This window comes from Wolbachia endosymbiont (group A) of Melieria omissa (genome assembly GCF_964031125.1).
Lineage (GTDB): Bacteria > Pseudomonadota > Alphaproteobacteria > Rickettsiales > Anaplasmataceae > Wolbachia > Wolbachia pipientis.
In genome coordinates, this window is sequence record NZ_OZ035007.1 from 807,398 (window position 1) to 1,038,083 (window position 230,686).

Genomic DNA, 230,686 nt, shown 5'->3' on the forward strand with positions numbered 1-230,686 from the left:
TACTATCCGAAGAGCGATGCAACAAAGCCCACTGGAATCCCAAAAAAGGATGATGTCATCCTAGTGCTCCTTTTTTTGTCATCCGAGTAGCTGACACTTGGATGACATCGTCATAAAGGAACCAGTGTTAGCTACTCGAATGACAGGAGAAGGGGCTACTTGCATGACGGTGTCGGTAAACTTAGAGCTATAATAACTATTTGCCTTTTTTCTGCTTAGGTTATGCAAGAAGTCTACTGTCTGAGAAAAGGTAGATAAAAGATGAAAACAGATAGAAGTATTTTAGTAGCTCAAAAAGAACGTTAAGTCATGCTTTTTATTTATATTGACAGCGTATATGACATCGTTTACGATTAAAGTTAATAACAATAATTTATATTTATCATGTTTGCAGTAATTGAGACTGGTGGAAAGCAATATTTAGTAAAAGAAGGTAGTATAATAAAGGTAGAGAAGTTAGAAGCTGAAGAAAAAAAAGAGGTGGAAATCAATAAGGTGATTTGTATTTCAAATAATGGCTTATCTTATTCATCTAATGCTACTGTTAAAGCTGAAGTGTTGGAGCAGTGCAGGGGGGAAAAAATTATAATCTTTAAGAAGAAAAGAAGAAAAAATTACCGTAGGAAAACTGGTCATAGGCAGTATATAACTGTTCTTCGTATAAATGAAATTAGTCTTCAAAAGTAAGAGGTAAGATATGGCAACTAAAAAATCAGGTGGTAGTTCCTGTAATGGTAGAGATTCAGCAGGTCGTAGGTTAGGAATAAAGAAGAATGGGAAGGTTATTCCTGGTAACATAATTGTGCGCCAAAGAGGCACAAAATTCCATCCTGGGAAGAATGTTGGTATAGGTAAAGATCATACGATTTTTGCTAAAATAGAAGGCTGGGTCAGCTTTAGAAGGTCAGCAAACAAAAAGACTTTTATTGATATCGTGCCTACAGATAATATGAAAGCTTCAGCTTGAATAAATCATGGGTCTGTAGCTCAGGTGGTTAGAGCGCACGCCTGATAAGCGTGAGGTCGGAGGTTCAACTCTTCCCAGACCCACCATTTAGTAGTTACTAACTGTGTTTTCTATAGCGGTTTTGATATTGTATAAGCAAAAACATGAGTTTATATAAAAATTTAGTAACCAGTGAATCAGTGGCGGCTGGTCATCCAGATAAAGTAGCAGATCAAATTTCAGATGCAATACTTGATGAGTACCTTTTTACTGATCCTTTTGCGCGAGCTGCAATAGAGACTTTAGTCACCAAAGATAACGTTATTATAGCTGGGGAAGTGTTTGGGCCTAACATCAAAAATAGCAGGATTGAAAGTATTGTACGGAATACAATAAAAGATATTGGTTACAAGCACGATGGGTTCCACTGGAGAAAAGTGAAAGTAAATATATTGCTGCATGAGCAATCAAATGACATTGCAATAGGGTTGGATCAAGGTGCTGGAGATCAGGGCATAATGTATGGCTATGCAACAACAGAGACAGAAAACCTTATGCCGGCACCCATTTTTTATGCACACTCGATTCTGAAAAATATCATGAGCGCAGTTAAAGAAGCAAAACTTGGTCCAGATGCAAAGTCACAAATCACTTTGGCATATGAGAATAACCTCCCGGTACGTGCTGAAAGTATTATTGTCTCAATACAGCACCCTGAGGATTTGGATCAATCAAAAGTAAAAGAAATAATTTACCCTTACATAGTTTCATCTTTACCTGAAGGATGGATGTGTCCTGAGGAAAATCTCTTAGTCAATCCAACTGGTAGATTTGTTATTGGTGGACCGGTTAGTGATTGTGGATTAACCGGACGAAAAATTATGGTTGATACTTATGGAGGTTATATTCCACACGGTGGAGGAGCGTTTTCCGGAAAAGATGCAACCAAAGTTGATAGATCTGCGGCTTATATGGCAAGATATCTTGCTAAAAATATTGTCTTTGCAGGTTTGGCTGAACGTTGTCTTGTGCAGCTTTCTTATGCAATTGGTGTATCAAAACCTACTTCATTCTATATTGATACATTTGGTGCGAATAAGGTAGAGGAAAGAGTAATTAAAAAGTTTATCGAGAATAATATAGATTTATCAACAAAAGGCATAATCAAGCATTTATCGCTTAATCATCCTATATATAAACGTACAGCCTGTTATGGACATTTTGGTAAACAGTCGGAAAGGGACGGTGGATTTTCTTGGGAAAACATGGACTTATCTGCTGATCTTTGTAGAGAATTCAATATAGAAGGTAATAGTAAAATTTCTTTAGATTGCTAAAATTTTTGATTTACAGCCCCATATTTATATACTAGCTTATTGTTAAAGCATAGCACGCTTTTTCATAATAATTATACCACATTAGTAATAATTTTTATATTCAATTTTTATTGTGAGGCTTATAAAGTGTATAACGAAATAGAAGGAGAACTGTACAACGTAATTGTAAAAGAGTTTTCTGATCTTATTGATAAAATAAAAGAACACCCTTTTAATGTTGAATTGATAAATAATACATTAGATTATGAAAAATTCAAATTCTACCTTCAGCAGGATTTTCTGTATTGTATAGATTGCGCTCGTGCTTTTTTAATTGTTGCAGCTAGAGTTGATGATATTGAAATGATGAGTAGTTTAATCAATTTGGCACAAGGAGCATTTTATGTTCGAGAACAGTATAAAAAATATTTTGAAGATTGTGATCTATCTGATGATCACAAAAAGTCAAGAGCTTGTTCTGCCTTTACTGACTTTTTCATGAGTGCCGCATATCACAATTCTGTTAATGAAGCTTTAGTAGCATCTTATTCTTGCTTTAACATATACCAAATCGTTATACGCCATATGGTAAATGAGATAACAACTAAAGGGGTTAAAAATAACAAATACAAAGAGTGGATCAACATTTATAGTAGCGAAACAGTAAATGCTGTAATTGATGAGGTTACTGATATTACAAATAAGCTATATAAAAAAGCTAGTGACTGTGAAAAAAAGAGGATGTATGAGTTTTTTAAGAAAGGGCTGGAATTAGAAATAATGTTTTGGGATGAGGCATATTACTCTAATATATCTAGCAAAGAATATTAGCAGCGGATTATTTACGTTAACTTGATCTTTTATCGGTAACTACAGTGTTCAGTGGCATAATTAGGAGCTGTTACGGGTCAAATCTTTTAAAGGATATAATTGAGCATCCTTTTAATGTTGAGTTAGCGAATAACACCCTAAATATAGAGAACTTCAAATTCTATGCTCAACAAAAGACGTTGTTCTTAGGTGATTATATTCGTACCACCTTAATTACTGCATCCAAAATGGAAGATTATAGTAGTATTATCTCGCTTGCTGAAGTAGCCCAAAGAGTAGTGACTGTTAATAGAATGCTATATGACTACTACTTTACTATGTACGGTATAAGTCGCGAAAAGAAATCTCTTGAGTGTTTTAATTTCACTAATTTTCTTTTATCCATCTCGCATAGTAATACCTATGAGGCTATGACGGTTTTGTATTCTTGCATGTTTATATACGAGACTGTCGTTGATAGCATGAAAAATAGATTCAAGAAAAATAATAGATATAGGGATTGGTTTAATTTTTGTTACAGTGATTCAGTAAAGTCTGGATGCATTATTTTGGAAAATATTGTTGATGGATATTGCAGCAGAGCAAGAGAAAACGAAAAGAGCAGAATGCTTGAGTTGTTTAGAATAACTGCACAATTTGTGTTAGATTTTTTGAACGGTGCATATAATTTTTCAAGATTCAATCCAATTTCCTAAGGAACATTGACAATTTTAAGCTAATTTGTATCCTTAATAAGTATTTTTTAAAATGCTATGAAAAGTAAAGAACATGATTTTCATTTAGTGGATCCAAGCCCTTGGCCAATTGCTGTATCAGCAGCAATTCTTATTCTTGCACTTGGATTAGTTGGCGCGCTTCATAAACAAATTGTCGGAATGTTTTGTTTAGTTTTGGGAATCTCCGCAGTATCAGGGGTGCTGTTTTATTGGTGGAGAGATGTAATAAGGGAGGCCATTTATGACAAATGTCACACTGCCATTGTAAAACATGGACTCAAATTTGCAATGTACTTGTTTATTCTCTCGGAGGTCGTATTTTTTATAGTGTTCTTTTGTTCATTCTTTAAAGCCTGGCTTGATCCAGTTTTTTTATTTGAGGCGTTTTCTCCTGCAAAAAAAGTTGAATGGCCCCCTGAGGGAATTTTGCCACCTGATCCGTGGTCACTACCATTCATGAATACATTAATATTATTGCTTTCTGGTACAACAATTACTTGGGCAAATCACTCTTTACTTAAAAATGATAAAAAGAGCATGATTAAAATGCTGTCCATAACTATATTGCTTGGAGTTTTTTTTATAATAGTGCAAGCAATAGAGTATCATGAAGCGAGTTTTTCTCTACAAGAAACAGGAGAAAAGCTTATTTATACATCCAATTTTTATATGATTACCGGTTTTCACTGCGCACACGTTATAATAGGAATAATATTTTTATCAGTGTGTTTATTTAGAGCACGGAAAGGCCAATTTACACTTCAGGACCATTTGTGCTTTGAGTTTGCCTCCTGGTATTGGCACTTTGTAGATGTAGTCTGGATATTTTTATTTTTGTTTGTCTATTGGTTAAGCGTTTATTAAGTGGTTAAAATAATAGGTCTAGATCCAGGAATAAGCAAGACTGGGTGGGCCATTATCAGCCTGAACGAAAAAAATAATATTGAATTTTTGGGCGGCGGTACCATATCAACTGATGGTAAATTGGGTACAGGTGAACGCCTACATATAATTTTTGAACAATTAAAGAAAGTAATTTCCCTATACTCTCCGAATGAAGCTGCGGTGGAGAAAATTTTTGTTAATAAAAATCCTAAATCTTCACTAACTTTAGGATATGCAAGAGGGGTTGTAATTTTAGCGTTAAAAATAACAAAGCTAACTATGAATGAATATGATGCAAACTATGTAAAAAAAAGCATTACCGGAAATGGCCATGCTGATAAGGATCAGATTATATTTATGGTGAAGCAAATAGTTAAAAATTTGAGTATAAAATGCCACCATGCTGCTGACGCTCTTGCTGTAGCAATTTGTCATGCTTATACGAAAGGTTCTTGTTTTGTTGAGTAACTTTTATATGGGATTCAGTTTGAAGATTTCCAGATCTGGAAAAACTATTTGATTGTATTTATCTTGTCTAACGTTCGTTGCAAAATAATACATGCGGAGATTTTATCATCTATTTTTTTCGATTTTGTGATTGATATTCCAGTAATTTTTAGTGTATGAGTTGCGATAGATGTTGAGAAGCTTTCGTCTTGTAAGTATATATTTACTTTATATTTTTTTATTATTTTATTTGCGAATTGGATTATAGTTTTACACCATTTAGTTTCTTGCTCGTCCATTTTTAATGGTAGTCCTATTACCATTGATCCAGATTCATTTTCTTTGAATATTCTATGCAGATAACCTAAATCTTTGCTCATATTTCTTCTGTGATATATGCTATGAGCTGTGGCTATGAGCTGTGTTTTATCGCTAAATGCTATGCCTATTTGCTTTTCTCCCATGTCAAGGGACATTATGCGCTTATCTTTTGGAATAGACTTTAGAAACTCATCTGGATTTCTATGTAGCATCTATTAGACTTCCTTTAAAGTGACCTTACCAAAAAAGTGGAGAGAAAGTTAAGAAAATTTTTTACAAAAAGAATAATGAATCAAATTGCTCAGGAATGCAATAGACTTCTTGCATAACCCAAACTAAGTAGAAAAAAGGTATCATCTAAGTAGCTGACACTGGTTTCCATCCAAAAGGGCAGTGCCCCTATGATGTCATTCCAGTGCTTGACACTGGAATCCAGACTTCAATTGTTATACTCGTAAATAAGTCTGGAACGTTCATCTCAAAATGTAGTATTTTTGTTGAAATAGCTCAACTGGATTCCAGCGTCACGCGCTGGAATGACACCTTTGTGTTTGCATAGCTGTACGAACATTGTGATTTGAGAGCAATCTCCACAAGGGAGGATGTCATTCCAGTGCCCAGACACTGGAATCCAGGAAAAAGAATGGTGTCATCCAAGTAGCTGACACTGGGATCCAGAAGACTTAATTTCAACCAAATAATAAAGGCTGGATCCCAGTGCTTGGCACTGGAATGACAGCAATCCTACGTCATACCGCGATTCATTCGCGGTATCTCGGCCGCTAACAAGTAGCGGGATGACGGTTATCGTTTAGCTACAAACATTAAGAAATTTACCAAACGAAAAAAAAGGCAAAAGAAGCCCCGTGGTTGGCTAATTACTTACATTATACTTTCAAGTATGGCGTTTTTTTATTCTAAACACTTAATAACCGCGATTCAGTTGCTTTTAAACCGCAACTAATCTAAATCATAAACGTTAAGAAATTTACTAAACAGAAAAAAAGGCAAAAGAAACCCTAGGGTAGCTAGTTATTCACTATCCATTTTTTAAGTTGGCGTTTTTTTATGTTTTAAACGCTTTATAAGCGCGTTTCAGCTTATGTAGGTAGAAGTTTTATAAAGACATAAGGTGCACATAGTGCAAAAAATTAAACATGAGACGCCAGATACGTGAGTTTTTTTGTCATTTAATCTGTACAGAGAAGATAAATAAATAGCTTCAATTTTATGATAAGAGGGCTGGCGAAGCTTGTCAAGTAATCTTTTGCATTTAACCCGTTTCTATGGGTAAAACAATCTGCATACCACTTAGCTAACATGAGTTTTGTTTTGACTTTTTGTGCTAATTTTGCAGAATATTAAGATTATCATTTAAATAAAATACATGACGAAAGAGGATTGGGAAGCAGTAATTGGGCTTGAGGTGCACGCTCAAGTTTCTTCTAATACGAAGCTATTTTCTAGCTCATCAACGGAGTTTGGTGCTGAGCATAACACTCAAGTTTCTCTAGTTGATGCGGCAATGCCAGGTACGCTGCCAATACTAAATTATTACTGCATAGAGCAAGCAATACGCACCGGTCTTGCACTTTCTGCAGAAATTAATAAGTATTCTTACTTTGATCGGAAAAATTATTTTTATCCTGATTTACCGCAAGGGTACCAGATAACCCAGTTTTTTGAGCCAATAGTTAAAAATGGTAGAATATTTATCAACGATAATGAAAAAGAAATAAGAATCGCGAGAATTCATTTAGAGCAAGATGCAGGAAAGAGCGTTCATGAGGAAAGCAAAACTTATGTGGATTTAAATCGTGCAGGGGTTGCTTTAATGGAAATTGTTTCAGAACCAGATCTCCGTTCATCTGCGGAAGCTGCAGAATGCATGAAAAAATTGAGGCAGATTTTGCGTTATATTGGTTCGTGTGATGGTGATATGGAAAAGGGATCACTTCGTTGTGATGCAAATGTTTCTGTCCGCCTAAAAGGCAGTAGCACATTTGGCACTCGTTGTGAGATAAAAAATCTGAACTCGATACGTTATATTGTGCAAGCTATAGACTATGAAATACAAAGACAAATTGAAATTTTAGAAAGTGGAGAAGAAATAAGTCAAGATACCTTATTGTTTGACGTTGCTTCGGGAAAAACAAAAGTGATGCGAAACAAAGAGGATGCAAGCGACTATAGATACTTCCCTGAGCCTGATTTATTACCTGTTGAGGTAAGCCAGGAGAAAATTGATTTAATTCAATCATCTTTGCCCGAGTTGCCAGATCAAAAAAAGCTGCGATACATTGAGGAATTGGGTATCAACGAATACGATGCAAACGTCATTACCTCCGATAAAGCAATTGCTGATTATTTTGAGGAATTGATAAAAAAACATGATTCAAAGCTCGCGGTCACCTGGTTAACTGTAGAGCTTTTCGGTCGTTTAAATAAAGCAAATATTGATATTGTGAGCTCTCCAATCAAAGCCAATGCCCTGTCCGAGCTCTTAGATTTTATCGTTGATGGAACGATCTCTGCTAAACTTGGTAAACAAGTTTTTGATATTATGTTTGAAACTGGCAAACCTGCATCTTTAATTATAGAAGAGCAAGACCTAAAACAAATAACCGATAGAGGTCAAATATCAGGAGTTATCGACACAATCGTCAATAACAACCAAGATAAAGTTCAAGAATACAAAAGCGGTAAAACAAAGTTATACGGATTCTTTGTCGGCGAAGTTATGAAACTTACCAAAGGAAAAGCCAGCCCTGATGTGGTGAATTCAATTTTGAGTGAGAGATTAGAGTGAGGTGCCTGTAAGATTATCCTGCTCGGCGGTTAAGCGCACCTTTCATGGTATTATGTATCAAGCGAGATGGCTAATGCTGTTTCCTAAACATGCAGTAGATAGAGAGTATTCTTTCCGCCTATTCACAGAGAAAAAATCAGCTAAGGATTTTGATGATATTGTTCTTCGGTATGAACAAGATGGGAAAATAGTACATAGATTCATACAAGTCAAGCACAGGCAGGGTAGACACAAAAAGATCAGTATAGGTGACTTATTAACACCGGGAAAGAATGGTGCGTTTGGCTTAATAAAATATCTCATTGCTTATTTAAAGATCAAAAGTAGTGGAGAGTTTGAGGGTGAAATAGAGGATTTTGTCATTATTACAAATGATGATTTTGATTCCGCGGATTCGACATCGCATCCAGTAAGAAAGCTGAGAATGATGCCGAGTGGGAAGAATAAAGGAAAGGAAATTTCAGTCATAAGAATAGACACACAAGATGAGTTTCTGGATGTAGGTGATGGTGTAAGATATAAATTTGATGATAGCATTATCTCATATTTGCAGGAGAATAAGAATTTTATAAAGCGTGAGGTAGGTAGAGAAGTCAGCGATAAAGAAATAGAAGACTTTTTAAATAAATTAGTATTTGCAGTCAATTTGCCAAGCGGAACTGAACTTAGTGAAATTATTAAGAGTGAATTGGGCAAGGAATTCAGCAATACTGATGCAAAGCACTTTTACAGCCGTTACCAGGAAGAAGTGCTGATTTTGCTGGAGAAAGAAGAAGAGGAGTTTCTATCATATGAGAAAGCAAAAGCTCTTCTTGAAGAAATAAGAGAGGAAATTTTAGGGGCGGTTTGGTTTGGCATAATAGAGCCAGTGGCATCTTTTACTGGTAGAGGCAGAGTGTTAACAGCTCTGCATAATATGCTACAAAGAAGTGCAAAAAAACAAGCGGTGATATCGCAGGTTGCCTCTATTAGCGGTCTTGGAGGAGTAGGTAAAAGTGAGTTGGCTAGGAAATATACTTACAAATATGGAAAGGATTATTATGTTAATGCTATCTGGATAGATGCTGAAAGCACTGAAACTATGAAAAATTCTTTCCTGGATTTAGCTAATAATAGATTAGGCATTCCTACCAAAGATAGGCACGAAAGGGACAAGACGATAGAAAACATTGTTAGAGAAGTATATGCTTTTTTTGCAAGAAGGGGAAGGAGAAGCCTGTTCATTTTTGATAATGCTGAGGGATATGAAGACATTAAAAGGTTTTTACCTTCATCTTTACACCCTAGACATAAAAAACCTTACATTTTAATTACTTCTCGTAATAAAGATTGGAGAATAGCAGAAGACGAGGAAAAAATAAAAACAATACAGCTAGGTGTATTCAAAAAAACGGAGGCTATAAGGTTTGTCAAGAGGGCTTTAAATATAAAAGATAATTTACAAGATGAAGAAATAAAAAAACTAACAGAGGAGTTACAATATTTCCCACTAGCTTTGGGGCAAGCAATTGCATATATAAATGAAAGCAACATTGTATTAAGTCGCAGAGGTGAAGAAAGAGTTGGGGTTAGTGACTACCTAAAAAGGTATGAAAAAGAAGCAGAGAAACTGCTAGACTTTGAGTCTAAATATAAAAGTGACCGTTATACTAAAACAACATTCATAGCTTGGAAAATTACGATTGATGCTATAGCAAAAAGAGAATGTGGGCCAGAAGCATTGAAGATTCTAGAAGTAATGGCTTATCTTGCTCCTGACAAGATTCATATAGAAGAAGTCTTTTCAAAGTTAATAGCAGAGGATAAGGAAAAGTTATGGAAGGCTGTTGAGCTACTCGATAGATATTCAATAATTGACTTAAAAAAAGGAGTGGCAAACATTCACAGACTAGTGCAGAAAGTAACTGAGTTGAATTTACAAAAGGCAGTCCGGGAAGAAGAAGTTCTTAGAAAAGCTCTGGAATTGATAAATAGTGGTGATATAGCAATCAGTCACATTGTGTCTATTTGGGAATATGCAAGTAAATATGGTAAGTTGATTGATGATTTTTACTTTAACTCATCTTGTATACATAGGAAACCATTTTTTATAAAGAAAAGTACTCCTTTGCACTTGCTTGCTGCAAGTGGTGATTTTAAAGCAATTAAGGCTATACTCACACGTATATCAACACATTTCCCAGGTAAATTGATAATGGCTGTTAATGTTGAAAATAATTCTGGTCACGCTCCATTACACTTTGCTGTTTATAATGGAAGATTAGATGTAGTAAAGTACCTTGTTAGTAAAGGTGCTGACATTAGTGCTAAGAGCAAAGACGGCAGTACTCTGTTGCACTATGCTGCTCAGGGTGGAAGCTTGAATGTAGTAGAATACTTGATAGATGAAAAGGGTACAGACATTAACATAAAAGATAATGACGGTACAACTCCTCTACACTCGGTTGCTTATCTAGGCTACTTAGCTGTAGTGAAAAAGTTTATAGAGAAAGGAGCTGATATTAATTCTAGGGATATTTATTATAAAACACCTCTGCATTTAGCTGCTAGTAATAGTGATTTAGATGTAGTAGAACATCTTGTAAACAAAGGCGCTAATGTCAATGCTATGGATAAAGATGGCTTGACTCCATTACACTGTGCTGTTTTTCGTGAAAATTTGGAAATAGTAGAATACCTTGCCGAAAAAGGTGTTAATACCAAGAACAAAGATGACGATACGCCACTACACTTTGCTGCCGTAATGGGAAAAGTTGCTGTGGCAAAAATACTGCTAAAACACAACGCCGATGTTAACGCTAAAAATAATGAAGGAAAAACAGCATTGTATTATGCAGCTAATAATAATCACCAAGAGCTTGTGGAATTGCTTTTAGCTCATGGTGCATCCTATGACTACTGAATTTTGCATTTAATTTATAGCTCCGCTTCTATCAAGGCATAGAATGACGGAAGTGGGCTTTAATAGCTGTAATACTATAGCTGTTATACTCCAAAAGTAAGTATTAGATATAATAAATAGAAGAAATTAGATAGAATGATTAAAGGGGCAAGGATATAAAGGTTTAACTTGAAATAACCTGATAAAATTTGAATCACACTTCCAAGTGCTGGCACCCACGAAAGTAATAAAGTTGCAAAAATTAGCAAATTTTTTGTAACTTTTGGCGTTGTATATTCGTTTTCTAATTTGTGGTATGATTTTCGTATAGAGATTGTTATTCTACCTAAGTACCAGTTAACTATTCCACCAAGGCTTGATCCTAGTACTCCAAAAAATAACATAAGTAGTGGAGTGTGATACGACCTGAAATAAAGCATGGTATTGAACACAAAACCTTGATGTATGGGTAAGACTAATGATGATACTAGACTATCTGTGAATAACAGGAAGTAGTTTTCCATATCAATTTACCAGGTTGTTGTACCATCTTCATTGTCAGAAATTGTAATCCCCATTTGTTTCAACTGATTTCTTATTTTGTCTGCAGTATCGTAATTTTTATTTTTTTTTGCAATTTTTCTTAAGTCTATCAACCTTTCTATTTCTTGATGATTTACATCCACAGCAAACCACTTTTCATAACTTGACTCAAGAAGACCAATAAATCTGGCACTCTTAACAAAACTCTCAGTTAATTTAAGCTTTTCACTTTCATTACTCATTTTGTTGATTTTTGCAGCCATTTCATGTAATATAGCTAGAGCTTCAGGAATGTTTAAGTCGTTTTTTAAAGCGTCTATAAAATCTTTAGAAATCTCTGCGTTACTTTCATCAATATTTGTTGTATCTAAACCACGTGATAATCGATTAAATTTATTTAAGGTTTCCTGTGCATCAGAAATAACGTTTTCTGTCCAATCAAGTGGTTTTCTGTAGTGAGTTTTGAGCAGTGCATAGCGTATTACTTCACCCTTTATTCCACTATCTAGCAAATCCCTTACTTTGACTATATTAAATAAGGACTTGCTCATTTTCTCTTCATTTACTGTAAGAAAACCGTTATGTATCCAGTATTTTGCAAACATTGATCCAGCAAATGCAGACTTACTCTGTGCAATTTCATTTTCATGGTGAGGAAATTGTAAATCTATGCCGCCACCATGAATATCAAAATCTTTGCCAAGGTAAGCATATGACATTGCTGAGCATTCTATATGCCATCCAGGTCTGCCCTCTCCCCATGGGCTATTCCAATAACTTGAAAGTTTGTAGTCAATATCATTTGCAGGCTTCCACAGCACAAAATCTCCCGGGTGCTTTTTATTTTCATTAACTTCAACTCTGCTACCTGGAACCAATTCATCAGTTTTTTTTCCTGATAAAGCACCATATTCATGGTAAGATTCTATATTAAAATACACATGTTTGTCAGATTCATAAGCGTGGCCTGATTGCAGCAAATGTTCAATTAATTTTATAATATAATCTACGTTTTTCGTTGCTTTTGGCTCGTGTGTTGGCTCTGCACAATTTATGCTTCTCATATCTTCATGAAAAGCCTTGGTGTAATATGTGCTGATACTTTCTATGTTGCTATTTTTTTCACTTGCTGCATTAATTATCTTATCATCAATGTCGGTTATGTTACGCACATAGGTAACTTTGCCATAACAAAACTTAAGTAGCTGAAATAACACATCATACACAACAACAGACCGTGCATTGCCTATATGTGCTGTGTCATATACTGTTGGTCCGCAAACATACATTTTCACATGATCTTTATCGATTGGTGTAAAAAGTTCCTTTTTTTTTGTTAAGGTGTTGTAAAGCCTAACCATATACGAAGCTTTTGAGAAAAGAAAATGCCCCAATTATAAGTTGTGGCCCTTTGACTACTACAACAAGAGTAAGCAATAGCCCACACAATGATATTAGAACTCCCAATATGGATAGAAACCCATCTTTACTCATGATACCAAGCGAAATAAGAGTCGTACCAATTGCAGGAATGAAGTTAGTAAGAGGTAGTGGAAGAGCTATTGATAACGCACAAAGCAGCATTATAAAAGCTAAAATTTTTTCACCGGGCCCATAGAAAATAAAAGACATTCTTGGTCTCATGAACTTTTCTATTTTTTTTAATGCTGGAGAAGTTTTTTCCACCACAAGAGCTAGTGTTGAACGCTGAAAAGATTTTCTTTCTAGCCAACTGGGCATCCAAGGAGAATCAAATCCAAATAAAAGCTGCAGTGAGAATAAGATTAAAGGTATAGAAAGAATAGTTGTATAACCAGGTGGAACCGGTATAGGCACCGATAGCGGCAAGGAGAAGATGATTATTAAAATACCAAAACCACGCTCATGCAAAGCTGTTTTAATGTCAAACAAAGTTACTTTATCGCTATCATTGTTATTGGTATCTGCAACTTCTTTTAGAATATCAGAAGCTAATTTATCACTTTTAGTCAACTTATCATTTTTTGACACGAAAAACCTTTGATAAAAATAATTCTTAACACAATTATTGTTTTATTTCAATATGCATTATTCATTTTGCGCTAGTAATTCGTTCTTTTGTTAAAGTGTTGTAAAGCTTTTAAGAAGAGAAAGTGCTCCGGTTATAAGTTGTGGTCCTTTGACTATTACAACAAGAGTAAGCAACAACGCGCACAATGATACTAAAACTCCCAATATGGATAGAAACCCGTCTTTACTCATAATGCTAAGTGAAATAAGAGTTGTGCCAATTGCAGGAAGGAAGTGAGTAAAAGGTAATGGAAGAGCTATTATTATTGCACAAAGCAACATCATAAAAGCCAGAATCTTCTCACCAGGCCCATAGAAAATGAAAGACAGTCTTGGCTTCATGAATTTTTCTATTTTTTCTAATACAGGGGAAGTTTTCTCTACCACAAGAGCTAGTGTTGAACGCTGAAAAGATCTTCTTTCTAGCCAACTGGGCATCCAAGGAGAATCAAATCCAAATAGAAGCTGCAGTGAGAATAAGATTAAAGGTATAGAAAGAATAGTTGTATAACCAGGTGGAACCGGTATAGGCACCGATAGCGGCAAGGAGAAGATGATTATTAAAATACCAAAACCGCGCTCATGCAAAGCTGTTTTAATGTCAAACAAAGTTACTTTATTGCTATCATTGTTATTGGTATCTGCAACCTCTTTTAGAATATCAGAAGCTAGTTTTTTATCTTTAGTTAGTTTCTCACTTTTTTGCACAATTATCCTTTAATAAAATATTCCTCTTAAGCTAACATAGTTGTTGCTGTATTTCAATATTTGTTATTTATTTCATACCAACACTTCATCTCTTTCATTCTTTAACCTGACTAAGTTTTTAAACAGATGACATGCACTAAGGTGCATGTCACGAAGTATGAGGACGCTAACGATCTGGTTCATTAGACGATAATTTTTCTGAGTCCTTAAGCTCCTGTTTAAGGTTTTTGATGCCTTTTCCTAAATCACCCATAACTTGCGGTAATCTGCCTGCACCAAACAGAACTAAAATTATTATTAAGACTAGAAACAATTGCCATGGTCCTAAACTCATTTTCACCTCCATTTAAAATATTGACCTTTAAATATTAAAACTTGACTGAAGTCAAGTAACACATAGATTATATCACCTTTATTTAATTATAAATCAAGGTTTTTTAATTATTTTATAACAATCCCAAACTAGATTATTTTCTTGCAGCGAATAAGTGGAAACTTTTCGCTTAACTGTAGAGTAGAAGAGAGCTCACTAAAAAACTTTGCTAGCGTATCATCTTTAGGCTTATGGTATATATCGCTAGAAACTCCTGATTGAATAATTTTACCATTTTTCATTACGTAGATAAAATCTGCAACTTTCAATGCTTCTTGCGGGTCATGAGTTACCATTAGCACAGGGATATTTTTACTTCTGAAAAGGGACAATATATGTTGTCTTATTCGGCACTTGAGCAGTATATCTAAATTAGAAAATGGTTCATCTAACAACACAACATCAGGGTTTTGTGCCATCACTCTTGCTATTGCAACTAATTGTTGCTGTCCTCCAGATAAGGCGTTAGGGTACATATTTTCATATTTTTCTATATTGAGTAACTTCAAGATTTCCAATGCAATTAGGTGCTTTTCTCTCTTGGAAGAGCTGCGGATAGCAAAGGTTATATTTTCTACTACTGTTTTATGAGGAAATAATGCAGAATGCTGAAAAATCAATCCGATATTTCTATGCTCTATAGCGACTGATGCCTTATTACTTGCAACTAACCTATCATTTATAAAAATAGTTCCAGATTTTGGATTTTCTATCCCCGCAATTAATTTCAAAATTGTTGACTTGCCACAGCCAGAATGCCCCAATAAACATGCAACATTTCCTTTCTTTACTTTAATGTTTATATTGCTTAAAGCAAAGTCGTTTTGATTGTTATAGAAATAACCAATATTGTTAACTAGCATTAATCTTACTTAAACCATGTTATTAAATATAATAGCATTATACTCAAGAAGTACAGAAATGTTTTTTGTCGTCATAAATTGGTTATGCAAGAAATCTAGAAAAGAAAGGATTTTTTGCTATAACTTTACATGAATGGTAGGAAACACGGGACTATAGCTCAGCAGGATAGAGCGTTGGACTCCTAATCCGAAGGTCGTGCGTTCGAATCGCACTAGTCCCACCACATTGCTTCACAAATTTTATGGAGATTTTTTTTCACAAATACGCACACCTTTTTTTGCGGTTTTAAGATATAAATTCCCTAATAATAAAACGGGTTTTGTGTCATTCCAGTACTCCTCTCTTATAATTTACGTGTTTAAGAATAACTTCTGCTAAACCTTTACTAATTCCAGGTATGTTTTGAATTTCAGCCAGAGAAGCTTTGCTTATATTTTTCACTGAACCAAAATAAGACATCAACGCTTTTTTTCTTTTGTTGCCAATGCCGGGTATTTTGCTTAATTGTGAAACTATAAACTGTTTATCGCGTTTTTTTCTATGTGAAGTTATCGCAAAACGGTGGGCTTCATTACGCAGCGATTGTAAGTAAAGCATGACTTTGCTGTCATTTGCCAGACTGAATTCTTCCCTGCCCAGCATATAAAATCTTTCATTTCCTGCGTTACGATCAGGACCTTTTGCCATACAAGCAAAAGGAACGTTTATATTCAATACTTCCAGTACATTCTGTACTATGGAAACATGTCCTGGTCCACCATCAATCAGTAAAAAATCAGGTATTATGCCTTTTATATTGCCGGAGAAACGTCTGGTTAGCACTTCCCTCATCATTTTATAGTCATCGCCTGAAAATTTTTCCTTTATAGTAAATTTTCTGTACTCACTTTTTAAAAAACCCTCCTGCCCTGCAACAACCATTACACCAATTTGTTGGTTTCCAAATATATGGCTATTGTCATAAACCTCAATACGCTTTGGAATATTTGGTAACAAGAAGATTTTGCTAAGCTCTTCAAGCTTTTCTAGGTTATTTCTATAATCGATAAGCTTCTGCTCTAAGCTATGCTGAGAGTTATCATAAACAAATTTCAATAAATCACGCTCTTTTTTATTCTTTGCATGCAGAACTTTTACTGGCTTTTGAGCAACCTTATATAGTGCTTGTTCTATAATTTCCTTATCCACAATAGAATCTGGAACGTAAATTTGTATTGGAGGTATGTTAGCTGAATTATAAAAATTGACCAAAAAGGTGGATAAAATTTCATCATTTGAGTGATCACCACAGTTCTCGGCAAAGTAAGGAGTGCTGCCGTAGTTGTCTTTATTTCTAAACGATAACACACTAATACATGCTAGATCCTCTTCACGTACAATACTGAAGAAATCTGCATCTTTTTCAAAAGAAAAATCCGTGTGCTGTATTTGAATTTGCTCAAGAAACTTTACCCGATCTCTATATATAGCAGCAAGCTCATAGTTTTCTTCACTGCTGCACTTTCTCATTGTGAAAAGTAACTGTTCTTTCACTTCCTTATTTCTTCCAAGCAATGTATTTCGTGCCTGTTTTACTGATTGGCAGTAGTCGTCTTTTGTGATTTTGTTTATGCATGGTGCTGAGCAGCGCTTAATTTGATATTCAATACATGGTCTTTTTGTTGAGGAAAAGTATTGATCTGAACATACTCTTAGGAGAAAAGCTTTTTGCAATGACAATATAGTTTGCTTAACAGCAGCGGCAGATGTAAAGGGACCATAATAATAAAACTCATTCTTCTTAAATTTGCCTCTATATTTTGCTATTCTTGGATAATCGTGCTTGGAAATTGTTATATAAGGATAAGATTTTCCATCCTTAAGCACAATATTATAAAGTGGTTTCAATGATTTTATTAGCTGTGCTTCAAGAAGCAGTGCTTCGATTTCATTCTCAGTGATGAATATTTCAACCTTAATAACCTGTGAGAGCATAACTCTAATTCGTTCAGAAAGGTTTTCGAATTGAAGGTAGTCGGATAACCTTGACTTTAAGTTTTTTGCTTTTCCAACATATAAAACTTTATTCTTATCTCCGACCATCTTATACACGCCACAGGACTGTGGAGATGATTTGATTTGTTCTTTATATTGCCTGAGCATTTATCCATTGCTTAACCTGTATGAGGTTAAAATCTGCTACTAAATGAAAGATGGAAACTACATTTTCAAGCAAAGATAATCTGTTTCTTCTCAGCTTATCAGAATCACAGTTAATCTTTATACTGTCCATAAACTGATTGATAAACGGAGCAAAACCAGCAAGTTCATCAAGTGCTACATTAAAGTGGTTATTTTTTATCGCTTGTTTTATGTTTTTACAAGCAGTTATAGCACAATTTGATAGCGCAATTTCTTCACTTTCAATCAAAAACCTCTTACCGTAAGATGCACTATAAGTAGTGCCATCACTTTTCCTTGCTTTGCTCATCATGTTACTGACTCTTTTGTAAGTGCTTAGAATTTGTTCACCTTCTGGAGTACTAAGATAACGATCCAATATAACAGTTTGCTTTTCTGCTGTCAGCAGATCATTAATATCGATTTTATATAGTATTGAATCTACAACATCTTGCCTTATATCTCTATTTTTTAAAATAACCTTGAATCTTTCTAAGCAAAATCTAAATACTAGTTCTGAAATTTGTTTTCTATTCGGCTTATCAACTGACGCTGTATTTTTATTAAATAGAAGCCTTGAATATAAAGATACTGACTTGTCTATCATTAGCCTAATTGGAACATGCAAATTATTTTCAAGTATTGTCCTAATTATACCAATTGTCATTCTCCGCAAACCAAATTGATCATACGAACCAGAGATTTTCTCACCTGCTGCAATTAAACCAACTAAGCTATCCACTTTGTCTGCAATTGACACAGCAATTGCAGAAGGAGATTTAGGACACTCCTGCTCTGGCCCGATTGGCTTATAATGCTCAGTTATAGCTTCCACTATTTCTCTATCTTCTTGAAAATAAGAAGCATAATATCCACCCATTACTCCTTGTAATTCTGGAAACTCTCTTACTATCGATGTTGCCAAATCAGTTTTTGCCAAATATGCAGCACGTTCAACTTTTATCAGCGAAGCATGTGGAATAAATATAGCTATATACTTTGACAGAGCCGTAATACGCTTCACCTTTTCCCCCACGCTGCCAAGTGAAGCATGAAATAATATCGAACCTAATTTTTTGACATAATGATCCAGATCCTCCTTTTTGTCCTGAGATATCAAAAATTGTGCATCAGCAAGACGTGCTTCTAATATTCTTTCGTGCCCTTTAACAACTTCACCATTGTTGACGTTGACAACAGTGACAAAGTGTGAAATTCTCTTTCCATTACTTAAAGCAAGGTATTTTTGTTGTGTATTAACTATACTAAGTATTACTTCCTTCGGTAATCCAAATGACTTTTCTTGATTCACTTCACCAAACAGTACGATTGGCCACTCTATAAGCCCTGTCAATTCATTTAGTAAATAATCATTTTTCTCAAGTTGTAAATTCTGCTCTTTTGTGAATTTATTAATCTGATCTAGTATAAATTGCTTTCTTTTGTCCATTTGGAGAATTACACTGTTTTTTTCTAGCAATTCAAAATAGTCTTTAGGTGCTTTAACAGTTAACGCTGTACCACTTGAGAGAAATCGATGGCCATATGTTGTGTTAGATGCTGTGATCCCTGCAAAAGACACAGGTATTATTTCGTCATTTAAAATGCATAAAATGTTTTTGATTGGCCTAACCCACCTTTCTTTTCCTTTGCCCCATCTCATGCTCTTCAACCAAGAAAAGTTTTTGAGCATTTCCTCCAGTTGATTTTTGAGGAATTCTCTGATGTTAAATGAGCAGCTTTCTCTTTTAATGAAGTAAAAATCCTCATTATTTACTTTTCGAACGAGCAAATCTTCTTCATTTTTCTGATATTTTCTTAAAAAACCTTCGATAGCACTTTTTGGTGCGTTAATGTTTGGTCCCTTAACTTCGTTATTGGAATCCTTTAGCTCCAAAGCATTTATGTTGTCAACAAATAGAGTAATGCGACGTGCCGTTATAAAAACCTCCATTGATGTAAATTTTACATTATTTTTGTTAAAAACATTGGCAATACAGCTTTTAACTTGAGTTGCAACTACATTCTGCATTCTCGGTGGTATTTCTTCTGAAAGGCACTCAAATAATAACTGCAACGACATACGCTATTTACTCATGTACAATTCACAACATTTTTTTGTTAGCTCTCTAACTTTACCAATATAAGCTGTACGTTCATTCACACCAAGCACACCTCTTGCATCAAGCAGATTAAGTAGGTGACTAGTTTTAATACATTGGTCATAGGCTGCCATTGGTAGCTCCTTTTCAATAAGGAACTTACACAATTTTTCCGTATCTTCGAATTGCTGCTGTACCACTTTAGTATCATAATAATCTAACGCTAGATAAGAAAATTCATATTCTCTTTGTTTAAAAATATCTCCGTAAGTTACACCGTTATCGTTCCAAATTATATCGTAAACATTATCTACACCTTGTATGCACATTGCTAAACGTTCCAACCCATATGCCACCTCACCAGGAATCATCTTGCAGTCAATCCCTCCAACTTGCTGTATATAAGTAAGCTGTGTTACTTCCATTCCATTGCATGTAACTTCCCATCCAAGTCCTGATGCACCAACACTTGGATTTTCCCAATCATCTTCAACAAACTTAATATCATATTTTTCTGTAGATATGCCAAGAACTTTTAAGCTATCTAAATAGACGTCTTGTAAATTATTACCAGATGGCTTTATTATAACTTGATATTGGTGATGTTGATACAAGCGATTAGGATTATCACTATAGCGTCCATCTGCTGGCCTAATTACTGGTTGTAGATATGCAATTTTTGTCGGTTTTGTATCAATTGCAGACATAATTGTTGCAGGATGTAATGTGCCAGCACCAACTTCAGATGTGTATGGGTGAAGTATAACACATCCTTCACTAGCCCAAAAATCTTGTAACTCTTTTATTATACTTTGTAAGTTCACACAAATTGCACACTTTTTATACTAAATATATAAATAAATAAGTACTATTCAATACCTATTTTTTTAACAGTATCATGTAAATAATCACCTAAGACTGCTGAACTTTCTCTCACATACTGAATTATGCTTTTATTTAGGACAATTGCATCATGCATAGTTAAATCGCAGAATATAAATGCTGTTAAATACAGTAAAATCACCGCATAAAATGTGTGAAAAATCCCCTCAAATGTAATTGACATTGCATTATTATAGCTGAGCTGTATTGAACTTATTGGCCATGGTTTTATCACTTCTACGACATTAAAAAATACGTAAGGTATCATAAGAAAAAAGAAAAAGTGCATAAAATCATTAAACCAAAATGGGCATTGAAACATCTGCTTACATATATTCCCATAGAGTTTACTTACAGCATAATAAATTGACATTATTGCTGGCATTGAAAGTGCTACAGTCAGTACTTGCCCTGACGCTATTTGTATTACTATTTCTTCACCACTGTTTGCTGAAGGGTCTTGAGCATGAAAAATAAATATTCCAATTAATTGCATTACTAACATAACTATTGCCAATTTTGTAAAAACAGCAGCTACGACTATTCCTGAGTCTGGCATTTTATATAGTAAGTATTCGCCTCCATATGTAAGAATTAATATAACATCGACAATAAATAATATTAAAAAAGAAGACCAATAGTTCTGCCAACTTGGTAAATATCCTATTCCTAAAAGAGAGCTTACTGTTTTAGCAGGAAAAACCTTGCCTAGCATCTTCCCCAAAAATTTAAAAAAAATCCCCATGTTCTAAGTAACACTTGGTTTATATTATTTATAATACTGTATTGTAACGGACTTATCAATAACTTAAAACATGTATTGGAAGATTTTAGGTAATATGCAGCAACAGTAGAAGAACGTGCGCCAAAAATTTAATAATTTTATAGGGCTTATGCACTTAAATTTTTTGCAATATCAAGTGCAGCGTAAGTGAATATTGCACTTGCACCCGCACGTTTGAAACCAATCAAAGACTCATAAATCACCTTGTCATAATCTAGCCAGCCATTATTTGCAGCAGCTTTTATCATTGCGTACTCACCGCTTACTTGGTAAGCAAAAATCGGAAAATTAAACTTATCACTTGCTGTTTTGATAATATCTAAATATGGCATACCTGGTTTAATCATAATAAAGTCTGCACCTTCATTTATATCCATTTCAATTTCGCACATTGCTTCGCGCGCATTTTTATAATCCATTTGATAACCACTTTTGTCTATAGAATGTGATAGCCCACATGAACCAACGACTTGCCTGAATGGAGCATAGAAGCTAGAGCAGTATTTCACTGCATAAGATAATATTAATACGTCTTGAAAGTTGTTATCATCTAATGATTTTCTGATTCTTCCTATTCTACCATCCATCATATCAGAAGGAGCAACTATATCACATCCTGCTTTCGCTAAAGCAAACGCTTGCTTACACAGCACTGATATAGTTTCATCGTTTTCTACATCCATCTGATTATCTTTTAAAATGCCGTCATGGCCATGAATAGTGTATGGATCCAGTGCAACGTCTGCAATAATACCAATTTCAGGTACCTTTAATTTTACAGCACGGATTGCTTTGCAGATTAAGTTGTCAGAATTATATGCTCCCTCAGCGTTTTCAGATTTTAGTTTACTATCAACTACAGGAAAAATTGCAACAGCATTAATTCCTAAATCTTTAGCTTCCTTAACTATAGACACTAATCCATCTATTGAATAACACTTTACGCCTGGTAAGCCAGAAATTGGTTCAGTTGTTTCTTCTCTGTCATGAACAAACAGAGGAAGAACCAGATCATTTACTGATAAACTATTTTCACTTGTTAAATTGCGAACCCATTTGCTCGAGCGCCTGCGTCTTAATCTTGTATTTGGGAAATTAAACATTGGATCCAGGCAAATTCCCAGTAAAGAGCAACACCCCTGAAATGAGTATCACCCAAAACACTGATATTGGTAAAAATACTTTCCAACCAAGGCGCATTAGCTGATCATATCGATAACGAGGTATTGTTGCTCTAATCCAAATAAATACGAATAAAAGTATAATTATCTTCAAAACGAACCAAATTAAACCTGGAATTTTATAAAGCAAACCAAGTTCTAACGGAGGATACCACCCTCCTAGAAAGAATATCGTCATCATAGCACTTGCTAAAATCATATTTGCATATTCTCCAAGAAAAAAGAGGGCAAAAGGCATGGATGAATATTCAACGTTATATCCAGAGACAAGCTCTGCTTCAGCTTCTGGTAAATCAAATGGGTGACGATTAGTTTCTGCAAGCAAAGAAATAAAAAATATTATTCCTATAGGCATTAGTAGCAAATCAACCCAAAATGGCATATTGTGTTTCGCTACCACCATCTCTCCAAGATTTAATGTTCCAGTGGTAATAACGACTGCAGCAACTATTAAGCCTATTGAAACTTCATATGAAATCATCTGAGCAGCCGACCGTATAGCGCCAAGGAATGCATAATTGGAGTTGCTTGACCAGCCTGCAATAATCACGCCGTATACTCCCAGCGACGATATAGCTAGCACGTAAAGCACTCCAACATTAATATTTGCTATAACCTTAGGAATAACTACTTGCTGGCCATTTTCTACAATTACTTCAGCACCAAACGGTATAACTGCCCAGGCAATTAATGCCAAGATAAAGGTAAGCATTGGAGCCATAATGAACAGTATGGTGCTCGCTCTAAGTGGTATTATCGGCTCTTTAATCAGTAGTTTAATAGCATCTGCAAATGGCTGCAATAGCCCAAAAGGTCCAACTACACTTGGGCCGTGCCTCAGTTGAATTGCAGCAAGGACCTTACGCTCAAAGTATGTCAAATATGCAACTGAAAGTAGTAGCGGTACTAAAATAAATAAAATATTAACTAGCGTGTTCATAAAAAGCTTTAGTACAATCTGCCATTATTTTTGAAGCGCGACTTATTGAATCCGTCATATAAAAATTACACTCCTTTAAAGTAAAAGGTGTATTACTTAAATTTATTTTACCATTGCTAATTGGCACCCATGTGTTTTTTATCACTTGATCAGCATTTCTAAACTGTGGACCGATAGTATCTAATTTTTTTCTCACGTCAAATAAACTATCATATGGTAAGGAGAGATCCAAATATTGCGAGAGATTTTTAATAATTAACCAGTCCTCCTTTGCTTCACCTGGAGGAAATACAGCTAAATTTGTTCTTTGCACTCGACCTTCAGTGTTTACATAAGTTGCATATTTTTCTGTATATGCAGCACCAGGCAAGATAACATCTGCCACATGTGCACCCTTATCACCGTGATGACCTTGATAAATTACAAATGTGTTTTCTAACTTTGATGTGTCAAATTCATCTGCACCAAGAAGATAAACAACTTCTATTTCACCACTTTCTGCATGTTCCAATATTTGATTAATATCCCTTTCGCCTTTTTTAGGAACAAACCCAATATCTAGCCCACCAACTCTTGCTGCAGCTTTATGCAGCACATTAAAGCCATTCCAGTCATCTCTGATCATGTTAAATTTTTCTGCAATTTTGCCAGCCAGAACTAGAACTAATTCAGAATCATCTCTTACTAATGCATCTTGACCGATAATCAGCATAGGGTTTTGAGCAGCTACCAGCAGCTCACAGAATTTATGACTTCCATTTGCTATTTCACTCAAAATATCAGGATTATCGCCCAATTTCTCAACATGATACAAATATTCAATGTTAGGACCAACACTTGCAACAGGAAAGTTGCCCTGTAAATATCTCTTTCTCAATCTTACGTTAATGATCGGTGCTTCTATCCTTGGGTTTGTATTTATAAGCAGACACAAATCCGCATTCTCTATACCTTCAATAGTGGTATTGAACACATACGATCCACGATTATTTGGTATAAGTTTTGCACCATCTTGCCTACAGTCTATATTCCCCGAGCCGAGCTTCTGCATCATTTCTTTAAGTAGAAGCATAGACTCACAATCTGCTAAATCACCTGCAATTGCAGCTATTTTATTTGATTTTGTATTCTTTAATTTCTTTGCAGCAACAGTTAATGCCTCATTCCAATCAACTGGGGCTAATTTACCATCTTTTTTTACATAAGGTCGATCAAGACGCTGAACTTTTAGTCCATCATAGGCAAAGCGGGTTTTATCTGATATCCATTCTTCATTTACCTCTTCGCTCAGCCTTGGCAATATCCTCATAACTTCCGGGCCACGATAATCAACTCTAATACTACTTCCCACAGCATCTAGTACATCTATAGTTTCGCAATGTGATAGCTCCCATGGACGCGCTGTAAAGGAGTAAGGCTTTGAAGTTAAAGCCCCTACCGGGCAGAGATCTATGATATTTCCGGATAATTCAGAACTAATATGCCTTTTTATGTAAGTGCTAATCTCTACATTTTCTCCCCTTCCGATTCCTCCAAGTTCATTTGTACCTGCAACATCAGACAAAAATCTAACACACCGAGTGCAATGAATGCATCGATTCATCGCAGTCTCAATCAATGGTCCAAAGTGTTTTTTTGGCACAGCCCTCTTATGCTCATCAAGTCTGCTGGTTCCTTTCCCATAAGCCATCGTGATATCTTGCAAATCGCATTCACCACCCTGATCGCAAATTGGGCAATCAAGCGGGTGGTTAATTAGCAAAAACTCAAGCACACCTTCACGTGCTTTTTTAACCTTAGGGGTATCAGTGTGAATAACCATCCCTTCTGCAACTGGCATTGCACAAGAGGCTACTGGTTTTGGAGGTCCACCCTCCACTTCAACCAAACACATTCTGCAATTACCAGCAATTGCTAAACGCTCATGATAACAAAAACGTGGAATTTCAACGCCCACGACTTCACAAGCTTGAATTATAGTGAGCCCATGCTCTACTTCACATTCCTTAGAATTAATAGTAACTTTAACCACAACTATTATACAGCTTCCCACTTTATAGGATTGCCGCTTACCTCATCTTCAACCAGATTGCCGTTGTCATATTGAGCAGACATATAATTCATGCGCGAGTCACGATCTATATATCTAACAGGTTTTACCGGTTTATCTTTATACATTTTTTGCTCGGCCTTCTTACGCTGAGTAGGGTTATTTTTACTAGCTGTCTTTGCTTTCCCACCTGCTGCCATATAAACTCCTAAAAACTTTTCATTCTATTTTAACACTTAAGTATACAGCGTCAATATTTAATAACTTTAAAATTTCAATAGATCTCTTATTATAATCATTTTACAATCATTGTTTAAATAAAAAGTTACCCCTTGATGCCATTCCAGCGCATGACGCACAGCTGTACGAACCATACGCGTCAAGTTAAGGAAAAGTGGTATAAGGAAGAAAGGAAACGAAAAAACTATTTTATATATTAAGTAATAAAGTTATTAATTTATAGATTCTTCTGAAAAAATTATCTTCTTCTAGATAAGAACTCCCTAAAAAAATAAATGTAACAAATAAAATGCCCATCTCAAATGTTGCTATATTTCACGATATTTCCTTAACTTGACGCGTATGGCTGTACGAACATTGCAATTTGCAGGCAATTTGCGTGGCAGATTCAAGTAGCTGACACTGGTTTCCATCCAAAACAGCAGTAGCCCTTTTGGTGTCATTTCAGTGCTTGACACTGAAATCCAGGATTTTGATTGGATACTGAGTTGGTAAGCATAAAAGTATAGCTAACGCGAGCTCTACGTCATACCGCGATTTATTCGCGGTATCTCAAAGCATAGATCCCGCTGCGGGATGACGATTGTCGTTTAGCTATAAACATTAAGAAATTTACCAAATAAAAAAAAAGGCAAAAGAAGCCCTGGGGTTATTATCTGCTTTAAAATATTGGCGTTTTTTATGTTTTATAGCTCTTTTTACAATAATCCGAACAGATCATAATATGCTACTGCTCTACCATAGCCATAAGCACATATCTTATCCTATTCGGACTATTGCGAGAAGTGCTATAAACGCTTGACAAGCGAAATTTAGCTGCTTTTAATTGCAACTAACCTACGCTGCAAATGTTTAAGAAATTTACTAAGCAGAAAAAAAGACAAAGAATCCCCGAGTTAGCTAGTCTTTTACTATCTCTGTCGAGTATTGGCATTTTTTGATGTCTTGTAACGCTTTATAAGCGCGTTCAGCTTATTTAGATAAAAATCTAGATGTAGATGAAGTTTTGTAAAGACATACAGTATCTATATACTGCAAAAAATTGAACATAAGACGCCGATACATTAAGTAATCCTTACCTTTTAATCTGCAGATTGGCGAAAGCAAATACAATAGCTTCAGTTTCATGATAAGGGGGCTGGCGGAGTTTGTCAAGGAAGTTTTTTCGTTTCTGCAGGCTACTTTCCGACACCAGTGGTGTTAAGTATTCGTACAGTTATTGGTGTTATCAAGATACTCCCTAATCTTCTTCAAATCCTCCCAGGCTAAACGTTTTTGTGCCGGTTGGCGAAGTAGGTAAGCTGGATGAAATATAGCGGCTGTGGTGATTGAATTGGACAAATATTGGTTAGTGTACGTATGAAATCTGCCACGCAAATTCGATATAGTTTTTGTGCTGTCAAGAAGGCTATAACATGCGATTCCCCCGACCAAAATTAAAATTTGTGGTGAAACTAGTGCAACGTGTTTTTCGACAAATGGTCTGCACATATCAAGCTCTAGGTCGGTTGGCTTTCTATTGCCAGGTGGACGCCAAAATACAGCATTGCTTATGTATACCTTAGTGCGATCAAGATTGATTGCATTTAACATTTTATCGAGCAACATTCCACTTGCACCACAAAATGGTATGCCTTGAAGGTCTTCATTTGCTCCTGGAGCTTCACCAACGAGCATAATTTTTGCATTTGGATTACCATCGGAAAAGACAGTATTAGTTGCAGTTTTTTTTATCTCACAACCTTCAAATGATTCAACTGCACTTCTTAATTCATCCACACTACCACATTTACCTGCAAGTTTCCTTGCTTCAATTATCCAATCACTTGGAAACATGTCTTTTCCATCTTTAGTGTCATTCCAGCGCATATCTGCATCTTTCTTCTTGGTCCCAGTTTGGATAACAGAGGGTTGTACACTCTCTTTGCTCTCCAATTTTTTTTCCTCTTCACCCTCCATTAGTGTGTAATCAACGCCCACTTCATGGTAAAATTTTAATAATTCTAGGTCTTTATTGCTCATAATGCTTTTTAACCTTTTGTGCTTTTTTCATGGCCATATCATACTTTAATTTAGATAAATGTCTAATATATAATATGCCGTTTAAGTGATCTAATTCATGCTGAATACACCTTGCAAGCCAACCACTAGCTTTTAGCGTCTGTTCTTCGTTATTTAAGTCTCTGTATTTCACAGTTAAATACTTTGGACGCTTAATTTCATAGCTTTGCTCTGGAATTGAAAGGCACCCTTCCTTGAGAGTCACTTGTTCATCGGATAATTCTGTAATCTCAGGATTAATCATGTAAAATTTGCCAGTTGAGCCATATCCTGCTGGCTCATTTTCAATCGTTTCTAGCTGAATATCCATAACAAAAATTCTCTTTAACACTCCAACTTGCACTGCAGCAAGGCCAAGACCTTCTGCATCATACATAGTTTCGAACATGTCGTTTACTAATTCTTTAATTTTATCGTTTATATCTGTTACTTCACTGGCACGTGTGATTAGTCTTTCATCAGGGGCAATTACAATTGGTAATATGGACATAAAAATTATAATTCTATGTTTTGCTTTTCCTTTTGTCCAGAATTTAGTGTATATTAAAATGTTGCTATATCTATAATAGAAATATAAATTATTAAAGAAAGCTACAATTTAAATGAAATTGCGTAATAAGGTTAACTAATGTACTCTGCAGTAATAGCAAAACCAAAGAGAAATGTTTTTGCTGTTTTAGACATAGGTACAACAAAGATTATTTGTCTAATCGTTAAAATAAATGGCAACTTCAGCTATAAAGTAACAGGAACGGGCTATAAGATTGCAGAAGGTGTAAACGGTGGTTCGATAACTAATGTAAAACACGCAAATTACTCCATCTCATCAACTATAGGTTTAGCTGAGCAAGTGTCAGAGGAAACTATAGACCAGATATATGTGAGCATTGCTGGATGTGGCATCTCATCTTTCAATGTACATAATGAAATTATTGCAGCTAATCATGAAATTTCTGACCGGGATATAAAACGTGTAGTTTTTCAGACGTTTGAGAAATATATTGAAGAAAATGTTATCATTCACAATATACCACTGAAATATCACTTAGATGACATGACTGACATAAAAGAAGTTGGTGGATTGTACGGAAAAAGACTATCTGCTGATGTTAATGTTGTCACTGCTTCGCGTCCAGCGCTTACCAATATTGAAAACTGTATTACCAATAATGGTGGATTAAATATGGCAGGTTGTATTGCTTCTGCATATTCTGCAGGTCTTGCGTGTCTCAGTGAAGATGAAAAAGAGCTCGGGACTGCTATTGTTGATATAGGCGGTGGGTGCACTGCAATTGGAATTTTCAAAAGAGGGAAACTTGTGTATGCAAGCAGCGTTCCAATTGGTGGCGTTCATATCACTCGAGATATTGCTTACGGGCTATGCACAAGCATAGAACGTGCAGAGTATATAAAAATACTGTATGGTAGCACTATCGTAACTTCAATAGATGAGAATGAGTACATTACAATGCAAAACAACGAAAATGATGAACCTACCCAAGTATTCAAATCTGAGCTTATTAACATCATAAGACCAAGAGTTGAAGAAATACTTGAAATGGTAAGAGAGCAATTTCAAGAGCAGAAAGATCCAATTAATAAAGTAGTGATTACAGGCGGAACTAGTCAACTCACAAGCATGAAGGAAATTGCAGGCTATATATTCAATAAGCAAGTTCGAATTGGGTGCCCTGAGTCTTGTAGCGGTCTTGATGGCGAATATGATAAAAATCCTGTATTTTCTGCTGCTATAGGCTCTATAAAGCTAATAGTTGACACTTTTTATAAAAATAATTCTGGTATTTTAGGTCAGGATGGTAAAATGAGTAAATTGTATAATTGGGTTAAATCAAAAGTTACAGTCTAGATTTCTGTTTTACCACCTTTCATACAAATGACTTGACACTAGGATCCATAGGACTTATTTTTATAATATGTAAAATTATTATGTTTATGTACTTGCGAGTAAGCGTACCAATTACAATAAGACATGGAAAATATGAACATAACTATACACTCACAAGAAGATTTTGAATTTATGCGCAAGGCTGGCAGGCTTGCTGCTGAAACTCTTGATTTCATTGCACCGTACGTAAAGGTAGGGGTGACAACTAATGAGTTAAATGATCTATGTCATGATTTTATAATTAATGCAGGTGCAATTCCAGCACCACTAAACTATAGGGGGTATCCAAAATCGATTTGCACTTCAAAAAATGCAGTTGTGTGCCATGGTGTTCCCGATAATAAACCACTTAAAGATGGAGATATTTTAAATGTTGATGTCACGGTGATTTTAAATGGCTGGCATGGTGATACAAGTCGCATGTTTTGGGTTGGCAAGCCATCAATAAAAGCAAAACGCTTGTGTGACGCTACTTATCATGCATTGATGGAAGCAATCAAACAAGTTAAGCCCGGCAATAAGTTAAATGAAATAGGGCTTGCTATAGAGAAATATATTAGAGATTTTGGATATTCTATCGTACGCAGCTACTGCGGACATGGTATAGGAAAAGTCTTTCATGCTCCACCAAATGTAGTGCATTTCTATGATCAAGATGAAAATCTCGTCTTGAAGGAAGGTATGTTTTTTACAATAGAGCCAATGATTAATGCTGGAAAACATGAGACTCTGCTCAGTAAACTCGATGACTGGACAGTAACAACACGCGATCTTTCACTTTCTGCTCAATTTGAGCATACGATTGGAGTAACAAAAGATGGTGCTGAAATATTCACATTATCACCTAAGAATTGGCATTTCCCACCTTATAATTAGATTTTTTTAAATTCTGCTATACTGCAACTATACTTGGTTTACTTTGGGTAATTTTGAAGAAAGCTCACCCTTAATTTGCGATATAGCAACTAGCCCAATTAATGCACAGAAAATCATGTAAAAACTAGCTGAAGTCTCTTGTCCTGTAACCTTGATAATTGTTGTGCATATAAATGGTGCAAGGCCGCCAAAAAATCCAGCAGCTATATTTCTTGATAAACCAAATCCACTGTACCGAACCTTTGTTGGAAATAATTCGCACATAAGTGCACTGAGAGGACCAAGCGATGCAGCTATTGGAATTATAAAAAGAATGTGTGCCAGCAAGTAATTGCCACTACATAACATTGAAAAAACTGGATAACTCACTATTACAAAAGCTATAAATGCAAACTTCATAACTTTTTCTCTTCCTACCTTATCAGAAAGTATTGCAAACAATATTGTCAATCCTCCAAGTGCAATTTGACTCAGTATTTCCACTATATGATTAAAATGAGTATTTACTGTTAATATTTTATTCGTAAGCACATTGAAAAAGACCAAATATATATAGAGAGACGCATTTTCAACCAAGTCAATACCTATTGATATTAGAACAGGCTTTTTGTAATTGTTTAATAACTCTTTTAATGGCAATTTAGACGGATTTTTTTGTCTTTTATACTCTGGGCTTTCATCAAGTATATATCTCATATATATGCTGATTAATCCCATTGCTAAACTGAAAATGAAAGGTAATCTCCACCCCCAAGATTCAAAATCAGATACTTTTTTGCATATGAGTACCGCCATCAGGCTTAATATTGAACCAAGAATTGCACTTAATACTTCAATGCTGCCAAAAAATCCTTTTTTGTTTTTAGGAGCATGTTCTATTAAAAATGGTGCATTTCCTGCTTCTCCTCCAAGGGATATACCCTGCAATAGCCTTAAACAAACTACCAGCATTGACGCTAGTATTCCAATGCTTTGATAACCTGGAACAAAAGCAATTAATATGGTTGATAAAGTCATTAATATAATCGAGAGCAATAAGGCAACTCTTCTGCCATGCTTATCACCAATGTGACCAAATATAGCAGCACCGACTGGTCTCATTAAGAAACCCACTGCAAACACTCCAAAAGCCTTCAATACGCTGGTTAGTTGATCATCCGATGGAAAAAACACACCACCTATTATGTTTATTAAGTGGCCAAAAAGCATGTGGTCATACCACAATAAAGTGTTACAAATCAAACTTGAAAATATTACTTTTGTTATTTGCTGCATAATTTCCCTATAGCCTGTTTGATCTTATATATAAAAAAAAATGTGAACGTTATGTGAATATTATATTAACAATATTAAACCTTAATTTTAATATTATTGCTCATATATTCCGATAAGATACCATATTTTGGCAAGAAAATCTATGTACATAAATAAAATTGATGTGAAGAGTAGAGTAGAGTAGGATATCTACACCAACTGTACTTAAATTTTTTGATATGACACACACTCCAGTTTTGTTAAAAGAGATGCTATCACTACTATCACCGCAGGATGGTGGCATATACGTGGACACCACATTTGGAGCTGGAGGGTATAGCAAAGCAATATTGGAGTCAGCTGATTGCAAAGTATATGCAATTGATAGAGATGAAACGGTAACTAAGTTTTATGATGATTTAAGCGTTAGATATCCAGATAGAATAAAACTATTCATTGAGAAGTTTAGTAATATTAAAAGTATACTAAGCAGCGTTGAGCCATCTCCTGTCATCCCAGTACTTGATACTGGAAAAAATAACTGGTCACGCGCTGGAATGACATCAAACGGAGTGGATGGAGTGGTCTTTGACATCGGAGTTTCATCTATGCAGCTTGATAACGGAGATAGAGGGTTCTCATTTTTACATGATGGTCCACTCGATATGAGCATGGATAACTCTTCTTATATAAACGCTTCAACGTTTGTTAACGCTTTACGCGAAGAAGAAATCGCAAATACTATATATAACTACGGAGGCGAACGTCATTCTCGCAAAATCGCAAGAGCAATAGTAAATGCACGGAAGAAGAAAACTATCAAAACTACATTTGAGCTTGCGGATATTGTACGTTCCGTGGTATTTCGTGGAAAAAGCAAAATTGATCCTGCAACCAGAACATTTCAGGCAATCAGAATATGGGTAAACGATGAGCTGGGAGAACTTGAAAAGGGCATTAAAGCTGCATCTGAGATTTTAAGTGAGAATGGCAAATTAATTGTCGTCACCTTTCATTCCTTAGAAGATCGTATAGTCAAAACTTTTTTTAAAGATTTATGTGCTACTGATTGCAAGACATTCTCTCTTCTAAATAAAAAAGTGATCGAAGCAAGTATAGAAGAAGTAAGTGCAAATCCGCGTTCACGCTCAGCAAAACTAAGAGCTATACAGAGGTTGTCATGAGAACTTTCTGCATCATCTCAATAGTTATGTTTTTTCTTAGCATTGTAGGACTATTTAAGGTAAAATTACATGTTCAGTCATTAAATAGAGAGCTAATAAAAATAAAAAGTGAAATTAATTTAGTGCAAAGTGATATAAAAGTTTTACAAGCAGAATGGAGCTATTTGAATAATCCAAAAAGGCTTGCAAGCCTTGTAAAGAAATACCTGAAAAATAACTCTTTAATACTGGCTAGCCAGGTTAAAAATCTTGACTCTCTAAATGGCCGCAGTGTACTAGCACAACTTAAAATCCATGATTAACAGTGAGATTAAGTCTTATTTTTTACAGATGAGCACATCACAATAAAACTTACTTTGTATTCGTTCAGGATAGCGGCAAGGTAGTATAACCATAGAGTAAAAGTGAGTTTACAACAAATGGTGTCATCCCAGTGCTTGACACTGGGATCCAGCCTTTCCATAATCATCAAAACATTGTATTTTAACGTAAAACAGCTATTTTTATGCTTACCAACTTAATAAAATTCCTGGATCCCAGTGTCTGGGCACTGGGATGACAAAGGAGAGCAGTGTCAGCTACTTGCATAACACCATTTGTTGTGCAACTTACTTTAGTATGAAATTGCTTGCGTAAGATTTTGGCAGCCTCTTAACATTTTTTGGCATTGCAATTATGTATTTAACGTTGCGTTTTTTTGCGTAGAATACTGCTTTTTCAAGAGAATCAAACTTTAATACAATCTGTTTTTTTGGATCTTTTGAGCCAACCCACCCCATCAAAGGTTCAATGTAGTAAGAGCCAGATTCAATTTTTAGGTGCCAGAAATTTGTATTACCTAAACCAGATTGTGTTGCAGTTCTTGTTGGTTTATAAATCCTAAAAACTACTTTATCGTCAATGCCCATAGTTCTTGTTAAATAAGTTTAAATATATATCTAAATAAATCCTTTCACAAACAATTAGTATGAAAGAATGAAGTTTGAAATAAATATTTTTATGTTATATTATTATTAAATTATATTAAAAGGATTAGCTGAATAGGAGTAATCGATGACGCAACAGGAGATAGTAACAATTAATGCAGAGTTACGTGATATAACAAAAACAAAAGCGATGCATTCTCTAAGGAAGAAAGGAAACATCCCTGGAATAATATATGGAAAGGGCCATGATAATGTAAATTTGACATTGTCTGCAAAGGAATTCACGAAGCAATATAAATCAGGTTCTCTTTCTGCACATTTGATAGAGCTGAATATTTCGGGCAAAAAGGAATATGCTCTTGTTCGCGATATCCAATTGCATGTAGTAAAGGATACTGTGCAACATGTTGATTTTCAGTTTGTTGATAAAGGCAGTGAAATTAAAATAGACATACCTCTATCATTTGTGAATGAAAGTAAAGCTCCAGGAATCAAATTAGGTGGAGTGCTTAATGTTTTGTGTCGTTCTATTGCTGTTAAATGCTCTCCTGATAAAATACCTCAGGTTATTGAAGTTGATTTATCCGGTAAAATGATTGGCCAATCTATACATATCAATGATGTAAAATTACCAGAAGGTGTTAAGTTTGTAGCTCATGAAGAAGAAAATTTTACCATTGTTACAATTTCTGCTGCCGATAGTGACGTTGAAGAACCTCAAGCAGAAACAGAGGAATAGTGCACCTGATAGTTGGGCTTGGTAACCCTGGTGGTCAATATGAGTTAACTTATCATAATATCGGCTTCATCGTAGTTGATACAATTTGCAAATATTGGAATTTCCAGTCGTTCTCTAAAAAAGCCGATTATCTAATAACCTCTGGCATAATTAATGATAATAAAATCATGTTAATAAAGCCTTATTCATTTATGAATAATTCAGGCATCCCTGTTGCAAAAATAAGAAATTTTTACAAATTATCGCTAGATAATATTGTTGTCATACACGATGACGCTGATTTGGAACTTGGAAGAATAAAAATAAAGAAAGGTGGTAGCTCTGCTGGACATAATGGACTTAAATCCATAGATAGTTTTATTGGCAACGATTATTGGCGCTTGAGATTTGGAGTGGGTAGACCTGAAGATCAAAGAAGCTTAGCAGATTATGTGTTATCAAAATTTTCAAATTTTGATAATGTTACTCCCTTAGTGGAAAAAATAGCAAAAAATATACACTTAATGCTGCAAGGAGATAATACAGCTTTTATCAATTTGATTGTATAATATTACGAAACACAGGGAGTGTATGGTCCCAGAGTGTGATGGTGTGGATTTAGTATGAACAATTCAGGAGATTTTGTCCACTGTAAAGATATAAACTCAAAAGGTGTAAGACCCTTAAGAGTTTTGAGTCTTTTAGCATAATTGTAGGCCATAACAAAGTCATAAAGATGCTCTTTGAGTTGCTGGTGAGACTGATAGTAATACTTCTTAACAGTGGCATTCTTTAAAGTTTTGTTCATACGCTCAACTTGCCCATTTGTCCAAGGATGGCTAACTTTTGTTAGACGGTGTTCAATGTCATTTTCTTCACAAGCTCTATCAAATATATGTTGAAAAGCGTATTTATGGCGTTTTTGGTTGGTAAATTGTACACTGTTATCTGTCAAAATAGTGTGGATTTTATATGGTAAAATTTTAATCAAATTACGTAGAAACTCAGCAGCTATAGGTTTTGTAGCACTTTTATGCAACTCAACATACGTAAATTTGGATGTTCTATCTATTGCAACAAACAAATATAACTTTCCTTCTTCTGTTCTGACTTCTGCAATATCAATATGGAAATAGCCTATAGGATATTGTTTGAATTTCTTTTTTGGTTTAACTTCGCCATCAACATCTGGTAGTCTGCTAATGCTGTGCCTCTGTAAGCAACCATACGCGTCAAGTTAAGAGATTGTGAGCAAATTTAGAGAGGTTAAAGTGGATACTCTAGCCCTTCTACGTTTGTCTTTTAATGAAAATCGCGACCAAGTTATAGTGAGTTTTTTAAGAAATGCTTTTAAACTATTAATTTTGGTTAATACTAAAAATAACTCTCTAACCCGCCTTTTTAGCTCAATAAATGCCTTTGTTAAGCTAAGTTCTGTATTCTTTTTCACTTCTGTGCAACCAACTATGCCGTGAAATATAAGAATTGCGCACAATTTAGCATATAGTTCACATAATACTCTGCATGGCTTTCCTTTTAGCTTATCAAGCCTGATATGGCTTTTATACAATTTAAATAATAACTCAATTTGCCACCTTACTCTGTAAATCGTTAATACTTGCTCAGCACTAATTTTATTTTCTGGAACATTAGTTATAAATATTGACCAGTTCAACAATTTTTGATTTCTTTTAGAGGATGTATATCCCTGCGATCTTGCTAATCTATTAGCTTTCCTTCTTCTGGCCATAGACTGTTCTTCAGTTAGTTTCTGACATATAATTCTTACTCTAATTTTTGCTTCTTTTCCTAACAATACCTCGTTTTCTAAAAATAACTTATCCTCTAAACATTCTAATAACTCCATTTTTTGATTTGTTTCTACATCATATATGTTGGTATCGGATTTATAACGACTTATGAAATAAGCTCCTATTTCATTGATTTGTTTAAAAGAACTTGGCACAAAATAACCGAGATCAGATATTAGCAAATCATTGCTTAATATATTACTTAAATGTTTCCTATATCCCTGGTCTGATCTTACCCCCTCCGTTAAATTAAGTTGGTCTATTATCTGATTCATGTAGTCGAAAACTAATTGTAACTTTATTCCAGACTTAGTATTGCTTTCATAGCCACTGTAGCTAGTACCATAACCTTTATACATCTCTTCCATACTGTTAGGTAGAGTAATATAGCTACTGTCCAATAATTTAACACTATTAAATTGCTGTAAGATTTTGCAATCAACTTGCAAGATATTTTTAAAGAGAATCACAGATTCATTATACATCCTTTTCATAAATTCCACTGCTTCTTCAGTAAATCTAAAATCCAAACCTTGTTTTGTTATATCTATCGAGTCCTCGTTTAGTAATTGACACATTGTTTCTACGCTACAATTATCAACTCCTATATTACCCAAGACCATGGCTTTTACGAATGATGAACCTTTTAGCTTTCTCTTTCTTTTTATAAACCTTGTTGTAATTGAGATTTTCTCTGCTTTTTCATTAAAAAATTCTTTGAGCTTTTTTGATAAGCAAGTTATTTTATTCATTGGTTCTCTCACTAAAAGTATATCTGGGAGAACTTATACCTTATTATTCTATCTCTTTCATACCTTTATTTCCTTAACTTGACGCGTATGGTCTAGCCAACAGCCTAGAACAGACCATTATGCTGCGTGAGGTAACGAGCGTAGTAAAGCTAATGGAATGGACAATATAGGGTGCAATGAAAATTGACCTTACCCAGAAAAAGTGGAGAGAAAGTTTGGAATGTTTTTTACAAAAAGAATGATGCATCAAATTGTTCTGGAATGCAATAGTTAATAGTGACGTTGTTTGTTATAAAAAATTTCTATGTATTCAAATATTGCAGTTCTAGTTTGTTGAGCAGAGTGTTGTGAAGTATCAATAAGTATTTCTCTTTTCAATGAGCTAAAGAAGCTTTCTGCAACAGAATTGTCGTAACAACAGCCTTTATTACTCATCTATATTCTTTACAGCTAAGAGATATTGATACCCTTGCGCAGTATATTGTGAACCTTGGTCACTGTGCAGCAGTAGATTTTTAACAGGTTTACGCCTATTAATGGCCATTAATAAAGAGTTCATAACCAATTGTTTATTTATTGCACTACTCATTAACTACCATACGTGAGAATTATTGCTGCCAAATATAGCCATCCCTCCTTGGTTTTGATGTAAGTAATCCCATACTTTATTTGGTTGATCAACAATAAAGTTTTGATCTAATATATTGGGAGCTACAGCTCTATTATCTGTTTGTTGTTTTTTAATTTTAAACTTTCTTCTCAGTATAGCCCTGATGTCATTTTTCTGCATAATACTTTGCACCGTTTTCAAATTGCAACTTTTACCCAAAGCCTTCAATTCAGCATGAATTTTAGGAGCTCCATATCTACATTTAGAAACTTGATATATTTTTTGAATAGCTTCGAGTAGCTCTTTATTTGCTGATTCTCTACTGCTTATTTTTCTTGTGGTCCACTTATAGTAGCCACTAGCAGAAAATCCTACATAATTCCTGTACTTTATAGCAGTTACTATATAAAAAAATATTTTACTCTTTTTGACTGGCCAGGGCTTTTTTTTAAATGTCTCTTTCCCTTGTTACTCTTGCTTTGTAAATCAAACCTCTCTTTGTCGTAAGGAGCCATGTTACCTCTACCTGGAAATGCATCTGCTGCCGACTTTTTTTCGTTGTGTTTCTTTATCCATTTTCCTAATAAACCACCCTTTATTCCTAAATCCTTTGCTATTTTTGTAATTGTTTGACCTGCCTTTCTTTGTTCATTTGCCAGCTTAACAGCTTCCAATTTGAATTCTGCCGTATATTCTCTTGCCATTTCTAATCCTCCAAAATTTTATTTTACCCGAAAAAACTCCTTTCTTTCTCTCCACTTTTTCTGGGTAAGGTCAGTCTTTAGGCACCCAAACAAAGGGAAATGCTGGATAAAAAGAAAATACTTTAAAAAGTATAATAACGATAACTGGAGTTTTATGACAAGTAACAAGATACATCTTATTATACACAGCGATCATGTTATTAAACAAAGTGCAAAAAACCAGATCTCCATATGATGGTGATTGGGTTTATTGGGGTAAACGTCTGAGAAAAATACCAGATAAGCCATTAAGAGTAATAAAACTATTGAAGTTACAACAAAGTAAATGTGATAATTGTAGACTATGGTTTAAAAGTGATGATATAATAGAAATACATCATAAAGACCGGAATAGACGAAACAATATGATCAAAAACTTATCTTTGTTACATGGACATTGTCACGATGAATTACACAGGAGGTGTGCATGAAAAGCACCAAATTGGAGAGAAGCCGTATGAGGCGCAAAGTCTCACGTACGGTTTTGAAGTCGAGTGAGGAGGGGCGACCTTCTTCACTTAGACAACAGCATGCAAGTGAAACTAGTGAAGAGGATCTAAAAAAAGTGGTAGGAAGTGATGTAATTATTGGCAAGGCTTATAATGAGTTGAATCAATATAATTGGAGTGAAGAAGAGCGTTTTACTTATGATCAAGATAAGAAACGTGAGGATGATAATTTATCCTGCATCATGCAAAGTAGAATTGAAGGAAAAATTGAAGGAAAAATTGAAGTTGCAAAAAACTTACTTAAAGCTGGCATCTCTATTGATATTATCTCTCAGACAACCAGCCTTCCTCAAGCTAAAATTGAACAACTTCAGGAAGAAATTGCCTAAAAGGCTTGTTGGTTTTTGAATTTATTTCGTGTAACATTGTCGCAATGATACCCTTCCTGGCGCATCAAACAACAGAGGTCTAATGATCAACGAAGAAATTGTAAGAGAGAACTTAAAAAAAGTCATAGAGCAAAAAAGCGGTAAAGATGTGATCGCTCTTGGCATAATATCCTCAATCATTATTAAAGGCTGGGACATTGGTTTTGCGCTTGAAGTTGCCGGTGACACGCAAGCAAACGAAGAATTAAGAAGAAATTGTGAGCAAGCTGTTAAAGCTATACCGGGGGTGACAAAAGTGATCGTGGTTGCTACTTGTCAAAAACAAACTGGGCAACAAAAAGCTAAATTACATATCGAAGGAGTGAAAAATATAATTATTGTGGCCTCTGGTAAAGGAGGCGTAGGTAAATCCACAGTTGCGCTAAATCTTGCTCTCTCATTAGCAAAGTTAAAACACAAAGTTGCGCTGGTTGATGCAGATATATATGGTCCTTCAATTCCTAAAATGCTTAGCACTGAAAAATTAAAGCCAGAAATACAGGGTGGAAAAGCAATACCTATAGAAAGGTATGGACTGCATACTATTTCAATCGGCTATTTTGTTGACAAGGATCGTGCAGCAATATGGCGCGGACCTATGATCACAAAAGCACTTTATAATCTGCTCATGGGAACAAAATGGTCCGATATAGAGTATTTGATAGTTGATACACCACCTGGAACTGGCGATGTGCATTTAAGTCTTATGGAAAATTTTAACTTAACCGGGGCGATAATAGTTTCAACTCCACAGGAGCTCTCTTTAATCGATGCTCGCAAAATTTATGATATGCTTAAAAAGCTCAGTATACCGATTATTGGCATTGTGGAAAATATGAGTTATTTCATTCAAAATGACTCAGAAATATACATATTTGGAAAAGACGGCGCAAAAAGAATGTCTGAGGAGCTGAGCATCAAACTCCTAGGCAGGATTCCTCTGGATCCACAAATATGTCATGCTTCTGATTGTGGAAATCCTTTAATGCTAAGTGAAGATTTGGCAGAGATTTATGAAGACATTGCTAAAGATGTTATAGCTAAAGTGGCTTAGGTTTACCTACAATTTGAAAAACCGTCATTCCGCTACTAGTTAGCGGAATTTATACCGCGAATGAATCCACAACTGTACGAACATTGTCTACCAGAAGGGTGTCATCCCAGTCTGGGATCCAGGAATTTTATTAAGTATAAAAATAGCTGTTTTATGTTAAAATACAACGTTTTGATGATTATGGAAAGGCTGGATTCCAGACTGGAATGACATCATCCTTTTTTCTGAATTCCAGTGTCAGCTACTTCCATGACATCATTATAAAGTAAAATGAGATCCCAGTGTCACGCACTGGGATGACAAGAAGAGGGCTACTGGGATGACAGGGGAGTTGCCTTTTTTCTACTTAGTTTGGGTTATGCAAGAAATCTAATATGATTACTTCTATGCTTAGCCATTTTCAAGACAGGTTCTAAGAGACTTAATTTGTATATAGGAAAACCTTAAAGTCTTTTACTCATAGTATACAAAGTTTGTTTAAACTATTTTCAAAATAGATAAAATATAATTTTACAATTAGCGTAAATAAAATGAATTATGATGTAATCATTTCAGGTGGTGGGTTGCTTGGTCTTATTACTGCAATTGGCCTCAGTTGTAACTCTGTGTCTGTAGCTGTAATTGAAAAAAATAGTTTGCCACGTGTAGTAGATGACAACCGAGCATTTGCTATTTCTCAAGGCTCGAAAAAAATATTGGAAAAATTAGGGATTTGGCAGTTTATAGAAAGCGAAGCTGAGCCAATACTTGATATATGCATATTAGATGCGGTTACTGTGCATTACAATCATAAAATGGTTGGTGAAGAGCCAATGGGTTATGTTATTAACAATGCTACTATATGGAATGCAATCAACAATAATTTTCTGAATAAACTAAATATATACTCTCCACATTCCTATAAAACAATTGCTTGTGATTCAGGATATGTGGAAGTTATTCTTGATAATAACCAGGAATTAATATCATCGCTACTTATCTGCGCTGAAGGCAAAAACTCTAAACTACCAGAGTTATTTTCTATACCGACAGTGAAATTTGATTATAAACAAAGTAGCATAGTATTTAATGTAAAGCATGAACTGCATCACCAAAACTTAGCTGTAGAGCGTTTTTTTCCTGGCGGTCCATTTGCAATTCTACCGATGAAGGGTGGCCATACTTCTTCAATAGTCTGGACAGAAAAATCTGAAATTTCAAAAATGCTAATGGATCTGTCTGAAGAAGAATTTATTATAGAGCTTAAAAAAAGATTTGGTTCTTATTTAGGAGAGATAAAACTAGAGGGTGAAAGAAAACTTTATCCTTTAAGTTTTGTTTTCGCAAAAAAGTTATATAAGGGTAGAGTTTTGCTTATCGGCGATGCAGCACATTCAATTCATCCAGTTGCAGGTCAAGGGCTTAATCTTGGAATTAGAGATGTAGAAAGTATTATAAAGCACGTAGTTGCCGCAAAAGCATCTGGTATTGATGTTGGCAGTAGTTATTTATTAAAGAAAATTTCACGTAACAGATACTTTGATAATTTTACAATGGCGCTTGCAACTGATGGATTAAATAGGATGTTCTCCAACAGAATATTCTGCGCTAAAGCACTAAGAAATCTTGGCTTGATTGCAGTTGAAAATTCAAATTTTCTCAAAAAAAGCTTCATTCGGCATGCTATGGGGTTTATATAAACCACTATTTTATAGTTAATGCAAGTCAGGTTTCCCACGTCATACCGCCGCGGTATCTTGGCCGCTAACACGTAGCGGGATGACGAATGTATCTGTTTAGCAGTTGTGTTAAAAGTCAATAGAAAAATTGATGTAGCTGTGGATAAGTATAGCATTTCTCATAATAGTCCGAACAGGTCATAGGAAGGCAGAATCAACAGCACGACGAAAGGATTCGAATAGAGGAATGTTTTTCCTGGCTCTGTTTTTTATAGCAAACCAATGATGCTCAATTTTGTTGAAATCTGGAGAATAAGGCGGCAGATACAAAATTTCTGCACCAACCCCTTTAGCAAGCTCGATAATCTTATCAGACTTATGAAAAGTAGCATTGTCAAGAATGACAGTCTGTCCAGGTTCCAAGATCGGTGTCAAAAATTGCTCAAACCATCCATTAAAAACATCCATATTACAGTGGCCTTCAAAGGTTAACGGAACAACTATCTTTCTTCCACTTAAGGCTGCAACCATACTGATTCGTTGAGTTTTCTTTCCAGATTTTAAGGCATAAAACCGCTGTCCTTTCTGGCAATATCCGTAGGGGTAGTCTTCGGTGTTATCAATGCCAGACTCATCTATATACACTAAGTTTTTAGGTTCTTTTGTCGCTATAATTTTCAAAAATTCAGCACGTTTTTCTTCGTTTCTTTCCTTGTATCCATATGTCTTTTTTTGCGCGTAAATCCAATTTTTTTAAGGGCTCGATAGATCGTTTGGATACTAACGTTGTTCCAAAGTTTAGCCATTTCCGATAGAGTCTTTCCTCCGTGTTCTCTGGCAAATTTGGCAAAGGTATCCCAGTCGGTAATTTTGTGATTGTAACCCCCATTTCCAAGTTTTTTTGATTGAAAGTCTCCTGTTTCTTTTCTTCTTTGCTGCCACTCCCATAAAGTAGTTCTTCCAATCTTAAATCTTGCTGCCACTGTTTCTCTGCTTTCTCCTTCGTCTAGCGCTTCCATTGCTTTTTTTCTTAAATCATAACTATATGCTGCTGGCATTCAACCTCCTTATCATCATCTACCCTTATCCTATCACATCCGGACTTTTATGGAAAGAGCTATACTTTTATCTGTATAAACGTGCTTATCCACAGCTATACTGGCTCTTAGATAGAAACAGACAGAGAGTTATATTCCTCAGTAAAAACCCTGTCATCTCTGACTAAAGAGTTAGCAAGAATAAGCAATTTCCTCATGGCAGCAGTGGAAGCAATTTTATATGGCTTTTTATATTGACTATATAATCTAGTAAAGAAAGGTTTGATATAGGAATTAGGGGGGGAGGGGGGGATGTATGGTCCCAGAGTGTGATGGTATGATAAAATATGAGAAAACAATACCATCAAAGGAGGAATTATGGGACAAATATTACATGGGTGCGCCAAAACAACAGAGACAATTCGTAGAGCAATACAAAATAGTAAAGAGAGCATAGCAAAACTCTCCAGGTACTATAACCTTAATCCAAAAACTATCATTAAATGGAGAAAACGGTCTTTTGCCAAAGACGCTGATATGGGTCCGAAGCATGCAAGATCAACTGTTTTAACTTTAGAAGAGGAGGCTGTAATTGTTGCATTTCGTAAGCATACTCTATTGCCATTAGATGATTGTCTCTACGCTTTCCAAACCTCAATCCCACACTTGACTCGCTCTAGTCTACATCGTTGCTTACAGCATACGCGTCAAGTTAAGGAAATAAAGGTATGAAAGAGATAGAATAATAAGGTATAAGTTCTCCCAGATATACTTTTAGTGAGAGAACCAATGAATAAAATAACTTGCTTATCAAAAAAGCTCAAAGAATTTTTTAATGAAAAAGCAGAGAAAATCTCAATTACAACAAGGTTTATAAAAAGAAAGAGAAAGCTAAAAGGTTCATCATTCGTAAAAGCCATGGTCTTGGGTAATATAGGAGTTGATAATTGTAGCGTAGAAACAATGTGTCAATTACTAAACGAGGACTCGATAGATATAACAAAACAAGGTTTGGATTTTAGATTTACTGAAGAAGCAGTGGAATTTATGAAAAGGATGTATAATGAATCTGTGATTCTCTTTAAAAATATCTTGCAAGTTGATTGCAAAATCTTACAGCAATTTAATAGTGTTAAATTATTGGACAGTAGCTATATTACTCTACCTAACAGTATGGAAGAGATGTATAAAGGTTATGGTACTAGCTACAGTGGCTATGAAAGCAATACTAAGTCTGGAATAAAGTTACAATTAGTTTTCGACTACATGAATCAGATAATAGACCAACTTAATTTAACGGAGGGGGTAAGATCAGACCAGGGATATAGGAAACATTTAAGTAATATATTAAGCAATGATTTGCTAATATCTGATCTCGGTTATTTTGTGCCAAGTTCTTTTAAACAAATCAATGAAATAGGAGCTTATTTCATAAGTCGTTATAAATCCGATACCAACATATATGATGTAGAAACAAATCAAAAAATGGAGTTATTAGAATGTTTAGAGGATAAGTTATTTTTAGAAAACGAGGTATTGTTAGGAAAAGAAGCAAAAATTAGAGTAAGAATTATATGTCAGAAACTAACTGAAGAACAGTCTATGGCCAGAAGAAGGAAAGCTAATAGATTAGCAAGATCGCAGGGATATACATCCTCTAAAAGAAATCAAAAATTGTTGAACTGGTCAATATTTATAACTAATGTTCCAGAAAATAAAATTAGTGCTGAGCAAGTATTAACGATTTACAGAGTAAGGTGGCAAATTGAGTTATTATTTAAATTGTATAAAAGCCATATCAGGCTTGATAAGCTAAAAGGAAAGCCATGCAGAGTATTATGTGAACTATATGCTAAATTGTGCGCAATTCTTATATTTCACGGCATAGTTGGTTGCACAGAAGTGAAAAAGAATACAGAACTTAGCTTAACAAAGGCATTTATTGAGCTAAAAAGGCGGGTTAGAGAGTTATTTTTAGTATTAACCAAAATTAATAGTTTAAAAGCATTTCTTAAAAAACTCACTATAACTTGGTCGCGATTTTCATTAAAAGACAAACGTAGAAGGGCTAGAGTATCCACTTTAACCTCTCTAAATTTGCTCACAATCTCTTAACTTGACGCGTATGGTCAAGAATGACAGTCTGTCCAGGTTCCAAGATCGGTGTCAAAAATTGCTCAAACCATCCATTAAAAACATCCATATTACAGTGGCCTTCAAAGGTTAACGGAACAACTATCTTTCTTCCACTTAAGGCTGCAACCATACTGATTCGTTGAGTTTTCTTTCCAGATTTTAAGGCATAAAACCGCTGTCCTTTCTGGCAATATCCGTAGGGGTAGTCTTCGGTGTTATCAATGCCAGACTCATCTATATACACTAAGTTTTTAGGTTCTTTTGTCGCTATAATTTTCAAAAATTCAGCACGTTTTTCTTCGTTTCTTTCCTTGTATCCATATGTCTTTTTTTGCGCGTAAATCCAATTTTTTTAAGGGCTCGATAGATCGTTTGGATACTAACGTTGTTCCAAAGTTTAGCCATTTCCGATAGAGTCTTTCCTCCGTGTTCTCTGGCAAATTTGGCAAAGGTATCCCAGTCGGTAATTTTGTGATTGTAACCCCCATTTCCAAGTTTTTTTGATTGAAAGTCTCCTGTTTCTTTTCTTCTTTGCTGCCACTCCCATAAAGTAGTTCTTCCAATCTTAAATCTTGCTGCCACTGTTTCTCTGCTTTCTCCTTCGTCTAGCGCTTCCATTGCTTTTTTTCTTAAATCATAACTATATGCTGCTGGCATTCAACCTCCTTATCATCATCTACCCTTATCCTATCACATCCGGACTTTTATGGAAAGAGCTATAACAGACAGTAGAATCGAAAGATTATTACAAGGAGAAATCTACACAGATCGACCCTTTTGTGAATCTGCGTTTCTGCTTTCTTCAACTTGTTTTGCAAAAGATGTTTCCTGTTTCTGAAGTGGTTTAGCAATTTCGCGCACAATGGCAGTAACTGCTGTTAAAAATGTTTTTAACAATGCACCTAAAACTCCACCAACTGCTTCCCTGCCATGTATATGAGCTTGCTTTTCGTTACCGTCAGCAGTTTCCCCTGCCCTCCTTCTTGGATCCATCCTATGAGCAATCACCGAAAACAACACTCCCCTGATTGAAGACTTCACTCGTTTCTTTGCTTCATCATCATGTGTTGTTTCATGTCCATGACTTAAGTGTTTAGCGTTCATTAACTCCTTCTGTTGCTGGGCAAACATGCTACTTAACACTTCTTCTATTGCTTGCTTCCTTCTTTTCTCTCTAACTCTTTTCATAGATTCTGATTTATCGCGAGTATGCTTTGTGGTTTCAAATTCTGCATCAATATCTTCGGACGCAGCCTGACTATATAAAGTCTCTATGAGCCTATCTATACTTCGCTTTATTTGCATAGTCCTTTCGTAACTATCTAAATTGTCAATCCCTTCGTCGATCTGATTTAGAATATCCTCAAAAGCTTTTAAATATTCTTGAATATACTGTATTATGTATTGCTTATCTTCCTCTTTGTGTTGTTCTTCTTGATTTTGCTGATTTTCATTTTCTAAACTTCTCTCTCTTTTATCATCGTTATTTTCTTCAATATTATCACCGTCTTCCTCGAAAAGGTCTTTGTCGTTCATGATTTTTTTTAATTTAGTTAAAATTCTCACCAGTTACTATTGTATATGAAAAAATTAAATTAACATTAATGAAAAGCTTTTACAACTTCAGCACTAGTTAAAACGACAGTAAAACTGTCAAAAGTAACAGGATCATAATACCTCTCATACAATTCAACTGAACACCTAAGCCTGATTTTTTCCTTAGTGTTAAAACTAATTTCATAATCATTATTAGAGTTTAATATAGCAGAATTACGTAATAATTCATCAGCTAATACAGAGTCTAAAATTCCATTAATTTTTATCGTAATATGTCTGCTTCCAGCAGAATCCAATACTTTTCTCCAGCCAAAAGAAGAAATATCTTTTACCTCTTCTCTGTTATTACGCAAAGTAAACCTTAGGTTTCGTATATTATTTCACACAATAAAATTATTGTCATGATCTTTAATTTTTAGCTGTAATTTGCTCATTATCACCTCCTTTTATTAAAATATCAAAATTAATTGTTGAATGTAAAATTTCATCGTGCTGATCCATAGCACAATTACTTTCTAAAATGACCTCATTATTAAAATCTTCAATGCTCTTAAGTATCAAGTTAATATGCCTTATAATGGCAAACATACTGTTTATATGATAAGTATATATGTCGCATGAAAATCTTGCCTTTGTAGCAAAATTGGACAGCATATGCAGGTTGCTATAATTCACTGCGCGCAATCTCAAGTAAGGAATGGTGACCTGTTTAGGTAAGTAGTCATAAATGTTAGTAACATATTTTCTTAAATCAGAATTTGCTTTTAGTGCTTCATAAACGCTATTGTACAACTCGTTTATAGCTTGAATTTTTTCCATGATTGACCCTCAAAAGATATATAGAAACTCGTCATCCCGCTGCTTGTTAGCGGGATCTATGTTAAGAGATACCGCGAATGAATCGCGGTATGACGATAAGGTTTATACCTCGTCATCCCGCTACTTGTTAGCGGGATCTATCCGTGACGGTATGACGTAGGACTGCTGTCATTCCGCTACGTGTTAGCGGCTGAGATACCGCGGCGGTATGACGATAAGGTTTATACCTCGTCATCCCGCTGCTTGTTAGCGGGATCTATCCGTAACGGTATGACGTAGTAGCCCAGTTTGGATGACAAGAAAGAGCTACAACACAACCTTTGGTTCGCGAAACGGAGAACAAACCTTCTTCACTTCAGATAAATGGCTACTTACCTCCGATTCACGATTTTTGTAAAGAGCAGAAACATGCCGCATAATACCTAGTTTTATCTGCTCAGGAACATTGTCATAACCAGCTTCGTATACAACATCAACTCTTATTGCATTCAAACAATTGAAAAACTCAACGTAGCCCCCTACATCACTAAAATAATACTTAAGTGTTCTCTTCTCTTGATTTTTAGACATCATTGCAGTAGCCAATACTATCTTACTCACCATACGCGTCAAGTTAAGGAAATAAAGGTATGAAAGAGATAGAATAATAAGGTATAAGTTCTCCCAGATATACTTTTAGTGAGAGAACCAATGAATAAAATAACTTGCTTATCAAAAAAGCTCAAAGAATTTTTTAATGAAAAAGCAGAGAAAATCTCAATTACAACAAGGTTTATAAAAAGAAAGAGAAAGCTAAAAGGTTCATCATTCGTAAAAGCCATGGTCTTGGGTAATATAGGAGTTGATAATTGTAGCGTAGAAACAATGTGTCAATTACTAAACGAGGACTCGATAGATATAACAAAACAAGGTTTGGATTTTAGATTTACTGAAGAAGCAGTGGAATTTATGAAAAGGATGTATAATGAATCTGTGATTCTCTTTAAAAATATCTTGCAAGTTGATTGCAAAATCTTACAGCAATTTAATAGTGTTAAATTATTGGACAGTAGCTATATTACTCTACCTAACAGTATGGAAGAGATGTATAAAGGTTATGGTACTAGCTACAGTGGCTATGAAAGCAATACTAAGTCTGGAATAAAGTTACAATTAGTTTTCGACTACATGAATCAGATATAGCTCTTTCCATAAAAGTCCGGATGTGATAGGATAAGGGTAGATGATGATAAGGAGGTTGAATGCCAGCAGCATATAGTTATGATTTAAGAAAAAAAGCAATGGAAGCGCTAGACGAAGGAGAAAGCAGAGAAACAGTGGCAGCAAGATTTAAGATTGGAAGAACTACTTTATGGGAGTGGCAGCAAAGAAGAAAAGAAACAGGAGACTTTCAATCAAAAAAACTTGGAAATGGGGGTTACAATCACAAAATTACCGACTGGGATACCTTTGCCAAATTTGCCAGAGAACACGGAGGAAAGACTCTATCGGAAATGGCTAAACTTTGGAACAACGTTAGTATCCAAACGATCTATCGAGCCCTTAAAAAAATTGGATTTACGCGCAAAAAAAGACATATGGATACAAGGAAAGAAACGAAGAAAAACGTGCTGAATTTTTGAAAATTATAGCGACAAAAGAACCTAAAAACTTAGTGTATATAGATGAGTCTGGCATTGATAACACCGAAGACTACCCCTACGGATATTGCCAGAAAGGACAGCGGTTTTATGCCTTAAAATCTGGAAAGAAAACTCAACGAATCAGTATGGTTGCAGCCTTAAGTGGAAGAAAGATAGTTGTTCCGTTAACCTTTGAAGGCCACTGTAATATGGATGTTTTTAATGGATGGTTTGAGCAATTTTTGACACCGATCTTGGAACCTGGACAGACTGTCATTCTTGACAATGCTACTTTTCATAAGTCTGATAAGATTATCGAGCTTGCTAAAGGGGTTGGTGCAGAAATTTTGTATCTGCCGCCTTATTCTCCAGATTTCAACAAAATTGAGCATCATTGGTTTGCTATAAAAAACAGAGCCAGGAAAAACATTCCTCTATTCGAATCCTTTCGTCGTGCTGTTGATTCTGCCTTCCTATGACCTGTTCGGACTATTATGAGAAATGCTATATTTATTCCACTGTCGCTACTATTACTTTCATCAATAGTCGAATCTAAAAAGGTCTGTTCACCATTATATGTAGCACCGTATTGTTCCGAATGTTGATTATGACCGGTTTGTTCTATGCGCTTCTGATTATTGGCAAGTCTTTGTTCTACCTCTTGCAACTTTTGCTCCACAGCATTTCTTTCTCTTAGAGCCTGTTCTCTTTCTAATGTATCATCTACTTTGTCTGTATTGTTTTCATTAATGATTGAGTTTGAAGAAGTCTGTTCATCCTCATCTTGTACATAGATTTTTCTGTTGTTTGGTGTAGTTCCGTTGTTCTCTTCCTGATCTCTTGCATTACATGCTTGCACTGCAGCAGTTGCGTTATTTCCGTTCACAGCTAAATTTCCTGGAGTTTTATTATTAGGCTGCGGTAAAGTGCCTTGTCTATTTTGTCTTCTCGTAGCTCCTGCCTCAGCATAACGTTGTTCTCCTTCCTCTAACATTTCTATTATAGCCTTTTTACCTTTTACATCACCGACAATATCCCTTGGAGTTCGGCCTTGACTATCTTTTAGTAAAAGATTTGCGTCATTATTCAATAAAAGCTGAACTATCTCTTGATGACCATGCAAAGCAGCAATGTGCAAAGCAGTTAATTGAGACTTAGCTCCATCAAGTTCATATATTGGTTCATTAACTTTTACTCCCTTTGCTAGTAGGAGTTTTACTATTGGTACACTGTTACATTCCACAGCAAGATGTAACAATGTATAAGTTACAATTTTGTATGAATCTGATACACGGAACATCTTATCTATCTTCAAATTGTTATAAGTGCTATATACTATTGAGTCTGCATCTTTTAGCTCACTTCCTATTCTTTCAAGTAAATTATTCTCATTTAAACCTTCACTCTTGCTTACCTCATTTATTATTTCAAAAAACTTTTCCTTTTTTATTGCCATAACCTTTCCTCTCAATTTATTTATTATTGCTGAACAGTCTCACAAAAAAGTTAAGTTTGTCGAAATTCCATGTTTGATCTAAAAATTAGTCATAAACATTTTCTATGCAAGTAGCTGACACTGGTTCATTCTATAATGGTGTCACAGCAGTCCTACATCATGCCACCGCGAACCGTCATACCGCGATTCATTCGCGGTATCTCATCCGCTAACAAGTAGCAGAATGACAGCAGTCCTACGTCATACCGCCGCGGCGCTAACAAGAGATCCCGCTAACAAGCAGCGGGATGACGAGCTTATCTTCATGCCGCCACGAACCGTCATACCGCCGCGGTATCTCCAGATCCCGCTGGGATGACGATTGTCGTTTAGCTATAAATATTTAAGAAATTTACCAAATAAAAAAAAAGGCAAAAGAAGCCCTGGGGTTATTATCTGCTTTAAAATATTGGCGTTTTTTATGTTTTAAACGCTTGACAAGCAAGATTTAGCTGCAAATGTTTAAGAAATTTACTAAGCAGAAAAAAAGACAAAGAATCCCCGAGTTAGCTAGTCTTTTACTATCTCTGTCGAGTATTGGCATTTTTTGATGTCTTGTAACGCTTTATAAGCGCGTTCAGCTTATTTAGATAAAAATCTAGATGTAGATGAAGTTTTGTAAAGACATACAGTATCTATATACTGCAAAAAATTGAACATAAGACGCCGATACATTAAGTAATCCTTACCTTTTAATCTGCAGATTGGCGAAAGCAAATACAATAGCTTCAGTTTCATGATAAGGGGGCTGGCGGAGTTTGTCAAGGAAGTTTTTTCGTTTCTGTGGGCTACCTGGATTAATATTATATAGAAAGTCTGCTGCCAATAAAGCCTAAACTTACCAAATACATTTCTGTAGATTCAGATCTACTTGACTTTGGTTTAAAGTATTTTACTGTTTTAAACATTTTTTTTAGCTCGTTACAAAAATCTTTATCAGATTCTCCTTGGAAAATTTTTACTACAAACGTGCCACCATGGCTCAAGAAATGCTTTGCAAAATTGAGCGCTGCCTCACATAAAAGCATAATTCTGATATGATCCAACGATTTTAAACCACAAGATTCGGGCGCCATGTCAGATAAAATTACATCAAATTTTTGATCCTTGAATTTTTCTCTTAAAATTTCAAACTCATTGATAATATCACATTGTATAAACTCTACTCCATTAATTGCGTTCATTGGTTTTATGTCAAGAGCAACCACATTTGCACCTTTCTGAGATGCAACTTGTGACCATCCACCAGGAGAAGCACCAAGATCAATAATTTTTTGCCCTTCTTGGAATAATTTAAATTTGTTATCCATTTCTACCAGCTTATATGCTGAGCGTGACCTATAACCATCCTTGCTAGTTTTTTGCACATACTGATCATTCAAATGACGATGTAGCCACCTTGTTGAAGATAGTTTTCTGCCTCTAGCCGTCTTTACTCTAGTTTTTATTGCTAATACCCTACTTATTATTGATTATATCTTTAAGCTCTTTTTCAACTACTTCTTTTACCAGTGCATGTAGATATTTATTCAGCCATTCTGAGAGCTGAGGTTTTAAAAGAGATGTAACTAATTCTTCAACAGTAAGGTTCGCTTTTTTTTGTTGTTTATGCTGTAATTCGTTTTGCATTTTTCCAAGCAACGCTTTGATCTCTTCCATATTCTCTTTTAAAATTAGATGATCGTTATTTTGCGCTTGTAAGCCGCTATTACTCGCTTTGTTATTACTCATTTGGATATTATCGTACAAATAAATATCTTTTTTTTCTTCTGAATTGTAGCTATGGCCATTAAATTGGTTATTGTTGCAAGCCATTTCCTCACTTTGGTCATCATTATCGATGTCCTCTTTTTCATTATTTTCTTTTTTGCCATCTTCTTCTATTTCTTCTGGATACTCTTCCTCAAGGTATAGCACATCATCATTTTCATCCTTTATTTCTGCTTTATCGTTACTCGCGTTTTTACCCGATATAGCTTTTTTTATATCTTCTAGGATATCTTTTACAGATTGATTGCCTTGTTCATCATGCATAGTGCTAATACCATTAAATTTAGAGGTCTATACTATTTATCATAAAAAGCAAGTTGTAAACACTAATCACATAATTGCTTTTTGCTTCAACTAAGTCTGAACGTGCTTTAAATAATGCATCTTCAGTGTCCAAAAGGTCAGATGTACTCTTTAAATTTAAGTTTACTTCTTGCTCAACTCCTTCCAATGCTAGAGCTGCTGCTTTTTCCGCTTCTTGACTTGCTTTGATAATGGCCTTTGCTGTCAACACATTATTCCAAGCATTTACAACTGCTTGTTCTATATTTTTTACCGTTTCATAATAATCGTAGGTAGATTTTTTTGCATCCATTTTAGCTTTACTGACACCAAAAGCATTAACTCCTCTCTTAAAGATTGGAACATCAAGAGTAAAAACTACATGAACATTTTCTAATAGTTTGTCTACCTTCATACCATCCTCCCCAAAATTTTTGCTTGCACTTAGATTTAAAGAAGGAAGCCACTTGGAGCTTTCAGCAATCACTTCCATTCCGGCTGCTCTTTTTTGATAAACTGCTGCTTTTAGAGATAAATTATTGGTTTTTGCTAACTGTAAACATTCATTTAGCTCTGGAACAGAAGGTAGTTTATCATTAGCTTCAGAAAGGTCATCAGCATCTTCGCCAATCAAATGATAATAAGCAATATTTACCAACTTTAATTTACCTTCAGCATCAACTCTTTCGGATATAGAAGACGAAAATTTTGCTTTTGCTAACAAAACTTCAGCATTGGTTACCTCTCCAAGGGAAAAGCGTTTTTTCATAGCTGACAAATGTTCCAAAGAAACGCGTTCTTTATGTTCTCTGAGCTTTAATATTTCTGTCTTTTGTAAAACATTAACATATGCTTTCACAGCATTAAGTGCAAGCTCTTGTTTTAATTGCTGAAATCGCATCTTTTCTGCTTTGAGAAGATGGCTTGATCGACTGAATGTGGCAAAGGTACCACCGCCATCTATTATCCTTTGGCTTAATATCAGGCGTTTTCCAGAGCCTTGTGAATTGTTAATAATATTAAAATTACTATCAAAATTGTATTGCAAACTAATGTCAGGTAAAAATCCAGCTAACCCAGAAGATTTATAGTGTTTTTCTGCGCTTTTATATTGGTAAAATTGAGACTTTATTTTTGAGCTATTTTTGATGGCTTTGCTTATCACTTCTCCCACATCGGTTGCATAGCAACTTATAGTACCAAAAATGATCGCAAGTGTGATAATCAATCGAAACATTCTACTTCCTGTGCATATTGGTTGCGCAGCTCAATTACTAACATAAATTACTTTAATAATCAATAACTAATATTGTTGACACTATTGAGAAATTAAGTATATAGTAGCTTACTATTGTTTAGTTAAATTACAATGAAAACTTTTTTCTTAAAAGAGAAACAAATCGACAAAAAATGGTTTGTCATAGATGCAGAAGGATTAGTGGTAGGAAGGCTCGCAGCATTTGTAGCGACACTATTACGTGGAAAGCATAAACCTGAGTATACACCTCATATGGATTGTGGCGATAATGTAATTATTATCAACGCAGAAAAGGTGCATTTCACCGGAAAGAAGCTTAAAGATAAAATTTACTATAAGCATACAGGTTATTCTGGTGGTTTGAAGAAAACTACTCCAGATAATATTTTAAATGGCAAATTTCCTGAGCGTGTAATAGAAATGGCAGTGAAAAGGATGCTTGATGATGGGCCTATGGCACGTAGACGCTTTGAAAATTTGTATGTTTATTCTGGTTCAGAACATAAGCATCAAGGACAGCAACCTGAAAAGATAGATTTTGCCTCTTTGAATCGTAAAAATAAAAAGTAATGGAGTAAAAATGAAGAGTTCTACAATAAATAACAATGATTGGTCAGAAAAGACAATTAAATCAGCAGTTGATTCGCTTGGTCGTTTATATGCTACAGGCCGAAGAAAAGAATCTGTAGCAAGAGTATGGATAAAGCCGGGGAGTGGAAAATTTAGTGTTAACAAAAAAGGCGATCTAATTTCTTATTTTAAAAGAGAGTCAGTGTGCCAAATAGTAAAAATGCCATTTGTTGCAACTTCCACATTGGATAAATACGATGTATTTGCAACTGTAAAAGGTGGAGGGCTATCTGGTCAAGCAGGTGCTCTAGCTCATGGAATAAGCAGAGCTTTAAGTAGTGTAAGCCAAGATTTGCATTCTATACTACGTAATGGTGAGTTCTTAACTAGAGATTCACGTGTTGTTGAACGTAAGAAATATGGTCAACATAAAGCTCGGAAAAAGTGTCAATTTTCTAAGAGATAGTTATTTTATAGGGGTGTTTTTTTGTAAGTATTATACAAATATTTGCAAAAATGTATGATATCCTCTATTTTTGTGATGAATTTAGTTGACTATCGGTGTCAACATAATATGCTATTTATGTGATTTTTTCAATATTAAGGTAATTTATGAGTAAAGAAGATATAATAAAACAATTAAAGGAAGATTGTTCTAGTCAGAATATAGATATAACAAAATCTGATTTGAGCAAGATTCATGATGCGTTTATTAAAATAATAAAGAATGAGCTGCATGGGAAAGGTGAAATACGTTTGCATGGAATAGGAACATTTTCTACTGCTATCAGTCAGGAAAAACAATGTCGTAACCCCCAAAGTGGTGAGATCATGACTGTTCCTAAAAAGACAAGGGTAAAATTTAAAGCAAGCCAAACTCTTTTAAGTATTTTAAATGAGAAGGAAAAAGCAGCAGTTAGTTAGACATTGTCATTTTCATTGTTTTTACTACGCTGTGTAAGCCGTAAAATACAGCTTCGCTAATTAAATAGTGGCCTATGTTAAGAGCTGAGATGTGAGGTATTCTTGTCATCTTCTTAGCATGTTTATAAGTTATGCCATGTCCTGCGTGGCATTCTATTCCTAATTTATTGACGTACTCTGCAGCATTAGTAATTAACTGTAACTTTTTTTCTGATGGATTATCACAGTAATCCCCTGTGTGAATTTCTATTATGTCAGGTTTTGTCCCTAGCTTTTCAAGATATTTTAGTTGATCAATATTTGGATCGATAAACAGTGAGACTTTTATGCTAGAGCTATGCATTTCCTCTATTATACTAGAAAGTTTACTGTGCATATTCACGATATCCAGGCCACCTTCGGTTGTTAATTCTTCTCTTTTTTCTGGTACTATACTAATCGAATAGGGTTTTACCTTTTTTGCTATTTCAAGCATTTCTTCCGTGGCTGCAATTTCAAGATTTAACTCAGTGCTAATGCTTTTTTTTAGGTTAAATACGTCTTCATCTCTAATATGCCTTCTATCTTCTCGTAAGTGTACAGTAATAAAGTCTGCTCCAGCGTCAATGGCTATTTCTGCTGCTTTCAATGGATCTGGATAAGAAGTTCCGCGTGCGTTGCGGAGGGTTGCAACGTGATCGATATTAACACCTAGTTTCACAATCTACCTCAGAAATTATTTATAGATTATACATGTTATTAGGTTTTTTGCATAGTCATTGTTTGACCTTACCCAGAAAAAGTGGAGAGAAAGAAAAGAGTTTTTTTGGGTAAAATAAAATTTTGGAGGATTAGAAATGGTAAGAGAATATACAGCAGAATTCAAATTGGAAGCTGTTAAACTGGCAAATGAACAAAGAAAGGTAGGTCAACCAGTTGCAAAAGTAGCAAGAGATCTAGGAATAAGGGATAGTGTATTAGGAAAATGGATGAAGAAATATAACGAAAAAAAGTCAGCGGCAAATGCATTTCCAGATGTAGCACCTTATGACAAAGAGAGGTTTGATTTACAAAGCAAGAGTAACAAGGGAAAGAGACATTTAAAAAAAAGCCCTGGCCAGTCAAAAAGAGTAAAATATTTTTTTATATAGTAACTGCTATAAAGTACAGGAATTATGTAGGATTTTCTGCTAGTGGCTACTATAAGTGGACCACAAGAAAAATAAGCAGTAGAGAATCAGCAAATAAAGAGCTACTCGAAGCTATTCAAAAAATATATCAAGTTTCTAAATGTAGATATGGAGCTCCTAAAATTCATGCTGAATTGAAGGCTTTGGGTAAAAGTTGCAATTTGAAAACGGTGCAAAGTATTATGCAGAAAAATGACATCAGGGCTATACTGAGAAGAAAGTTTAAAATTAAAAAACAACAAACAGATAATAGAGCTGTAGCTCCCAATATATTAGATCAAAACTTTATTGTTGATCAACCAAATAAAGTATGGGATTACTTACATCAAAACCAAGGAGGGATGGCTATATTTGGCAGCAATAATTCTCACGTATGGTAGTTATAGCATTTCTCATAATAGTCCGAACAGGTCATAGGAAGGCAGAATCAACAGCACGACGAAAGGATTCGAATAGAGGAATGTTTTTCCTGGCTCTGTTTTTTATAGCAAACCAATGATGCTCAATTTTGTTGAAATCTGGAGAATAAGGCGGCAGATACAAAATTTCTGCACCAACCCCTTTAGCAAGCTCGATAATCTTATCAGACTTATGAAAAGTAGCATTGTCAAGAATGACAGTCTGTCCAGGTTCCAAGATCGGTGTCAAAAATTGCTCAAACCATCCATTAAAAACATCCATATTACAGTGGCCTTCAAAGGTTAACGGAACAACTATCTTTCTTCCACTTAAGGCTGCAACCATACTGATTCGTTGAGTTTTCTTTCCAGATTTTAAGGCATAAAACCGCTGTCCTTTCTGGCAATATCCGTAGGGGTAGTCTTCGGTGTTATCAATGCCAGACTCATCTATATACACTAAGTTTTTAGGTTCTTTTGTCGCTATAATTTTCAAAAATTCAGCACGTTTTTCTTCGTTTCTTTCCTTGTATCCATATGTCTTTTTTTGCGCGTAAATCCAATTTTTTTAAGGGCTCGATAGATCGTTTGGATACTAACGTTGTTCCAAAGTTTAGCCATTTCCGATAGAGTCTTTCCTCCGTGTTCTCTGGCAAATTTGGCAAAGGTATCCCAGTCGGTAATTTTGTGATTGTAACCCCCATTTCCAAGTTTTTTTGATTGAAAGTCTCCTGTTTCTTTTCTTCTTTGCTGCCACTCCCATAAAGTAGTTCTTCCAATCTTAAATCTTGCTGCCACTGTTTCTCTGCTTTCTCCTTCGTCTAGCGCTTCCATTGCTTTTTTTCTTAAATCATAACTATATGCTGCTGGCATTCAACCTCCTTATCATCATCTACCCTTATCCTATCACATCCGGACTTTTATGGAAAGAGCTATAATGAGTAGTGCAATAAATAAACAATTGGTTATGAACTCTTTATTAATGGCCATTAATAGGCGTAAACCTGTTAAAAATCTACTGCTGCACAGTGACCAAGGTTCACAATATACTGCGCAAGGGTATCAATATCTCTTAGCTGTAAAGAATATAGATGAGTAATAAAGGCTGTTGTTACGACAATTCTGTTGTGGAAAGCTTCTTCAGTTCTCTAAAAAGGGAGTTACCAATAGACACCTCTCGGCACTCTAAACAGCATATCAAAACTGCTATATTTGAATATATAGAAATTTTTTATAACAAACAACGTCACTATTAACTATTGCATTCCTGAGCATTTTGATTCATCATTCTCTTTGTGAAAAACATTCCAAACTTTCTCTCCACTTTTTCTGGGTAAGGTCATTTTCGCCTTGACCAAGAAAAAATTCAGCTATTGCCTTACTTTCTCTTGCAACAACTTCTTCCTTAACAATTTTTCCTTTCTCATCAACGATACTTATAAAAGTTTCTTTTAGTGAGATCGCTATAATATTCCATGAGACTGCTCCTACTAATAAAAGTTTAAATTATTTTTGAAGAACTTATTCTACTGAATTCGTTACTTCGTGCTAAAATAATGGACTCCATCATTCAACAGCAATTACAGTATGTTTACCCTTTTTCTTGTTATTTTTCTAATCTATAGCTAGCGTTCAAAACCATATTCGAAAATACGTTTTCGGATTTTTTTTAATGCTGTTTATTTCATCCTCAACATCGTCTCTACCTTTATGAACTAAGTAGCAGCATTAAAAATTATAACGTACCCCTATCTCTAGAGTTGCATCTGGTATTTGTTTTGCTTTTATACCACTTAGTTGCCCACCCATGGTCATACCAACTGCACCAATTATCTGCGGAGTAATTTCATAATCAACACCTAACTTTAGTTTATAGGAAATAGAACTCAGTATTTTATCTACTACAGATGAACCAGCAGCTTCACCACCTGATTCTGGAGCACCTTGTGTTTCTTCTTCCTTTTCTTTTTCTTCTTGTGAACTATCGCCATCACCATCAACTGTATCACTAACACCAAAGCCAAAAGGTGTTATTTGGAGATATCCTCCTAAACCTCCGCTGACATATAGTTTAACGGGATCAATATCAAGGTCAGGATAGAAGCGGTAGTTTGCCAATAAGCTAGCTCCTATGCTCTTTAATGACTTAATATTACTGAGAACCTCAAGTTCAAATTTAGAGTTTTGGTCATAATGGTAACCAAGAACAACACCAGGTTTCATTTTAAAGCCACCACCCCAACCAGCACCAAAGTTTAAACCTGCATAGTACTTATCTTCTGACTTACTTGCACTATTACTAGCTGCACCTGCTAGAGATGAAGTAAGCAACACAGCCAAAACGCACAATCTCTTTATTTTCATATAACTCCTCATACAAAAAAATATATAATGCATAAGTATATATCCTTTATATTAAAAAAGATATAACTACATGTCAAAAAAAGTATAGCCATAAAATCAGATTATATAAAACGTACTACTCAGGTCTTTTATATAACTATATTTACTATCTTATTTGGTACAGCATATACAGTGCGAACTTTGCTTTGATCGATCTTACTGGACACAGAGTCTATCGCTATTTTCTTCAATTCTTCTTGAGGTAAGTTAATTGCCACCTTGATTGTTGTACGTAATTTTCCATTGATTTGCACTGCTATAGTTACCGTATCGTCAACTAATAATGATTCATCAGCTTTTGGCCAAGGTTGACCTCCTATTTCTTGCCATAGGCTTTCAGCTAGATGTGGTATGAATGGTTCGATTACTCTGATTAATATACATATACCTTCATCAATAAGAGATTTTCCAGTTTTTACGTCTATTTCAGCTATTAAATTCGTCATCTCACGAAATTTTGCCACTACACAGTTTAATCTGCAGTTTTCCAAGTCATCTGTAAGTCCGTGTAAGAGTTTATGAATTTTTTTTCTGTACTCTAGAAGTCCACCCGTAACATTTTCATTATCATAGTGTATATTTACAGGTCTTAGCTGCATGACCATACGCCACAATTTATTTACATAACGAGAACAACCTTCCACACCATCATCGGACCATTCCATATCTTTCTCCGGAGGAGTGTCGGACAACACAAACAAGCGAGCAGTATCAGCACCATACTTTTCTATGATAAAGTTTGGGTCAACTGTATTCTTTTTCGATTTGCTCATTTTTTCAACTTTGCCCACTTGAACTTTTGCACCTCGCGCTATTAATTCTTTTGCTTCTGCGGGAAATAGCCACTTACCATTTTCGTCTTTATAAGTTGCATGGCAGACCATTCCTTGAGTGATTAAAGTAGAGAAAGGCTCTTTAATATCAAAATAGCCACATTTGGTTAAAGCACGGCAGAAAAATCTTGAATAAAGCAAATGCAGAATTGCATGTTCTATCCCACCTATATAATAATCAACAGGCATAAAACGATTACATGCATCTTTGTCTATTGATTTATCTTCACTACAGAATGCAGCAAAATACCAGGAAGATTCAAAAAAGGTGTCGAATGTATCAGTTTCACGCTCTGCTTGCTTTCCGCACTTTGGACAATCAACAAATTTCCAAGTTGGGTGCTTATCCAGCGGATTGCCACCACTTGTAAATTCTACATCTATTGGTAGAACTACAGGAAGGTCTTTTTCTGGCACTGGAACAGTTCCGCAATCTTTGCAATATATGATAGGTATAGGGCATCCCCAATAACGCTGCCTTGAAACTCCCCAATCGTGCAAACGATAGTTTATTGTTTTTTTGCCTATTTTTTTTTCTTCAAATTTTTTAACTATGGCTTCCTTTGCTTCACTAACCATTAATCCGTTTAAGAATTCGGAGTTAAACATTGTCCCGTCTCCAGTATACGCCTCCTTTGTCATCTGAGTAGCTTGACACTGGGATCCATTGTAAGAATTCTGGTCACGCGCTGGAATGACACCTAAGTGGGCTGAAGAAATAACGGGAATTATCGGCAAATTATATTTCTGTGCAAATTCAAAGTCACGCTGATCATGTGCAGGGCAACCAAAAATCGCGCCTTCCCCATATTCCATCAACACAAAATTCGCTATGTAAAGCGGCAATTCCTTATCAAGAAATGGATGTTTGACGTTTAATCCGGTGTAAACTACTATTTTTTCATCGTTCTCTCTTTTCGATTTTATTTCCTGGATCCCAGTGTCAAGCACTGGGATGACAACAGAAGAACCATTCTTTAATTCCTGCACAATAGGATGCTCTGCTGCCACTGCACAAAAAGAAGCCCCAAACAAAGTATGAGGATAAGTTGTAAAAACTTTTAATTTCTTATTCAGGCCAACTACTTCAAACTCTATAGTTGCTCCTTCAGATTTTCCTATCCAACGCTCCTGCATTGTTTTGACTTTTTCTGGCCAATTTTTCAAACTTTGCAGGCACTTGAGTAAATCTTCAGCGAAATCAGTAATCTTTAAAAACCATTGGGACAACTTACGTTTTTCAACAACTGCACCTGATCGCCATCCTTTTCCATCAACCACCTGTTCATTTGCAAGCACTGTTTGGTCCACTGGATCCCAGTTAACCCATGATTCTTTTCGATAGGCAAGCCCATGCTTTAAAAAATCCAGGAAAAATTTTTGTTCGTGTTTGTAATAATCAGGCTCACATGTGGAGAGTTCACGCTCCCAATTATAAGAAAGACCTATAGATTTCAACTGTGTACGCATATTATCTATATTCTCTTTTGTCCATGTTTCGGGGCTAATATTGTTATCCCTTGCTGCATTCTCAGCTGGTAATCCAAACGCATCCCAGCCAATTGGATGCAAAACCTCAAATCCATTAGCTCTCTTGTAACGCGCTATCACATCCCCTATTGCATAGTTACGTAAGTGTCCCATATGAATTTTACCAGATGGATATGGAAACATTTCCAACACGTAACACTTTTCTTGTTTACCACTCTTGCTTACAGAAAAATCCCATTTATCTTGATAAAATTTTTCAACACTTTTAAAATCATATTTCATATAAATCCAAATTCAATTACAGTTCATATGCATCAAAGGATCAACCGCTTGGCCATTATGTCGTATTGTGAAACACATCTGTGGATCTTTATCTTGTGTGCTTGATTTACCTGCAGATCCAATTACTTGACCTTGCTTTACTTTATCGCCAATTTCAACATGTATGTTTTTTAAATAGGAGTACACAGTCATGTAATTATCTTTGTGTTCCACTATAATTAAATTCCCATACCATCTCAGCCCTTTGCCTACATATATCACTTTGCCTGGTGCAGAGGAAACTACGTTCGTTCCATTTTGAGCAGCAATTTTTATGCCATCCTTACACATTTCATCAGAAGAGGTAGCTGAACCTTTAACTGGCATTACAAATTTACAATTTACCCCCACATTTTGTGTATTATTGTTATCTTTGTATATCCTATTTATGATGGCTTTTCTACTTTCTTTTTGCACTGAAGGCTCCCTAATTAAATGGTACTCTCTTGTATATTCCAGATCTCTTTTTCCGTAAAATTCTTCGCCTTTAAGCAGCACAGGTGCAGGTTTTTGCAGGCCACAGCCTATTAATATTGCTAATAACATAAGAAATGAGGCTATATGCCACATTTTAAACTCTCACAAAACTCCAAAATTTTAGCGAGACGTAGTGTTTCACGCCTGCTTGTTACTTTCCTCGTTATTTATTTTACTAGTTAAATAGTCCCTCAAATCGGTGAGTTCTTGCAACAAATTCTTTGTGACTTTTATATCATTACCAAATTCTTTTTGCACTCCTTTTATTGTATATCCTTTATCATATAGCATGTATTTTACTTTCTTTATGGCCTCTATACACTTGCGATCATATAGCCTTCTTCCTTTACGCTTTGTAGGCTTAATTTGATGAAATTGACCTTCCCAAAATCTCAAAACATGCTGTTCCAAATGTAGCTCTTCAGCTACTTCCCCAATCGTATAAAATAATTTTTCCTTGTTCATTAATTATTGATTGATTTTTTTATAATTTTTGAAGGCCTAAAAGAAACTGAATTTCTTGCCTGAATCATCACTTTCTCCGATGTATTTGGTATATTTCCTGGTCTTTCCTTCTTTTTCTTAACCAAGAATGTTCCAAATGACGATATTTTTACTATTCCATCCTTTACCAAGCTTGTCTTTATTTCGTCCAATATATCATCTATTATCGAAACAGAGTCTTCCTTTGATAATCCTATTTCTTGGTTTATATCTCCAGCTATCGTTGCCTTAGTTACTGTTGTGTCTTTTGTTGTAACGTGATCCATTATTGATAAATATTACAATACGTAAATATAATATAGCAATCGACTCGAGATTCAGCTACTTTATTTTTTAGAGTATGTCTCTTTTGTTGCATAATTTAAAATACCGGCAACTATCAATATCGCAAATATTGCAAAAAGTGCCATTTTATGATCTGTAAAAAGTGCTAACATTGACACTATAACTCCACTGCCAATAAACATAAATCCATTGATAATGGATGATGATGTGCTGATGTATTTTCGTTTCACAATCTCGCTGCCGACAGTAAAATTAAGCATATGTCCTCCCGCAAAAAACCCGAACATTAACATACAAAAGTACACAACGTGGACTGTTAAATGGCTGTATAGTAAAATAATAATTGAGACGCCTTGCAATAAAGCAAAAGCAGAAATTACATGTTTCCTATTTTTAAATAAGTTTGAGATTCGATCTGCAATTGGAGCACCAACTGCAAGACCAAGCCATAGTATTGCAGTTGCTATACCTGACTCCATTGCATTGAGTTCTGAGTTGCCCAGTAACCTTGGAGCCCACAAGGTATTAAGTGCTAAAAATGTTCCAAAAGTAATAGCACCCACCACTGAAGTTATCCAGATATCTCTTAATTTTAGCACTGTTAATATAGAGCACATTACTGTCTTCATAGAGCTTTTTATTGTGCGCTTTTCTGAGCTGCTTTCTGGAAGTGTGTTTGGACAAAAAAGCGTAAGTACAAATATCAACACACCAAATAGTATTATGCATACAATCAGATTTTTCCAATATGCATCTTCGGCAAGCAAGTTAGAGAACAGTATTTGAATTACCAAAGCAGAAAGGCTTGAAATTGTCTGCACTAGTGAAAACATTAGTCCAAATTGGGCAGCGGAAAAACATATGCTACTTGTGTGAGCAGCACCAATAAAACCAAATGATGCTCCAGTTGCAATCAACACTTGAGACAAAATCAAATGGGAGAAATTGTCACTATTAATAAGGACAAAAAACCCCAAGATCATAGTTGATAACGAGAAAAAATAAATTTTTTTACTGGAAAAAACATTAAACGTTGCTCCACTAAAAAATTGTAAGATGGCGAAAGTCCAAGTATATGCTGAATTAGCCAGTGCAACTTGCGCGATTGTAAGTCCAAGTTCCTTTTCGAGATTTACACTTATAAAGGTATAAATTATCTGCATGTTGCTGAATATAACAACCAAGTTACTAATCAGCCAAATGAACCAAGCCTTAGCTCTGCTTTCCATAAGATTTGTTTTTATAAGTAATCTATTAGAAATTTAACACTAAGTCTCTTTTTAAGCTATTGTTTCCTGACTACTGTTATAGCTAACCCAAAAAACGGTTTCCCTACGTCATGCCGCCGCGGTATCTCTTAGCCGCTAACAAGCAGCGGGATGACGATTGTCAGGGTGTCATCCCAGCGCCCCTATGATGTCATCCGAGTAGCCAACACTGGTTTCCATCCAAGACGGTGTCATTCCAGTGCTTGACACTGGAATGGCTTTGTTGCATCGCCCTTCGGATAGTAGGTAACGCACAATAAATTTATGAAGCTATCTCAAATTTAGCCATACCAATATCAGTGAACTTATTGAGCAAATAGCATTTAACAAGTAGTTCCTTCTCTCTATTTGTCTCAGATTTATTCCTAAAACTAAACCCGAATGTTTGTTTCAGTCGCGAGAAAAAACTTTCTATATAAGATCTTTTTCCGTAGTTTGTTTGCCTTTTCCACCTCTTCATTCCATCTTCGCTGCATGATTTTATTAGTCTAATTGCAGCATTTCTCTCAGCCATATAGTCTAACTTTGGATGCTCTGCTGCGTTGTTTTTCGGAGGAATTTTCGTTTTTATACCATATTGATTACACAGCTTATAGAGCTTTTCTCTGTCATATGCCCTATCTGCATATAGTACTTTTATGACATACTGAAAATCGACTTCTTTTAGCAAATCACAAGCTCCATAGTGATCAGCCGTTACTGTATTTTACAGCTATGGCTTTTTTGCTGTTTGTATTCAACATTACATGCAATTTTCTTGTCTGTTCATAGCTGCGATACTTTCTATCTTCGCTATTTTCTTTGCTATGACCAGGAGTGTTGTTGTATATACTAATTCCTGTACTGTCTATAGCAATTTCGATATCTTCCATATTATTTTCTGCAATCATTGATCTTAATATTGAGTTTCTTAAACCTTCTTGATGATTGTGAATAGCTGATAACTTGCAAATTTTTCCCAATTTGCTCAAGGTATCCTGCTATAAACCCAACTGTTTGCCTCAGGCCTATTCTAAATAAACAAGTTATTATGTGCACCAAAATTACAACTTTATCGCTATAAATATTGTTGCCACCTGGTATTTTTGGACCATTCTCGTACCACTTTTCTATGGCTTCGTTGATATAATGAAAAATATTTCCTCTTTTTTCTAGAAATTTGTTATATTCGCTATGGTTACTGACCCTCATTTTTTGTGGCATATTTTTTCTTTCAAGGTTAAATGGCTATTTTATAATGAATTTTGTCAGTAGCCACCAGATTTTTTCAGTTGCTATGCAACAAAGCCCACTGGAATCCAGACTTTAATTGTTATACTTGTAAATAATCTGGTGAAAATAAACGTTCATCTCAAAATGCAGTATTTTTGTTGAAATAGCTCAACTGGATCCCAGTGTCTGGGCACTGGGATGACACCATAGGAGGCTACTTGGATAACAAAAAAAGGAGCACTGGGATGACAGCAGTCCTACGTCATACCGCCGCGGTATCTCTAGATCCCGCTAACAAGCAGCGGGATGACGAGCTTATCGTCACGCCGCCACGAACCGTCATACCGCGATTCATTCGCGGTATCTCAGCCGCTAACAAGTAGCGGGATGACGGTTGTCAGGGTGTCATGAAAGTAGCTGACACTGGAATCCAGAAAAAAAGAAATATGTATCAGCTACTTTCATTTGCTGCGCCTCAAAAATAAACGTTCATGTAGCTGTAAGTCAAGCCATAAATCCAGATAAAGATCTTTAATCATTGGCTTCGTAGTACTTTTCAACCAACTTATTAAGTAACCTTACACCAAAACCTACTGCTCCTCTTGGACAAATGTCAGTACCTTTTTCGTGCCAAGCAGTGCCTGCAATATCTAAATGTGCCCAGCAAGTTTCATCCACAAAACGCTGTAAAAACTGTGCAGCCATTATGCTATCTCCGCCAGAGCCCGCAGGAGCGATATTTTGCACATCAGCAATCGGTGAATCAATAATTTTATCGTAAGTTTCATTCATAGGAAAACGCCATAACTTCTCATTTACTTCATTTCCTGCATCAATCAGACGGTTTGCTAATTCATCATTATTTGAAAAAAGACCAGCATATTCGTTATTTCCAAGCGCAACCACTATAGCACCAGTTAAAGTTGCAAGATCAATCATAAATTGTGGTGAAAATCTCTCTTGCGTATACCACAAAGCATCTGCAAGTATGAGCCTTCCTTCTGCATCGGTGTTCAACACTTCTATTGTCTGTCCAGACATTGAAGTTACTACATCACTTGGTCTTTGAGCATTACCACCCACTGCATTTTCTGCAAGTGCGACCACACCGATCGCATTTACTTTTGCTTTTCGTCCTGCTAAAGCATGCATCACCCCAACCACAGCAGCAGAGCCTGCCATGTCATATTTCATCGACTCCATACCACGTGAAGGTTTGAGCGATACTCCACCAGTGTCAAACGTTATGCCTTTACCAACAAAAGCTATTGGCTTTTGTTCTTTAGCAGCTCCATTCCATTTTATCACTACTAATTTTGGTTCTTTACTACTTCCTTGTGCAACTCCAAGCAAGGCTCCCATTTTTTTCTCTTCCATCTGCTTTTTATCAAGCACCTCGATTTCAAGGCCAAGCTTAGTAAGTTCTTTTTTTATATGATCAGCATAGGATTCTGGATATAGAATGTTAGGAGGCTCTGTTATAAAAGAGCGCGCAAGGAATATACTCTCACCTTCTTGCCTTGAGTGCTCAAATGATCTTTCAGCATTACTTAATTGCTCATCTTTTACTAATACGGTAATCTCCTCTACCTCTGTAATTTTCTCATCCTTTTTAGTTTTATACTTATCAAACTTAAAACTACGCAGAAACGCACCATATGCAACATTTGCTGCACTACCTTCGATTAAAACCGCTGCTTTTTTAATTTTTAATCTGCTTAGCTCACAATATATTTTACCACCAATATTTAATTCTTTATTTTCATTCCATTCATCCTTCTTACCAAGTCCAACAACTATGACATTTTTTTCTTCTGGCAAAGTAGTAGAGAAAAATTCACCAAAACTTCCATTGAAATTGCTAAATTGCTTTATATTATCCATGATCTGTTTTCCTTGCAAAACTCCGCCATCATTTACGGTTTCGTTGTCCTCAAATAAACCCGTTACTATTGTTTTAAAATCGGGCGAAATTTTAGAAATTGTTATTTTCATTGCTGGCATCTCCGTTGCAAATAATTGTAAACTGTACATAAAACACAGCAAAAACATCAGTAAGATATTTTTCATATACATCCTAAGTACAATAACACTCAAGTTTACTATGGACTCCCTTACATGCAAGGGTTTTTTATCTTTTATTAGAGAACTTATTATATCCGCCCAAGGTAATGTTAAACGTATAGGTTTTTATGACCTGATCACTGTAAGTAAATGGTGTTATGAGAAGGCTTGCAAGCCCATTACTAACAAAATCTCCAAGAACAGGATCAGCACAATTATCGCAATTATGGTCAACAAAAAACATTTGCGTTGTGAATTCCGGAAAATCCGGATGTTGAACTAGAAAGTTGATATGTGGAGCTCTATCACCAATTTTACCAGGTGCTATCGTAATAAAATTATAATAGCCAAGATTATTCACTACAAACCTTCCTGATCCAGCAAAATTCGGATCATCCTCTATATTCTTATCGTAATGGTTCACGCCGCGTGAATTCGCGTGCCATATAGAAACTACAGCATTTTGTATTGGTAAGCAGTTTATATCAGTAATTCTACCCACTATGTGTATTAATTCCCCTATTGCACTATTTGGAGAACCAGGTTTCCTTCTTAAATTGTTTGAAGAGCTAAAATTTTTTGGCCTTGCATCAAGGTCATATATTTCCGGAGTTTTAATGCAGTTGAGCAAAACAGGATCAGCTGCAAATAGCGGCAAACTGAATATCATTTGTACTAAAAGTGCTAACAAGATATTTTTCACATTCATTTCATTTATAATAGACTTCTTGCATAACCATATAACAAACTTTTATTGGAAATAGAAACGAAAAAACTTGCTTGACACCCTTCGCCAGCCCCCTTATCATGAAACTGAAGGTATTCAGTTATCTTCATCTGTGCAGATTAAACAGCAAGAAAACAACGTAGTTGGCGTCTTATTTTTAATTTTTTGCACTATGTGCACCTTATGTCTTCACAATATTTCTAGGTTTTTACCTACACAAGCTGAAACGCGCTATTTAAAACATTAAAAAACGCCAACTTAAAAAATGGATAGTGAATAACTAGCTACCCTAGGGTTTCTTTTGCCTTTTTTTCTGTTTAGTAAATTGTATCCGTTCAGCGGAGTGGTAGAATAAGGTAGACAAAGCAAGATAATAAAGATAATCATAGAGCAAAAGTGAGGTAATGTGGTAAACCTTTGAGAACTCTGCAAAAATTTACAGCAAAAAATAGAAAAGTTGGAAGGGAGGATAGAAGAGTTAGAGGCAGAAAATAAGGCCTTGAGGATTGAGAACGCTGAGTTGAAAGAGAGGCTTGGTTTAAATTCAAAAAACTCATCCCTGCCCAGCTCAAAAGAGCTATACAAAATAAAAAAGGACAAGCCAAAAAGCGAAAGGAATGTTGGCGATCAGGTTGGGCATAAAGGAAATTTTCATGCCACAATGGAAGCGGATAAAGTAGTAAAAATAGAGTTGCCTAATATTTGCGAATGCGGAGGAGAGCTTGTAATATGCGAAAAACCTTATGTTCACCAAAAAGTTGATCTTCCGGAAATTAGGCCTTATGTAGTAATTGGAACATGGTCGTTGTTGGAGATGCAGAAAAAGAAAAAGTAGCAAGTTACCAGAAGGTGTTACGCCAGATACATTTGGTCCAAGGGTTAAGTCTATAATTGCAGCACTCAGCGGATTTTACAAAAACTCAAAGCGTGAAGTGGCTAGTATCATAAATGACATTTTTAATTTGAACATAAGTGTTGGCAGCATATCAAATCTTACTATTACCCACAAATATAAATGTACTTATAAATAAAGTATTACAATATTAAAGTTTGCAAATATTGAGGGTATAAAAATGGCAAACGAGAGTAATGAATGGGCTAAAAATGAATTTGGAGATGCTGTACTTGGAGATAAAAGATTAACTGACCGATTAGTAAAGATTGCTGATAGTTTGATAAGTTTACCTGAAAGCTCAATTAATGAGGCATGCGGAAGTTGGTCAGAAGCAAAAGCAGCATACCGTTTTTTTCAAAATGAGAATGTAAAAGAAAGTGATATTTTAGCTACACATATTAATAAGACGGTTGAGAGAACAAAAGCTCACAAGAGGGTTCTTGTCATTCAAGATACCAGTTACATTGTATATAATAACCATAAAAAAACAAGCGGATTAGCAAATTTGTCCAGTTATGATACTGCAAAAGGTATTATAATGCATACAGCTCTTGCCGTTAGTATAGAAGGTTTGGTACTAGGGATACTAGATCAAAAAGTTTATTCAAGACCTGAAGAAACTGAGAACCTTAAAAAAAAGAGCGATCGCATTGAAGATAAAGAAAGCGTAAAGTGGTTGGAAACTTTAAGAAAAACAAATAATATTATTGATCCAACTCAAACTGAGACTATAACTGTATGCGATAGAGAAGCAGATATATATGACTTTTTTGAGCTTGCACATAATCTTAATTCGGCAGTGCTAGTTAGAGCATGCAGAGATAGAGCAGTAAATAGAAAATCTCGATATCCTGAAAAAGGTGAGCAGAAGTTATGGGCATTTATTAAATCCTCTCATTGTACAGGTACGGTAGAAGTTGAAGTTCCTGTAAAAGATAATAAGCCAAAAAGAACAGCACGTTTGGAAGTTAGATTTGGAAAGTTTATGATGAATCCATCTAAGAATAATATTAGGCATAAGACGGAAGAACTACCTAAATTACCACTTTATGCAGTTTATGTTGTTGAGAAAACTCCCCTTCCCTTAAAAAAAAACCGCTAGAATGGATGCTATTAATGAATCTTTCAGTTAATACTTTCGATGAAGCTGTTGAAAAAATTAGTTGGTATTGCCTTAGATGGAAAATAGAGATATTACATAAAATTTTAAATTCGGTCTCAAAGTTGAAGAATGTAGGCTTGGAATAGCAGAAAGACTAATGAGATATCTAACAGTTATGAGTATTATTGCTTGGAGGATCTTCTTTATTACATCAATTGCAAGAGCTAACCCAACATTACCATGTACTACCTTATTAGCTGAAGAAGAATGGAAAGTTTTATACGTTAAAATACACAGAAAACCATGTCCAAGTGTAGTTCCCAACATAAAAGAAGCTGTTTCATGAACTTGGAGGCCATTTAGCAAGAAAAAATGACCCAAAACCAGGACCAATTACTCTTTGGAAAGGATATAAACGTCTCTTTGATTTAGCAGAAGGATGGCGACTTGCTCACGAACCTCATATTTGTGGGTAATAGTAAGGTTTCTAAGGGAGGGAGTAGTAGTAATACTGCTTCCTTACCTGACCAGTTTGCTCGTGATAAAGGTTTTGAGAAACGCGCTCAATACTATGCTGCTAAAGCTTATTCAAGTCAAGCTCACAAAGGTGATCAAGATCTTAAAGGAGTTATTTTTATTGCTATCGCCGATTTTATCTTATTTCCTAACAAGCTGGCTTACAAATCTGATCACGTTACTTTTGATAAAATTACCTATGAACATGACTTAAAAGATTTTCAATTTGTATTTATTGAACTACCTAAATTTCCTAAGAATAAGGAAGAACAGCTAGAAAGCATAGTGGATCGTTGGTTATTTTTCTTCAGTGCGACCCGGAAAGCCGTGGTTTTGTGATGGTTAAATTCCATCTTCCCTAGACATCGGGGATAATGTATGTCTCACATTTCAAAGGATGGCAACCTTTGGGATGCAAGCATGAGATAAAAGCAGGTAACACTAAACCTCATCCTGCAAACAGAGTTAGATATGATTACGAGAGGAACCTATGTTTGAATTGTCGTCAAAGCATAGTATGCGAAAAGAGGTTGAACTACGCATAGACCAAAATGGTACGAAGCAAAAGGGGAACTAAAGATTGAAGACTTTAGTTATTGATGTTCCCAGCTTCCGGCAAATAGTAGGAATCTAAGTTTAACGTGAAACGAAGCTATGGAACGGAGTAACCACATAAAAGCTCTTATATTCATTAAATATAAGTAGGTAGCCAACCACAAGCTGCTATGTGGAAGAAGAAGCTAATGCCCAAAGTAATATCTGGGATATGCAGACGTAAACACTTTAATTTGGAAGGTATAGCTCTTTCCATAAAAGTCCGGATGTGATAGGATAAGGGTAGATGATGATAAGGAGGTTGAATGCCAGCAGCATATAGTTATGATTTAAGAAAAAAAGCAATGGAAGCGCTAGACGAAGGAGAAAGCAGAGAAACAGTGGCAGCAAGATTTAAGATTGGAAGAACTACTTTATGGGAGTGGCAGCAAAGAAGAAAAGAAACAGGAGACTTTCAATCAAAAAAACTTGGAAATGGGGGTTACAATCACAAAATTACCGACTGGGATACCTTTGCCAAATTTGCCAGAGAACACGGAGGAAAGACTCTATCGGAAATGGCTAAACTTTGGAACAACGTTAGTATCCAAACGATCTATCGAGCCCTTAAAAAAATTGGATTTACGCGCAAAAAAAGACATATGGATACAAGGAAAGAAACGAAGAAAAACGTGCTGAATTTTTGAAAATTATAGCGACAAAAGAACCTAAAAACTTAGTGTATATAGATGAGTCTGGCATTGATAACACCGAAGACTACCCCTACGGATATTGCCAGAAAGGACAGCGGTTTTATGCCTTAAAATCTGGAAAGAAAACTCAACGAATCAGTATGGTTGCAGCCTTAAGTGGAAGAAAGATAGTTGTTCCGTTAACCTTTGAAGGCCACTGTAATATGGATGTTTTTGATGGATGGTTTGAGCAATTTTTGACACCGATCTTGGAACCTGGACAGACTGTCATTCTTGACAATGCTACTTTTCATAAGTCTGATAAGATTATCGAGCTTGCTAAAGGGGTTGGTGCAGAAATTTTGTATCTGCCGCCTTATTCTCCAGATTTCAACAAAATTGAGCATCATTGGTTTGCTATAAAAAACAGAGCCAGGAAAAACATTCCTCTATTCGAATCCTTTCGTCGTGCTGTTGATTCTGCCTTCCTATGACCTGTTCGGACTATTATGAGAAATGCTATAAAGTGGTGAATAGTAGTGAATATGTTATGGACCAGCAAAAAGCTAGGTATGAATGGAATGGAATTCCTTGGCGAAAGCTGAAGAAATCTTCATTTAAGCTACAAAAACGAATTTACCAAGCTTCTAAATGTAATGACATCAAAAAGATGCATAATCTTCAAAAATTATTGCTCAAATCAACAAGTGCAAAAACACTCGCTGTTAGGAAAGTAACACAGGACAATAGGGGGAAGAAGACTGCAGGTATTGATGGAAAGGCTAATCTTAATCAAAAAGAAAGATTACAACTATCATATTCTTTAGATATAAAAGAAAAAGCAAAGCCATCAAGACGCGTCTGAATCCCAAAACCTGGTAAGCCATCGGAGCATCGCCCGCTTGGTATACCTACTATATCACAAACACTTGTAAAAATGGCTTTAGAACCAGAATGGGAGGCAAAACTTGAGCCAAACACTTATGGTTTTAGACCTGGTAGATCATGTCATGATGCAATTGAAGCCATATTTGATGTGCTAAAACAGAAAACAGCATATGTATTAGATGCTGATATTTCTGGATGTTTTGACAATATTAACCATAATAAACTGCTTGAAAACCACACCAACGTTAAAGAAAATCATAAGAAGATGGTTAAGGGCAGGCGTTATGGAAGATGGAAAGTTTCAATCCACAAAACGTGGTACAATTCAAGGAGGCACCGTTGCTAGCTTGTGTTGCATTACACGGATTAGAGCAACATATCAAAAAAGCATTAACAAACGAACTCTTTCAATGCATGAAAAGAAAATATGGTAGGATATCGCATAAAAACGCGCAAAAGTCTATTAGTGTAATTTTCTACTGTGATGATTTTGTCATCATACATGAAAACGAAGAGATTATTCTTAAAGCAAAAATTTTAGTTGAAGAATGGTTAGAAACCATTGGACTAAAATTAAAGCCCTCTAAAACAAGAATTTCTCATACATTAAGAACCATTGACGAAACAAAACCAGGATTTGATTTTCTTGGATTTTCAATAAGACAATATCCAACAAAAGAAAGTAAAAAAGGTTACACATTATTAATAAAACCAAGTCGTAATTCTATAAAGCAGCATACATTTGCTATTAAACATAAACTTAGAGAAATGCGTGGGGCGCCACAGGAAGTAATAATAAGGAATCTCAATCCAATAAACAGAGGATGGAGTCAATATTACTCTTCGGTAGTTTCATGTAAAATCTTTAGCTCATTGGATAATACTATACATAGAAAGCTCTGGAATTGGGCAGTCTTTAGGCACCCAAACAAAGGGAAATGCTGGATAAAAAGAAAATACTTTAAAAAGTATAATAACGATAACTGGCGTTTTATGACAAGTAACAAGATACATCTTATTATACACAGCGATCATGATATTAAACGACATATCAAAGTGCAAAAAACCAGATCTCCATATGATGGTGATTGGGTTTATTGGGGTAAACGTCTGAGAAAAATACCAGATAAGCCATTAAGAGTAATAAAACTATTGAAGTTACAACAAAGTAAATGTGATAATTGTAGACTATGGTTTAAAAGTGATGATACAATAGAAATACATCACAAAGACCGGAATAGACGAAACAATATGATCAAAAACTTATCTTTGTTACATGGACATTGTCACGATGAATTATACAGGAGGTGTGCATGAAAAGCACCAAATTGGAGAGAAGCCGTATGAGGCGCAAAGTCTCACGTACGGTTTTGAAGTCGAGTGAGGAGGGGCGACCTTCTTCACTTAGACAACAATATGCAGATGAAACTACGGAAGAAGACTTAAGGAAAATAGCAGAAAAAGCACCAATAATAAAGTTAGCCTACGATGAATTAGACAGGTTTAGCTGGAATGAAAAAGATTTAGTAGCATATGAAGAAAGAATAATGGATCTGCGGAAAGAAGAAGCCATTCTTGAATACAAACTTGAGGAAGGTATAGAGAAAGGAAAAATCGAAGTTGCAAAAAATTTACTTAAAGCTGGTGTATCTGTTAATTTAATAGCTGAATCCACTGGCCTTTCTCAAGCTGAAATTGTACAGCTTAAGCAAGAAGTGGCCTAAGTATCACGTTTTTCAGGGCTTTTTTAGCTCGGCAGTGGTCTGAAAAGTCCATTTTTCACTTTATAAAATGTTTATATTTTACCACCTACTTTATTTGAATAAGTTCTTCTGCCACACTCTGAACGGATACTTGAATCAGGCTCAAGTTGACAAGTAGATGTTATCTTGTTATAATAAATATCTATTAATTTAATCTTAACTTAAGAGGGTATTTATGGTAGCAAGTGATAGTGTTTTAAAAAGGTATGCGTTAGCCTATATAAAGAAATTAGGTAATAATAATAATATTGAAGGGTTTCTACAGTATTGTAATAATACACCGAATTTAACTTGGAGCAAGGAGAATTTTAAAAATGTGTATGAAGAATTTACATATCCAAATTCAAGCAATAGGCACGATACAGGAAGCAGAAATGATCAATATAACGCAGGGAATAACACACAACCTACAGGCCCTCAGACTACACATATACATGTATACAATGATAGAGGTTTAGATTTTTGGGATTATTTACTACTTCGCAGCCTGTTTGGTGGTCCATACGCGTCAAGTTAAGAGATTGTGAGCAAATTTAGAGAGGTTAAAGTGGATACTCTAGCCCTTCTACGTTTGTCTTTTAATGAAAATCGCGACCAAGTTATAGTGAGTTTTTTAAGAAATGCTTTTAAACTATTAATTTTGGTTAATACTAAAAATAACTCTCTAACCCGCCTTTTTAGCTCAATAAATGCCTTTGTTAAGCTAAGTTCTGTATTCTTTTTCACTTCTGTGCAACCAACTATGCCGTGAAATATAAGAATTGCGCACAATTTAGCATATAGTTCACATAATACTCTGCATGGCTTTCCTTTTAGCTTATCAAGCCTGATATGGCTTTTATACAATTTAAATAATAACTCAATTTGCCACCTTACTCTGTAAATCGTTAATACTTGCTCAGCACTAATTTTATTTTCTGGAACATTAGTTATAAATATTGACCAGTTCAACAATTTTTGATTTCTTTTAGAGGATGTATATCCCTGCGATCTTGCTAATCTATTAGCTTTCCTTCTTCTGGCCATAGACTGTTCTTCAGTTAGTTTCTGACATATAATTCTTACTCTAATTTTTGCTTCTTTTCCTAACAATACCTCGTTTTCTAAAAATAACTTATCCTCTAAACATTCTAATAACTCCATTTTTTGATTTGTTTCTACATCATATATGTTGGTATCGGATTTATAACGACTTATGAAATAAGCTCCTATTTCATTGATTTGTTTAAAAGAACTTGGCACAAAATAACCGAGATCAGATATTAGCAAATCATTGCTTAATATATTACTTAAATGTTTCCTATATCCCTGGTCTGATCTTACCCCCTCCGTTAAATTAAGTTGGTCTATTATCTGATTCATGTAGTCGAAAACTAATTGTAACTTTATTCCAGACTTAGTATTGCTTTCATAGCCACTGTAGCTAGTACCATAACCTTTATACATCTCTTCCATACTGTTAGGTAGAGTAATATAGCTACTGTCCAATAATTTAACACTATTAAATTGCTGTAAGATTTTGCAATCAACTTGCAAGATATTTTTAAAGAGAATCACAGATTCATTATACATCCTTTTCATAAATTCCACTGCTTCTTCAGTAAATCTAAAATCCAAACCTTGTTTTGTTATATCTATCGAGTCCTCGTTTAGTAATTGACACATTGTTTCTACGCTACAATTATCAACTCCTATATTACCCAAGACCATGGCTTTTACGAATGATGAACCTTTTAGCTTTCTCTTTCTTTTTATAAACCTTGTTGTAATTGAGATTTTCTCTGCTTTTTCATTAAAAAATTCTTTGAGCTTTTTTGATAAGCAAGTTATTTTATTCATTGGTTCTCTCACTAAAAGTATATCTGGGAGAACTTATACCTTATTATTCTATCTCTTTCATACCTTTATTTCCTTAACTTGACGCGTATGATCTCAGTTACAGTCTTAAGCTGACAAAACAGTTTCACCATTGGCACTACATATAGATTCAGTAATAGATTTGGTATATCTTTTTTTAGAGTGATGAGAACTGTAGGGTGGACTCTAAGTTTATCTATAGTTAAAAATATCGCATCAGTACAAAAATCAAGGATTATTAGATTTACAATACGACCTTGATTACAAATATAATAAACTCCTTTTTCCACTTTTTCCCACATAAGTTTTGAATCATTCAACTTTGTTTCAAACCAGTCTATGACCTTTTCTGTATTTAAGTATATGGATAAGAGATGAAATCTCTGTTTTTGATAAGTATTAGGCAGAATATGACGAGAACAGTTTTCACAAATAGCGTCATCACATGCTTCATCAAAGTCTGAATCGATAAAAATCTCATTGCTACAACTTGAATCAATTACATTTGGCCAATCAAGATGATCTTCTTCACGAGAGCAAACAATATAATACCTTTCTTGCATTTTTATCAATCCAAGATCGAATAAGTATCTTGCTGCTTTAATATGATTTTGGCTTGGATTAATCCAGGAACCATTTGAACTTAAAAGATCAGCAATTTGCTCGTGAAAGAATTTTAAGACCATAAGATTGTTCCATATGTTTCTTCAGGTCCTCTCTTTCTTTTTTATTGAGTGGATGCTCTGAATAATAAACTTCCCCACTTATTTTGAAAGAAAATGTTACCTTTTTGTTTTGGAACATTACTTTAGCTGATTGAATAGATTGTAGTATGTTGCCAATAGCTGGCTTTAAAATATGTAACTCTGGTGCAATAGGATCATACGGTTTTACACTTAAAGTAAGATATGTATTACTATTTTTAAAATAATCTGACTTAAAATTTAACTCAAATATACAAATGTCAGGGTCAGAACCATCTATACATGCTTGAAGAAACTTATGCACTTGTAGTGGAAAGTTCTTATCTTTTATATTTACGAAAGTACATTCGCAGTTAAAATACCCACTTACAATGCTATTTGCTATTTCCACAGCTTTATTAGTATTTTTAGCACAGAGATTAACCTGTGTACCATCAAGCGAAAAATCTAAAATCATCCACTCAGGTTTATGACCATGAACAACTTTATTTGAATTAAGCAGTAAATCCATGTCACTTCCTCGACGTACAAACATATATATTCGATCTTGGTGATGGAAAAAACCCTGCAACTGGTCATCATCCTTAAGTATCTGCTCTACAGCTTCTTGTGACATAAATTCCTTAAATGAAGTATGTATTTGTCTTGGTGATTTCTGTAAAGCAAATGATACGAAACCTTTCTTTTGTACTTTATCAAAGTGATAGACAGATTTTAGAAGTTCACAATTTATGTGAAATAGTAAAAACAATAAGGATCTTTTATCATACTTGGTATTGTTTTTTACCAGGTACGATCTCATTAACTTCTCAGTCAGAGCAAATCTTGCTACTTCACTAACTGTAGCCTCAAGTTTTGTACGATCAAAGTAGCTAATGAGATAATAGTCAAAAAGAGAGTCAGAGTAACTGGTAAGTATCTTACGTTTTTGTTGAGTGGATCTATCGTCATAATCTCCGTCCTGAAAAAGTTGCCCATTTAAATGCTTTTTAAAGCAATGCTGAAAAATGATGCTCAGTTGTTTACCAGAAAGCGAATCTAACCAAAATTGACGTACATTAGAATCCTGAAAACGTTCTAGTAAAAGGTTAACAGGAACTTCTAAATCACTCTCCCAGAATTCATTACTTGGATAAACATTCATGATACTTTAAATAAGCTATATCATACATAATATGATAATTTAAGCAAAGATTTTTTGGACATAATTTTTTCAAATCTTGTATATTTAATTAGGGAGAATTTGTGTAAACTAGATAGCTTTCTTACAATAAGGTGTGCATTGGTTTAGTTTAATAGAAGTCTCCTAACCTATAAAAAAATTCACAGGAAGAAAAACATGCAAAAAGGGGAATTAACTATTAATTGCCGTTATGAACCTCACAGGTTGGCGGGTACATATTTGGCAAATGCTTATGAACAATTATTGAAATGTAAAACAAAGGAGGTAGAAGAAAATGACAACGGTAAGCTTGTATGCAAGAGTTTCATCAAGACAACAGGCACAGGAGAATACAATAGAGAGTCAGATTGTAGAATTGGAGCGTCGCATTAGTAGTGATGGACATGAATTGTTAGATGAGCATAGGTTCATCGATAATGGTTACAGTGGATCAAATTTAGAACGTCCTGGCTTAGAGAGTTTACGTGATAGAGTAGCAGAAGGTAAGATTGATAAGATATACATTCATTCACCTGATCGGCTATCACGTAAATTTTCATATCAAATGATCTTACTCGAAGAGTTTAAAAAGGCTGGATCTGAAATAGTATTTTTGAATCATAAGTTTGATGATAATCCGGATTCCCATTTATTTCTACAGATTCAGGGAGCAATAGCAGAGTATGAACGTGCAAAGATTATGGAACGAAACCGTAGAGGTAAACTTCATGCGGCCAAAGCTGGGTGTATAAGTGTGATGGGTAGGGCGCCTTACGGTTATCGCTACATAGCAAAACATGTAGGTGAAGGAAGTGCTCAATTTGAGGTTGATGAAGAAGAGGCAAATATAGTGCGTAAAATATTTAGTCGGGTTGGCCAAGAAAGAGCAAGTATAGGAGAAGTTGTACATGAACTGAATAAGATACCGGTAATAACACGAACAGGAAAAAGGTATTGGAAAAGGAGCACTATTTGGAACATGTTAAGAAATCCTGCTTATATAGGAAAAGCAGCTTATGGTAAAACTAGGACATGCTCAAAACCACAAGTAAAAAAGTCAAAAAAAGGAACTTGTGGTAAACTTAAAAGTGGTCGCTTTAACAGTGATAAAGAGAACTGGACTTATATTCCAGTACCAAAAATAATCAATGAGCCTTTATTTGATTCAGTACAGGCACAACTAACTGAAAATAGGCAAAGAGCAAGAGTACGACAAAGAAGAGAAACATATTTATTGCAAGGTTTAATGGTATGTCAACGTTGTCAATATACTTATTGCGGTACAAACCACGTTCATAAAAAGTCGACATATTATTACTATCGTTGCTCTGGTACAAACTCTAGCAAATTCAATGGCAATAAAATCTGCGATAATAAATCAATACGCACTGATGTATTAGATGGAGTTATATGGGAAGAAGTCAAGAGTATCCTGAAAGAGCCAGATAGGATTGCAAATGAATATCAACGTAGATTGTCAGAGAACAAAAAGCCTTTACATAATCAAACACGTGAAAAGCAAGAAAGTAAGCTAAGATTAAGTATCAAAAAATTTATTGATAGCTATGCCAAAGGGTTTATAAGCCAAGAAGAATTTGAACCAAGAATCACAACAATGAAACAACATTTGAAAGAAATTGAAGAAGAGAAAGAAAGAACACTCGATCAAAAGAAGTTACAACAAGAATTGAGCCTTGTTACAGATAGCTTGAAAAACTTTTCCTCAAGTGTTGAATCAAAACTTGATCTGGTAGATTGGCAGACTAAACAAAATATTATTAGAATGTTAATTCATCAAATTGAAATCAACCACAACCACTTATACATAGTATTTCGCATAAAAAGTCTTGCAAATTTTGATCAAAATAGGCATAATAGAATTATGCAATGTTGTACTAGCAGTCAATATTGTTGGCTTGCCGGATAAAACTGTTGCAGAATCCAGAGAGCGCATCAGAGCAGCGTTAAATTCAATCAATCTACTACTACCTCCAAAAAGAATTACAGTTAATCTCTCCCCTGCGGATTTGCTGAAAGAAGGCAGTCATTATGACTTGGCTATTGCTATTGGACTACTTGTTGTAATGAATGTGATACCAGTTGAAAAAGTTCAGTCTTATATCATTATGGGTGAGCTTGCCCTTGATGGCAGAGTTATTCCAGTTTCAGGTGTGCTGCCAACAGCAATTAATGCAAAAAAGGACAATAAAGGAGTAATTTGCCCGAGAGGAAATGGTGTAGAAGCTGTATGGGTGAAGAATGTTTCAATTCTGGCTATAGAGAAATTAACTGATATTATTAGACACTTTAAGGGTGAGCAATTAATTCAGCCAGTAATTTTTAATTATAGTGATGCACCCAAAGAAAAAAGATTGGTTCCCGATATGAAGGATATCAAAGGCCAAGTTGTTGCAAAAAGAGCAGCTGAAATTGCAGCAGCAGGTGGGCATAATATGCTTCTTGTTGGCCCTCCTGGTACTGGAAAATCAATGCTTGCTAAGCGCTTTATAGGATTGCTGCCTGATTTAACCGAACAGGAGATGATTGATGTTAATATTATTTCCAGCATAACAAAAACTGGTAATGAAATATTCAAAGTAACTCGTCCCTTTCGTGAACCTCATCATTCATGCTCTATGCCAGCGATGATAGGGGGAGGAAAGAATGCAAAACCTGGAGAAATTACCATGGCTCACAATGGCGTGTTATTTCTTGATGAGTTGCCAGAATTTCCAAGACTTGTGCTTGATTCTCTGCGCCAACCACTTGAAGATAGAAAAGTTACCGTTGCAAGGGCAAATGCTCACATAACCTACCCTGCAAATTTTCAACTGATTGCTGCAATGAACCCTTGCAGGTGCGGTTATTTAGGTGATGCAAGCAGATCGTGCAACAAAGCTCCAAAGTGTGGCACAGATTACAAAAACAAAATATCAGGCCCATTGCTTGATAGAATAGACATATGCATTGAAATGCCAAACGTTAGCATACTCTCTCCTGAAATCTCTGTGGAGGGAGAAAGTACTAAAATCATAAGAGAAAGAGTGATAGCAGCAAGAAAAGTTCAAACTGAGCGCTATAGTGAATTAAATATTCGTTGCAATTCAGAAGTAAGCGGTGAAGCATTTAATAAATTTACTGAACCAGATCAGGCAGGGTTAGAATTGCTAAAATACGTACTGAAAGAAAATTACATTTCCAATCGAGGCTACACACGCGTATTAAAAGTTGCAAGAACTATTGCAGATCTTGCAAAAAGTGAAGAAGTAAAAAGAGCACACATTGCTGAAGCGCTCAATTACAGAATAAAGGTATATTAAAAAATTAGTTTACTTGACAGGCAATTTTTTTTACTATATGCTTCCTTAATGAAATTTTAACATTCTATTTAAGGAGTAGAGTTATGGCATTAACAAATTATGAGTATAGAAAAGGGGATGGCATTTTTCATGCTATTTCAGAAGGATATATACGAGCTGAAAAATACTGGGGAATTCCTGGTGCTGCTGGTGGAGCTGGTCAGTACGCTATGCATAATAAAGGGAGAACAGCATTATTTCCGCTTGCAGTTGCAAGTGTTGTCTTTACAGCAATGCATATGAAAGCAGGCTTTGTTAGTGCAGCAGAAGCTTCTGGGTTTCTTGCTAAGACTGCCAGTTGCTTTGTTGGAACAAATCAAGCAATAGCTGCTTCATTACCTGGATTTATCGGAACAGGTGTTGCTGGTCAGATAGTTGCGGGTGCCATAATGGCAATTGCTGCAGCTGCTGTTCTTTATGGAACATATCAAATTGCCTCAAAATTAAAAGATGTTGCGGTTGAAGCATTGAAAGGGGAAGAGAAAGATAAGGAAGCTAATAATCTTTAACAAAATAAAAAGGGATAGGTTTCTGTCCCTTTTTATAAACGTTTTCTATTTTTTGCATCGGTTAAGTGATGTCATCTAAGAATCTAGTTATTATAATTAACGGCACTTATTAGTATAAATGTTAAGAATAAGTAAATCCCGTTTACTGTTTACGCCTATAGAAGTGAAAAGTATTTGCATATTATTAAAAAAGCGGTAACTTATTATCAAGTGAATTCGCTAAATTTGAGTAATTTAAATGTCTATTGATCTTAGTCTGCCGGAGTTACCTATATTGCACCCAAGGATTACCGTTGTGGGAGTGGGTGGTGCTGGTGGAAATGCTGTGAATAACATGATCCAATCTAATTTGCAAGGAGTGAATTTTGTTGTCGCAAATACCGATGCTCAAGCACTAGAAAAGTCGTTATGTGATAAAAAAATTCAGCTTGGCATTAATTTAACTAAGGGGCTTGGTGCTGGTGCTTTGCCTGATGTTGGCAAAGGTGCAGCAGAAGAGTCAATTGATGAGATTATGGAGCATATAAAAGATAGTCATATGCTTTTCATCACAGCAGGAATGGGCGGTGGTACTGGAACCGGTGCAGCACCGGTAATTGCAAAAGCAGCCAGAGAAGCAAGAGCCGCAGTTAAGGATAGAGCACCAAAAGAAAAAAAGATATTGACTGTTGGAGTTGTAACTAAACCGTTCGGTTTTGAAGGTGTGCGCCGTATGCGCATTGCAGAGCTTGGACTTGAAGAACTGCAAAAATACGTGGATACACTTATTGTCATTCCAAATCAGAATTTATTTAGAATTGCAAATGAAAAAACTACATTTTCTGATGCATTTAAACTTGCTGATAATGTTCTGCACATTGGCATCAGAGGAGTAACTGACTTGATGGTCATGCCAGGGCTTATCAATCTTGACTTCGCTGATATAGAAACAGTAATGAGCGAGATGGGCAAAGCGATGATCGGCACCGGAGAGGCAGAAGGAGAAGATAGAGCAATTAGTGCTGCAGAGGCTGCAATATCTAATCCATTGCTTGATAATGTATCAATGAAAGGTGCGCAAGGAATATTAATTAACATTACTGGTGGCGGAGATATGACTCTGTTTGAAGTTGATGCTGCAGCCAATAGAGTGCGTGAAGAAGTAGATGAAAATGCAAATATAATATTTGGTGCTACTTTTGATCAAGCGATGGAGGGAAGAGTTAGAGTTTCTGTTCTTGCAACTGGCATTGATGGTCGCAATAATAAATCAGAAACTTCACCTATAAGTCAGAGCGAAGACTCAGAGAAAGAGAAATTTAAGTGGCCATATAGTCAAAGTGAAAGTACACAAGACAAAACACTGGAAACAAAACCAGCTGAACAGGTAAGCGAAGGAGCTAAGTGGGGCAGCAATATCTATGATATACCAGCTTACTTAAGAAGAAAAAAATAATGCAATTTTGGCTACTTAAGTCAGAGCCAAGTGAATACTCATGGCAAAAAATGGAAAAGGAGCAGGTAGTTGAGTGGGATGGTGTGCGCAATTATCAAGCTCAAAATTACATGAAAATTATGAAAGCAAGAGATCTTGCGTTTTTTTATCATACAGGTAAAGAGAAAGCAATACTTGGAATCGTTGAAGTATTTAAAGAGTATTATCATGTTAATGATCCCAAGTTCGGATTAGTGAATGTAAAGTTTTTGAAACCTTTAAATAACCAAGTAACGTTAAATAATATAAAACAAAACCCACTTTTGAAAAATATGACTATATTAAAACAACCACGTTTATCAATTGCCCCAGTTTCGGAAATTGAATGGAATGAAATAATAAGGATGAGTGATGTGTAATACCTGTCATTTCAGTTCCTAAATGATGTCATCTCAGCACACAACGCACAGCTGTATGAATATTTGTCTCGAAGGCAGTGCATTAAACGTTATAGCCGATTTTGCATCAAACATAAAGGTGTCATTCCAGTGCTTGACACTGGAATCCAGCCTTAATGCAACCACATTAAAGCCGTTGTGTTTTAATATAAGATTAGCTACTTTTATATTCACTAACTTGATGTCTAATCAAAATTCCTGGATCCCAGTGCCTAGACACTGGGATGACATCCTTCTAGTGTACAATATTCGTACAGTTGTGTACATGACACAAGGGTCTATAACTCTTCTTTTTTGGATTCCAGTGTCAGCTATTTGCATGACACCCTTACTGATGTGTCACTCATGTTAGAAGTAAATATTCTTGACAAGAAATGGTGCAGCATTATAGAAAATCCTAAAAATTTTGTATTAGGTGTCATCAATGCTTCTCTAAAAGAATTAAAAATAGACCACTATAAACCAAATATATCAATAGCTCTGGCTGATGATGACTTGCTACATCAACTTAATTTAAAATTTAGAGAAATGGATAAGCCAACTAACGTACTATCATTTCCGTATGAACAATTGTCTAATGAGTGCGATTTAGGAGACATAGCAATTTCAATAGACACAATAAAAAGAGAATCGCATGAGTATTATATACCCATTCTTGCTCACATTGCACACATGTTAGTGCATGGATTACTGCATTTACTTGGTTATGATCACCAAAAAAAAGATGAAGAAATTATAATGAAAAATCTAGAAAGAGAGATTTTAGCTTCGCTTGGCTACAATATGTGTGCGATTTAAAAGGAATTTAATAAAAATATAGTAGATGATAATAAAATATGTTATCTACAAAGGGTTTTAGCTATAAACAATAAAAGGTAAGTGATATGGTTCAGTTTTCTTTGCCAAAGAATTCTAAAATTAATCAAAAGGGCAAAATTTATCCTATTCCTGCTAGAGCAAAAAACATCAGAAGATTTCAAATTTACCGTTGGTCTGCTGATGACGAGAAAAACCCTAGAATAGACACATTTTTTATTGATATGGATAGTTGTGGCCCTATGGTACTTGATGCATTAATAAAAATAAAGGATGAAATAGATTCGACTTTAACTTTCAGACGTTCTTGTAGAGAAGGCATATGTGGATCTTGTGCCATGAATATTGACGGAACCAATACTCTTGCATGTACTAGATCTATACATGATATAAAAGGTGACGTAAAAATATATCCATTACCTCACATGTATGTAATAAAGGACCTAGTCTCGGATTTGAGCCAATTTTATGAGCAATACAAATCAATTAAACCTTGGTTACAAGCAGATAAGCCTGCCCTACCAAATAAAGAATACTCTCAATCTTCTGAAGATAGAAAAAAATTAGATGGCTTGTCCGACTGTATATTATGTGCTTGCTGTTCGACTGGTTGCCCAAGCTACTGGTGGAATAGTGATAAATTTTTAGGACCAGCAATACTATTACAAGCTTACAGATGGATTGCTGACAGCCGTGATAATAAGACAGGTGAAAGACTTGATGTTTTAAACGACCCATTCAAGTTGTATCGTTGTCATACAATAATGAATTGCACAAAAACTTGTCCTAAAGGACTTAATCCAGCAAGAGCAATAGCGAAAGTAAAACAGCTCATGGTAGAGAGAGAAGGAGTTTAAGTCTTATCTTTTGCATTCTTCGTAAGAGAACAGCAAACCTTCCGAAGCGTAGGGTATTGTTAATACCCTGAACGCTTTTCCGTTTGTGAAGTGCATCGTATCATCGTACGATTCAAATAATTTTTTGAACAACTCATGTCTTTGGTTACTAATAGTTTGAAAATCCTCTTTTTCTAAAAGCTTTTTAGATTCGAAGAGGTAAAGCATAACTTCGTGATAAGTTGGGTAAGATGCCAAAAATTTTGGGTCAAATTGAAAGGTTTTTATAAAAGCATTATTATAAAATTTTAGCTTTTGATTCTTACTATATATTACTATAGCAACCGGTAACCTCTCAAGCAAATTTTTCTGTGTAGCTAAATAACTGTTTAATTCAGTATATAATTTCTCTGCATCACTAACATCTTTCCCATACATTACTATGCTACCAGAACCTTGTATTGGAATTTTAACAAAATCGAAAACCTTAGGTTCGTTCTTATAAGTTATGACATGTCTTCCTGGTTTTGTGCTATGAGCGCTACCGGTAATAGCAAATTTCTTAGAACCATCTACATATTTATCATAAAACAAGTTATAAAATTCCACCTTTCTACTCTTGTTATATCTTAGTATTGGAAATGGTAAAGAGTTGAAAACGTTTTTATAGCTCTCCACTTCCTGTGTAAGCTTACTATTTTCTAACTCAAGTCCGTTAGCCTTTATCTTACAGTCTGAGACATTCCTTATCCATAACAGCACACCTATCACATTGTTAGAATCATCTATTATGCTTCTACCGTAACATATGCAATAAACCTCACTGTCTTTTGACTTTAAATCTAGAGTAAAAGATTTATTTATTTCCTTTGCCTCAACAAAATCTTTGATTAAGCTTTCTGATTGCTCAAAAAAATTCACAAACTCATTAAATGAGTAAAAAACAGTATTAAGCAAAATTAGTAAATTGGGAGAGAACTTTTCTATACGTTTTTTTGCATCCCAAATATAAAACCCATCATTCACAGTATCAATTAAATTATTTATGATAACATTTTGATGCTGTAAGTTCTTAATCTTATTACTAATTTTTAATTTAGAATAAGAGAGAAAGAATAATATTAGAATCAATATTAAAACCACTTCATACAAAAAAAACATAGCACTTTTAAAACAAATGTAAAAATTTGTAACCGCTCAGAATTATGCTGAAGAGGTATATAAGTAAAGATTGCCTAACATTTGAAAGCCCAATCTCTTATAAAGGTTCACAGAAGATTTCATACAATGTGCTACTATATATTTGCATTCAAGCTGTTTAGCTATCTTTATTCTTTCTAAAACCATTTGGGTACCTATTCCACGATTCCTGTAAATTGGTAAAACTCCATCACTATAAAAACCAGCTACGCTATCTTGAACATAAAGACCGCATGTCCCAATAATTTCATTATTTAGTGTTACAAGAAAAAATCTTAATCTTGAGTTCTTATCATCATAATTTGATAATCCGCGAAAAAATGTGCTGACAATTCCAACGCCATGATAAAAAATTTTAGAAGTGTGTAGATCTAACTGTTCTAAGAGGTTGCTACCATTCACAGCATTTAACCTCAAGTTTGGAATAACATCAGCAGGTAAAAAGTAATTTTTCATATTAAGTAAAGCTTTTTTTGGTGTGCTAACGTGTTTTATTTCACACTTTTCTAAAATATCTCTTATTTTCATATGTGAATTTATTACCCATGTTGCTTCTATATCTCTTGTTCTGAGATAATCTAGAGTTTTTTGTATAGAAAGCTCAGTACATTGATCTCCACAGAACACAAAATTAAATAATGACTCCCTGGTACCATTTATTGTAAATATGATGTTATCAAATTCATCGTGTACTTCCCACTCAGATAAATTCGCTGTGTACAGTATATAATCCTTTAGATTTTGAACAATTAAGCTTGAATAATAAATTTTTTTATCCTGCATACACCAACAATAAACAATAAAAGGCTCCTATAAGAACACAGGCTAAAATTGCAGCTATAACGTCATCTAGCATAATACCTAAAGGACCTTTGGTATTTTTATCGATTAAATTTATAGGCCACGTTTTTATTATATCAAAAAACCTAAAAGAAAAAAAGCACAACAACAATGAAGAACAATTCATCTCTTGGCTTAACAATATCGAAACTAAAAGTATCGTCAGCAATTGACCAACCACTTCGTCAATTACTACCTCTTTTGGATCACATGAAGTCTTGTAATGTTTTATATAATTACCTGTAGACCATAATCCAATTAAGAATAAAAAAGAAATAATTGCTGCACCTAAAATTTTGTTGCTCAGGATTACAGGAACAAGCGGAAAAGAAGCCAAACTACCCACAGTACCTGGCATTTTTTTTACTGTTCCAGACAGCCACCACGTTGATATTAATTTATATAAAAATTTCACAATATATCCAAATACAAAATTAACTTATAAGAACAGAAAGAGTATCCTCTATAGAGGCGCTTTCATACAATAATCTATAGACCGCTTCACATATAGGCATTTTTATCTTTAGCTTTCCTGCTAAATTAAATATGGACTCAGCAGTGCTAAAACCTTCAATCACTGACTTGCCTTCTGACAAAATCTGCTGAACATTAAAGCCATTGTCACTATTACCTATTTTAAACCCAAAAGATAAGTTTCTTGAATTCAAGGATGTGCATGTCATAATTAGGTCACCCAGACATGCTGGCCCAAGTAGTGTATTTATATCCACACTACCGTCACCAATTTTTGCTGAGTATAAAGCCTTAATTTCGCTCATACTTTTCGTAATCAATGCTGCATGAGCATTAAACCCAAGTTTACTACCTAGAACAATCCCACACGCTATAGCAAAAACGTTCTTTAACGCTGCACAAATCTGTACTCCTATAATGTCGTTACTAAACTCCAATTTAACATTTTCTTGTTGCAGCTCTGATACTAGCTTTGAACCTAATGTGTTATTTTGGCATGCAAGAACCATTGAATAGGGTAATTTTCTTGCAACTTCTACAGCAAAGCTAGGACCTGAAAAAATAGCAATAGGATTGTTAGGTAAAATTTCATTTACTATTTCACTAGGTAATTTTAATGTAGACTTTTCTATTCCCTTACAAGCTAAAATTATTGCTACATCTTTTTTCAGATTATAATTATGCAATTGCTGACATACCTTCCTCAGAGACTGAGTGGGAACAGCGAGGATTGTTACTGAAGCATTAATTGTGTCTTCAATAGCCAATTTTACTGACACATTATCAGAAATTCGACAACCGGGTAGCTTGTCACTTTCTCTTTTCCCGTTGATTGATTCAAATGTAGTTTCATTGTGAGTCCACAAAATCACATCTTTCTTACTACCTAATGAAATTGCGATTGCTGTACCCCATGCACCAGCACCTAAAATTGATATTGCCACACAATATTCCTGAAAATATTACTTATACTTTAAAATAGTAGGATAAGTAAATTAAAAATATAACACAGACATATAGAATAGTTAAATATTTATTAACCGAAGTATTCTTTTAATAATAGTAACTTTAATTCAATATTTACTAAAAATATTATTACTATCATGGTATGTCTATTATATTTTAGATCTATTTATATAACTTTGGAACAATATATTTACTATTAATTAATAAGTGTAATTTTGATCATTTGTTAATAAAAATTTGATTTATTACTTTCCTTAGTTATATATATTACTAAAATTATAAATTATTTATGGGGTGTAAAATATGCGTATATTATTAATTGAAGATGATCAAGTAAGTGCAAAGACTGTGGTTAAAGCCTTAACTTCTGATGGACACTTCTGTGACGTTGTTACTTCTGCACAAGATTATAACAATAATATGGTTTCCTCAAACGGAGATTACTATGACCTAGTTATTTTAGATATACACTTACCTGGTGATATTGACGGATATGATATATTGTTAAGACTAAGAAGTGCAAAAATCAAAGTTCCTGTCTTAATACTTTCATGCATATCCGCTGTCAATCACAAAGCTAAAGGACTCGGGTATGGTGCCGATGATTACTTAACCAAGCCATTTCATAAAAGCGAGTTATTAGCTCGAATTAAGGCCATAGTGCGTCGTACTAAAGGCCATCCTGAATCGGTGATAAAGATTGGTAATATAAATATCAATTTTGATCACAGGGTTGTTGAGGTGAAAGGTAAAACGGTTCACCTTACTAATAAAGAGTATTCTATGATAGAATTGCTAGCACTGCGTAAAGGAACAGTACTAACAAAAGAAATGTTCTTAAATCATCTTTACAATGGCTTGGATGAACCTTCAGATAACAAGATAGTTGATGTTTTTATGTGCAAATTACGTAAGAAACTTGAAAGTGCAAATGATGGAAAAAGCCACATAGAAACCGTTTGGGGCAGAGGGTATGTTCTGAAAGAGTATATTGATGATGATGAATATTCTAATGTTAATGTAGGCGAAAGTAGTGATGGCTATCAAGCAGAACAAGTGAAGGACAACGCATGAAATGCCTACACATTTAAATATAGCATGGCTTATATCGCACGTATCATGTGAACGCCTAGGTGAAATATAAGCCGAGTTCTGTTTATGTAGCTATTTATCTGGAGTAAATGTTACCATTTACCGCATGCGATTTACCCGAGTAGATATGAGGAAAACATAAAATCTACTTCTATTTAATCTTGCTCCTAGTGTTGGTTACTCGACTACCGATGTTGCCATTGCCATGGTGTGCTCTTACCACACCTTTTCACCCTTACCTAAAAATATTTTAGGCGGTAATTTTCTGTAGCCCTATAACTGGAGTTACCTCCGGCGGGCATTACCCGTCACTATTTTTCCTTGGAGCCCGGACTTTCCTCTGCTATGTTTATCACACAACAGCAGCTACTTATTTCACCTAGGAATTATACTTTAACATGAAAATCACAAAAGCAAAAGACAATTTCCTAACAGTCTACATATTAAAAACATTTAGACAAATAGCTAAAGGTGATATTCCGGCACATCATCACTATCCCAAGATAAGCTTTTTTCACTTTTAGACTCCGCTTCAGTTAGTCAAGAGCCTGGTCCACCGCTTGAAGACGATGAGCTACTTCTTGATCGACTACTACTTTCTACTGATATACTATTTAGCACTGTTTCAGATTGATATATAGTTCGCATTCTGTTACCAGTGGTAAAAATTTCTTCATCGCTACTTGAAGATGATCGCCTTCTATAACCCAAATCAGTTAGTTCTAATACAGGAGCAGCATTACGACCCTTAACATATCTATATGCTATGAATCCTATAATTCCAACAATACCTATTGCTCCAACCAAAGATCCCCCTATCATTCCTGCCTTATTAGACCCTATAGCAAGTTGAGTAGGTTGTGGTGAAGAAGTAGACTGAGGAAGTAAAGTCGTGGTGAATATAGGAGTTGTTGACTCTTTTGTTCTAGTACTTGGTATACTAAATACTGTTTGTGTAGTTTTCTCTGAGCTTGTTGTTGGCGCAGTTGGTTCGACTGTTACTGTGCTTGTTTGAGTCGTTGACTCTGTTGAAGGTTTATTCGTTGTAGAAGTAGGTGCAACGGCTTCTGTTGTTGGCTTCACTGTTACTGTACTTGTTTGAGTCGTTGACTCTGTTGAAGGTTTACTCATCGTAGAAGTCGACGCACCAGTCGCTGCTGTAGGTTTTACAGTACTTGTCTCAGTCCCTGAAGTTACTATCGGCACACTAGTTGACGTTGTAGCAACCGTGGTCGCTTGTGAAGTAGTAGTTGTTTTTGCTACTGTCGTTGACTCCGTTGAAGGTTTACTTATTGTAGAAGTAGGTGCAACGGCTTCCGTTGTCAATTTAGTAGTCTTCACAGCGTCGGTTTCTGCTGTGCTAGTAATTGCAGCAGTCGGCGTTTTCTTAGAAGTCACAACCGTTTCTGCAACAGTTATAGGAGCCACGGTACTACTAGAAATAATATCTGGCGTTAATCGACCGTTAATGATATTAACAAAATCACTGAGAGTTTTGATGCTATTTGCCGGTATTATTGTTGCTTCAGAAGATTTTCCAGAGCCGTTTTGATTAAAAGTTACAATATTTTCTCCACTTACCGCAGTTACGATAAAACCACCCTGACCGTTGCCTTTAATATATAATTGCTCTATAGGATCTGTAAATTGATAGATAGGAAAATCTGACACTGATCCATTTTTAAGTAGAGTTGCTATATGTAACCTCTGCTCATTAGCTGATTGGTCATTTTCAAGAAAAGCAACTAGATCATTTCCTTCCGTTTGTTCAACATACTGCAAAAAGCTTATTTCATGTTCTCTAGAAAGAGATAGTGCTTTATTATCTATTTGACCTTTTCGATTACCAAGTAAAAAGCCATTAACTCCATCCTTCAGACCCTGAATCACTTTAGCCATATCAAATTTAAAAATACGTGTTTTTCTCACCTCTTGATTTTCCTTAGTAATCCTTTTGCTCACTTGCGAATAAAGCATCGTGTTTCCATTTAATGCCAATTGCCCCTGATTATCAAAATTGAACAATTTTCTTTCTGTAACACCTTTTTCTCCAGTCAATACCTTAAATTTTCCGCTCTCGCTTGACTTTAAGTACCAAGAAACTAAAGTTTGATCCTTTAAGTTATGGGCGATTACAATTACGTCACCATTACCAACTTTCACTGCTCTTGGTTGAAAGTAACTATTGCCCACATTTGCAAGACTATTATTATCAATATTCTTTTGTAATTTTCTTTTATCTAAATGTTCAACTGAAGGAGTATTAACTGATTGTTTAATTCCGTAAGTGTTAAAAGATAAGCCTTTAACGCATTTTTCTCCTTCTTCGCTAATTCCTTCTTCAGGAAAGATAACTCCAACTTTATCTATTTCAGCTGAATCTTCTATTAATGTGAGAGATAATTGATCTTTGAATTCATTTGCTACGCTGATATTTGTACCACATTCGTATGTTTTTGATTGATATAATGGACTAATAAGTAATTTTACTTTACTGCTCCCATTACCATTATCTTGATAGCTGAGTCCGTAAGCAACTCCATTCCCCTCAATTAATTCTACGTTTGTTGGATTAAAACCTATCGCTTCTTTAATTTCCGGTGTATTTGAGTTGATCCCGAGCAATCTTCTTAATGTAGACATAATTTTATTTAAAATATTAATAAAATGCTATTATGATTACTCCTGTGTGTTAATGTCAATGAAAATTTTAACTAAAATTAAAAAATTAATATAATATTTTATACTAAAAGGTAAATATAAGCTTGAAGAGGGCTAAGAAGCTTTATGCTATTTCTCAAAAAACCAACAATTGCAATCATTGGTTCTACAGGTATAATCTGTTAAAGTTTACACGAGTCTCATGAATGATAGAAAAAGAAGAGCAGTTTAGTTTTACATCAGAAAACCTCAAGAAAGCGGGAAAGTTTATAGAGATGTATCCCAAAGGTAGAGAAGGTAGTGCTGTTATGCCTTTACTATATCTGGTTCAAGAGCAATGCGGATGGGTTTCTGAATCTGCTATGCGTTATGTTGCTGATATGCTGCATATTCCACATATTCGTGTATATGAAGTGGCAAATTTTTACACCATGTATAATTTAAAACCAGTAGGCAAATATCTAATACAAATTTGTAGAACAACTCCTTGCTGGTTGTGCAATAGTGAAGAAGTTTTAAATACCTTTAAAAAAAAACTTGGAATCAATATCGGTGAGACTACTAAAGATAATTTGTTCACTTTAAAAGAAGTTGAATGCCTAGGTGCATGCGTTAATGCTCCCGTTGTGCAGATCAATAATGACTTCTATGAAAATCTTACTCCTGAGAAAGTAGAAAACATCATAACAGAACTTTCAGGCAAATAGATGAAAGAAGAATTTTCATTCAAGAGAATCAAGCAATCAGGTTCTGCAAGAGTTGGAACAATTAAAACTCCAAATGGAAGCGTAGAAACCCCCGCTTTTATATTCTGCGCAACAAAAGCTGCAATTAAAGCTGCAGATATTGAAAGAATAAGTGAAGCTGGTACCCAAATCATACTTTCCAACACCTATCACCTAATGCTTCAACCAGGAGAGAATACTGTTGCAAAACTTGGTGGTTTGCGCAAGATGATAGGATGGAATGGGCCAATGCTAACTGACTCAGGTGGATATCAGATATTTAGCTTAGGCCACGGATCAGTTTCGGAAGAGATAAAAGGAATAAGAAAAAAACAAAAAACTTTGATCAAAATTAATGAGGATGGGGCAATTTTTCGTTCTTACATTAATGGTAAAATTTATTGCTTAACTCCTGAAAAATCTGTACAAATTCAACAGAAATTAGGTGCAGATTTAATCCTAGTTTTAGATGAATGCACTCCATTTCACGTAAGCAAAGAATACACAGCAAAATCAATGCTCATGAGCCACAGATGGGCTGAACGTTCTTTAAATGAATTTGAAAAAAACAATAATGGCAAGCAGGCACTGTATGGAATTAGTCAAGGCGGAGTGTATCAAGATTTACGTAGAGAAAGTTGTGATTTTATCAACGATTTGCCATTTTTTGGTCAAGCAATAGGTGGATCACTTGGTCAAAGTAAAGAGCAGATGCATGATGTAGTTTCTTTCACTATGGACCACCTGAAAAAAGACAGGCCTACTCATTTGCTTGGTATTGGTGGAATTGTGGACATCTTTCGCGGAGTAGAGCTTGGAATTGACACGTTTGATTGCGTGCATCCAACCCGCTTAGCAAGGCATGGTGGCGCACTTGTTAAAGTAAAAAACAGAAATTCTATTTCTTCAAAGTGCAAAGAGCATATTAATTTGCGGAATCAACGATTTGAGCTGGACAACAACCCAATTGAAAGTGACTGTTTATGCTTTACCTGCAGAAAACATTCAAGAGCTTATATACACCATTTACTGAAAGCTAAAGAGCTCCTGGCTTACACGCTCGTTACCATTCATAATATTTTCTTTATGAATAAGTTAATGGCATCAATAAGGCAGGCTATATTAGATGATAGGCTAGATCGGGAGAAAAATAATTGGATTAGTGAGATACCACTACCATACGCGTCAAGTTAAGAGATTGTGAGCAAATTTAGAGAGGTTAAAGTGGATACTCTAGCCCTTCTACGTTTGTCTTTTAATGAAAATCGCGACCAAGTTATAGTGAGTTTTTTAAGAAATGCTTTTAAACTATTAATTTTGGTTAATACTAAAAATAACTCTCTAACCCGCCTTTTTAGCTCAATAAATGCCTTTGTTAAGCTAAGTTCTGTATTCTTTTTCACTTCTGTGCAACCAACTATGCCGTGAAATATAAGAATTGCGCACAATTTAGCATATAGTTCACATAATACTCTGCATGGCTTTCCTTTTAGCTTATCAAGCCTGATATGGCTTTTATACAATTTAAATAATAACTCAATTTGCCACCTTACTCTGTAAATCGTTAATACTTGCTCAGCACTAATTTTATTTTCTGGAACATTAGTTATAAATATTGACCAGTTCAACAATTTTTGATTTCTTTTAGAGGATGTATATCCCTGCGATCTTGCTAATCTATTAGCTTTCCTTCTTCTGGCCATAGACTGTTCTTCAGTTAGTTTCTGACATATAATTCTTACTCTAATTTTTGCTTCTTTTCCTAACAATACCTCGTTTTCTAAAAATAACTTATCCTCTAAACATTCTAATAACTCCATTTTTTGATTTGTTTCTACATCATATATGTTGGTATCGGATTTATAACGACTTATGAAATAAGCTCCTATTTCATTGATTTGTTTAAAAGAACTTGGCACAAAATAACCGAGATCAGATATTAGCAAATCATTGCTTAATATATTACTTAAATGTTTCCTATATCCCTGGTCTGATCTTACCCCCTCCGTTAAATTAAGTTGGTCTATTATCTGATTCATGTAGTCGAAAACTAATTGTAACTTTATTCCAGACTTAGTATTGCTTTCATAGCCACTGTAGCTAGTACCATAACCTTTATACATCTCTTCCATACTGTTAGGTAGAGTAATATAGCTACTGTCCAATAATTTAACACTATTAAATTGCTGTAAGATTTTGCAATCAACTTGCAAGATATTTTTAAAGAGAATCACAGATTCATTATACATCCTTTTCATAAATTCCACTGCTTCTTCAGTAAATCTAAAATCCAAACCTTGTTTTGTTATATCTATCGAGTCCTCGTTTAGTAATTGACACATTGTTTCTACGCTACAATTATCAACTCCTATATTACCCAAGACCATGGCTTTTACGAATGATGAACCTTTTAGCTTTCTCTTTCTTTTTATAAACCTTGTTGTAATTGAGATTTTCTCTGCTTTTTCATTAAAAAATTCTTTGAGCTTTTTTGATAAGCAAGTTATTTTATTCATTGGTTCTCTCACTAAAAGTATATCTGGGAGAACTTATACCTTATTATTCTATCTCTTTCATACCTTTATTTCCTTAACTTGACGCGTATGGATACCACTACACTGTGAATTATACACCTAGTTCATATTTTTCTACGCTTATTTTATATTCCCTAAAACAGAAAAAGCCTTCCTCTTCCTACTCTTTCTTCCTTGGCTAATCCATAGTTAGCGTCTTTTGCACATGTGCGTTGCATTTTTTAATCTTCTTTAAAAACTTGACAATACATGACAACACTGGTATGTTAAAAATATAGTTTTTGTGAGGTATTTATGGTTAACAATAAAGAAAAACATCAAATAGCGTTTTGCGTTTCAGCCGTTACATTCTTAGCTGGGTTATCATTAATCGCAACTGCAATTGCAGTGGGTACCGTACCTGCTATAGCTGCTTGTCTAGTGATAGGAGGAATTTTGACTGTCTTGTCTGGTGTGCAAGCAGTAGAAAGCTATTTATTTTTACGAAACAGCGAGAAAACTTTGAATAAACTGATAAGTAATATACGCGATGAACCAGAAAGTAAACTTTTTATAGAAAGGATTTTGCAACCGTTCATTGAACTTTTTAGTGAGCTTAAGCAACATAATTAAAGTACACTAAGCTTTAAGCATAGAAACCACTTTATCGTAACTTGGCAATGATTCAATTTCTCCAATTGCAGCTAGAGTGGTTTTTTCATGCTGAGATAACAATTCTTCTGCTGCTTTTTTTACGTTAGCAGTGGTAACTGCACTAATTTTTTCTATTAATTCATTTTTACTGATGTACCTATTATAGTTACCGTAGTAGTGTCCCAATGTTTCAGCACGTGAGCTAACACTTTCGCGTGACATTAAAATTTGGGATTTTACTCGCTCTTTCACTCTATTTACTTCTTCTTCCTTCAGATCATCTGTAGACAACTTCTTCAACTCTGTCGTTATAGATTTTAAAAGCTTATCTAAGTTACTACTGTCTGTACCAGCAAAAATGGAAAACATTCCTGTATTAGTATAGCTGGAATTAAATGAATAAACAGAGTAAGCTAATCCCTGCTTTTCCCTTACTTCCTGGAATAAACGTGATGACATTCCGCTCCCTAATATAGAATCAAGCACTTGAAACGTGTGATATTTATCGTCATGGCGAGAAACACTAGGTAGACCAATTAGCAAGTGTACCTGATCTAATTTACGATGTTCTAAATACTCACCACCAGTACAGCTCGCATTTTGGCTTTTTTTCAGCTTTTTAGAATGAATCTTTGAGAGAAAATCTTTGGTTAATGCAACAACTTCTTCATGTTCAACATTTCCTGCAACAGCAAATAGCATATTCTCACCAAAGTAATGCTCATTTATGTAATTATCTAGATCTCCTCGAGTAAAAGATTTTACAGTATTTTGCGTGCCTAAGATTGACCTACCAAATGGTTGGTCTTTATAAGCTGCCTCAAAATATTTGTCGAAAATAATGTCACTTGGTGAATCATTAGTTTGAAAAATCTCTTGTATTACAACACCCTTCTCACGTTCCAATTCATCTTCTGGAAACGTGGAATTCATCAATATATCTATTAATATATCAATACCAGTTTTTATGTCTTTCTTGAGGACTTTTGCATAATAGGTGGTGCTTTCCCTACCGGTGCTAGCGTTGAAAACTCCACCTATGTCATCAAAAGCTTTTGCAATTTCAAAGGCAGTTCTTGTCTTCGTCCCTTTGAAAGCCATGTGTTCTAAAAAATGGGATATTCCATTTTGCTTTGCACTTTCTGCTCTACTGCCAACACCAACTCGTATGCTTAAAGCTACGGAATCAATATCACGCACCTGCTCAGTTATTATGCGCAGACCATTATCTAATTTTGTTACCCGGGGTATATTCATCTCATATATTCTTCTAAGTTCTCTTCTGCAAAATCCCAATTAATCAAATGATCAAGGAAAACTTTTATGTAGTCAATTCTACGGTTTTGACAATCTAAATAATAGGCGTGCTCCCACACATCCATAGTGAGTAGTGGCACTTGGCCATAAATTATTGGCAAATCTGCATTTGGAGTCTTGGTGATTTTGAGCTTTCCTAACCTACCTTTTTCGAGCACTAACCATACCCATCCACTGCCAAACTGGCTTACTCCATGACTCGAAAATTCTTCATAAAATTTATCAAAGCCACCGATATCGTCTTGAATTTTTTTTGCTAGAAGACTACCATCTTTAGGCTTACCACCACCATTTTTTTTCATTGAATTCCAATAAAAAGTATGGTTCCAAACTTGTGCTGCATTATTAAATATAGGCAAGTTGCCGCTATTACCATGCACTTTTGTTATTAATTCCTCAATTTTTACATGTTGATAATCTGTATTTTCAACTAGCTCGTTGAGTTTATTTAAATATCCTTTATGGTGCTTATCATAATGAAAATCTAAGGTTTTTGCAGATATATAAGGCTCCAAAGCTGTTTTATCGTATGGTAATTCAGGTAAAGTAAAACTCATAAAAACCTCTTTATTTCTAACCTACTTGGATGGTAGGGCAATATATGCTTTTGTGCAACATATAATTAATAGCTAAAACATTTAGGTATCTATTGCATTATTCTAAATTATACTACAATAACGATTATTATATAAGCCATAGAAATGGATTAAATGCAAAAGTTACTTGACACCCTTCGCCAACCCCCTTATCATGAAACTGAAGCTATTTATTTATCTTCTCTGTACAGATTAAATGACAAAAAAACTCACGTATCTGGCGTCTCGTGCTTAATTTTTTGCACTATGTGCACCTTATGTCTTATAAAATTTCTACCTACATAAGCTGAAACGCGCTTATAAAGCGTTTAAAACATAAAAAAACGCCAACTTAAAAAATGGATAGTGAATAACTAGCTACCCTAGGGTTTCTTTTGCCTTTTTTTCTGTTTAGTAAATTTCTTAACGTTTATAATTTAGATTAGTTGCGGTTTAAAAGTAGCTGAATCGCGGTTATTAAACGTTTAGAATAAAAAAACGCCATACTTGAAAGTATAATGTAAGTAATTAGCCAACCACGGGGCTTCTTTTGCCTTTTTCTCCGCTTGGTAAATTTCTTAATGTTTATACGGAAGGTGTCATTCCAGCGCGTGACGCTGGAATCCCAAAAAAAGGATGATGTCATCCGAGTAGCTGACACTGGGATGACAAAAAAAGGAGCACTGGGATGACATCATAGGGGCGCTGGCCTGACAATCGTCATTCCGCTACGTGTTAGCGGGATCTAGAGATACCGTGACGGTATGACAAGGGAGAACAGTTGTATTCCTGCACAATTTATTCTCATGACAAAAACGTCTTAACTTTCTCTCTACTTTTTCTGGGTAAGGTCAATTTTGTGAAAAAATGGATTGAATTATAGGCAGATTTGGCTATTATTTGTAATACATGGGTATTAGGTAAAATGTTTAAATTTGATCCTTTATTATTAGCTCGAATTCAGTTTGCCTTCACAATAGGCTTTCACATTATATTTCCTGCTTTCACGATCGGGCTTGCAAGTTTTCTAGCCTTTTTGGAATGGTGTTGGCTTAAGACTGGTGATACACGTTTCCGTGATGTTTATAAATTCTGGATCAAGATTTTTGCCGTTGCTTTTGGCATGGGAGTGGTATCTGGAGTTGTAATGTCATATCAACTTGGTACCAATTGGTCGATTTTTTCTGACCGCATAGCCAATGTTCTCGGCCCTCTATTTTCCTTTGAGGTTTTAACAGCCTTTTTTCTGGAGGCATCTTTTTTGAGTATTATGCTATTTGGATGGAATAGAGTAAGTTCTCGTATGCACTTTGCTTCTACTTGTATTGTTGCAGTGGGAGCGCTTATTTCAGCTTTTTGGATTATTGCGGCCAACAGTTGGATCCAAACACCCGCTGGATTCACGATTGGTGAGAATGGTCTCCTATATCCAACCAATTGGTTAGAGATTATTTTTAATCCTTCTTTCCCTTATCGCTTTATTCATATGGTAACAGCAGCCTATCTTACAACAGCTTTTGTGGTTGGTGGTGTAGGAGCATTTTATCTTTGGAGAAAACGACATGCTCCTCAAGCAAGAATTATGCTTGGTATGGCAACCATTATGGTAGCTTTAGCTGCACCATTTCAGCTGTTCATGGGAGATAGGCATGGATTAAATACACTAAAGCATCAACCTGCTAAGATTGCTGCAATGGAAGGTATATGGGAAACCGAAAAAGGGGCTGGCTTACTTTTATTTGCTTATCCGGATCAGCAAAATGAAATTAATCACTACGAGATAAAAATTCCTAATCTTGCCAGCTTGATCTTAACACATGATTTTTTAGGAGAAGTAAAAGGATTAAAGGAATGGAAAAAAGAAGATAGACCACCTGTAGTATGGGTATTCTGGTCCTTCCGTATAATGGTTGGAGTTGGAATTTTAATGATCATAATTGGGTCAGTAAGTGTTATACAGTATCTTCGTGGCAAATTATTCCAAAGTTGTTTCTTACATGGATGGTGGATATCAATGATGCCGTCTGGGTTCATAGCGTTACTTGCAGGTTGGTTTACTACTGAAATTGGCCGTCAACCTTACACTGTATATGGAATTATGCGCACAATTGAATCATTTTCATCTGCGATTACCGGTCCTCAGGTTGCATGGTCTTTGATTGCATTTATCGTTATGTATACCCTTATATTTGGAGCAGGTAGTTACTATATTCTGAAACTTATATACAAAGGAATTCCTGTCATTAAAGAAGAAGAGCAATTTTATAAACACGGTATTGGAGCTTCAGTGATTGATGCTGGTACATCTGGAAAGGACAACAATCATGTTTGATTTTTCTTCCTTAATTAATTTACCCCTAATCTGGGGATTACTAATTGCCATAGCTGTTTTACTGTATATTTTAATGGATGGGTTTGATTTAGGTATTGGTATTTTACTTCCTTTTGCACCGTCAGATAAATGCCGTGATCACATGATAAGCTCAATTGCACCATTTTGGGATGGAAACGAAACATGGTTGGTATTGGGTGGTGGAGGGTTGTTTGCTGCTTTTCCTCTTGCATATTCAATATTAATGCCTGCTTTTTATATTCCAATCATTATTATGCTGCTTGGCCTTATAGTGCGCGGAGTATCCTTTGAGTTTCGTTTTAAGGCAGAAGGAAAATACAGGCGATTATGGGATTATGCCTTTCATTTTGGGTCACTTGGTGCTGCATTTTGCCAAGGCATGATTTTAGGTGCATTTATACATGGTGTAGAAGTAAACGGACGCAACTTTTCTGGTGGCCAATTTGATTGGGCAAGTGCTTTTAGTGTAATGACAGGCATTGCTGTGATATTTGGATATGCACTTTTAGGTTCTACATGGCTCATAATGAAGACAGAAAATATAACACAAGAATGGGCACGCAAGGTTGCTTCTTATACGCTTGGTTTTGTAGGTATTTTCATGGGACTAGTGAGTGTAGTGACACCATTTTTAAATGAACGTATTAAAAACTTTTGGTTTAGCATGCCAAATTTTTATTATTTATTTTCTATTCCATTACTCACATCTTGGCTATTTTTCATGCTGTGGTTTGATCTTCAGAATACTAAACAGGAGTACCGTCCATTCTTTCTCAGTATTGCTATTTTTTTTATGGGATATTTAGGTTTAGGAATTAGTATCTACCCATGGATTATACCTTTTCAATATACCATTCTGGATGCAGCCGCTTCTGGGCCAAGTTTATCTTTAATGCTCATTGTTATAATACCGCTTTTACCAATCATTTTAACTTACACTGGTTATTGCTATTATGTCTTTCGTGGAAAATCAAATTATGAACACACATATTAAGGAGTTAGTGACCTTATGGTTAAAACGTTACCCTTAAATCAAGCAGTCGTTCAGGCAATGGCGTCAACTCAAGAACCTTCATTAGCAAACCCTCCTATGGATTTTCTGAAAAGTTTTTGAGTATATTGTATTTTTAATTTGTAGAATAAGTTTTTTCCCTTTTTGCATGCTAACCAAAAAGGGTTCTGTCATCCTTCTTGTCATATAAGTAGCTTGACGCGGGCATTCAGTTTTCTTTATAATTTTCTTTGTGAAAGAACAAAAATGCTTATTTGTAACCATAGCTGGCTTACCAAATGCTGGGAAGTCTACATTAATTAACAGCATCATAGGCAAGAAAATTGCAATTGTCACCCCTAAAGTGCAAACAACAAGGACGCAAATAAGGGGTGTTGCAACATGCAACAACACACAAATTGTCTTTACTGACTCCCCAGGAATTTTCTCAGCAGAAACAAAACTTGAAAAAGCTTTAGTCAAATCTGCATGGTCGGCAGTTAAGGATAGTGACATCACTTTGTTGCTTGTTGATGTAAGCAATTATTTGAAAAATATAGAAAGAATTAAGACTATATTTATGCGGCTGCAGCGCACAAAAGGCAGATGCATTTTGGTTATCAATAAAACTGATTTGGTAAAAAGGCCTGAATTAAAGATGGCGCATGAGCATCTGAATTTGCTTTATAAATTTGAAAAGGTTTTTATGATATCAGCATTAAAGAATGATGGACTTTCTGATTTGATGAATTACTTGTCTGAAGTTGCATCGGTGAGCCCCTGGTTTTATGAAGAAGATCAAATAACCGATTCCTCGACAAATTTTTTATCAGCAGAAATTACGAGAGAAAAATTATTCTTGAACTTGCGTGAAGAATTGCCATACTCTACAGCTGTTATAACTGAACAATTTGAGGAAAAAAAAGATAAGAGTTTAGTCATCAAACAGATCATATTTGTGTTGAAAGATAGTCATAAAAAAATAGTACTAGGAAAAGATGGCAGTAATATTAAAAAAATTAATATCGAAGCGCGTGCTGAACTAGAAAAATTATTTGAGTGCAAGGTACACCTCTTTTTATTTGTGAAAGTGCGACCTTGGATCGACCGTCCGGAGGAGTATATAGGCAATGCTTAATTCTTTATTGGTATTTGATATTGAAACTATACCAGATGTAAATTCCTGCAAAAATTTACTCAATATTAGTGATGATAGTAGTGTAGAAGAGAAGAGGGATGCATTAACAAAATATCATCTTGAAATAACAAACGGGCAAAACTCTTTTCTGCGTCAGCCTTTTCACCTTGTTGTAGTTATTAGTTTTTTACTTTGCAATATAAGCTACCAGAGTGGTTATGAGGTGTTCACACTGCAAGAAATAAGATCTGGAGGCACACTAAATTCCAGTGAAAAGGAGCTAGTGAAAGGATTTTTTAACTACATATCAGAGAAAAAGCCAAGATTAGTTTCGTTCAACGGACGCACTTTTGATATACCAGTGCTGAAGTATCGTGCTATGGTCCATGGCATTCAAGCAGAATATTTTCATAAAGCTGGCGATAAGTGGAATAGTTACAATCAGAGATATAGCAGTGATTGGCATTGTGATTTGCTTGAATCCCTCTCTGATTTTGGAGCTTCTGCGAGAGTAAAAATGAACGAAGTTTGTGCAGCATTTAATCTTCCTGGTAAGATTGGAGTTGATGGGTCACAAGTTATGGACTTATACGATAGCGGCAAGATACAAGAGATTCGAGATTATTGTGAAACAGATGTAATTAACACTTATTTGATTTACTTAAGGTTCATGCATCATCAGGGAAGGATTACTACTGAAAGCTACAACAAAAGTGTGGAAGAGCTGCTTTTAGAGTGCGAAAAAAAAGAATACCTAAAGAAATTTAAAGAAGAATGGCAAATAACTTGTGGTGGAAAATTTTACTTCCATAGAATAAATAGTCGAGTTATAATGCACTAACAAGCGAACCTCTGTACTAAATTTTGGTTAATATACACGTTGAGCATATTAAGAAAGTTGCTTTTAAGGTATTGCATTTTACTTTTATTTTCGTTATAAGGTTGCTTTAAGTTGAATTTTCAACATTTTTATACTATTTACATTTAAGATATGATTTCGAAATTTTTTGGGGGCACTTCATGAAAAAGTCTATGTATACTAGAACTGCTCTAGTTTCTTTATTAACTTTATGTTCTTTCAGCAGTTTTGCAGCTGACTTTCCTGATGAGAGTATGAAGGAAATAAAAAAGCAAGAGAGCACAAAAACTTCTGGAAAAGTGGAAGTTATGAAAACATCAAATAAAAAACTGAAAGAAAAGATGGACAGAATATGTAATGCTGATCCAAGAAAAAAAGCTGAAGAGCTTAAGAAAAAAGAGGAGCTAAGATTAGCAGCCGAGCAGAAGAAAAAAGAGGAGATCAGGCTAGCAAATGAGAAAAAAGCAAAGCTTATAGAGGATTCAAAAGCGAAAGCTCTAAACGCTAAGAATTCTAATATAGAAAAAGGTAAAGTTTCAAAAACTAAGCGTTCTAAAACTAAGAATGCTAAAGTTGAAGCTAAAGATGTAAAGAAGGATATAAAAGTTGTTAACAAAAATACAGAGGAAAAAGGTAAGGCAAGTCCTGTTGTTTCAGTTGGTGGAGTTGATATTATCGATACCAATCAAGGGCAAAGTAATTTAAGAATAACTTTTGGTGGTGTTGTTGATGCTCAAGGTTATGGCAAAGCTGGACCAAGTGGCGCAGATTATAAACGTTATAACGTTATGCCAAACAGATCTACAGAGTATTATAATGCCACTCCAGATATAACAAGAGGAGCAAATCCAATATTCTATGAAGGAATAGGAAATATTGGTGATTACAGCAACGATATGGGTATGATTGCTGACGCGATATTGCACCTCAGAGCAGAAAATAAGAATGAAGATTTAGGTCTTCTTTATGGTGCTGACGTGCAGTTTCATGTTCCAGTGACCGAAGGTAAGGGAGCTTCACAGGGTGTTTATGCTGCAAAAGGCAGAAGTGCGCATGTGTTTGTTAACTCAAAATATGGTGACGTGAAGCTTGGTTACCAATTTGGTCCTGAGGCTCTGATGAGGCTTGATGCAACAAGAATTGCGACTGTTGACGGAGCTGCAGATAGTGACTGGTTCAGAAAAGTGAACTTAGAAGGAAGCGCTGCTAGCTTTCCATTTTATGTAACACCACGTCTTTACACTGAAAGTTTTTCGAGTGAAAGTGAAAAATTCTCTTTCCGCATGGCAGGGAAATATAACAAAGGCGTTATGACTACACTGCCATTTAGAGTTGCCTACTACTCACCAAATTATATGGGCGCAAGGTTTGGCATCAGTTATGCACCTCGTTATGATAGTAGCTTGTTTATTGTGAAAGAAAAAGAAGAGAAAAACGGTAAGGTAAAAGATAAGATAAGGCATGTCGGTCCAGACTATGAGCACATAGTAAGTGCTGGTGCATCATATGAATATGACTTTGATAAATATAATGTAAAAGTTAAAACTTCTGCAGTTGGTGAGTATGGCTTTCCAAAGCAACCAAGTAAAGATAAGCATCTTTATAAGGAATTTGTGGAGTATAATGACCTGATGGGTGTTAATTTTGGTGTAAGCGCTGATTATAAGATTAATGAAGATCAAGGCGTAAAGTTTGCTGCCTCTTTTGCATACTTGGGCAAATCTGGTCAACCGAAGGGTATTAAAAAATTAATTGGTGATACCTATACGGAAATTGATAGTAAAGATGCTACTGATGGCAAAAGAGTGGAAGGGCTGAAAGCTCAATTTGGTAAAGATAGTATAGATACCATGTATTGGACTGTAGGAGCTGGGTATCAACATGAGAATATCTACACAAGTTTGACGTATTTTGGCAGCAGAATGAATGACAAAGATATGCTTCATGATGGTGCACTTGGCGTTCAATATGATCTGTCTCCTGCATGCAGTAAGAACAAATTTGTTCCTTACGCAGCTCTCCATTATTTTATGACTAACGAAACAGGTAAGCTGAAAGATGAGTCTGATGCTGATGTACCTTCTAACCAAGGAATTCTCCTTCTTACTGGTGTGAAGTTTTCTTTCTAACCAGCCAGTACACACCACAGTTAACTGTGGTGTATTCTTGTCTGTTAGTGTTTATTTGTCGATCAAATAAACATATGGTGTCCTCTCTCCTGTCATCCCAGTGCGTGACACACAACTGTACGAACATTGTGATTTGAGGACACTCCACCAAGAAGGATGTCATCCCAGTGCCCAGACACTGGGATCCAGCTTTCCATGCAACTTCATCAAAAGCGTTTATTCAGCATAAGATCAGCCACTTTTTATGCTCACCAAATCAGTTTGCTTACTTACAAGCAAAATTTCCTGGATTCCAGTGTCAAGCACTGGAATGACACCCTATGGTCACCGGAATGACGCTTTATGGCTACTTAGATGATGAGAAAAGAACACACTGCCCTTATTCTACTGGCCGTATAGCTACTTTCAAATTTAATCAATTAAGCAGGAGGCCCCTATGCAAACCACACTAAAAAATCATTTAGCTGGAGAATTACTTACCACCGCTACGTGCTGGAAATTAAAGCTCGCAGGTGGAGAAGTAATGGGATTCACTGACTATGATGAAGATTTAAATATTGATAATATACTCTATAAATCTTCAAGTGGATTTACAGCCAGTAGTATAATATTAAACAGCGATTTAAAAACTGATAATCTAGAAATTGAAGGGATATTAAATAGTGCTGATATTAAAGAAGAAGATGTTTTATCAGGAAAGTACGACTTTGCAAATATTGAAATATTTCTTGTGAATTATAAAGACTTGACTCAGGGAACAATGAATCTACATTCAGGAATTTTTGGTAAAGTGACATTAAGTAGTGGAAGATTTATTGTTGAAATTAGAGGGCTTTCAGCAAAGCTTGAGAGAAGCATAGCAGAATTATACTCTCCTGCATGCAGAGCACAATTTTGCGATGATAAATGTAAAGCCGATACTAAAAAATTTAGTAAAATAAGTACAATCACTAAAGTAATAGACGAAAGAAGATTTGAAGACACGAATTTAACTGAGAGTGATGAATATTATAAGCACGGAGTAGTAAAATTCTTTGGCTCAATAGCGTTTGAAGGTGTAGTAAAAGAATATAAAAATAAAGTAGTTACGTTGTTTACTTCGCCTCCATACCAAATTTTTGCTGGAGATAAATATTCAATACTCGCAGGTTGCGATAAAACATTTCCAACTTGCAGAAGCAAGTTTAACAATACTGTGAATTTTCGTGGTGAACCCTATATACCAGGTTTTTATATTGTTTAGCAGTACAATTTTCAATATTATGAATAAGCATGGAAAGGTGGCTGAGTGGTCTAAAGCACACGCTTGGAAAGCGTGCACATATGAAAATATGTCGGGGGTTCGAATCCCCCCTTTTCCGTATGTTACTTCTAGAATAGTATAAAACCCCCGGTCGCGCACACAACTGTACGAACATTGTAATATGGTACAATGTTACAACTATGCGGTGGTAATTTACGATAAATTCATGTAGCCATTTCAAATTTAGCCATACCAATGTCAGTAAATTGATTAAGCAAATAACACTTGAGTAGCAGTTCCTTCCCACGATTAATTTCAGATTTGTTCCGAAAATTAAACCCGAATGTTTGTTTCAGTCGCGAGAAAAAACTTTCTACATAAGATCTTTTTCCGTAGTTTGTTTGCCTTTTCCACCTCTTCATTCCATCTTCGCTGTATGACTTTATTAGTCTAATTGCAGCATTTCTCTCTGCCATACTTTGGATGCTCTGCTGCATTGTTTTTTTGGAGGAATTTTTGTCTTTATGCCGCATTCATCACACAATTTATAGAGTTTATGTCTGTCATATGCTCCATACGCGTCAAGTTAAGAGATTGTGAGCAAATTTAGAGAGGTTAAAGTGGATACTCTAGCCCTTCTACGTTTGTCTTTTAATGAAAATCGCGACCAAGTTATAGTGAGTTTTTTAAGAAATGCTTTTAAACTATTAATTTTGGTTAATACTAAAAATAACTCTCTAACCCGCCTTTTTAGCTCAATAAATGCCTTTGTTAAGCTAAGTTCTGTATTCTTTTTCACTTCTGTGCAACCAACTATGCCGTGAAATATAAGAATTGCGCACAATTTAGCATATAGTTCACATAATACTCTGCATGGCTTTCCTTTTAGCTTATCAAGCCTGATATGGCTTTTATACAATTTAAATAATAACTCAATTTGCCACCTTACTCTGTAAATCGTTAATACTTGCTCAGCACTAATTTTATTTTCTGGAACATTAGTTATAAATATTGACCAGTTCAACAATTTTTGATTTCTTTTAGAGGATGTATATCCCTGCGATCTTGCTAATCTATTAGCTTTCCTTCTTCTGGCCATAGACTGTTCTTCAGTTAGTTTCTGACATATAATTCTTACTCTAATTTTTGCTTCTTTTCCTAACAATACCTCGTTTTCTAAAAATAACTTATCCTCTAAACATTCTAATAACTCCATTTTTTGATTTGTTTCTACATCATATATGTTGGTATCGGATTTATAACGACTTATGAAATAAGCTCCTATTTCATTGATTTGTTTAAAAGAACTTGGCACAAAATAACCGAGATCAGATATTAGCAAATCATTGCTTAATATATTACTTAAATGTTTCCTATATCCCTGGTCTGATCTTACCCCCTCCGTTAAATTAAGTTGGTCTATTATCTGATTCATGTAGTCGAAAACTAATTGTAACTTTATTCCAGACTTAGTATTGCTTTCATAGCCACTGTAGCTAGTACCATAACCTTTATACATCTCTTCCATACTGTTAGGTAGAGTAATATAGCTACTGTCCAATAATTTAACACTATTAAATTGCTGTAAGATTTTGCAATCAACTTGCAAGATATTTTTAAAGAGAATCACAGATTCATTATACATCCTTTTCATAAATTCCACTGCTTCTTCAGTAAATCTAAAATCCAAACCTTGTTTTGTTATATCTATCGAGTCCTCGTTTAGTAATTGACACATTGTTTCTACGCTACAATTATCAACTCCTATATTACCCAAGACCATGGCTTTTACGAATGATGAACCTTTTAGCTTTCTCTTTCTTTTTATAAACCTTGTTGTAATTGAGATTTTCTCTGCTTTTTCATTAAAAAATTCTTTGAGCTTTTTTGATAAGCAAGTTATTTTATTCATTGGTTCTCTCACTAAAAGTATATCTGGGAGAACTTATACCTTATTATTCTATCTCTTTCATACCTTTATTTCCTTAACTTGACGCGTATGGTCATATGCTCTGTCTGCATATAGTGCTTTTATGGCATGCTGAAAATTAACTCCTTTAAGTAAATCGCAAGCTCCATAGTGATCAGACCGTTACTGTATTTTGCAGCTATGGCTTTTTTGCTGTTTATATTCAACATTACATGCAATTTTCTTGTCTGTTCATAGCCACGATATTTTCTATCAGCGCTATTTTCCTTGCTGTGTGTTGTTATAAATGCTGATGCTTGTGCTATCTATGGCAATTTCGATATCTTCCATATTATTTTTATCAATTCTGCAATCATTGATCTTAATATTAAGTTTTTTTTGAAGCTTGCGAATAGCTGATAACTGCCAAATCTCTTCCTATTTGTTGCAAATATCCTTTTATAAACCCGACTGTTTGTCTTAAGCCAATTCTAAAAAGATTAACGATTATATGCACTAAAATCACAACTTTATCACTATAAATATAGTTGCCGCCCTGCATTTTTGGACTATTTTCATACCAATTTTCGATAGCTTTATCGATGTAACGAAAAATATTTCCTCTTTTTTCTAGAAATTTGTTATATTCATGGCAGTTACTAACTCTCATTTTTTGTGGCATATTTTTTCTTCAACAGTTAAATAGCTATTTATAATGAATTTTGTCAGTAGCCACCAGATTTTTTCAGTTGCTATGCAACAAAGCTATCCCAGTGTCAAGCACTGGGATGACAGGAAAAGAGGCTATTTGGATGACATCTTTCTTCTTGGTATAAATTATTTTATATCTCAATGTTCATACAGCTATGCACGTTGCTGCATAGTGGATGAGGTGTACTACCCCTAAGAATATACATTATCTCACATAATAATATAATATTTCGTTCATAAATCAACGTTTTTAACATGCAGCAAGAACATTTCCGTTGTAATTAAGGTTCTTAAGATGTATATTAATGAATCTTGTTTTCAATAAATAATGAAAGTAATAATTGTCATGATAATGTTATTGTGTAGCAGTTACACAATGGCAAGCGAGAGAATAAGTCTAGTGGATAAAAAACTATCTCAAGGATATGTAGCTCCAGTGCTTATAGAAAATAGCGTTATTTTATCAGACAAGCACGGCGCTTTATATTCCTTTGATATTGATAACTCAAAGGCTATGAATTGGAAATTACACCTCTCACATAGGAAAAAAATTGGTAACATGAGCCTATCACATTATGAAAAAAATGTTTTCTTTATAGTGGATAACACTTTACACGCAATAGGCGCAAAAACTGGCAAGATTGAGTGGGAAAAAGAATTGAGAGCTCCAGTAAGAGGAAAAGCAGCAGTAATAAATAATAAATTGGTAGTATTGACTATTGATAATTATCTGTACGTGTTTGATATAAAAGATGGCAGCTCCGCTTGGGCTTATCAAAACGGTATCAATGAGGTTCGAGGTTTGTATTCCATATCGCCAACAACTTCTAACGATAAAATAATAGCACCATTTTCAAATAGTGAGTTAATAGCTTTTAATGAAGATGGTAAAAAATTGTGGAGCCAAAAATTGGCTACAAACCTTTTGGATACACAGCTCACAGATGTAACTACTACACCGAGAGTGCTTGGCGATACTTTAATAGCTACAAATAATTCTTATATTTATGGTATTGACGTAAAATCAGGAAATATTTTATGGTCAAAGTCACTGCAAGTAAAAAGTGTATCAGACATTGAGTCATATTATAGTCCTCTTATTCCTGCAGAGAAACAAAAAGAAGGCGGAAGAATTTTTATAGTTACTAAAGATGATAAAATAATTGGCCTGGATATAAAAAATGGAGAAATAGTCTGGGCATCTGATTTAATAGAAAATACGCAACTATTTGCTCCAATTATGCATGCCCATACACTGTGGGTGACAAGCAATAAAAGTTCAATGTTTGCTTTTCCGGGATCTGAAAGTGCAGGAAAGGTAGTAAAAGTACCTGGTAATGTGTTTCACACTCCAGTGTTTACTCGCAATAAGATATATGTAACAACTGAGGGAAAAGGTGTTTATTCTTTAGAAAATAGGTTTGTTTTTTATGACTGATTATGATTTAATTGTTATAGGTGGTGGCCCAGGAGGCTATAAGTGCGCTATCGCTGCTGCAAAACTTGGATTGAAAGTTGCCTGTATAGATAAAAATAGCATTTTTGGTGGCACATGCCTCAGAGTTGGGTGCATACCCTCCAAAGCATTGCTCCATTCTTCCTATCAGTATGCTCACACGAAAAATGATCTGTCGAAGCTTGGCATAAAAATTAAGGACGCAAGTTTCGATTTAAAAGAAATGCTAGGTTATAAGGACGCCAGAGTTCAGGAACTTGGAAAAGGTATAGAATATCTGTTTAACCTTCACAAAATCACTAAAATCAATGGGCTTGCTTCTTTTGACCAAGGTAATCTTGAAGTTTCAGTTGAAGGTAAGGTGCTGAAGACAAAAAATATAGTAATTGCAACCGGTTCTGACGTTATTTCTTTGCCAGGAATTAATATCGATGAGAAAGACATTATTTCTTCCACCGGTGCACTATCTTTAACTGAAGTACCAAAAAAACTTGTCGTAATCGGAGCTGGGGCAATAGGGCTTGAAATGTCTTCTGTATGGAGGAGGCTAGGGTCTGAAGTCACTGTAGTAGAATTTTTTGACAGAATCGCTGCAGCAATGGATGGAGAATTAAGTAAGTCTCTACTTTCTAGTCTACAAAAACAAGGAATAAAATTTTTACTTAGCACTAAAGTTGAGGAGATAAAACAAAGTAGTAATTCTTTGAGTGTGAAAGTTTGCTCTGTAAAAGATAATCAAACAAACACTATAGAGGCGGATAAGGTATTGGTGGCAGCAGGACGCAAACCATGCACTGAGAATCTTGGTATTGATGAAAAAATAGAAAAAGATAATCGCGGTTTCGTTCAAGTTAACAACAGATATGAAACTAATGTGAAAGGAATATTTGCTATTGGTGATGTGATCGGTGGAGCAATGCTTGCTCATAAAGCAGAGGAAGAAGGAGTGGCAGTTGCAGAGATAATAGCAGGACAGTCACCTCACGTTGATTATGGAATCATACCATCTGTCATTTACACTCACCCTGCGGTTTCTTCAATCGGTAAAACTGAAGAGGAGTTGAAAAGTGTTGGCCGTAAGTACAAAGTTGGTAAATGTCAATTTGCTGCAAACGGCAGAGCAAAAATAACTGATGATGCTGAAGGATTCGTGAAAGTGCTGACTTGTAGCAGGGCAGATACAATACTAGGTGTGCATATCATAGGAGCATACGCTGACACGCTAATCAACGAAGCAGCGGTTGCAATGGCATATGGCGCAGCAGCAGAGGATATATACAGAATTTGTCACTCTCATCCTGATATAAATGAAGCCTTTCGAGATGCGTGCATCGATGCTTTCTTTAAAAAATAATTGTGGACCTCGGTTCAATCATTGAAAAATGGTATGAGTGGCTGAGGTGCAACAGATCTTATTCACCAAACACTTTGGAATCATACATGAGGGACTTGAAGGATCTTATAAGTTTCCTAAATACTCACATTGGTGGAGAAGTAAATGTTGGTACTCTGAAAAATTTAAGCATACCTGAGTTAAGAAGTTGGCTTACCTCTCGTTACGCAAGAGGTGTAAACGCAAGATCCAACACTCGAGCACTCTCAGTAATCAGAAATTTCTTCAAGTACATAAAAAATAACCACAATATAGACAATGAAGCTGTATTTTCCTTATCAAGGCCAATTCAGAGAAGAACTCTGCCCAAAGCATTATCAATACCTAATATAAAAACTTTATTGAAAGAAATGAAACTATCCGACCTGGGTGAACCTTGGGTGGTAAAAAGAGAAATTGCGATTATCGTCCTGCTATATGGTACAGGCTTAAGAATCAGTGAAGCGTTGAACCTTAGGGTTAGTGATATTAACAATGAAAGTTTAATAGTAACAGGTAAGGGAGATAAACAAAGGCAGGTATTCATTCTTCCGGTAGTAAAAAAATGTATACAGGAATATGTAAAAGCCTGTCCTTATCTTGGCATTAATGATGAAGCACAATATCTTTTTTTGGGAGTAAGAGGAAAAAAATTGGGAAGAACTTATGTGGCCAATCGTTTGCAAAAAATAAGGAGAATGTTAAATTTACCAGAAATTTTATCTCCACATGCATTTCGCCATAGTTTTGCTACTCATTTGCTTCAGGAAGATATTGACATAAGATCAATACAACAACTGCTTGGTCACTCAAGCCTGGAAACTACTCAAATTTACACTCACCTCAATTATCAAGATGTTTTTAACATGTACAAAAATTTTCAGCAGGGCCTGGAGAAGAAATCAAAACTTTAACTTCGTTCTAAACCACCAAGCTGAGTGCTTTCAACATCACTAAGTATTGTGTTTGCTTTATATAAATTACAACATCCTAATAAAAAAAAAGCCAGTGCAACTGCTGTAAAGAAAGCACTTATTATCCCTGGATAATCTTCTATTACTAAACATGCAACAACAGTATATACTCCAAGCAATATAAAACATGCAGAAGCGTAGTTGCTTAGTTTTCTACCAGAAGAAATTGCTTGCGAGGATTTTTCGTTTTTATTACTACGGAGTAGTCTATTTTCTGATGAAAGCCTATCTCTTTCTTCCCTTACTTGTTTCAAATCTCTTTTTAATTGTAAAATTTCGACAGTGTCGCTTGCTCTTCCATACACAATTCTATTAAGTCGAGTTACTTCACTATTTAGATCATTGATTTTTGTTTTTTGAGCCGATTTTTCCTGTCTTACTTGCCCTAAATCTCTTTCTAATAGTGAAATTTTGCTAGTTTTATTCGTTAGCTCTTGCTCTTTCTCTACAAGTTGAGCTTTTGTTCTTTCAAGCCCTTGTAAAAACTTCTCAAAATCTTCTGGTATATTATTCGTATTTGCAGGAAATTTTTCATTTAAATAATCTTTAATAGAGTTAACTGGATTATCAACACCCCCCAATGCAGCAGTAACAACTGCACGATTTATAAAAACAATTATCTTCTACTAATTTTTTCACATCATCTAAATCTTTTCTATTAATAGTATCAGTTAATCGGCTCTGAATAGCTTGTTCAATTGTTTGCTTTAATTGTGCATACTGCTCGTAACTAAAATCTAGGTCTTTATGTTTTAAAAGTTTTGTCAATACTTCTTTTTCATCTTCTGTTATCGTTCGTAAACATAATCGAATAATTAAGCTAAGTGGTGTTTTTATTCTTCCATCTTGGGTTCTTCTCCAGCAATTAGGATGAAGCTCTTGATTCAATAGTGTTTTCGCTTGGCAAATATTTCCGCTAGAAAGAGCAGCTAATAATTCTTTTCCTTTCTGTGCTTTTTGTATTTCTATTATCAAATGCCCAGCACGATTTTGTCTAGCACATTCCTCAGGATTTTGATGGTTTTTATTGGTTAGATAAGTGTTTATGTTTGGATGACTTAGTAAGAGTTGTAAAGTTTTCTTTTGTTGAAAGCACATTGCTAGATGCAAAACTGTATTGTTATTATTTTGTTCAGAAATATTAACATCTATGCTCCGGTGCAGTAGGAGCAACCTAATCATATTCTGATATTCTTTTTCTGTTTCAGAGCCTGCAGACAAATTAGTAACTATGGACATCAAAGGTGTCATGCCTTCTTTATCAAACGCATTAACATCCGCACCCTCTGCCAGAGCTTCTTTAAAATCTTCTAGGTTTCCATCATCAATAGCCTTAAATAGCTGTTTTGTTGATTCACTTAGCTGTCTTGAAGTTGTCGGATTTCGAGCTTGCGATGCCGTGTTATCACCACCTCCATAAGCTCTATAATATGCTACACCGTTTCTATAAGGCATACTAAACCCTCTTTATTAATGATTTACTAATATAATTATGTAAAAGAAAAGGAAAATTGCAAGCAATTTATCTAAAATCCTAGAATTAACTACGACTCCAAAAACTTTTCTGCATCAAGCGCAGCCATGCATCCTGTTCCTGCTGCAACTACTGCTTGACGATATACCTTATCTTGAACATCACCTGCAGCAAACACTCCTGCCCTACTAGTTAAAGTTGTTCCAGGTTTTGTAATGATGTAACCCTGCTCATCCATTTCAACAAAGCCTTTAAAAATACCCGCATTTGGTGCATGCCCGATTGCAATGAACACTCCATCCACTTTTAATTCTTGGGTTTTATCGATCTCTGCTGATTTAATCGCAATACCAGCAACCCTTTTTGGATTTTCTTCTCCAAGAATCTGCTCTACGGTATGGTTCCACATTACTTTTATTTTATCATTTTTAAAGAGCCTATCTTGCATTACTTTTTCCGCTCTTAATTTATCACGCCTGTGTATTAATATCACTTCTTTGGCAAATCGAGTTAAAAATATTGCTTCTTCAACAGCAGTGTTTCCACCACCAATCACAGCTACAACTTTATTCCTAAAAAATGCACCATCGCAAGTCGCACAAGCTGAAACCCCATAACCCTGAAATTTCTTTTCACTTTCTAAACCAAGCCACTTCGCTTGCGCACCAGATGCAATGATAATTGCATCTGAATAGTAGTCATTGATATTACCAGAAGATCTAAATCTATACTCATTAAAGTCCTCAAGTTGTTCAACGCTTTTTATCTCATCATCTATTATTTTTGCTCCAACCTTTTCTGCATGAAACCTCATTTGCTCCATTAGTTCTGGACCCTGTATTGAAACAAAACCAGGATAGTTTTCAACATCTGTAGTAATTGTAAGCTGACCACCAGGCTGCATTCCCGTTACTACAATTGGCTCTAAGTTTGCACGTGCTGCATATATAGCGGCAGCATAGCCCGCTGCCCCAGATCCAATAATAAGAACTTTTGTACTAAATTTATAATTCTTCACTGTATGAGTTTAGATAATCAGCTACTCCTTCATCGCTTGCCTGCATTGCTGGCTTACCTTTCTTCCACCCTGCTGGACATACTTCACCATGCTCCTCATTATGTTTAATTGCATCAACGATTCTAACGAATTCATCGATATTACGCCCTAAAGGCAAATCATTTATCGATTGATGACGTACAATAAATTTATCATCAATAACGAAAGTTGCTCTCAGCGCAATTGAGTCATCATATAAGACCCCATAGTCTCTTGATATAGACTTTTTGATATCAGACACTAAAGTGTAGCTAATCTCTCCAATACCACCATCATTAACTGGAGTGTTTCGCCATTTATAATGTGAAAATTTTGAATCTACACTTATTCCTATCACTTCAACACCACGCTTTGCAAACTCATTTATTCTATTATTGAGCGATATCAATTCAGTTGGGCAAACAAAAGTAAAATCAAGTGGATAGAAAAAAAGGACAGCATACTTATTTTTTATGCGCTTACTCAGACAGAAATCATCAACAATTTCTCCGTCAGAGAGAACAGATGAAGCAGTAAAATCGATAGCAGATTTTGTTACAAGATTCATAATTAACCTATTCTTTTAAAATAACTTTAATTTTACATCTTGATAAACTTATATGCAAGTTTTCTTTGGTTTTAGTCCTATAAAAACTTCCTAAAATAGCTCTTCTTTTTTACCGATAAGATACAATCCAGGTTGGAATACTGAGTTGGTGAGTATAAAATTCTACGTCATGCCACCGCGAACCGTCATACCGCCACGGTATCTCAGCCGCTCACAAGTAGCGGGATGACGGTTGTCGTTTAGCTATAAATGTTAAAAAATTTGCCAAACGAAAAAAAAGGCAAAAGAAGCCCCGTGGTTGGCTAATTACTTACATTATACTTTCAAGTATGGCGTTTTTTTATTCTAAACGTTTAATAACCGCGATTCAGTTGCTTTTAAGCCGCAACTAATCTAAATTATAAACATTAAGAAATTTACTAAACAGAAAAAAAGGCAAAAGAAACCCTAGGGTAGCTAGTTATTCACTATCCATTTTTTAAGTTGGCGTTTTTTTATGTTTTAAATGCTTTATAAGCGCATTTTAGCTTATATTAGGTAAAAACCTAGAAGTTTTATAAAGACATAAGGTGCACATAGTGCAAAAAATTAAGCATGAGACGCCAGATACGTGAGTTTTTTTGTCATTTAATCTGTACAGAGAAGATAAATAAATAGCTTCAGTTTCATGATAAGGGAGTTGGCGGAGTTTGTCAAGTAAGTTTTTCGCTTCTGCGGGCTACTTGAATAACGGCTACAATGTTCATACAGCTATGTACATAGCTGGAACCCAAAAAAAGAACCAAGTAGCCAAGGCTACTTGGATGACAAAAGGTAATACAAGAAATCTATTGGCTCTCGTATATCTTAGTGAAACTTAACAAGTTTATCTATAGTTTTAGTGATGATTCTTGGAGTATCCGGAGAAACTGCTGAGCTCAGCCTATTTAACCGCTCTATAGCGAACTCGCTATTCTCATTTGCTATGAAATCACATAAAATATTTTCTATATCCTTAGTAACACTTTCATGCTTTCTCAGAGGATGATTATGTGGATACCTACTGATGGTTTTGATACTGGAATACTCAACAAAAGCTTGATCCTTAAAAGCAAGTTGTCTCAATTTCTCTTTGAATTTTCCTTCTTCCTCTTTTGCTAAAAGGCGAGACTTTATCAGTGATTTTATAATCAAATTTATAGCTTGATGTATTTCAGAATGCACTATAACTTTAATGGTATTTTCTTCTACTATACAATCATAAATATTTTTTTCGCTCTGTAACGACTCTATTAATTTCTTGCTACTTTGTGAATTCAATTCCAAATTCTCCTCACTCATAGGAGTTATTATGAAGGTGTTCTTACTCACTCTGATGTTAAATTGTGGAGAGCCTTCAGAAAAGGAAAATGCTACATCCTTAAATTCAAGTGCATGATTGTATGCAGCAAAAAGGGTGTGTGCTATAACACTGCTGGGCACCTTCATTCCATGTTTACTCAGGTGGTTCAATACATTTTCAACCTCATGATATGTAAAGTCTGTATCTTTTAGCAATTCAACAACTTCTATGCCGTTGTGTTGTTTATACTCTATTCTCACTTCTTCTGTAAAAAGTGTTTTAGCTGCTATATGTTTATCAAGCACTGTGAAAATCTTGATGAAATTCTCTAAATCTTGTTTGTTAACTAATTCGATACTAATTAAGTTTCTGCTAATAATTGAAATATTTTTTGTCATTTTTTCCCACTAAAAAAACTCACTGAATGAATTGTATTTTTAATTCATTAAGAATTGTTTAAAGTGAGCATACTAGTTTTCATTTACGTATTACACGACAAAACAAGATAAAAAGTTACATAAAATCATCATGTGGTATAACACACTCTCCACATTCATCATTGCTGTTTGTGTAGGTTGTGACATCAGTGTGATTGTCATTATTATTTAGCATATCATCCAACTTTCCTTCTTTTTCAAGATCCATCAATTTGTCACACCCCCCAATGTGCTTATCGTTGATAAAAATCTGTGGAACTGTTCTAACGTTATACTTTGATTTTATGTCGTTAAATAGATCTGAGTTTTTGAGCACATCAATTTCTTCATACTTCACACCTTTTTTATCTAGTAAATCCTTTGCCCTTATGCAGTATGGACAGCCCTTCTTTACATATATCACAACATTTTTCACAATTTATCTCCGTAGCTTACTAAAATATAGTTATTATATATAAGAAACATGTAAAAACATCAAATTGTATGAAAATTATTTATAATTGTGAGCAAGGAATAGAAAATAATATAGCACTAACCTTCGGAAATTTCGATGGCATTCATTTAGGACACGAGTTTGCAATTTCTACTCTAAAGAAGGTAGCACAAGAAAGAGGATTACCCTCTGCAGTTTTAACTTTTGAGCCTCACCCATCAACTGTTTTATTTGGTAGAAACAATTTTAGGTTAATAGACCAAGAACAAAAAAAGGAACTGATCAGCAGCTATGGTATAGATTACTTGTATATTATTAATTTTAATAGAGGTTTTTCTGAGGTTGGCTGCGATGACTTTATCAGTAAGATTTTAATAGATAAATATGGCGCTAAACACATAATTGTCGGAGAAAATTGCACTTTTGGTCATAAACGATTGGGTAATATATTAACTCTAGAGAAATATTCTGAAACGTATGGATACTCTTTGACTAAATTAGAGCCATTAATAATTGACGGCAAAATTTGCTCTTCTTCTTCAATAAGGGAGTATGTACAAAGGGGCGAAATAGAAATTGCTAATAAATTGCTCGGCAGGCCTTATCAAGTTTCTGGTGTTGTGACACAAGGTGCATGTAGAGGTAGAGAAATAGGATTTCCAACCATAAATATTCCTATAGAAGATTGCATGATAAAACCTAAATTTGGCACATATTACGCTAGAGTGACTTTTCCTGATAGTAATCCAAATTGGTTATATGGAGTAGTCAATATTGGTATGAGACCTACTTTTAAGGATCTGAAAAAGCCTATAATAGAAATGCACATATTCGATTTTGATGAAGACGTATATAGTCATAAAGTCAATATACAACTTTTAAAATTCATAAGGTCAGAAAAAAAATTCCATAGTATTGAGGAGTTAACAAAACAGATAAATTATGATATACTTAAAGTTTATAGGTTAAAGGCAAATTTATGAAAAAGTTATGCTTAGTTGTTATATTAATTATAGTATTGATTGACCAAACGAGCAAATTGTACATAAACTCATTGATTGATGCAGGAGAATCAATTGAGATCGCTAGTTTTATAAAACTAGTTGAAGTTTGGAATTCAGGTATTAGTTTTGGAATGTGTAGCGCTTTACCACATGGCGGTTTCTTTTTTTCAGCATTTTCAATACTAATAATTGGTATACTTGCATATTTGATATACAAGTCTGACGATCAGTCAACTTACCTTGGTTTTTCTCTGATGATTGGTGGAGCAATCGGAAACGTAGTTGATAGGATCTATTGGGGAGCTGTATATGATTTCATATATTTTCATATTGATGATTGGTATTGGCCAGCCTTTAATTTAGCAGATTTATCTATAGTTTGTGGAATGTTTACATTGTTATATAAGTGGTATATATACGATATGCTTATTTCTAAACAAAATGAGGAATAAAATAATTGTTTTTATATTAGGTCGAAATAATGCTTCATAAGTTTTTTAGTTTTCTTATACTACCTGTACTTTTTTTTACTTACCCAATTTCTTCGAATGCTTTAAACATAGAGCACAACATAAAATATACTAAACTCAGTAACGGACTAGATGTTTATGTTGTTTCTAATCATCGGATTCCAGCCGTTTTACATGCAGTAATATACAAAGTTGGGGGAATGGATGATCCAATCGGCAAAGCAGGATTGGCTCACTACTTTGAACATTTAATGTTTGAAACTACAGGAAAGTTCACAGATATAGAAGCCACTATGAGTAGCATTGGGGCTCAATTTAACGCGTTTACCACTAAAGAATATACCTGTTATTATGAGTTGGTCCCCAAAAAAGATTTACCACTGGCAATGGAAGTTGAAGCAGATAGAATGGGAAACTTTCATGTTACTCAAGACAAAATAGATAGAGAAAAAAACATTGTACTGGAAGAAAGAAAAATGAGATTTGATAACCAACCTCATAACTTGTTGTGGGAAGAAATGGATAGTGCATTTTACCGTAATGGCTATGGTAGATCTGTTATTGGCTGGGAGAGCGATATCAAAACTTACAATCAGGATGACATAGTGAGGTTTCACGATAGTTATTATCACCCTGGTAATGCAATATTGCTGATTGTGGGTGATGTGGAGTTTGATGAAGTAGTGAAATTAGCAGAAGAAAAATATGGCGAAATTAAAGCTAAGCCTGTAATGAGACATTACCCAAATCAGGATCCAGTGCATAATGCAGGTCTATCGGTGACCTTAGAGAGCACTGAAGTAAAAGAATCAGTTTTATATTTTCGTTATCGTGTTCCCTTATTTGATCACATAAATGAAGCCTCTGCTGCTCATTTAGCGGTTGACATTTTAGGTGGCGGCAAATCCAGCAAACTGTATAAAGATTTGGTTTTAGATAAAGATGTGGCAGTATCAGTGTTTGCTTATTATAATAGCCTAGCTTTTAGTGATGGCTACATTGATATTATGATAATTCCAAAAAGTGGCGCTAATTTAGATATTGTTGAAAGAGAGTTAGATAATGCTATTAATGGCTTCGTATCTAAAGGGGTGACGAGCGAGGAATTACAAAGCTCAAAATATAGGTATAAGGCAGCACAGTTTGATAATCTATCTAACTTAACTCATATAGCGATGTTCTATGTGCCACACCTTGCACTTGGTACTCCACTTGATGAAATAGATATTTCATATAGCAAGATTAATGATGTCAATCTAGAGGATGTAAATAATAAAATCCGTGCTATTTTTTCTGCTAATAAGTTAATTGGTCGTTTATTACCAAAAGGAGATAATAATGAGAATAAGTAAAATTATATTTCTATTTTTTTTCTGTCTAGGCTTTAATTTACAAGCAAGTGGTAACCTAAATATAGAGGAGGTCACTACCCGTAAAGGATTTAAGTTTTTATTTGTAGAAAATCATGATTTGCCAAAAGTTTCACTAAATATATCGTTCAAGGATGCAGGTTATGTGTATGAGAATAAGGAAAAACAGGGGCTTGCTTGGTTTACTTCTCTTGTAATCCAAGAAGGGGCAGGAAAAAATGATGCCAAAGATTTTGCGAAAAAGCTTGAAGATAAAGGGATTAGTTTAAATTTTATTGCTGATTTAGAAGCATTTAGGGTTTCATTAAATACTTTGTCTGACAATCTAGAGGAAGCAATTTCATTACTGAGCGATACTATAATGCGTCCTAAAGTTGACCCTGAAGGGTTGAATAGAGTTTTCGAGAAAGCCAAAGTTGATTTTAATAATCTTGAAAAAAATCCTTATTTTGTTGCTGGAAAAGAATTAGATACGTTATTGTTTAAAAAACATCCTTACTCAAAAAGTGTGTACGGTACTCTTGATACTATAATGAGCATTACTAGAGACGATGTTTTAACATACATAAAGCGTAATTTTGCTAAAGATAACATAGTTATCAGTGTTGCTGGTTGTACAAAAAAAGAAGAAATTATTACGCTATTAGATAAATATTTATCTAAATTGCCGTCAAAAAGATCAAAAGTTAGAAAAATACCTGTAAAAAATAATTTTGGTTCTGCAGAAAGTAAGAATATTTTTATGGATATACCACAGAGTGTGATACTTTTTGCTCAAAAAGGTATAGCTTATGAAGATCCTAATTATTATAACGCTGGTGTCTTAATTGATGCACTTGGTGGCATGAGGCTGAATTCAATATTAATGACAGAACTGAGGCAAAACTTGGGTATTACTTATGGTGTTTATGCAAGTATTATTTCCAATAAACATGGAAATATTATATCTGGATTTATAAGTACTGATAGTTCTACTGCTGGCAAAGCTATATCAGCAGTAAAAGATACATTTAGCAGAATAAAAAAGCAAGGAATTGACGAACAATTGTTCAAGGATGCAAAAATTGGCTTGGTAAATAATCTTGTCCTTTTCCTGTCCAATAACACAAATACAGCAACGCTGCTAGATAATATGCAGATAAATGATCGTGATGTTAACCGTATAAATAATTATGCGAATATCATTAATGATGTTAAATTAGAGGAAGTAAACGAACTGGCAAGTTCTTTACTGGAACCTGAAAATTTATTTTTTGTTGAAGTTGGAAAAAACGCTCAAGGTCAATAATTATTACAGTCATATATCTTCTGCTATTGACCTTACTGCTTCTACATAACACTTATGCTCCTCAGCTAGAATGCGTTCTGAGAGGCTTTGAATATCATCAGCTGGTAACACTGGTACAACAACTTGAGCAATTATGGCTCCAGCATCAACTTCAGGAGTGACATAATGTACAGTACAACCTGTAATTTTTACACCTGCTTTTAGAGCTTGCTCTTGAGCGTTTAGGCCTTTAAAAGACGGAAGTAAAGAGGGATGAATATTTATCACCTTGTTATGCCATTTACTCAGAAAATCAGCTTTGAGAATTCTCATAAACCCTGCAAGGCAAATTAAATCAACCTTATGTTGAACAAGTATTTCGTGAATTTTACCAGCATCAAGCGGTTTATCTTTAACAATAAACGCTGAGATTCCTGCTTGCTCTGCTATTTTCAGACCAGCAGCTTCGCTATTATTTGTGATAACACATGCAACTTCTGCGGAAAAATTCTGATCTTGACATGCTTCTATTAAGGCCTGCATATTCGACCCCCTACCTGAAATTAGTATTCCGAGTTTTATCTTTTTCATTATAGCACAGTTAGTTTAGAATTTAGTTAATACTAACAAAACAGCTCAAAAGGAAAACTTATTTTATAGCAAAGAAGGCAGACTAAACTCTTTATATAAGTGGACCTCTAATTTTGGACCTCACTGGACAACACAAAATAACGAATAGCCCCATGTACCCAGCTAAAACTAGCTTTAATGCTTAGATATTGTGCTATTTTTGTATAATATACTACTATAAGTATATATTTTTGTAATCGCGTTATTATTTATTTAACAAAGTATTAGTATAATTTATTACACTGGATTAAATGGAGAAAGTTCAATGAGTAAATTACCGAACAATGCAAAAATAGGTAAATCTCAGGTTACTCAGTGGGAGGTAATAAAAAATTGTGAATATGCTGATAATTGCTTGTCAAAAATAGTAACTTTGTACGTTATTAGAATAACTCAGCTATCAGATTTTTATACGAGTGACGAACCTGAAATTAACACTGTTTTAGCAAGAATAAGCGTGACAAGTGAAAATGTATTTTTAAACAAGGCTACTACTATTGAAGTTATGGAAGGTATTTTTCCGTATAAATTCAACAGCAAGAAGAGAAATAACGTATTAAGGTTAGAAGATTTGTATAATTATTTATGTTCTATTGTTAACAATAGCCTTCCAAAAGAAATGCTTGAAAGTCTTGTAAGGGAATATAAGGATGCTGTTAACTTATTTAAAGCAATTACTTAACTGAACGTAGTATTTTTAAGATTTTATTTTCTATTTCAGAAATGCCGCTTTCAAGATCTTTATCTATCAAATACATGGTAGAGAAATATGTTTTCTGCTTACTTTCAACATTGATAGTTAAAGTTCCGGGAGTGATTGTGACTGAATTGGCAAATAACGCAATGCTTTCATCATTATGCCCTTTGCATTTTCTTAGGATAATGATTGGCTCAAGCTTAGATTTGAGTTGTAGCACCTTTTTTGTTACATAAACACTTGATAAAATGATTTGGTACATTAACCATGGTATATAACTTACTAACTTATAAAACGACAGTCTACTCGTACTATTTAAAATCTGGCTAAGAGCTCTTTCAGCGTTTATCAACCTTCTAAAGATAAACGATGTGAATATACAGGAAAACACTCCACAAAAAATAAAAAACGGCTCAAAATAACCAGACAATACAGTCCATAGAACAAATAAAATTATAAATGACAGAGAAAAAAACTTGATTTCCTTCCTAAAGTTGAGGTTTTTCATAGTCTGTAATATAACTAAAATGACTCTTTAAGGAAAGATAATAACGAATATTTAGGTTCTTGACTTCTATGTTAAAAGATATAACAACTAAGTTATGTATTTTAAGTGAGGAAGTTATGGAATATGATAAATTTATGGAAATATTAAAAAAAATAAATGACCTTTCAGATTTGAGCAAGGACAATATAGTTGAAAAAATAAAAGCTAAGTTACAAGAAGAAGATCCAGATTTATGTCAAGAGTGGGAAAAGAGTAAACCTGACAATGATAATGGATCTGGCATAAATTACATATTTACTATATCTCGTGGTCAAAATTCTAAGGAAGTCAAATTGTTACATCTTGCTTCTTATTGGAACTGTGCAAATGTAGCAAAAGCTCTGATTGAAAACGGAGCAGATATTAATGCAGAACATGATAATAAAATTACTCCTTTACATATTGCTGCTCACTATGGCCACGAAGATGTAGTAACCATTCTAACTGGAAAAGGAGCAATTGTTGATGCAAAAAATGGTAATGGATGGACTTCTTTACATTTTGCTGTTGAAAAGAACCACAAAAATGTAGTAAACACTCTAATTGGAAAAGGAGCAAATGTTAATGCAGAAAATGATAAAGGATGGGCTCCTTTACATCTTGCTATTACAAATGGCCACAAAGAGATAGTACAAGTTCTATCAAAAGCAGAAGGAATCAACGTTGATGCAAAAAATAGTGATGGGTGGACTTCTTTACATCTTGCTGCTGCAAATGGCCGCAAAGATATAGTAGAAACTCTAATTGAAAAAGGAGCAGATGTTAATGCGAAAGACCATTATAAATGGACTCCTTTAACATTTGCTTCTCAAAAAGGCCATAAAGCGGTAAAAGAAGCTCTATTAAAGGCACAAGAGAACATCAAAGCTTTGCATTCAGCTGTTAAACATAATAATGAGGAGGAGGTGAAAAACCTATTAAATAAAGGAGTAAACGTTAATGCAAAAGATGATGATGGATGTACTCCTTTACATCTTGCAGCCAGAGAGGGCCATAAAGATGTAGTAGACATTCTAATCAAAAAAGGAGCAAAGGTTAATGCAGAAAATGATAATAGATGTACTGCTTTACATCTTGCTGCTGAAAATAACCACATAGAGGTAGTAAAAATTCTAGTTGAGAAAGCAGATGTTAACATAAAGGATGCTGATAGATGGACTCCTTTGCATGTTGCTGGTGAAAATGGCCACGAAGATATAGTAAAAACTCTAATCGCAAAAGGAGCAAAGGTTAATGCAAACAATGGTGATAGACGTACTCCTTTACATCTTGCTGCTAAAAATGGCCACGAAGATGTAGTAAAAACTCTAATCGCAAAAGGAGCAGAGGTTAATGCAAACAATGGTGATAGACGTACTCCTTTACATCTTGCTGCTGAAAATGGCAAAATAAAAGTGGTGGAAGTTCTGCGACACACTGAAGCAGACCCTTCATTAAAAGATGTTGATGGAAAAACGCCAAGAGACCTTACTAAATATCAAGGTATAATTCAGCTTTTAGAGGAAGCGGAAAAAAAGCAAACGTTAAAAAATGAGAATAAAAAAACGCCAAAGGATCTTACTGAAAATAAAGATGTAATGCAGCTTCCAGAGAAAAAGGAAGAAAAACAAATTGGAAAAAATGCAATTGTGAAAGAAAAAGAACAATCTGCAAAAAATGCAATTGTAAAAGGTGTTATTGTGTGTTTTGTAACTGCAGTGATAGTTGGTGTTGCACTTGCATTTGCTACTGCCCTATCTGTACCAGCAATAATTGGACTAGCTGCAGGATCTGCGCTCATAGTTGGTGCTGGTCAATATATAATGTCAAAGCCTAAAACTGAAATGAAAGAAGTAAAGGAACTTGTGCCTAGAGAGACAGAAAAAGCACTTACTTGATTTTTGTTATCCTGTTGCTATCAGACTAGCCTGGCACCTTATATTTATTGGGATAACTGTTTTATTATGAATTAAGTCAAAAACTCTGTAATATATTGAAGCTTAAAGATATCTTTAGATATGGAAGTTATTGCAGAAAATAGGAAAGCAAGGTTTGAATATTTCATCTTAGAAGAATTTGAAGCGGGTGTGGTCTTATTAAGCAGTGAAGTTAAATCGCTAAGAGAAAGAAAAGTAAATATTTCCGACGCCTACGTTGTTGAAAAGAATAGCGAAGTATGGCTGCACAATATGCATATTGCAGAATATAAAGCTGCGAACCGAAAAAATCATAAACCAAAAAGGGAACGTAAATTACTCTTGCATAAAAAGGAGATAAATAAACTAATTGGTCAAATCAAGACTGCTGGGATAACTGTTGTGCCGCTTTCGGTCTATTTTAACGATAAAGGATTTGCAAAAACTAAAATTGCCATTGTAAAAGGAAAAAAACTCTACGATAAGAGAGCAACCATAAAACAGAGAGAGTGGGATCGTGAAAAAAGTAGATTGTCTAAAAATAATTTATAGCAAAATATGTCTTTAAATCCAGTAATTTTCAGCATCGGTCCTGTTTCTATATATTGGTATTCCTTAGCCTACGTTTTGGGTATAGTGTTTGCATATTGGTATTTACATAGGCTAGATGACCAAAAAATATTTACTAAGAATTTTTACGATTCGTTATTAACAGCCACTATTGTAGGTATTATCCTTGGAGGTAGACTTGGCTACGTATTGATATATGATCCAGTTCTTTATATAAGCAACCCTATCGAGATATTGAAGACCTGGGAAGGAGGGATGTCATTTCATGGCGGTGCTATAGGAGTTTTGCTTGCAGTAATAATCTCCTGCAGAAGACATAACATTCCTATATTTTATGCACTGGACCTAGTTTCTTGCGGAGTTCCCATAGGTTTATTTTTAGGTCGCATAGGCAATTTTATAAACGGAGAGTTATTTGGCAGAGTTACAACTATGCCATGGGGTATGGTATTTCCAGAGAGTGGTGATAATTTGCTGCATCATCCAAGCCAGCTTTATGAGGCACTTTTTGAAGGACTGCTACTTTTTGCAGTTGCAAATTCACTGTTTTTCTTAACTAGAATAAGACTGTATCACGGTGCGTTAACTGGTATTGCAGTTATGTGGTATGGAATAGCACGTTTTTTCGTTGAGTTTTTTCGCGAACCAGACTATCAAATTGGCTATTTGTGGCTTGATTTAACTATGGGGCAGTTGCTTTCTATACCTATGGTTTTGCTAGGAATGCTTGTATATCTAGGCGCATTAAATTTAAAATTTAATACGAAATCTGTCACATAGAGAAAAGGTGAGTTCAATAGAAAAATGTAGCCAGAAGCCCCACATTATGCACAATTGTACGAATTTTCTGCGTTGCAGTAGAATGAATCGGTGGGCTTTGTTGCATCGCTAGCTATGATGGATTAAAGATAAAAAAGGTGGAGAATATCAGTAGCTTATTATTCTGGTATTTATAACAAGAACGGTCAGTGAATACCTAAATTTGAGTAAAAGAAATTTCACTACCACTCACTAATCTGGCTAAAATTCAAGAATTTCAATGCTTTAGCTATTTTCAATAGAATTAAATTTATTAATATAAATAACAAATTACTATTCTTAAATTTGATCAGATTGATTGCAAAAAAACAAGATTTTCAATAAGTTGCTTATAATCCTAATTATAGTTAGCCTTTCATAAGTAGCGATGCAACAAAGCCATCCCAGTGTCAGCTACTTTCATGACACCATTTGCTGTGCAGTTTACCTTCAAAAATGAATGTTCGTACAGCTATGGAATGAATCGCGGTATGACGTAGCTTCGCTATAGGCAATGAAGGAAATATTAACTATACTTCTTTTTACCATTGTTTATATTTCCTATTCACATATATTAATATTTTACTCACTTAAAGTAAGCTAACTACCGTTATTAATATTTTTGTAATAAAAATTGTATATGGTGCATGTAATCAAATTAAGAGGAAGATTGTGGAAATTACGCCATCAATAAAAAAAGAATTGAAGCAAAGTACTCTATATATTTGCCTAGAAAAATGCAAAAGTGCATTTTGGTTTATCTTTTGGTTTAGTGCGGGAATCAATTTATTAATGTTATTCCTACCACTTTATACCTCTCAAGTGCTTGATCGGGTGATATCGAGCGAAAGTGTATCAACACTAACTATGCTGACAATTATCACTTTATCTGCATTTGCATGTTCTGCAATGCTTGAAACTTGTCGATATTTAGCCATGGCAAAAATAGGTGATTGGATCGATAAAACTGCAACACCAGATCTGATAGTAAGGTCAATCAGGCTAACGTCAGTGCAGAGCTCAACTTCAAGTGGTGAAGCAATACGAGATCTCGGAGTGATAAAAAATTTCATTACAGGAAATGGTATATTCTCACTGTTTGATACTCCATGGTCGTTAATTTACCTTGTTGTGATTTTCATGATACATACCTCCACGGGGTTTATAGCTATTACTGGAATTATTATATTAGTCTCTATGGCAATATGGAATGAACTTGCCACTAAACGAATATTACAAGAAACCAACGAAGAAACTATACGGAATATCAATGCTATAGATGTTGCAACAAGAAATGCAGAAGTGGTTGAAGCTATGGGCATGTCAGAATTCATAGTCTCTGATTGGTGTAAACGAAATGATCAGAACCGAGCAATGCAAATTAAAGCACAAAATCGCTCTAATGTAATTACTGGAATCACTAAATTTTTGCGCTCAACTCTGCAAATATCAGTGATTGGAACAGGTGCATTACTTGCAATCACAGCTCATAAGACTGCCGGTAGCATCATCGCTGCTTCAATTTTAATGGGTAGAGTATTAGCACCATTTGATGCTGCGGTTCATACTTGGAAGTTTTTAAATCAGGCTAGAATGTCATATGGAAGGCTACAAAGACTTATATTAACATCGCCAAAAAGAGAGCAAACGATGGCTCTACCAGAACCTGAAGGAAAATTGGAATTTGATAGAGTATTTTTTACTCCTTATGGAAGCAATAAGCCGACAGTAAAAGGAATATCATTCATTATAGATCCTGGAGATGTAGTTGGTGTTATTGGTGCAAGTGCTTCTGGTAAATCCACTATCGCAAAATTAACTGTTGGTGTATGGAAGCCAATATCTGGTGTAGTCAGACTAGATGGCGCTGATGTATATACTTGGAATCGAGAAAATTTTGGTAATTATGTTGGCTACTTACCTCAGGATATTGAGTTATTTAACACTAGTGTCAAAGCTAATATTGCTCGCATGAGGCCAGATCCAAATCCTGAAGAAATAATCAAAGCAGCAAAAATTGCAGGAATACATGAACTAATACTAAGCTTACCAAATGGATATGATACAACAATAGGAGGTCCTGGAGGAGTAACGCTCTCTGGCGGCCAAAAACAGCTTCTTGGACTTGCCAGAGCTTTTTATGGTCACACAAAACTTTTAGTACTTGATGAACCAAACGCTAACTTAGATAGCAATGGAGAGGCATGCTTAATTAATGCAATTGGCATTGCAAGAAAACAAAATACTACTACTGTTATCATCACTCACAAGCTACCGTTATTGTCCGTAGTTGATAAGGTGATCCTCATGTCAGATGGTGTCATTTACGCTATGGGACCAAAAGATGAGATTTTGAGCAAATTAGTTGCTCCATCATCAAGTACCACAGAAGATGAGCGCTCTTCAGCAAATGGTTAGTTTACTTACAATAAATTCTGTATCTGAAATAACAACTGTTCCAGAAAAATATATATTTCTTTACCATTAGAAATAATATTACAAGAATAGTAAATAGATTAATAACTCTTATTAATTAAAGTCAATCGGCAGATATAGCTAAAGTGGCTTAGGTTTACCTACAATTTGAAAAACAACAAATTCGTCTTAATGAATTTTCTTAATTTGTTATCTAAATAACTTAATATTAGTGGTAATTTTATAAAAAAATTATAATATAAATAATGTTGCTGCGAAAATTTATAACAATATTTCCCTCTAACGTTTAATGAATTTCAATAAATTGCCTTTTTAATTCTAGATAAGTATATGCTTTGTTAATATGTTTAGTTCAAAATCCAAAAGTAAGTTTATGCTTTCTATTGGAGAAGAAGGCATAATGTTACTATATTTTAAAAATAATACTTTAAATAAAAGGTATTTTGTTAAGGGCAAAAACGATAAAGCAGTTTCCGATTTAATTTCATGTCTTTCGTCAGATAAAAAAGCACCTTTATACCTGGTGCTTAATCATGCAGATCAAAATTACTCGCTACAGTTTATTACAAGGGCAAACAAGATTAGTGCCTATCTATCAGCAAAAACAAAGATGGAGCATTTTTCTCGTAATAATGACATAAGTTCAGTTTTTTTGGTTGAGAAGCCAAACAAATTCAATCAAAACTGGTGCTATCTTCTTGTTTCATCAAAAGCAAAGCATTTAGTAGAATATTGGTTGAATGTGTTTATTGAGATAGGCTCCAACTTTAAGGGAATATTAATGTTTCCTATAGAAATAAGTAATATAACAAAAAAGATTCTACATAAAGATCCTAATAATTGGAAAATTATAGTTGCTGCAACTAAAACGGGAGGCTATAGACAAGTGGTTCTTAAAGAGAATAAAATGGTATTTACGCGCTTAACATCATTTACTAATGATAATTTACCAGGAATTATCGCTGGTGGAATATATCAGGAAGTGCAAGATACTATTCGATCCTTAACTAAGTTTGGGTTTGAAAAAAATAACCCTATCGACCTTTGTATCATAGTGTCAGAAGATATCAAAGCTAGTTTATCAGTCATAAATTTTTCAGAGAACAGTGTGAACATATTAACTCCATATGAGTTAGGCAAACTATTAGGAGCAGAACTAGCTACAAGTGAAAAAGATAACTTTTGCGATACCATAATTTTGTTTCATAGCTTTAAGAATAAATTAGCAGCTATTTTTAATACAAAGGAAACTAAAGAATTTTATCTATTCAATTACCTTTATTTAAACTCTCCTCGAATTTTTCTATACTTCGCCCTGGTTTTAGTTATAACAAACACCCTTTGTTTGCTAAATTTGTATTCAAATTTCAATGTCGCTGATAATTTATCAGCAAAGCAGAACACCTTAAATAACCAATTAACAAAACTTAGCCAAAGCTATAATGTAAAAAAAATAGATGAAATTTATGATTTTATTAATATCAATAATATTTTATCAAAAATAGAATACTCTCCTCTTACACAAGTTAAGTATGTAGAAAAGTTAAAAATACCAGGTATAGAGCTTCGATCATTTGAATGGAATTATAATGAGGCAAAAAGTTATATTACCACAACTTTAAAGTTTAATTTTCAATCCGGTAAAAATATTTCTCATCAATACGAGAAACTACGAAAAAATTTAAACGATAATTTTCGTACCTATGACATTAATATTTCTAGCTTACCTGCTGCTAAAGAGCAAAATCTATCTATTGATGTTGAAATAGGAGAGGCAATGTAGATTAATGACTATCTCTCAATTAAAAAGAAAAGCTACAATTCAGTTTATATCGTATTTGTTATTATCTGTTGGATTAATAGGGTTATTAACATATGTTGTTATCTATAACGAAAAGATTTATAATAAAAACCAAATTGCGATTGATAAAATACGTTCTATTAATTTACAGATTACTGGAATTCAAAAAAAGGAAGTTGTTCTAAATAAAAACCTAGATTTATGGAAAAAAATTTCTTCTTCAAATTTACATAGTAGCAGATACATTGCAAATTTAAATTTCGAGCTTAGCAAGTTATATAAAAAGCACTATATATTAGAACCTGAAATATCAATTTCTATACCCGAAGAAGTTGAGCTCCACAACAAAAGTGAACGCACAAAAGTAATAAAAAGTGAAGTGGTCCTAAATTTAAGCTCAATCAGCGATAAGCATATTTTTTTATTTCTACAGTCTATTCCAAATCTGCCCGGTTATGTTATGATCAAATCTCTTATTTTAAATAAGCAGAGAAATATTGATGCTGCAACTATGAATCAGATTTTGAATGGTAATATGATAGAGATAGTGAGAGCTAATATAGTCTTTGATTGGTATACTATATTAAGTAGATAAGGTGATGAACATAAAGCTGTTTTTTATTTTTACGCTACTCATTTCCAATGTTAATGCATATTGCAGTTGTGAAGATATCATAGAAAGCATAGAAATTTGTAAGGAGTATTCTTGCCGACAATATATTGGCAATGAAGATTTTATTGAGCATAAAATATTAGGATTAAATAGTGGAAATTTATGCGTATATATAGAAAAACAAGGTAATGATGAAATGGTTTGTCATCATTCTCAGTATGGAATGATGATAGAAAAAAGATATTTTGAAAGTATTCTTAAAGTTGGCAATCAAGAAATCGACGATTTTATTGATATAGCAAATTTGCGTGCAAAAGAGTGTTTCTTTATCAACAATCAAAAACTAAGCTATACAGATCGGGACGATATAATAAGAGAAGCAGTGGAAAGTGACTTTGACGTTTTGTCACAATATAGTAACGTAAAAAGCATTTTTTTTGATGAAGAGCCAGTTAATAGAATGGTCAATGAAATGGAAAAGTTCAATTTACGATCTTCAAGAGCTGCAAAAGAGGAGGTATCAGATAATTTCAACTGTAAGGTAGTGAGTTTAGACTCAATTTTATATCTTTCTCCCGATACATGGAAAATATGGGTAAATGGAAAACTGTTTATAAATACCAAGGATTTAAAAGTGCACTCAGTCACTGAAAATTATGTAACTTTTGTATGGACCGTAGATCAAAAAGCAATAAAAAAGCATGCGAATGATTCTCAAAATGTATATTTTGGATATGGGAGTATTATGTTTACGCTTTATCCAAAACAAAAATTTGACTTGGATGGCTTATCTATTAAATAACTTAAATATATATGCGCTTGTAGCTCAGTTGGATAGAGCGTTGCCCTCCGGAGGCAAAGGCCGTGGGTTCGAATCCCTCCAAGCGCACTTTTAATTAAATTTGACAATAGTATTTTCACATAAGATAATAAAAGGATTTATTTAGAGCATAATTATGTCTGGTGGTACCATAAACAAAGTCATACTAGTTGGTAATTTAGGAAAAGATCCTGAAATTAGGACTACACAAAATGGAAAAGAAATGGCAAGTTTTTCAATAGCCACGTCTGAAAGTTGGACTGACAAACTTTCCGGTATGCGCTCTGAAAAGACAGAGTGGCATAATATCGTAATTTTTAGTGAAGGATTAGTAAAAATCGTCAAAGATTTTGCACGCAAAGGCAGTAAAGTTTATGTTGAAGGTTCTTTGAGAACTAGAAAATGGACTGACCAAAACGGTGGTGAAAGATACACAACAGAGGTGGTTCTATATAATTTTAATAGCGCTCTTACTCTCTTGGATTCACGAAATAGTGCGCCAAATCCTGATTACAAGCCAAGTGAATACAAACAAGGTGAAACAGGACAAAAAGATAAACACGAAAGTTTTGACAACGATATAAAAGATGAACTACTCGATGATGAAATACCATTTTAACAATTTAAATTGAAATCTACATTTTTATGGACTGCTTGTATTACTCCTTTTAATTGCAATGGAGATAGCATAGATTATAGCAGTTTGCAGCGTTTACTGACAATGCAAGTTAAAGCTGAAAATGGTGTAGTGTTGCTGGGTAGCACCGGTGAAAGCCTATCGCTTACTGATTCTGAAAAACGCGAGTTAGTTGAATTTGTATGTGAGCTAAAATTAAATACAAAAATTATAATTGGCGTACCAGGAGTGAATCTATATCAGACTCTTGAATGGCTTGATTTTTGCAAGGGTATGCCTATTCATGGCTATCTAATGACAACTCCCATTTATGCAAAGCCCGGAATTATGGGGCAGACTTTATGGTTTGAAAAGCTGCTTGAGAAAGCACATATGCCGGCTATGTTTTACAATATTCCATCGAGAGCAGGAGTGAGTCTTCACGCTGAAACTGTACGCAACTTATCTAGTCACGAAAAATTTTGGGCTATCAAAGATTCAAGTGGCACTGTTGATACTTTAACTCAGTATAAGAAAGTTGCACCAAATATTGAGGTCTTTTGCGGAGATGATAATATGATATCTGATATGGCCGCTTATGGTGCGGCTGGCCTGGTTTCCGTTGCTGCCAATGTTTGGCCACGCATAGCGCATGAATACGTTAAGAAGTGCCTCAATGGCAGGAACCCTCAGGCAGATATCTGGCAACAGGCTTGCGAAGCGTTATTTATTGCCAGCAACCCAATACCCACTAAAGCACTTTTGCATGATATTGGGCTCATAGAACATCAAACTGTCCGCCTACCACTCAGCACAGAAGACTTGCCTTCTGTTGAAAAATTGAGGCAAGTCAATAAAATGATTCTTGGATGGAAAGAATTGGCTACTCTCTAAATAGTCTTGCAACTTTGATTTAATATACAATCCAAGTTTCATTTGAACACTCCCAAACTTATCACTTTATGCCACTGGTCTTCATCTAAAATTTCTACACCTAATTCCACTGCCTTTTTATATTTGGATCCTGGTTTTTCTCCTGCAATTAGGTAGTCAGTTTTAGCAGAAAGATGTGAGCTGACCTTTGCTCCTAGAGTTTTGGCTCTTACTTTTGCCTCTCCTCTACTCATAGCAAGTAGCTTACCAGTAAACACTATAATTTTATTATTTAAAACAGAGTCACTAGAGTTGGAGCTCACAGAAAGAATTTGAAGACAAGCAGTAAGATCATTTAACATTTTGATGTTATGTTCCTTAGAAAAAAATGATTCCAAAGATTCAGCTACTTTTTTTCCTATGCCGTCTATACCTACTAGCTCAGTATTATCTGATGACAGTTCAATCATCGAATTATACCAATTATCATAAGAAACATAATAATCTGCAAGCAATTCTGCTGCAACTTGGCCAATAAATCTAATACCTAAAGAAAATATAAACCTATCTAGAGTTATTACCCTTCTGCTTTGTATAGCATTTAATAAATGAGCTATTGATTTCTTGCCCCAACCAGACTGTTCTTCCAGATTAAATTCATCCAATCTTTCTTCTAAAGTAAAAATATCGGGAATTTGTTTTATCAGACCAAGGTCGTAAAAAAACTCTATCTGCTTATCACCAAGGCCAACAATGTCAAATGCATCTTTCGATACAAAATGCTTTAGTTTTTCTATTATTTGAGCTTTACAGGCAAATTCCTCAGGACATCTTACTGCAGCCTCTCCCTCAACCTGACGTACTTTACTACCACATTCAGGGCATACTTCAGGAAACACAAATTCAGGTGTATTTGGAAGACGAGAATCTCTGCTTACTTCAACGATCTGGGGAATTACATCCCCTGCCCTTTTGATTGTTACAATATCTCCCTCTCTTATGTCTTTACGTTTTATCTCATCTTGGTTATGCAGACTTGCTCTACTAACTAGCACCCCACCAACATTGACTGGCACTAAATCTGCAACTGGAGTTAAAACCCCTGTTCTGCCCACCTGTATAAATATTTTATTTAACTTTGTTTTTGCATAAACCGCAGAAAACTTGTATGCAAGTGCTGAGCGCGGTGCTTTGTGAGTATTCCCTAGACGATTTTGTAGTACCAAATCATTTACTTTATAGACTATTCCATCAATATCATAATCCAAGTTATAGCGACAGTTATAGACCTCGTTATAGAACTTCAGCATTCCATCTAAACTACTCGTTAAGGACTGATGCTCATTTACGCAAAAACCAAGTGCCTCAAGCTTATTTAGTACCTCACTTTGACTTTTCTCTGCTCCACCAATCAAAGAATAAGCAAAATATCTAAGAGGTCTGCTTGCTGTAATGTTTGCATCCAATTGCTTTAGAGAACCAGCGGCTGCATTTCGAGGATTGGCAAATTCATCGTTTTCATTTAACTTTAAAAAGTCGCTGTTACCGATGTATATTTCACCTCTTACTTCTAGTCTTCCTTGCACACCTTGCAAAAACTTAGGAAAGCCTTTTATTGTTGCAACATTGTGAGTGACATCTTCCCCTACAAAACCGTCACCTCGAGTTGCAGCTTTAATAAATCTTCCATCCTCATAAATTGCAGAAAACGACAACCCATCAATTTTTGGTTCACATAATATCTCTATTTTGTCCTCAATTAAAAACCTCTTTATTTTAGACAAAAATTTCTCTACACCTTGTTCATCATAAGCATTCTCAAGGGAAAGCATAGGTTCTTGATGTTCCACCTTAGAAAACCTCTCATCAGGTGGAGCACCAACACTATCTTGTGTTGCATAAATTTCTGGCTCTATTTCAGCTAACTTTTTCTTCAGTTCATCATATTCAGCATCACTTATTTCTGGCTTATTTTTTTGGTGATACAAAACATTATGATAATTTATTTGATCTTGCAGTTTTTCTCTCATCTTTTCTAAGTTAGTCATGATACCAATATAATGCTACATTAGCCTTTGTCGTCAAGCTGTGAATTTTCTTGAATTTATCATATGGTCTTAATCCATCAAATATCAAAGGTGCCACAATGCTATAGCCATACTTATTCTTCTCTTGCTCAATTGTATTAGCAGATCTCGCTTGCTCTAGCCATATATTTATATAAAATTAAAATAAATTAGAGTAAACAATATTGCTATTTAAATGCTAACAAGATTCGCTCCAAGCCCAACTGGCTACCTCCACGTAGGAAACGTACGAACTGCCTTGGTTTGTTGGATGTACACACGCAATCAAAATGGAAAATTTTTACTCCGTTTTGATGATACTGACCTTCAGCGTTCAGATGTCAAATATATAAATGATATCATACAAGATTTGAAATGGATTGGTATCAATTGGGATGCAAATTTCAAGCAATCAGAGCGCTTTGAGCGTTACAATGAGGTGTTTTTGCAGTTAATAAAAGAAGGGCATATTTATGCATGCTATGAAACAAGAGAAGAGTTAGACATTAAACGAAAATTGCAGTTAAAACAAGGACTTCCCCCTGTATATGACAGAAGCGCGTTACTTCTAACTGAGCAAGAGAAAATTAGTTATGAGCAAGAAGGAAGAAGACCACATTTTAGATTTAAGTTGGATAGAAATGAAGTTGTTAAATGGAATGATGAAGTTAAAGGTGAAATAAATATTGCAACCAGTAGCATAAGTGACCCTGTGGTAAAAAGAGAAGATGGAATTTACACATACATGTTACCTTCTGTTATTGATGATGTTGACTTTAATGTAACCCATGTTGTACGCGGGGAAGATCATGTAACTAATACCGCAGTTCAGCTCCAAATGATTAAAGCATTAAAAGCGAAAATCCCTACATTTGCTCACCTTTCTCTGCTACATTTTGATGATAGCAAGATATCCAAGCGAACCGGCGTGCTAGATATCAAATCTATAAAAGAAGATGAAATTGAACCGATGGCGCTAGTTAGTTATTTAGTAAAGCTCGGAACATCCAATCCAATTGAAGCTTGCGCCTGTATGCAATCTTTGATTGACTCATTTGATATTAAAAAATTTAGCTCAGCATCTGTACAATTCAGCTTGAGTGAAGTATACAAGCTAAATAGCAAAGTGCTGCAACAAATGCCATTTGAAATTATACAAGAACGTTTAAATCAAATTGGAGTGGACTCCTCAGAGTTTTGGTATTTTATAAAGAACAATATAGAAAGGTTTTCTGAGGTGGCCAAGTGGTGGAAAATATGCAAATCCGATATAGAGCCTGTGATTCTTGATAAGGAGCTTATAAAAATTGCGTTCAATGCATTGCCCCAAGGTGATTGTAATGAAAACACGTTGTCAGAATGGGTCAAAACTATTCGACAAACAGTGGATATAAAGGCAAAAAACCTATTTACGCAGTTGCGTTCAGCTTTAACAGGAACAGAAACAGGACCAGAGCTCGCTAAACTATTAATTTTTATCGGCAAAGAAAATATCATTGCAAGGTTAAAAGAAAAGTGAAAACTAAAGAATTATAGCTAATGCAATCCCTACGTCATACCGCGATTCATTCGCGGTATCCCTTAGCCGCTAACAAGCAGCGGGATGACGGTTGTCGTTTAGCCATAAACATTAAGAAATTTACCAAATGAAAAAAAAGGCAAAAGAAGCCCCGTGGTTATTATCCGCTTTAAAATATTGGCGTTTTTTATGTTTTAAACGCTTGACAAGCGAGATTCAGCCGCTTTTAATTGCAACTAACTTACGCTGCAAATGTTTAAGAAATTTACTAAGCAGAAAAAAAGACAAAGAATCCCCAAGTTAGCTAGTCTTTTACTATCTCTGTCGAGTATTGGCATTTTTTGATGTCTTGTAACGCTTTATAAGCGCGTTCAGCTTATTTAGATAAAAATCTAGATGTAGATGAAGTTTTGTAAAGACATACAGTATCTATATACTGCAAAAAATTGAACATAAGACGCCGATACATTAAGTAATCCTTACCTTTTAATCTGCAGATTGGCGAAAGCAAATACAATAGCTTCAGTATCATGATAAGGGAGCTGGCGGAGTTTGTCAAGTAAGTTTTTGTATTTTAATTTTAGAATTTTATAGGCTTTTGTTCTCATGAAAATTATGTTCTCATGAGTAAATTAATGTTATCCTTTTTTGTTGATCTAAAGTTTCTTATGTTCATACACTTACGTGTTCATAGTGTTTATTCGCTGCTTGAAAGCTCGGTTAAAATTGAGGAGCTGATCGGCCTTTGTTTGCGAAATAAAATGCCAGCGGTTGCAATTACTGATTCAGGTAATTTATTTGGTTCACTTGAGTTTGCAGAATATGCGGCAAGTAGGGGAATACAGCTAATAATAGGATGCAATATTATAGTTAAACATTCAGAACAAAATTTACCTATATTATTGCTTGCAAAAAATGAGCAAGGGTACACTAATTTAGTCACTTTGGTGAGTGAGTCTTTTAGAAAGCGCAAGAATAACAGCGATATTCCTTACGTTGATTTTGATGAGCTATTGAATTTAAGTACGGGTCTGATCGCTTTAACCGGTGGATGTTTGGCTCAACTATTGTTGGGGCAAGATAAAGAAACGGTTGAAAAACTGCTTTCAGCATTCAATGGTCATTTATATGTTGAATTGCAGCGTCATGGGCTGAGCAAGGAGCTAGAGCTTGAAGAAACTTTAATAGATTTTGCTTATCAGCGCAATATACCACTGGTTGCAACAAATGATGTATTCTTTACAAATAGATCTGACTATGAAGCTTATGATATATTAACGTGTATATCAGAGGGTAGTTATGCTCTCGAAAATAACAGGAAAAAGCTAACCACTGAGCATTATTTCAAATCTGTGGCAGAAATGGAGGAGCTGTTCAGCGACATTCCCGAAGCAATTCATAACACTTTAGTGATAGCTAAGCGGTGCTCTTACATGCCAAGAAGCAGGCAGCCTATTTTGCCTAAATTTCCTTGTCGAGAAAATAAAACTGAGAATGAAGAACTGAGGGAGCAGGCAGTTGCAGGATTAGAATTCCGTATTGCGAATGAGACAGACATAGACCTTAAACAATACTACGATCGGCTGAATTACGAACTGAGTGTGATAACTTCGATGAACTACGCTGGCTACTTTTTGATAGTTTCTGATTTCATTCGTTGGAGCAAAGCAAATGGCATTCCAGTTGGTCCAGGAAGAGGCTCTGGTGCAGGCTCAATTGTTGCTTGGGGCTTACAGATTACAGACCTTGATCCAATAAAGTTTGGCCTAATATTTGAAAGATTTTTGAATCCTGATCGTATATCGATGCCTGACTTTGATATCGATTTCTGCCAAGAGAAAAGGGACCTGGTTATTGATTATGTTCAGAAAAAGTACGGTTATGTTGCTCAAATAATCACTTTTGGAAAATTGCAGGCAAGGGCAGTATTGCGTGATGTTGGGAGGGTATTACAAATGCCTTACTCTCAAGTGGATAAAATATCTAAAATGGTTCCATTTAATCCAGTAAATCCTGTAACTTTATCGCAAGCGATAGAGTTTGATCAAAATCTGCAGAAAGAACGGGATAGTGATGAGGTAATTGCAAAGCTTCTTGATATATCTCTTAAGCTTGAAGGAATATATCGTCACGTTTCAACCCATGCTGCTGGAATTGTAATATGTGATCAAAAGTTGGAAAATTTTGTTCCTGTGTATTATGATCCAAATTCAGCTTTGCCAATCACTCAATACAGCATGAAATATGTGGAGAAAGCTGGGCTAATAAAATTTGATTTTCTTGGACTTGGTACGCTAACGCTAATAGATCATGTGTGTCGTTTAATTAATCGTGATAGACAAAAGATCGATATTTCTTCAGTTCCTTTAGATGACCAAAAAACCTATGAGATGCTCTCAAGCGGTGATTCAATTGGAGTGTTCCAGCTTGAAAGTTCGGGAATGAGAGAAGCTTTAATTAAACTAAAACCGGACTGCATTGAGGACATCATCGCTTTAATCTCCCTTTATCGTCCAGGACCTATGGATAACATTCCAACTTATGTTGCAAGAAAGCATGGACTTGAGAAGCCAGATTATATTCATCCATTACTTGAGGGAATATTAAAAGAAACGTTTGGGGTAATAATCTACCAAGAACAGGTGATGGAAATAGCGCGTATTCTCTCTGGATATAGTCTCGCAGAAGCAGATTTGCTAAGACGTGCCATGGGTAAGAAAATCAAGGAAGAGATGGATAAACAACGTACACTTTTCGTCCAAGGGGCAACGAAGAATGGCGTTGATTATGACAGGGCAAGTTATATCTTTGACCTTGTTGCAAAATTTGCTGGTTATGGGTTCAATAAATCTCATGCTGCAGCATATGCGGTTATATCTTATCAAACGGCTTACCTTAAAGCTAATTATCCATTAGAATTTTTTACAGCACTAATGAATCTGAATATTGATGATAGAGATAAACTGAATTTATTTTATCATGCAGCAAAGTTTAGTGGCGTTACCGTTCTTTCACCTGATATAAACAAGTCTCAAGCTGAATTCTCAATAGAGGATGAACGCATACGTTATGGTATTGCTGCCTTGAGGAATGTTGGTTTTTCTATAGCGGAAGGAATAGTGAACGTACGTTCAAGCGCTTGTAAGGACATATGGGAATTCATTCAAAATTCAGGTCATATAATAAATAAGAGAGCGCTAGAAAGCCTGATTAAATCCGGAGCATTCGATAGCGTGCATAAGAACAGAAAGCAGCTATATGAGTCAATGGACATGCTGATTTACTTTGCAAATAAAAACAAACAGGATAGAGAATCAAGTCAAGCTGCTTTGTTTGGTAGTCTTGATGTCCTCAAACCGAAACTTGAGAATGTGGAAGATTTTGATGAAGAGAAAAAATTAGAGCATGAGTTATTTTCACTAGGATTTTATTTAACTAATCATCCACTTGAAAAATTTAGAATTCTTCTGGAAAAGTTAAATATTGGGTTTATCGGAGAAAATAGAACAGCAAAAACTGCTGGGGTAATATTAAATGCACGTATGAGAACCTCAGAGCGTGGAAGGTTTGTTATACTCACACTTTCTGATCCCCATAACGTTTCTGAAATAGCATTCTATAATAATGAAATAATAGAAGAAAAAAGAGATTTATTTTCACCAGGAACGTTTGTGATAATTGATCTTGAAGCTTCGGAAAATACAACAAGATTGGCAGGCAAAGATATATCTGAGTTTACAAAAAGAGTCACTTCTACAATAAAAGAATTAGTTCTCACCACTGAGTGCACGGATTCGCAAAAAGCCGCTATGGAATTAAACGCAATATTGAAAGATGAAGGCAGAACCAAAATAATGCTAAAACTTCTTCTCGAAAAACACAAAGTGAGCATCTTATTACCAGGTGCATACTCAATTGCTCCTCAAGTTATTTATGAAATATCTAACTTAAGCTGGATTAAAGGCGTAGAAATTAATACAAATAACTTGCTTATATAAAAAAGCTTTATATAATGAAATATTTAATCGGTATTAAAGGAAGATATAGTGAATCTTTATGAATTTACTTTTATAGCACAACAAGGATTGTTACAGCAAGAAGTAGAGGAGATGGTCCAAGAGCTAGCTGTTTCATTGAAAAATATTAAAGCAGATATTATGTTCCAGCAAATCAGGGATATTCTGAAAAAAGGAAATGACAAGCTTACAAAACAAGAGTTAGAAGTGCGTGCTGAGGACATTAAAGAAAGTCTAGTTGCTTACTCTGATTTCTTGGAAGATCTTACAAAAATTTTATGGGTTGAATTAGAAGAAGATCTTTCAAATTTGAAAGAAGTGAAGTCAAAAATCGATAAAGAGTTGAAAGATGACCTAAAAGATTTAGGAATAACGCAAGATTTTACAAAATTTCTAGGAGGCAGTACTAAAAGTGCGTTTATCCATAACGCAGTAAATGCTTTGAAGAGAAATATTTCAGAACATCTAATAAAGATTTTTCAAGATATTTTGAAAGATTTTAGAATAAACGGTCCAACTCAATCGAGCAAAGCGTTGGAAATGCTTTTGAAAAACATTGAAGCATCAGGATTAATCAAGTATGAACATTGGGGTCTTTTGGATTTTGCATATCACAAAAATAAAATGAAGAGCGGTCATTATTGTATAATGTGCATAAGTTCTACTGCAAGCATTCTGGATGAATTTATGCGTAGAATGAAACTTAATGAGAACGTTATTCGCCACTTTCCTGTGCAGGTTGATAAAATTTTTGAAGGTAAATCTCATATGATGAATAAACAAATTGAGGAGCAAAGCGCATAATGATGAAAAGACGAAATAGTTTTAATAATTCTTACGTATCTGTAAATAATAGGACTGGCTTTAGGCGTTCTAAAGTTTGCCCTCTTGCTGCGTCTAAAGATGAAGACATAGATTATAAGAATATAGATTTATTATCCAAGTTTACCTCTGACTATGGTAGGATATTACCTAGAAGATTAACAGGCGTATGTGCAAAAAAACAAAGGAAGTTACGCTTAGCGATCATAAGGGCACGTTTTTTAGCTCTTATTCCTTACTGTACTAAAAAAGTTTAGGTAATTTATGTTGATAATTTTAAAGGAAAATATAAGGACTTTAGGTAAGCTTGGTGAAGTTGTCAAAGTTAAACCAGGTTATGCACGTAATTTTCTTTTTCCACAAAGAAAAGCGGTGAAAGCTACCAAGGAAAATTTAACAAAGCTAGAGGAGCAACGTTTATTACTGGAAGAAGAGAATATAAAAAGATTAAATGTAGCAAAAGAGCTTGCATTGTCACTACATGATAAGTTTGTGGTATTGATAAAGCAAGCTTCAGAGGATGGTAAAATTTTTGGTTCTGTAACAACACGTGAAATTGCGAAAATTTTACTACAAGAAGGACATGTGATAGATCACCGTAGTTTATCTTTTGGTGGAGTAAGCATCAAAAACTTGGGTGAATACCAAGTAAACGTAGAATTACATAGTGAAGTAGTAGTACCAATTACTATATACGTCGTGAAATCCGAAACAGATGCAAATGAGCTAAGGCAAGTAAAATTGCAAAATCAGAAGTCTGAGCAACAAGAAGCAGAGCAAGATGCGAATAAAGAAGCTACTGATGGTGATGATAGCTGATCAAAGATGATCCCTTGTTATAGTCGTAAAGAAATGTCTGCCATGGCTAAGCTGGTGTCATCCCAGTGCTTCCCTCATGTCATCCCAGTGCGTGACACTGGGATCCAGTTTATTTCATCATGGACATTATTTTATGCTTCTAGAATCCGTTGTCCATTGAATAATTTGCAAATACTTTTATACCTGGATTCCAGTGTCACGCACTGGAATGACACCATTATTGGAATAAATCAAAAATGATTCCCCGCTATAGCAGAAAAGAAATGTCTTCCATTTGGGAGGAAAATAATAAATTTAATATATGGCTTAAAATAGAAAAATTAGCGTGTGAAGCTCAAGCAAAGTTAGGAGTGATTCCGAATAATATTGCTGAGAACCTCTCTGGTGCTATTGAATTTGATGTTGAATGTATCAACGAAATTGAATCCATTGTAAAACATGATGTTATAGCTTTTCTGACATATATTGCTAAAAAAGCGGGAGTTGATGTTCGTTATCTTCATTATGGAATGACAAGTTCTGATGTTTTGGATACATGCCTTGCGGTGCAACTGAAAGAGTCCTGTGATATTTTGCTCGAGAATCTAAAAAATTTACTTGCAGCATTGAAAAAAAAAGCTGAGGACTATAAAGATATTGTTTGTGTTGGACGCAGTCACGGAATGCATGCAGAACCAACAACTCTTGGAATAAAATTTGCCAGATTTTATGCTGAATTTAAACGCAATTATCAGAGATTAATTAGCGCGCAAAAAGAGATCTCAATTTGTAAAATATCAGGTGCAGTAGGCAATTTTGCAAATGTTGATCCGTTTGTTGAAGAATATGTAGCGAAAGAAATAGGACTCATACCTGAAATCATATCGTCTCAAGTCATTCCTCGTGATAGACATGCTATGTTCTTTTCAGTTTTGGGAGTGATTGCAAGCTCAATAGAAAATGTTGCTGTTGAAATTCGTCATTTGCAAAGAACTGAAATCGGCGAAATTTCTGAGCATTTTTCCACTGGGCAGAAGGGAAGCTCTGCTATGCCACACAAATGTAATCCTATTTTAAGTGAAAATCTGACTGGACTCTCACGTTTAATACGCAGTTATGTTTTTCCTGCGTTAGAAAATGTTGCATTGTGGCACGAACGTGATATATCACACTCATCTGTGGAAAGATGCATTGCTCCTGATGCTTGTATAACAATGGATTTTGCTTTAGTGCGATTAACAGATTTGATAGATAAATTGGTGATCAATAAGGAAAACATTGAAAAGAACTTAAATTCTTCAAAAGGTTTAGTTTTCTCACAGCGTGTATTGCTTGAGTTAGTAAATAGTGGTTTGGCGAGGGAAGAGGCGTATAAAATTGTTCAGAGCAATGCAATGAAAGTGAAACAAAACAACAGTGATTTTCTGGCCGAATTGAAACAAGATAAACTCTTACTTAAGGTTATTAACTCGGAAAAACTTGAATCTTTGTTTGATTTGAAATATTATACAAAACATGTAGGTCACATGTATAGCAAGGTTTTCAATTAGGCTGAGTAGCTCAGTTGGTAGAGCAGGAGGATCATAATCTCTTGGTCGGGGGTTCAAGTCCCTCCTCAGCCACTCGAACTAAACTATGTTTAGCAAAGCAGTGCTATTGGTGAAACCCAGTGTCAGTTACTTGGAATGAGTTGTATATCCACTCAGGTGAGGAGACAATGGATAAGAGATTGTGAAAAGGGTTTAGCTTTTGGCCTATGATCTCTTTAAATGACAGAATTTCACTACAAAACTTAACTTTCTTCTATGCAGTTAGCTAAGTCAAGAAAGGTGAATCTATCTCTTGTTGCAAACGCAAGATCGACCACTTTACAATATTGTTCTTTATTCCAATTGAGGTGCTCTGGTAAGTGTGGAATTGACAGATCTTCAAATATTTTTTGCAGGTGTTTTGCAGGTAGTAAATTTTGCTTAATTAAACTGGAAATATTATGCCATTCTTTGCGAATAATCTCTTGGATTTTTTGCTGCAGAATTTGCTTCTGTTCAAAAGTTCTTACAAATTCAATATTATCAAAGCACTGAGTTATATGTTTTACATCTAAAGTGGTCGGTTTAATTATTGGGTTTTGTATTGATAATATCTTTTCCTGTAAATTAGCCATAGTAATCGTTGTGACAGCAATTTTTTCACCATGTAGTGAGGAATAATCTTTTGTTACCATTTCCATTGCGTGAGCTATCATATGCTCTCCTTGGCTTGCAGAATAGCTGCCTTTTGACATCACCATTCCAAGTCCTGAAATTAGTAGAACTTCCATAAGTAATAGGACCTCTTTTCTACTTCTTTTAGTAAGCGCCATATATTCTCTTAGCAAAATTTGCTCCAAATCGTGAACAAGTGTAAAAGGTAATTCATTGTATTCTGTGCTAAGCAACAAATGAGATAGTAGCCAGTCAGCCTGAACTGTTGAACGACAAATGAAATCTGCAAATCCGCTTAATATGAGGCGCAGTGGTGCATTGGCAAGTATGTCTATATCTATATATATTGCTCTTGGAAGATGTGCTTTGAACGATTTTTTATATCCATTTACTAATATTGAAGCATTTGCGGATGTATATCCATTCATAGAAGCGGCTGTTGGAAAGGATATATAATCTTTTTTCTCGAGGTAGCTTACATATTTGCAGATATCGTTAACGGTGCCGCTACCAAATGCAACTATTAAGTCACTGTCTTTTACTTTGTTTCTCACTAGATTTACGGTTTCAAGAGAGGCAGCTCTGCTTGGTGTCATTTCTCTACCTGATGTCATCCCAGCGCGTGACACTGGAATGGCAGGTGGGGTTGGAATAATTAAATGAGAAATTTTATTAAATACGTTTTTGTTTAAAAGTTTTGCTGTATTTTCATCTGCAACTAGAAAGATGTCATTTCCGTGTCGTGTGCATATTTCATAGATATCATCAGCAAGGTGGTAATCTGTTATTACTTCCCTTAGAAAAGTTTGTTCGGCTTGATGTAATATTTGTTTTAAATAGTGCATAGAGTGTTTACAATATAGCAATATAAGTATTTTAAGATTGACATGAAAATTGACCCTGTAGAGCTAACTAAGAAATTGATCTCTTTTGAGAGTATAACACCAAGGGACGGCGGGGCAATAGAGTATATAGCAACAATCTTCAAGAAGAGTGGCTTTGACTGTGAGATTTTAGAATTTGGTGATAATGGAACTAAAGTTAAAAACCTCTATGCGAAATATATAAATGGAGTACCAAATTTGTGCTTTGCTGGGCATGTTGATGTTGTACCACCGGGTCAGTTAAAAGATTGGGCATTTGGTCCATTTAATCCAGAAGTGAGGGATGGCATATTATATGGAAGAGGGGCGGCTGATATGAAAAGCGGAGTAGCTGCGTTTATTGCTGCTATGGTAAATTTGATTGCAGAGAAGTTTCAATTTAATGGTTCGATAAGTGCATTGATTACCAGTGCTGAAGAAAGCACGGAAGAATATGGAACAAAGGCAGTTTTGGAATGGATGAAAAGTAAGCAGAAAAAGGTGGATTTCTGTGTGGTTGCTGAACCAACCAGTAGTGAGAAATTAGGTGATACCATAAAAATAGGCAGAAGAGGTTCTGTAACATTTGAATTAATTTGCCATGGAAAACAAGGGCACGTTGCCTATCCAGACCTAGCAGATAATCCAATATATAAGGTAATATCGATATTGAGTAAGGTAAAAAATACTACTTTTGATCATGGTAATAAATATTTTCAGCCTTCACATTGCGAAGTTACTACTATCGATGTTGGAAATAATACTAGCAATCTAATACCTGGTTCAGCAACTACATGTTTTAACATTCGATATAACAATGAACAAACACCGGGTGGCCTATATAAGCTGATTGATGAAATATGCTCTAGTGTAACTAACGATTATAAGCTTTCTATGCATAGCAGCAGGGACGTTTTACTCTCTACTCCCGATAGGAATACTGATATTATGCTTGATGCAATAAGTAAGGTTACCAACATTGATGCTATACTTAGCACAAGTGGTGGCACATCTGACGCTGCGTTTATCAAAGATGTTTGTCCAGTGATTGAATTTGGTATAATCAACAAAACTGCACATCAGATAAACGAATGCGTATCAGTAAACGATATACACAAGTTAACAGCTATATATAAGGAATTTATAGAAAATTATTTCAATCCCACTAATAAAATATTGAATCAGGTCAACGTGGTTAGTAATATATCTAGTGGTCCATTGTTAGCTTAGATGTAATCAGATCTCTTGCATAACTGTTGTTTGAATAATAACTTGTATCATTCCAGCAAAATGTGTCAAGTAAGTTTTTTCGTTTCTATAGCTACTTGGATGACAAAAGAAGAAATACTAGACTTTATACCTTTTGCACTCAAATTCACATAAATCATGAATTATGCACGTTTCACACGAAGGTTTCTGTGCTTTGCAAACATATCTACCATGCAAAACTAGCCAATGATGAGCATAAAGCAGGTATTTTTTGGGAACCACATTTAAAAGAGATTGCTCTGTTTTAAACACATCTTTTTCTTTCACAAGCCCAATTCTATTGCTCACTCTAAAAACGTGAGTATCAACTGCCAATGTTGGAATGCCAAGCCCTGAATTTAAGAACACATTAGCGCTCTTTCTCCCCACTCCAGGCAAAGACACCAAATCATCAAAATTAGTAGGTACTTTGCTGTTGTATCGTTCTACCAATATTTTACTAAGCCCGATTATATTTTTTGCTTTGGAATTATATAAACCAATACTGCTTATGCATTTTTTCAGCTCACTCTGCCCAAAGCTCAGCATTTTTTCTGGCGTATCAGCGATATTAAATAGTTCTCTTGTAATTTTATTAACGCTTACATCAGTTGTCCGCGCTGATAAAACTATCGCAACCAGTAACGTAAAATGATTGGTATAATTTAGCTCTATTTTTGGCGCAGGATTTGATTGTTGAAACTTTTCAAATATTAGTTCTACTTTTTTTGAGTCCATGCATAGAGCTAAAAGTTTATACTATACCGTAATATTCTACTATGCAAATTCAACCGCTTGAGGTCTAGGTGGCTGTTCAGTGTTAACATCAGACATATTAGTGTTCACTTCATCGAAATTCCTCTCAGCAAATTCGCTTGCCACCTCTGTAAAACACTTTCTAACAAGAGGCATAATTATTGGCATTAATAGCCTTCGTGGATCATACCGTCCTAACAGATCAGTTTCCTTTTGCACTCTATCTCTTAGATCTTCCTCAAGTAAATCTTTCATGTGTTTTTCAGTGTATATTTCACAAGCCTTTGAAAATGTAGGACTAAATATCTCAGTAGCTAGCAGTGCTAACAATGACAAAGTACCAAATATTGTCACATCAACATAAAAACTGCCAGAGATAAAACCCTCTATCATTAAAGAAGTAAAAAAGACAGGCAAAGGGTAAAAAACAAAAAGCTTATAGCATAAGTAAATACAATTTATTCTATTTACATATTGATCAGTAGAAATTTCAGAGTTTTTGTATTTTTTTTCGTAATGTTGTGTTAAAGCAGATAAAATCTCTGTCATAATAAGATTTAATGCTACTAGTGGCAAGCATAAACACATCAAGGTATCACTGGCAATTAACCAAGTAGGCAAGAAACAATAGCAATAAATTGCTTCAGCAAAAGCTAAAAAAAGTAAAGTATTTACTTTTTTCTTTAAAGTACTAGATAGCAAATCGTCTCTACGCTTTATAAACTTTTGCATTAGCGCTTGTTTGTCTTCCCTTATTAAACTTCCATTCTTTGTTAAAGGGGCGATATAACTAAATAATTGTATGTTAGGTTTAAGCAAGTGTTCGTCAAGCTCATTTCTCAGCTCTTTGACTTTATCATCGAAAAGTGAGCTATATCTTGTCCAAGAATTTATATAATGGATTAATTTATTTTGGTGTTGCAGATCCTGTATTAGCGAGCTGCTTTTTTTTTCAAGTATAGAAGCAAGCTCAGCAAAATTCCTTCCTCTAACTTCCTCTTCAGTGATATTCAATTTTTCAAATAATTTCTTCCTATAATGGAATTCACGCGCTGTTAAATGCCCATCACTTTCAGCATCAACGCTAATTTTAACACAAGGGTCCCCTGACTTTAAAGGTTCAATATATGCATTTAATTCTTTATAAGCTTTGTCAAGATTTTTAAATCTTTCTTCATTTCCACCTTTATCAGGGTGGTGTACAAGAATCAATTTTCTATATTGTTTTTTTAAAACGCTACTAAGCTCTTGATGATCCTTACCTATAACTTGCTTAGCTTCTATTTCCAATACGTTGAACAGATCAGCATTATCACAAAACTCCTGACCAGTTAACTTAAAATGTTGACCCATTACTACATCTCACATAAATAAATTATATCTCTAGTATAATCTATTTAAATGTTTTATGCAATCATAAGAATGTCAAACGATCATTAAGAGAAAAACCCCTCTTTCCCATCATACAAATACAATTTGTCCATTCTCACCACGTCAAAATTGTGTTCTTCGAGTTTGATTAGCAAGTTATTTACATCACTATTTGTAATAGCTTGCTTTTCATTATTTGCGATAAACCTATAGGTTATTTGGTCACTTGAAGGTTTTGAGTTTCCTGGCCAAATCGCAAGTCCTTTTGAGTATATTGCTATCATTTGCAGATTACTTGATTCAAATAATCCTACTATTTGATCAACATTACTGGATTTGTCCCAAGCGAGAGTTATATCACTACCCACTAGCTTTTTAACTTTGTAATCTTGTTCGTAATTGTCTTGTACTTTATTTATTTTACTATCCAAATTTATTTTACTATCCGAACCACTGCCAATTATAAGCTCAGCAGGTTTCTTTCCTAAATTATCTATAACAGCTTCTGCAAATTCTTTGGTACCAACTTTCTGTTTACTTCTTTTCTCCTTATATAAATCGGCAGTGTGTATTCCATCCTCCAAAGTCTTGAGCCATGCATCGTAGATTAGTTTTGCAGTACCCACTTGACCTATGTAAATTAGCATATGCACTGCAGCATTTAAAAGACCAGAAGGATTGGCTATGTTTTTTCCTGCAATATCAGGGGCAGAACCGTGCACTGCTTCAAACATTGCGTATTCATTCCCGATGTTGCTACTTCCGGCAAGCCCCACAGATCCAGAGGTTTGTGCGACTATATCTGATAATATGTCGCCATATAAGTTCTCGGTTACTATAACATCAAAATTCTCCGGTTCTGTTGCAACACGCGCCATTCCAATATCAACTATATAATGTTCTGCCTTTATATCTGGGTATTCCTTTGCAATGCGATCAAACGCGGCATGGAAAGTTCCGTCAGTCATTTTCATGATGTTATCTTTAGTCAGGCAAGTTACTTTTTTTCTGTTGTGTTTTTTTGCATATTCAAAAGCGTACCTGCATATCTTCTCTGAGCCAGATCTAGTAATAATTTTAGTGCATTGGTAAGAGTCACCAGTGAGCCTATGCTCTATTCCGGTGTAAACGTCCTCTTCATTTTCACGTATCACTACGATATCAAACTTATCGAATTTATTTTCTATAACAGGATGATATGAAATGCATGGTCTGATATTTGCATACAACCCTAGATTTTTTCTGAGTGCAACGTTTAAGCTTTTGTGCCCTTTACCTTGAGGAGTTGTTGTCGGAGATTTTAATAATATTTTTGTCCTTTCAATTGATTCCCAACCACTTGGAGAAATTCCGTGAGACCATTCTTTACTGTAAACACGCTCCCCTATTTCAATAATATCTATTGAGATTTCCGCTTCTGCTTCGCGCAATATCGACAGCACCGCTTCCATGATTTCTGGTCCGATACCGTCCCCATATGCAACTGTGATTAGTGTTGACATAACTTCCCTAGTTATAAATGATTTAATATTAATTTAAATAATAGAGTGGCACAAGTAGCTAATATTACCCAAGTTAGTATATTTACGGTTATTTAATAACGTATTTTTATATCATATGATGATATTATGAAATATAGGTGGGGTTATGAATACTGAAATAAATGTTAAAGTAAATTATGTAGGATTTACAAGGCGTATTGTAGCAGAAATACTTGACCTCATCATATTTTCCCCTCATTTTATCTTCGGTTTTATCTATGGTGTATTCATCGTATCATTACAAGATCAAGATAAAGATAAAGACTCTTTTCAGGAACTTGCACAACTAGCAACAGAAATACCATTTATAGTTTCTACAGTGGTCGCAACATTAGTACTAACAATATCCAAAATATTAATGGTAACAAAACTTGGTGGTACCCCAGGAAAACTATTGTGTGGTATGCATATTAAAGATGCTAATACATTTACAAATGTTACCCTTATGCAAGCAACAATAAGATGTATTTCTAAGGGAAGCATCTGGATTATTTTTCGCTTTTTGCTTCATCTGCATTATCATGGTTATACTTTTCTATATCTTTTAATTGTGCTAATTTTATTTTTGTTTGCAGTATTTGATCAACGCAAACAGACTTTTTACGATAAAATTGCAAAAACAGTAGTGATAGACTATAAATCTAGTTGATATTTTTCTTTATAGGTAGTACATGGATAAAAAAGTAAACTACTCAACGATGACAAGACGTACTCTAGCATTTATAGTTGATTGTATTTTATTTATCGCAATACCATTTGGTTTAATGGCGGTGGGTTTCTCACTTACACACGCAATACAAGGGATCATGGGTGCAATAATTGTAATCACCACGATTGTATTTTCTTTATTTTTAATGATACCATGTATATTTCATATATTCATGCTAGTAAAATTTGGCGGCACTCCAGGACACTTGTTATTTAGCATGCGTGTAAAAGACAAAGATACATTTGAGTCAATCACTACAATGCAAGCAATGAAAAGGACTATAGCTCTTTTTATAATTTATTGCATATCACTTTGTAATCCCATTTTATTCTTAGCTATACTAATCTTAGTTTTAGTATGTGCAGTAGGTGATGAACATAAACAAGCTTTTCACGACAAAATTGCAAACACGGTAGTGATAGATTATAAACCTAGTTGATATTTTCCTTTAGCTGTCTGCCACCAAGGGTGTCATTCCAGTGTCACGCGCTAACTTAAGGTAAATTGCCAACTTAACTATAAATATATTTTGGTAAATCCAAATTATTTTAGCTATAAGAGCGTTTTACTTTTTGCTCAGCATATCCATCATAACTGGCTTACTTTTAGTGATTCATGGAGTTAAAAAAGTCAGCATTGCTCTTTGTTAAAAGTAGTTTGTCACGTAAAAATTCCATTGCTTCAACGGGTCCCATAGGATTGAGTATCCTACGCACCACCCATATTTTATTTAGTATAGCCTTATCAACTAATAGCTCTTCCTTCCTTGTTCCGGATTTTGTAATATCAATAGCTGGAAATATACGTTTATCAGAAAGTTTTCTATCAAGTATGATCTCAGCATTTCCTGTACCTTTAAACTCTTCAAAAATAACTTCATCCATTTTTGAACCAGTCTCTATAAGAGCTGTGGCGATTATAGTTAAAGAACCCCCATTCTCAATATTACGAGCTGCTCCAAAAAAGCGTTTTGGTCTCTGCAGTGCGTTTGAATCTACACCACCAGTTAGAACTTTCCCAGACGAAGGAATAACCGCATTATAAGCACGTGCAAGTCTAGTAATATTGTCAAGTAGAATTACCACATCTTTTTTATGCTCAACCATTCTTTTAGCTTTTTCTATTACTATTTCAGCAAGCTGTACGTGACGGTAAGCAGGCTCATCGAATGTAGAACTTACTACCTCACCTTTTACAGAACGTATCATATCTGTTACTTCTTCAGGTCTTTCATCTATAAGTAACACTATTAATTCTACTTCAGGGTGATTTATAGCTATAGAGTTAGCCATTTGCTGAAGCAATACTGTTTTTCCTGTGCGAGGTGGAGCAACTACTAACGCTCTTTGCCCTTTTCCAAGAGGAGCTACTATATCTATAGCACGCATGCTTAAGCCTTTTTTATCATCACCATTATTACACTCAAGTACTATGCTTTCCTCAGGATAAAGAGGAAGCAAATTATCAAAATGGACGTACTTTCTTAATTCACTTACTTCAGTAGAGTTTATACTTTGAACCTTAGTTAAAGTAAAATATCTCTCTTTATCACCAGGTGGCCTTATTTCTCCATATGCCATATCTCCTGTACGTAAATTAAACTTCTTTATTTGCCCGTTAGAAATATAAACATCATCGGTACTTGGGGCATAATTTGCACTTGCTGAACGTAAGAAACCAAAACCATCAGGCAATATTTCCACTATTCCACTCCCTGTGGTTATGCCTCCTTCTTCACTCATTTTTTTCATTAAGCTGAATATTATTTCCTGCTTTAGCATTCTACCATTGCTTTTACCGTTAGTTGAAATTTTTCTTTCTTCAGCTAACTCTAACAATTCTTCTGCTGTTTTCTCTTTTAATTCGCTCAGATCTAATGTTTTTCTGTTTTTCTCAGTACCTTCATTGACCATCTGTTTTACTGTATCGTTATTGTAAATTTGCTCACTTTTTTCAGGTTGAGCTGTAACCTTTCCTTTTGCCAAAACATCTTCATTGATTGTTGTCATAATCCTCCAAAAATTTTAATTGATGCTTACTAACCTAAAATGTGACTATAAGATAATAAATTAGGCTGAGTTAGTTTCAGTGCGTATTAAGCTTAATTATCATTAAACCCCGTACTTTACTTACATTATACTAATAAACACTAGCAAGTCAAGTTAATTTAATGTTAACAAAACACAAAAATTTGAGGATTTTCAATAGCTATTCTTTATATTTTTTTAACCTTTCTTGCTTCTCCTCTTCTACTTTTGCTTTTTCCACTTCTGCTTCTAAATTTTCTTGACTACATAAGCCGAGTAGTACAGGATCTTGGGGTTTTATATTTTGCATGTTATGATGAGATCCATCTCTTACCTGCTCAACTGTGTAATTTGTTGTACTAATTAATTTAGCTATAACGTTATTGTCCAAGATAGGAAATTTTTTTACTAAATAATAAATCGCATCAGGTTTATCTCTACGTCTTGCCGTAGAGGCAAAGGCAAGAATGCTACCAATCGCTTTACTCCTTTTTTTTATATTTTTTATAATCAAATTTGGTACACGATTTGGATTTTTTTTGCAATCATCGATTTCTTTTTCAGTAATTATTCCAGAAATAATAGGGTTATATTTTTCTACTTCTATTTCCTCATCAGCTATGTCTTGTACTTCTTCAAGGGCCAATCTGCAACATTGTGCTATTTGATTAAAAGTTAAACCAGTGTTGTCTACTAACCAAGCAGCTATTTGCACTAGAAACTGTTTATTTCTATCGTTATTGCCCTTAGAAGATTCCATTGACATCAAAAAAGCATCTCCCATTTAAAGTATCCCTTACTGTTATACAGAGCTAAAATATAAACTATTAAAACTAAAAAAGCATTAATTTTGTCATTCAATAACTTTTTGTTTGTCACTTCCCACCTCTTAAGTTAATTAAATGCGCTTACCTTTAAGCATATTTCAAACAAAATATTTCCCCTTTCTAAGGTATAGTATAACTCAGTTAAACATATGTTCCTATTTAAGATTAGAGAGTTAAATTTTAAGTTAATATATTATATATATTATCTAATAAAGCAACAGGTTTACAAGTATTAAATTATCACTATTCTATAATTAACCATTAATTAACTGAGTTTAAAATGAATGTTAAAAATTTTTTCACTAAAATAACCGTTGTCCTTTTAGCTTGCTTGTTAATCTTTGTGGGAGTTGGCAACCTTTTATCAGGTGATGATGAAAAAGAAGAGGTAGCTAGGGTTGGAAAAGAAGTTATAACGTCAGATGAGTATAAGTCGCTATATCAAAATTATGGAAAACAAATTTCTGGATCTGATGCGAGTAGAGAACAAGTAAAAAAGCTGAAATATGATTTGCTTAACGCACTTATAGAGCAAAAACTATTGTTTAACCTAACTAGTGAGCTGGGGTTGACAGTTGGAGAAGAATCTATAAAAAACCATATTAAAAACACCAAATACTTTCAAAATGATAAAGGTGAATTTGACAAAAATAAATTCTATGAAACGCTAAATGACCTGCATATGACAGAGAAAGAGTATATAGCAAAGCTAGAGAAAGTCCTGCCTGCAATGATGTTCATGACTTCATTATTTAAAGATAATTATCCAGTAACTTTTGGCGAGAAAATTGATGAGCAGATATACAAAAGTCGCTACCAAACTAGAGTAGTTGATATTGTTAAAATAACTGAAGATGCAGTTACAAACATTCCTGAACCAGATGATCAAGCCTTACTTGATTTGTACGAAAGAAATAAATCCCATTTTTATTATCCTGAGTATCGAACTGCGCAATATATTTCCCTAGGCCAAAAGTATTTTGAAGATCAAATCAAGATCTCAGATGAAGAAGTTGATGGTATAATAGAACAACAAGAACTTAAAAATCAAAGAGATATATTCAATGCAATATTTTCTACCAAAGAAGAAGCTGAGACAGCAAGAAGAGCATTTGAGGAGGGTAAAACAAGCTTTGAACAGATAGTAGAAGAGTTTGGCAAAGCAAAACTTGAGGAAACTAGAGTAAATAATATAACTAAGGATTTTTTACCAGAAGACGTGAGAGAGAAGGTGTTTGCTCTTAAAGTAGGTGAAGTAAGTGAAGTTTTAGCAAGCAGTTTTGGTTGGCACATAGTAAAAGTGGAAAGTGCGCATCAAATCTCTGATGAAGACTTAGTTGATTTAAAAAAAGACATAAAGTCAGTTCTAACTAACCAAAAGTCTTTTGAAAGAGTCAATGATTTCATAAACCAAGTGAACTATAAGATATACAATGGTTCAGAAATTGAAGAAATATTGAGTGAATATAATTTACCTATACAAACTATTGGTCCAGTAGATGCGAGTGGAAAAGATCAAAGCGGTAATAACGTAGGAGATTCTGGTGATTTGATTTCTTTCATTTTTTCGCGAGAAAAGGATCAGAAAGGTTATTTTAAGGGCGTTGGGGACGCTGTTGTTAGTGTAAAAATCATCGATATCGTTCCACCTAAATCACAAAGTTTTGAAGAAGGCAGGGCATTAGCGGTAGAGCTTTGGCGTAGTGAGTTTATAAAAGAAAGAATGTTTAAATTCGGGCAAGAGGTTGCAGTTCAACTAAGAGAAAAAACAGATTTGGAAGAAATTCAAGGTGTGGAATTAGTTAAAGGTCAGCAGATGCACCGCAATAAAGTGGATCAACAAAACTACCCCTTTTCTTTTGTAGAAGAGATTTTCAATATGAAAACAACTGGTTCAGTGACAGATCCTATTCAATACAATAATGAAATTATAATAGGTGTTCTAAAAGAAATGCATTCATCAAATGGCAAATTAAACATGCTTGACACTGGAAAACGTGTGATGATATCGCTAAAAGAGCAATTAATTAGCTATCTGGAATCAAAGTATAAAGTCGAAGTTAATCACGCTATACTTGATGATATATAGTCAAAAATCTTATAAGTTGCTTCAAACGCATCCAGTGCCCAGACACACAACTGTACGAACATTGCGATTTGAGAGCAATCTTCACTAGAAAGGATGTCATCCCAGTGCCCAGACACTGGGATCCAGGAATTTTATTAAGTTGGTAAGCATAAAAGTAGCCGTTTTATGTTAAAATACAACGTTTTAATGATTAAAAAAAGGCTGGATTCCAGTGGGCTTTGTTGCATAGCAACTGAAAAAATCTGGTGGCTACTGACAAAATTCATTATAAAATAGCCATTTAACCTTGAAAGAAAAAATATGCCACAAAAAATGAGGGTCAGTAACCATAGCGAATATAACAAATTTCTAGAAAAAAGAGGAAATATTTTTCATTATATCAACGAAGCCATAGAAAAGTGGTACGAGAATGGTCCAAAAATACCAGGTGGCAACAATATTTATAGCGATAAAGTTGTAATTTTGGTGCACATAATAACTTGTTTATTTAGAATAGGCCTGAGGCAAACAGTTGGGTTTATAGCAGGATACCTTGAGCAAATTGGGAAAAATTTGCAAGTTATCAGCTATTCACAATCATCAAGAAGGTTTAAGAAACTCAATATTAAGATCAATGATTGCAGAAAATAATATGGAAGATATCGAAATTGCTATAGACAGTACAGGAATTAGTATATACAACAACACTCCTGGTCATAGCAAAGAAAATAGCGAAGATAGAAAGTATCGCAGCTATGAACAGACAAGAAAATTGCATGTAATGTTGAATACAAACAGCAAAAAAGCCATAGCTGTAAAATACAGTAACGGCTGATCACTATGGAGCTTGTGATTTGCTAAAAGAAGTCGATTTTCAGTATGTCATAAAAGTACTATATGCAGATAGGGCATATGACAGAGAAAAGCTCTATAAGCTGTGTAATCAATATGGTATAAAAACGAAAATTCCTCCGAAAAACAACGCAGCAGAGCATCCAAAGTTAGACTATATGGCTGAGAGAAATGCTGCAATTAGACTAATAAAATCATGCAGCGAAGATGGAATGAAGAGGTGGAAAAGGCAAACAAACTACGGAAAAAGATCTTATATAGAAAGTTTTTTCTCGCGACTGAAACAAACATTCGGGTTTAGTTTTAGGAATAAATCTGAGACAAATAGAGAGAAGGAACTACTTGTTAAATGCTATTTGCTCAATAAGTTCACTGATATTGGTATGGCTAAATTTGAGATAGCTTCATAAATTTATTGTGCGTTACCTACTATCCGAAGAGCGATGCAACAAAGCCATTCCAGTGTCAAGCACTGGAATGACACCATTTGCTGTGCAATTTACCTTCAAAAATGAATGTTCGTATAGCTGTGCGCCCGGCACTGCCCTACATTATTGGTAATTATATTATAAGGTGCAAAAGTTGTATAATTCATTTGACTTAAAACGGCTCATTGTATAAAATTGTGGCTAATATATGAATAAAGGTTAACATGGCAGTTAAAATAAGGTTGGCGAGGTTTGGCGCAAAGAAACGCCCTTTTTATAGGATAGTTGTAGCTGATTCACGAGCACCAAGAGATGGGCGTTTTATTGAGAAAATAGGACAATATGATCCAATGTTACCAAAAGACAATAAAAATCGTGTTGTGGTGAAGGCTGATAGATTAAAACATTGGCTAAGCGTAGGCGCGCAAGCAACTGAAAGAGTACTGTGGTTTATCAAAAAAGGCATAGTAACTTTAGAAACAGAACCAAAGAAAACAGAAAAGAAGAAAGTAGAGAACGAGAAAGCACAAGGGCAAGAGGCATAAGTCTCTTAAAATGCTAATAACAAACAGCGATAAATTAGACGATATTGTATCTTCTGATTTGTCAGCTATGAATGACTTTGTCTTCAAAAATGTCAATGATGAAGATGCTAAGCTTGCTACTGATATTATATCTCATCTTGTTAGGTCAGGTGGAAAAAAAATAAGGCCTAAACTAGTTTTTATTATATGTAAAATGCTAAACTATTCTGGGGAGAATAGGATCAATGTTGCTGCATCGGTAGAGTTTATACACAATGCTACTTTACTTCATGATGATGTGCTCGATGAAAGTGAGGCACGCCATGGAGTTAAAACAGCGAATAAGATTTGGGGAAATAAATCAAGCATTTTAGTTGGTGATCTATTGTTGACACTAGCATTTAGATGGCTTATAGAGTGTGGAAATTTAAATATTCTCTCTATTTTATCTAAAGCATCGTATTTACTTGTGAAGGGTGAAATAAAGCAGATGACAACACGTTTTGACCCCCACACAATCAGGGAAAATTATTTTGATATCATTGGAGAAAAGACAGCGTCTTTATTTTCTGCATGCTGTGAAGCTGCATCTACAGTATCTGGTGCAACAGATGACGAAACAGAGAGGCTAAAGAATTTTGGTTTTAATTTTGGTATGGCATTTCAAATAGTTGATGATATGCTCGATTATACTGCTAGTCAAGGCACTTCTGGAAAGCAAATCGGAAAAGACTTTTTCGAAGGTAAAGTCACCTTACCTGCTATTATAGCATACGAAAAGGGCAGTCCAGCAGAGCAAAAATTCTGGGAAAAATGCTTTTCTTCAGCTAGACACAATTTTGACCAAGCATTACACTATATTAATCACCATAATGCCATTCAGCTTTCTATGGAAAAAGCTAGACACTACATTAATATGGCACAAAATGATATTAGTACTTTTTCTGATTCTTTTTATAAAACTACTTTAATTAACTTTTTAAATGCGAGCATAGAAAGACGAATGTAGCTGGCGCTTGATATTTTCAGATTAATTGTTATATATTTATTAGATTCTTAAGGGTAATGATATGTCAGATAGCAGTAAGGAGAAAAAGAAGAAGTTTGCTGATATGGTAAGTAGGCAGAAAGGTGACGACCAACAAAGTGATAACCATAAGCAAACTGATGATTTAAATGAAGATCTCAATACATTAAGAGAACGTGCAGCTCAGCTTGAAGATCATTTACGCCGTGCTGTTGCAGATAATGAAAACGTCAAACGTATAATGCAAAAGCAAATTAGCGATGCAAGTGACTACGCAGTCACAAAACTTGCACGTGATATGATCGACTCGTGCGACAATTTAAAAAGAGTAATGGAAATTTTGAAAGACGGTGATCCTGTTCATGAGGGGATTAAAGTAGCTTATCAAAAAATTATAAATGATCTAAAAAAACATGGAATAGAGGAAGTAGATCCACTTGGTGAGCTTTTTGATAGTAATTTACACCAAGCTGTTGTGGAAAGAGAAGACAATGAAAAAAAGCCTGGCACCATTGTAGAAGTACTACAAACTGGTTATACTATCAAAAATAGGTTGCTCCGTCCTGCAATGGTTATTCTTTCTAAGAAATCTGCTGATTGTGGAAGCGATTAGCATGAGGTAAATGTATAATGACAAGTATTGTCTTTTCAGGTATCCAGCCAAGTGGCGTACTACATTTAGGTAATTATCTTGGTGCAATCAAACAGTGGATAGACTTACAGGATAAATACAAATCTCTTTTTTGTATTGTCGACCTACACGCAATCACAGCAAATAAGCTTCCCGCAAGTGAATTAAAAAGTAATATTTTCAAAACAGCAGCAGCTTATATTGCATGCGGAATAGATACAGAAAAGTCCATTATTTTTAGTCAGTCCACAGTTAGTGGTCATGCAGAACTGGGCTGGCTGCTTGGATGCTATACACCAATTGGTTGGCTTAATCGCATGACTCAATTTAAAGATAAAGCTGGCAGCGATAAACAAAAAGCCTCTCTTGGATTATATAGTTATCCAGTACTTATGGCTGCAGATATATTGTTGTATCAAACTAAATACGTTCCTGTTGGTGATGATCAAAAACAGCATTTGGAGCTTGCACGTGATATTGCATCAGCTTTTAACAATCATTATAAGCTGGATTATTTCATCGTACCTGAAATCTTAACTTTGGATTGCACATCAAGGATAATGAGCTTAAGGGATGGCACAAGCAAGATGAGTAAATCTGATCCTTCAGAACATTCGTGCATTAACCTTGATGATACGGATGACTTAATTGTCAAAAAAATAGAAAAAGCAAAAACAGATTCAATTCTAGGCTTTGCTACTTTAAAGTGCCGACCAGAAATAAGCAATTTGATAAACATTTATTCAGTGCTTAGTAATGTAAATGCAGAAAAAGTATGTGAAGAAGTGAACAAACATGACATGAAGCACTTCAAAAAAGAGTTAGCTGATTTAATTATCAGTGTTATATCACCCATACGTGAGAAAATGAATGATCTTTTAAAAGACCAATTCCATTTACATGAAATATTAAAAAAAGGCACAAAGAAAGCAGCAGAAATTGCAACCCATAATATAAAAGAAATCAAGGATATTATTGGATTTGCTCAATATCTGTAAGGTTCCAAAGTGTGATGGTGCGAACCGTCATACCGCCGCGGTATCTCAGCCGCTAACACGTAGCGGGATGACGGTTTTTCAAATTGTCGGTAAATCTAAGTCAGTTTAGCTATAGGCAGCAATTTTCTGTATTTATTTTAAGTTGAAGAAAGCTCAAATGAAAAATCGTGTTTTGCTAAAAATCACAGAATGCATTCTGGTTACAAAATTCTCTAATGGTCTTAAATAAAACTTCCAGTGAATGATTGTCAGACATATTGTGCTCTGCTGATTTTATTAAGTGTACTTCAACATCGGTTGACTTAATTTTTTCAGCTAAATTCAATGAAGTTTGATAAGGAACATCTTTATCATTAATGCTATGCAGCAAGCGCACAGGACAGTTTATATCTATTGTCTTTTTGTTTAAAAGAAGGTTCTTTCTGCCATCTTCGATCAAATTTTTAGTTATTTTGTATGTACAATGCTCTGAAGTAAAATCTATTACACCTTTAGAATCTAGTTCTTCTTTTTGCTTGCCTGACAATTGCTTGAATATCAAATCTTCAGTAAAATCGGGAGCAGACGATATACCAATTAGTGCTGCAATTTTTTCTGGAAATTGAAGGGCAGTGAGCAACATCAGCCATCCTCCCATACTTGAACCTATAATTATTTGTTTATCGCTAGTTAATTCACTCATTACTTTAGCACAATTTTTTTGCCAATCACTTATCGTGTAATCAATAAAATTACCACTTGAATGACCGTGACCAAAATAATCAAATAGCACAAGTGCTACGTCATTTTCTTGGCAAAATTTGTAAATAGCAGTTGCTTTAGTTCCATCCATATTGGATGCAAATCCACCGAAAAAAACTACAGAAGCTTTCTTTCCTTGTAGCTTTCGATATGCTATGTGACCATTATTTCCATCAAACAATTTACAATAATCCATACTACTTTGGCAAAGCAACCGGGCTATCACTCAATTGATGCAAATAACTAACTAGATCTGCAATTTCTTGTGGATTGGAAATACCTGCAAATGCCATACGTGTACCTTTTATATAGGCTTTTGGGTTCTTTAAAAAGGCAAATAGCTCCTCATACCCCCATTTTCCACCTCTTTCAAGCACTGCTTTTGAGTAATTGAATGAGTTACCAAGATGGGCCTTTTTATTTCCAACTATGTTCCATAAGTTTGGTCCTACTTTATTCATTCCACCTTTCTCAAAACTATGGCAGGCTATACATTTTTTTGCTGCTGATTTACCTTTCTCAAAGCTAGCATTCTGCATGAGCGCTCCAATATCAAGCGCCACTTGCTCGATTTTTTGCTGGAACTCATTGCTGCCAGCAGCTACTATCGTTTGGTGTTCAATCTTATATTCTTCTGGACTGTAAAGCATATCAACTACATTACTAACTATCATAATGATTAGCCCAGAAAGTAAAATCGATGCTGCAATCTTATTAAGCTCCATAGTTAATTTTTATTAAGTAATGTTACTTAAATTATGCGAATATTTTCGCAAATAGCAACCAATTATAGCTCTTTTTACAATAATCCGAACAGACCGTAATATGCTACTGGCCTGCTATAGCCATAAACACATATCTTATCGCATTCGGACTATTATAAGAAAGGCTATACCTTGAAGCTCGCTAAAGATGAGAGTCTCTATAGCTGACCCAAGAAAGGTTTTCCTACGTCCATACCGCCGCGAACCGTCATACCGCGATTCATTCGCGGTATCTCAGCCGCTAACAAGAGATCCCGCTAACAAGTAGCGGGATGACGAGGTTCACTGCCATTAAGTTAAGGAAAGAATGGTTAAAAACTGAACTAAAAAGTCAGAAATAATTAAGGATTTATGACAAATGCTGAAACAGAATAGAGTAAACTTTAAAGCAGATAAACTCTGAAGTGTAAATTACTTAAGAAACAGTTTGTTTAGAAGTCATTTTACAGGAGCTATGGCAATAAGCTACCCAGTTATTATCAGAAGATATGAATACTACCTCTAGTCAAAATATGTGTTTTCTAACCCTTTTTTGGTAATTGAACGAACGAAGATAAGGTACCTTATGACGATCAACTTTCCTTCCCTTTCTTACCGCCAAAGTGTTCATCAAAAATAGCTTTGATAATTGATCCATAATGCAGTCAGTATCTGATTCCGTAGCAAAAATGTCGAAAGCCAAGTTTTTGATCGCGTTAAATGAGACAGATTTGTTAATGCTCCTCTTAAGCTTATCATCGGTTAAGTCCATATTCAACGCTTCTTCTACATCTTCTGTCATAACACTTTCTAGGTTGCTAATAATGATAGCTGACCAAAAATCCTGTTTAACAGACTCAACACTTTTTCCTGTAAAATTTTCTAGACTTAGTCTTCCTTTGAGTTTTGCAAAAAATGTCTCAACTCCCCAGCGTAAAAAATATAACTCCTTAAATCCTCCAGTTTGAAACTTTTGTTCATCCATTAATGATGTAGCTAACACTTCAATTTCACCAGATGGCAGTACCACTTTGAAGCGTTATTCCACTATTTTCTTGTTTTATCTTACGCTGAGCACATATGGTAACCTTAACACTAGATGGGCTTTTTTCTTCAAACATAGCATTCACTTCATTAAAAGATGATCTGGGACATCGAATGACATAAGCAATTTTTCTTTTTGTAAGGCTAGAAAGAAATTTATAAGATAAATATACAAATCAGTAAGTCATTAGTATTTACAACTTTAAGCATTTCATCTGCTAAGTTAATTTCATGAGTGTTACCTCTATCTAACACTGACCTTATGGCAACATTATTTAGCACATCTTAACAAACCGCAAAGGTTGCACTTGCATAATCACCTAAATCTTTTGGTTTTTGGTTACGTATTTTTCTTGAGCCAAATTCATTTTTTATTTCAACGCTTGTTGGTAAAATGATTTTGGAGGCATCAAGAGCTAACACTCTAAAGCCAAAACAAGTTTTAAATTTTTGGTCTTGGTAGTACAAGGAAACCACACCTTCGTTAATTTCTGAAAATGCACTGTGTTTCATTTTTTTTCTTGCTTGACTAAAAGCACTAGCAGTAACGGTATAGTCTTTTTTACTATATAAAATAAATTCGTTTAGTATTACTTGCAGCGACTTTACACTTTTTCTTAAAATTAAGATAAATATGTCAATAAAAGATAACTTCCTCTTTCTCATAAAATCTTTTGAAGATGATTTATGGGATTCTATAAATTCTAGACTTGCCAATTCATTTTGAATAAATTTTATTACTGCCTTTTTTACTCATACTACCTTTAAACTTATTGGTATACATCATTATCCCATAAAATCTATCTTTTTTCCTTAACTTAATGGCAGTGAGACGAGGTTATCGTCATGCCGCCACGAACCGTCATACCGCGATTCATTCGCGGTATCTCTTAGCCGCTAACAAGTAGCTGGATGACGATTGTCAGGGTGTAATCCCAGTGTCCCTATGATGTCATCCCAGTGCCCAGACACTGGGATGGCTTTGTTGCATAGCAACTGAAAAAATCTGGTGGCTACTGACAAAATTCATTATAAAATAGCCATTTAACCTTGAAAGAAAAAATATGCCACAAAAAATGAGGGTCAGTAACCATAGCGAATATAACAAATTTCTAGAAAAAAGAGGAAATATTTTTCATTATATCAACGAAGCCATAGAAAAGTGGTACGAGAATGGTCCAAAAATACCAGGTGGCAACAATATTTATAGCGATAAAGTTGTAATTTTGGTGCACATAATAACTTGTTTATTTAGAATAGGCCTGAGGCAAACAGTTGGGTTTATAGCAGGATACCTTGAGCAAATTGGGAAAAATTTGCAAGTTATCAGCTATTCACAATCATCAAGAAGGTTTAAGAAACTCAATATTAAGATCAATGATTGCAGAAAATAATATGGAAGATATCGAAATTGCTATAGACAGTACAGGAATTAGTATATACAACAACACTCCTGGTCATAGCAAAGAAAATAGCGAAGATAGAAAGTATCGCAGCTATGAACAGACAAGAAAATTGCATGTAATGTTGAATACAAACAGCAAAAAAGCCATAGCTGTAAAATACAGTAACGGCTGATCACTATGGAGCTTGTGATTTGCTAAAAGAAGTTGATTTTCAGCATGCCATAAAAGTACTATATGCAGATAGGGCATATGACAGAGAAAAGCTCTATAAGCTGTGTAATCAATATGGTATAAAAACGAAAATTCCTCCGAAAAACAACGCAGCAGAGCATCCAAAGTTAGACTATATGGCTGAGAGAAATTCTGCAGTCAAGCTCATAAAGTCATATGATGAAGATGGTATAAAGAAGTGGAAAAAAGAGATGAGTTATGGAAAAAGATCTTATATAGAAAGTTTTTTCTCGCGACTGAAACAAACATTCGGGTTTAGTTTTAGGAATAAATCTGAGACAAATAGAGAGAAGGAACTACTTGTTAAATGCTATTTGCTCAATAAGTTCACTGATATTGGTATGGCTAAATTTGAGATAGCTTCATAAATTTATTGTGCGTTACCTACTATCCGAAGAGCGATGCAACAAAGCCATCCCAGTGTCAAGCACTGGGATGACAAAAAAAGGAGCACTGGAATGGCACCATTTGTTATGTTTAACAAAGTTCGTACTTAGCTTCATGTTAGCCATAAATATTTAAGAAATTTACCAAATGGAAAAAAAGGCAAAAGAAGCCCCATGGTTAACTAGTTCTGACACTGGTTTCCATCCAAGACGGCAGTAGCCCCTTCGGTGTCATTCCAGTGTCAAGCACTGGAATGACACCATTTTGGATGGAAACCAGTGTCAAGCACTGGAATGACAAAGGAGAGCAGTGTCAGCTACTTGGATGACACCTTTTTTCTACTTAGTGTGGGTTATACAAGAAGTCTATTGTATGGCTATTGCTGGTCGTATATTACTTATAGCTTATCTATTCAAATTGCAACTTTGTTTTTCATAATTAATTATTGACAGAAATTATTAATTGGGTTATTATTAAATTATCGTTAACAAGTGAGGCAAAGAAATGATGATATCCAATAATTCTTCATTGCTAAAAGATAGTCAGGAGCTTACTAAAACTAAGCAGACTATATGGAAACCTTTAATTGCTGTTTCATTATTATCTATATTTAGTTTCATATCTGGTCAATATCTTCCTTATGTTATTATAGCAGTTTCTGGTTCTGGTCCTATTGCAGCAGTTCCTTTAGCAATTTTTGCTGTTTCTACGGTTGTTGCACTTATTTCAGTGACATATCTTGTTAAACTGGCTATTTCTAGAGATGATAATAAGAAAGAAGTAGGTCTTAATGGACAGAAATTCGGCCATACTCCATCTCAAGAACCACAAAAATTTGTGTGTAAAAATTGTACTAATCTGGAGAATAAATCAAATGTACCTACTCCTCAATCACCTCCAGTAACATTGGGTACACAACCAAATCCAAGTGTCAGTGTACCACCGCCACCACCTCCTCCATTGCCACAAGATGCTGCACTACCACCTCCGCCTCCGCATTTTTTTACAGCTTCCAAGCGTACGGAGCAACCTAAGAATGATGCACCGAAGAAGGCTGGTGAACCTGAGATAATAATCATTCTACTCTGTTTGAACAGATAAGAGGAGGTACTACGTTAAAAAGAGTGAGCAGCAACAAGAGTGGGCAGCAACAAAATTTTACAAATGAATTGAAAGCAAAATTAGAAAGTAGTGGGGGCACTGACAAAAAAGAAACACCAGAAGAGTTTGCTGCAAGAATAGATAGGGAGCAAGCAGAGAGAAAGAAGTCGGATGATAATGATTCAGATTGGACAAAGAGACTTAAGGAGAGAGCAGCAGTCATGCAACTCTCAGATAGTGAAAGTGAGCATTCTGATTCTATTAGCGATTCAGATTGGACTACAGATGAAAGCAAAGACACACAGAAAGAGATAGAGCAGGAAAAAGAGGAGCAGACAAAACACACAAATTCCCCATCAAGCAAGGAAGAAGGAAGCGGGGGTCTTGACAGTGGTATAGGATCTAGAGCCACATCTCCGATACATCCTGAACAAGAAACAGAGGAGTCACCGGTACCGCCAAGTTCGTGTGTTGATTCACCACAAGTAAATAATGTTGACTCAGTGGATAATGAGGTGCAAGATTCACCTCCTCTTTCTGTTGAGGATCGCATAGCACAGTTTGGTGGAAAAGCGTTGCGATGCCAAAAGGAAAATGTTGTACAAGGACTATGATAACTATGAAATGGTCAGCCATGCACTTCCCTTCCTTTTCAAAATAAGTTTACCTACAGGTCTGATTGTATTAAGATTACTTAATACAATCAGATCTATTATATGCGCTTATCCAAATATTACCTGCCAACTCTAAAGGAAAAGCCTGCCCATGCTAAAATTATCTCCCATCAATATTCTTTGCGTGCAGGTTTAATAAAGCAGATAGCATCTGGCATCTATACGTGGTTACCACTTGGTCTCTTAGTGCTTAAGAATATTGAAGATATTATCAGAGATGAAATGAACAAATCCGGTGCTATTGAAGCATTAATGCCTTGTGTGCAACCAGCAAGTCTTTGGCGAGAATCAGGGCGTTACGATGATTACGGTAAGGAAATGCTACGCATAAAGGATAGGCATGAGGAAGATATGCTTTTTGGTCCAACGCATGAGGAGATAGCAACTGATTTAATTAGAGATGTGGTAAAAAGTTACAAAGATTTGCCACTTTGTTTATACCAAATTCAATGGAAATTCCGTGATGAGGTAAGACCACGTTATGGTGTTATGAGGGGCAGGGAATTTTTGATGAAGGATGCATACAGTTTTGATGTAGATTACGAAGGTGCACTGAATTCATATAATTTGATGTACAAAACTTACATAAAAATCTTCAAACGCATGGGATTTACTCCAATTGGAGTTCGAGCTGATACGGGGCCAATTGGAGGAAATTTGAGCCACGAGTTTCATATATTGGCAAACACTGGTGAGAGCACTTTATATTATGACAATAAATTTTCTGAACTACTAGAGAGTGAAGATATTGAAAGTTTAAAGAGTATATACGCAGTTGCAGATGATATGCATGATCCTGAGACTTGCCCTATATCACAAGAGCAGTTAAATGTTAGTAAAGGTATTGAAATAGGGCATATTTTTTATTTTGGCGACAAATATTCAAAGCCTATGAAGGCAAGTGTTACTTCTCAAGATGGAAAAAATGTCAATATACATATGGGTTCGTATGGCATTGGGGTTTCAAGGCTTGTTGGTGCAATAATAGAAGCTTTTCATGATGATAAAGGAATTATCTGGCCAGAATCGGTGGCTCCTTTCAGAATTGGTTTAATCAATTTACAAACGAAAGTAACGGAGGCTGCAGATAAAATATACAAAGCTTTGAAAAGCGATGAAGTGCTTTACGATGATACGGAAGGGAGTGTAGGAGTAAAATTTTCTAGAATGGATCTGATAGGCTTGCCGTGGCAAATAATTGTCGGAAAGAAAGCAGTAAGTGAAAATATAGTTGAAGTAAAAAATAGAGCAACTGGAGAGGTAAAGGAAATGCAGATTGAGGAAGCAATAAATCACTTTAGCGCAAAATGATACACGGTATCGGCACTGACATAGTATATATACCAAGAATATTGAGAATATTACAAAAATACGGGGAAAAATTTCTCAATAGAATCTACACTGAAAAGGAAATAGAGCTAAGTAGAAAGTATAATAGTCAAGAAATGCGAGCAAGGTATTTTGCTAAACGCTTTGCAGCAAAAGAAGCTTTTGTTAAAGCACGAGGTAGTGGTCAGGGTATTACAATGAAAGATATAGAAATATACAATGATGTAAGAGGCAAGCCATATCTTACCGTTAGCAAGGATTTTATCTCCAAAATTCATCTTTCTTTAAGTGACGATGGAGATTACGCTACTGCATTTGTTGTAATTTGCGTCTAGCAGATATTTTCAATTTATGCAGTTGACTTTGTGCTATCTATATAGCTAAACTGACTTACGACAATTTGAAAAACCGTCATTCCGCTACTAGTTAGCGGAATCTATGCTGAGATACCGCGGCGGTATGACGGTTCGCGGTGGCATGACGATAAGCTCGTCATCCCGCTACTAGTTAGCGGATGAGATACCGCGAATGAATCGCGGTATGACGGTTCGTGGTGGTATGACGTAGATTGCTGTCATTCCAGTGCTTGGCACTGGAATCCAGCCTTTATTATGCAGCCACTTAGTTGAAATTAAGTTTTCTGGATCCAAGTAGTCAGGGCACTGGGATGACATCTTTGTTGTGTTTAACAAAAACAAATGTTCGTACAGTTGTGGAATGAATCGCAGTATAGCTATAGCATACACAAACGACTAGTTTGCCAAAAAAACATAGCGGTTTTTCTATGATTTTAGTATAATTCTAGCTTTACCTAAACAAAAAGATGAATTATTTAATGGACTGTGTTTTAACGTCTCTTTCCTTACCATTTTCAATTACTGAGAATTATTTATTAATTACTGCGTTGATTCCACTTTTAAGTGCGTTAGTTATTTTTTTTACTGGTAAATGGCCCGGAGTGAACAATAGTATTACTGTCACTTCTTCTGTACTTCTGTTTACGTATACGTGTCTGTGCACTTTATATTGGGTATATGGTGATCATTCTCAATTTATTCTCATGGATTTTGGTAATAATTTGCACATTAGTTTAAAGCTAGAGTCTACCGGAGTAATATTCAGTTTATTAATATCGTTTTTATGGGTGCTGACCAGTATATATGCAATATGTTATATGCAGAATAACTATGCTGATAGCAATCACTCAAGTTTTCTATGCTTTTTTTCAATATCGATTAGCTGTGCAATGTTTATTGCTTTTTCTGGAGATTTGCTCACTACATTTGTCTTTTATGAGCTTCTAACTATTAGTACATACCCTCTGGTTACTTACAACTCAACAAATGAATCAATGATTGCAGGACGCTATTACTTTGGCGTGCTATTTTTCTCTTCTTTGGTATTATTTTTTCCTGCAATAGGCCTTTTATATAATGAATTTCATACTTTAGACTTTGTAAGTGGTGGAATATTCAAATTTGATACTTCACTCATCACTTTTATTGCAGTGTGTTTTGCTATGCTAATTTACGGAATAGGAAAAGCTGCATTAATGCCAATGCATTTTTGGTTACCAAAAGCAATGGTTGCACCAACTCCTGTGAGTGCACTACTGCATGCTGTTGCTGTTGTGAAATCCGGAGTTTTCATCATCATAAAAGTTATATTATACACTTTTGGCGTCGATAACATGCAACGTTTTGCGCAGCAAAATTGGTTTGCTGGAGGGTGGCTTCCGTACGCTGCTGGATTTACTATTATTACTGCATCATTGATTGCACTAAAGCAAAAAGAATTAAAGAAATTGCTTGCTTACTCTACCATCTCTCAATTGTCATATATTATATTGTTCGCTTCAATTTTTAGTGAGCTCAGCATGAGGGTTGCAATTTTTCAATTAGTTTGCCACGCATTTGCAAAAATCACTTTGTTTTTCGTTGCCGGAGCAATAATAACGAGAGCAGGTGAGAAATATATAGATAAGATTTACGGTATAGGACGCAGTATGCCAATTAGCATGACAGCATTTGCTATAGGTGCGTTGTCTATGATAGGGGTGCCGCCTGCTCCAACTTTTTGGGGTAAATTTCTCATTTTTCAAGCTGTTTTCAACTCTGGCAATGTAATACTTTCTGTGTTTGTAACTCTAGTGTTAATTGTTAGTACTATACTCAACGCTCTGTACTTTTTACCGATAATTTACAACGCCTTTTTCTTAAAACCTTCTCAGAATTACTTTATTAAAAAAACACCAATTCTTCTAGTTTTACCTCCAGTTATTACTGCTATGTGCACTTTGGTTATTTTTTTTAGCTACCAAGTAATATTTTAAAATCTGTATTTATAACCATTAACAATAAATTTAAATGGTATTATACCAGCCAGAGTTGCTTTTATATTCGACAAAGTGAAGCTAATCTCAACAGCCTGATTTTTCACCTCCTTATTTTGCTCGGTTGCAAAAACTACAGTAGCATTTCCAGCAAATGTAACTAAGTCCTTGGTCGATCGATCAATAGATAATGTTATTACATTTATGTTGGCAATTTTTCTTTTGGATGAAACAGCTTCATTGTTCGTTTTTTCCTGAAAGCCTTGATAGGTTTTATGTATAGAATTGTTTCTTATAAAATTTTCTTGGTACTTCGGTTCAACGGTCTTAATGGACTCATATATTTCGATGTATTTACTTATTAAGTACCTCGCTGTGGAAGTGTATTCATCTTCCTTTTTACTGAAACTAAGCTTATGCATTGCGGAGAACTCATCTTCTGTGTGGTTCATATACTTCACAAAATTTAAATCTTTTTTAATAGGAAATAACAGGTATATGTTTAATGTTGATAAACATAAGCATACTAGGAGAAGCGATACTATTAATGCCATCCAAGATCTTTCTGCTACACAAAACAGATACCTATGGCAGTACCATTCGACTGCTTTACTGAAATAACTTTTGTTTTTTACTGATTCAAGTAATTTATCTTCCATAACACAATACTACCAGACCTAATCGGATCATTATAATAACAATAAGCTTAGATACTCTAAAAAAAACTTTAAAATATGTCTAAATTTTCCCAAATAGGATGAATGATTATATCACCTTGTTCTGCAATGAGGTAGAATTTATCGATTTTGCTCACATCTATATTTATCATTTTTACACTGAAATTTTCAGGATCATAAGTATTACTTTCTGCACTTTTGTGATAATTATAATAATGCAATTTATTTTGATCATCAAAATAACCAAATTCATCAGCAAAGGCTCCCACTTTTCTACCTTTACCACTTTTGACTAGCTCAAATAGATCAATTGCATGGTTTTGGGATCCAGGCTCAATAGGCCCTTCTGCAGCAAAAAATTTAGGTGCATGACCAACGTATTCCTTAAATTTTAGATTATGAGTCTTTTTTACACTACCAAAATTCACAAATTTATATTCATCTGAAATACCAGAATATTGTGGATCATACTTTTTATATTCAAAAAACTCGTTACCTAAAAAATTACAAAACGTTAATTTATAATCATCATGATCAGATTTAACGACTTTAAGGTAATGAAAATCTCTAGGAATCTTTACTTCCTCTTCTGTAATATGATTACGTACAACAAGCTCGCCATTTAGCATATGATAGCCAATTTTTGGCAAAGTGGCTATATTGATTGCCTTGTTTAGCTTAAAATTTGCTTCATAAATGCCACTTAACAACTCCTTTCCTTTTTCTAGGGTTATGTCTTGATCTGAAGCTATATTCTTAATTAAGCTTAATTTTTTCTGCATGTTCAATATGGCTTTCGTCAAAACTTCTATTGATTGCCATACAGTTAATTTATTATCAGTCAAATTATATACTTCGAGTATTAAATTAACAGAATTTTATCATGAATTTATGTTAAAAGTATTATACTTTGTAAACTTATGTCATGATATTAACTACATTAGCTAAAACATGCTTTTTATCTAAGTGGAGTTGCTTTGCGGCAACGAAAAGTTCATCTATTTTTTTCCACTGACTTAGCAGAATTTCAACATCATTTACCTCTCTCTTTATGCTTTCTAAAATGAAGGCCTGAATTATATATGATGCTAGTTCTAGTTCGATTTCGCTATTAATTACTTTATTAATCATATTGGGATTCTTTAAATCATGAAGAAATTTATAAAAGCATTTGTATGCTTCATAAGCATCACTACTTATTGCATTTATTATCATTCCTGGCATTCCAGGAAATAAAGTAATCATTTCGTCAAACGTTTGATCATCAAATTTACATTGAGATGAAGCAACTTGCTTTGTTTCATCATAAGTTAATGGAAGTAAATTTAGCTGAAAGCACCTACACAAGATAGTGGTTTGTATATCATATGGCTTATGGCTAATTATAAATATCTTAGAATTTTTTGGCGGCTCTTCTAATATTTTCAATATTGCGTTTTTAGCGTTATTAGTCATTGCCTCTAAGCTATCTATTATAGCTATTTTGTGTTCTGATTGAATGGGACTTAAGTGTAGAAAGTTTTTCATTTCTCTGACTTTTTCTATTCCGATAGTATCACCTTCAACAATGTGTAAGTCCAATGCTACTTCATTATAGCTTTTTATGAGTAACCAATTGGAGAAGGATTTTGCAAGCGTTGCTTTTCCTATACCTTTTTTACCACAGATCAGCCAAGACTGAACAGATAAGTTGTTCATTAATTTTTTTTTGGCCTGGTTGTGACCTATTACTCTTTTCATTTTTTCTCCTATAGATCTTAGTTTGAAAATGCGTTGTTTACTGTTTGTAATGAAATTGCACCTTCCCTTAAAACCTTAATCTTATCTTCGGTTAAGTCAATAATAGTAGATTCTGTACCAGAAACTAGTTCATCATCTTCAATCACTACAGATAAATGTTGCTTAATGGATTGTGGTATATCGTCTGCCTTACATACACTTTTTTCTCCTGAAATATTTATACTAGTTGCAACTATTGGAACTTTCAGTTTATTTAATATTGAAATTGCAATAGGATGCTTAGGGATTCTGATGCCTATACTATCTTTAAAGAATTCGTTTGGCAATATATTGTTGTTTTTAAGTGGTAAAATATAGGTAATTGGTCCAGGAGAAAAGTGGTTTATTAAATCAATATATCTTTCCTTTACCTTTGCTATTTTTGTCAAATTGTAAATATCACTAACAAATATAGACAGTGGTTTATTTTGAGAGCGTTTCTTTATCTGATATATTTTTCCTATAGATTCATTATCTAGTGCATTACAAGCAAGAGCATACACTGTTTCTGTTGGAAAACACACTAACAAGTTGTTCTGTATTGCATTTATTATTTTAGATACCATATAGCTCAAAACTTATTTATAACAACTAGATCAGTTTTGTTGCATTGTATCTTATATAGTATAGCCTTTCTTATAATAGTCCGAATGCGATAAGATATGTGTTTATGGCTATAGCAGGCCAGTAGCATATTACGGTCTGTTCGGATTATTGTAAAAAGAGCTATAACTGCTAGTTTGTATCCGTTCAGGATAGCGGCAAGACCATAGAGTAAAAGTGAGTTTACAACAAATGGTGTCATCCCAGTGCTTGACACTGGGATGGCTTTGTTGCATAGCAACTGAAAAAATCTGGTGGCTACTGACAAAATTCATTATAAAATAGCCATTTAACCTTGAAAGAAAAAATATGCCACAAAAAATGAGGGTCAGTAACCATAGCGAATATAACAAATTTCTAGAAAAAAGAGGAAATATTTTTCATTATATCAACGAAGCCATAGAAAAGTGGTACGAGAATGGTCCAAAAATACCAGGTGGCAACAATATTTATAGCGATAAAGTTGTAATTTTGGTGCACATAATAACTTGTTTATTTAGAATAGGCCTGAGGCAAACAGTTGGGTTTATAGCAGGATACCTTGAGCAAATTGGGAAAAATTTGCAAGTTATCAGCTATTCACAATCATCAAGAAGGTTTAAGAAACTCAATATTAAGATCAATGATTGCAGAAAATAATATGGAAGATATCGAAATTGCTATAGACAGTACAGGAATTAGTATATACAACAACACTCCTGGTCATAGCAAAGAAAATAGCGAAGATAGAAAGTATCGCAGCTATGAACAGACAAGAAAATTGCATGTAATGTTGAATACAAACAGCAAAAAGCCATAGCTGTAAAATACAGTAACGGCTGATCACTATGGAGCTTGTGATTTGCTAAAAGAAGTCGATTTTCAGTATGTCATAAAAGTACTATATGCAGATAGGGCATATGACAGAGAAAAGCTCTATAAGCTGTGTAATCAATATGGTATAAAAACGAAAATTCCTCCGAAAAACAACGCAGCAGAGCATCCAAAGTTAGACTATATGGCTGAGAGAAATGCTGCAATTAGACTAATAAAATCATGCAGCGAAGATGGAATGAAGAGGTGGAAAAGGCAAACAAACTACGGAAAAAGATCTTATATAGAAAGTTTTTTCTCGCGACTGAAACAAACATTCGGGTTTAGTTTTAGGAATAAATCTGAGACAAATAGAGAGAAGGAACTACTTGTTAAATGCTATTTGCTCAATAAGTTCACTGATATTGGTATGGCTAAATTTGAGATAGCTTCATAAATTTATTGTGCGTTACCTACTATCCGAAGAGCGATGCAACAAAGCCCACTGGGATCCAGGAATTTTATTAAGTTGGTAAGCATAAAAGTAGCCGTTTTATGTTAAAATACAACATTTTGATGATTATGAAAAAGCTGGATTCCAGTGTCAAGCACTGGAATGACATCGTTTACTATGTACCATATTGCAATGTTCGTACAGCTGTGTGTCACGCACTTTGCTTCAATATTTGCACATTAGCCACTCCTCTAAACAGATACGCTAGTTTTTGTGAATATAATACAACGCAGCTTACCATTTGTTATGCAGACTTGCTACAACCCAAACTCTTCATTGACTTTATCAACTATTGCCTGTGGTGGATCCTCTCCCCATCCTGAATACAAAATCTCTCCATAGTCTGCAACATCTATAGAGCCAGTTCTGCTTTTTGCTAGAAACATTTCTCTTTTCTCTTTATCAACTAATACATAATGCCACGCTGATTTTCCACGATCTTTACCACGGACTAAGTATATAAGATCTGACCTACTTCTTTTTGTTGCATCAGCAAAAGATCTTTCATTGACAGTTCTGCTTTTACTTTTTATGCCGCCACTTTCAGAAAAAGCTTCCTTGGATTCGGTTTTTTTGCCTGCTAATTCAGAAATTTTTCCTTTTTCCCCTAATGCCCGTTCTTTGGTGTTTTGAGACGAATACTTACTGGAAAAACCTTCCCCTGTACCGCCAGGAGTCCTGTTTGTGAAACGCTTAGTAAATGAATTATTGTCGTTGTTTTCTGCCATAAAAATCTCCAAACTTTAGATTGTAGAATCCAAACTTTTACTACACTTTATCATATGTTAATTAAATTAATATAAATGAAAAATAATATAGTAATTATTACAGGAATTACGGCCTCAGGTAAATCAGAATTATGCGATAACCTGATAGAAAAATATGGAAATATTAGTATAATAAATTGTGATTCAAAGCAGGTATATGAAGAAATTCCCATAATTACTGCTCAACCACCAAAGCAAGAAGTATTTTATAAACTATATGGTTATGTTTCAGCAAAAGAAAATTATTCCGTGGGTCTATGGTTAGAAGATTTAGAAAAAGAAGTTAATCACGCATTAGAAAATGCTCAAATACCTATCATCACTGGAGGAAGCGGGCTTTACATCAGCAGTTTAATCAAAGGCTTATCATCAATGCCACAAATAAGTCAGGAAGTGAGGAAAAATGTAAGCGAATTAAGGAAAAATTTAAGTAAAGAGGAGTTTTACAAATTAGCGCTAAGCAAAGATCCAAGGATTCAAGGTAAAGTGTTCATGAATGACTCGCACCGCCTTTCAAGGGCACTTGAAGTTATCACTGAAACTGGCAAGTCAATTTTTGTATGGCAAGAGAATAGACAGCCTCCTTTATTCAATAATTTTAAGATATATACAATTCTGCCTAAACGTGAAGATGTATACCGAAAAATAAATTCTCGTTTCATTACAATGATTGAAAATGGAGCAATTGATGAAGTAAAAAAGCTACTTAGCATGAACCTAGCCCCACATTTGCCAGCTATGAAAGCACACGGAGTGCCAGAAATTATAAAGTACTTGAAAGGTGAGATTACTTTAGACGAAGCGATACAAATTGCTCAAACAAACACAAGACACTACGCGAAACGTCAGTATACCTGGTTTAAAAAACAATTTCTAAATGCTGAAGTGATTGATTGTGCAAACAAGCTCAAGATATTTTAATTCAGGCCGTGCTCATTACTACGAATAGGGGGTTCCATATTTTCCAGATGGTCGCTTACTTCTAGTGGATCGCCTAAACCATGCTCTATTTTTATTTTAAAAAATCCAAGCCTCTCGCACAATTTCTGAAAGTATTCTTTTATAATGTCAAATAAGCTTTTATCACCTATATTATAGTCCTTCAGTCTCTCAGGAACAGTAAGTGACAAGTTACCATTTGTGTATGTTACATTTTTATCATCTTGAGACTTAAGCGTGAATTCTAGTGAGCTGGATAGATCACACACCTTGTCACCGAATGTACCGTCACTCCTTTGGAAAAATATTGGTAATGTCATATCAGATTTAACACTCACATTATTTTGGCTAACACAGTCAATACTTATTACTTTTTCAGGGCTTTCTATTATGAATGAATGCTGGCTAAGTGCACCTTGAAACTCTATATGTACACCAGCTTCATATCCTGCTTGATTACAATTGATAACTAATTCTTCCAAGATAGAGTCACTTGGAACTTCTGCCTTAGCGTATTTGAACATCTCCTTAAAAACTTTTCTTGCAAATGGGCGGTAGTCTTCATTTTTACCTTCACTTTTTGGCAGTAAACTATCATGTTCTTTGTATAGCTCGGCAATCAAATCTCTACTTATACTTTTGCCGTTAATAACAAAATCCATTCTCTGAAAATCTAAGAACGCTGTATTACCAGAATTCGCTTCAGCATTGTCTTTACCAGCTCTTAACTTGCTAAAACCAAACTTTTCTGCTTGAGTTCTTAATGTAACTACTGGATTTTCCTTTTCTTCTGATATAGAGCTACTCATTATGAATACCTTGATATAGACTGCTGATAGTATAATAATACATAAAAATGATTAATAAGTTAATAAAATACCTACTATAAGCCCTATGATAGCAAATATAGTTAGGGGTAACTTAGGCTTACCGACGATTTTAAAAACAACAAATTCGTCATTCCGTTACGTGTTAGCGGCTGAGATACCGCGAATGAATCGCGGTATGACGTTAGAGAGCTGTGCTAGCTATAGTGCATACCTGACCATAAGGTGACAAGATTTTAAAAAGGCTCTATAACAGTTTTACACATGTATGAATCTCAATGAGCAATCAGATTTTTCTAAATAGCAGGCTGGAGAATATACCTAAGTTTCATTCCGCAATATTACCTAAACTTTGTGGTGGGGACAAGGTGGTGGATCTGCTGTTTTATAAGCCACTTAGTTATGTGGATAGAAGCAAGTTACTATCTGATGCTCGAGTTGGAGAATTTACAACTTTCATTGCAAAAGTTTATGAACATCAGTCGCCCACTTTTAGAGGTAGACCATATAAAATAGTCGTTGAAAGTGAGAGTCAGTATATATTCATAGTCTTTTTTAATTACTCAGTTAAGTATTTATATAAACTATTTCCAATTGGAGCGAATGTGATCATCAGTGGCAAACTCGAAAAATTTGCTGAACATTGGCAAATTACTCATCCAGATTACGTGTCGCTTGACATCAACCAATTTAAAGAAATAGCTTGCATAGAGCCAGTTTACCAATTATGCCGTGGCATTACCAATAAGCGCATTGGGAACATAATAAGCTCTAATCTAAAGGAATTGCCTGATTTACCAGAGTGGATAGATGATACATTAATCAAGCAAAAAAAATGGTTAAGTTGGAGGGAAAGCATCATAAAGTTGCACAGACCAAGCTCATTGGTGGAAGCTGAGGTTTGTAGAAAAAGGCTTGCTTATGATGAATTGTTTGCGTATCAGCTAGCGCTGAAACTTGCAAGAAAAAATCATGTGAAAGAAAGGGGAAGAGAATTTATAATATTGAGTAAATATAAAGAGCAAGTTTTAAATGAATTGTCGTTTCAATTAACAAATGATCAAACTCGTGCAATAGATGAGATCTCAGAGAGACAAAAATCCAAGTATCGCATGATAAGCTTGCTGCAAGGTGATGTTGGTAGTGGCAAAACCGTAGTTGCACTTTTTGCAATGATAAATGTGGTAGAAAACAACATGCAGGCAGCTCTAATGGCACCGACTACTATCTTGGCGGAGCAACATTATAATTGGATTGAGGAAGTTTTATCCTGTACCGATATAAAAGTTGCGCTGCTTACTGGTAAAACTTCGCGCAAGGAAAGAAAGATTATCATGAACGAACTTGCAAGTGGTGTTTTAAATATAGTGATTGGCACTCATGCACTATTTCAAGCTAACGTTACATTTAAAAATTTAGGGCTTGCAGTCATAGACGAGCAACAGCGATTTGGAGTGATGCAGAGAAATCGCTTGGTAGGAAAAGGAGAAAATGCCGATATACTTTTCGTTACTGCAACTCCCATTCCAAGAACTTTGCAGCAAGCTATGTATGGTGACGTTGAATGTTCAATTTTGAAAGAAAAACCAAAATCCAGATTGCCAATAAAAACTGTAACTATGAACATTAGTAGGGTGCCAGATGTTATTGAAAAGCTAAAAGGTGCTATAAACAGGGGCGAAAAAGCATATTGGATTTGTCCATATATAGAAGAAAACGAAGAGACCAATATTGCTGCAGCAGAGATGCGTTTTCAGGAATTACAAAAAACATTTCTTGATAAAGTCGGGATAATACACGGAAAATTGACTCAGGAGCAGAAAGATCAAGTTATGTTTTCCTTCAAAAGGAATGAATTTTCTCTGCTTGTTGCAACCACTGTGATAGAAGTTGGTATAGATGTGCCAGATGCAACCATCATGATTATAGAAAATGCAGAGCAATTTGGGTTATCACAATTGCATCAGTTAAGAGGCAGAGTAGGGCGAGGAAACAAGCCATCTTTTTGTGTATTATTATACGATAATTTAAGTAAAAGCTCATCTTCAAAGTTAAAGATCATGTGTGAGTCACAAGATGGATTTTACATTGCTGAAAGGGATATGATGCTAAGAGGCAGTGGAGATATTTTAGGCACAAAACAATCAGGATGTATGGAATTTAAATTTGCTGATTTATATCAGGACAAAGAGCTGCTCAATCTCGCGTATAATAACGCAAAAGGCGCAATGGCTGATTTTGAATTACTGCTTGATATATTTGAATATAGGAGTAGATTACATTTTTCAAAATTTCAGTAGGAAAACCAGGTAGCCCGCAGAAACGAAAAAACTTCCTTGACAAACCTCGCCAGCCCCCTTATCATGAAACTGAAGCTATTGTATTTGCTTTCGCCAATCTGCAGATTAAAAGGTAAGGATTACTTAATGTATCGGCGTCTTATGTTCAATTTTTTGCAGTATATAGATACTGTATGTCTTTACAAAACTTCATCTACATCTAGATTTTTATCTAAATAAGCTGAACGCGCTTATAAAGCGTTACAAGACATCAAAAAATGCCAATACTCGACAGAGATAGTAAAAGACTAGCTAACTCGGGGATTCTTTGTCTTTTTTTCTGCTTAGTAAATTTCTTAAACATTTGCAGCGTAAGTTAGTTGCAATTAAAAGCAGCTGAATTTCGCTTGTCAAGCGTTTAAAACATAAAAAACGCCAATATTTTAAAGCGGATAATAACCACGGGGCTTCTTTTGCCTTTTTTTTCATTTGGTAAATTTCTTAATGTTTATGGCTAAAAGAGCCCAAGAGAGGTCAGTGCTCCTGTGATGTCATTCCAGTCTGGAATCCAGCATTTCACACAATCCCATCAAGAACGTTGTATTTTACATAACACTTTTATGCTTACCAACCCAGTGTCCAATCAAAATTCCTGGATCCCAGTGTCTGGGCACTGGGATGACATCATAGGGACACTGGGATGACACCATAGGGGCACTGCCGTCATAAAGGAACCAGTGTCAGCTACTTGAATGACATCATAGGGGCGCTGGCCTGACAACCGTCATCCCGCTGCTTGTTAGCGCCGCGGCGGTATGACGGTCAGCTGCTTGTTAGCGAGATACCGCGAATGAATCGCGGTATGACGGTGTAATGACGGTTAAGTAATTCGTTATCCCGCTGCTTGTTAGCGGAATCTGCTGTGGCGACATAAACTCAAATCATTCAAATTTTAATCCAAAGAGGTATCATTATGTCAAACAACTTCAATTTTAAAGAATTTTTTAACCACTATGAAACAAATAGTACGTCAGATGATATACAAAGGTATTATTTGCTGTGGAAATCAGTAATAGCGCAGGCAATGATTGATGCAGCAAGTAACTGTAAAAAAACAGAAAGCTTGGTAGAAAAACGTAAGGCAATTTCTTGGTTGTCAGACTTTAGTCAAGATTTTGTGCACACATGTATATTGGCTGATTGTGATCCGGTATACGTAAAAAATAAAATACAGCCAACCTTAAAAAGCCTTACTAGATAAAGCCTTTTTATATACTTAATGAGGTTTACTCCTTTTACCGAAAAAAATATAATTCAATCTCCTATCTATAGTTGCCTCTATATCTTTGATTAATAGCTGCTTTATCATGTTTACTTTTCGCTTTGCATCTTGAGCTTGACGCTCATTGTTACCACTGTTATTGCTGTAATTATTCTTATCACTATAACTACTGCCACTTGGTTTGCTACTGTTACTGAACTCACTACCCTTTTTTCTTCTTGTGTTGAGTATCTGTATTATCTTTTCCTTTAAAAAGGACTTCCAGCCTGTGCCAAGTAATAATTTATAGAGAAAATGCGGAGTAAGAAACGCCACTAATATTCGAATAGAAATTCCGTAACCGAGATCTTCCCTATTTTCATAATACCACTTGCAATATTGAAACAAACGGTAAAACGCATTTTTGAAAGAGCAAAATTCTACAGCATACCAAAAACCATTGCTGAGAAACATGAGCACAATGCTGAATGTGTAAAGATACATTGTGAAGAGAAACAGTTTCACAATTATATCTTTTAGACTACCTAATATATAATTCAATAATCTTAATTTATAGAAAAGTGATATCATTTCACACCCACTTCAATATGGCTGGGGTGGAAGGATTCGAACCTTCGCGTGGCGGTATCAAAAACCGCTGCCTTACCACTTGGCTACACCCCAATACTACTTACATCAATAACACTATTAGCCCAATTAGTAAAAGATTTATTTGCTTTTTCTATGGGCATCACAGCAATAGCTGGCTGATCATAAGAATGCATTGCTTCGATTTTTTCTACAATTTTATCAACTTGATCATTCCTGCTCTTCATAATTGCCACTACTTCACAACTATTACTAATTTTACCTTCCCATAAATACAGAGAATTCACTTCGGGAAATATATTTACACATACAATTAATTTCTCGTTTAACAATTCTTCAGAAACAGTTTTAGCCTCCTCAAAATTTGAAAAAGTTGTATAAACCAAAACTAAATTATTCATTAGTAGCTACATAAATGCATTGCTACTATACTCTACCGAGATTTATTCATCAAGAGAAAATAACGCCAGCGCGTACTGTATGAACATTTGTTTGCAAAGGTAGTATGTTAAGTGTTATAGCTAGTTTGCCTCAAACGTAAAGGTGTCATCCCAGTGCCCCTGTGATGTCATTCCAGTGCTTGACACTGGAATCCAGTTTTCCATATAATCTCATCGAAAACGTTGTAACCACTTTCTATGCTAGTTTGCTTGTAAACAAGCAAACTTTCCTGGATCCCAGTGGGCTTTGTTGCATCGCTCTTCGGATAGTAGGTAACGCACAATAAATTTATGAAGCTATCTCAAATTTAGCCATACCAATATCAGTGAACTTATTGAGCAAATAGCATTTAACAAGTAGTTCCTTCTCTCTATTTGTCTCAGATTTATTCCTAAAACTAAACCCGAATGTTTGTTTCAGTCGCGAGAAAAAACTTTCTATATAAGATCTTTTTCCGTAGTTTGTTTGCCTTTTCCACCTCTTCATTCCATCTTCGCTGCATGATTTTATTAGTCTAATTGCAGCATTTCTCTCAGCCATATAGTCTAACTTTGGATGCTCTGCTGCGTTGTTTTTCGGAGGAATTTTCGTTTTTATACCATATTGATTACACAGCTTATAGAGCTTTTCTCTGTCATATGCCCTATCTGCATATAGTACTTTTATGACATACTGAAAATCGACTTCTTTTAGCAAATCACAAGCTCCATAGTGATCAGCCGTTACTGTATTTTACAGCTATGGCTTTTTTGCTGTTTGTATTCAACATTACATGCAATTTTCTTGTCTGCTCATAGCTGCGATACTTTCTATCTTCGCTATTTTCTTTGCTATGACCAGGAGTGTTGTTGTATATACTAATTCCTGTACTGTCTATAGCAATTTCGATATCTTCCATATTATTTTCTGCAATCATTGATCTTAATATTGAGTTTCTTAAACCTTCTTGATGATTGTGAATAGCTGATAACTTGCAAATTTTTCCCAATTTGCTCAAGGTATCCTGCTATAAACCCAACTGTTTGCCTCAGGCCTATTCTAAATAAACAAGTTATTATGTGCACCAAAATTACAACTTTATCGCTATAAATATTGTTGCCACCTGGTATTTTTGGACCATTCTCGTACCACTTTTCTATGGCTTCGTTGATATAATGAAAAATATTTCCTCTTTTTTCTAGAAATTTGTTATATTCGCTATGGTTACTGACCCTCATTTTTTGTGGCATATTTTTTCTTTCAAGGTTAAATGGCTATTTTATAATGAATTTTGTCAGTAGCCACCAGATTTTTTCAGTTGCTATGCAACAAAGCCATCCCAGTGTCAGCTACTTGCATGACACCTTTCCTAGCAGAGAAATCACAATGTTCATACGGTTGTACGCATACCGCTGGGATCTAGGATTTTTCTATAGTTTAAAAACAAAAAAAGGACGTTACTCATTGAGTAACATCCTTTTGGAGAAGGTAGAAGTTTTACTTATTACACTGTTCCTGGAGTTGCTGTAGCTCTTGAGTTGACAGGTTCTGCACTAGGTTGATCTAGAGATGCGCGTCGTTTTGCCAACTTTTCTTCGAGTTCTCTGTCAAATTCTTCTTTTAAAGGAAGAACTTGTTTTCTTGTTAGCGTAGAAGAACCAGAACCCATTCCACTATCAGTAGAATTACTGTGAGTGAGAGTTCTGTTACTCAAACTATCCAGGTTTTGCTCCACAATAGGATCACTGAGAACATCTTCACTGAAAGAACTTTGTCCATTTAAGTTAGTCAATGAGGCGCTTCTAGGTAGTTCTGGTGGAGCAACTGGAGTAAGCTTAGGAGTTAAGCTACTAGATGAATTGCTTCTACGGACTGTTGCAAAGTTCTGAGAATCTGAATCAGAGACAGTAGCAGTACTTTCAGTTCCTATAGAATTTAGTGAATTGCTTTTTGACAAGCTGTTAGATTGTTCAGAGCCTTTTCTTCCCAGTGAAGAGAATGATGATGACACAGACCTAGTTAAACTTTTGACAGAAGGACTGTTAGCTTTTTTCTCTGCTCTGTCAAACATATTGCTTACGCTTGAGTACAAATGATTTTCTCTACATTCTTTAATAACCTTCTTAATTTCATCGTAATGTTCAGAGAAAACACTGTCGATGAAATAACTACCTTTAGGTAATGACCTTTGTGTTAACAAGTTATGCAAGCTTTTTTCATTTAAATTATTAATGAATTCTTTCTGTACTTGCCATCCAGAAGTATGTTCAATCTCCCCTGATTTTGCCTTCTCTGCCATTTTTAAATCAATTTCTGACGATATTCCAGAAAGTACATTTTTCACTAACCCAGAATTATTTCCTTTATCAGCAAAAATTGCTTTCATATCATTTCTTATTTCGTCAGATTTCTTAATTGCATCTGGAGTAAACCTTTTTACCTTATCTAAATAGTCCGTCTCACCAGATGCCTTATGGAATTTATTTGCCACTCCTTCGCCTACAAAACTAGCGCCTTTTTTCAGTGAATCTACTGAATGTTCATAACCTTCTTTCACCTTATCTTTAACATGCACAGCACCATCTCTAACTTTTCCGGCAGCGTATGTTGATGCGTCCTTAACTTTCCCAGCAGTATATTTCGCCCCATCAACTGTTTTTTCTGCTGACCACTTGAGCCCTTTATATCCAGATTGAACTGTTTTTACAGCGACTTTTACAGCGAAATATAAAGCAAGACCAACTATAGCACCTGGTATAGCAAGTGTTGCACCAACTGCCAAAAGTGGTAGTACTGCCGTAAATAATCCACTTGCTGCACTTACTACAAGAATCTTATCTCCTTGTTTCATCTTAGAGAATTTTGTATCCCCTTTTAACAGGTCAGTAATTCTTTCTTTTAGCTTCTTGGGATCATTAGCAATATCTGAATTTGGTAGATTTTGCATCGTTTTATTCAAATCAAAACTATCTTCTGGTTGGTTTTGTTGAGTTCCAACAGAATTTGAATTTTTTTCATTATGTAACATTTTAAACCTCACTATTAATTAAATATATTATAATTGTATTCCTTGATTCTTAAGTTAGTGTTAAATTGATTGCCAGTATTTATTTGTCTTCAAATAATTTCGCTTGACGTGTTTTGTGGTAACATAGAAAATTAGGTCAAGAAGCTGCAGCATTTATGAAGTATAGAAAAAGAACACTCATCTTTTTGGCTGTTATAACTTTAATAATAATAGCTTTACTATTTAGGTATAATTCCCATTTTCACAAAGACGTAGTGCACTTAAAGAGTGACAACAAAGAATTCAAAAAAAAGCCAGAAAATTCCATAGAGTCGACCATATTACATAGAGAAAAGGAAGTGTACGATCATGTTTTCCATCCTGATGATTAATTTGTAAATAAAATAGCAATTTATGTTTGCATTTTCTTATTAAAGAAGTAATATTAGCGTATTAATTATAGAATCAATCATTATGTTTGATGATAATAATCCTTGGAATCTGGGAAAGAAACCGGTAGGGAACAAAACTCCTAATAATGAAGATATTTTAAGTAAAGCTGTATCTGATATAAGGTTCTTTCTTAATGGATTAACCAGAAACAGGGGCAAAAAACCTTATTTCATCATTTTCATTATTTTGCTGTTCTATGCTTGCACTGGCTTTTATATTGTCCATCCTAGTGAAGAAAGTATAGAACTTACCTTTGGTAAATATTCTAATACAGAAACACCTGGTTTGCGTTATCACTTCCCCTACCCTATTGGCAAGGTTTTTAAAGTGAACGTTAAGGAAGTAAATCGTGAAGAAATTGGGGTAAGTAGTTCTTATGGGCGAGATACAGATCGCGGTGAAGGCGTGATGCTAACTGGAGATGAAAATATAGTCAACGTTAACTTCGAGGTTCAATGGCGCGTTAGAGATGCTAAGGACTATTTATTCAAAGTGCGGGATTACAAACCAGGTTTCAGTGTTAAAAATGCTGCTGAAAGTGCCATGAGAGAAATAATAGGTAAAAATACGATCTCTTTTGCACTTGGTCAAGGCAGACCAGAAATTTCTAGAGATACTAGAATTCTATTGCAGCAGATTCTTGATGGATACCAAATGGGTATAGAGATTTTATCTGTTCAAATGAAAAAAATTGATCCACCAGAAAAAGTAATCAGTTCGTTTAGAGATGTACAAAGTGCTCGTGCAGACAAAGAGCGTACTATAAACGAAGCATATGCTTATAATAATGATATTATACCTCGAGCAAAGGGTGAAGCGATAAAGATAAAATTAGATGCACAAGCATATGAAAATGAAATAATAAATGAAGCAAAAGGTAATGCAAATCGCTTTTTATCTCTTTATGAGGAATATAGACAGAATCCTTCTCTCGTTAAGAATCGTATTTATCTTGAAACTATGGAAAATATTTTCAGTAAGGTAGACAAAGTTGTTGTAACTGATGATCTGAAAGGTATGTTTTCTTATTTACCTCTTACAAATTTAGGAAAATAACCATGAGTAGTAATATTAAAATTGTTTTTGTTTCTGTATTTGTTGTTTTATTGATTGCTTTATCTAATTCAATATTTGTTGTGCAAGAAACAAAGCAAGCGATAGTTATACAACTCGGTAAAGTTGTAAGAGATGTTAGGGAAAGTGGCTTATATTTTAAGTTACCATTCATAAATAGTGTAGAGTTTCTTGATAAAAGAGTTTTAGATTTAAGTCCTGATAAGATCCCAAGGGAAGTGATAACAGCGGATCAAAAACGTATTATAGTAGATGCGTATGCAAAATATAAAATAACAAATCCTGTTACTTTTTACCAGGCTGTGAGGAATGAATCAGGTCTGGTTAGAAGATTATATCCGGTTATAGAAGCACACATAAGAGAAAATATAGGCAGATTCTCGTTGATTAGTTTGTTGAATGAAAAAAGATCAGAGGTTATGCAATTGATTCAGCGTGGAGTTTATTCTGAAGCTGAAAAATTTGGCATAGAAATAATAGATGTAAGAATTAAGAGAGCAGATTTACCAGAAGAAAATAGTTCTGCAATATTTCGCCGTATGCAAACTGAAAGGGAAAAAGAAGCAAAAGAAATTAGAGCAGAAGGAGAGCAAGCTGGGCAGGAAGTTAGATCAAAAGCTGATAAATTAAAAAGGGAAATTATCTCCAGTGCAGTAAAAGAATCGTACGAAATAAGGGGCCGTGGTTATGCTGAAGCAACTAGAATTTATAATGAGGCATTTAAGGTTGATGAAGAGTTCTTTAACTTTTATCGCTCTATGAGCGCTTACAGTAAATCATTTGCCGAAAATAATACTAAATTTGTACTTTCACCAAACAATAACTTTTTAGATATTTTAAATAAAGGATGGAAATAATTTATGAAAAGTAAGGCATTTATTTTATCTATATTTGCATATTTTCTAATTGCGTTTTCTTCGTATGCTAATATGTTTGATTGGAATGCAAAAAAGGTCGTTGATGCTAGCACTACTGCATGCAACTGTAATCAAGGACTTGCCGATTTAGTGGAAGAACTCATTCCTGCGGTTGTAAATATTTCAAGTGAACAAATCATCAAACAAGAAAATAACAGCAGAACTAGAGTTCCATCTATGCCAGGAAATAATTTTTTTGATGATTTTAGAGAGTTTTTTGAGCATTTTGATCAGTTTTTTATGGATAGGGGCCCTAGTGTTAACAAAGAGGTGGTGTTGCTTGGTTCTGGGTTTATTATAGATAAAGGTGGAACTATAGTAACCAATTATCACGTTATTAAAAACGCCAAAGATATCACAGTTACTATGAACGATAATACTTATTTCAAAGCAGAAGTTTTAGGCTATGATGCAAGAACTGATCTTGCTGTGCTTAAGATTAATTCTGATAAAGATCTTTCTTCTGTTGCATTTGGTGATTCTGATAAAGCAAGGGTTGGTGATACGGTTATGGCAATAGGTAACCCATTTGGTTTGGGTGGCTCTGTAAGCACAGGAATTATATCTGCAAGGTCCAGGGACATTAGTATTGGCACTATGAATGAATTTATTCAAACTGATGCTGCAATTAATAGGGGTAACTCTGGAGGACCGTTATTTGATTTAAATGGAAAAGTTATAGGTATTAATACTGCTATCTATTCTCCATCTGAGTCTGGCGGCAACGTGGGTATAGGTTTTGCCATACCATCTAATTTAGCTATGTCAATTATTGACACATTAAAAAGTGGCAAAAAAATAAAACATGGTTGGCTTGGTGTGCAAGTTCAGCCTATAACGAAAGAATTTGCTGAGTCCTTGGGTTTAAAAGATATAAAAGGCGCATTGGTTGCAAGTATAGTAAAGGATAGTCCTGCAGAAAAAGGTGGGATTAAAGTAGGTGATATATTATTAGAATTTGACGGTAAAAAAATCGATAGAATGACACAATTACCTCAAATGGTTTCAAGAGCTGGACCTGAGAAAAAAGTGCAAGTTAAGTTACTTAGAAAGAGCAAAGAGGTTAATATTAAAGTTGTGATCGGAGAATCTACAAATGATGGCCAAGATAACAATCAAGAAGAAAATAAATCAACATCTGATTATGTAACCGGTTTAACTGTTTCAAATCTGCCAAAAGAATCAAAAGAAAGTAAAAATAATGTACCTACAAAAGGTGTGATAGTTACCAATGTAGATAGTAACAGTAATGCCACGCTGCGTGGTATTAAAAAAGGGGACATCATTATCCAATTGGATGGAACTGATATAGAAAATACTAACGATTTTCAAAAACAAGTTGATTTAGCAGTAAAGAAAAACGGTAAAGATTCAATAATGTTGCTCATTTACCGCAATGGAAATCAATTTTTCGCTTCAATAAAGTTAAAGAAGTAATTTTATTCACTAAATTTACAAAACAGTAGTGTTGTAAGCTCGCTACTGTAACACTTCAATCTTATAAAATAAATAAAAATCTACACTAGATTTCTTGCATAACCATATAAAAAATCAAAGGATGTCATTCCAGTGTCAGCTACTTGCATGACGCCGTCATAAAGGAACCAGTGTCGGCCACTTGGATAACACCATAGGGGTTACTTGGGTGATACTATAGGAGGTCTAACATGAACTTTCTAAAATTCATTGAACTGTGCTTTCAAACAGTGGTGCCGGGATGTGAGTATAATGATTATCAGTACATAAAAGTCATAGCAGACAGGCTGGAAGCAGCGAATGCTGGCGAAGTAAGGCGCATAATATTCAATATGCCTCCGCGTTCAATGAAGTCCATATGTATGAGTGTTGCGTGGCCCGCATGGATACTGGGTAACTGCAAGAATAATAGTTGCAAGTTATTCTAAGTTGCTTAGTGAAAAACATTCGCTCGATACCAGGTGCATAATGCAATCTGATTGGTATAAAGAACTATTTCCAGAGGTAGAACTATCCAAAGACCAGAACACTAAATATAAATTCCAAACAGTGCAGAGAGGATACAGAATCGCAACATCAGTTGGAGGAACATTAACCGGTGAAGGTGGTGACTTTATTATTGTGGATGATCCGCTTAACCCTGCTCAAGCTTTGAGTGAAACATTTAGAAAACGTGCCACAAATTGGTTCGATCAGACTTTGGTAACGAGACTCAACGATAGAAAAAAAGGAGTAATTGTGCTTGTGATGCATAGGCTCCACCTGGAAGACTTAACTGGGCACCTCTTATCTAAGCCAAAAAACATATGGCATCACATTTGTTTGCCAATGATTTCTGAAAAAGTGGAGATAATCGACTCAATTACGACACAAGAAAAAGGTTTATATTCAAGAGAAGAGAATGAGTTATTATATCCCCTGGAGGGAGGAAGAGAAGAAGTTGAGATGATAAAAGTTGAACTCGGGAGTTACGCTTTTGCTGCTCAATATCAACAAAACCCCCTGCCGCTTTCAAGTGGTATAATAAAACAAGAGTGGTTAAAGCGCTATAAAAATTTCCCTGATAATCTCTCACATGTAACTCAAAGCTGGGACACTGCAGTTTCAACAAACGATTCCAGCGACTTTAACGTCTGCACCACCTGGGCAAAAATAGATAATAAATTCTATTTACTTGATGTATATCGAGCAAAGCTTGAGTACCCAAAGCTTAAAGAGCAAGTTCTGTCACTAGCTGCAAGATGGACGCCACACGCAATTTTGATCGAAGCAAAAACGAGTGGTCAACAATTAACACAAGAGCTAAAGGCAAATAGCGATCTACCGATTATCGAAATAATTCCACACAATGACAAACTCACTCGATTTTATCAAATTGTTCCGGTGATAGAGTCTGGCAGGGTTTTTCTGCCACAGCAAGCGGTATGGCTCAGCGATTTCGAATATGAAATTTTAATGTTCCCAGAAACTCGCCACGATGATCAAGTGGATAGTACGGTGCAATATCTGCAATGGATGAGAAAAACTAACACCAGTGCTTTCAGGGTCAGGGATTTTGGCTCCAACCCTAATAAAACACTTGGGTGGATATCTAAAAACCTAAATTTATTTTCTCAAAGCCTCTGATACAGGCTCTACCTCACACTCTTTAACCTCTGAAGGGACACTTTCCTTTGAAGGGACACTTCCCTTATGTTGCGCAGCAGGAGAACCCGTAGAACAAAAACCACTATCTCTATCAACTGCTGTTTTAGAACTAGAGTTATCAGATCTATACTCTACAGGTAGTACCTCCCCTTTCCCCGAAATAGTACCTTGTGACGGGCCTGGATCACCATCTAGAGAACTTACAGGAGAAGTCTCTTTTGAGGGTGAATTATTTTCTGCTCTTACTATATCTGACAATGAAGAAAATAATCTAGACACAGATGATTTTTTAGTTACAGGAGTTTCAGGAGTACTGCGCGTTGTACCACGCCCTTCATCATGTCGCTTAAGGTTTACGTCATATTGCTTACTAAAAGTTGAAGAGAGCCATTTTTTCATTTTTTGAACACCACCCCCATGTTTCTTCGGAGATTTACTATCTTGTGACTTTGCTTCAGAACACTCATCACTAGAAACCCCAGAATTTAAGGACATTGAATTCTTCCATGCTCTAGGAGAAGAAATCGATGATGATCTACTCAAAGATAGCTGTGATTGACCACAAGTGGATTGACTTGAATCTATTTCCTCCGGCACCAACTGAAACAGCCCCCTTTTTCCTCCCTCTCTTTCTGATCCTTGCCTGGGAGGCCTCTCTAACCCTTCATCACGACTTCGCTTGGGAAACTCCCGTGTCGGTGATGGTTCAGTTAATAGCGTTCGAGGAAGCTCAGGGTCAATGGCCAGTTCATGGTCTTTGTTGATTACAGAGCTTTCTATTATTTTAGTTATCACACAGTGAGAAATGTATGGATTGGAAAAGTCTATGCTATACAGTCCATTACCTCCATTTATTGCTAATTCCCCCTGGGTTCCACCATAAAGATCATTAAATACAGCACCATTAAATGCATGATTTAGTTTAAGAGCTTCTTCATTTGTCAATATCCGCTTTCTTCCGCCATTTAATACAAGAGGTATAAGAACTGAGGCCTCTTCTCTACCTAGAGGAGAAGCACATACAAAGCCAGCTATTATTATTTCCGTTGGTTGATCAATAAATTCCATTATCAACTCTTTAAATGCTTTTACATCACCACGAACTTTGCTATCAGCCTGGAGACCCATACCTTTAAGCCATGTAATATACCGTGCTACACTATCGATAAAACGAGCGTCATCAAAAACGTCCCTGATATATACACTATTGCCTTTAACCTTCAGAGGGTTCTTAAAACCATTCCTATACCCATATCTATTCTCCATCCTTGACAAAAACTCACGCTCAAATTCCTCACGTAATTGTTTATTATCAAATTCACCACACCATAAATACTTTTTCTTGTTGAATGGTACGGCTGTGCTACTAACTCGCATATCTTCTAGAACACCCTTTGCAAGTGAAGCAGCCAAATGAGACTTTAAATTAAAAATTACACCTTGATCTACAGGTGCTACAAACTCAATTCTACCTTGCTTATCTACGGACCAGTCCCCTTTATAGATATAGTTAAATGGAAAAGACGTAACATCAAAATCTTTCTTGGCTGTATCCAATATTTCTTTATCATTACTTTCTTCAATGCCATAGAATTCACGTATTATCTTCCTTTTTATACTGTCCAGATATTCGCTACACTGATAATCCTTCATACCCTTATCAAATGAGACTACAATATAGTCCTCCCCGCCCCTGCTTTGCAGCGTAAAATTAGTTTTAACTGTATTACGAGCATAATTATGTACATTAAAAGCACTAACCAACGCTCTCACTATTTTTCTACCATATATACCAACCTCCCCATTTTTAAATTACAACAACTACCTTTCACTTAACGTTTCATAGAACTACCAGGTTCGTTTTTTTTCTGCTCAGACTGACGCCTCCTTTCTAGTAGCTCCTTGGCTTTATCACTATGATCATCATACCTCATTCCTCTTGCTCCCTGCACTATACCACCACCTGGTGCTGTATTATCACGCTTCCACTTTTCAGCATCAAAACCTTTTTTATCATTACCACTATGCATATTGACCCATAAGTAAAAATATTATGTAATTAATATACTAAAAATAAAATTAAGTGCAAGCACTTTTTTATATTTTTTTTCAAAAAATTTTATTCACTCTTTTTCATAAAATTCAATTTTCTAGATTCCGCTAACACGTAGCGGAATGACGAACTGTCGACACCTATCTATATGCCCCTGGATTCCAGCGTCACGCACTGGAATGACAAGGTTATGGGTGTCATCCCAGTGCCCAGACACTGGGATCTAACTACCTTCATTATGGCGCCTTTCCTACTGACGGACCTTCTACACATTTCTCAACTTTTACATCATTAGTCAATTCTTTTGGTGGTTGAACATCACCCACAGAACCTTCATGCTCAGCACCGTTCCAAGTACCTATATTAAAATCAAATTCACAATCAGCAACAGAACTTTTAATGGATTGCTTTGTTGCAGATTCCCGAACAGGTTTTCCTGGAGCACTTCCGTTAAGTTGCCCTGGGTTAGAGACAGGACTCTTAGCAGATTGATTCGAAGCTTCTTTGCTGAAAATAAAGTTTGGAGCAGATTGGTTTGAACCTAAGTCGCTATCACTTCTCCAACCACTATCGCATCCATAACTATGCTTTATTTGTTCCTGCCCCGTCTCCGTTGCAGGCTTCTTCGGTGGACACACCTCTTTCTTCGGTTCCTCCGGCTTCGCTTTTTTCTCTTCTTCCACTTTTGGTTTTGTTTCTTTTACCTCGCGGTTCTCATTGTTTATAACCTCTTTAAATATAGGAGGCATTATAGGTTTTGGTAAAAGATCAAGTTCTGGTTTGCTCAGAACAACCGGTCTTACAAATCCTGGTGAAACTTCAAAAAGGAAAACTGGCACTTTAGGTTTTTCTCTTTCATCCACTTTCATTTCTACGTTTTCGCAAACTTCTTTATTTTCTTCCTTTAATGATGTTTTTTCTGCTTTTTTATCTTCTTTTTCTGTAGATGCCTCTACCGCAGCCGCCAACTCAACTCCAAACATCTCTGCGAACATTGTAACAATCCATCCGACAACGGCCATTTGTAACCTGAGTTTCAGATCTTGCAATGCAGTTAATCTTTCTAACGCCCTTGCAAACTCTTCTTCTGATAACTCACCACTGCCTAATTTCTCCTGCAATTCTTTTATCTCTTTGTCCAACCTCTGATTGAAACTTAAATCGCGTGCAAAAATCTTCTTGATTAACTCCTTAAGCTTGTCACGCATAAATTTAATTATCGAAAGAAGCCAATTTTTTTCTTTCTTCTCCTTGAGCATTTGGTAGATTTTCGGATCATCTACATCTACTTCAAAAAGGGTAAAGAGAGATTCAAAGAAATTCCAGAAATCTCCGAGTACTCTTCCTTTTTCACCAGTGAAGTAATCCTCATCATCACCTTCTCCGATATGTAGCTCTGCTTGAGATGATATTTCATCGATACAACTAGAAGCCTGACGCTCACACTCGAGCCTCCTGAGCAAATCTTGTCTGGTGAGCTCCTCTACGCACTGCCTCTATTGCTCTGATATAGCTAAAGTGACTTACGATAATTTGAAAAACAAAAATTCGTCATTCCGCTACTTGTTAGCGGAATCTATACCGCGAATGAATCGCGGTGTGACGTAGGACTGCTGTCATCCCCATACGCGTCAAGTTAAGGAAATAAAGGTATGAAAGAGATAGAATAATAAGGTATAAGTTCTCCCAGATATACTTTTAGTGAGAGAACCAATGAATAAAATAACTTGCTTATCAAAAAAGCTCAAAGAATTTTTTAATGAAAAAGCAGAGAAAATCTCAATTACAACAAGGTTTATAAAAAGAAAGAGAAAGCTAAAAGGTTCATCATTCGTAAAAGCCATGGTCTTGGGTAATATAGGAGTTGATAATTGTAGCGTAGAAACAATGTGTCAATTACTAAACGAGGACTCGATAGATATAACAAAACAAGGTTTGGATTTTAGATTTACTGAAGAAGCAGTGGAATTTATGAAAAGGATGTATAATGAATCTGTGATTCTCTTTAAAAATATCTTGCAAGTTGATTGCAAAATCTTACAGCAATTTAATAGTGTTAAATTATTGGACAGTAGCTATATTACTCTACCTAACAGTATGGAAGAGATGTATAAAGGTTATGGTACTAGCTACAGTGGCTATGAAAGCAATACTAAGTCTGGAATAAAGTTACAATTAGTTTTCGACTACATGAATCAGATAATAGACCAACTTAATTTAACGGAGGGGGTAAGATCAGACCAGGGATATAGGAAACATTTAAGTAATATATTAAGCAATGATTTGCTAATATCTGATCTCGGTTATTTTGTGCCAAGTTCTTTTAAACAAATCAATGAAATAGGAGCTTATTTCATAAGTCGTTATAAATCCGATACCAACATATATGATGTAGAAACAAATCAAAAAATGGAGTTATTAGAATGTTTAGAGGATAAGTTATTTTTAGAAAACGAGGTATTGTTAGGAAAAGAAGCAAAAATTAGAGTAAGAATTATATGTCAGAAACTAACTGAAGAACAGTCTATGGCCAGAAGAAGGAAAGCTAATAGATTAGCAAGATCGCAGGGATATACATCCTCTAAAAGAAATCAAAAATTGTTGAACTGGTCAATATTTATAACTAATGTTCCAGAAAATAAAATTAGTGCTGAGCAAGTATTAACGATTTACAGAGTAAGGTGGCAAATTGAGTTATTATTTAAATTGTATAAAAGCCATATCAGGCTTGATAAGCTAAAAGGAAAGCCATGCAGAGTATTATGTGAACTATATGCTAAATTGTGCGCAATTCTTATATTTCACGGCATAGTTGGTTGCACAGAAGTGAAAAAGAATACAGAACTTAGCTTAACAAAGGCATTTATTGAGCTAAAAAGGCGGGTTAGAGAGTTATTTTTAGTATTAACCAAAATTAATAGTTTAAAAGCATTTCTTAAAAAACTCACTATAACTTGGTCGCGATTTTCATTAAAAGACAAACGTAGAAGGGCTAGAGTATCCACTTTAACCTCTCTAAATTTGCTCACAATCTCTTAACTTGACGCGTATGGTTTGCAAACCGTGTCATTTCAGTAATCAATAGGGTGTCATCCGAGTAGCTGACACTGGGATGACAAGAGGTAACGCAAGAAGTCTATTGATTGTGAAAACAATAACTTTGCAAAATATTAATTGTTAGATAACATAATCAAAGTTTTTGTCTTAATATTCATCATGGTTAGAGCTATACAAATTAAAAAAACTGGGGGACCAGAAGTATTAGAATTTGTAGATAAGAGCATAGGTGAGCCAAAAGGCGAGGAAGTCTTAGTGCGTCACACAACTATCGGCTTAAATCGTTATGATTTAGAGCACAGAAAAGGTACACGCAAAATTAAAAATTTACCATCAGTGCTTGGAGTGGAAGCAGTGGGAGTTATTGAAAAGCTTGGTAAAAAAATCAGTGATGGGTTGAAGGTCGGAGATAGAGTTGGATATTGCACAGCTCCTCCAGGGGCATATTGTGAAAAGCGCATTATACACCAGAAATATCTGATAAAAATTCCAGATGACATATCTGATGAAGTTGCTGCTGCAGTGCTGTTTAAAGGTATGACAGCTCACTATTTAGTTAATCAATCTTATAAAATCAGGCCTGGTGCTTTCGTGCTAGTTCATGGGGCTAATGGTGGCTTAGGACAAATAATATGCCAATGGGCAAAGGATAAAAAAGGTGTAGTGATAGGTTCTGTAAGCTCTGATGAAAAAATGAAGATAGCTTTACAAAGTGGCTGCACATACGCAATAAACTACAATGATAAAGACTTCGTTTCTAAAATTATGGAGATTACGCAAAACAGAGGAGTAGGTGCAGTATATGACCCCATAGGTTACGCTACAAGCAAGCTCTCTTTTGAATCTTTAGGCAGGTTCGGCATATACGTTTCCTATGGGCAGATATCAGGTAACGCTCCTATTAGTTTTTCTTTACTTAGTTCACGTTCGTTATTTGCAACTGGAACCTCAATATACCATTATAAGCATGATAGATTCACATTAGTGCTTACCACAATGGAAATCTTCGAGATGATAAGAAAAAAACTTTTAACTGTACGGATCAATAAAAAATATAAATTTGATGAAATAATTCAAGCACATCGTGATATGGAAAATAGAAAAGCGAGTGGGTTAAATATTATCAAAATCTCTTAAATAAATTAGTAATTTAAACTAACCATTCATTAAGTCATATCAACTAGAACTTCACATATTTAATTCTCCTTTTGGGGGAATTAAAAGCATATAGCTAAACTGACTTAGATTTACCGACAACCGTCATCCCGCTACGTGTTAGCGGAATCTATACCGCGAATAGACTTCTTGCATAACCCAAATTAAGTAGAAAAAGGTATCATCCGAGTAACTGACACTGGTTCCTTTATGACGGTAGTAGCCCTCCTTCTCCTGTCATTCCAGTGCTCTCTTCTTGTCATCCCAGTGCTTGACACTGGGATGGCTTTGTTGCATCACACTTTATGAGATGGTGATTTATGGTAAATTCATGTAACTATCTCAAATTTAGCCATACCAATATCAGTGAATTTATTAAGCAAATAGCATTTAGTTCTTTTTCTCGATTTATCTCAGATTTATTCCTAAAACTAAATCCGAATATTTGCTTTAATCTTGAGAAAAACCCTTCAATATAAGATCTTTTCCCATAATTTACTTCTTTTTTCCATTCTTTCATGCCATCTTCACCGTATAATTTTATTAACCTAATAGCAGCATTCCTGTTAGACATATAATCTATTTCTGGATGTTCTGCCGCATTGTTTATTGGTGGAATTTTTGTCTTTATATCATATTCGTTACACAACTTATAAAACTTGTGCCTATCACATGCTCTATCTGCATATAGTGCTTTTATGGCATGCTGAAAATCAACTTCTTTTAGCAAATCACAAGCTCCATAGTGATCAGCCGTTACTGTATTTTACAGCTATGGCTTTTTTGTTGTTTATATTCAACATTACGTGCAATTTTCTCGTTTGCTCATAGCCACGATATTTTCTGTCAGTGCTATTTTCCTTGCTGTGTGTTGTTGTATATACTAATTCCTGTACTGTCTATAGCAATTTCGATATCTTCCATATTATAGCTCTTTCCATAAAAGTCCGGATGTGATAGGATAAGGGTAGATGATGATAAGGAGGTTGAATGCCAGCAGCATATAGTTATGATTTAAGAAAAAAAGCAATGGAAGCGCTAGACGAAGGAGAAAGCAGAGAAACAGTGGCAGCAAGATTTAAGATTGGAAGAACTACTTTATGGGAGTGGCAGCAAAGAAGAAAAGAAACAGGAGACTTTCAATCAAAAAAACTTGGAAATGGGGGTTACAATCACAAAATTACCGACTGGGATACCTTTGCCAAATTTGCCAGAGAACACGGAGGAAAGACTCTATCGGAAATGGCTAAACTTTGGAACAACGTTAGTATCCAAACGATCTATCGAGCCCTTAAAAAAATTGGATTTACGCGCAAAAAAAGACATATGGATACAAGGAAAGAAACGAAGAAAAACGTGCTGAATTTTTGAAAATTATAGCGACAAAAGAACCTAAAAACTTAGTGTATATAGATGAGTCTGGCATTGATAACACCGAAGACTACCCCTACGGATATTGCCAGAAAGGACAGCGGTTTTATGCCTTAAAATCTGGAAAGAAAACTCAACGAATCAGTATGGTTGCAGCCTTAAGTGGAAGAAAGATAGTTGTTCCGTTAACCTTTGAAGGCCACTGTAATATGGATGTTTTTAATGGATGGTTTGAGCAATTTTTGACACCGATCTTGGAACCTGGACAGACTGTCATTCTTGACAATGCTACTTTTCATAAGTCTGATAAGATTATCGAGCTTGCTAAAGGGGTTGGTGCAGAAATTTTGTATCTGCCGCCTTATTCTCCAGATTTCAACAAAATTGAGCATCATTGGTTTGCTATAAAAAACAGAGCCAGGAAAAACATTCCTCTATTCGAATCCTTTCGTCGTGCTGTTGATTCTGCCTTCCTATGACCTGTTCGGACTATTATGAGAAATGCTATACTACATAAGGCCTAATTTCCGGAAGATCAACTTTTTGGTGAACATAAGGTTTTTCGCATATTACAAGCTCTCCTCCGCATTCGCAAATATTAGGCAACTCTATTTTTACTACTTTATCCGCTTCCATTGTAGCATGAAAATTTCCTTTATGCCCAACCTGATCGCCAACATTCCTTTCGCTTTTTGGCTTGTCCTTTTTTGTTTTGTACAATTCTTTAGAGCTCGGTAGAGATGAATTTTTCGAGTTTAAACCAAGCCTTTCCTTTAATTCAGCGTTCTCTATCTTTAAAGCTTTATTTTCTGCTTTTAAGTTTTCTATCTCTGCTTTCAGTTTTTCTATTTTTTGCTGTAAATTTTTGCAAAGTTCTAAAAGGTTTACCACATTACCTCACTTTTGCTCTATGATTATCTTTTTAGATCACTTTGTCTACCTTATTCTACCACTCCGCTGAACGGATACCTTGGGTTAGCTATAGCTAACACCACAATTGTACTAACATTGTGATTTGAGAACAACCTTCACCAGAAAGGGTGTCATTCCAGTGTTAAGCACTGGAATGACGAGAGGTAACGCAAGAAGTTTACTCTTAATAAAAACCTGATGATGAATCATTATTACCAAATTTCGGCCTATTTCTGTTGCTGAAACCAGAACGAGGACGAGGAGGCCTCTTATGGTGACTTCCTCCAGGTTTTCTACTAAATGAATTATTGTAATAATTATCCCTGTCATTTGGACCATCTTTCCTTTCCTCGTTGTAAAGCTCACCTTCAAAAAACTCTCCCGTCTCTTGGTCAACCCGACGTCTTGACAACTTTGGACACCCACCTTTTTCGAAGTCAATTACTAGTGCTTTGAAAGTATCATCTTGTTTAAGTACGCTCTCTATAGAATCTATATGTTCATTAGCTACTTCACTTATGTGCATTTTTCCTTTTCTGCCATTAAGAAATTCAAGCTCTACAATAGACTTCTCTATTCTTACAACCTTGACATCAACTATAGAACCTTGTTCTAGTTTTGTTATTGAATCAATCATCATACTCTTTGCAATTTCAGCTTCAGTGCCACTCGTAGCAAAAACAGAAACTTTACCATCATCTCCTATTTCAATTTTTGCATTACTTCTTTCACACACACTGCGTATATTTTTCCCCTTAGAACCTATAGCAGCAGAAATTTTGTCTTTATCTATGTAAAATGATAACATCCTTGGTGCATGGTCTTTGACATCATCACTGTGTTCTGAAATCACTGCATTCATTTTTTCTAAAATATGTAATCTTCCAGCTTTTGCCTGTTCTAAAGATTTTTCAACAATTTCAAAGCTTATACCAGAAATTTTCATGTCCATTTGTAGCGCCGTAACCCCTTCACTAGTTCCTGCTACTTTAAAGTCCATATCACCAAGATAATCTTCATCACCAAGTATATCGGAAAGTATTACATACTCGTCTTTATCTTTGATGAGACCCATAGCAATTCCAGCAACAGGGGCCTTTATTGGCACACCCGTATCCATTAAAGCAAGAGAAGTCCCACAAACTGTTGCCATAGAAGAAGAACCATCAGACTCCAAAATTTCGGACACTACTCTTATTGTATAAGGAAATTCAGACTTATCGGGTAAAACAGGATGAATTGCTTTCCAAGCAAGTTTGCCATGACCGATTTCTCTTCTTCCTGGTGCACGCGCAGCAGAAGTTTCTCCAACAGCAAATGAGGGAAAGTTATAATGCAACATGAAATGCTCACGTCTATCCCCTTCAATATCATCCACAATTTGCTCATCTTGAGTGGTGCCAAGAGCAGTAACAACCAGTGCCTGAGTATTGCCTCTTGTAAATAGTGCAGAACCGTGAGTTTTGGACAGAATATCAACTTCAACTTCTATCTGACGTATCTCATCATGCTTACGACCGTCTATCCTTACACTTTTCTTCCTAATTATTTCACGTACTAAAGATCTTTCAAAGTTTTTTACTGCATACATAATTAACTTTTCGTCTTTTCCAGTTTCTTTAAGAGTATTCAATATATTCTCTCTGATCGCTTCTAAAGCTTGAACTCGCTCTTGTTTTACTGTTTGCGAATATGCTTTTTCAAAATCTTTACCGTATTTTTCGAGCTCTTGTGTTATATCTGATGTATCAATAGGAGCAAAGCTCTTAGGTTTATTGCCAATTGTATCAGCAAACTCTTTTATGAGCTTAATGACAGGTTTAAGGTGTTCATGGCCAAATTTTATTGCATTAAAAACATTTTCTTCAGAGAGCTCTTTCACTTCTGATTCAACCATTAAAATTGAATTTTCATCACCGGACAAAAACAGATCCAAGCTGCTTGCTTTCATCTCTTGAACAGAAGGGTTGAGTATATAGTTATTATTTTCATCACAACCAACCATCACTCCAGCTATAGTAAAGTGAAAAGGAACACCAGAAATTGCAAGAGCTGCAACAGCACCAATCAATGCTGGCACTTCAGGAGGATTGACTGTATCATAAGTTAATAGATTGCACACCACACTAACTTCATCATTAAATCCTTCTGGAAATAGTGGTCTTATACTTCTATCTATTACCCTTGAGATTAAAGTTTCTCTATCAGATGGCTTGCCTTCTCTTTTAAAAAAGCCGCCAGGGATCTTACCCATGGCATAGCTTTTTGCGATAAACTGTACATTTAAAGGAAGAAAATCAACATTTTCTTCCTTCTTTTTACTTACAACAGTTACTAAAACAGAAGTATCACCGTAATTTACAACTACTGAACCATGAGCTTGGCGTGCTATTTTTCCTGTTTCTAAAGATAAGGTACGACCACCCCACTCTATAGATTTTTTTATAATTTTAAACATACTAAATTCCTCGATTATTTTCTAATGCCTAACTTCTCTATTAATTCCTGATAGGCTTCATTACCAAATTTACGCTTTATATAATTTAAGTGCTTGCGTCTTCTACCTATCAATATAAGTAAACCACGCTTAGAGTGATGGTCATGCTTGTGCACTTTAAAGTGCTCAGTTAAATTACTGATCCTCTCGGTCAAAATTGCACATTGTACAAAAGATGAACCTGTATCATCTTCTTTAATTGCATATATATTTATCAAACTCTTTTTCTTTTCGGATGTTATCGACATCTAAACCTCATTTTAAATATTAAAAACACGAATAGGTTTCACACAACCATAAATAAAACTGCAGATTGCAATAGGTACACTACCCACCACCGTACAACAAATATCATGATTCTTTAAATTACGCAAGTTATTTAATACAACTTCCTGACCTTTTCTGATTTTCCCCGCATCTTCTAGGGAAATTTCAACTTTGAACATCGATTTTAAAGCCGATTCAATGGGGATGACGAAACTTTTTGTATTACTCCCTGTCACTCCATCATCTTCTGTCATCCCACCCCCCTCTGTCATCCAAGTAGCTGACACTGGGATGGCTTTGTTGCATCGCTCTTCGGATAGTAGGTAACGCACAATAAATTTATGAAGCTATCTCAAATTTAGCCATACCAATATCAGTGAACTTATTGAGCAAATAGCATTTAACAAGTAGTTCCTTCTCTCTATTTGTCTCAGATTTATTCCTAAAACTAAACCCGAATGTTTGTTTCAGTCGCGAGAAAAAACTTTCTATATAAGATCTTTTTCCGTAGTTTGTTTGCCTTTTCCACCTCTTCATTCCATCTTCGCTGCATGATTTTATTAGTCTAATTGCAGCATTTCTCTCAGCCATATAGTCTAACTTTGGATGCTCTGCTGCGTTGTTTTTCGGAGGAATTTTCGTTTTTATACCATATTGATTACACAGCTTATAGAGCTTTTCTCTGTCATATGCCCTATCTGCATATAGTACTTTTATGACATACTGAAAATCGACTTCTTTTAGCAAATCACAAGCTCCATAGTGATCAGCCGTTACTGTATTTTACAGCTATGGCTTTTTTGCTGTTTGTATTCAACATTACATGCAATTTTCTTGTCTGCTCATAGCTGCGATACTTTCTATCTTCGCTATTTTCTTTGCTATGACCAGGAGTGTTGTTGTATATACTAATTCCTGTACTGTCTATAGCAATTTCGATATCTTCCATATTATTTTCTGCAATCATTGATCTTAATATTGAGTTTCTTAAACCTTCTTGATGATTGTGAATAGCTGATAACTTGCAAATTTTTCCCAATTTGCTCAAGGTATCCTGCTATAAACCCAACTGTTTGCCTCAGGCCTATTCTAAATAAACAAGTTATTATGTGCACCAAAATTACAACTTTATCGCTATAAATATTGTTGCCACCTGGTATTTTTGGACCATTCTCGTACCACTTTTCTATGGCTTCGTTGATATAATGAAAAATATTTCCTCTTTTTTCTAGAAATTTGTTATATTCGCTATGGTTACTGACCCTCATTTTTTGTGGCATATTTTTTCTTTCAAGGTTAAATGGCTATTTTATAATGAATTTTGTCAGTAGCCACCAGATTTTTTCAGTTGCTATGCAACAAAGCCATCCCAGTGTCAAGCACTGGGATGACATCACTTTTGCTTCAATATTCGCACATTAGCGGAGGTAAGCCCATTGCGAAAATCAGTATGTTAAGGCATGATTTTTAATAACCTCAACATCGCTAAATTCAAAAGTTTGGTTGCCTATAATTTGAAATTTCTCATTTCCCTTTCCTGCAACTAGCAGAATCATACCCTCGTTATAGGCAATATCTACGCCTTTCTCTATAGCTTCTCTCCTACCTCCTATCTCCAGTGCATCAGGGCAATGTAGCAAAATATCGTGGCGAATTTTTGCCGGATCTTCATCACGCGAATTATCATCTGTAATTATTACTTTATCTGCATACATTTGTGCTATTTTGCCCATTTCTGAACGTTTCGTCTGATCGCGATTTCCACCGCATCCAAAAACTAGAATTATTTTTTTGTTGATATGCCATTTTAAAGACAATAGGGCTTGTTTAAGCGCACTTGGAGTATGAGCGTAATCCACGAATGCAAAAGGTTTCACTTTTTCCATTCTTCCTGGTGGAGAAACGAGTTTTTCTACGCATATTTCTCTGTAATTTAATCCAGATATACCAATTGCACATAGCAGATTATATGCTTGAAATTTTCCTAAAACTGGGAAAAATGTATTGTAAATTTGGTTATCAATTTTTACTGTAAGATGTTGACCATTAGGGGTTGATGTTTGCTCTAATAAAGTAATATCAGAGCCTTTTTTTCCATAAGTCACAACTTTATTACTGCGTTTTTCAGCTATTTTAAGCAATGCGCCGTATTCATCTATATCCGCATTTAAAATCGCTGTTTTTCCTTCTGGTAATACTTCGTAAAATAACCTTTTTTTAGTTTCTAAATATCCACCAAGACTTTTATGGTAATCTAAATGATCTTGCGAGAAATTAGTAAAAGCTGCAGCACTCAACTTTAATCCATGGATTCTATATTGATCAATCCCATGACTTGATGCTTCTAACACTAAGTGCTCTACGTTTTTATTATCTATATCACGTAATGCTGCGTAAAGGTCATCTGCACCTGGAGTGGTAAGACTGTTGCTATTACCTTTTCTACCATTATTGATGCATGTTCCAAGTGTTCCAATAGACGCAGCATTATAGCCAGCGTTTTGCCAGATCTGGCGGCAAAATTCTACTACTGAAGTCTTGCCATTTGTGCCTGTTACAGCAGCAACATATTTTGGCTGTTTGAATTGATAAAACCTGCTGACTATTTCGCTGTATATTTCTTGAGGGTTTGGGTGGAAGATACAGATTCCAGCATCACGCGTTGGAATGATACCAAGGCTTGAAGCTTCTGTTATGCAATCACTTGCAATTATCGCTTTAGCTCCACAAGATAATATCTGATCTATGTAAATCCTATCCCTTTCTGACACACAAACAAAAAGATAACCTTCCTTGATTTTCTTGGGATTACATGTGACGCCTTTGATTTCAATATCAAAGTTAACATCAATAATGTTATGCAGTAATTCTCTCAGTTTCATGTCCTACTTCATCGTTTTGAAAGTCTAAACATGGTAACCTTTTTAGTGCGTCATTAAGGTCAAAGATCAAATCTTCAGGATCTTCCAGTCCACAAAATATCCGTATAAAACTTCCACCATAATCTGAATTCATTACAGATCTTGACATAGATCTACGATCTATTGGTAATATCAAACTGTCGCACCCTCCCCAAGAAGCACCGATACCAAAAATTTTCATGTGATCAACCATGCAGCTTAGTTCTTCACATGAATATTCTCTACCCAATACTATACTGAATACGCCGCTTGCTCCTTTAAAGTAACTTTTCCATAATTCGTGTTGAGGATGGGAGGGAAGTGCTGGGTACAAAACTTTTTTGATTTTTAAATGTTTTTCTAGCCACTTTGCCACTTCCATTGCTGTATTTTGGTGCCTTTTTATACGTGTGTGCAGTGTTCTTAGTCCCCTATGTGCAAGGTAGCAGTCGTGCGATTGAATGGTTACCCCATAATTTTTATGGCTCTCATAAAGCAATTTAAAAGTTTCACCTTCAGCAACCATAGCTCCCATCACTAAATCTGAGTGACCGGCTAGATACTTTGTTACCGCATATAGTGCAACATCAATTCCATAATCAAGCGGCTTAAATAACAAAGGAGTGGCCCATGAATTGTCGCAAACGGTTACGATTCCACGTTCTTTAGCAACTTTTACTATATGCTCTATATTCGAAATCTCAAACGTTACAGAACCAGGAGTCTCGATCATTATCAATGAAGTATTACTCTGAATTAAATCAGTTATATCCTGTGTTGGATCATAAAAAGTTACTTCTATTCCCCTGTTTGGTAACTCATTTTCGGCAAATCTCTTGAGTCGGTAATAACTGTTATCCTGAATTAAAACATGAGAACCTGCTTTAGTGAAAGTCAAAATAGCAAAAGTAAGTGCAAATAGTCCGGAAGGAAAAATAAGCGCTTGTCCACTCCCTTCAATTTCAGCCAGTGCATTTGAAAAATAATGAACAGTGGGAGTACCAACATTACTATAGCTGTAATCTCTTGCAACATCATCGTTGATTACATCGTATATACTTTCTCCATTTGCTGCATTTAAGTAGTCCTTGTAAGTAGGGAATAATATGGTAGAAGAATGATAAACTGGCGGGTTCATAGAACCTTTATAGTCATTAAATTTTCTTCCTGCTTTAACTAATATAGACTCTTCCTTCACATTTTTATTATTTATTTTTTAAATTGTACTCATCTTGCGTATACAAGTGAAGAGAAATTGCATGTATTAGCTCTATCTCACCCTTCAATAACTCATAAATCAACTTGTGTCTTTTTAGAACGCTCATTCCAATAAAGCCGTCAGATATTAATATTAATTTAATGTGCGAAGGTAATGTTGAAGATGAAGCAAAATAATGATCAGCATGCTTTGCTGATTCATCGATAATGTTGATATCAATTACATCTATCGAATCGCGTATCTTTTCTTCTATTGTTTTAATAATATCCATAATGGTTTCTTTAAGCAACAATATGCTCCTCTTGTCATCCCAGTATCAGCTACTTGGATGACAATCGCAATTACTTATTCTCTTCTTTATTATCTATGTCTTGATAATCAGAATCTACTACTTTTTCCTCTTTATCATTTGGATTTCCTTCTGATGAAAAGCCATTTTCAGCACTATTTTGTTGAGATGCTTGATACATAGCTTCTCCAAGTTTCATAGATAATTGAGAAAGATTAGTGACTTTCTGCTGTATTGAATCAGCGTCATCAATGTTATCAGATTTACTAACTTCTTTTAATTCGTTAACTGCATTTTCAATAGCAGATCTATCTTCTGGTGAAACTTTATCACCATACTCTGTCAGAGACTTTTCTGTAGAATGGACTAAGCTATCCGCTTGATTCTTCACTTCAATAAACTTTTTGCGCTTTTCATCTTCTTGCGCTTTTTCTTCAGCTTCTTTTACCATGCGATTTATTTCATCATCAGATAAACCACCTGAAGATTGAATGCGTATTTTTTGCTCTTTTCCAGTAGCTTTATCTTTTGCAGAAACGTGTGCTATTCCATTTGCATCTATATCAAATGTCACTTCAATTTGTGGCCTTCCGCGCGGAGCAGGAGGTATCCCTTCCAAACTAAACTGACCGAGTAGCTTATTATCAACTGCCAGTTTTCTTTCACCCTGATGCACCTTAATTGTAACAGCTGTTTGGTTATCTTCTGCAGTTGAAAACACCTGAGATTTTTTAGTAGGAATTGTAGTATTACGCTCAATAAGTGGAGTGAATACTCCTCCTAGAGTTTCAATACCAAGAGAAAGTGGGGTCACATCAAGTAGTAACACATCTCTTACATCACCTTGAATGATCCCCGCCTGCATTGCAGCTCCAATTGCTACAACTTCATCAGGGTTAACTCCTCTATGTGGATCTTTGCCAAAGAATTCTTTAACTTTCTCTATGACTTTTGGCATACGAGTCATGCCACCAACAAGAACCACTTCGCCAATTTGACTAGCAGATAAACCAGCATCCTCAAGAGCTTTTTTACAAGGAGCCATAGTTCTTTCGATTAAATCATTCACTAAGCTTTCAAGTTTTGCTCTCGTTAATTTCATATTTAAGTGTTTTGGACCACTTGCATCAGCTGTAATAAACGGTAGATTTATTTCCGTTTCCATTGCACTTGATAATTCAATTTTCGCTTTTTCAGCAGCTTCTTTGATTCTTTGCATAGCCATTGGATCATTTTTCAAATCAATGCCATTACTTTTCTTGAATTCATCTAGTAAATAACTCACTACTCCATTATCAAAGTCTTCACCTCCAAGATAGGTATCACCGTTTGTTGCTTTCACTTCGAAAACTCCATCACCTATTTCAAGTATTGAAACGTCAAATGTACCACCACCAAGGTCATATACTACTATTGTGTGCCCATGTTTCTTATCAAGACCATAAGCAAGTGCTGCAGCAGTCGGTTCATTTACTATTCTGAGTACATTTAATCCGGCAATTTTTCCTGCATCTTTTGTTGCTTGACGTTGAGAGTCGTTGAAGTATGCTGGCACTGTTATCACAGCATCTTTTACTTCCTCTCCAAGATAAGCTTCTGCTGCCTCTTTCATGTTTTGTAGTATAAATGCACCAATTTGACTAGGAGAATATTCTTTATTATCAGTTGTTTTAACCCATGCATCACCACTTTTTGCTGCAAATACTTTGTATGGTACACTTAGATTTTTCATCTCAGGATCACTATATTGACGGCCTATTAATCTCTTAGTAGCAAAAAAGGTATTACTTGCATTGGTGGTTGCTTGCCTTTTTGCTGGAGCACCAATCAACCTTTCTCCTGAAGAAGTCAATGCAACTATAGATGGAGTAGTTCTTGCCCCTTCTTTATTTTCTATTACCTTTGTATCCTTGCCCTGCATTATTGCAACACAAGAATTTGTTGTTCCGAGATCTATGCCTATTGCTCTTCCCATAATGAGTACCCCATTGTAAATATTATCTGATATAAGAATATATAAGTATAGGGCTCATTAATTACAAGCCCAATTTAGGTTTCTAATTAGTTATTAGAACTTAAAAGGCGCGAAAGCCACTTAGTCAGCCAAAAATTGCCTCGTAGTTTATTTGAATTATCAGCTTCTTCATTGCTGCTATCCCCAATTTGGTATCCAGAGTTCTGTAATGGCTTATAACCGTTTAAATTAACATCATCTCCTTGTTTTAAAACAAATGTATTTACATCTAAACTGTTATCAATACTAACGTTCAATGTAATATTAAACTCTTTTTCGATTGTAGAAACTGTATTGCGTTTGTTATTAAAAATGTGCGCTATAACTGCACTGTGTGCTACTAAATCAAAAGACTTATTTCGATTCTTGTTAGCAATATGTTGTAAATCCCTTAGTATTGATGAAACAATTACTTCGTTTGATTTTACTCTTCCAGTACCTTTGCAGTGTAAACACTCTGTAGTATTAATTTCTTGTATGTTTGGTTTAATTCTTTGTCTTGAAAATACCATTAAACCAAAGTCATTTATGTAGCTAAATTGAACTTTAGCTTTATCATCTTTAAACGCTTGCTTTATAGCAGACTCAACAGCTCTGCAATACTGATATTTCAACATATCAATAAAATCGACTACTATTAATCCTGATAGGCCCCTAAGATTCACCTGTCTTGATATTTCAGGTACTGCTTCCATGTTGGTTCTATAAGCTGTTTCTTCTATGCTATCTTCTCCTGTCATCTTTCCTGAATTTACGTCTATTGAAACAAACGCCTCAGTTAAAGTTATTATCAAAGACCCACCAGATGGCAATTCTACTCTATTGCTATATAACTCAGAAATTTGATCTTCGATTCCGTAGTAAGTAAAGATCGGAGCATAACCTCTATACAATCTATAGCGCAACTTACTACCTTTTAGTGCATTGTTAGCATATTGCCTAACTGCCTCAAAAGCTTCCTTTCCAGACACTATAACTTCTATACCATCGCTACAAAAATCACGAACAGATCTCATAATTACATCTGCTTCATTGTAAATTAATGATGGAACGTTTACAGAGAAGGCATTTTTTTGAATGCTCTGCCATAATGAGGATAAGTAATTGTAATCCTGCTCAATTTCTTTCTTATTTTTTCCTGAACCAACAGTTCTTACTATTAAACCTGATCTTTTTGGCAAGTTTATTGAACTCAGTATCTCCTTTAACTGCTTTCTGACATTAGCATCTTCAATTCTGCGAGACACTCCACCTTTACTCATGGAATTTGGCATGAAAACACAGTATCTACCCACTAAAGTTATGTATGTTGTAAATGAAGCTCCTTTATTGCCTCGTTCCTCTTTAGTTAGCTGGACCAATACTTTTTGATTTACTGAAATAACATCTTGTAATTTGTATTTTTTATATAAAGGTACCTCTCTTACAAAACCACTACCTGATCCGTTGACATTCTTACTAGCTGCAGAATCTGAAGAAACATTTGCTGAGGCTTCTTCTATACAATCGTCATTTGAGTAGCCCTCAAAGATAGTTTCCTTTTCTTTTTCTGGAATGTTGAAGTAATCTAGAGATATCTCGGAAAAAGACAAAAAACCTTGCTTATTTTTCCCATATTCAATAAATACGGCTTGCAAAGAAGGCTCTATACGCTTTATATAAGCAACGTATATATTACCTCTTAATTGTTTTTTTTCCTTGAATTCTTGTTCAAATTCTACAACCTTGTTATTAATTGACAAGGCAACTCTTACCTCATTAGAACAGATAGAATTTTCTATCAACAATACCCTTTTACCACTATTTGTCACTTATTTACCGTTTGCTTTTTATTCTGAAGTTAACTTTATGCTACTTAATGCACTGTTGATTGTCAAGGATTTTGCAATCTGCATTATTCGATTGACTTTTAGTATTTTGCGTAATAAACTCGCATAGAATTTATTATATCATTATAAGTATGGCGAAAAAAAATGCTTCTTTGCTCGTTAAGTTAGTCAGCACTGCAATCAAGATAACAAAAACTGGTGAAGAAAAATCAACTGGCTATTTTTATGTAAAAAAGCGTAATCCAAAAAAGCTCACCAAAAAACTGGAGTTTAGGAAGTATGACCCAGTAGTCAGAAGGCATGTGTTATTTAAAGAAGAAAAACTAAAGTAATTTTTTTATAAGGAATTTTATTATTATGCAAAATTTACAATTAAGTTATCCTATAATAGTAGAGTTGGGGGATGTGAAAGATACAAAACTGAAATTAATAAAGGTCATTGCACAATTAATAAGTAAGAAGTACACAACACAGAAAAAAGCAGCAAACGCTCTAAAGATTGATCAACCTAAATTATCTCAAATCAATAGGTCAAAAATCGAAGGGTTCTCCTTAGAATACTTGCTTAACTTATTGATTGTATTGGGCCAAGACATAAACGTAAGAATAAAGCATAATTCTAAACCTGCATAATATGGTATCCGTTCAGCGGAGTGGCAAAATAAGGTAGACAAGATAAATCAACCCCGGTGTCAAGCACTGGGATGACAAGGTATAAACCTTATCGTCATGCCGCCGCGAACCGTCATACCGCGATTCATTCGCGGTATCTCTAGATCCCGCTAACAAGTAGCGGGATGACGGTTATCAGGCCAGCACCCCTACGATGTCATCCCAGTCTGGGATCCAGGAATTTTATTAAGTTAGTAAGCATAAAAGTAGCCGTTTTATGTTAAAATACAACGTTTTGATGATTATGAAAAAGCTGGATTCCAGACTGGAATGACACCATTTGTTGTAAACTCACTTCTTCTTGATTTGTAGAACAATAAAACAGTAAGCTAAAAGGGAACTTATTACTCAACAAAACAAGACTTAAAATTTTGTGCAATGCTATTGATTATAGCTAGATATGCATCTTTTCCAGGCTCTATGTCTGATCCAATAGGATCAAGAACTACCATTTTTGCGTCATTAGAAAGGGCGTTAGGCTTTATGCTATCTTCCTGTGAATGAGCAAATATACATTTAACGTTTTCTTCCTTCATTATCTTTTTTAGCTTCATTAAACTCTTCATACCTATGTAAGAATCCTCTTCTATGGAAAGAATAGCGCTTGGATGATTTAGACCGAAATATTTTTCAAAATATTGATAAGCATCATGAGTAACGATGTATTTTTGATTTTTAAAATCATTCAGTTCTTTCATGATTTCTTTTACTTCTTGGTCTATTTTTTTTATAGCTTTTGTTGCATTAGAACTGTATCGATGGGAATTTCCTTTATCTATGTCAGACAATGTTGCACTTATAGAAAGTATCATGCTCTTTGCATTTTCGGGACTCAGCCACATGTGTAAATCTTTTTCATCTTGAATGTGAGTGATTTTTCTAGAAAATGAATGTGGCCGAGTAGGAAGTAGGTTGATTGCCTTTGACAATTGCACTAGTTCTTTATTATTTTTGGCGAAAGTTTGAACAAACGTCTCTAAGTTATCGTCAACATAAAATATAACGTCACTTGATTCTAAATTACTCGCATCAGATGGCTTTAATATATAATTATGTGCAGATGTTGCATAGCCAAGCAATTCCGGTTCTAAAATCCCTTCTGTAACAGAAGCTACAAGTGAGTGGATAGGTTTGATTGTAGCTACAACTTTTAAATTGGATGAAAAGGCAATATTATAGTATAGTGTAAGTGAAAGTAATAGAAAAAAAGCCAGTAAATGTCTCATATAAACGTTGAGAAGAAGTTAAATTTTGTCAATAAATTGAATAATGTCAATAATCGTGTTCTAAAAATAGAAAATCTTGCTCTCGCATATGATGGTAAAAGAATCCTTGACAATATCAATATGTTCATGGAAAGAGGAGACATAATTACAATACTTGGTCCAAATGGTGGAGGTAAAACCTCTTTAGTGAAAGCAATTGCTGGTATAAATAAAAATTATACTGGAAATATTGTGTTAGCTGAGAACACAAAAATTAGCTACATGCCGCAAAATTTTAGTATTAGTAATTTGATGCCAATAACAGTTGAATATTTTCTTTTAAATAGCTCCTTGAAAAGACTAAAGAAAAATCAATCCATTATTACAGAAACGATAGAGTTGGCTGGTATCGGTAACATTTTGAAAAATCAAGTATTAGAAATTTCTGCAGGGCAAACACAATTATTACTGCTTGCACGTTGTTTAATTGCAGAGCCTGACTTGATCATTCTAGATGAGCCAGTTAGTGCAATGGATATTAACGCACAGGCTAAATTTTATGATATTATAAATAAAATAGCAAAAAAACGATTGGTATCGATTCTTATGACTTCTCATGATCTTAACTCTGCTCTACCATCCTCAGATTACATAATTTGTATAAATAATACTATCTATTGCCAAGGCAAGCCTGATGAGATTATGAAAAATAGAACCCCAAATGAAATATTTAGCAGTTACGCAGCGAAATGATTCAAAATATTTTGCGTCTTCTGCACATAACTACGGTGCTGACGCGTTACAATATATTACCTTATTTACTTCCACCATCAAAAAAATCAATAAATAAAATACAAGGCCACAAGCTAAAGTGTGCTCTTGAAAAATTAGGTCCGGTGTTCATTAAGTTTGGGCAGTCTATCTCATCACGTACTGATGTTTTAAATGAAGATATAACAAATAACTTGTTATTGATATGTGATAGATTGCCATCGTTTTCACATAAAATAGCAGTTAAAACTATAGAAAGTGAGTTTAATTGTAAATTGAGCGACATTTTTTCAAGCTTTTCTGAAAAGCCAATTGCAGCAGCATCGATTTCTCAGGTGCATAGAGCGGTTACAACTGAGGGTAAGGAAGTTGCTGTGAAGGTTTTAAGGCCAAATATTGAGAAAACATTCTCAAGGGATATAAAAATGCTTTCTTGGCTCGCAGAAATTGCAGAAAAATTTAGCGAACAATCAAAAAGGCTGAGGCCAATTGAATTAGTTAAAACTTTTGCTGAAATTTGCCGATTAGAGTTAGATCTACGTTTTGAAGCTGCTCACTCTTCGGAACTAAAGGAAAACACAAAAAATGACAGAGGTTTTTACGTACCTGAAGTAGATTGGAATAGAACTTCGAAAAAGGTTTTAACATTAGAATGGATAGAAGCAACGCCAATATACGAAGTTGAAAAACTGAATAATCATAAGCAAATAGCTATCAATCTTATAGAATCGTTTTGTAATCAGGTATACAGGGATTGTTTTTTTCATGCTGATATGCATCCTGGAAATCTAATGGTTGATAGTAATAACAATATTATTGCTCTGGATTGTGGAATCATGGGTAGAATAGATCGTGAGACATGCTATTACGTTATAGAGATACTCAAAGGCTTTTTAAATCGGGATTATGATCACGTTGCAAAAATGCACTTTAAAGCTGGTTACGTTTCATCACAGCATAGAAATTTTGTCACAGCTTGCAGGGCAATAGGTGAACCCATTATTGGGCAGCCTATACAGAAGATTTCATTTGCTAGTTTACTTGCTCAGCTATTAAAAATAACTGGTGATTTTGATATGAAAGTTCAAACACAATTGTTATTGCTGCAGAAAACTATGATTTTACTGGAAGGGACATGTAGAAAGATCTACCCAGAAATCAATATGTGGAAAGTAGTTGAAGCGTGGATAAGCAGTCAACATGAAAATAAAATAGGGTATAGGGAAAAAATTAGAAGTTCTTATCCCATAAAAACAATCCAAGGAATATTTAGCCTTATAGAAAAATTGAACCTAATAGCTGATAAAAAATTAGAAAACATCCAAATTAAAAATAAATCAAATGGAAAAGTCTATTTTTTGCTGTGGTTTGTAATTATAATTCTAATCGTTAAACTTTTAATTTCTTAAACTATGGGAAAAAACTGCGTCAAATCCAATTTTTATTCAACTTAATTTTTAATCTGCAGGAGCCGAGTTGAGAATGTCCAATTTTCCACTTTCTTTATGTATCTGTTCAGCAGAGTGGCAAAATAAGGTAGACGAGAAAAGACAACTATAGGAACAAATGGGTGTCATGCCAGTGCGTGACACTGGCCTCTTGTTTCAATGTTAAACAAAATACCATAGAATTCAAAAAGACAATTCCTAGAAAATTTCTACATCCAAAAAAGGCATAAGTTATGTTAATGCTGTTTGAATGAGATGATATAAAGATAAGCCAAATTTTTACAAAGAAAACATTTCAAGCAGCAAGACACCTTTGATTGAAAGAGAGCACCAAATTTATGGGGTGAGTAACTGCGCTATTTCAACTATAGTATTTTCTAAAACGAATGATAAACGTCTAAAATGGTATTACCAACTAAAAGGTGTAAGTCTGTACATTGATGCATTAGAGGTCTGAGGCAACTTTTGATGGTGTGCCAACAATGCTCTATCGGATTTAGATCAGGTGAATATGTTGGAAGATAAAGCAAATGACAGCCAAAAGACTCTATTAATGACTTTGTTTTGGGAGTTTTATGGAATGTAGCATTATCCATAACTATGGTTGTATCACGCTGTAATTGTGGAAGTAATCTTCGCTCTAACCATACATTAAATATATCTTTATTACACCCTCCTGTGAAGGTCATTGGTGCAATAAACTTCTCATCCACCTATTATACTCACTCTTTCCCGCTTTTTTCCTGGAACATCAGCATATATTTTTTCTCCTCTTGGAGCTCGTGCATATTCTCGGTATAGTCACTCCTGCTTCATCTATATATAAAATGCTACAGTGGTCTATTTTTGAGACTTTATCGATAAATTGCTGCCTATCTTCTTGATTGCGCTCTTGATAGAATGTGACTTTTTTTAAAGGTTATTTTTAGCTGTCTTAATCTATACCAAATTGCACTTATCCCAAAGCCAAGGTTTTGTTTCATTTCTGCTAGTGTGTGATCTGGGTGTTTTTTGACATATTCTTTGAGTATTTCTGGATCTATTTTTCGAATAAAACCAGTACTTTTTACCGCTTTGAGACCTTGGCCAGTAGCTTTCTTTTTTAGCCATCTATATAGTGTCTATCTCAAAAACCTCTGCAACTTCAACCTTTGACTTTCCTTTTTCTACCAAAGACACTGCTTTTTCCCTTAAATCTACACTATATACCATCGCTTTCCCTACTTTAAAAAAACATATTATACCTTTATCATTCGCTTTTGAAAATACTATAGTTAGCGGAATGACGGTTTTTCAAATTGTCGGTAAATCTAAGTCAGTTTAGCTATAATTTCCTAAATTTGCTCACAATCTCTTGACTTGACACATATGTTTTTTTCCCAAATGTTACTATCTTCCTCCTTTTCCTTTCTCAATTTGTGCAACCATTTCCTTTACATTTGCATGCGTGAGAAGGGAATTTTTGCTGATATGAGATTTTGGATCAGATTTTGCTGTTACGTGTTTCGTTGCAGATCTTTTATTCTCTGTTAGAAATGAATGAGATTGTTTTTTCTTCACACCGATATCCGCTTGTGCTGCTGGAGTGGTTTTGCTTTCAGCAAGCTGTACATTAGCATTTCCTTTTGCTTGATTTTGCTCAAATTTTTCTTTTAATGCCTTTACTTTACTGCCCATCTCGCGATTAGCTCCTCCTTTCATAGTAGCTGCTGCTACTTTTGGTATCGCCTTACCAGCAGCTTTTTGTGCTGATTTCCTATTGTCTTGATTTTCAGATTTTAGTGGTACTCTTTCAGCTGATTTTTTAAGAATTACTCCTACTACTTTTGGCTCTGTGCTTACTTTTTGATTAGCACGGCTTAGATTTTTAGGCTTTGGCGGTACTGCAGGTTTATCTTTGATTACCACTTTCGATTCTTGTCTAACTTCTTGACCAGTAGTAAACATTTTTTTTGGCACTTGCGGTGGTTTTGGTGGTACGAGGGATTGAGGTTGTTGTTTCTGCTTACGTTCTCTTTTTGCTTCTATATGTTCTTTAGGAACTGTTGCATAAATCATACGCGTCAAGTTAAGGAAATAAAGGTATGAAAGAGATAGAATAATAAGGTATAAGTTCTCCCAGATATACTTTTAGTGAGAGAACCAATGAATAAAATAACTTGCTTATCAAAAAAGCTCAAAGAATTTTTTAATGAAAAAGCAGAGAAAATCTCAATTACAACAAGGTTTATAAAAAGAAAGAGAAAGCTAAAAGGTTCATCATTCGTAAAAGCCATGGTCTTGGGTAATATAGGAGTTGATAATTGTAGCGTAGAAACAATGTGTCAATTACTAAACGAGGACTCGATAGATATAACAAAACAAGGTTTGGATTTTAGATTTACTGAAGAAGCAGTGGAATTTATGAAAAGGATGTATAATGAATCTGTGATTCTCTTTAAAAATATCTTGCAAGTTGATTGCAAAATCTTACAGCAATTTAATAGTGTTAAATTATTGGACAGTAGCTATATTACTCTACCTAACAGTATGGAAGAGATGTATAAAGGTTATGGTACTAGCTACAGTGGCTATGAAAGCAATACTAAGTCTGGAATAAAGTTACAATTAGTTTTCGACTACATGAATCAGATAATAGACCAACTTAATTTAACGGAGGGGGTAAGATCAGACCAGGGATATAGGAAACATTTAAGTAATATATTAAGCAATGATTTGCTAATATCTGATCTCGGTTATTTTGTGCCAAGTTCTTTTAAACAAATCAATGAAATAGGAGCTTATTTCATAAGTCGTTATAAATCCGATACCAACATATATGATGTAGAAACAAATCAAAAAATGGAGTTATTAGAATGTTTAGAGGATAAGTTATTTTTAGAAAACGAGGTATTGTTAGGAAAAGAAGCAAAAATTAGAGTAAGAATTATATGTCAGAAACTAACTGAAGAACAGTCTATGGCCAGAAGAAGGAAAGCTAATAGATTAGCAAGATCGCAGGGATATACATCCTCTAAAAGAAATCAAAAATTGTTGAACTGGTCAATATTTATAACTAATGTTCCAGAAAATAAAATTAGTGCTGAGCAAGTATTAACGATTTACAGAGTAAGGTGGCAAATTGAGTTATTATTTAAATTGTATAAAAGCCATATCAGGCTTGATAAGCTAAAAGGAAAGCCATGCAGAGTATTATGTGAACTATATGCTAAATTGTGCGCAATTCTTATATTTCACGGCATAGTTGGTTGCACAGAAGTGAAAAAGAATACAGAACTTAGCTTAACAAAGGCATTTATTGAGCTAAAAAGGCGGGTTAGAGAGTTATTTTTAGTATTAACCAAAATTAATAGTTTAAAAGCATTTCTTAAAAAACTCACTATAACTTGGTCGCGATTTTCATTAAAAGACAAACGTAGAAGGGCTAGAGTATCCACTTTAACCTCTCTAAATTTGCTCACAATCTCTTAACTTGACGCGTATGCTCTACGAAGCAGTCTGTTGTTAAAGAGTAGCTAATAAAAAACATATTCTAAGATAATATTAAATCTCGTATTATATTTTTTCTAAAGTAAACAAATGAATCTTGCATTTTGCCTGAGTTATTGATACTCTGAGTAAAGAAGTCGGGGCGTAGCGCAGCCTGGTAGCGCATTTGGTTTGGGACCAAAGGGTCGGGAGTTCAAATCTCTCCGCCCCGATGTTAGTATAATTGTAAGAACGCTGTAACATAAGAGCAATCTCCATCAGTAAGCAAGTAGCGGACACTGGAATGACATCATTTGTCATGTAAATTACGGCATATTACATTTTAACGCTCAAGTTTATAAAATAATTGACAATGTTAATTTTCTAATTTATAAATAGATTTTGAAATGATTACCGAAGGAGGTATAGAGTTTGATAGAAGTATCAGTCCATTATGGTGATGTAGACAGAGCTCTTCCAGTATTGAAAAAAACAATTCAAAAGGAAGGAAGAGGGTTGAAAATGAAAAAACAATATCATGAAAAAAAATCAGAAAAAAGAGCTAAAAAGAAAGCTGAAGCTAAAAAAAAGAGGTACCAACAAGAGTGCAGAAGGCAGCGTTATGGTTGGTAGTTTATACTCAAGTTAATAGTTTATCATTGGTTATTTTATGAATATTCACGAATATCAAGCGAAAGAAGTTTTACATAAATTTAATGTCCCAGTGCCAAAAGGTTTTGTTGCTACATCTGCGGAAGAAGTAAAGACTCAAGTAAGTCAATTAAAATCTGACGTGTTTGTAGTTAAAGCTCAAATTCATGCAGGTGGTAGGGGTAAAGCCGGTGGCGTAAAGCTAGCAAAGTCAGCTGAAGAAGCTCAACAGTTTGTAAAGGACATGATTGGTATGACCTTAGTTACTCATCAAACAGGGCCAAGCGGGCAGCAAGTAAGAAAAGTATACGTTGAAGAAGGCTCAAGCATTAAGAAAGAGTATTATTTAAGCCTGGTAATCGACCCGAAGCTCAGTAGGCCAATATTCATATTTTCCTCAGAAGGTGGAATGGACATTGAAGAAGTGGCGAAAAATTCTCCCGCAAAAATTGTGAAATTTGATATTGATTCTGCTACAAGCTTTGATAGCAGCAAGTTGAGCAGCAGTTTTAATTTGAGTTCAGAACAAATAGAAAAAATAACAAATGTCGCAAAAAATATATATGATGCGTTTATTGCAACTGATGCGAGCCAAATTGAAATTAATCCACTGGTTGAAACAAATTCTGGAGATTTTATTGCGCTCGATGCGAAAATTAATTTCGATGATAATGCTTTATATCGTCACCCAGAAATTATGGAACTTCGTGATTATGATGAAGAAGTGAAAGAAGAGATAGAGGCTTCAAAGTATGGGCTCAGTTACATCAAAATGGATGGCAGTATTGGTTGCATGGTAAATGGTGCAGGTCTTGCTATGGCAACAATGGATATAATAAAATACTACGGAGCAGAGCCTGCTAACTTTTTGGATGTTGGTGGTGGAGCGAGTAAAGAAACTGTAACTGAAGCATTTAAAATTATATTGTCTGATAGCAACGTAAAAGGAATTCTGGTTAACATATTTGGTGGTATAATGCGTTGCGATATTATTGCAAGTGGAATTGTTGCTGCTGCAAAAGAAATGAGCATTAAAGTTCCTCTAGTGGTTAGATTATCAGGTACTAATTTTGAAGAAGGAAAAAAAATTTTAGAAGAGTCGGGATTAAATATTATTGCTGCAGATGAACTGGGTGATGCTGCACAAAAGATAGTAAAAGAGGTAAAATAAAGCATGTCCGTTTTAGTAAATAAAGATACAAGATTAATATGCCAGGGTTTTACTGGTGCACAAGGTACGTTTCATTCAGAGCAAGCTATTGACTACGGGACGAAAATGGTTGGCGGTGTAACTCCTGGAAAGGGTGGGAGCACTCACCTTAATTTACCGGTTTTTAATACTGTAGCAGAAGCCAAAGAAAAAACCGGTGCAAATGCTACAGTTATATATGTACCTGCTAAATTTGCTGCTGCTGCAATACTTGAAGCAATAGATGCAAAAATAGAATTGATAATTTGTATTACAGAGGGCATTCCTATACTTGATATGGTGAAAGTTAAGCGTGCGCTTATCGGCTCAAAAAGTCGATTGATTGGTCCTAACTGCCCGGGAATTATTACACCTGAAGAATGCAAAATAGGAATTATGCCTGGTCATATCCATAAGCGTGGACACATAGGAATTATGTCTCGCTCTGGAACTTTAACTTACGAAGCAGTAGCGCAAACAACCGCTGTTGGTCTTGGTCAATCCACATGTATCGGAATTGGGGGAGATCCAGTTCATGGTATGACATTTGTCGACTGTATGGAGCTCTTTTTAAAAGATAACGATACTCATGGTATTGTAGTTATTGGTGAAATAGGTGGAAACGAAGAAGAAGATGTATCACATTTTGTGAAAACAGAAAAAACTAAAAAGCCAATCGTTGGTTTTGTAGCAGGCCAAACGGCACCTCCAGGAAGACGTATGGGACACGCTGGAGCAATCATCTCTTCCAGCGGTGGAAGTGCTGGTGCAAAACTAGAAGTTATGCGAAGCGCTGGAATTGCAATTGCAGAGACTCCTGCGGTGATTGGTAAAAAAGTTTTGGAAGTAATGCATCACTAGAATTAGGGTTACAAAAATCCTATATCACCGGTCATGAATACGTTATTTGCCCATTCGATTAATAACTTACCTCCTGGTAAATCTACTGAAGTCTGTTGGGCAGTCAGATATCCACGTAGTGTGGATGCAACAAGTGCCGCACAGGCTGCACTACCGCATGATGCAGTAATGCCTGTACCTCTTTCCCAAACTCTTAAAGTTATTTCTCCAGACTTTTCAACTTGTGCAATACTAATATTAATTTTCTGAGGAAATAATACGTGATTTTCCAGCTTTGGTCCTAAACTTTGCAATGGTATTTCATTTACGTTATCAACAAAAAAAACTATGTGAGGATTACCAATATTTACTGCAACGGGCTCTTTTAGCATTTCAAGCTCTATAGGTAAGTAAAGAGTGTCACACTCAGTAGATAAGGGAATTTCATGCCATTTTAGCAAAGGTTTACCCATGTTAACCTTTATGGATTTATCACCCACTTTAAAACACTCTAAAATGCGTTTGTTTACCAGCTCAATAGTGATATACTCAGTACCTTTTTCTGACATTAGCAAATATCCAACGCAACGTGCTGCATTTCCGCACATTTCAGCTTTGCTACCATCAGCATTATAGATATGCATAAAGCAATCGGCTAAACTGGAGTTTGTTATCACTATGACTTGATCGCAACCGTTTTGGTTAGCAATTTTTTTATAGTTCCAATTTAAATCATTTGCTGAACGTGAGTCTATGATAACGAAGTTGTTACCAGTTCCGTGCATTTTGATAAAATTTTCAGGACCTTGGCCACTCATCATAAAAAAACATTTCTTCTATTGGTCTCCTTTTTTTCTTACTTGTTTCAGCGCCCTCTTCTTCGTAACCAACCGCTATCACTGACATTACGTTAAAGTCATTGGGTATATTGAACTCTTTCACTATTTTATCTCTATCAAATCCACCCATTTGATGGGCCATTAAGTTCATAACTGCAGCTTGTAACATAAGTCCATAATTTGCTGCACCAGTATCATGATTAGCCCAAAGATTTTCTCCTTTACCTTGTTTACGGAAGTTTTTAGCACTTAAAGATATGATTAACACTTGTGCATCTTTTGCCCATTTTTGATTAGATTCATCAAGGCAATTTAGCAGCTTTTCCCATGCGCTTTGATTGTTCTGTTTGTTGCATATTACGTATCTCCAGGGTTCATCACCAAAACATGAGGGAGTCAGCCTTACAGCTTCCATTAAAATATCCATGTCTTCCTGAGATATTGCTCTTGTAGGATCGTATGAACGTCCGCTGTGTCTTGCTTTCATCAACGATAATAGATCTTGTTTACTCATCATTTTTAATTTAATAGTGCATAAATAATTCATTGTAGCACAATATAAGCAAAATTTAAATTGCAAAACCTCTCATACACATATATTACATTTAATAAGTTATTTTTATTGGGAAGGTATGTTTATAACACAATCTAGCAGCAGATCAACACTGGCTGAAATATTGTCTTGCATTTTACTTTTATTCTTGATGGCTCAAATAAGCATACCATTGCAGCCTGTGCCTATCACATTGCAAACTTTAGGAGTAATGCTTATTGGGCTTAAATTTAACCGCGGAACAGCATTTTATTCTGTGCTTACATATCTATCACTTGGTGCAGCAGGATTGCCTGTTCTTGCGAATTTTTCTGGTGGTTATCACATTTTTCTCGGACCAACAGGTGGATATTTAATTGGCTGTTTAGCTGCCGTTATGGTAATGAGCAAAGTAAATGAATTACTGAACTCTAAGTATAAATCATTTGTGTGTAATTCTTTAAGTTGTCTGGCTGGTACAGTTATAATCTTTATTTGTGGTGTTAGTTGGCTTGCTGTTTACTTGGGTCTGAGACAAGCAATAATGGTGGGTGTTTTGCCATTTATCCTTCCTGGTTTGATAAAAATTTTTCTACTTGTAGCAGCTTTGCAATATTTGAAAAAATGATAAAATTCCGCCCTCATCATTTCATGTGCACCCTCGCGTTTCGGGGATATGGGTATTCTCAGGGTTTTGTAGAAAATTATAAAAAGATAGCAAGCAAAGTAATTAGTACTCAAATCGAAGTAGTTGGTAACCTTGATAGTATCTGTAGTGCTTGTCCAAATCAGACTAAACAAGGTAAATGCACCACACAAGCTAAAGTTTTAGAGCTAGATAGAAGGCATATGGAAATTTTAGGAGTAAAAATTGGCGAGACTTTAACTTGGAATGAGGCAGTAAAAAAGATTAGAGAGAAAATGTCTTTAGAGAAATTCGAGTACGCATGTGAGGGGTGCAATTGGCAGCCATATGGAATATGTAAAAATGCCCTTTTAAATCTACAAAGGTAGTTGACAAAATGTTAAGATAAATCGAAGCATTTTTGTGGAAATGAAGCGAAATATAGAAGACAAAAGATAAGTGCGTTCTACACAGCATATTCGTCCCGCTAATTAATAATATCTTTATTATTGTATGAGATAGGTAATTTAGCATTTATGAATTTGTAATGTGTTGCGCATAGCTAAAAGAAATAAGGTTTACTGGTTACACGCTGCAGCCAATGCCACAACACTAGGACCTATGTTTATCTGCATGTTAATTTGCGTTGTGATTTTATGGAGGTCTTCTGTTACCTATGCTAGTGAAAATTTGGAGATACAGAAGGCCTTTGATAGTGTTGTCAAGGATATAAAAGCTGATAAAAAATATAAAGATCTTGATGTTATTGAGAGAAAAAGTGACAAATTTAATATCAAAATTTCGCAGAATTCTGGCAAGAGTTTTGACATATACTCTACTTTAAAAAAAGCAAAAGATTCCTTTGAGTTAGGAGATAATGAAACAGCTATTTCTCTCCTTAATCAGATTACCGCAAAGTTTCCTTATCATAAAAATGCTTTGATTGGACTAGGGAATATTTATTACGCTAATAAAGAATACAAAAAAGCTGTAGAGATTTACACAAGACTGTTAAAAGAACACCCTAGTAACCCTTACATATTAAAAAATTTTCTGACGATAATCTCACAATATGATCCTGATCTGGCGTTGAGTGAAATGTTAAAATTGTATGATATACATAAAAATTATGCTCCTTTATTAGCAAATTTAGGTCTGATCTATATGAAAAAGGAGGATTATGTAAAAGGTAAAGAGTATATGATAACTGCTATTTCCCTCGATGAAAACAATATTTTTTATACTTATAATTTAGCTGTTATTCTAGATAAACTTTCAGATTTTCAAAATGCTACAATATTCTACTTAAAGTTGTTAAACATGGCTACAACTTCGAAAGATGTGAGTGAAAAAATACCTTTATACAAAGTGACAGCAAGACTAAAATTTATAAAACTTCACAGCACGCACCCAAAGATTTCATAAAAGCTTATAGCTTACCTAAAGCTAATTTATCGCTATTTTTGTTTACAATAATAATATTGAGCTATAGAATTAGATCTAAAGGGGCAATTAGCTCAGCTGGTAGAGCATCTCGTTTACACCGAGGAGGTCGGCAGTTCAAGTCTGTCATTGCCCATTTGCTTAACTGAATGTTAGTATTATTAATTACTTCAATTAAAGTATAGAAAATGCAGGATAATATAGTACCAATCTCAATAGTAAAAGAGCTGGAAGATTCTTATCTTTCCTACGCAATGAGCGTTATCATAAGCAGGGCTATACCTGACGTGCGGGATGGATTTAAACCTGTTCATAGGCGTATATTATATGCAATGTCGAGAGCTGGATTCGATGCCGGTAAGCCATATAAAAAAGCGGCTCGTATAGTTGGGGACGTAATGGGGAAATATCACCCACATGGTGATGCAGCTATTTACGATTCCTTGGTTAGGATGGCTCAAGATTTCTCTCTTCTTTTACCGCTTATTGATGGGCAAGGTAACTTTGGTTCGATAGATGGAGATCCACCAGCTTCAATGCGATACACAGAAGCAAGACTTCAAAAAGTGTCACACTTTTTACTGAATGATATTGATGAAGATACAGTTAATTTTAGGCCAAACTACGATGGAAATGAAACAGAACCAGTTGTGCTGCCTGCAGAGTTTCCGAATCTATTGGTAAACGGTGCAAGTGGTGTTGCAGTTGGTATGGCAACCAATATTCCTTCTCATAATCTTGGAGAAATAATAGATGCTTGTATATTATATGTAGATAATTCTGAAGTTACTTTGGATGAGTTACTTGAAGTGATGCCAGGGCCGGATTTCCCAACTGGGGGAACGATTCTTGGAAGGTCTGGAATAAAATCAGCATTTGCAACTGGTCGTGGATCAATTGTTGTGCAAGGCAAGACTCACATAGAAGACCTGCCACAAGATAGGCAAGCAATAGTGATTGATGAAATACCTTACCAGGTAAATAAAGTAAAATTAATTGAGAAGATAGGTGAGCTTGTAAAAGAAAAAAGAATTGATGGCATAACAGAAATTAGGGATGAGTCCGATAATTCTGGTATTAGAGTAGTAATTGACCTCAGAAGAAATGCTGAAGCAAGTTTTATACTTAATCAAATATTGGGACTAACTCCACTAAGAAGTAGTTTTAGTGTTAACACTTTAGTACTCAATAACAACAGACCTGCTTTGATGTCGTTAAAAGAAATCATAGCTGCTTTTGTTGACTTTAGAAAAGAAGTGTTAATCAGGAGAACAGAATTTCGTCTAAGAAAAACGAGAGAAAAAGCTCATATATATATAGGGCTCTACATTGCGGTCCTCAGCATAGATGAAGTGATAAAAATCATCCGCGGTGCAAAAGATCCTGCGGAAGCAAGTAGAGAACTTTTAAATAAAGAATGGAAAACTTCGAATGAAATCAACACTATCATCGAGTTGATTTCAGATAGCGCAAGCTTTTTGAAAGATGGAGTGTATAGATTAACTGAGCTACAAATTAAAGCTATCCTTGATATGAAACTGCAGCGTTTAACAGGCCTTGAAAAAGACAAATTAGAAGCTGAGCTAAGTTCAATGATCAACCTGATAAAAGAATATATCGCTTTTCTTGGCTCAGAAGAGAAGTTGATGAAGGAAATAAAAAACAATCTACAAGAAATAAAGAACAGATTTGCTGTGCCGCGAAAAACTTCAATAGAGGAATCAGATACGGACATTGAAGCTGAAGATCTAATTCCACAAGAGGATATGGTGATAACCGTAACTATGAATGGTTATATCAAGCGTGTGAAGCTTTCTCACTACAGAACTCAGCGTCGTGGTGGAAAAGGAAAGCTAGGACAAGGATTAAAAGAAGAGGATGTAATCACAAAATTATTTGTTGGGAATACCCACACTAGCCTCTTATTCTTTTCTAATATTGGTCGAGTTTATAGATTAAAAGTTTATAAGTTGCCTCTTGCAGAACCAACTGCACGTGGAAGAGCACTTGTTAACATATTTCCGCTTAGCGATGGTGAAACTATAACTAATATCATGCCATTGCCAAGTGAAAATGACGAAAATCAAAACATAGTTTTTGCTACTGCTCATGGAAACATAAGGCGTAACTCTTTAGCGGACTTTCACTATATTCCAAGCAATGGAAAAATAGCAATAAAGCTCGATGAAGGAGACAAATTAATATCGGTTAAAGTATGCAATGCAATTGATCATGTTTTTCTTTCAACAAGATTCGGCAAAAGTATCAGATTTGTTGTAAGTGATGTGCGTCAATTTAAAAGTCGCAATTCAGATGGCGTAAGAGGTATCAAACTTGCAAAGAATGACAGCGTGATATCCATGACCATATTAAATGGGATAGGTGTAGCAACAGAAACAAAAGAACTTTACTTAAAAGTTCCACTTGCAAAAAGACTGGGAACTGCAATTAATAACTCCATTGATTCTAAATTGGAAAAGACTTTAAATGATTTAGGAATAGATAACGAATTATTCTTAAAACTTGCAGTGAATGAGGAGTTTATATTAACTATTACTGAAAATGGCTTTGGTAAAAGAACTTCTGCGTATGAGTATAGAATAACTAACAGGGGTGGTGTTGGTATCACCAATATTCTTACTACTAGCAGAAATGGTAATGTTATTGCTAGTTTTCCAGTTGAGCAGGGTGATAATATAATGCTTATTACAGATAAAGGAAAGTTAATTCGTATTTCAGTAAATGATATCAGGATTGCAGGACGTAGCACTCAGGGAGTAACTCTATTTAAAACAGAAAGTAGAGAAAAGGTGGTGTCAGTAGCGAAAATTGAAGATCCTGATTCCACTGAAGATAGTATTTCTGAAGTTGAAAACTCTATCTCTTCTCAACTGTAGTACAGGTTAAACAAAAAGCGCAAGTTTTTGTTGATTAATACGCAGTATTTAAATTAAAATATATACTTATGGCTAAGTAAAGATCAATGGACAAAAATTTAACTAAAAATAAAAAACCACTGGCAGACAAAGAGGATAAAAAAACACCTCCTGTTAAAGATCTTACTAAAAATAAGAGTAGGAGAGATTTTATAACATTAACTACATGCGCTATGGCAGGTATAGGAGCTGCAAGTGGACTTTGGCCACTGGTTAAATCTATGAATCCTTCTGCTGAAGTTCTAGCAACTTCCACAGTGGAAGTGAATTTGTCTGGAATTCAGGAAGGACATGGAGTAAAAGTAAAGTGGCAAGGTAAACCAGTATTCATTCGTAGACGCACAAAGCAAGAAATTGAGGCTGCAAGAGCTGTGAATGTGAAGAGCTTGAGGGATCCTCAATTAGATGAGCAGAGAGTATACGAAGGAAAAGACGAATGGTTAATCATGATCGGAATATGTACACATCTTGGGTGTGTACCGGTTGACCACGCTACAAGAGATGGTAATGGTTGGTTCTGTCCTTGCCACGGTTCATATTATGATACATCAGGCCGAGTGATTGGGGGTCCTGCACCAAAAAATATGGTTGTACCTGATTATTTTTTTCCCAGTGAGAATGTTGTGGTAATTGGCAAGAAGGCTTAACGGAACTCGTTAAAAAAAACTCACAGGATCAACATCTATTATCACTGCAATACTCGAATTCAAGTTACAATTTTTAATCCAATATTTCAGCTTTTTTTGTATAGATAAACTGTGTTTATT

202 protein-coding genes, 8 tRNA genes, 1 other RNA gene and 25 pseudogenes (1 of these 236 only partly in view) are annotated in these 230,686 nt (G+C 35.1%); 125 read left to right on the forward strand and 111 right to left on the reverse strand.

The window, feature by feature from the left end; genetic code table 11:
- Nucleotides 1-384: 384 nt before the first annotated feature.
- From rplU to ruvC, 8 genes are all read left to right on the forward strand, one after another.
- Nucleotides 385-687 (forward strand): 50S ribosomal protein L21, encoded by a 303-nt coding sequence (gene rplU, locus ACQH2Q_RS03705; protein ID WP_006279565.1) that lies wholly within the window; start codon nucleotides 385-387, stop codon nucleotides 685-687.
- A gap of 10 nt (nucleotides 688-697) precedes the next feature.
- Nucleotides 698-967, forward strand: a complete 270-nt coding sequence (rpmA, locus tag ACQH2Q_RS03710) for a 50S ribosomal protein L27 (RefSeq protein WP_006279564.1) — start codon at nucleotides 698-700, stop codon at nucleotides 965-967.
- Nucleotides 968-976: 9 nt separating this feature from the next.
- Nucleotides 977-1,053: transfer RNA gene (locus tag ACQH2Q_RS03715), tRNA-Ile, on the forward strand.
- A 57-nt stretch (nucleotides 1,054-1,110) separates the two neighbouring features.
- Nucleotides 1,111-2,283: a methionine adenosyltransferase gene (gene metK / locus ACQH2Q_RS03720; protein WP_151807781.1), complete on the forward strand. Its 1,173-nt coding sequence runs from the start codon at nucleotides 1,111-1,113 to the stop codon at nucleotides 2,281-2,283.
- Between the two features lie 126 nt (nucleotides 2,284-2,409).
- Nucleotides 2,410-3,093 carry a TenA family protein gene (locus tag ACQH2Q_RS03725; RefSeq protein ID WP_038249063.1) on the forward strand — a complete coding sequence of 228 codons (684 nt, stop codon included), beginning with the start codon at nucleotides 2,410-2,412 and terminating at the stop codon, nucleotides 3,091-3,093.
- 44 nt (nucleotides 3,094-3,137) lie between these two features.
- Nucleotides 3,138-3,788 carry a TenA family protein gene (locus ACQH2Q_RS03730; RefSeq protein WP_264339253.1) on the forward strand — a complete coding sequence of 217 codons (651 nt, stop codon included), beginning with the start codon at nucleotides 3,138-3,140 and terminating at the stop codon, nucleotides 3,786-3,788.
- Between the two features lie 57 nt (nucleotides 3,789-3,845).
- On the forward strand, nucleotides 3,846-4,673 hold the full coding sequence (locus ACQH2Q_RS03735) for a cytochrome c oxidase subunit 3 (RefSeq protein ID WP_006279354.1): 828 nt from the start codon (nucleotides 3,846-3,848) through the stop codon (nucleotides 4,671-4,673).
- Nucleotides 4,674-5,162, forward strand: a complete 489-nt coding sequence (ruvC, locus tag ACQH2Q_RS03740) for a crossover junction endodeoxyribonuclease RuvC (protein WP_038199503.1) — start codon at nucleotides 4,674-4,676, stop codon at nucleotides 5,160-5,162.
- Between the two features lie 44 nt (nucleotides 5,163-5,206).
- Here the strand turns inward: ruvC and ruvX are convergent, their stop codons facing one another.
- Nucleotides 5,207-5,674: a Holliday junction resolvase RuvX gene (gene ruvX, locus ACQH2Q_RS03745; RefSeq protein WP_425383371.1), complete on the reverse strand. Its 468-nt coding sequence runs from the start codon at nucleotides 5,672-5,674 to the stop codon at nucleotides 5,207-5,209.
- 1,175 nt (nucleotides 5,675-6,849) lie between these two features.
- On the opposite strand from ruvX, the gene gatB reads away from it, so the two are divergent.
- Both gatB and ACQH2Q_RS03755 read left to right on the forward strand, forming a co-directional pair.
- The gene (gene gatB / locus ACQH2Q_RS03750; RefSeq protein WP_264339256.1) at nucleotides 6,850-8,271 is read left to right on the forward strand and encodes an Asp-tRNA(Asn)/Glu-tRNA(Gln) amidotransferase subunit GatB; all 1,422 of its coding nucleotides are present in this window, start codon (nucleotides 6,850-6,852) and stop codon (nucleotides 8,269-8,271) included.
- Nucleotides 8,272-8,323: 52 nt separating this feature from the next.
- Entirely contained in the window at nucleotides 8,324-11,173 is a 2,850-nt protein-coding gene (locus ACQH2Q_RS03755) for an ankyrin repeat domain-containing protein (RefSeq protein ID WP_425383372.1), read from the forward strand.
- Nucleotides 11,174-11,256: 83 nt separating this feature from the next.
- Here the strand turns inward: ACQH2Q_RS03755 and ACQH2Q_RS03760 are convergent, their stop codons facing one another.
- From ACQH2Q_RS03760 to ACQH2Q_RS03785, 6 genes are all read right to left on the reverse strand, one after another.
- Nucleotides 11,257-11,676, reverse strand: coding sequence for a DedA family protein (locus tag ACQH2Q_RS03760; RefSeq protein ID WP_155968794.1), 420 nt, complete (start codon nucleotides 11,674-11,676; stop codon nucleotides 11,257-11,259).
- 6 nt (nucleotides 11,677-11,682) lie between these two features.
- The gene (gene cysS, locus ACQH2Q_RS03765) at nucleotides 11,683-13,056 is read right to left on the reverse strand and encodes a cysteine--tRNA ligase (RefSeq protein ID WP_265023951.1); all 1,374 of its coding nucleotides are present in this window, start codon (nucleotides 13,054-13,056) and stop codon (nucleotides 11,683-11,685) included.
- Nucleotides 13,049-13,705, reverse strand: a complete 657-nt coding sequence (locus tag ACQH2Q_RS03770; RefSeq protein ID WP_007549323.1) for an exopolysaccharide biosynthesis protein — start codon at nucleotides 13,703-13,705, stop codon at nucleotides 13,049-13,051. Before ACQH2Q_RS03770 ends, cysS begins: the two co-directional genes overlap by 8 nt.
- A 90-nt stretch (nucleotides 13,706-13,795) precedes the next feature.
- On the reverse strand, nucleotides 13,796-14,452 hold the full coding sequence (locus ACQH2Q_RS03775; RefSeq protein ID WP_010962397.1) for an exopolysaccharide biosynthesis protein: 657 nt from the start codon (nucleotides 14,450-14,452) through the stop codon (nucleotides 13,796-13,798).
- 166 nt (nucleotides 14,453-14,618) lie between these two features.
- Entirely contained in the window at nucleotides 14,619-14,786 is a 168-nt protein-coding gene (gene tatA, locus ACQH2Q_RS03780; protein ID WP_006013840.1) for a twin-arginine translocase TatA, read from the reverse strand.
- A gap of 128 nt (nucleotides 14,787-14,914) precedes the next feature.
- The gene (locus ACQH2Q_RS03785) at nucleotides 14,915-15,688 is read right to left on the reverse strand and encodes an ABC transporter ATP-binding protein (protein WP_006280146.1); all 774 of its coding nucleotides are present in this window, start codon (nucleotides 15,686-15,688) and stop codon (nucleotides 14,915-14,917) included.
- Between the two features lie 147 nt (nucleotides 15,689-15,835).
- On the opposite strand from ACQH2Q_RS03785, the gene ACQH2Q_RS03790 reads away from it, so the two are divergent.
- Nucleotides 15,836-15,912 (forward strand) — tRNA-Arg (locus tag ACQH2Q_RS03790).
- 101 nt (nucleotides 15,913-16,013) lie between these two features.
- On the opposite strand, the gene uvrC is transcribed toward ACQH2Q_RS03790, so the two are convergent.
- The 10 genes from uvrC to def all read right to left on the reverse strand — a co-directional run bounded on the left by uvrC (nucleotide 16,014) and on the right by def (nucleotide 28,579).
- Complete coding sequence (gene uvrC / locus ACQH2Q_RS03795; protein WP_264339260.1) at nucleotides 16,014-17,831, reverse strand: excinuclease ABC subunit UvrC; 1,818 nt, start codon at nucleotides 17,829-17,831, stop codon at nucleotides 16,014-16,016.
- Nucleotides 17,815-19,932, reverse strand: a complete 2,118-nt coding sequence (glyS, locus tag ACQH2Q_RS03800) for a glycine--tRNA ligase subunit beta (protein WP_338482050.1) — start codon at nucleotides 19,930-19,932, stop codon at nucleotides 17,815-17,817. The genes uvrC and glyS overlap by 17 nt, the downstream gene beginning before the upstream one ends.
- 3 nt (nucleotides 19,933-19,935) lie before the next feature.
- Nucleotides 19,936-20,775 carry a glycine--tRNA ligase subunit alpha gene (locus tag ACQH2Q_RS03805; protein WP_264339262.1) on the reverse strand — a complete coding sequence of 280 codons (840 nt, stop codon included), beginning with the start codon at nucleotides 20,773-20,775 and terminating at the stop codon, nucleotides 19,936-19,938.
- 44 nt (nucleotides 20,776-20,819) lie between these two features.
- Nucleotides 20,820-21,578, reverse strand: a complete 759-nt coding sequence (locus tag ACQH2Q_RS03810) for a phosphatidylglycerophosphatase (RefSeq protein WP_182364786.1) — start codon at nucleotides 21,576-21,578, stop codon at nucleotides 20,820-20,822.
- A gap of 146 nt (nucleotides 21,579-21,724) precedes the next feature.
- Nucleotides 21,725-22,720: a porphobilinogen synthase gene (gene hemB / locus ACQH2Q_RS03815; RefSeq protein WP_264339263.1), complete on the reverse strand. Its 996-nt coding sequence runs from the start codon at nucleotides 22,718-22,720 to the stop codon at nucleotides 21,725-21,727.
- Complete coding sequence (gene nuoH / locus ACQH2Q_RS03820) at nucleotides 22,713-23,738, reverse strand: NADH-quinone oxidoreductase subunit NuoH (RefSeq protein WP_425383373.1); 1,026 nt, start codon at nucleotides 23,736-23,738, stop codon at nucleotides 22,713-22,715. Before nuoH ends, hemB begins: the two co-directional genes overlap by 8 nt.
- On the reverse strand, nucleotides 23,722-25,770 hold the full coding sequence (gene nuoG, locus ACQH2Q_RS03825) for an NADH-quinone oxidoreductase subunit NuoG (protein ID WP_338482047.1): 2,049 nt from the start codon (nucleotides 25,768-25,770) through the stop codon (nucleotides 23,722-23,724). Before nuoG ends, nuoH begins: the two co-directional genes overlap by 17 nt.
- Nucleotides 25,771-25,775: 5 nt before the next feature.
- Nucleotides 25,776-25,988: a hypothetical protein gene (locus tag ACQH2Q_RS03830; RefSeq protein ID WP_006279675.1), complete on the reverse strand. Its 213-nt coding sequence runs from the start codon at nucleotides 25,986-25,988 to the stop codon at nucleotides 25,776-25,778.
- 1,240 nt (nucleotides 25,989-27,228) lie between these two features.
- Nucleotides 27,229-28,050, reverse strand: coding sequence for a uracil-DNA glycosylase (locus tag ACQH2Q_RS03835; RefSeq protein ID WP_425383374.1), 822 nt, complete (start codon nucleotides 28,048-28,050; stop codon nucleotides 27,229-27,231).
- On the reverse strand, nucleotides 28,040-28,579 hold the full coding sequence (gene def, locus ACQH2Q_RS03840) for a peptide deformylase (RefSeq protein WP_182309147.1): 540 nt from the start codon (nucleotides 28,577-28,579) through the stop codon (nucleotides 28,040-28,042). Before def ends, ACQH2Q_RS03835 begins: the two co-directional genes overlap by 11 nt.
- A 138-nt stretch (nucleotides 28,580-28,717) precedes the next feature.
- On the opposite strand from def, the gene ftsA reads away from it, so the two are divergent.
- Nucleotides 28,718-29,956, forward strand: coding sequence for a cell division protein FtsA (gene ftsA / locus ACQH2Q_RS03845; protein WP_155968818.1), 1,239 nt, complete (start codon nucleotides 28,718-28,720; stop codon nucleotides 29,954-29,956).
- A gap of 132 nt (nucleotides 29,957-30,088) precedes the next feature.
- Complete coding sequence (map, locus tag ACQH2Q_RS03850) at nucleotides 30,089-30,871, forward strand: type I methionyl aminopeptidase (protein ID WP_425383375.1); 783 nt, start codon at nucleotides 30,089-30,091, stop codon at nucleotides 30,869-30,871.
- 27 nt (nucleotides 30,872-30,898) lie between these two features.
- Here map and ACQH2Q_RS03855 read toward each other — a convergent pair whose 3' ends face one another.
- The gene (locus tag ACQH2Q_RS03855; RefSeq protein WP_264339267.1) at nucleotides 30,899-32,146 is read right to left on the reverse strand and encodes an MFS transporter; all 1,248 of its coding nucleotides are present in this window, start codon (nucleotides 32,144-32,146) and stop codon (nucleotides 30,899-30,901) included.
- Nucleotides 32,147-32,364: 218 nt separating this feature from the next.
- Between ACQH2Q_RS03855 and rsmH the strand changes: the two genes are divergently transcribed.
- Nucleotides 32,365-33,309: a 16S rRNA (cytosine(1402)-N(4))-methyltransferase RsmH gene (gene rsmH, locus ACQH2Q_RS03860; RefSeq protein WP_425383376.1), complete on the forward strand. Its 945-nt coding sequence runs from the start codon at nucleotides 32,365-32,367 to the stop codon at nucleotides 33,307-33,309.
- The gene (gene ftsL / locus ACQH2Q_RS03865; protein ID WP_425383377.1) at nucleotides 33,306-33,611 is read left to right on the forward strand and encodes a cell division protein FtsL; all 306 of its coding nucleotides are present in this window, start codon (nucleotides 33,306-33,308) and stop codon (nucleotides 33,609-33,611) included. The genes rsmH and ftsL overlap by 4 nt, the downstream gene beginning before the upstream one ends.
- A 306-nt stretch (nucleotides 33,612-33,917) precedes the next feature.
- Here the strand turns inward: ftsL and ACQH2Q_RS03870 are convergent, their stop codons facing one another.
- Nucleotides 33,918-34,217, reverse strand: coding sequence for an NADH dehydrogenase ubiquinone Fe-S protein 4 (locus ACQH2Q_RS03870; protein WP_425383378.1), 300 nt, complete (start codon nucleotides 34,215-34,217; stop codon nucleotides 33,918-33,920).
- Between the two features lie 145 nt (nucleotides 34,218-34,362).
- Here ACQH2Q_RS03870 and ACQH2Q_RS03875 point away from each other — a divergent pair, with 145 nt between their 5' ends.
- Together ACQH2Q_RS03875 and pth are read left to right on the forward strand one after the other, a co-directional pair.
- Nucleotides 34,363-34,974: a 50S ribosomal protein L25/general stress protein Ctc gene (locus tag ACQH2Q_RS03875; RefSeq protein ID WP_010962412.1), complete on the forward strand. Its 612-nt coding sequence runs from the start codon at nucleotides 34,363-34,365 to the stop codon at nucleotides 34,972-34,974.
- Complete coding sequence (gene pth, locus ACQH2Q_RS03880) at nucleotides 34,974-35,522, forward strand: aminoacyl-tRNA hydrolase (RefSeq protein ID WP_065094970.1); 549 nt, start codon at nucleotides 34,974-34,976, stop codon at nucleotides 35,520-35,522. The genes ACQH2Q_RS03875 and pth overlap by 1 nt, the downstream gene beginning before the upstream one ends.
- A 2-nt stretch (nucleotides 35,523-35,524) precedes the next feature.
- On the opposite strand, the pseudogene ACQH2Q_RS03885 reads toward pth, so the two are convergent.
- From ACQH2Q_RS03885 to ACQH2Q_RS03895, 3 genes and pseudogenes are all read right to left on the reverse strand, one after another.
- A pseudogene (locus tag ACQH2Q_RS03885) lies at nucleotides 35,525-36,175 on the reverse strand (IS481-like element ISWpi4 family transposase); the annotation flags it as partial.
- Between the two features lie 15 nt (nucleotides 36,176-36,190).
- On the reverse strand, nucleotides 36,191-37,516 hold the full coding sequence (locus tag ACQH2Q_RS03890; RefSeq protein ID WP_264339118.1) for an IS4 family transposase: 1,326 nt from the start codon (nucleotides 37,514-37,516) through the stop codon (nucleotides 36,191-36,193).
- Between the two features lie 227 nt (nucleotides 37,517-37,743).
- Nucleotides 37,744-38,830 (reverse strand): annotated as a pseudogene (locus tag ACQH2Q_RS03895) (IS3 family transposase).
- A 194-nt stretch (nucleotides 38,831-39,024) separates the two neighbouring features.
- Here ACQH2Q_RS03895 and ACQH2Q_RS03900 point away from each other — a divergent pair.
- The 4 genes from ACQH2Q_RS03900 to ubiH all read left to right on the forward strand — a co-directional run bounded on the left by ACQH2Q_RS03900 (nucleotide 39,025) and on the right by ubiH (nucleotide 42,479).
- On the forward strand, nucleotides 39,025-39,300 hold the full coding sequence (locus ACQH2Q_RS03900) for an HNH endonuclease signature motif containing protein (protein WP_264723744.1): 276 nt from the start codon (nucleotides 39,025-39,027) through the stop codon (nucleotides 39,298-39,300).
- Complete coding sequence (locus ACQH2Q_RS03905) at nucleotides 39,297-39,707, forward strand: hypothetical protein (protein ID WP_410541833.1); 411 nt, start codon at nucleotides 39,297-39,299, stop codon at nucleotides 39,705-39,707. Before ACQH2Q_RS03900 ends, ACQH2Q_RS03905 begins: the two co-directional genes overlap by 4 nt.
- Nucleotides 39,708-39,789: 82 nt before the next feature.
- Nucleotides 39,790-40,800 (forward strand): Mrp/NBP35 family ATP-binding protein, encoded by a 1,011-nt coding sequence (locus ACQH2Q_RS03910; RefSeq protein WP_265023942.1) that lies wholly within the window; start codon nucleotides 39,790-39,792, stop codon nucleotides 40,798-40,800.
- 530 nt (nucleotides 40,801-41,330) lie between these two features.
- Complete coding sequence (ubiH, locus tag ACQH2Q_RS03915) at nucleotides 41,331-42,479, forward strand: 2-octaprenyl-6-methoxyphenyl hydroxylase (protein WP_182309156.1); 1,149 nt, start codon at nucleotides 41,331-41,333, stop codon at nucleotides 42,477-42,479.
- 177 nt (nucleotides 42,480-42,656) lie between these two features.
- Here ubiH and ACQH2Q_RS03920 read toward each other — a convergent pair.
- Nucleotides 42,657-43,516 (reverse strand): IS630 family transposase gene (locus ACQH2Q_RS03920; protein ID WP_264705388.1). Its coding sequence is split into 2 segments (ribosomal slippage): nucleotides 42,657-43,192 and nucleotides 43,192-43,516, totalling 861 coding nucleotides; the frame shifts between segments, so codons are not numbered across the junction.
- Nucleotides 43,517-43,873: 357 nt separating this feature from the next.
- Between ACQH2Q_RS03920 and ACQH2Q_RS03925 the strand changes: the two are divergent.
- Both ACQH2Q_RS03925 and ACQH2Q_RS03930 read left to right on the forward strand, forming a co-directional pair.
- Nucleotides 43,874-44,194: pseudogene (locus tag ACQH2Q_RS03925) on the forward strand (IS481 family transposase); the annotation flags it as partial.
- Nucleotides 44,195-44,284: 90 nt separating this feature from the next.
- The gene (locus ACQH2Q_RS03930; RefSeq protein WP_264339118.1) at nucleotides 44,285-45,610 is read left to right on the forward strand and encodes an IS4 family transposase; all 1,326 of its coding nucleotides are present in this window, start codon (nucleotides 44,285-44,287) and stop codon (nucleotides 45,608-45,610) included.
- Between the two features lie 10 nt (nucleotides 45,611-45,620).
- Here the strand turns inward: ACQH2Q_RS03930 and ACQH2Q_RS03935 are convergent.
- From ACQH2Q_RS03935 to ACQH2Q_RS03955, 5 genes and pseudogenes are all read right to left on the reverse strand, one after another.
- Nucleotides 45,621-46,288: pseudogene (locus tag ACQH2Q_RS03935) on the reverse strand (IS630 family transposase); the annotation flags it as partial.
- A 102-nt stretch (nucleotides 46,289-46,390) separates the two neighbouring features.
- Nucleotides 46,391-47,167 carry a hypothetical protein gene (locus ACQH2Q_RS03940; RefSeq protein ID WP_264339289.1) on the reverse strand — a complete coding sequence of 259 codons (777 nt, stop codon included), beginning with the start codon at nucleotides 47,165-47,167 and terminating at the stop codon, nucleotides 46,391-46,393.
- 65 nt (nucleotides 47,168-47,232) lie between these two features.
- Nucleotides 47,233-47,562, reverse strand: coding sequence for a phage tail tube protein (locus ACQH2Q_RS03945; RefSeq protein WP_425383618.1), 330 nt, complete (start codon nucleotides 47,560-47,562; stop codon nucleotides 47,233-47,235).
- 34 nt (nucleotides 47,563-47,596) lie between these two features.
- On the reverse strand, nucleotides 47,597-48,007 hold the full coding sequence (locus ACQH2Q_RS03950) for a DUF3168 domain-containing protein (protein ID WP_341817668.1): 411 nt from the start codon (nucleotides 48,005-48,007) through the stop codon (nucleotides 47,597-47,599).
- 306 nt (nucleotides 48,008-48,313) lie between these two features.
- Nucleotides 48,314-48,610 carry a head-tail connector protein gene (locus tag ACQH2Q_RS03955; protein WP_425383379.1) on the reverse strand — a complete coding sequence of 99 codons (297 nt, stop codon included), beginning with the start codon at nucleotides 48,608-48,610 and terminating at the stop codon, nucleotides 48,314-48,316.
- Between the two features lie 87 nt (nucleotides 48,611-48,697).
- Here ACQH2Q_RS03955 and ACQH2Q_RS03960 point away from each other — a divergent pair.
- Nucleotides 48,698-49,183, forward strand: a pseudogene (locus tag ACQH2Q_RS03960) (IS4 family transposase); the annotation flags it as partial.
- A 65-nt stretch (nucleotides 49,184-49,248) separates the two neighbouring features.
- Nucleotides 49,249-50,108, forward strand: a protein-coding gene (locus ACQH2Q_RS03965) for an IS630 family transposase (RefSeq protein ID WP_264705388.1) whose coding sequence is annotated in 2 segments (ribosomal slippage) — nucleotides 49,249-49,573 and nucleotides 49,573-50,108 — 861 coding nt in all. Because the reading frame shifts where the segments join, the coding sequence is not laid out codon by codon here.
- On the opposite strand, the gene ACQH2Q_RS03970 is transcribed toward ACQH2Q_RS03965, so the two are convergent.
- From ACQH2Q_RS03970 to ACQH2Q_RS03985, 4 genes are all read right to left on the reverse strand, one after another.
- On the reverse strand, nucleotides 50,021-51,085 hold the full coding sequence (locus ACQH2Q_RS03970; protein ID WP_425383380.1) for an ankyrin repeat domain-containing protein: 1,065 nt from the start codon (nucleotides 51,083-51,085) through the stop codon (nucleotides 50,021-50,023). The genes ACQH2Q_RS03965 and ACQH2Q_RS03970 overlap by 88 nt on opposite strands.
- An 842-nt stretch (nucleotides 51,086-51,927) precedes the next feature.
- Entirely contained in the window at nucleotides 51,928-52,506 is a 579-nt protein-coding gene (locus tag ACQH2Q_RS03975) for an RlmE family RNA methyltransferase (protein ID WP_015588787.1), read from the reverse strand.
- Between the two features lie 76 nt (nucleotides 52,507-52,582).
- Entirely contained in the window at nucleotides 52,583-53,158 is a 576-nt protein-coding gene (locus ACQH2Q_RS03980) for a PopZ family protein (RefSeq protein WP_010082598.1), read from the reverse strand.
- A 19-nt stretch (nucleotides 53,159-53,177) separates the two neighbouring features.
- The gene (locus tag ACQH2Q_RS03985; protein ID WP_264339280.1) at nucleotides 53,178-54,413 is read right to left on the reverse strand and encodes a TolC family protein; all 1,236 of its coding nucleotides are present in this window, start codon (nucleotides 54,411-54,413) and stop codon (nucleotides 53,178-53,180) included.
- Between the two features lie 132 nt (nucleotides 54,414-54,545).
- Between ACQH2Q_RS03985 and rplM the strand changes: the two genes are divergently transcribed.
- The 3 genes from rplM (at nucleotide 54,546) to ACQH2Q_RS04000 (ending at nucleotide 55,928) form a co-directional block, all read left to right on the forward strand.
- On the forward strand, nucleotides 54,546-55,004 hold the full coding sequence (gene rplM / locus ACQH2Q_RS03990; RefSeq protein WP_253302273.1) for a 50S ribosomal protein L13: 459 nt from the start codon (nucleotides 54,546-54,548) through the stop codon (nucleotides 55,002-55,004).
- 10 nt (nucleotides 55,005-55,014) lie between these two features.
- Complete coding sequence (gene rpsI, locus ACQH2Q_RS03995) at nucleotides 55,015-55,470, forward strand: 30S ribosomal protein S9 (protein WP_006279875.1); 456 nt, start codon at nucleotides 55,015-55,017, stop codon at nucleotides 55,468-55,470.
- A gap of 146 nt (nucleotides 55,471-55,616) precedes the next feature.
- The gene (locus ACQH2Q_RS04000; protein WP_006279876.1) at nucleotides 55,617-55,928 is read left to right on the forward strand and encodes an HU family DNA-binding protein; all 312 of its coding nucleotides are present in this window, start codon (nucleotides 55,617-55,619) and stop codon (nucleotides 55,926-55,928) included.
- Here ACQH2Q_RS04000 and ACQH2Q_RS04005 read toward each other — a convergent pair.
- On the reverse strand, nucleotides 55,921-56,628 hold the full coding sequence (locus tag ACQH2Q_RS04005; protein ID WP_006279877.1) for a pyridoxine 5'-phosphate synthase: 708 nt from the start codon (nucleotides 56,626-56,628) through the stop codon (nucleotides 55,921-55,923). The genes ACQH2Q_RS04000 and ACQH2Q_RS04005 overlap by 8 nt on opposite strands.
- Before the next feature lie 136 nt (nucleotides 56,629-56,764).
- Between ACQH2Q_RS04005 and ACQH2Q_RS04010 the strand changes: the two are divergent.
- A pseudogene (locus tag ACQH2Q_RS04010) lies at nucleotides 56,765-57,505 on the forward strand (IS3 family transposase); the annotation flags it as partial.
- Between the two features lie 3 nt (nucleotides 57,506-57,508).
- Here the strand turns inward: ACQH2Q_RS04010 and ACQH2Q_RS04015 are convergent.
- Nucleotides 57,509-58,368 (reverse strand): IS630 family transposase gene (locus tag ACQH2Q_RS04015; protein ID WP_264705388.1). Its coding sequence is split into 2 segments (ribosomal slippage): nucleotides 57,509-58,044 and nucleotides 58,044-58,368, totalling 861 coding nucleotides; the frame shifts between segments, so codons are not numbered across the junction.
- Between the two features lie 64 nt (nucleotides 58,369-58,432).
- Between ACQH2Q_RS04015 and ACQH2Q_RS04020 the strand changes: the two are divergent.
- Nucleotides 58,433-58,794: pseudogene (locus ACQH2Q_RS04020) on the forward strand (transposase); the annotation flags it as partial.
- 429 nt (nucleotides 58,795-59,223) lie between these two features.
- On the opposite strand, the gene ACQH2Q_RS04025 reads toward ACQH2Q_RS04020, so the two are convergent.
- The 9 genes and pseudogenes from ACQH2Q_RS04025 to ACQH2Q_RS04065 all read right to left on the reverse strand — a co-directional run bounded on the left by ACQH2Q_RS04025 (nucleotide 59,224) and on the right by ACQH2Q_RS04065 (nucleotide 69,062).
- A complete protein-coding gene (locus ACQH2Q_RS04025) occupies nucleotides 59,224-59,859 on the reverse strand; it encodes a hypothetical protein (RefSeq protein ID WP_155968855.1) in 636 nt (211 codons plus the stop codon).
- A 128-nt stretch (nucleotides 59,860-59,987) separates the two neighbouring features.
- On the reverse strand, nucleotides 59,988-62,504 hold the full coding sequence (leuS, locus tag ACQH2Q_RS04030) for a leucine--tRNA ligase (protein WP_425383381.1): 2,517 nt from the start codon (nucleotides 62,502-62,504) through the stop codon (nucleotides 59,988-59,990).
- Nucleotides 62,505-62,516: 12 nt separating this feature from the next.
- Nucleotides 62,517-63,113 carry a murein hydrolase activator EnvC family protein gene (locus ACQH2Q_RS04035; protein ID WP_006279879.1) on the reverse strand — a complete coding sequence of 199 codons (597 nt, stop codon included), beginning with the start codon at nucleotides 63,111-63,113 and terminating at the stop codon, nucleotides 62,517-62,519.
- A 45-nt stretch (nucleotides 63,114-63,158) separates the two neighbouring features.
- On the reverse strand, nucleotides 63,159-63,485 hold the full coding sequence (locus ACQH2Q_RS04040) for a MerR family transcriptional regulator (protein WP_006279880.1): 327 nt from the start codon (nucleotides 63,483-63,485) through the stop codon (nucleotides 63,159-63,161).
- Nucleotides 63,485-63,790 (reverse strand): integration host factor subunit alpha, encoded by a 306-nt coding sequence (locus ACQH2Q_RS04045; protein WP_006279881.1) that lies wholly within the window; start codon nucleotides 63,788-63,790, stop codon nucleotides 63,485-63,487. The genes ACQH2Q_RS04040 and ACQH2Q_RS04045 overlap by 1 nt, the downstream gene beginning before the upstream one ends.
- Before the next feature lie 60 nt (nucleotides 63,791-63,850).
- Nucleotides 63,851-64,972 carry an MFS transporter gene (locus ACQH2Q_RS04050; RefSeq protein ID WP_264373699.1) on the reverse strand — a complete coding sequence of 374 codons (1,122 nt, stop codon included), beginning with the start codon at nucleotides 64,970-64,972 and terminating at the stop codon, nucleotides 63,851-63,853.
- A 367-nt stretch (nucleotides 64,973-65,339) separates the two neighbouring features.
- Nucleotides 65,340-66,280, reverse strand: a pseudogene (locus ACQH2Q_RS04055) (IS5 family transposase).
- Between the two features lie 540 nt (nucleotides 66,281-66,820).
- A complete protein-coding gene (locus ACQH2Q_RS04060; protein WP_174515790.1) occupies nucleotides 66,821-68,323 on the reverse strand; it encodes a leucyl aminopeptidase in 1,503 nt (500 codons plus the stop codon).
- 97 nt (nucleotides 68,324-68,420) lie between these two features.
- Nucleotides 68,421-69,062, reverse strand: a complete 642-nt coding sequence (locus ACQH2Q_RS04065) for a protocatechuate 3,4-dioxygenase (protein WP_155968861.1) — start codon at nucleotides 69,060-69,062, stop codon at nucleotides 68,421-68,423.
- A 466-nt stretch (nucleotides 69,063-69,528) separates the two neighbouring features.
- Between ACQH2Q_RS04065 and ACQH2Q_RS04070 the strand changes: the two are divergent.
- The 9 genes and pseudogenes from ACQH2Q_RS04070 to ACQH2Q_RS04110 form a co-directional block, all read left to right on the forward strand.
- Nucleotides 69,529-70,099 (forward strand): annotated as a pseudogene (locus tag ACQH2Q_RS04070) (DUF6444 domain-containing protein); the annotation flags it as partial.
- A 54-nt stretch (nucleotides 70,100-70,153) separates the two neighbouring features.
- Nucleotides 70,154-71,553, forward strand: a pseudogene (locus tag ACQH2Q_RS04075) (IS4 family transposase).
- 7 nt (nucleotides 71,554-71,560) lie between these two features.
- Nucleotides 71,561-71,902 (forward strand): annotated as a pseudogene (locus ACQH2Q_RS04080) (PD-(D/E)XK nuclease family transposase); the annotation flags it as partial.
- Nucleotides 71,903-72,453: 551 nt separating this feature from the next.
- A protein-coding gene (locus tag ACQH2Q_RS04085; RefSeq protein ID WP_425383382.1) for an IS630 family transposase occupies nucleotides 72,454-73,313 on the forward strand; the annotation gives its coding sequence in 2 pieces (ribosomal slippage) (nucleotides 72,454-72,778 and nucleotides 72,778-73,313; 861 coding nt in all).
- 35 nt (nucleotides 73,314-73,348) lie between these two features.
- Nucleotides 73,349-73,684, forward strand: coding sequence for a reverse transcriptase N-terminal domain-containing protein (locus tag ACQH2Q_RS04090; RefSeq protein WP_209473178.1), 336 nt, complete (start codon nucleotides 73,349-73,351; stop codon nucleotides 73,682-73,684).
- Between the two features lie 51 nt (nucleotides 73,685-73,735).
- Nucleotides 73,736-74,053 (forward strand): reverse transcriptase/maturase family protein, encoded by a 318-nt coding sequence (locus tag ACQH2Q_RS04095; RefSeq protein WP_256437793.1) that lies wholly within the window; start codon nucleotides 73,736-73,738, stop codon nucleotides 74,051-74,053.
- Nucleotides 73,999-75,024: a group II intron maturase-specific domain-containing protein gene (locus ACQH2Q_RS04100; RefSeq protein WP_425383383.1), complete on the forward strand. Its 1,026-nt coding sequence runs from the start codon at nucleotides 73,999-74,001 to the stop codon at nucleotides 75,022-75,024. The genes ACQH2Q_RS04095 and ACQH2Q_RS04100 overlap by 55 nt, the downstream gene beginning before the upstream one ends.
- Before the next feature lie 95 nt (nucleotides 75,025-75,119).
- Nucleotides 75,120-75,431, forward strand: a pseudogene (locus tag ACQH2Q_RS04105) (hypothetical protein); the annotation flags it as partial.
- Nucleotides 75,432-75,645: 214 nt separating this feature from the next.
- Complete coding sequence (locus tag ACQH2Q_RS04110) at nucleotides 75,646-75,987, forward strand: hypothetical protein (protein ID WP_265024226.1); 342 nt, start codon at nucleotides 75,646-75,648, stop codon at nucleotides 75,985-75,987.
- Here ACQH2Q_RS04110 and ACQH2Q_RS04115 read toward each other — a convergent pair.
- From ACQH2Q_RS04115 to ACQH2Q_RS04125, 3 genes are all read right to left on the reverse strand, one after another.
- Nucleotides 75,984-77,309, reverse strand: coding sequence for an IS4 family transposase (locus ACQH2Q_RS04115; RefSeq protein WP_264339118.1), 1,326 nt, complete (start codon nucleotides 77,307-77,309; stop codon nucleotides 75,984-75,986). The two genes, ACQH2Q_RS04110 and ACQH2Q_RS04115, sit on opposite strands and share 4 nt — an antisense overlap.
- A gap of 65 nt (nucleotides 77,310-77,374) precedes the next feature.
- A complete protein-coding gene (locus ACQH2Q_RS04120; protein WP_264339471.1) occupies nucleotides 77,375-78,013 on the reverse strand; it encodes a hypothetical protein in 639 nt (212 codons plus the stop codon).
- A complete protein-coding gene (locus ACQH2Q_RS04125; RefSeq protein WP_264339470.1) occupies nucleotides 77,979-79,175 on the reverse strand; it encodes a hypothetical protein in 1,197 nt (398 codons plus the stop codon). Before ACQH2Q_RS04125 ends, ACQH2Q_RS04120 begins: the two co-directional genes overlap by 35 nt.
- Nucleotides 79,176-79,488: 313 nt before the next feature.
- On the opposite strand from ACQH2Q_RS04125, the gene ACQH2Q_RS04130 reads away from it, so the two are divergent.
- The 7 genes from ACQH2Q_RS04130 (at nucleotide 79,489) to ACQH2Q_RS04160 (ending at nucleotide 86,606) form a co-directional block, all read left to right on the forward strand.
- A complete protein-coding gene (locus ACQH2Q_RS04130) occupies nucleotides 79,489-81,120 on the forward strand; it encodes a recombinase family protein (RefSeq protein WP_338481674.1) in 1,632 nt (543 codons plus the stop codon).
- Nucleotides 81,050-82,513: a YifB family Mg chelatase-like AAA ATPase gene (locus ACQH2Q_RS04135; RefSeq protein ID WP_425383384.1), complete on the forward strand. Its 1,464-nt coding sequence runs from the start codon at nucleotides 81,050-81,052 to the stop codon at nucleotides 82,511-82,513. Before ACQH2Q_RS04130 ends, ACQH2Q_RS04135 begins: the two co-directional genes overlap by 71 nt.
- A gap of 83 nt (nucleotides 82,514-82,596) precedes the next feature.
- Nucleotides 82,597-83,061, forward strand: coding sequence for a hypothetical protein (locus ACQH2Q_RS04140; RefSeq protein WP_425383385.1), 465 nt, complete (start codon nucleotides 82,597-82,599; stop codon nucleotides 83,059-83,061).
- Nucleotides 83,062-83,299: 238 nt separating this feature from the next.
- Nucleotides 83,300-84,496 (forward strand): cell division protein FtsZ, encoded by a 1,197-nt coding sequence (gene ftsZ / locus ACQH2Q_RS04145; protein WP_010962790.1) that lies wholly within the window; start codon nucleotides 83,300-83,302, stop codon nucleotides 84,494-84,496.
- On the forward strand, nucleotides 84,496-84,894 hold the full coding sequence (locus ACQH2Q_RS04150) for an EVE domain-containing protein (protein WP_425383386.1): 399 nt from the start codon (nucleotides 84,496-84,498) through the stop codon (nucleotides 84,892-84,894). The genes ftsZ and ACQH2Q_RS04150 overlap by 1 nt, the downstream gene beginning before the upstream one ends.
- Before the next feature lie 384 nt (nucleotides 84,895-85,278).
- Nucleotides 85,279-85,731 carry an rRNA maturation RNase YbeY gene (gene ybeY / locus ACQH2Q_RS04155; RefSeq protein ID WP_010082473.1) on the forward strand — a complete coding sequence of 151 codons (453 nt, stop codon included), beginning with the start codon at nucleotides 85,279-85,281 and terminating at the stop codon, nucleotides 85,729-85,731.
- A gap of 86 nt (nucleotides 85,732-85,817) precedes the next feature.
- Nucleotides 85,818-86,606 carry a succinate dehydrogenase iron-sulfur subunit gene (locus ACQH2Q_RS04160; protein ID WP_010082472.1) on the forward strand — a complete coding sequence of 263 codons (789 nt, stop codon included), beginning with the start codon at nucleotides 85,818-85,820 and terminating at the stop codon, nucleotides 86,604-86,606.
- Nucleotides 86,607-86,609: 3 nt separating this feature from the next.
- Here ACQH2Q_RS04160 and ACQH2Q_RS04165 read toward each other — a convergent pair whose 3' ends face one another.
- Genes ACQH2Q_RS04165 through ACQH2Q_RS04180 form a run of 4 tightly spaced genes read right to left on the reverse strand, consistent with a single transcriptional unit; the run spans nucleotide 86,610 to nucleotide 90,043 of the window.
- Nucleotides 86,610-87,746: a hypothetical protein gene (locus ACQH2Q_RS04165; RefSeq protein WP_425383387.1), complete on the reverse strand. Its 1,137-nt coding sequence runs from the start codon at nucleotides 87,744-87,746 to the stop codon at nucleotides 86,610-86,612.
- A gap of 42 nt (nucleotides 87,747-87,788) precedes the next feature.
- A complete protein-coding gene (locus tag ACQH2Q_RS04170; RefSeq protein WP_006280097.1) occupies nucleotides 87,789-88,568 on the reverse strand; it encodes a GNAT family N-acetyltransferase in 780 nt (259 codons plus the stop codon).
- The gene (locus ACQH2Q_RS04175; protein ID WP_006279290.1) at nucleotides 88,558-89,040 is read right to left on the reverse strand and encodes a phosphatidylglycerophosphatase A family protein; all 483 of its coding nucleotides are present in this window, start codon (nucleotides 89,038-89,040) and stop codon (nucleotides 88,558-88,560) included. Before ACQH2Q_RS04175 ends, ACQH2Q_RS04170 begins: the two co-directional genes overlap by 11 nt.
- Nucleotides 89,041-89,059: 19 nt before the next feature.
- Entirely contained in the window at nucleotides 89,060-90,043 is a 984-nt protein-coding gene (locus tag ACQH2Q_RS04180; protein WP_264339466.1) for an NAD(P)H-dependent glycerol-3-phosphate dehydrogenase, read from the reverse strand.
- A gap of 325 nt (nucleotides 90,044-90,368) precedes the next feature.
- Between ACQH2Q_RS04180 and ACQH2Q_RS04185 the strand changes: the two genes are divergently transcribed.
- Nucleotides 90,369-91,139, forward strand: coding sequence for a response regulator transcription factor (locus ACQH2Q_RS04185; RefSeq protein WP_425383388.1), 771 nt, complete (start codon nucleotides 90,369-90,371; stop codon nucleotides 91,137-91,139).
- Nucleotides 91,140-91,190: 51 nt separating this feature from the next.
- Here ACQH2Q_RS04185 and rnpB read toward each other — a convergent pair.
- Nucleotides 91,191-91,540: RNase P RNA component class A (gene rnpB, locus ACQH2Q_RS04190), an RNA gene on the reverse strand.
- Nucleotides 91,541-91,697: 157 nt separating this feature from the next.
- Nucleotides 91,698-93,800 (reverse strand): hypothetical protein, encoded by a 2,103-nt coding sequence (locus ACQH2Q_RS04195; protein WP_265024444.1) that lies wholly within the window; start codon nucleotides 93,798-93,800, stop codon nucleotides 91,698-91,700.
- Nucleotides 93,801-94,024: 224 nt separating this feature from the next.
- On the opposite strand from ACQH2Q_RS04195, the gene nuoE reads away from it, so the two are divergent.
- Together nuoE and tgt are read left to right on the forward strand one after the other, a co-directional pair.
- Nucleotides 94,025-94,525, forward strand: a complete 501-nt coding sequence (gene nuoE, locus ACQH2Q_RS04200) for an NADH-quinone oxidoreductase subunit NuoE (RefSeq protein WP_010962799.1) — start codon at nucleotides 94,025-94,027, stop codon at nucleotides 94,523-94,525.
- A complete protein-coding gene (gene tgt / locus ACQH2Q_RS04205) occupies nucleotides 94,526-95,737 on the forward strand; it encodes a tRNA guanosine(34) transglycosylase Tgt (protein WP_264339463.1) in 1,212 nt (403 codons plus the stop codon).
- Here tgt and ACQH2Q_RS04210 read toward each other — a convergent pair.
- Nucleotides 95,734-97,059 (reverse strand): IS4 family transposase, encoded by a 1,326-nt coding sequence (locus ACQH2Q_RS04210; protein WP_264339118.1) that lies wholly within the window; start codon nucleotides 97,057-97,059, stop codon nucleotides 95,734-95,736. The two genes, tgt and ACQH2Q_RS04210, sit on opposite strands and share 4 nt — an antisense overlap.
- A gap of 312 nt (nucleotides 97,060-97,371) precedes the next feature.
- Here ACQH2Q_RS04210 and ACQH2Q_RS04215 point away from each other — a divergent pair, with 312 nt between their 5' ends.
- Nucleotides 97,372-97,689, forward strand: a complete 318-nt coding sequence (locus ACQH2Q_RS04215) for a WD_0736 family protein (RefSeq protein WP_010082444.1) — start codon at nucleotides 97,372-97,374, stop codon at nucleotides 97,687-97,689.
- A gap of 6 nt (nucleotides 97,690-97,695) precedes the next feature.
- On the opposite strand, the gene ACQH2Q_RS04220 is transcribed toward ACQH2Q_RS04215, so the two are convergent.
- A complete protein-coding gene (locus ACQH2Q_RS04220) occupies nucleotides 97,696-98,967 on the reverse strand; it encodes a M16 family metallopeptidase (protein WP_010962800.1) in 1,272 nt (423 codons plus the stop codon).
- Entirely contained in the window at nucleotides 98,964-99,584 is a 621-nt protein-coding gene (locus ACQH2Q_RS04225; RefSeq protein WP_010082437.1) for a superoxide dismutase, read from the reverse strand. Before ACQH2Q_RS04225 ends, ACQH2Q_RS04220 begins: the two co-directional genes overlap by 4 nt.
- A gap of 943 nt (nucleotides 99,585-100,527) precedes the next feature.
- On the opposite strand from ACQH2Q_RS04225, the gene ACQH2Q_RS04230 reads away from it, so the two are divergent.
- The 7 genes from ACQH2Q_RS04230 (at nucleotide 100,528) to ACQH2Q_RS04260 (ending at nucleotide 108,433) form a co-directional block, all read left to right on the forward strand.
- Nucleotides 100,528-101,934, forward strand: coding sequence for a cytochrome ubiquinol oxidase subunit I (locus ACQH2Q_RS04230; protein WP_425383389.1), 1,407 nt, complete (start codon nucleotides 100,528-100,530; stop codon nucleotides 101,932-101,934).
- Entirely contained in the window at nucleotides 101,927-102,949 is a 1,023-nt protein-coding gene (gene cydB, locus ACQH2Q_RS04235) for a cytochrome d ubiquinol oxidase subunit II (protein WP_341817730.1), read from the forward strand. The genes ACQH2Q_RS04230 and cydB overlap by 8 nt, the downstream gene beginning before the upstream one ends.
- A gap of 250 nt (nucleotides 102,950-103,199) precedes the next feature.
- The gene (gene era, locus ACQH2Q_RS04240; RefSeq protein ID WP_010082484.1) at nucleotides 103,200-104,084 is read left to right on the forward strand and encodes a GTPase Era; all 885 of its coding nucleotides are present in this window, start codon (nucleotides 103,200-103,202) and stop codon (nucleotides 104,082-104,084) included.
- Nucleotides 104,077-104,925 carry a 3'-5' exonuclease gene (locus tag ACQH2Q_RS04245; protein WP_051955838.1) on the forward strand — a complete coding sequence of 283 codons (849 nt, stop codon included), beginning with the start codon at nucleotides 104,077-104,079 and terminating at the stop codon, nucleotides 104,923-104,925. The genes era and ACQH2Q_RS04245 overlap by 8 nt, the downstream gene beginning before the upstream one ends.
- 179 nt (nucleotides 104,926-105,104) lie before the next feature.
- Nucleotides 105,105-107,072 carry a WD0745 family porin gene (locus tag ACQH2Q_RS04250; RefSeq protein ID WP_338481664.1) on the forward strand — a complete coding sequence of 656 codons (1,968 nt, stop codon included), beginning with the start codon at nucleotides 105,105-105,107 and terminating at the stop codon, nucleotides 107,070-107,072.
- Between the two features lie 436 nt (nucleotides 107,073-107,508).
- Nucleotides 107,509-108,315 carry a DUF2163 domain-containing protein gene (locus ACQH2Q_RS04255; protein ID WP_010962809.1) on the forward strand — a complete coding sequence of 269 codons (807 nt, stop codon included), beginning with the start codon at nucleotides 107,509-107,511 and terminating at the stop codon, nucleotides 108,313-108,315.
- Nucleotides 108,316-108,346: 31 nt separating this feature from the next.
- Nucleotides 108,347-108,433 (forward strand) — tRNA-Ser (locus ACQH2Q_RS04260).
- Between the two features lie 106 nt (nucleotides 108,434-108,539).
- On the opposite strand, the pseudogene ACQH2Q_RS04265 reads toward ACQH2Q_RS04260, so the two are convergent.
- The 3 genes and pseudogenes from ACQH2Q_RS04265 to ACQH2Q_RS04275 form a co-directional block, all read right to left on the reverse strand.
- Nucleotides 108,540-108,886 (reverse strand): annotated as a pseudogene (locus ACQH2Q_RS04265) (transposase); the annotation flags it as partial.
- Between the two features lie 15 nt (nucleotides 108,887-108,901).
- A complete protein-coding gene (locus ACQH2Q_RS04270; protein WP_264339118.1) occupies nucleotides 108,902-110,227 on the reverse strand; it encodes an IS4 family transposase in 1,326 nt (441 codons plus the stop codon).
- A gap of 72 nt (nucleotides 110,228-110,299) precedes the next feature.
- A pseudogene (locus tag ACQH2Q_RS04275) lies at nucleotides 110,300-110,906 on the reverse strand (transposase); the annotation flags it as partial.
- A gap of 357 nt (nucleotides 110,907-111,263) precedes the next feature.
- Between ACQH2Q_RS04275 and ACQH2Q_RS04280 the strand changes: the two are divergent.
- From ACQH2Q_RS04280 to ACQH2Q_RS04290, 3 genes are read left to right on the forward strand one after another with little or no spacing between them, the layout of a single operon-like run.
- The gene (locus ACQH2Q_RS04280) at nucleotides 111,264-112,373 is read left to right on the forward strand and encodes a PQQ-binding-like beta-propeller repeat protein (protein ID WP_425383390.1); all 1,110 of its coding nucleotides are present in this window, start codon (nucleotides 111,264-111,266) and stop codon (nucleotides 112,371-112,373) included.
- Nucleotides 112,366-113,745, forward strand: coding sequence for a dihydrolipoyl dehydrogenase (gene lpdA / locus ACQH2Q_RS04285; protein ID WP_338481676.1), 1,380 nt, complete (start codon nucleotides 112,366-112,368; stop codon nucleotides 113,743-113,745). Before ACQH2Q_RS04280 ends, lpdA begins: the two co-directional genes overlap by 8 nt.
- Nucleotides 113,746-113,747: 2 nt before the next feature.
- The gene (locus ACQH2Q_RS04290; protein ID WP_264339486.1) at nucleotides 113,748-114,677 is read left to right on the forward strand and encodes a tyrosine recombinase XerC; all 930 of its coding nucleotides are present in this window, start codon (nucleotides 113,748-113,750) and stop codon (nucleotides 114,675-114,677) included.
- On the opposite strand, the gene ACQH2Q_RS04295 is transcribed toward ACQH2Q_RS04290, so the two are convergent.
- The 6 genes from ACQH2Q_RS04295 to grxC all read right to left on the reverse strand — a co-directional run bounded on the left by ACQH2Q_RS04295 (nucleotide 114,674) and on the right by grxC (nucleotide 119,988).
- Nucleotides 114,674-115,318: a hypothetical protein gene (locus tag ACQH2Q_RS04295; protein ID WP_425383391.1), complete on the reverse strand. Its 645-nt coding sequence runs from the start codon at nucleotides 115,316-115,318 to the stop codon at nucleotides 114,674-114,676. The genes ACQH2Q_RS04290 and ACQH2Q_RS04295 overlap by 4 nt on opposite strands.
- A complete protein-coding gene (locus tag ACQH2Q_RS04300; protein ID WP_425383392.1) occupies nucleotides 115,305-116,192 on the reverse strand; it encodes an ankyrin repeat domain-containing protein in 888 nt (295 codons plus the stop codon). The genes ACQH2Q_RS04295 and ACQH2Q_RS04300 overlap by 14 nt, the downstream gene beginning before the upstream one ends.
- A gap of 89 nt (nucleotides 116,193-116,281) precedes the next feature.
- Nucleotides 116,282-117,229: a thioredoxin-disulfide reductase gene (gene trxB / locus ACQH2Q_RS04305; protein WP_264339488.1), complete on the reverse strand. Its 948-nt coding sequence runs from the start codon at nucleotides 117,227-117,229 to the stop codon at nucleotides 116,282-116,284.
- Nucleotides 117,216-117,815, reverse strand: a complete 600-nt coding sequence (locus ACQH2Q_RS04310; protein ID WP_012673206.1) for a peroxiredoxin — start codon at nucleotides 117,813-117,815, stop codon at nucleotides 117,216-117,218. The genes trxB and ACQH2Q_RS04310 overlap by 14 nt, the downstream gene beginning before the upstream one ends.
- Before the next feature lie 846 nt (nucleotides 117,816-118,661).
- Nucleotides 118,662-119,534, reverse strand: coding sequence for a hypothetical protein (locus ACQH2Q_RS04315; protein WP_007550039.1), 873 nt, complete (start codon nucleotides 119,532-119,534; stop codon nucleotides 118,662-118,664).
- 115 nt (nucleotides 119,535-119,649) lie between these two features.
- Entirely contained in the window at nucleotides 119,650-119,988 is a 339-nt protein-coding gene (gene grxC, locus ACQH2Q_RS04320; protein WP_007550037.1) for a glutaredoxin 3, read from the reverse strand.
- Between the two features lie 68 nt (nucleotides 119,989-120,056).
- Here grxC and ribF point away from each other — a divergent pair, with 68 nt between their 5' ends.
- Genes ribF through ACQH2Q_RS04340 form a run of 4 tightly spaced genes read left to right on the forward strand, consistent with a single transcriptional unit; the run spans nucleotide 120,057 to nucleotide 124,138 of the window.
- Complete coding sequence (gene ribF, locus ACQH2Q_RS04325; RefSeq protein WP_182309507.1) at nucleotides 120,057-120,989, forward strand: riboflavin biosynthesis protein RibF; 933 nt, start codon at nucleotides 120,057-120,059, stop codon at nucleotides 120,987-120,989.
- Entirely contained in the window at nucleotides 120,986-121,462 is a 477-nt protein-coding gene (gene lspA, locus ACQH2Q_RS04330; protein WP_425383393.1) for a signal peptidase II, read from the forward strand. Before ribF ends, lspA begins: the two co-directional genes overlap by 4 nt.
- Before the next feature lie 29 nt (nucleotides 121,463-121,491).
- The gene (locus ACQH2Q_RS04335; protein ID WP_425383394.1) at nucleotides 121,492-122,832 is read left to right on the forward strand and encodes a M16 family metallopeptidase; all 1,341 of its coding nucleotides are present in this window, start codon (nucleotides 121,492-121,494) and stop codon (nucleotides 122,830-122,832) included.
- Nucleotides 122,819-124,138, forward strand: coding sequence for a M16 family metallopeptidase (locus tag ACQH2Q_RS04340; RefSeq protein WP_010962819.1), 1,320 nt, complete (start codon nucleotides 122,819-122,821; stop codon nucleotides 124,136-124,138). The genes ACQH2Q_RS04335 and ACQH2Q_RS04340 overlap by 14 nt, the downstream gene beginning before the upstream one ends.
- Nucleotides 124,139-124,147: 9 nt before the next feature.
- Here the strand turns inward: ACQH2Q_RS04340 and purN are convergent, their stop codons facing one another.
- Nucleotides 124,148-124,708 (reverse strand): phosphoribosylglycinamide formyltransferase, encoded by a 561-nt coding sequence (gene purN, locus ACQH2Q_RS04345; RefSeq protein WP_010082490.1) that lies wholly within the window; start codon nucleotides 124,706-124,708, stop codon nucleotides 124,148-124,150.
- A gap of 304 nt (nucleotides 124,709-125,012) precedes the next feature.
- Between purN and ACQH2Q_RS04350 the strand changes: the two genes are divergently transcribed.
- The gene (locus ACQH2Q_RS04350) at nucleotides 125,013-125,429 is read left to right on the forward strand and encodes a hypothetical protein (RefSeq protein ID WP_010082489.1); all 417 of its coding nucleotides are present in this window, start codon (nucleotides 125,013-125,015) and stop codon (nucleotides 125,427-125,429) included.
- Here ACQH2Q_RS04350 and ACQH2Q_RS04355 read toward each other — a convergent pair.
- Nucleotides 125,422-125,952: a Na+/H+ antiporter subunit E gene (locus tag ACQH2Q_RS04355; RefSeq protein WP_006280659.1), complete on the reverse strand. Its 531-nt coding sequence runs from the start codon at nucleotides 125,950-125,952 to the stop codon at nucleotides 125,422-125,424. The two genes, ACQH2Q_RS04350 and ACQH2Q_RS04355, sit on opposite strands and share 8 nt — an antisense overlap.
- A gap of 68 nt (nucleotides 125,953-126,020) precedes the next feature.
- Between ACQH2Q_RS04355 and ACQH2Q_RS04360 the strand changes: the two genes are divergently transcribed.
- The 10 genes from ACQH2Q_RS04360 (at nucleotide 126,021) to dapA (ending at nucleotide 136,434) form a co-directional block, all read left to right on the forward strand.
- Nucleotides 126,021-127,868 carry an ankyrin repeat domain-containing protein gene (locus ACQH2Q_RS04360; RefSeq protein ID WP_425383395.1) on the forward strand — a complete coding sequence of 616 codons (1,848 nt, stop codon included), beginning with the start codon at nucleotides 126,021-126,023 and terminating at the stop codon, nucleotides 127,866-127,868.
- A gap of 120 nt (nucleotides 127,869-127,988) precedes the next feature.
- Complete coding sequence (gene smpB / locus ACQH2Q_RS04365) at nucleotides 127,989-128,438, forward strand: SsrA-binding protein SmpB (RefSeq protein ID WP_425383396.1); 450 nt, start codon at nucleotides 127,989-127,991, stop codon at nucleotides 128,436-128,438.
- 6 nt (nucleotides 128,439-128,444) lie between these two features.
- Nucleotides 128,445-129,236 (forward strand): prolipoprotein diacylglyceryl transferase, encoded by a 792-nt coding sequence (lgt, locus tag ACQH2Q_RS04370; protein WP_006280508.1) that lies wholly within the window; start codon nucleotides 128,445-128,447, stop codon nucleotides 129,234-129,236.
- A 690-nt stretch (nucleotides 129,237-129,926) separates the two neighbouring features.
- Entirely contained in the window at nucleotides 129,927-131,672 is a 1,746-nt protein-coding gene (locus ACQH2Q_RS04375; protein ID WP_065094799.1) for a type I secretion system permease/ATPase, read from the forward strand.
- Between the two features lie 361 nt (nucleotides 131,673-132,033).
- The gene (locus ACQH2Q_RS04380) at nucleotides 132,034-133,473 is read left to right on the forward strand and encodes a hypothetical protein (protein ID WP_425383397.1); all 1,440 of its coding nucleotides are present in this window, start codon (nucleotides 132,034-132,036) and stop codon (nucleotides 133,471-133,473) included.
- Nucleotides 133,474-133,477: 4 nt separating this feature from the next.
- Entirely contained in the window at nucleotides 133,478-134,086 is a 609-nt protein-coding gene (locus ACQH2Q_RS04385) for a hypothetical protein (RefSeq protein ID WP_015589194.1), read from the forward strand.
- A 4-nt stretch (nucleotides 134,087-134,090) separates the two neighbouring features.
- Nucleotides 134,091-134,906 carry a hypothetical protein gene (locus tag ACQH2Q_RS04390; RefSeq protein WP_264339599.1) on the forward strand — a complete coding sequence of 272 codons (816 nt, stop codon included), beginning with the start codon at nucleotides 134,091-134,093 and terminating at the stop codon, nucleotides 134,904-134,906.
- A gap of 13 nt (nucleotides 134,907-134,919) precedes the next feature.
- Nucleotides 134,920-134,993 (forward strand) — tRNA-Arg (locus ACQH2Q_RS04395).
- Nucleotides 134,994-135,060: 67 nt separating this feature from the next.
- Nucleotides 135,061-135,543 carry a single-stranded DNA-binding protein gene (gene ssb / locus ACQH2Q_RS04400; RefSeq protein WP_155969077.1) on the forward strand — a complete coding sequence of 161 codons (483 nt, stop codon included), beginning with the start codon at nucleotides 135,061-135,063 and terminating at the stop codon, nucleotides 135,541-135,543.
- Nucleotides 135,544-135,552: 9 nt separating this feature from the next.
- Nucleotides 135,553-136,434 (forward strand): 4-hydroxy-tetrahydrodipicolinate synthase, encoded by an 882-nt coding sequence (gene dapA, locus ACQH2Q_RS04405; protein WP_264339492.1) that lies wholly within the window; start codon nucleotides 135,553-135,555, stop codon nucleotides 136,432-136,434.
- A gap of 38 nt (nucleotides 136,435-136,472) precedes the next feature.
- Here dapA and ligA read toward each other — a convergent pair whose 3' ends face one another.
- Nucleotides 136,473-138,461, reverse strand: a complete 1,989-nt coding sequence (gene ligA / locus ACQH2Q_RS04410; protein WP_264339493.1) for an NAD-dependent DNA ligase LigA — start codon at nucleotides 138,459-138,461, stop codon at nucleotides 136,473-136,475.
- 214 nt (nucleotides 138,462-138,675) lie between these two features.
- Between ligA and gltX the strand changes: the two genes are divergently transcribed.
- The 8 genes from gltX (at nucleotide 138,676) to ACQH2Q_RS04450 (ending at nucleotide 147,256) form a co-directional block, all read left to right on the forward strand.
- Nucleotides 138,676-139,998: a glutamate--tRNA ligase gene (gene gltX, locus ACQH2Q_RS04415; protein WP_425383398.1), complete on the forward strand. Its 1,323-nt coding sequence runs from the start codon at nucleotides 138,676-138,678 to the stop codon at nucleotides 139,996-139,998.
- Nucleotides 139,999-140,125: 127 nt separating this feature from the next.
- The gene (locus tag ACQH2Q_RS04420; RefSeq protein WP_155968519.1) at nucleotides 140,126-140,302 is read left to right on the forward strand and encodes a hypothetical protein; all 177 of its coding nucleotides are present in this window, start codon (nucleotides 140,126-140,128) and stop codon (nucleotides 140,300-140,302) included.
- Nucleotides 140,303-140,666: 364 nt separating this feature from the next.
- Nucleotides 140,667-143,996, forward strand: a complete 3,330-nt coding sequence (dnaE, locus tag ACQH2Q_RS04425) for a DNA polymerase III subunit alpha (protein ID WP_265024322.1) — start codon at nucleotides 140,667-140,669, stop codon at nucleotides 143,994-143,996.
- A 48-nt stretch (nucleotides 143,997-144,044) separates the two neighbouring features.
- Entirely contained in the window at nucleotides 144,045-144,818 is a 774-nt protein-coding gene (locus ACQH2Q_RS04430) for a 30S ribosomal protein S6 (protein ID WP_010082465.1), read from the forward strand.
- The gene (rpsR, locus tag ACQH2Q_RS04435) at nucleotides 144,818-145,093 is read left to right on the forward strand and encodes a 30S ribosomal protein S18 (RefSeq protein ID WP_007548890.1); all 276 of its coding nucleotides are present in this window, start codon (nucleotides 144,818-144,820) and stop codon (nucleotides 145,091-145,093) included. Before ACQH2Q_RS04430 ends, rpsR begins: the two co-directional genes overlap by 1 nt.
- Before the next feature lie 7 nt (nucleotides 145,094-145,100).
- Entirely contained in the window at nucleotides 145,101-145,655 is a 555-nt protein-coding gene (gene rplI, locus ACQH2Q_RS04440) for a 50S ribosomal protein L9 (RefSeq protein WP_006279792.1), read from the forward strand.
- 236 nt (nucleotides 145,656-145,891) lie between these two features.
- Nucleotides 145,892-147,184, forward strand: a complete 1,293-nt coding sequence (purB, locus tag ACQH2Q_RS04445) for an adenylosuccinate lyase (protein WP_264339496.1) — start codon at nucleotides 145,892-145,894, stop codon at nucleotides 147,182-147,184.
- A tRNA-Met gene (locus ACQH2Q_RS04450) sits at nucleotides 147,184-147,256 on the forward strand. Before purB ends, ACQH2Q_RS04450 begins: the two co-directional genes overlap by 1 nt.
- Before the next feature lie 170 nt (nucleotides 147,257-147,426).
- On the opposite strand, the gene ACQH2Q_RS04455 is transcribed toward ACQH2Q_RS04450, so the two are convergent.
- Nucleotides 147,427-148,683, reverse strand: a complete 1,257-nt coding sequence (locus tag ACQH2Q_RS04455; protein ID WP_264339497.1) for an iron-containing alcohol dehydrogenase — start codon at nucleotides 148,681-148,683, stop codon at nucleotides 147,427-147,429.
- Between the two features lie 42 nt (nucleotides 148,684-148,725).
- Here ACQH2Q_RS04455 and dapE point away from each other — a divergent pair, with 42 nt between their 5' ends.
- On the forward strand, nucleotides 148,726-149,931 hold the full coding sequence (gene dapE, locus ACQH2Q_RS04460; RefSeq protein ID WP_425383399.1) for a succinyl-diaminopimelate desuccinylase: 1,206 nt from the start codon (nucleotides 148,726-148,728) through the stop codon (nucleotides 149,929-149,931).
- A 117-nt stretch (nucleotides 149,932-150,048) separates the two neighbouring features.
- Here the strand turns inward: dapE and nth are convergent, their stop codons facing one another.
- The 3 genes from nth to icd form a co-directional block, all read right to left on the reverse strand.
- Nucleotides 150,049-150,687 carry an endonuclease III gene (gene nth, locus ACQH2Q_RS04465; RefSeq protein ID WP_006279797.1) on the reverse strand — a complete coding sequence of 213 codons (639 nt, stop codon included), beginning with the start codon at nucleotides 150,685-150,687 and terminating at the stop codon, nucleotides 150,049-150,051.
- A gap of 39 nt (nucleotides 150,688-150,726) precedes the next feature.
- The gene (locus tag ACQH2Q_RS04470) at nucleotides 150,727-152,058 is read right to left on the reverse strand and encodes a DnaJ domain-containing protein (RefSeq protein ID WP_264339499.1); all 1,332 of its coding nucleotides are present in this window, start codon (nucleotides 152,056-152,058) and stop codon (nucleotides 150,727-150,729) included.
- Between the two features lie 83 nt (nucleotides 152,059-152,141).
- The gene (gene icd / locus ACQH2Q_RS04475) at nucleotides 152,142-153,578 is read right to left on the reverse strand and encodes an isocitrate dehydrogenase (protein WP_155969097.1); all 1,437 of its coding nucleotides are present in this window, start codon (nucleotides 153,576-153,578) and stop codon (nucleotides 152,142-152,144) included.
- 145 nt (nucleotides 153,579-153,723) lie between these two features.
- Here icd and ACQH2Q_RS04480 point away from each other — a divergent pair, with 145 nt between their 5' ends.
- Nucleotides 153,724-154,266 carry an RDD family protein gene (locus tag ACQH2Q_RS04480; protein ID WP_155969099.1) on the forward strand — a complete coding sequence of 181 codons (543 nt, stop codon included), beginning with the start codon at nucleotides 153,724-153,726 and terminating at the stop codon, nucleotides 154,264-154,266.
- 22 nt (nucleotides 154,267-154,288) lie between these two features.
- Entirely contained in the window at nucleotides 154,289-154,765 is a 477-nt protein-coding gene (locus ACQH2Q_RS04485; protein WP_006279800.1) for an RDD family protein, read from the forward strand.
- 166 nt (nucleotides 154,766-154,931) lie between these two features.
- Here the strand turns inward: ACQH2Q_RS04485 and rho are convergent, their stop codons facing one another.
- Both rho and ACQH2Q_RS04495 read right to left on the reverse strand, forming a co-directional pair.
- On the reverse strand, nucleotides 154,932-156,335 hold the full coding sequence (gene rho / locus ACQH2Q_RS04490) for a transcription termination factor Rho (RefSeq protein WP_007549497.1): 1,404 nt from the start codon (nucleotides 156,333-156,335) through the stop codon (nucleotides 154,932-154,934).
- A gap of 199 nt (nucleotides 156,336-156,534) precedes the next feature.
- The gene (locus tag ACQH2Q_RS04495) at nucleotides 156,535-157,137 is read right to left on the reverse strand and encodes a cell cycle transcriptional regulator TrcR (RefSeq protein ID WP_425383400.1); all 603 of its coding nucleotides are present in this window, start codon (nucleotides 157,135-157,137) and stop codon (nucleotides 156,535-156,537) included.
- A 323-nt stretch (nucleotides 157,138-157,460) separates the two neighbouring features.
- Here ACQH2Q_RS04495 and ACQH2Q_RS04500 point away from each other — a divergent pair, with 323 nt between their 5' ends.
- The 6 genes and pseudogenes from ACQH2Q_RS04500 to trpS all read left to right on the forward strand — a co-directional run bounded on the left by ACQH2Q_RS04500 (nucleotide 157,461) and on the right by trpS (nucleotide 163,708).
- On the forward strand, nucleotides 157,461-159,269 hold the full coding sequence (locus tag ACQH2Q_RS04500; protein WP_264339500.1) for a peptidylprolyl isomerase: 1,809 nt from the start codon (nucleotides 157,461-157,463) through the stop codon (nucleotides 159,267-159,269).
- Between the two features lie 300 nt (nucleotides 159,270-159,569).
- A pseudogene (locus tag ACQH2Q_RS04505) lies at nucleotides 159,570-160,510 on the forward strand (IS5 family transposase).
- A gap of 242 nt (nucleotides 160,511-160,752) precedes the next feature.
- The gene (rpsP, locus tag ACQH2Q_RS04510) at nucleotides 160,753-161,073 is read left to right on the forward strand and encodes a 30S ribosomal protein S16 (protein WP_006279266.1); all 321 of its coding nucleotides are present in this window, start codon (nucleotides 160,753-160,755) and stop codon (nucleotides 161,071-161,073) included.
- Nucleotides 161,074-161,083: 10 nt separating this feature from the next.
- On the forward strand, nucleotides 161,084-162,061 hold the full coding sequence (locus ACQH2Q_RS04515; RefSeq protein ID WP_264339502.1) for a polyprenyl synthetase family protein: 978 nt from the start codon (nucleotides 161,084-161,086) through the stop codon (nucleotides 162,059-162,061).
- Nucleotides 162,062-162,122: 61 nt separating this feature from the next.
- Nucleotides 162,123-162,692 carry a nucleotide exchange factor GrpE gene (locus tag ACQH2Q_RS04520; protein ID WP_155969407.1) on the forward strand — a complete coding sequence of 190 codons (570 nt, stop codon included), beginning with the start codon at nucleotides 162,123-162,125 and terminating at the stop codon, nucleotides 162,690-162,692.
- A gap of 17 nt (nucleotides 162,693-162,709) precedes the next feature.
- A complete protein-coding gene (trpS, locus tag ACQH2Q_RS04525; RefSeq protein ID WP_006280207.1) occupies nucleotides 162,710-163,708 on the forward strand; it encodes a tryptophan--tRNA ligase in 999 nt (332 codons plus the stop codon).
- A gap of 175 nt (nucleotides 163,709-163,883) precedes the next feature.
- Here the strand turns inward: trpS and ACQH2Q_RS04530 are convergent, their stop codons facing one another.
- The 3 genes and pseudogenes from ACQH2Q_RS04530 to ACQH2Q_RS04540 all read right to left on the reverse strand — a co-directional run bounded on the left by ACQH2Q_RS04530 (nucleotide 163,884) and on the right by ACQH2Q_RS04540 (nucleotide 166,974).
- Nucleotides 163,884-164,645: an alpha/beta hydrolase gene (locus ACQH2Q_RS04530; protein WP_265024257.1), complete on the reverse strand. Its 762-nt coding sequence runs from the start codon at nucleotides 164,643-164,645 to the stop codon at nucleotides 163,884-163,886.
- Nucleotide 164,646: 1 nt separating this feature from the next.
- Nucleotides 164,647-165,174 (reverse strand): c-type cytochrome, encoded by a 528-nt coding sequence (locus ACQH2Q_RS04535; RefSeq protein ID WP_010082469.1) that lies wholly within the window; start codon nucleotides 165,172-165,174, stop codon nucleotides 164,647-164,649.
- A 544-nt stretch (nucleotides 165,175-165,718) separates the two neighbouring features.
- Nucleotides 165,719-166,974: pseudogene (locus ACQH2Q_RS04540) on the reverse strand (IS4 family transposase).
- Nucleotides 166,975-167,300: 326 nt separating this feature from the next.
- Between ACQH2Q_RS04540 and ACQH2Q_RS04545 the strand changes: the two are divergent.
- The 5 genes and pseudogenes from ACQH2Q_RS04545 (at nucleotide 167,301) to ACQH2Q_RS04565 (ending at nucleotide 171,699) form a co-directional block, all read left to right on the forward strand.
- Nucleotides 167,301-168,241 (forward strand): annotated as a pseudogene (locus ACQH2Q_RS04545) (IS5 family transposase).
- A gap of 523 nt (nucleotides 168,242-168,764) precedes the next feature.
- Nucleotides 168,765-169,361: a hypothetical protein gene (locus ACQH2Q_RS04550; protein WP_425383401.1), complete on the forward strand. Its 597-nt coding sequence runs from the start codon at nucleotides 168,765-168,767 to the stop codon at nucleotides 169,359-169,361.
- A 23-nt stretch (nucleotides 169,362-169,384) separates the two neighbouring features.
- Entirely contained in the window at nucleotides 169,385-169,975 is a 591-nt protein-coding gene (locus tag ACQH2Q_RS04555) for a hypothetical protein (protein WP_425383402.1), read from the forward strand.
- A gap of 102 nt (nucleotides 169,976-170,077) precedes the next feature.
- Nucleotides 170,078-171,346, forward strand: a complete 1,269-nt coding sequence (gene proS / locus ACQH2Q_RS04560) for a proline--tRNA ligase (protein WP_155969413.1) — start codon at nucleotides 170,078-170,080, stop codon at nucleotides 171,344-171,346.
- The gene (locus tag ACQH2Q_RS04565) at nucleotides 171,343-171,699 is read left to right on the forward strand and encodes a holo-[acyl-carrier-protein] synthase (RefSeq protein ID WP_151807997.1); all 357 of its coding nucleotides are present in this window, start codon (nucleotides 171,343-171,345) and stop codon (nucleotides 171,697-171,699) included. The genes proS and ACQH2Q_RS04565 overlap by 4 nt, the downstream gene beginning before the upstream one ends.
- A 234-nt stretch (nucleotides 171,700-171,933) precedes the next feature.
- Here ACQH2Q_RS04565 and ACQH2Q_RS04570 read toward each other — a convergent pair.
- Nucleotides 171,934-172,032, reverse strand: a pseudogene (locus tag ACQH2Q_RS04570) (WPE palindromic element domain-containing protein); the annotation flags it as partial.
- A gap of 167 nt (nucleotides 172,033-172,199) precedes the next feature.
- On the opposite strand from ACQH2Q_RS04570, the gene ACQH2Q_RS04575 reads away from it, so the two are divergent.
- Nucleotides 172,200-173,696 (forward strand): proton-conducting transporter membrane subunit, encoded by a 1,497-nt coding sequence (locus ACQH2Q_RS04575; RefSeq protein WP_425383619.1) that lies wholly within the window; start codon nucleotides 172,200-172,202, stop codon nucleotides 173,694-173,696.
- Here ACQH2Q_RS04575 and ACQH2Q_RS04580 read toward each other — a convergent pair.
- From ACQH2Q_RS04580 to ACQH2Q_RS04595, 4 genes are all read right to left on the reverse strand, one after another.
- Nucleotides 173,693-174,355, reverse strand: a complete 663-nt coding sequence (locus ACQH2Q_RS04580; protein ID WP_425383403.1) for a VirB8/TrbF family protein — start codon at nucleotides 174,353-174,355, stop codon at nucleotides 173,693-173,695. The two genes, ACQH2Q_RS04575 and ACQH2Q_RS04580, sit on opposite strands and share 4 nt — an antisense overlap.
- A gap of 68 nt (nucleotides 174,356-174,423) precedes the next feature.
- Nucleotides 174,424-175,218 carry a hypothetical protein gene (locus tag ACQH2Q_RS04585; RefSeq protein WP_338481699.1) on the reverse strand — a complete coding sequence of 265 codons (795 nt, stop codon included), beginning with the start codon at nucleotides 175,216-175,218 and terminating at the stop codon, nucleotides 174,424-174,426.
- A 73-nt stretch (nucleotides 175,219-175,291) separates the two neighbouring features.
- Nucleotides 175,292-176,113 (reverse strand): AAA family ATPase, encoded by an 822-nt coding sequence (locus ACQH2Q_RS04590; RefSeq protein ID WP_182309569.1) that lies wholly within the window; start codon nucleotides 176,111-176,113, stop codon nucleotides 175,292-175,294.
- Between the two features lie 17 nt (nucleotides 176,114-176,130).
- A complete protein-coding gene (locus ACQH2Q_RS04595; protein ID WP_182309570.1) occupies nucleotides 176,131-176,718 on the reverse strand; it encodes an L-threonylcarbamoyladenylate synthase in 588 nt (195 codons plus the stop codon).
- Between the two features lie 346 nt (nucleotides 176,719-177,064).
- On the opposite strand from ACQH2Q_RS04595, the pseudogene ACQH2Q_RS04600 reads away from it, so the two are divergent.
- A pseudogene (locus ACQH2Q_RS04600) lies at nucleotides 177,065-178,004 on the forward strand (IS5 family transposase).
- 314 nt (nucleotides 178,005-178,318) lie between these two features.
- Here the strand turns inward: ACQH2Q_RS04600 and ACQH2Q_RS04605 are convergent.
- Nucleotides 178,319-178,789, reverse strand: coding sequence for a hypothetical protein (locus ACQH2Q_RS04605; protein ID WP_182309938.1), 471 nt, complete (start codon nucleotides 178,787-178,789; stop codon nucleotides 178,319-178,321).
- 75 nt (nucleotides 178,790-178,864) lie between these two features.
- Here ACQH2Q_RS04605 and miaA point away from each other — a divergent pair, with 75 nt between their 5' ends.
- Nucleotides 178,865-179,749: a tRNA (adenosine(37)-N6)-dimethylallyltransferase MiaA gene (gene miaA / locus ACQH2Q_RS04610; RefSeq protein WP_065094524.1), complete on the forward strand. Its 885-nt coding sequence runs from the start codon at nucleotides 178,865-178,867 to the stop codon at nucleotides 179,747-179,749.
- Here miaA and ACQH2Q_RS04615 read toward each other — a convergent pair.
- Nucleotides 179,746-180,576, reverse strand: coding sequence for a hypothetical protein (locus ACQH2Q_RS04615; RefSeq protein ID WP_264339102.1), 831 nt, complete (start codon nucleotides 180,574-180,576; stop codon nucleotides 179,746-179,748). The two genes, miaA and ACQH2Q_RS04615, sit on opposite strands and share 4 nt — an antisense overlap.
- 296 nt (nucleotides 180,577-180,872) lie before the next feature.
- Between ACQH2Q_RS04615 and recG the strand changes: the two genes are divergently transcribed.
- Nucleotides 180,873-182,894 carry an ATP-dependent DNA helicase RecG gene (gene recG, locus ACQH2Q_RS04620; protein ID WP_038199133.1) on the forward strand — a complete coding sequence of 674 codons (2,022 nt, stop codon included), beginning with the start codon at nucleotides 180,873-180,875 and terminating at the stop codon, nucleotides 182,892-182,894.
- Between the two features lie 291 nt (nucleotides 182,895-183,185).
- Here recG and ACQH2Q_RS04625 read toward each other — a convergent pair whose 3' ends face one another.
- Nucleotides 183,186-183,362: a hypothetical protein gene (locus tag ACQH2Q_RS04625; protein ID WP_338481703.1), complete on the reverse strand. Its 177-nt coding sequence runs from the start codon at nucleotides 183,360-183,362 to the stop codon at nucleotides 183,186-183,188.
- Nucleotides 183,363-183,846: 484 nt separating this feature from the next.
- Here ACQH2Q_RS04625 and ACQH2Q_RS04630 point away from each other — a divergent pair, with 484 nt between their 5' ends.
- Nucleotides 183,847-184,134 carry a hypothetical protein gene (locus ACQH2Q_RS04630; RefSeq protein WP_010962862.1) on the forward strand — a complete coding sequence of 96 codons (288 nt, stop codon included), beginning with the start codon at nucleotides 183,847-183,849 and terminating at the stop codon, nucleotides 184,132-184,134.
- Nucleotides 184,135-184,149: 15 nt separating this feature from the next.
- On the opposite strand, the gene ACQH2Q_RS04635 is transcribed toward ACQH2Q_RS04630, so the two are convergent.
- From ACQH2Q_RS04635 to walE1, 5 genes and pseudogenes are all read right to left on the reverse strand, one after another.
- Complete coding sequence (locus ACQH2Q_RS04635) at nucleotides 184,150-184,542, reverse strand: hypothetical protein (protein WP_244263371.1); 393 nt, start codon at nucleotides 184,540-184,542, stop codon at nucleotides 184,150-184,152.
- Between the two features lie 201 nt (nucleotides 184,543-184,743).
- A tRNA-Gln gene (locus ACQH2Q_RS04640) sits at nucleotides 184,744-184,818 on the reverse strand.
- Entirely contained in the window at nucleotides 184,809-185,144 is a 336-nt protein-coding gene (gene cutA / locus ACQH2Q_RS04645) for a divalent-cation tolerance protein CutA (protein ID WP_006279213.1), read from the reverse strand. The genes ACQH2Q_RS04640 and cutA overlap by 10 nt, the downstream gene beginning before the upstream one ends.
- Before the next feature lie 328 nt (nucleotides 185,145-185,472).
- Nucleotides 185,473-186,413: pseudogene (locus ACQH2Q_RS04650) on the reverse strand (IS5 family transposase).
- Nucleotides 186,414-186,667: 254 nt separating this feature from the next.
- The gene (walE1, locus tag ACQH2Q_RS04655) at nucleotides 186,668-188,191 is read right to left on the reverse strand and encodes an actin bundler (RefSeq protein WP_425383404.1); all 1,524 of its coding nucleotides are present in this window, start codon (nucleotides 188,189-188,191) and stop codon (nucleotides 186,668-186,670) included.
- A gap of 185 nt (nucleotides 188,192-188,376) precedes the next feature.
- On the opposite strand from walE1, the gene ACQH2Q_RS04660 reads away from it, so the two are divergent.
- The 5 genes and pseudogenes from ACQH2Q_RS04660 (at nucleotide 188,377) to terL (ending at nucleotide 193,716) form a co-directional block, all read left to right on the forward strand.
- Complete coding sequence (locus ACQH2Q_RS04660; protein WP_259348664.1) at nucleotides 188,377-188,562, forward strand: hypothetical protein; 186 nt, start codon at nucleotides 188,377-188,379, stop codon at nucleotides 188,560-188,562.
- A gap of 82 nt (nucleotides 188,563-188,644) precedes the next feature.
- Nucleotides 188,645-189,679, forward strand: a complete 1,035-nt coding sequence (hflK, locus tag ACQH2Q_RS04665; protein WP_010962866.1) for an FtsH protease activity modulator HflK — start codon at nucleotides 188,645-188,647, stop codon at nucleotides 189,677-189,679.
- Between the two features lie 2 nt (nucleotides 189,680-189,681).
- Nucleotides 189,682-190,554 (forward strand): protease modulator HflC, encoded by an 873-nt coding sequence (gene hflC / locus ACQH2Q_RS04670; RefSeq protein WP_155969359.1) that lies wholly within the window; start codon nucleotides 189,682-189,684, stop codon nucleotides 190,552-190,554.
- Between the two features lie 3 nt (nucleotides 190,555-190,557).
- Nucleotides 190,558-192,051 (forward strand): DegQ family serine endoprotease, encoded by a 1,494-nt coding sequence (locus tag ACQH2Q_RS04675; RefSeq protein WP_077188355.1) that lies wholly within the window; start codon nucleotides 190,558-190,560, stop codon nucleotides 192,049-192,051.
- 230 nt (nucleotides 192,052-192,281) lie between these two features.
- Nucleotides 192,282-193,716, forward strand: a pseudogene (terL, locus tag ACQH2Q_RS04680) (phage terminase large subunit).
- Here the strand turns inward: terL and ACQH2Q_RS04685 are convergent.
- The 3 genes from ACQH2Q_RS04685 to ACQH2Q_RS04695 form a co-directional block, all read right to left on the reverse strand.
- On the reverse strand, nucleotides 193,696-195,501 hold the full coding sequence (locus tag ACQH2Q_RS04685; protein ID WP_425383405.1) for a hypothetical protein: 1,806 nt from the start codon (nucleotides 195,499-195,501) through the stop codon (nucleotides 193,696-193,698). The pseudogene terL and the gene ACQH2Q_RS04685 sit on opposite strands and share 21 nt — an antisense overlap.
- Nucleotides 195,502-195,569: 68 nt before the next feature.
- Nucleotides 195,570-195,767 (reverse strand): hypothetical protein, encoded by a 198-nt coding sequence (locus tag ACQH2Q_RS04690; protein WP_182309933.1) that lies wholly within the window; start codon nucleotides 195,765-195,767, stop codon nucleotides 195,570-195,572.
- 259 nt (nucleotides 195,768-196,026) lie between these two features.
- Entirely contained in the window at nucleotides 196,027-197,253 is a 1,227-nt protein-coding gene (locus ACQH2Q_RS04695; protein ID WP_341824237.1) for a hypothetical protein, read from the reverse strand.
- Between the two features lie 250 nt (nucleotides 197,254-197,503).
- Between ACQH2Q_RS04695 and ACQH2Q_RS04700 the strand changes: the two genes are divergently transcribed.
- Complete coding sequence (locus ACQH2Q_RS04700) at nucleotides 197,504-198,829, forward strand: IS4 family transposase (protein WP_264339118.1); 1,326 nt, start codon at nucleotides 197,504-197,506, stop codon at nucleotides 198,827-198,829.
- Between the two features lie 177 nt (nucleotides 198,830-199,006).
- A complete protein-coding gene (locus tag ACQH2Q_RS04705; protein WP_264723920.1) occupies nucleotides 199,007-199,984 on the forward strand; it encodes a quinone oxidoreductase family protein in 978 nt (325 codons plus the stop codon).
- Between the two features lie 347 nt (nucleotides 199,985-200,331).
- Here ACQH2Q_RS04705 and ACQH2Q_RS04710 read toward each other — a convergent pair.
- Nucleotides 200,332-200,929: pseudogene (locus tag ACQH2Q_RS04710) on the reverse strand (transposase); the annotation flags it as partial.
- 63 nt (nucleotides 200,930-200,992) lie between these two features.
- Here ACQH2Q_RS04710 and ACQH2Q_RS04715 point away from each other — a divergent pair.
- Nucleotides 200,993-201,852 (forward strand): IS630 family transposase gene (locus ACQH2Q_RS04715; protein ID WP_264705388.1). Its coding sequence is split into 2 segments (ribosomal slippage): nucleotides 200,993-201,317 and nucleotides 201,317-201,852, totalling 861 coding nucleotides; the frame shifts between segments, so codons are not numbered across the junction.
- Nucleotides 201,853-201,880: 28 nt separating this feature from the next.
- On the opposite strand, the pseudogene ACQH2Q_RS04720 reads toward ACQH2Q_RS04715, so the two are convergent.
- From ACQH2Q_RS04720 to ACQH2Q_RS04765, 10 genes and pseudogenes are all read right to left on the reverse strand, one after another.
- A pseudogene (locus tag ACQH2Q_RS04720) lies at nucleotides 201,881-202,264 on the reverse strand (IS66 family transposase); the annotation flags it as partial.
- 205 nt (nucleotides 202,265-202,469) lie between these two features.
- A complete protein-coding gene (pnp, locus tag ACQH2Q_RS04725; RefSeq protein ID WP_264339651.1) occupies nucleotides 202,470-204,743 on the reverse strand; it encodes a polyribonucleotide nucleotidyltransferase in 2,274 nt (757 codons plus the stop codon).
- A gap of 14 nt (nucleotides 204,744-204,757) precedes the next feature.
- A complete protein-coding gene (gene rpsO / locus ACQH2Q_RS04730) occupies nucleotides 204,758-205,030 on the reverse strand; it encodes a 30S ribosomal protein S15 (protein ID WP_006279944.1) in 273 nt (90 codons plus the stop codon).
- Nucleotides 205,031-205,042: 12 nt separating this feature from the next.
- Nucleotides 205,043-205,303: a hypothetical protein gene (locus ACQH2Q_RS04735; RefSeq protein ID WP_012673289.1), complete on the reverse strand. Its 261-nt coding sequence runs from the start codon at nucleotides 205,301-205,303 to the stop codon at nucleotides 205,043-205,045.
- 85 nt (nucleotides 205,304-205,388) lie between these two features.
- Nucleotides 205,389-206,329, reverse strand: a pseudogene (locus ACQH2Q_RS04740) (IS5 family transposase).
- 165 nt (nucleotides 206,330-206,494) lie between these two features.
- Complete coding sequence (locus ACQH2Q_RS04745; protein ID WP_264339652.1) at nucleotides 206,495-207,931, reverse strand: Mur ligase family protein; 1,437 nt, start codon at nucleotides 207,929-207,931, stop codon at nucleotides 206,495-206,497.
- A complete protein-coding gene (gene metC, locus ACQH2Q_RS04750) occupies nucleotides 207,906-209,147 on the reverse strand; it encodes a cystathionine beta-lyase (protein WP_264339653.1) in 1,242 nt (413 codons plus the stop codon). Before metC ends, ACQH2Q_RS04745 begins: the two co-directional genes overlap by 26 nt.
- Nucleotides 209,148-209,154: 7 nt before the next feature.
- Nucleotides 209,155-209,439: a BolA family protein gene (locus ACQH2Q_RS04755; protein WP_077188332.1), complete on the reverse strand. Its 285-nt coding sequence runs from the start codon at nucleotides 209,437-209,439 to the stop codon at nucleotides 209,155-209,157.
- A 70-nt stretch (nucleotides 209,440-209,509) separates the two neighbouring features.
- On the reverse strand, nucleotides 209,510-211,432 hold the full coding sequence (gene dnaK, locus ACQH2Q_RS04760; RefSeq protein WP_425383406.1) for a molecular chaperone DnaK: 1,923 nt from the start codon (nucleotides 211,430-211,432) through the stop codon (nucleotides 209,510-209,512).
- Between the two features lie 86 nt (nucleotides 211,433-211,518).
- Nucleotides 211,519-213,282 (reverse strand): Rne/Rng family ribonuclease, encoded by a 1,764-nt coding sequence (locus ACQH2Q_RS04765; protein ID WP_095742804.1) that lies wholly within the window; start codon nucleotides 213,280-213,282, stop codon nucleotides 211,519-211,521.
- Nucleotides 213,283-213,431: 149 nt separating this feature from the next.
- On the opposite strand from ACQH2Q_RS04765, the gene rpmG reads away from it, so the two are divergent.
- Together rpmG and ACQH2Q_RS04775 are read left to right on the forward strand one after the other, a co-directional pair.
- The gene (gene rpmG / locus ACQH2Q_RS04770) at nucleotides 213,432-213,632 is read left to right on the forward strand and encodes a 50S ribosomal protein L33 (protein ID WP_010082633.1); all 201 of its coding nucleotides are present in this window, start codon (nucleotides 213,432-213,434) and stop codon (nucleotides 213,630-213,632) included.
- Nucleotides 213,633-213,657: 25 nt separating this feature from the next.
- Nucleotides 213,658-213,933 carry a helix-turn-helix domain-containing protein gene (locus ACQH2Q_RS04775; RefSeq protein ID WP_121721674.1) on the forward strand — a complete coding sequence of 92 codons (276 nt, stop codon included), beginning with the start codon at nucleotides 213,658-213,660 and terminating at the stop codon, nucleotides 213,931-213,933.
- A 383-nt stretch (nucleotides 213,934-214,316) separates the two neighbouring features.
- On the opposite strand, the gene ACQH2Q_RS04780 is transcribed toward ACQH2Q_RS04775, so the two are convergent.
- On the reverse strand, nucleotides 214,317-215,198 hold the full coding sequence (locus tag ACQH2Q_RS04780) for a zinc ABC transporter substrate-binding protein (protein ID WP_010962934.1): 882 nt from the start codon (nucleotides 215,196-215,198) through the stop codon (nucleotides 214,317-214,319).
- On the opposite strand from ACQH2Q_RS04780, the gene ACQH2Q_RS04785 reads away from it, so the two are divergent.
- Both ACQH2Q_RS04785 and ubiB read left to right on the forward strand, forming a co-directional pair.
- A complete protein-coding gene (locus ACQH2Q_RS04785; protein WP_425383407.1) occupies nucleotides 215,190-215,930 on the forward strand; it encodes a metal ABC transporter ATP-binding protein in 741 nt (246 codons plus the stop codon). The genes ACQH2Q_RS04780 and ACQH2Q_RS04785 overlap by 9 nt on opposite strands.
- Complete coding sequence (gene ubiB, locus ACQH2Q_RS04790; RefSeq protein WP_264339656.1) at nucleotides 215,927-217,357, forward strand: 2-polyprenylphenol 6-hydroxylase; 1,431 nt, start codon at nucleotides 215,927-215,929, stop codon at nucleotides 217,355-217,357. The genes ACQH2Q_RS04785 and ubiB overlap by 4 nt, the downstream gene beginning before the upstream one ends.
- Nucleotides 217,358-217,773: 416 nt before the next feature.
- On the opposite strand, the gene ACQH2Q_RS04795 is transcribed toward ubiB, so the two are convergent.
- From ACQH2Q_RS04795 to ACQH2Q_RS04810, 4 genes and pseudogenes are all read right to left on the reverse strand, one after another.
- Complete coding sequence (locus ACQH2Q_RS04795; RefSeq protein ID WP_022626381.1) at nucleotides 217,774-218,085, reverse strand: transposase; 312 nt, start codon at nucleotides 218,083-218,085, stop codon at nucleotides 217,774-217,776.
- A gap of 183 nt (nucleotides 218,086-218,268) precedes the next feature.
- A pseudogene (locus ACQH2Q_RS04800) lies at nucleotides 218,269-218,457 on the reverse strand (IS630 transposase-related protein); the annotation flags it as partial.
- A gap of 49 nt (nucleotides 218,458-218,506) precedes the next feature.
- On the reverse strand, nucleotides 218,507-218,608 hold the full coding sequence (locus ACQH2Q_RS04805; protein ID WP_213863610.1) for an IS630 transposase-related protein: 102 nt from the start codon (nucleotides 218,606-218,608) through the stop codon (nucleotides 218,507-218,509).
- 177 nt (nucleotides 218,609-218,785) lie between these two features.
- Entirely contained in the window at nucleotides 218,786-219,454 is a 669-nt protein-coding gene (locus ACQH2Q_RS04810) for a hypothetical protein (RefSeq protein ID WP_264339657.1), read from the reverse strand.
- Between the two features lie 87 nt (nucleotides 219,455-219,541).
- Here ACQH2Q_RS04810 and ACQH2Q_RS04815 point away from each other — a divergent pair, with 87 nt between their 5' ends.
- The 5 genes from ACQH2Q_RS04815 to sucD all read left to right on the forward strand — a co-directional run bounded on the left by ACQH2Q_RS04815 (nucleotide 219,542) and on the right by sucD (nucleotide 223,565).
- Nucleotides 219,542-220,867, forward strand: a complete 1,326-nt coding sequence (locus tag ACQH2Q_RS04815; protein WP_264339118.1) for an IS4 family transposase — start codon at nucleotides 219,542-219,544, stop codon at nucleotides 220,865-220,867.
- 156 nt (nucleotides 220,868-221,023) lie between these two features.
- Nucleotides 221,024-221,097: transfer RNA gene (locus tag ACQH2Q_RS04820), tRNA-Pro, on the forward strand.
- A gap of 199 nt (nucleotides 221,098-221,296) precedes the next feature.
- Nucleotides 221,297-221,497, forward strand: a complete 201-nt coding sequence (gene rpsU / locus ACQH2Q_RS04825; protein WP_006279819.1) for a 30S ribosomal protein S21 — start codon at nucleotides 221,297-221,299, stop codon at nucleotides 221,495-221,497.
- A 37-nt stretch (nucleotides 221,498-221,534) separates the two neighbouring features.
- Complete coding sequence (sucC, locus tag ACQH2Q_RS04830) at nucleotides 221,535-222,686, forward strand: ADP-forming succinate--CoA ligase subunit beta (RefSeq protein ID WP_341824079.1); 1,152 nt, start codon at nucleotides 221,535-221,537, stop codon at nucleotides 222,684-222,686.
- A gap of 3 nt (nucleotides 222,687-222,689) precedes the next feature.
- A complete protein-coding gene (gene sucD / locus ACQH2Q_RS04835) occupies nucleotides 222,690-223,565 on the forward strand; it encodes a succinate--CoA ligase subunit alpha (protein ID WP_264339708.1) in 876 nt (291 codons plus the stop codon).
- 8 nt (nucleotides 223,566-223,573) lie between these two features.
- Here sucD and dapF read toward each other — a convergent pair whose 3' ends face one another.
- On the reverse strand, nucleotides 223,574-224,362 hold the full coding sequence (gene dapF, locus ACQH2Q_RS04840; RefSeq protein WP_338482134.1) for a diaminopimelate epimerase: 789 nt from the start codon (nucleotides 224,360-224,362) through the stop codon (nucleotides 223,574-223,576).
- Nucleotides 224,343-224,930 carry a nitroreductase family protein gene (locus ACQH2Q_RS04845; RefSeq protein WP_151807513.1) on the reverse strand — a complete coding sequence of 196 codons (588 nt, stop codon included), beginning with the start codon at nucleotides 224,928-224,930 and terminating at the stop codon, nucleotides 224,343-224,345. The genes dapF and ACQH2Q_RS04845 overlap by 20 nt, the downstream gene beginning before the upstream one ends.
- Before the next feature lie 85 nt (nucleotides 224,931-225,015).
- Here ACQH2Q_RS04845 and ACQH2Q_RS04850 point away from each other — a divergent pair, with 85 nt between their 5' ends.
- From ACQH2Q_RS04850 to petA, 6 genes are all read left to right on the forward strand, one after another.
- Nucleotides 225,016-225,543: a biotin transporter BioY gene (locus tag ACQH2Q_RS04850; RefSeq protein ID WP_425383408.1), complete on the forward strand. Its 528-nt coding sequence runs from the start codon at nucleotides 225,016-225,018 to the stop codon at nucleotides 225,541-225,543.
- Entirely contained in the window at nucleotides 225,540-225,929 is a 390-nt protein-coding gene (locus ACQH2Q_RS04855) for a DUF1284 domain-containing protein (protein ID WP_319606716.1), read from the forward strand. Before ACQH2Q_RS04850 ends, ACQH2Q_RS04855 begins: the two co-directional genes overlap by 4 nt.
- 160 nt (nucleotides 225,930-226,089) lie before the next feature.
- Nucleotides 226,090-226,965, forward strand: coding sequence for a tetratricopeptide repeat protein (locus ACQH2Q_RS04860; RefSeq protein ID WP_425383409.1), 876 nt, complete (start codon nucleotides 226,090-226,092; stop codon nucleotides 226,963-226,965).
- A gap of 81 nt (nucleotides 226,966-227,046) precedes the next feature.
- Nucleotides 227,047-227,119 (forward strand) — tRNA-Val (locus tag ACQH2Q_RS04865).
- A 52-nt stretch (nucleotides 227,120-227,171) separates the two neighbouring features.
- Nucleotides 227,172-229,880 carry a DNA topoisomerase (ATP-hydrolyzing) subunit A gene (gene gyrA / locus ACQH2Q_RS04870; RefSeq protein WP_425383410.1) on the forward strand — a complete coding sequence of 903 codons (2,709 nt, stop codon included), beginning with the start codon at nucleotides 227,172-227,174 and terminating at the stop codon, nucleotides 229,878-229,880.
- A gap of 86 nt (nucleotides 229,881-229,966) precedes the next feature.
- A complete protein-coding gene (gene petA / locus ACQH2Q_RS04875) occupies nucleotides 229,967-230,566 on the forward strand; it encodes a ubiquinol-cytochrome c reductase iron-sulfur subunit (RefSeq protein ID WP_182309809.1) in 600 nt (199 codons plus the stop codon).
- A 9-nt stretch (nucleotides 230,567-230,575) separates the two neighbouring features.
- Here the strand turns inward: petA and priA are convergent, their stop codons facing one another.
- Nucleotides 230,576-230,686, reverse strand: partial view of a replication restart helicase PriA gene (gene priA, locus ACQH2Q_RS04880; RefSeq protein ID WP_425383411.1) — the 3' end only. The gene runs 2,232 nt beyond the window's last position; 111 of the gene's 2,343 nt are visible here — the last part of the coding sequence; its start codon lies off the right edge, out of view; it ends in the stop codon at nucleotides 230,576-230,578.

Coding starts and splice junctions, on each gene's coding strand:
- rplU (WP_006279565.1), top strand. CDS start 385: ATGTTTGCAGTAATTGAGACTGGTGGAAAGCAATATTTAGTAAAAGAA.
- rpmA (WP_006279564.1), top strand. CDS start 698: ATGGCAACTAAAAAATCAGGTGGTAGTTCCTGTAATGGTAGAGATTCA.
- metK (WP_151807781.1), top strand. CDS start 1,111: ATGAGTTTATATAAAAATTTAGTAACCAGTGAATCAGTGGCGGCTGGT.
- ACQH2Q_RS03735 (WP_006279354.1), top strand. CDS start 3,846: ATGAAAAGTAAAGAACATGATTTTCATTTAGTGGATCCAAGCCCTTGG.
- ruvX (WP_425383371.1), bottom strand. CDS start 5,674: ATGCTACATAGAAATCCAGATGAGTTTCTAAAGTCTATTCCAAAAGAT.
- gatB (WP_264339256.1), top strand. CDS start 6,850: ATGACGAAAGAGGATTGGGAAGCAGTAATTGGGCTTGAGGTGCACGCT.
- ACQH2Q_RS03755 (WP_425383372.1), top strand. CDS start 8,324: ATGTATCAAGCGAGATGGCTAATGCTGTTTCCTAAACATGCAGTAGAT.
- ACQH2Q_RS03760 (WP_155968794.1), bottom strand. CDS start 11,676: ATGGAAAACTACTTCCTGTTATTCACAGATAGTCTAGTATCATCATTA.
- cysS (WP_265023951.1), bottom strand. CDS start 13,056: ATGGTTAGGCTTTACAACACCTTAACAAAAAAAAAGGAACTTTTTACA.
- tatA (WP_006013840.1), bottom strand. CDS start 14,786: ATGAGTTTAGGACCATGGCAATTGTTTCTAGTCTTAATAATAATTTTA.
- ACQH2Q_RS03785 (WP_006280146.1), bottom strand. CDS start 15,688: ATGCTAGTTAACAATATTGGTTATTTCTATAACAATCAAAACGACTTT.
- uvrC (WP_264339260.1), bottom strand. CDS start 17,831: ATGCTCAGGCAATATAAAGAACAAATCAAATCATCTCCACAGTCCTGT.
- glyS (WP_338482050.1), bottom strand. CDS start 19,932: ATGTCGTTGCAGTTATTATTTGAGTGCCTTTCAGAAGAAATACCACCG.
- ACQH2Q_RS03810 (WP_182364786.1), bottom strand. CDS start 21,578: ATGGGGATTTTTTTTAAATTTTTGGGGAAGATGCTAGGCAAGGTTTTT.
- hemB (WP_264339263.1), bottom strand. CDS start 22,720: ATGTTTAATTTCCCAAATACAAGATTAAGACGCAGGCGCTCGAGCAAA.
- nuoH (WP_425383373.1), bottom strand. CDS start 23,738: ATGAACACGCTAGTTAATATTTTATTTATTTTAGTACCGCTACTACTT.
- ACQH2Q_RS03830 (WP_006279675.1), bottom strand. CDS start 25,988: ATGGCAGCAGGTGGGAAAGCAAAGACAGCTAGTAAAAATAACCCTACT.
- ACQH2Q_RS03835 (WP_425383374.1), bottom strand. CDS start 28,050: ATGAGCAATAAAGACCTAGAATTATTAAAATTTTACCATGAAGTGGGC.
- def (WP_182309147.1), bottom strand. CDS start 28,579: ATGTCCATATTACCAATTGTAATTGCCCCTGATGAAAGACTAATCACA.
- ftsA (WP_155968818.1), top strand. CDS start 28,718: ATGTACTCTGCAGTAATAGCAAAACCAAAGAGAAATGTTTTTGCTGTT.
- map (WP_425383375.1), top strand. CDS start 30,089: ATGAACATAACTATACACTCACAAGAAGATTTTGAATTTATGCGCAAG.
- ACQH2Q_RS03855 (WP_264339267.1), bottom strand. CDS start 32,146: ATGCAGCAAATAACAAAAGTAATATTTTCAAGTTTGATTTGTAACACT.
- rsmH (WP_425383376.1), top strand. CDS start 32,365: ATGACACACACTCCAGTTTTGTTAAAAGAGATGCTATCACTACTATCA.
- ftsL (WP_425383377.1), top strand. CDS start 33,306: ATGAGAACTTTCTGCATCATCTCAATAGTTATGTTTTTTCTTAGCATT.
- ACQH2Q_RS03870 (WP_425383378.1), bottom strand. CDS start 34,217: ATGGGCATTGACGATAAAGTAGTTTTTAGGATTTATAAACCAACAAGA.
- ACQH2Q_RS03875 (WP_010962412.1), top strand. CDS start 34,363: ATGACGCAACAGGAGATAGTAACAATTAATGCAGAGTTACGTGATATA.
- ACQH2Q_RS03890 (WP_264339118.1), bottom strand. CDS start 37,516: ATGAATAAAATAACTTGCTTATCAAAAAAGCTCAAAGAATTTTTTAAT.
- ACQH2Q_RS03900 (WP_264723744.1), top strand. CDS start 39,025: ATGTTATTAAACAAAGTGCAAAAAACCAGATCTCCATATGATGGTGAT.
- ACQH2Q_RS03905 (WP_410541833.1), top strand. CDS start 39,297: ATGAAAAGCACCAAATTGGAGAGAAGCCGTATGAGGCGCAAAGTCTCA.
- ACQH2Q_RS03910 (WP_265023942.1), top strand. CDS start 39,790: ATGATCAACGAAGAAATTGTAAGAGAGAACTTAAAAAAAGTCATAGAG.
- ubiH (WP_182309156.1), top strand. CDS start 41,331: ATGAATTATGATGTAATCATTTCAGGTGGTGGGTTGCTTGGTCTTATT.
- ACQH2Q_RS03930 (WP_264339118.1), top strand. CDS start 44,285: ATGAATAAAATAACTTGCTTATCAAAAAAGCTCAAAGAATTTTTTAAT.
- ACQH2Q_RS03940 (WP_264339289.1), bottom strand. CDS start 47,167: ATGAACGACAAAGACCTTTTCGAGGAAGACGGTGATAATATTGAAGAA.
- ACQH2Q_RS03950 (WP_341817668.1), bottom strand. CDS start 48,007: ATGGAAAAAATTCAAGCTATAAACGAGTTGTACAATAGCGTTTATGAA.
- ACQH2Q_RS03955 (WP_425383379.1), bottom strand. CDS start 48,610: ATGGTGAGTAAGATAGTATTGGCTACTGCAATGATGTCTAAAAATCAA.
- ACQH2Q_RS03970 (WP_425383380.1), bottom strand. CDS start 51,085: ATGGCAATAAAAAAGGAAAAGTTTTTTGAAATAATAAATGAGGTAAGC.
- ACQH2Q_RS03980 (WP_010082598.1), bottom strand. CDS start 53,158: ATGCATGATGAACAAGGCAATCAATCTGTAAAAGATATCCTAGAAGAT.
- ACQH2Q_RS03985 (WP_264339280.1), bottom strand. CDS start 54,413: ATGTTTCGATTGATTATCACACTTGCGATCATTTTTGGTACTATAAGT.
- rplM (WP_253302273.1), top strand. CDS start 54,546: ATGAAAACTTTTTTCTTAAAAGAGAAACAAATCGACAAAAAATGGTTT.
- rpsI (WP_006279875.1), top strand. CDS start 55,015: ATGAAGAGTTCTACAATAAATAACAATGATTGGTCAGAAAAGACAATT.
- ACQH2Q_RS04000 (WP_006279876.1), top strand. CDS start 55,617: ATGAGTAAAGAAGATATAATAAAACAATTAAAGGAAGATTGTTCTAGT.
- ACQH2Q_RS04025 (WP_155968855.1), bottom strand. CDS start 59,859: ATGAAAATAAAGAGATTGTGCGTTTTGGCTGTGTTGCTTACTTCATCT.
- leuS (WP_425383381.1), bottom strand. CDS start 62,504: ATGAAATATGATTTTAAAAGTGTTGAAAAATTTTATCAAGATAAATGG.
- ACQH2Q_RS04035 (WP_006279879.1), bottom strand. CDS start 63,113: ATGTGGCATATAGCCTCATTTCTTATGTTATTAGCAATATTAATAGGC.
- ACQH2Q_RS04040 (WP_006279880.1), bottom strand. CDS start 63,485: ATGAACAAGGAAAAATTATTTTATACGATTGGGGAAGTAGCTGAAGAG.
- ACQH2Q_RS04045 (WP_006279881.1), bottom strand. CDS start 63,790: ATGGATCACGTTACAACAAAAGACACAACAGTAACTAAGGCAACGATA.
- ACQH2Q_RS04050 (WP_264373699.1), bottom strand. CDS start 64,972: ATGCAGATAATTTATACCTTTATAAGTGTAAATCTCGAAAAGGAACTT.
- ACQH2Q_RS04060 (WP_174515790.1), bottom strand. CDS start 68,323: ATGTACAGTTTACAATTATTTGCAACGGAGATGCCAGCAATGAAAATA.
- ACQH2Q_RS04065 (WP_155968861.1), bottom strand. CDS start 69,062: ATGAATGTGAAAAATATCTTGTTAGCACTTTTAGTACAAATGATATTC.
- ACQH2Q_RS04100 (WP_425383383.1), top strand. CDS start 73,999: ATGGAAAGTTTCAATCCACAAAACGTGGTACAATTCAAGGAGGCACCG.
- ACQH2Q_RS04110 (WP_265024226.1), top strand. CDS start 75,646: ATGGTAGCAAGTGATAGTGTTTTAAAAAGGTATGCGTTAGCCTATATA.
- ACQH2Q_RS04115 (WP_264339118.1), bottom strand. CDS start 77,309: ATGAATAAAATAACTTGCTTATCAAAAAAGCTCAAAGAATTTTTTAAT.
- ACQH2Q_RS04120 (WP_264339471.1), bottom strand. CDS start 78,013: ATGGTCTTAAAATTCTTTCACGAGCAAATTGCTGATCTTTTAAGTTCA.
- ACQH2Q_RS04125 (WP_264339470.1), bottom strand. CDS start 79,175: ATGAATGTTTATCCAAGTAATGAATTCTGGGAGAGTGATTTAGAAGTT.
- ACQH2Q_RS04130 (WP_338481674.1), top strand. CDS start 79,489: ATGACAACGGTAAGCTTGTATGCAAGAGTTTCATCAAGACAACAGGCA.
- ACQH2Q_RS04140 (WP_425383385.1), top strand. CDS start 82,597: ATGGCATTAACAAATTATGAGTATAGAAAAGGGGATGGCATTTTTCAT.
- ftsZ (WP_010962790.1), top strand. CDS start 83,300: ATGTCTATTGATCTTAGTCTGCCGGAGTTACCTATATTGCACCCAAGG.
- ACQH2Q_RS04150 (WP_425383386.1), top strand. CDS start 84,496: ATGCAATTTTGGCTACTTAAGTCAGAGCCAAGTGAATACTCATGGCAA.
- ybeY (WP_010082473.1), top strand. CDS start 85,279: ATGTTAGAAGTAAATATTCTTGACAAGAAATGGTGCAGCATTATAGAA.
- ACQH2Q_RS04160 (WP_010082472.1), top strand. CDS start 85,818: ATGGTTCAGTTTTCTTTGCCAAAGAATTCTAAAATTAATCAAAAGGGC.
- ACQH2Q_RS04165 (WP_425383387.1), bottom strand. CDS start 87,746: ATGTTTTTTTTGTATGAAGTGGTTTTAATATTGATTCTAATATTATTC.
- ACQH2Q_RS04170 (WP_006280097.1), bottom strand. CDS start 88,568: ATGCAGGATAAAAAAATTTATTATTCAAGCTTAATTGTTCAAAATCTA.
- ACQH2Q_RS04185 (WP_425383388.1), top strand. CDS start 90,369: ATGCGTATATTATTAATTGAAGATGATCAAGTAAGTGCAAAGACTGTG.
- ACQH2Q_RS04195 (WP_265024444.1), bottom strand. CDS start 93,800: ATGTCTACATTAAGAAGATTGCTCGGGATCAACTCAAATACACCGGAA.
- nuoE (WP_010962799.1), top strand. CDS start 94,025: ATGATAGAAAAAGAAGAGCAGTTTAGTTTTACATCAGAAAACCTCAAG.
- tgt (WP_264339463.1), top strand. CDS start 94,526: ATGAAAGAAGAATTTTCATTCAAGAGAATCAAGCAATCAGGTTCTGCA.
- ACQH2Q_RS04210 (WP_264339118.1), bottom strand. CDS start 97,059: ATGAATAAAATAACTTGCTTATCAAAAAAGCTCAAAGAATTTTTTAAT.
- ACQH2Q_RS04215 (WP_010082444.1), top strand. CDS start 97,372: ATGGTTAACAATAAAGAAAAACATCAAATAGCGTTTTGCGTTTCAGCC.
- ACQH2Q_RS04220 (WP_010962800.1), bottom strand. CDS start 98,967: ATGAATATACCCCGGGTAACAAAATTAGATAATGGTCTGCGCATAATA.
- ACQH2Q_RS04225 (WP_010082437.1), bottom strand. CDS start 99,584: ATGAGTTTTACTTTACCTGAATTACCATACGATAAAACAGCTTTGGAG.
- ACQH2Q_RS04230 (WP_425383389.1), top strand. CDS start 100,528: ATGTTTAAATTTGATCCTTTATTATTAGCTCGAATTCAGTTTGCCTTC.
- cydB (WP_341817730.1), top strand. CDS start 101,927: ATGTTTGATTTTTCTTCCTTAATTAATTTACCCCTAATCTGGGGATTA.
- ACQH2Q_RS04245 (WP_051955838.1), top strand. CDS start 104,077: ATGCTTAATTCTTTATTGGTATTTGATATTGAAACTATACCAGATGTA.
- ACQH2Q_RS04250 (WP_338481664.1), top strand. CDS start 105,105: ATGAAAAAGTCTATGTATACTAGAACTGCTCTAGTTTCTTTATTAACT.
- ACQH2Q_RS04255 (WP_010962809.1), top strand. CDS start 107,509: ATGCAAACCACACTAAAAAATCATTTAGCTGGAGAATTACTTACCACC.
- ACQH2Q_RS04270 (WP_264339118.1), bottom strand. CDS start 110,227: ATGAATAAAATAACTTGCTTATCAAAAAAGCTCAAAGAATTTTTTAAT.
- ACQH2Q_RS04280 (WP_425383390.1), top strand. CDS start 111,264: ATGAAAGTAATAATTGTCATGATAATGTTATTGTGTAGCAGTTACACA.
- lpdA (WP_338481676.1), top strand. CDS start 112,366: ATGACTGATTATGATTTAATTGTTATAGGTGGTGGCCCAGGAGGCTAT.
- ACQH2Q_RS04300 (WP_425383392.1), bottom strand. CDS start 116,192: ATGCCTTATAGAAACGGTGTAGCATATTATAGAGCTTATGGAGGTGGT.
- ACQH2Q_RS04310 (WP_012673206.1), bottom strand. CDS start 117,815: ATGAATCTTGTAACAAAATCTGCTATCGATTTTACTGCTTCATCTGTT.
- ACQH2Q_RS04315 (WP_007550039.1), bottom strand. CDS start 119,534: ATGACAAAAAATATTTCAATTATTAGCAGAAACTTAATTAGTATCGAA.
- ribF (WP_182309507.1), top strand. CDS start 120,057: ATGAAAATTATTTATAATTGTGAGCAAGGAATAGAAAATAATATAGCA.
- lspA (WP_425383393.1), top strand. CDS start 120,986: ATGAAAAAGTTATGCTTAGTTGTTATATTAATTATAGTATTGATTGAC.
- ACQH2Q_RS04335 (WP_425383394.1), top strand. CDS start 121,492: ATGCTTCATAAGTTTTTTAGTTTTCTTATACTACCTGTACTTTTTTTT.
- ACQH2Q_RS04340 (WP_010962819.1), top strand. CDS start 122,819: ATGAGAATAAGTAAAATTATATTTCTATTTTTTTTCTGTCTAGGCTTT.
- purN (WP_010082490.1), bottom strand. CDS start 124,708: ATGAAAAAGATAAAACTCGGAATACTAATTTCAGGTAGGGGGTCGAAT.
- ACQH2Q_RS04350 (WP_010082489.1), top strand. CDS start 125,013: ATGAGTAAATTACCGAACAATGCAAAAATAGGTAAATCTCAGGTTACT.
- ACQH2Q_RS04355 (WP_006280659.1), bottom strand. CDS start 125,952: ATGAAAAACCTCAACTTTAGGAAGGAAATCAAGTTTTTTTCTCTGTCA.
- ACQH2Q_RS04360 (WP_425383395.1), top strand. CDS start 126,021: ATGTTAAAAGATATAACAACTAAGTTATGTATTTTAAGTGAGGAAGTT.
- smpB (WP_425383396.1), top strand. CDS start 127,989: ATGGAAGTTATTGCAGAAAATAGGAAAGCAAGGTTTGAATATTTCATC.
- lgt (WP_006280508.1), top strand. CDS start 128,445: ATGTCTTTAAATCCAGTAATTTTCAGCATCGGTCCTGTTTCTATATAT.
- ACQH2Q_RS04380 (WP_425383397.1), top strand. CDS start 132,034: ATGTTTAGTTCAAAATCCAAAAGTAAGTTTATGCTTTCTATTGGAGAA.
- ACQH2Q_RS04385 (WP_015589194.1), top strand. CDS start 133,478: ATGACTATCTCTCAATTAAAAAGAAAAGCTACAATTCAGTTTATATCG.
- ACQH2Q_RS04390 (WP_264339599.1), top strand. CDS start 134,091: ATGAACATAAAGCTGTTTTTTATTTTTACGCTACTCATTTCCAATGTT.
- ssb (WP_155969077.1), top strand. CDS start 135,061: ATGTCTGGTGGTACCATAAACAAAGTCATACTAGTTGGTAATTTAGGA.
- ligA (WP_264339493.1), bottom strand. CDS start 138,461: ATGACTAACTTAGAAAAGATGAGAGAAAAACTGCAAGATCAAATAAAT.
- gltX (WP_425383398.1), top strand. CDS start 138,676: ATGCTAACAAGATTCGCTCCAAGCCCAACTGGCTACCTCCACGTAGGA.
- ACQH2Q_RS04420 (WP_155968519.1), top strand. CDS start 140,126: ATGAAAAAAAAGGCAAAAGAAGCCCCGTGGTTATTATCCGCTTTAAAA.
- dnaE (WP_265024322.1), top strand. CDS start 140,667: ATGTTCATACACTTACGTGTTCATAGTGTTTATTCGCTGCTTGAAAGC.
- rpsR (WP_007548890.1), top strand. CDS start 144,818: ATGATGAAAAGACGAAATAGTTTTAATAATTCTTACGTATCTGTAAAT.
- rplI (WP_006279792.1), top strand. CDS start 145,101: ATGTTGATAATTTTAAAGGAAAATATAAGGACTTTAGGTAAGCTTGGT.
- purB (WP_264339496.1), top strand. CDS start 145,892: ATGATTCCCCGCTATAGCAGAAAAGAAATGTCTTCCATTTGGGAGGAA.
- ACQH2Q_RS04455 (WP_264339497.1), bottom strand. CDS start 148,683: ATGCACTATTTAAAACAAATATTACATCAAGCCGAACAAACTTTTCTA.
- dapE (WP_425383399.1), top strand. CDS start 148,726: ATGAAAATTGACCCTGTAGAGCTAACTAAGAAATTGATCTCTTTTGAG.
- nth (WP_006279797.1), bottom strand. CDS start 150,687: ATGGACTCAAAAAAAGTAGAACTAATATTTGAAAAGTTTCAACAATCA.
- ACQH2Q_RS04470 (WP_264339499.1), bottom strand. CDS start 152,058: ATGGGTCAACATTTTAAGTTAACTGGTCAGGAGTTTTGTGATAATGCT.
- icd (WP_155969097.1), bottom strand. CDS start 153,578: ATGTCAACACTAATCACAGTTGCATATGGGGACGGTATCGGACCAGAA.
- ACQH2Q_RS04480 (WP_155969099.1), top strand. CDS start 153,724: ATGAATACTGAAATAAATGTTAAAGTAAATTATGTAGGATTTACAAGG.
- ACQH2Q_RS04485 (WP_006279800.1), top strand. CDS start 154,289: ATGGATAAAAAAGTAAACTACTCAACGATGACAAGACGTACTCTAGCA.
- rho (WP_007549497.1), bottom strand. CDS start 156,335: ATGACAACAATCAATGAAGATGTTTTGGCAAAAGGAAAGGTTACAGCT.
- ACQH2Q_RS04495 (WP_425383400.1), bottom strand. CDS start 157,137: ATGGGAGATGCTTTTTTGATGTCAATGGAATCTTCTAAGGGCAATAAC.
- ACQH2Q_RS04500 (WP_264339500.1), top strand. CDS start 157,461: ATGAATGTTAAAAATTTTTTCACTAAAATAACCGTTGTCCTTTTAGCT.
- rpsP (WP_006279266.1), top strand. CDS start 160,753: ATGGCAGTTAAAATAAGGTTGGCGAGGTTTGGCGCAAAGAAACGCCCT.
- ACQH2Q_RS04515 (WP_264339502.1), top strand. CDS start 161,084: ATGCTAATAACAAACAGCGATAAATTAGACGATATTGTATCTTCTGAT.
- ACQH2Q_RS04520 (WP_155969407.1), top strand. CDS start 162,123: ATGTCAGATAGCAGTAAGGAGAAAAAGAAGAAGTTTGCTGATATGGTA.
- trpS (WP_006280207.1), top strand. CDS start 162,710: ATGACAAGTATTGTCTTTTCAGGTATCCAGCCAAGTGGCGTACTACAT.
- ACQH2Q_RS04530 (WP_265024257.1), bottom strand. CDS start 164,645: ATGGATTATTGTAAATTGTTTGATGGAAATAATGGTCACATAGCATAT.
- ACQH2Q_RS04535 (WP_010082469.1), bottom strand. CDS start 165,174: ATGGAGCTTAATAAGATTGCAGCATCGATTTTACTTTCTGGGCTAATC.
- ACQH2Q_RS04550 (WP_425383401.1), top strand. CDS start 168,765: ATGATGATATCCAATAATTCTTCATTGCTAAAAGATAGTCAGGAGCTT.
- proS (WP_155969413.1), top strand. CDS start 170,078: ATGCGCTTATCCAAATATTACCTGCCAACTCTAAAGGAAAAGCCTGCC.
- ACQH2Q_RS04565 (WP_151807997.1), top strand. CDS start 171,343: ATGATACACGGTATCGGCACTGACATAGTATATATACCAAGAATATTG.
- ACQH2Q_RS04575 (WP_425383619.1), top strand. CDS start 172,200: ATGGACTGTGTTTTAACGTCTCTTTCCTTACCATTTTCAATTACTGAG.
- ACQH2Q_RS04580 (WP_425383403.1), bottom strand. CDS start 174,355: ATGGAAGATAAATTACTTGAATCAGTAAAAAACAAAAGTTATTTCAGT.
- ACQH2Q_RS04590 (WP_182309569.1), bottom strand. CDS start 176,113: ATGAAAAGAGTAATAGGTCACAACCAGGCCAAAAAAAAATTAATGAAC.
- ACQH2Q_RS04595 (WP_182309570.1), bottom strand. CDS start 176,718: ATGGTATCTAAAATAATAAATGCAATACAGAACAACTTGTTAGTGTGT.
- ACQH2Q_RS04605 (WP_182309938.1), bottom strand. CDS start 178,789: ATGGCAGAAAACAACGACAATAATTCATTTACTAAGCGTTTCACAAAC.
- miaA (WP_065094524.1), top strand. CDS start 178,865: ATGAAAAATAATATAGTAATTATTACAGGAATTACGGCCTCAGGTAAA.
- ACQH2Q_RS04615 (WP_264339102.1), bottom strand. CDS start 180,576: ATGAGTAGCTCTATATCAGAAGAAAAGGAAAATCCAGTAGTTACATTA.
- recG (WP_038199133.1), top strand. CDS start 180,873: ATGAGCAATCAGATTTTTCTAAATAGCAGGCTGGAGAATATACCTAAG.
- ACQH2Q_RS04625 (WP_338481703.1), bottom strand. CDS start 183,362: ATGAAAAAAAAGGCAAAAGAAGCCCCGTGGTTATTATCCGCTTTAAAA.
- ACQH2Q_RS04630 (WP_010962862.1), top strand. CDS start 183,847: ATGTCAAACAACTTCAATTTTAAAGAATTTTTTAACCACTATGAAACA.
- cutA (WP_006279213.1), bottom strand. CDS start 185,144: ATGAATAATTTAGTTTTGGTTTATACAACTTTTTCAAATTTTGAGGAG.
- walE1 (WP_425383404.1), bottom strand. CDS start 188,191: ATGTTACATAATGAAAAAAATTCAAATTCTGTTGGAACTCAACAAAAC.
- hflK (WP_010962866.1), top strand. CDS start 188,645: ATGTTTGATGATAATAATCCTTGGAATCTGGGAAAGAAACCGGTAGGG.
- hflC (WP_155969359.1), top strand. CDS start 189,682: ATGAGTAGTAATATTAAAATTGTTTTTGTTTCTGTATTTGTTGTTTTA.
- ACQH2Q_RS04675 (WP_077188355.1), top strand. CDS start 190,558: ATGAAAAGTAAGGCATTTATTTTATCTATATTTGCATATTTTCTAATT.
- ACQH2Q_RS04690 (WP_182309933.1), bottom strand. CDS start 195,767: ATGCATAGTGGTAATGATAAAAAAGGTTTTGATGCTGAAAAGTGGAAG.
- ACQH2Q_RS04700 (WP_264339118.1), top strand. CDS start 197,504: ATGAATAAAATAACTTGCTTATCAAAAAAGCTCAAAGAATTTTTTAAT.
- ACQH2Q_RS04705 (WP_264723920.1), top strand. CDS start 199,007: ATGGTTAGAGCTATACAAATTAAAAAAACTGGGGGACCAGAAGTATTA.
- pnp (WP_264339651.1), bottom strand. CDS start 204,743: ATGTTTAAAATTATAAAAAAATCTATAGAGTGGGGTGGTCGTACCTTA.
- rpsO (WP_006279944.1), bottom strand. CDS start 205,030: ATGTCGATAACATCCGAAAAGAAAAAGAGTTTGATAAATATATATGCA.
- ACQH2Q_RS04735 (WP_012673289.1), bottom strand. CDS start 205,303: ATGACAGAAGATGATGGAGTGACAGGGAGTAATACAAAAAGTTTCGTC.
- ACQH2Q_RS04745 (WP_264339652.1), bottom strand. CDS start 207,931: ATGAAACTGAGAGAATTACTGCATAACATTATTGATGTTAACTTTGAT.
- ACQH2Q_RS04755 (WP_077188332.1), bottom strand. CDS start 209,439: ATGGATATTATTAAAACAATAGAAGAAAAGATACGCGATTCGATAGAT.
- dnaK (WP_425383406.1), bottom strand. CDS start 211,432: ATGGGAAGAGCAATAGGCATAGATCTCGGAACAACAAATTCTTGTGTT.
- rpmG (WP_010082633.1), top strand. CDS start 213,432: ATGGCGAAAAAAAATGCTTCTTTGCTCGTTAAGTTAGTCAGCACTGCA.
- ACQH2Q_RS04775 (WP_121721674.1), top strand. CDS start 213,658: ATGCAAAATTTACAATTAAGTTATCCTATAATAGTAGAGTTGGGGGAT.
- ACQH2Q_RS04785 (WP_425383407.1), top strand. CDS start 215,190: ATGTCTCATATAAACGTTGAGAAGAAGTTAAATTTTGTCAATAAATTG.
- ACQH2Q_RS04780 (WP_010962934.1), bottom strand. CDS start 215,198: ATGAGACATTTACTGGCTTTTTTTCTATTACTTTCACTTACACTATAC.
- ubiB (WP_264339656.1), top strand. CDS start 215,927: ATGATTCAAAATATTTTGCGTCTTCTGCACATAACTACGGTGCTGACG.
- ACQH2Q_RS04795 (WP_022626381.1), bottom strand. CDS start 218,085: ATGACCTTCACAGGAGGGTGTAATAAAGATATATTTAATGTATGGTTA.
- ACQH2Q_RS04805 (WP_213863610.1), bottom strand. CDS start 218,608: ATGGTATATAGTGTAGATTTAAGGGAAAAAGCAGTGTCTTTGGTAGAA.
- ACQH2Q_RS04810 (WP_264339657.1), bottom strand. CDS start 219,454: ATGATTTATGCAACAGTTCCTAAAGAACATATAGAAGCAAAAAGAGAA.
- ACQH2Q_RS04815 (WP_264339118.1), top strand. CDS start 219,542: ATGAATAAAATAACTTGCTTATCAAAAAAGCTCAAAGAATTTTTTAAT.
- sucC (WP_341824079.1), top strand. CDS start 221,535: ATGAATATTCACGAATATCAAGCGAAAGAAGTTTTACATAAATTTAAT.
- sucD (WP_264339708.1), top strand. CDS start 222,690: ATGTCCGTTTTAGTAAATAAAGATACAAGATTAATATGCCAGGGTTTT.
- dapF (WP_338482134.1), bottom strand. CDS start 224,362: ATGAGTGGCCAAGGTCCTGAAAATTTTATCAAAATGCACGGAACTGGT.
- ACQH2Q_RS04845 (WP_151807513.1), bottom strand. CDS start 224,930: ATGAATTATTTATGCACTATTAAATTAAAAATGATGAGTAAACAAGAT.
- ACQH2Q_RS04850 (WP_425383408.1), top strand. CDS start 225,016: ATGTTTATAACACAATCTAGCAGCAGATCAACACTGGCTGAAATATTG.
- ACQH2Q_RS04855 (WP_319606716.1), top strand. CDS start 225,540: ATGATAAAATTCCGCCCTCATCATTTCATGTGCACCCTCGCGTTTCGG.
- gyrA (WP_425383410.1), top strand. CDS start 227,172: ATGCAGGATAATATAGTACCAATCTCAATAGTAAAAGAGCTGGAAGAT.
- petA (WP_182309809.1), top strand. CDS start 229,967: ATGGACAAAAATTTAACTAAAAATAAAAAACCACTGGCAGACAAAGAG.